Source organism: Micavibrio sp. TMED2, assembly GCA_002168225.1.
Lineage (GTDB): Bacteria > Pseudomonadota > Alphaproteobacteria > TMED2 > TMED2 > TMED2.
This window is the reverse complement of record NHBH01000001.1, coordinates 1,550,250-1,780,935: the sequence shown is the minus strand read 5'-3', so window position 1 is coordinate 1,780,935 and position 230,686 is coordinate 1,550,250. Positions and strand designations below refer to the sequence as shown.

211 protein-coding genes and 8 tRNA genes (2 of these 219 only partly in view) are annotated in these 230,686 nt (G+C 57.7%); 75 read left to right on the top strand and 144 right to left on the bottom strand.

From position 1 onward, the window contains the following. From CBB62_08480 to CBB62_08280, 41 genes are all read right to left on the bottom strand, one after another. Positions 1 to 627, bottom strand: partial view of a 1-deoxy-D-xylulose-5-phosphate reductoisomerase gene (locus tag CBB62_08480; protein ID OUT42302.1) — the 5' portion only. The gene continues 585 nt to the left of window position 1, outside the view; 627 of the gene's 1,212 nt are visible here — the first part of the coding sequence; the start codon lies at positions 625 to 627; the stop codon falls past the left edge of the window. Positions 628 to 686: 59 nt separating this feature from the next. Continuing rightward, positions 687 to 1,547, bottom strand: a complete 861-nt coding sequence (locus CBB62_08475) for a hypothetical protein (GenBank protein OUT42301.1) — start codon at positions 1,545 to 1,547, stop codon at positions 687 to 689. After that, a complete protein-coding gene (locus CBB62_08470) occupies positions 1,483 to 2,220 on the bottom strand; it encodes a di-trans,poly-cis-decaprenylcistransferase (protein OUT42300.1) in 738 nt (245 codons plus the stop codon). Before CBB62_08470 ends, CBB62_08475 begins: the two co-directional genes overlap by 65 nt. Before the next feature lie 28 nt (positions 2,221 to 2,248). Next, the gene (locus CBB62_08465; GenBank protein ID OUT42299.1) at positions 2,249 to 2,809 is read right to left on the bottom strand and encodes a ribosome recycling factor; all 561 of its coding nucleotides are present in this window, start codon (positions 2,807 to 2,809) and stop codon (positions 2,249 to 2,251) included. Positions 2,810 to 2,814: 5 nt separating this feature from the next. Then, a complete protein-coding gene (locus CBB62_08460; GenBank protein ID OUT42298.1) occupies positions 2,815 to 3,543 on the bottom strand; it encodes a UMP kinase in 729 nt (242 codons plus the stop codon). A gap of 72 nt (positions 3,544 to 3,615) precedes the next feature. Continuing rightward, entirely contained in the window at positions 3,616 to 4,542 is a 927-nt protein-coding gene (locus CBB62_08455; protein ID OUT42297.1) for a translation elongation factor Ts, read from the bottom strand. 87 nt (positions 4,543 to 4,629) lie between these two features. After that, complete coding sequence (locus CBB62_08450) at positions 4,630 to 5,412, bottom strand: 30S ribosomal protein S2 (protein ID OUT42296.1); 783 nt, start codon at positions 5,410 to 5,412, stop codon at positions 4,630 to 4,632. A gap of 193 nt (positions 5,413 to 5,605) precedes the next feature. Beyond that, complete coding sequence (locus tag CBB62_08445) at positions 5,606 to 9,112, bottom strand: DNA polymerase III subunit alpha (protein ID OUT42295.1); 3,507 nt, start codon at positions 9,110 to 9,112, stop codon at positions 5,606 to 5,608. Positions 9,113 to 9,216: 104 nt separating this feature from the next. Next, positions 9,217 to 9,912 carry an ABC transporter gene (locus CBB62_08440; GenBank protein OUT42294.1) on the bottom strand — a complete coding sequence of 232 codons (696 nt, stop codon included), beginning with the start codon at positions 9,910 to 9,912 and terminating at the stop codon, positions 9,217 to 9,219. After that, positions 9,905 to 11,146 carry a lipoprotein-releasing system transmembrane subunit LolC gene (locus tag CBB62_08435; GenBank protein OUT42293.1) on the bottom strand — a complete coding sequence of 414 codons (1,242 nt, stop codon included), beginning with the start codon at positions 11,144 to 11,146 and terminating at the stop codon, positions 9,905 to 9,907. Before CBB62_08435 ends, CBB62_08440 begins: the two co-directional genes overlap by 8 nt. A gap of 43 nt (positions 11,147 to 11,189) precedes the next feature. After that, positions 11,190 to 12,524, bottom strand: a complete 1,335-nt coding sequence (locus CBB62_08430; GenBank protein ID OUT42292.1) for a proline--tRNA ligase — start codon at positions 12,522 to 12,524, stop codon at positions 11,190 to 11,192. Positions 12,525 to 12,617: 93 nt separating this feature from the next. Beyond that, a complete protein-coding gene (locus CBB62_08425; GenBank protein OUT42291.1) occupies positions 12,618 to 13,001 on the bottom strand; it encodes a hypothetical protein in 384 nt (127 codons plus the stop codon). A 409-nt stretch (positions 13,002 to 13,410) separates the two neighbouring features. Then, positions 13,411 to 13,698 carry a hypothetical protein gene (locus CBB62_08420; protein ID OUT42290.1) on the bottom strand — a complete coding sequence of 96 codons (288 nt, stop codon included), beginning with the start codon at positions 13,696 to 13,698 and terminating at the stop codon, positions 13,411 to 13,413. Beyond that, positions 13,698 to 15,380: a hypothetical protein gene (locus tag CBB62_08415; protein ID OUT42289.1), complete on the bottom strand. Its 1,683-nt coding sequence runs from the start codon at positions 15,378 to 15,380 to the stop codon at positions 13,698 to 13,700. The genes CBB62_08420 and CBB62_08415 overlap by 1 nt, the downstream gene beginning before the upstream one ends. After that, a complete protein-coding gene (locus CBB62_08410; GenBank protein OUT42288.1) occupies positions 15,373 to 16,158 on the bottom strand; it encodes a pantothenate kinase in 786 nt (261 codons plus the stop codon). The genes CBB62_08415 and CBB62_08410 overlap by 8 nt, the downstream gene beginning before the upstream one ends. Further along, complete coding sequence (locus CBB62_08405) at positions 16,158 to 16,976, bottom strand: biotin--[acetyl-CoA-carboxylase] ligase (protein OUT42287.1); 819 nt, start codon at positions 16,974 to 16,976, stop codon at positions 16,158 to 16,160. Before CBB62_08405 ends, CBB62_08410 begins: the two co-directional genes overlap by 1 nt. Then, positions 16,948 to 18,393, bottom strand: coding sequence for an NADH-quinone oxidoreductase subunit N (locus tag CBB62_08400; protein OUT42286.1), 1,446 nt, complete (start codon positions 18,391 to 18,393; stop codon positions 16,948 to 16,950). The genes CBB62_08405 and CBB62_08400 overlap by 29 nt, the downstream gene beginning before the upstream one ends. 5 nt (positions 18,394 to 18,398) lie before the next feature. Then, positions 18,399 to 19,946, bottom strand: a complete 1,548-nt coding sequence (locus tag CBB62_08395) for an NADH-quinone oxidoreductase subunit M (GenBank protein ID OUT42285.1) — start codon at positions 19,944 to 19,946, stop codon at positions 18,399 to 18,401. A 6-nt stretch (positions 19,947 to 19,952) separates the two neighbouring features. Further along, on the bottom strand, positions 19,953 to 21,902 hold the full coding sequence (locus CBB62_08390; protein OUT42284.1) for an NADH-quinone oxidoreductase subunit L: 1,950 nt from the start codon (positions 21,900 to 21,902) through the stop codon (positions 19,953 to 19,955). Between the two features lie 10 nt (positions 21,903 to 21,912). Beyond that, positions 21,913 to 22,221 carry an NADH-quinone oxidoreductase subunit K gene (locus tag CBB62_08385; protein ID OUT42283.1) on the bottom strand — a complete coding sequence of 103 codons (309 nt, stop codon included), beginning with the start codon at positions 22,219 to 22,221 and terminating at the stop codon, positions 21,913 to 21,915. 18 nt (positions 22,222 to 22,239) lie between these two features. Beyond that, on the bottom strand, positions 22,240 to 22,839 hold the full coding sequence (locus CBB62_08380) for an NADH:ubiquinone oxidoreductase subunit J (GenBank protein ID OUT42282.1): 600 nt from the start codon (positions 22,837 to 22,839) through the stop codon (positions 22,240 to 22,242). Between the two features lie 94 nt (positions 22,840 to 22,933). Beyond that, positions 22,934 to 23,422, bottom strand: a complete 489-nt coding sequence (locus CBB62_08375) for an NADH-quinone oxidoreductase subunit I (GenBank protein OUT42281.1) — start codon at positions 23,420 to 23,422, stop codon at positions 22,934 to 22,936. Positions 23,423 to 23,440: 18 nt separating this feature from the next. Further along, positions 23,441 to 24,457 carry an NADH-quinone oxidoreductase subunit H gene (locus CBB62_08370; GenBank protein OUT42280.1) on the bottom strand — a complete coding sequence of 339 codons (1,017 nt, stop codon included), beginning with the start codon at positions 24,455 to 24,457 and terminating at the stop codon, positions 23,441 to 23,443. Then, entirely contained in the window at positions 24,450 to 26,525 is a 2,076-nt protein-coding gene (locus CBB62_08365) for an NADH-quinone oxidoreductase subunit G (protein OUT42279.1), read from the bottom strand. The genes CBB62_08370 and CBB62_08365 overlap by 8 nt, the downstream gene beginning before the upstream one ends. 9 nt (positions 26,526 to 26,534) lie before the next feature. After that, entirely contained in the window at positions 26,535 to 27,836 is a 1,302-nt protein-coding gene (locus CBB62_08360; GenBank protein OUT42278.1) for an NADH-quinone oxidoreductase subunit F, read from the bottom strand. Between the two features lie 12 nt (positions 27,837 to 27,848). After that, complete coding sequence (locus CBB62_08355) at positions 27,849 to 28,460, bottom strand: NADH-quinone oxidoreductase subunit E (protein ID OUT42277.1); 612 nt, start codon at positions 28,458 to 28,460, stop codon at positions 27,849 to 27,851. A 2-nt stretch (positions 28,461 to 28,462) separates the two neighbouring features. Then, entirely contained in the window at positions 28,463 to 29,680 is a 1,218-nt protein-coding gene (locus tag CBB62_08350) for an NADH-quinone oxidoreductase subunit D (protein ID OUT42715.1), read from the bottom strand. Between the two features lie 10 nt (positions 29,681 to 29,690). Next, positions 29,691 to 30,383: an NADH-quinone oxidoreductase subunit C gene (locus CBB62_08345; GenBank protein OUT42276.1), complete on the bottom strand. Its 693-nt coding sequence runs from the start codon at positions 30,381 to 30,383 to the stop codon at positions 29,691 to 29,693. 6 nt (positions 30,384 to 30,389) lie between these two features. Beyond that, complete coding sequence (locus CBB62_08340) at positions 30,390 to 30,962, bottom strand: NADH-quinone oxidoreductase subunit B (protein OUT42275.1); 573 nt, start codon at positions 30,960 to 30,962, stop codon at positions 30,390 to 30,392. 54 nt (positions 30,963 to 31,016) lie between these two features. After that, entirely contained in the window at positions 31,017 to 31,394 is a 378-nt protein-coding gene (locus CBB62_08335) for an NADH-quinone oxidoreductase subunit A (GenBank protein OUT42274.1), read from the bottom strand. A gap of 285 nt (positions 31,395 to 31,679) precedes the next feature. Continuing rightward, positions 31,680 to 31,756, bottom strand: a tRNA-Asp gene (locus CBB62_08330). A gap of 126 nt (positions 31,757 to 31,882) precedes the next feature. Beyond that, positions 31,883 to 31,958, bottom strand: a tRNA-Val gene (locus CBB62_08325). An 87-nt stretch (positions 31,959 to 32,045) separates the two neighbouring features. After that, positions 32,046 to 32,318 carry a DNA-binding protein HU gene (locus CBB62_08320; GenBank protein OUT42273.1) on the bottom strand — a complete coding sequence of 91 codons (273 nt, stop codon included), beginning with the start codon at positions 32,316 to 32,318 and terminating at the stop codon, positions 32,046 to 32,048. A 161-nt stretch (positions 32,319 to 32,479) separates the two neighbouring features. Further along, positions 32,480 to 34,891, bottom strand: a complete 2,412-nt coding sequence (locus CBB62_08315; GenBank protein ID OUT42272.1) for an endopeptidase La — start codon at positions 34,889 to 34,891, stop codon at positions 32,480 to 32,482. Between the two features lie 276 nt (positions 34,892 to 35,167). Next, the gene (locus CBB62_08310) at positions 35,168 to 36,460 is read right to left on the bottom strand and encodes an ATP-dependent protease ATP-binding subunit ClpX (GenBank protein OUT42271.1); all 1,293 of its coding nucleotides are present in this window, start codon (positions 36,458 to 36,460) and stop codon (positions 35,168 to 35,170) included. Between the two features lie 114 nt (positions 36,461 to 36,574). Further along, positions 36,575 to 37,225 (bottom strand): ATP-dependent Clp endopeptidase, proteolytic subunit ClpP, encoded by a 651-nt coding sequence (locus CBB62_08305; protein OUT42270.1) that lies wholly within the window; start codon positions 37,223 to 37,225, stop codon positions 36,575 to 36,577. Positions 37,226 to 37,491: 266 nt separating this feature from the next. Beyond that, positions 37,492 to 38,856: a trigger factor gene (locus CBB62_08300; GenBank protein OUT42269.1), complete on the bottom strand. Its 1,365-nt coding sequence runs from the start codon at positions 38,854 to 38,856 to the stop codon at positions 37,492 to 37,494. A gap of 142 nt (positions 38,857 to 38,998) precedes the next feature. Next, positions 38,999 to 39,083: transfer RNA gene (locus CBB62_08295), tRNA-Leu, on the bottom strand. Positions 39,084 to 39,220: 137 nt separating this feature from the next. Next, positions 39,221 to 39,475, bottom strand: a complete 255-nt coding sequence (locus tag CBB62_08290; protein ID OUT42268.1) for a hypothetical protein — start codon at positions 39,473 to 39,475, stop codon at positions 39,221 to 39,223. A 116-nt stretch (positions 39,476 to 39,591) separates the two neighbouring features. Next, positions 39,592 to 41,046, bottom strand: coding sequence for a hypothetical protein (locus CBB62_08285; GenBank protein OUT42267.1), 1,455 nt, complete (start codon positions 41,044 to 41,046; stop codon positions 39,592 to 39,594). A gap of 46 nt (positions 41,047 to 41,092) precedes the next feature. Next, positions 41,093 to 41,167, bottom strand: a tRNA-His gene (locus CBB62_08280). Positions 41,168 to 41,525: 358 nt separating this feature from the next. On the opposite strand from CBB62_08280, the gene CBB62_08275 reads away from it, so the two are divergent. The 3 genes from CBB62_08275 (at position 41,526) to CBB62_08265 (ending at position 45,495) form a co-directional block, all read left to right on the top strand. Continuing rightward, positions 41,526 to 41,864, top strand: a complete 339-nt coding sequence (locus CBB62_08275; GenBank protein ID OUT42266.1) for a transcriptional regulator — start codon at positions 41,526 to 41,528, stop codon at positions 41,862 to 41,864. A 152-nt stretch (positions 41,865 to 42,016) separates the two neighbouring features. Then, positions 42,017 to 43,426, top strand: a complete 1,410-nt coding sequence (locus CBB62_08270; GenBank protein OUT42265.1) for a type I glutamate--ammonia ligase — start codon at positions 42,017 to 42,019, stop codon at positions 43,424 to 43,426. A 218-nt stretch (positions 43,427 to 43,644) separates the two neighbouring features. Then, complete coding sequence (locus CBB62_08265; GenBank protein ID OUT42264.1) at positions 43,645 to 45,495, top strand: hypothetical protein; 1,851 nt, start codon at positions 43,645 to 43,647, stop codon at positions 45,493 to 45,495. A 51-nt stretch (positions 45,496 to 45,546) separates the two neighbouring features. Here CBB62_08265 and CBB62_08260 read toward each other — a convergent pair whose 3' ends face one another. After that, positions 45,547 to 45,951 carry an acyl-CoA thioesterase gene (locus CBB62_08260; GenBank protein ID OUT42263.1) on the bottom strand — a complete coding sequence of 135 codons (405 nt, stop codon included), beginning with the start codon at positions 45,949 to 45,951 and terminating at the stop codon, positions 45,547 to 45,549. A 105-nt stretch (positions 45,952 to 46,056) separates the two neighbouring features. On the opposite strand from CBB62_08260, the gene CBB62_08255 reads away from it, so the two are divergent. The 7 genes from CBB62_08255 to CBB62_08225 all read left to right on the top strand — a co-directional run bounded on the left by CBB62_08255 (position 46,057) and on the right by CBB62_08225 (position 56,441). Beyond that, a complete protein-coding gene (locus CBB62_08255; protein ID OUT42262.1) occupies positions 46,057 to 48,066 on the top strand; it encodes a DNA topoisomerase IV subunit B in 2,010 nt (669 codons plus the stop codon). Between the two features lie 7 nt (positions 48,067 to 48,073). Further along, positions 48,074 to 48,664, top strand: a complete 591-nt coding sequence (locus tag CBB62_08250) for a hypothetical protein (protein ID OUT42261.1) — start codon at positions 48,074 to 48,076, stop codon at positions 48,662 to 48,664. A gap of 192 nt (positions 48,665 to 48,856) precedes the next feature. Next, complete coding sequence (locus tag CBB62_08245; GenBank protein ID OUT42260.1) at positions 48,857 to 49,621, top strand: hypothetical protein; 765 nt, start codon at positions 48,857 to 48,859, stop codon at positions 49,619 to 49,621. A 246-nt stretch (positions 49,622 to 49,867) separates the two neighbouring features. After that, the gene (locus tag CBB62_08240; GenBank protein OUT42259.1) at positions 49,868 to 51,202 is read left to right on the top strand and encodes a DNA helicase; all 1,335 of its coding nucleotides are present in this window, start codon (positions 49,868 to 49,870) and stop codon (positions 51,200 to 51,202) included. A gap of 161 nt (positions 51,203 to 51,363) precedes the next feature. Beyond that, entirely contained in the window at positions 51,364 to 53,670 is a 2,307-nt protein-coding gene (locus CBB62_08235; protein ID OUT42258.1) for a hypothetical protein, read from the top strand. A 102-nt stretch (positions 53,671 to 53,772) separates the two neighbouring features. Then, entirely contained in the window at positions 53,773 to 55,674 is a 1,902-nt protein-coding gene (locus CBB62_08230; GenBank protein OUT42257.1) for a hypothetical protein, read from the top strand. Positions 55,675 to 55,712: 38 nt separating this feature from the next. Next, complete coding sequence (locus CBB62_08225; protein OUT42256.1) at positions 55,713 to 56,441, top strand: hypothetical protein; 729 nt, start codon at positions 55,713 to 55,715, stop codon at positions 56,439 to 56,441. An 11-nt stretch (positions 56,442 to 56,452) separates the two neighbouring features. On the opposite strand, the gene CBB62_08220 is transcribed toward CBB62_08225, so the two are convergent. Genes CBB62_08220 through CBB62_08200 form a run of 5 tightly spaced genes read right to left on the bottom strand, consistent with a single transcriptional unit; the run spans position 56,453 to position 63,830 of the window. Continuing rightward, positions 56,453 to 57,610: a hypothetical protein gene (locus CBB62_08220; protein OUT42255.1), complete on the bottom strand. Its 1,158-nt coding sequence runs from the start codon at positions 57,608 to 57,610 to the stop codon at positions 56,453 to 56,455. A 30-nt stretch (positions 57,611 to 57,640) separates the two neighbouring features. Continuing rightward, positions 57,641 to 58,000, bottom strand: a complete 360-nt coding sequence (locus CBB62_08215; protein ID OUT42254.1) for a hypothetical protein — start codon at positions 57,998 to 58,000, stop codon at positions 57,641 to 57,643. Continuing rightward, complete coding sequence (locus CBB62_08210; protein ID OUT42253.1) at positions 58,000 to 58,233, bottom strand: hypothetical protein; 234 nt, start codon at positions 58,231 to 58,233, stop codon at positions 58,000 to 58,002. The genes CBB62_08215 and CBB62_08210 overlap by 1 nt, the downstream gene beginning before the upstream one ends. Next, positions 58,184 to 60,658, bottom strand: a complete 2,475-nt coding sequence (locus CBB62_08205) for a hypothetical protein (GenBank protein ID OUT42252.1) — start codon at positions 60,656 to 60,658, stop codon at positions 58,184 to 58,186. The genes CBB62_08210 and CBB62_08205 overlap by 50 nt, the downstream gene beginning before the upstream one ends. Continuing rightward, positions 60,639 to 63,830, bottom strand: a complete 3,192-nt coding sequence (locus CBB62_08200; GenBank protein ID OUT42714.1) for a bifunctional proline dehydrogenase/L-glutamate gamma-semialdehyde dehydrogenase — start codon at positions 63,828 to 63,830, stop codon at positions 60,639 to 60,641. Before CBB62_08200 ends, CBB62_08205 begins: the two co-directional genes overlap by 20 nt. A 153-nt stretch (positions 63,831 to 63,983) precedes the next feature. On the opposite strand from CBB62_08200, the gene CBB62_08195 reads away from it, so the two are divergent. Further along, positions 63,984 to 65,027, top strand: coding sequence for a hypothetical protein (locus CBB62_08195; protein ID OUT42251.1), 1,044 nt, complete (start codon positions 63,984 to 63,986; stop codon positions 65,025 to 65,027). A 61-nt stretch (positions 65,028 to 65,088) separates the two neighbouring features. Here CBB62_08195 and CBB62_08190 read toward each other — a convergent pair whose 3' ends face one another. Both CBB62_08190 and CBB62_08185 read right to left on the bottom strand, forming a co-directional pair. After that, positions 65,089 to 68,856: a hypothetical protein gene (locus CBB62_08190; protein OUT42250.1), complete on the bottom strand. Its 3,768-nt coding sequence runs from the start codon at positions 68,854 to 68,856 to the stop codon at positions 65,089 to 65,091. A 339-nt stretch (positions 68,857 to 69,195) separates the two neighbouring features. Further along, the gene (locus CBB62_08185) at positions 69,196 to 69,744 is read right to left on the bottom strand and encodes a hypothetical protein (protein OUT42249.1); all 549 of its coding nucleotides are present in this window, start codon (positions 69,742 to 69,744) and stop codon (positions 69,196 to 69,198) included. Positions 69,745 to 70,140: 396 nt separating this feature from the next. On the opposite strand from CBB62_08185, the gene CBB62_08180 reads away from it, so the two are divergent. The 3 genes from CBB62_08180 (at position 70,141) to CBB62_08170 (ending at position 72,703) form a co-directional block, all read left to right on the top strand. After that, positions 70,141 to 71,061: a fructokinase gene (locus CBB62_08180; protein ID OUT42713.1), complete on the top strand. Its 921-nt coding sequence runs from the start codon at positions 70,141 to 70,143 to the stop codon at positions 71,059 to 71,061. Continuing rightward, positions 71,062 to 71,877: a hypothetical protein gene (locus CBB62_08175; protein ID OUT42248.1), complete on the top strand. Its 816-nt coding sequence runs from the start codon at positions 71,062 to 71,064 to the stop codon at positions 71,875 to 71,877. Positions 71,878 to 72,094: 217 nt separating this feature from the next. Then, positions 72,095 to 72,703, top strand: a complete 609-nt coding sequence (locus tag CBB62_08170; GenBank protein OUT42247.1) for a hypothetical protein — start codon at positions 72,095 to 72,097, stop codon at positions 72,701 to 72,703. 47 nt (positions 72,704 to 72,750) lie between these two features. On the opposite strand, the gene CBB62_08165 is transcribed toward CBB62_08170, so the two are convergent. From CBB62_08165 to CBB62_08145, 5 genes are all read right to left on the bottom strand, one after another. After that, positions 72,751 to 74,301, bottom strand: a complete 1,551-nt coding sequence (locus CBB62_08165) for a GMP synthase (glutamine-hydrolyzing) (GenBank protein ID OUT42712.1) — start codon at positions 74,299 to 74,301, stop codon at positions 72,751 to 72,753. 122 nt (positions 74,302 to 74,423) lie between these two features. Then, complete coding sequence (locus CBB62_08160; protein ID OUT42246.1) at positions 74,424 to 75,710, bottom strand: hypothetical protein; 1,287 nt, start codon at positions 75,708 to 75,710, stop codon at positions 74,424 to 74,426. Between the two features lie 5 nt (positions 75,711 to 75,715). Further along, positions 75,716 to 77,173, bottom strand: a complete 1,458-nt coding sequence (locus tag CBB62_08155) for an IMP dehydrogenase (GenBank protein OUT42711.1) — start codon at positions 77,171 to 77,173, stop codon at positions 75,716 to 75,718. 110 nt (positions 77,174 to 77,283) lie between these two features. Then, entirely contained in the window at positions 77,284 to 78,048 is a 765-nt protein-coding gene (locus CBB62_08150) for a 23S rRNA methyltransferase (GenBank protein ID OUT42245.1), read from the bottom strand. Continuing rightward, entirely contained in the window at positions 78,045 to 79,064 is a 1,020-nt protein-coding gene (locus tag CBB62_08145) for a hypothetical protein (GenBank protein OUT42244.1), read from the bottom strand. The genes CBB62_08150 and CBB62_08145 overlap by 4 nt, the downstream gene beginning before the upstream one ends. Before the next feature lie 419 nt (positions 79,065 to 79,483). On the opposite strand from CBB62_08145, the gene CBB62_08140 reads away from it, so the two are divergent. Together CBB62_08140 and CBB62_08135 are read left to right on the top strand one after the other, a co-directional pair. Beyond that, positions 79,484 to 80,326: a hypothetical protein gene (locus CBB62_08140; GenBank protein ID OUT42243.1), complete on the top strand. Its 843-nt coding sequence runs from the start codon at positions 79,484 to 79,486 to the stop codon at positions 80,324 to 80,326. A 119-nt stretch (positions 80,327 to 80,445) separates the two neighbouring features. Beyond that, positions 80,446 to 80,865: a lactoylglutathione lyase gene (locus tag CBB62_08135; protein ID OUT42242.1), complete on the top strand. Its 420-nt coding sequence runs from the start codon at positions 80,446 to 80,448 to the stop codon at positions 80,863 to 80,865. A gap of 11 nt (positions 80,866 to 80,876) precedes the next feature. Here CBB62_08135 and CBB62_08130 read toward each other — a convergent pair whose 3' ends face one another. Beyond that, entirely contained in the window at positions 80,877 to 81,908 is a 1,032-nt protein-coding gene (locus tag CBB62_08130; protein ID OUT42241.1) for a hypothetical protein, read from the bottom strand. Positions 81,909 to 81,992: 84 nt separating this feature from the next. Further along, on the bottom strand, positions 81,993 to 83,165 hold the full coding sequence (locus CBB62_08125) for an adenosine deaminase (GenBank protein ID OUT42240.1): 1,173 nt from the start codon (positions 83,163 to 83,165) through the stop codon (positions 81,993 to 81,995). Between the two features lie 273 nt (positions 83,166 to 83,438). Between CBB62_08125 and CBB62_08120 the strand changes: the two genes are divergently transcribed. The 4 genes from CBB62_08120 (at position 83,439) to CBB62_08105 (ending at position 89,060) form a co-directional block, all read left to right on the top strand. Then, complete coding sequence (locus tag CBB62_08120; protein ID OUT42239.1) at positions 83,439 to 83,759, top strand: hypothetical protein; 321 nt, start codon at positions 83,439 to 83,441, stop codon at positions 83,757 to 83,759. A 189-nt stretch (positions 83,760 to 83,948) separates the two neighbouring features. Further along, positions 83,949 to 85,061 carry a hypothetical protein gene (locus tag CBB62_08115; protein OUT42238.1) on the top strand — a complete coding sequence of 371 codons (1,113 nt, stop codon included), beginning with the start codon at positions 83,949 to 83,951 and terminating at the stop codon, positions 85,059 to 85,061. Between the two features lie 11 nt (positions 85,062 to 85,072). Continuing rightward, positions 85,073 to 88,210 (top strand): MFS transporter, encoded by a 3,138-nt coding sequence (locus CBB62_08110; protein OUT42237.1) that lies wholly within the window; start codon positions 85,073 to 85,075, stop codon positions 88,208 to 88,210. A gap of 175 nt (positions 88,211 to 88,385) precedes the next feature. Then, entirely contained in the window at positions 88,386 to 89,060 is a 675-nt protein-coding gene (locus tag CBB62_08105) for a hypothetical protein (GenBank protein OUT42236.1), read from the top strand. A gap of 31 nt (positions 89,061 to 89,091) precedes the next feature. Here CBB62_08105 and CBB62_08100 read toward each other — a convergent pair whose 3' ends face one another. Together CBB62_08100 and CBB62_08095 are read right to left on the bottom strand one after the other, a co-directional pair. Continuing rightward, positions 89,092 to 90,060, bottom strand: coding sequence for a hypothetical protein (locus CBB62_08100; GenBank protein ID OUT42235.1), 969 nt, complete (start codon positions 90,058 to 90,060; stop codon positions 89,092 to 89,094). Further along, the gene (locus tag CBB62_08095; protein ID OUT42234.1) at positions 90,057 to 91,082 is read right to left on the bottom strand and encodes a hypothetical protein; all 1,026 of its coding nucleotides are present in this window, start codon (positions 91,080 to 91,082) and stop codon (positions 90,057 to 90,059) included. The genes CBB62_08100 and CBB62_08095 overlap by 4 nt, the downstream gene beginning before the upstream one ends. A gap of 241 nt (positions 91,083 to 91,323) precedes the next feature. Between CBB62_08095 and CBB62_08090 the strand changes: the two genes are divergently transcribed. From CBB62_08090 to CBB62_08080, 3 genes are all read left to right on the top strand, one after another. Continuing rightward, entirely contained in the window at positions 91,324 to 91,908 is a 585-nt protein-coding gene (locus CBB62_08090) for a Rossman fold protein, TIGR00730 family (protein ID OUT42233.1), read from the top strand. 140 nt (positions 91,909 to 92,048) lie between these two features. Further along, positions 92,049 to 93,263, top strand: a complete 1,215-nt coding sequence (locus tag CBB62_08085) for an isocitrate dehydrogenase (GenBank protein OUT42232.1) — start codon at positions 92,049 to 92,051, stop codon at positions 93,261 to 93,263. 2 nt (positions 93,264 to 93,265) lie between these two features. After that, positions 93,266 to 93,733, top strand: a complete 468-nt coding sequence (locus tag CBB62_08080) for a hypothetical protein (protein ID OUT42231.1) — start codon at positions 93,266 to 93,268, stop codon at positions 93,731 to 93,733. A 173-nt stretch (positions 93,734 to 93,906) separates the two neighbouring features. Here CBB62_08080 and CBB62_08075 read toward each other — a convergent pair whose 3' ends face one another. Next, positions 93,907 to 94,290 carry a global cell cycle regulator GcrA-like protein gene (locus CBB62_08075; protein ID OUT42710.1) on the bottom strand — a complete coding sequence of 128 codons (384 nt, stop codon included), beginning with the start codon at positions 94,288 to 94,290 and terminating at the stop codon, positions 93,907 to 93,909. A gap of 381 nt (positions 94,291 to 94,671) precedes the next feature. Here CBB62_08075 and CBB62_08070 point away from each other — a divergent pair, with 381 nt between their 5' ends. The 11 genes from CBB62_08070 to CBB62_08020 all read left to right on the top strand — a co-directional run bounded on the left by CBB62_08070 (position 94,672) and on the right by CBB62_08020 (position 103,964). Beyond that, the gene (locus tag CBB62_08070) at positions 94,672 to 94,884 is read left to right on the top strand and encodes a hypothetical protein (GenBank protein OUT42230.1); all 213 of its coding nucleotides are present in this window, start codon (positions 94,672 to 94,674) and stop codon (positions 94,882 to 94,884) included. A gap of 227 nt (positions 94,885 to 95,111) precedes the next feature. After that, a complete protein-coding gene (locus tag CBB62_08065) occupies positions 95,112 to 95,594 on the top strand; it encodes an SUF system Fe-S cluster assembly regulator (protein ID OUT42229.1) in 483 nt (160 codons plus the stop codon). Positions 95,595 to 95,639: 45 nt separating this feature from the next. Continuing rightward, positions 95,640 to 97,097 carry a Fe-S cluster assembly protein SufB gene (locus tag CBB62_08060; GenBank protein OUT42228.1) on the top strand — a complete coding sequence of 486 codons (1,458 nt, stop codon included), beginning with the start codon at positions 95,640 to 95,642 and terminating at the stop codon, positions 97,095 to 97,097. A 6-nt stretch (positions 97,098 to 97,103) separates the two neighbouring features. Further along, a complete protein-coding gene (locus tag CBB62_08055; protein OUT42227.1) occupies positions 97,104 to 97,346 on the top strand; it encodes a hypothetical protein in 243 nt (80 codons plus the stop codon). Positions 97,347 to 97,396: 50 nt separating this feature from the next. After that, positions 97,397 to 98,152: a Fe-S cluster assembly ATPase SufC gene (locus CBB62_08050; protein ID OUT42226.1), complete on the top strand. Its 756-nt coding sequence runs from the start codon at positions 97,397 to 97,399 to the stop codon at positions 98,150 to 98,152. Positions 98,153 to 98,191: 39 nt separating this feature from the next. After that, entirely contained in the window at positions 98,192 to 99,496 is a 1,305-nt protein-coding gene (locus CBB62_08045; GenBank protein ID OUT42225.1) for a Fe-S cluster assembly protein SufD, read from the top strand. A gap of 23 nt (positions 99,497 to 99,519) precedes the next feature. Continuing rightward, complete coding sequence (locus tag CBB62_08040; protein OUT42709.1) at positions 99,520 to 100,779, top strand: cysteine desulfurase; 1,260 nt, start codon at positions 99,520 to 99,522, stop codon at positions 100,777 to 100,779. Positions 100,780 to 100,802: 23 nt separating this feature from the next. After that, complete coding sequence (locus CBB62_08035) at positions 100,803 to 101,231, top strand: hypothetical protein (protein ID OUT42224.1); 429 nt, start codon at positions 100,803 to 100,805, stop codon at positions 101,229 to 101,231. 63 nt (positions 101,232 to 101,294) lie between these two features. Beyond that, positions 101,295 to 101,639 carry a Fe-S cluster assembly scaffold SufA gene (locus CBB62_08030; GenBank protein ID OUT42708.1) on the top strand — a complete coding sequence of 115 codons (345 nt, stop codon included), beginning with the start codon at positions 101,295 to 101,297 and terminating at the stop codon, positions 101,637 to 101,639. Between the two features lie 134 nt (positions 101,640 to 101,773). Further along, entirely contained in the window at positions 101,774 to 102,577 is an 804-nt protein-coding gene (locus tag CBB62_08025) for a sugar ABC transporter permease (protein ID OUT42223.1), read from the top strand. Positions 102,578 to 102,599: 22 nt separating this feature from the next. Next, entirely contained in the window at positions 102,600 to 103,964 is a 1,365-nt protein-coding gene (locus CBB62_08020; GenBank protein OUT42222.1) for a hypothetical protein, read from the top strand. A gap of 13 nt (positions 103,965 to 103,977) precedes the next feature. Here CBB62_08020 and CBB62_08015 read toward each other — a convergent pair whose 3' ends face one another. Beyond that, on the bottom strand, positions 103,978 to 104,460 hold the full coding sequence (locus CBB62_08015) for a hypothetical protein (protein OUT42221.1): 483 nt from the start codon (positions 104,458 to 104,460) through the stop codon (positions 103,978 to 103,980). A gap of 111 nt (positions 104,461 to 104,571) precedes the next feature. On the opposite strand from CBB62_08015, the gene CBB62_08010 reads away from it, so the two are divergent. Then, a complete protein-coding gene (locus CBB62_08010) occupies positions 104,572 to 105,615 on the top strand; it encodes a tRNA dihydrouridine(20/20a) synthase DusA (protein OUT42707.1) in 1,044 nt (347 codons plus the stop codon). 22 nt (positions 105,616 to 105,637) lie between these two features. Here the strand turns inward: CBB62_08010 and CBB62_08005 are convergent, their stop codons facing one another. Next, positions 105,638 to 105,949, bottom strand: a complete 312-nt coding sequence (locus CBB62_08005) for a hypothetical protein (protein ID OUT42220.1) — start codon at positions 105,947 to 105,949, stop codon at positions 105,638 to 105,640. Positions 105,950 to 106,180: 231 nt separating this feature from the next. Between CBB62_08005 and CBB62_08000 the strand changes: the two genes are divergently transcribed. The 6 genes from CBB62_08000 to CBB62_07975 all read left to right on the top strand — a co-directional run bounded on the left by CBB62_08000 (position 106,181) and on the right by CBB62_07975 (position 109,729). Further along, positions 106,181 to 107,191 carry a GTP 3',8-cyclase MoaA gene (locus CBB62_08000; protein ID OUT42706.1) on the top strand — a complete coding sequence of 337 codons (1,011 nt, stop codon included), beginning with the start codon at positions 106,181 to 106,183 and terminating at the stop codon, positions 107,189 to 107,191. Between the two features lie 156 nt (positions 107,192 to 107,347). Continuing rightward, entirely contained in the window at positions 107,348 to 108,175 is an 828-nt protein-coding gene (locus tag CBB62_07995; GenBank protein ID OUT42219.1) for an NAD kinase, read from the top strand. A gap of 76 nt (positions 108,176 to 108,251) precedes the next feature. Continuing rightward, positions 108,252 to 108,337 (top strand) — tRNA-Leu (locus CBB62_07990). 90 nt (positions 108,338 to 108,427) lie between these two features. After that, positions 108,428 to 108,503: transfer RNA gene (locus CBB62_07985), tRNA-Glu, on the top strand. A 255-nt stretch (positions 108,504 to 108,758) separates the two neighbouring features. After that, complete coding sequence (locus CBB62_07980; GenBank protein OUT42218.1) at positions 108,759 to 109,253, top strand: hypothetical protein; 495 nt, start codon at positions 108,759 to 108,761, stop codon at positions 109,251 to 109,253. A gap of 2 nt (positions 109,254 to 109,255) precedes the next feature. Further along, a complete protein-coding gene (locus CBB62_07975) occupies positions 109,256 to 109,729 on the top strand; it encodes a hypothetical protein (GenBank protein OUT42217.1) in 474 nt (157 codons plus the stop codon). Here the strand turns inward: CBB62_07975 and CBB62_07970 are convergent. Further along, entirely contained in the window at positions 109,726 to 109,926 is a 201-nt protein-coding gene (locus tag CBB62_07970; GenBank protein OUT42216.1) for a hypothetical protein, read from the bottom strand. The genes CBB62_07975 and CBB62_07970 overlap by 4 nt on opposite strands. 3 nt (positions 109,927 to 109,929) lie before the next feature. Then, positions 109,930 to 110,421: a hypothetical protein gene (locus tag CBB62_07965; protein ID OUT42215.1), complete on the bottom strand. Its 492-nt coding sequence runs from the start codon at positions 110,419 to 110,421 to the stop codon at positions 109,930 to 109,932. Positions 110,422 to 111,166: 745 nt separating this feature from the next. On the opposite strand from CBB62_07965, the gene CBB62_07960 reads away from it, so the two are divergent. Then, a complete protein-coding gene (locus CBB62_07960) occupies positions 111,167 to 112,093 on the top strand; it encodes a hypothetical protein (GenBank protein ID OUT42214.1) in 927 nt (308 codons plus the stop codon). Between the two features lie 12 nt (positions 112,094 to 112,105). Here CBB62_07960 and CBB62_07955 read toward each other — a convergent pair whose 3' ends face one another. Beyond that, positions 112,106 to 112,747, bottom strand: coding sequence for a recombinase (locus CBB62_07955; GenBank protein ID OUT42213.1), 642 nt, complete (start codon positions 112,745 to 112,747; stop codon positions 112,106 to 112,108). A 533-nt stretch (positions 112,748 to 113,280) separates the two neighbouring features. Here CBB62_07955 and CBB62_07950 point away from each other — a divergent pair. The 3 genes from CBB62_07950 to CBB62_07940 all read left to right on the top strand — a co-directional run bounded on the left by CBB62_07950 (position 113,281) and on the right by CBB62_07940 (position 116,295). Then, positions 113,281 to 114,360, top strand: coding sequence for a hypothetical protein (locus CBB62_07950; protein ID OUT42212.1), 1,080 nt, complete (start codon positions 113,281 to 113,283; stop codon positions 114,358 to 114,360). Between the two features lie 239 nt (positions 114,361 to 114,599). Then, a complete protein-coding gene (locus tag CBB62_07945; GenBank protein OUT42705.1) occupies positions 114,600 to 115,016 on the top strand; it encodes a hypothetical protein in 417 nt (138 codons plus the stop codon). Beyond that, entirely contained in the window at positions 114,961 to 116,295 is a 1,335-nt protein-coding gene (locus tag CBB62_07940) for a hypothetical protein (protein ID OUT42211.1), read from the top strand. Before CBB62_07945 ends, CBB62_07940 begins: the two co-directional genes overlap by 56 nt. On the opposite strand, the gene CBB62_07935 is transcribed toward CBB62_07940, so the two are convergent. From CBB62_07935 to CBB62_07920, 4 genes are all read right to left on the bottom strand, one after another. After that, complete coding sequence (locus CBB62_07935; GenBank protein ID OUT42210.1) at positions 116,292 to 116,969, bottom strand: hypothetical protein; 678 nt, start codon at positions 116,967 to 116,969, stop codon at positions 116,292 to 116,294. The two genes, CBB62_07940 and CBB62_07935, sit on opposite strands and share 4 nt — an antisense overlap. A 30-nt stretch (positions 116,970 to 116,999) precedes the next feature. Further along, positions 117,000 to 117,530: a hypothetical protein gene (locus tag CBB62_07930; protein ID OUT42209.1), complete on the bottom strand. Its 531-nt coding sequence runs from the start codon at positions 117,528 to 117,530 to the stop codon at positions 117,000 to 117,002. 13 nt (positions 117,531 to 117,543) lie between these two features. Next, the gene (locus CBB62_07925; protein ID OUT42208.1) at positions 117,544 to 118,029 is read right to left on the bottom strand and encodes a hypothetical protein; all 486 of its coding nucleotides are present in this window, start codon (positions 118,027 to 118,029) and stop codon (positions 117,544 to 117,546) included. Between the two features lie 66 nt (positions 118,030 to 118,095). Continuing rightward, positions 118,096 to 119,394, bottom strand: coding sequence for a hypothetical protein (locus CBB62_07920; protein ID OUT42207.1), 1,299 nt, complete (start codon positions 119,392 to 119,394; stop codon positions 118,096 to 118,098). 183 nt (positions 119,395 to 119,577) lie between these two features. On the opposite strand from CBB62_07920, the gene CBB62_07915 reads away from it, so the two are divergent. Further along, positions 119,578 to 120,078: a hypothetical protein gene (locus CBB62_07915; protein OUT42206.1), complete on the top strand. Its 501-nt coding sequence runs from the start codon at positions 119,578 to 119,580 to the stop codon at positions 120,076 to 120,078. Between the two features lie 3 nt (positions 120,079 to 120,081). On the opposite strand, the gene CBB62_07910 is transcribed toward CBB62_07915, so the two are convergent. The 5 genes from CBB62_07910 to CBB62_07890 form a co-directional block, all read right to left on the bottom strand. Beyond that, positions 120,082 to 121,038, bottom strand: coding sequence for a hypothetical protein (locus CBB62_07910; GenBank protein ID OUT42205.1), 957 nt, complete (start codon positions 121,036 to 121,038; stop codon positions 120,082 to 120,084). A gap of 398 nt (positions 121,039 to 121,436) precedes the next feature. Next, entirely contained in the window at positions 121,437 to 123,245 is a 1,809-nt protein-coding gene (locus CBB62_07905; GenBank protein ID OUT42204.1) for a single-stranded-DNA-specific exonuclease RecJ, read from the bottom strand. 12 nt (positions 123,246 to 123,257) lie between these two features. Continuing rightward, positions 123,258 to 124,253 (bottom strand): fructose-bisphosphatase class II, encoded by a 996-nt coding sequence (locus CBB62_07900; protein ID OUT42704.1) that lies wholly within the window; start codon positions 124,251 to 124,253, stop codon positions 123,258 to 123,260. Between the two features lie 118 nt (positions 124,254 to 124,371). Continuing rightward, a complete protein-coding gene (locus tag CBB62_07895; protein OUT42203.1) occupies positions 124,372 to 125,676 on the bottom strand; it encodes a homoserine dehydrogenase in 1,305 nt (434 codons plus the stop codon). A gap of 76 nt (positions 125,677 to 125,752) precedes the next feature. Beyond that, positions 125,753 to 126,793 carry a hypothetical protein gene (locus CBB62_07890; protein OUT42202.1) on the bottom strand — a complete coding sequence of 347 codons (1,041 nt, stop codon included), beginning with the start codon at positions 126,791 to 126,793 and terminating at the stop codon, positions 125,753 to 125,755. 321 nt (positions 126,794 to 127,114) lie between these two features. On the opposite strand from CBB62_07890, the gene CBB62_07885 reads away from it, so the two are divergent. Continuing rightward, positions 127,115 to 129,046 carry a class I poly(R)-hydroxyalkanoic acid synthase gene (locus tag CBB62_07885; GenBank protein OUT42703.1) on the top strand — a complete coding sequence of 644 codons (1,932 nt, stop codon included), beginning with the start codon at positions 127,115 to 127,117 and terminating at the stop codon, positions 129,044 to 129,046. Here the strand turns inward: CBB62_07885 and CBB62_07880 are convergent. The 8 genes from CBB62_07880 to CBB62_07845 all read right to left on the bottom strand — a co-directional run bounded on the left by CBB62_07880 (position 129,000) and on the right by CBB62_07845 (position 135,015). Then, positions 129,000 to 129,980: a hypothetical protein gene (locus CBB62_07880; GenBank protein ID OUT42201.1), complete on the bottom strand. Its 981-nt coding sequence runs from the start codon at positions 129,978 to 129,980 to the stop codon at positions 129,000 to 129,002. The two genes, CBB62_07885 and CBB62_07880, sit on opposite strands and share 47 nt — an antisense overlap. A 91-nt stretch (positions 129,981 to 130,071) precedes the next feature. Then, the gene (locus CBB62_07875) at positions 130,072 to 130,599 is read right to left on the bottom strand and encodes a gamma carbonic anhydrase family protein (GenBank protein OUT42200.1); all 528 of its coding nucleotides are present in this window, start codon (positions 130,597 to 130,599) and stop codon (positions 130,072 to 130,074) included. Positions 130,600 to 130,620: 21 nt separating this feature from the next. Further along, on the bottom strand, positions 130,621 to 131,319 hold the full coding sequence (locus CBB62_07870; protein ID OUT42199.1) for a hypothetical protein: 699 nt from the start codon (positions 131,317 to 131,319) through the stop codon (positions 130,621 to 130,623). Beyond that, positions 131,316 to 132,353 carry an N-acetyl-gamma-glutamyl-phosphate reductase gene (locus CBB62_07865; protein ID OUT42198.1) on the bottom strand — a complete coding sequence of 346 codons (1,038 nt, stop codon included), beginning with the start codon at positions 132,351 to 132,353 and terminating at the stop codon, positions 131,316 to 131,318. The genes CBB62_07870 and CBB62_07865 overlap by 4 nt, the downstream gene beginning before the upstream one ends. Before the next feature lie 98 nt (positions 132,354 to 132,451). Beyond that, positions 132,452 to 133,324 carry a hypothetical protein gene (locus CBB62_07860; protein ID OUT42197.1) on the bottom strand — a complete coding sequence of 291 codons (873 nt, stop codon included), beginning with the start codon at positions 133,322 to 133,324 and terminating at the stop codon, positions 132,452 to 132,454. Between the two features lie 102 nt (positions 133,325 to 133,426). Further along, complete coding sequence (locus CBB62_07855; GenBank protein OUT42196.1) at positions 133,427 to 133,906, bottom strand: 30S ribosomal protein S9; 480 nt, start codon at positions 133,904 to 133,906, stop codon at positions 133,427 to 133,429. Between the two features lie 36 nt (positions 133,907 to 133,942). Further along, positions 133,943 to 134,404, bottom strand: coding sequence for a 50S ribosomal protein L13 (locus CBB62_07850; GenBank protein ID OUT42195.1), 462 nt, complete (start codon positions 134,402 to 134,404; stop codon positions 133,943 to 133,945). 149 nt (positions 134,405 to 134,553) lie between these two features. Next, positions 134,554 to 135,015, bottom strand: a complete 462-nt coding sequence (locus CBB62_07845; protein ID OUT42194.1) for a hypothetical protein — start codon at positions 135,013 to 135,015, stop codon at positions 134,554 to 134,556. Positions 135,016 to 135,105: 90 nt separating this feature from the next. Here CBB62_07845 and CBB62_07840 point away from each other — a divergent pair, with 90 nt between their 5' ends. From CBB62_07840 to CBB62_07830, 3 genes are all read left to right on the top strand, one after another. After that, positions 135,106 to 135,942, top strand: a complete 837-nt coding sequence (locus CBB62_07840; GenBank protein OUT42193.1) for an enoyl-CoA hydratase — start codon at positions 135,106 to 135,108, stop codon at positions 135,940 to 135,942. 12 nt (positions 135,943 to 135,954) lie between these two features. Beyond that, positions 135,955 to 136,500, top strand: coding sequence for a CoA-binding protein (locus CBB62_07835; GenBank protein ID OUT42192.1), 546 nt, complete (start codon positions 135,955 to 135,957; stop codon positions 136,498 to 136,500). Positions 136,501 to 136,562: 62 nt separating this feature from the next. Next, complete coding sequence (locus CBB62_07830) at positions 136,563 to 137,879, top strand: O-acetylhomoserine aminocarboxypropyltransferase (protein OUT42191.1); 1,317 nt, start codon at positions 136,563 to 136,565, stop codon at positions 137,877 to 137,879. A 36-nt stretch (positions 137,880 to 137,915) separates the two neighbouring features. Here CBB62_07830 and CBB62_07825 read toward each other — a convergent pair whose 3' ends face one another. From CBB62_07825 to CBB62_07785, 9 genes are all read right to left on the bottom strand, one after another. Further along, complete coding sequence (locus CBB62_07825) at positions 137,916 to 138,263, bottom strand: hypothetical protein (GenBank protein OUT42702.1); 348 nt, start codon at positions 138,261 to 138,263, stop codon at positions 137,916 to 137,918. Between the two features lie 302 nt (positions 138,264 to 138,565). Further along, a tRNA-Pro gene (locus tag CBB62_07820) sits at positions 138,566 to 138,642 on the bottom strand. 98 nt (positions 138,643 to 138,740) lie between these two features. Then, entirely contained in the window at positions 138,741 to 139,439 is a 699-nt protein-coding gene (locus CBB62_07815) for a hypothetical protein (protein ID OUT42190.1), read from the bottom strand. 52 nt (positions 139,440 to 139,491) lie between these two features. Further along, entirely contained in the window at positions 139,492 to 139,800 is a 309-nt protein-coding gene (locus tag CBB62_07810) for an integration host factor subunit alpha (GenBank protein OUT42189.1), read from the bottom strand. A gap of 147 nt (positions 139,801 to 139,947) precedes the next feature. Beyond that, positions 139,948 to 140,928: a 3-oxoacyl-ACP synthase gene (locus CBB62_07805; GenBank protein OUT42188.1), complete on the bottom strand. Its 981-nt coding sequence runs from the start codon at positions 140,926 to 140,928 to the stop codon at positions 139,948 to 139,950. Positions 140,929 to 140,977: 49 nt separating this feature from the next. Beyond that, positions 140,978 to 142,093: a phosphate acyltransferase gene (locus tag CBB62_07800; protein OUT42701.1), complete on the bottom strand. Its 1,116-nt coding sequence runs from the start codon at positions 142,091 to 142,093 to the stop codon at positions 140,978 to 140,980. A 169-nt stretch (positions 142,094 to 142,262) separates the two neighbouring features. Then, positions 142,263 to 142,448, bottom strand: coding sequence for a 50S ribosomal protein L32 (locus tag CBB62_07795; protein OUT42187.1), 186 nt, complete (start codon positions 142,446 to 142,448; stop codon positions 142,263 to 142,265). Between the two features lie 241 nt (positions 142,449 to 142,689). Then, positions 142,690 to 143,280 carry a hypothetical protein gene (locus tag CBB62_07790; protein OUT42186.1) on the bottom strand — a complete coding sequence of 197 codons (591 nt, stop codon included), beginning with the start codon at positions 143,278 to 143,280 and terminating at the stop codon, positions 142,690 to 142,692. A 20-nt stretch (positions 143,281 to 143,300) separates the two neighbouring features. Further along, positions 143,301 to 143,888, bottom strand: coding sequence for a hypothetical protein (locus CBB62_07785; GenBank protein ID OUT42185.1), 588 nt, complete (start codon positions 143,886 to 143,888; stop codon positions 143,301 to 143,303). A 156-nt stretch (positions 143,889 to 144,044) separates the two neighbouring features. Between CBB62_07785 and CBB62_07780 the strand changes: the two genes are divergently transcribed. Beyond that, complete coding sequence (locus CBB62_07780) at positions 144,045 to 144,503, top strand: hypothetical protein (protein ID OUT42184.1); 459 nt, start codon at positions 144,045 to 144,047, stop codon at positions 144,501 to 144,503. 86 nt (positions 144,504 to 144,589) lie between these two features. On the opposite strand, the gene hppA is transcribed toward CBB62_07780, so the two are convergent. The 17 genes from hppA to CBB62_07695 form a co-directional block, all read right to left on the bottom strand. After that, positions 144,590 to 146,668, bottom strand: a complete 2,079-nt coding sequence (gene hppA, locus CBB62_07775; GenBank protein OUT42183.1) for a sodium-translocating pyrophosphatase — start codon at positions 146,666 to 146,668, stop codon at positions 144,590 to 144,592. Positions 146,669 to 146,995: 327 nt separating this feature from the next. Beyond that, positions 146,996 to 147,469: a hypothetical protein gene (locus CBB62_07770; protein ID OUT42182.1), complete on the bottom strand. Its 474-nt coding sequence runs from the start codon at positions 147,467 to 147,469 to the stop codon at positions 146,996 to 146,998. Positions 147,470 to 147,683: 214 nt separating this feature from the next. Beyond that, the gene (locus CBB62_07765; GenBank protein ID OUT42181.1) at positions 147,684 to 148,706 is read right to left on the bottom strand and encodes a thiamine-phosphate kinase; all 1,023 of its coding nucleotides are present in this window, start codon (positions 148,704 to 148,706) and stop codon (positions 147,684 to 147,686) included. Positions 148,707 to 148,709: 3 nt separating this feature from the next. Further along, on the bottom strand, positions 148,710 to 149,213 hold the full coding sequence (locus CBB62_07760; protein ID OUT42180.1) for a transcription antitermination factor NusB: 504 nt from the start codon (positions 149,211 to 149,213) through the stop codon (positions 148,710 to 148,712). An 8-nt stretch (positions 149,214 to 149,221) separates the two neighbouring features. Next, entirely contained in the window at positions 149,222 to 149,761 is a 540-nt protein-coding gene (locus tag CBB62_07755) for a 6,7-dimethyl-8-ribityllumazine synthase (GenBank protein OUT42179.1), read from the bottom strand. After that, positions 149,721 to 150,845: a 3,4-dihydroxy-2-butanone-4-phosphate synthase gene (locus CBB62_07750; protein OUT42178.1), complete on the bottom strand. Its 1,125-nt coding sequence runs from the start codon at positions 150,843 to 150,845 to the stop codon at positions 149,721 to 149,723. The genes CBB62_07755 and CBB62_07750 overlap by 41 nt, the downstream gene beginning before the upstream one ends. Beyond that, a complete protein-coding gene (locus CBB62_07745; protein ID OUT42177.1) occupies positions 150,842 to 151,432 on the bottom strand; it encodes a riboflavin synthase in 591 nt (196 codons plus the stop codon). Before CBB62_07745 ends, CBB62_07750 begins: the two co-directional genes overlap by 4 nt. Positions 151,433 to 151,483: 51 nt before the next feature. Continuing rightward, on the bottom strand, positions 151,484 to 152,539 hold the full coding sequence (locus CBB62_07740) for a riboflavin biosynthesis protein RibD (protein OUT42176.1): 1,056 nt from the start codon (positions 152,537 to 152,539) through the stop codon (positions 151,484 to 151,486). A gap of 73 nt (positions 152,540 to 152,612) precedes the next feature. Next, on the bottom strand, positions 152,613 to 153,113 hold the full coding sequence (locus tag CBB62_07735; GenBank protein OUT42175.1) for a transcriptional regulator NrdR: 501 nt from the start codon (positions 153,111 to 153,113) through the stop codon (positions 152,613 to 152,615). Between the two features lie 173 nt (positions 153,114 to 153,286). Beyond that, positions 153,287 to 154,567, bottom strand: a complete 1,281-nt coding sequence (glyA, locus tag CBB62_07730; GenBank protein ID OUT42700.1) for a serine hydroxymethyltransferase — start codon at positions 154,565 to 154,567, stop codon at positions 153,287 to 153,289. A gap of 100 nt (positions 154,568 to 154,667) precedes the next feature. Beyond that, positions 154,668 to 155,093 carry a ribose 5-phosphate isomerase B gene (locus tag CBB62_07725; GenBank protein ID OUT42174.1) on the bottom strand — a complete coding sequence of 142 codons (426 nt, stop codon included), beginning with the start codon at positions 155,091 to 155,093 and terminating at the stop codon, positions 154,668 to 154,670. A gap of 140 nt (positions 155,094 to 155,233) precedes the next feature. Further along, positions 155,234 to 155,548, bottom strand: a complete 315-nt coding sequence (locus CBB62_07720) for a hypothetical protein (GenBank protein OUT42173.1) — start codon at positions 155,546 to 155,548, stop codon at positions 155,234 to 155,236. Positions 155,549 to 155,718: 170 nt separating this feature from the next. Next, positions 155,719 to 156,189: a MarR family transcriptional regulator gene (locus CBB62_07715; protein ID OUT42172.1), complete on the bottom strand. Its 471-nt coding sequence runs from the start codon at positions 156,187 to 156,189 to the stop codon at positions 155,719 to 155,721. A 206-nt stretch (positions 156,190 to 156,395) separates the two neighbouring features. Continuing rightward, complete coding sequence (locus CBB62_07710; GenBank protein OUT42171.1) at positions 156,396 to 157,286, bottom strand: 3-hydroxyisobutyrate dehydrogenase; 891 nt, start codon at positions 157,284 to 157,286, stop codon at positions 156,396 to 156,398. 46 nt (positions 157,287 to 157,332) lie between these two features. Further along, complete coding sequence (locus CBB62_07705; GenBank protein ID OUT42170.1) at positions 157,333 to 158,418, bottom strand: enoyl-CoA hydratase; 1,086 nt, start codon at positions 158,416 to 158,418, stop codon at positions 157,333 to 157,335. Positions 158,419 to 158,486: 68 nt separating this feature from the next. Then, positions 158,487 to 159,644: an acyl-CoA dehydrogenase gene (locus tag CBB62_07700; protein OUT42169.1), complete on the bottom strand. Its 1,158-nt coding sequence runs from the start codon at positions 159,642 to 159,644 to the stop codon at positions 158,487 to 158,489. Positions 159,645 to 159,743: 99 nt separating this feature from the next. Continuing rightward, positions 159,744 to 160,400, bottom strand: a complete 657-nt coding sequence (locus tag CBB62_07695) for a hypothetical protein (GenBank protein ID OUT42168.1) — start codon at positions 160,398 to 160,400, stop codon at positions 159,744 to 159,746. Between the two features lie 99 nt (positions 160,401 to 160,499). Between CBB62_07695 and CBB62_07690 the strand changes: the two genes are divergently transcribed. Then, a complete protein-coding gene (locus CBB62_07690) occupies positions 160,500 to 161,564 on the top strand; it encodes a delta-aminolevulinic acid dehydratase (protein OUT42167.1) in 1,065 nt (354 codons plus the stop codon). Here the strand turns inward: CBB62_07690 and CBB62_07685 are convergent. Genes CBB62_07685 through CBB62_07675 form a run of 3 tightly spaced genes read right to left on the bottom strand, consistent with a single transcriptional unit; the run spans position 161,556 to position 164,694 of the window. Next, the gene (locus CBB62_07685) at positions 161,556 to 162,569 is read right to left on the bottom strand and encodes a hypothetical protein (GenBank protein OUT42166.1); all 1,014 of its coding nucleotides are present in this window, start codon (positions 162,567 to 162,569) and stop codon (positions 161,556 to 161,558) included. The genes CBB62_07690 and CBB62_07685 overlap by 9 nt on opposite strands. A 19-nt stretch (positions 162,570 to 162,588) precedes the next feature. Beyond that, on the bottom strand, positions 162,589 to 163,452 hold the full coding sequence (locus CBB62_07680) for a hypothetical protein (protein OUT42165.1): 864 nt from the start codon (positions 163,450 to 163,452) through the stop codon (positions 162,589 to 162,591). 3 nt (positions 163,453 to 163,455) lie between these two features. Then, positions 163,456 to 164,694, bottom strand: a complete 1,239-nt coding sequence (locus CBB62_07675; GenBank protein ID OUT42164.1) for a hypothetical protein — start codon at positions 164,692 to 164,694, stop codon at positions 163,456 to 163,458. A 56-nt stretch (positions 164,695 to 164,750) separates the two neighbouring features. Between CBB62_07675 and CBB62_07670 the strand changes: the two genes are divergently transcribed. The 5 genes from CBB62_07670 (at position 164,751) to CBB62_07650 (ending at position 171,714) form a co-directional block, all read left to right on the top strand. Beyond that, a complete protein-coding gene (locus CBB62_07670) occupies positions 164,751 to 167,261 on the top strand; it encodes a hypothetical protein (GenBank protein OUT42163.1) in 2,511 nt (836 codons plus the stop codon). A gap of 20 nt (positions 167,262 to 167,281) precedes the next feature. Next, on the top strand, positions 167,282 to 168,517 hold the full coding sequence (locus tag CBB62_07665; protein OUT42699.1) for a threonine ammonia-lyase: 1,236 nt from the start codon (positions 167,282 to 167,284) through the stop codon (positions 168,515 to 168,517). A gap of 285 nt (positions 168,518 to 168,802) precedes the next feature. After that, the gene (locus CBB62_07660; protein OUT42698.1) at positions 168,803 to 169,666 is read left to right on the top strand and encodes a flagellar motor stator protein MotA; all 864 of its coding nucleotides are present in this window, start codon (positions 168,803 to 168,805) and stop codon (positions 169,664 to 169,666) included. A 32-nt stretch (positions 169,667 to 169,698) separates the two neighbouring features. After that, positions 169,699 to 170,757 (top strand): hypothetical protein, encoded by a 1,059-nt coding sequence (locus CBB62_07655; GenBank protein OUT42162.1) that lies wholly within the window; start codon positions 169,699 to 169,701, stop codon positions 170,755 to 170,757. A gap of 153 nt (positions 170,758 to 170,910) precedes the next feature. Beyond that, positions 170,911 to 171,714, top strand: coding sequence for an arginyltransferase (locus CBB62_07650; GenBank protein ID OUT42161.1), 804 nt, complete (start codon positions 170,911 to 170,913; stop codon positions 171,712 to 171,714). Here CBB62_07650 and CBB62_07645 read toward each other — a convergent pair. After that, positions 171,628 to 172,044, bottom strand: a complete 417-nt coding sequence (locus CBB62_07645; GenBank protein OUT42160.1) for a hypothetical protein — start codon at positions 172,042 to 172,044, stop codon at positions 171,628 to 171,630. The genes CBB62_07650 and CBB62_07645 overlap by 87 nt on opposite strands. Before the next feature lie 230 nt (positions 172,045 to 172,274). Here CBB62_07645 and CBB62_07640 point away from each other — a divergent pair, with 230 nt between their 5' ends. Both CBB62_07640 and CBB62_07635 read left to right on the top strand, forming a co-directional pair. Next, positions 172,275 to 173,384: an ABC transporter substrate-binding protein gene (locus CBB62_07640; protein ID OUT42159.1), complete on the top strand. Its 1,110-nt coding sequence runs from the start codon at positions 172,275 to 172,277 to the stop codon at positions 173,382 to 173,384. 35 nt (positions 173,385 to 173,419) lie between these two features. Next, positions 173,420 to 174,433: a hypothetical protein gene (locus CBB62_07635; protein OUT42158.1), complete on the top strand. Its 1,014-nt coding sequence runs from the start codon at positions 173,420 to 173,422 to the stop codon at positions 174,431 to 174,433. Here CBB62_07635 and CBB62_07630 read toward each other — a convergent pair. The 16 genes from CBB62_07630 to CBB62_07555 all read right to left on the bottom strand — a co-directional run bounded on the left by CBB62_07630 (position 174,407) and on the right by CBB62_07555 (position 190,012). Then, complete coding sequence (locus tag CBB62_07630; protein OUT42157.1) at positions 174,407 to 174,928, bottom strand: hypothetical protein; 522 nt, start codon at positions 174,926 to 174,928, stop codon at positions 174,407 to 174,409. The genes CBB62_07635 and CBB62_07630 overlap by 27 nt on opposite strands. A 22-nt stretch (positions 174,929 to 174,950) precedes the next feature. Then, on the bottom strand, positions 174,951 to 176,381 hold the full coding sequence (locus tag CBB62_07625) for a C4-dicarboxylate ABC transporter (GenBank protein ID OUT42156.1): 1,431 nt from the start codon (positions 176,379 to 176,381) through the stop codon (positions 174,951 to 174,953). 2 nt (positions 176,382 to 176,383) lie between these two features. Continuing rightward, a complete protein-coding gene (locus CBB62_07620; protein ID OUT42155.1) occupies positions 176,384 to 176,995 on the bottom strand; it encodes a hypothetical protein in 612 nt (203 codons plus the stop codon). 8 nt (positions 176,996 to 177,003) lie between these two features. Next, positions 177,004 to 177,633, bottom strand: a complete 630-nt coding sequence (locus tag CBB62_07615; protein ID OUT42154.1) for a hypothetical protein — start codon at positions 177,631 to 177,633, stop codon at positions 177,004 to 177,006. Positions 177,634 to 177,741: 108 nt separating this feature from the next. Continuing rightward, positions 177,742 to 179,952, bottom strand: a complete 2,211-nt coding sequence (locus tag CBB62_07610; GenBank protein OUT42153.1) for a DNA topoisomerase IV subunit A — start codon at positions 179,950 to 179,952, stop codon at positions 177,742 to 177,744. 39 nt (positions 179,953 to 179,991) lie between these two features. Further along, positions 179,992 to 180,756 (bottom strand): DNA repair protein RecO, encoded by a 765-nt coding sequence (locus CBB62_07605; protein ID OUT42152.1) that lies wholly within the window; start codon positions 180,754 to 180,756, stop codon positions 179,992 to 179,994. A 10-nt stretch (positions 180,757 to 180,766) separates the two neighbouring features. Next, entirely contained in the window at positions 180,767 to 181,948 is a 1,182-nt protein-coding gene (locus tag CBB62_07600; protein ID OUT42151.1) for a hypothetical protein, read from the bottom strand. 54 nt (positions 181,949 to 182,002) lie between these two features. Further along, positions 182,003 to 182,911: a GTPase Era gene (locus CBB62_07595; GenBank protein OUT42150.1), complete on the bottom strand. Its 909-nt coding sequence runs from the start codon at positions 182,909 to 182,911 to the stop codon at positions 182,003 to 182,005. Beyond that, complete coding sequence (locus CBB62_07590) at positions 182,908 to 183,639, bottom strand: ribonuclease III (protein OUT42149.1); 732 nt, start codon at positions 183,637 to 183,639, stop codon at positions 182,908 to 182,910. Before CBB62_07590 ends, CBB62_07595 begins: the two co-directional genes overlap by 4 nt. Further along, positions 183,636 to 184,403: a signal peptidase I gene (locus CBB62_07585; protein ID OUT42148.1), complete on the bottom strand. Its 768-nt coding sequence runs from the start codon at positions 184,401 to 184,403 to the stop codon at positions 183,636 to 183,638. Before CBB62_07585 ends, CBB62_07590 begins: the two co-directional genes overlap by 4 nt. 207 nt (positions 184,404 to 184,610) lie before the next feature. After that, positions 184,611 to 185,027 carry a holo-ACP synthase gene (locus CBB62_07580; protein OUT42147.1) on the bottom strand — a complete coding sequence of 139 codons (417 nt, stop codon included), beginning with the start codon at positions 185,025 to 185,027 and terminating at the stop codon, positions 184,611 to 184,613. A gap of 23 nt (positions 185,028 to 185,050) precedes the next feature. Continuing rightward, positions 185,051 to 185,818: a pyridoxine 5'-phosphate synthase gene (locus tag CBB62_07575; GenBank protein ID OUT42146.1), complete on the bottom strand. Its 768-nt coding sequence runs from the start codon at positions 185,816 to 185,818 to the stop codon at positions 185,051 to 185,053. 58 nt (positions 185,819 to 185,876) lie between these two features. Then, complete coding sequence (locus tag CBB62_07570; protein ID OUT42145.1) at positions 185,877 to 186,461, bottom strand: hypothetical protein; 585 nt, start codon at positions 186,459 to 186,461, stop codon at positions 185,877 to 185,879. 250 nt (positions 186,462 to 186,711) lie between these two features. Next, the gene (locus CBB62_07565) at positions 186,712 to 188,883 is read right to left on the bottom strand and encodes a bifunctional (p)ppGpp synthetase/guanosine-3',5'-bis(diphosphate) 3'-pyrophosphohydrolase (GenBank protein OUT42144.1); all 2,172 of its coding nucleotides are present in this window, start codon (positions 188,881 to 188,883) and stop codon (positions 186,712 to 186,714) included. A 104-nt stretch (positions 188,884 to 188,987) separates the two neighbouring features. Beyond that, entirely contained in the window at positions 188,988 to 189,377 is a 390-nt protein-coding gene (locus CBB62_07560) for a DNA-directed RNA polymerase subunit omega (GenBank protein ID OUT42143.1), read from the bottom strand. 128 nt (positions 189,378 to 189,505) lie between these two features. After that, complete coding sequence (locus tag CBB62_07555; protein OUT42142.1) at positions 189,506 to 190,012, bottom strand: 2-amino-4-hydroxy-6-hydroxymethyldihydropteridine diphosphokinase; 507 nt, start codon at positions 190,010 to 190,012, stop codon at positions 189,506 to 189,508. Positions 190,013 to 190,155: 143 nt separating this feature from the next. On the opposite strand from CBB62_07555, the gene CBB62_07550 reads away from it, so the two are divergent. Genes CBB62_07550 through CBB62_07540 form a run of 3 tightly spaced genes read left to right on the top strand, consistent with a single transcriptional unit; the run spans position 190,156 to position 194,446 of the window. After that, positions 190,156 to 190,746, top strand: a complete 591-nt coding sequence (locus CBB62_07550; GenBank protein OUT42141.1) for an NYN domain-containing protein — start codon at positions 190,156 to 190,158, stop codon at positions 190,744 to 190,746. A gap of 27 nt (positions 190,747 to 190,773) precedes the next feature. After that, positions 190,774 to 191,442 carry a uracil-DNA glycosylase gene (locus CBB62_07545; protein ID OUT42140.1) on the top strand — a complete coding sequence of 223 codons (669 nt, stop codon included), beginning with the start codon at positions 190,774 to 190,776 and terminating at the stop codon, positions 191,440 to 191,442. After that, positions 191,399 to 194,446 carry a hypothetical protein gene (locus tag CBB62_07540; protein ID OUT42139.1) on the top strand — a complete coding sequence of 1,016 codons (3,048 nt, stop codon included), beginning with the start codon at positions 191,399 to 191,401 and terminating at the stop codon, positions 194,444 to 194,446. The genes CBB62_07545 and CBB62_07540 overlap by 44 nt, the downstream gene beginning before the upstream one ends. Positions 194,447 to 194,452: 6 nt before the next feature. Here CBB62_07540 and CBB62_07535 read toward each other — a convergent pair whose 3' ends face one another. Beyond that, the gene (locus CBB62_07535; GenBank protein OUT42138.1) at positions 194,453 to 195,124 is read right to left on the bottom strand and encodes a hypothetical protein; all 672 of its coding nucleotides are present in this window, start codon (positions 195,122 to 195,124) and stop codon (positions 194,453 to 194,455) included. Between the two features lie 82 nt (positions 195,125 to 195,206). On the opposite strand from CBB62_07535, the gene CBB62_07530 reads away from it, so the two are divergent. Both CBB62_07530 and CBB62_07525 read left to right on the top strand, forming a co-directional pair. Further along, positions 195,207 to 195,668 (top strand): hypothetical protein, encoded by a 462-nt coding sequence (locus CBB62_07530; protein OUT42137.1) that lies wholly within the window; start codon positions 195,207 to 195,209, stop codon positions 195,666 to 195,668. 117 nt (positions 195,669 to 195,785) lie between these two features. Continuing rightward, positions 195,786 to 196,991, top strand: coding sequence for a GNAT family N-acetyltransferase (locus tag CBB62_07525; GenBank protein OUT42697.1), 1,206 nt, complete (start codon positions 195,786 to 195,788; stop codon positions 196,989 to 196,991). Here CBB62_07525 and CBB62_07520 read toward each other — a convergent pair. The 5 genes from CBB62_07520 to CBB62_07500 all read right to left on the bottom strand — a co-directional run bounded on the left by CBB62_07520 (position 196,988) and on the right by CBB62_07500 (position 202,666). Continuing rightward, positions 196,988 to 198,106, bottom strand: a complete 1,119-nt coding sequence (locus CBB62_07520; protein OUT42136.1) for a hypothetical protein — start codon at positions 198,104 to 198,106, stop codon at positions 196,988 to 196,990. The genes CBB62_07525 and CBB62_07520 overlap by 4 nt on opposite strands. Next, positions 198,027 to 199,151, bottom strand: coding sequence for a carnitine dehydratase (locus tag CBB62_07515; protein OUT42135.1), 1,125 nt, complete (start codon positions 199,149 to 199,151; stop codon positions 198,027 to 198,029). The genes CBB62_07520 and CBB62_07515 overlap by 80 nt, the downstream gene beginning before the upstream one ends. A 78-nt stretch (positions 199,152 to 199,229) precedes the next feature. Beyond that, positions 199,230 to 201,596 (bottom strand): ATP-dependent Clp protease ATP-binding subunit ClpA, encoded by a 2,367-nt coding sequence (locus CBB62_07510; GenBank protein OUT42134.1) that lies wholly within the window; start codon positions 201,594 to 201,596, stop codon positions 199,230 to 199,232. Between the two features lie 27 nt (positions 201,597 to 201,623). Next, positions 201,624 to 201,971 carry an ATP-dependent Clp protease adapter ClpS gene (locus tag CBB62_07505; protein ID OUT42696.1) on the bottom strand — a complete coding sequence of 116 codons (348 nt, stop codon included), beginning with the start codon at positions 201,969 to 201,971 and terminating at the stop codon, positions 201,624 to 201,626. 332 nt (positions 201,972 to 202,303) lie between these two features. After that, a complete protein-coding gene (locus CBB62_07500; protein ID OUT42133.1) occupies positions 202,304 to 202,666 on the bottom strand; it encodes a hypothetical protein in 363 nt (120 codons plus the stop codon). Between the two features lie 142 nt (positions 202,667 to 202,808). Between CBB62_07500 and CBB62_07495 the strand changes: the two genes are divergently transcribed. The 3 genes from CBB62_07495 (at position 202,809) to CBB62_07485 (ending at position 205,352) form a co-directional block, all read left to right on the top strand. Beyond that, positions 202,809 to 203,144 carry a hypothetical protein gene (locus CBB62_07495; protein OUT42695.1) on the top strand — a complete coding sequence of 112 codons (336 nt, stop codon included), beginning with the start codon at positions 202,809 to 202,811 and terminating at the stop codon, positions 203,142 to 203,144. A 325-nt stretch (positions 203,145 to 203,469) separates the two neighbouring features. Beyond that, complete coding sequence (locus CBB62_07490; GenBank protein ID OUT42132.1) at positions 203,470 to 204,966, top strand: hypothetical protein; 1,497 nt, start codon at positions 203,470 to 203,472, stop codon at positions 204,964 to 204,966. Between the two features lie 53 nt (positions 204,967 to 205,019). Next, positions 205,020 to 205,352: a hypothetical protein gene (locus tag CBB62_07485; protein OUT42694.1), complete on the top strand. Its 333-nt coding sequence runs from the start codon at positions 205,020 to 205,022 to the stop codon at positions 205,350 to 205,352. Between the two features lie 20 nt (positions 205,353 to 205,372). Here CBB62_07485 and CBB62_07480 read toward each other — a convergent pair whose 3' ends face one another. The 4 genes from CBB62_07480 to CBB62_07465 form a co-directional block, all read right to left on the bottom strand. Next, positions 205,373 to 206,761 (bottom strand): phosphomannomutase, encoded by a 1,389-nt coding sequence (locus tag CBB62_07480; GenBank protein ID OUT42131.1) that lies wholly within the window; start codon positions 206,759 to 206,761, stop codon positions 205,373 to 205,375. Positions 206,762 to 206,794: 33 nt separating this feature from the next. Continuing rightward, complete coding sequence (locus CBB62_07475) at positions 206,795 to 208,147, bottom strand: UDP-glucose 6-dehydrogenase (GenBank protein ID OUT42130.1); 1,353 nt, start codon at positions 208,145 to 208,147, stop codon at positions 206,795 to 206,797. A 53-nt stretch (positions 208,148 to 208,200) separates the two neighbouring features. Next, on the bottom strand, positions 208,201 to 209,070 hold the full coding sequence (locus CBB62_07470) for a UTP--glucose-1-phosphate uridylyltransferase (GenBank protein ID OUT42129.1): 870 nt from the start codon (positions 209,068 to 209,070) through the stop codon (positions 208,201 to 208,203). Between the two features lie 113 nt (positions 209,071 to 209,183). Beyond that, positions 209,184 to 210,074: an ATPase gene (locus tag CBB62_07465; protein ID OUT42693.1), complete on the bottom strand. Its 891-nt coding sequence runs from the start codon at positions 210,072 to 210,074 to the stop codon at positions 209,184 to 209,186. 451 nt (positions 210,075 to 210,525) lie between these two features. Between CBB62_07465 and CBB62_07460 the strand changes: the two genes are divergently transcribed. The 8 genes from CBB62_07460 to CBB62_07425 all read left to right on the top strand — a co-directional run bounded on the left by CBB62_07460 (position 210,526) and on the right by CBB62_07425 (position 220,965). Continuing rightward, positions 210,526 to 212,700 carry a hypothetical protein gene (locus tag CBB62_07460; protein OUT42128.1) on the top strand — a complete coding sequence of 725 codons (2,175 nt, stop codon included), beginning with the start codon at positions 210,526 to 210,528 and terminating at the stop codon, positions 212,698 to 212,700. 168 nt (positions 212,701 to 212,868) lie between these two features. Then, entirely contained in the window at positions 212,869 to 214,638 is a 1,770-nt protein-coding gene (locus tag CBB62_07455) for a hypothetical protein (protein ID OUT42127.1), read from the top strand. A 153-nt stretch (positions 214,639 to 214,791) separates the two neighbouring features. Further along, on the top strand, positions 214,792 to 215,214 hold the full coding sequence (locus CBB62_07450; GenBank protein OUT42126.1) for a hypothetical protein: 423 nt from the start codon (positions 214,792 to 214,794) through the stop codon (positions 215,212 to 215,214). 168 nt (positions 215,215 to 215,382) lie between these two features. Beyond that, entirely contained in the window at positions 215,383 to 215,643 is a 261-nt protein-coding gene (locus CBB62_07445; protein ID OUT42125.1) for a hypothetical protein, read from the top strand. Positions 215,644 to 215,716: 73 nt separating this feature from the next. Next, positions 215,717 to 217,510, top strand: a complete 1,794-nt coding sequence (locus CBB62_07440; GenBank protein OUT42124.1) for a hypothetical protein — start codon at positions 215,717 to 215,719, stop codon at positions 217,508 to 217,510. Between the two features lie 167 nt (positions 217,511 to 217,677). Next, positions 217,678 to 219,810 carry a hypothetical protein gene (locus CBB62_07435; protein OUT42123.1) on the top strand — a complete coding sequence of 711 codons (2,133 nt, stop codon included), beginning with the start codon at positions 217,678 to 217,680 and terminating at the stop codon, positions 219,808 to 219,810. Positions 219,811 to 219,860: 50 nt separating this feature from the next. Then, positions 219,861 to 220,130: a hypothetical protein gene (locus CBB62_07430; GenBank protein ID OUT42122.1), complete on the top strand. Its 270-nt coding sequence runs from the start codon at positions 219,861 to 219,863 to the stop codon at positions 220,128 to 220,130. Between the two features lie 52 nt (positions 220,131 to 220,182). After that, complete coding sequence (locus tag CBB62_07425; GenBank protein ID OUT42121.1) at positions 220,183 to 220,965, top strand: hypothetical protein; 783 nt, start codon at positions 220,183 to 220,185, stop codon at positions 220,963 to 220,965. A 57-nt stretch (positions 220,966 to 221,022) separates the two neighbouring features. Here the strand turns inward: CBB62_07425 and CBB62_07420 are convergent, their stop codons facing one another. From CBB62_07420 to CBB62_07390, 7 genes are all read right to left on the bottom strand, one after another. Then, positions 221,023 to 223,665 carry a hypothetical protein gene (locus CBB62_07420; protein OUT42120.1) on the bottom strand — a complete coding sequence of 881 codons (2,643 nt, stop codon included), beginning with the start codon at positions 223,663 to 223,665 and terminating at the stop codon, positions 221,023 to 221,025. An 88-nt stretch (positions 223,666 to 223,753) separates the two neighbouring features. Continuing rightward, positions 223,754 to 228,019 carry a hypothetical protein gene (locus tag CBB62_07415; GenBank protein ID OUT42119.1) on the bottom strand — a complete coding sequence of 1,422 codons (4,266 nt, stop codon included), beginning with the start codon at positions 228,017 to 228,019 and terminating at the stop codon, positions 223,754 to 223,756. Positions 228,020 to 228,403: 384 nt separating this feature from the next. Next, positions 228,404 to 228,479, bottom strand: a tRNA-Phe gene (locus CBB62_07410). Between the two features lie 113 nt (positions 228,480 to 228,592). Beyond that, positions 228,593 to 228,826 carry a hypothetical protein gene (locus tag CBB62_07405; GenBank protein OUT42118.1) on the bottom strand — a complete coding sequence of 78 codons (234 nt, stop codon included), beginning with the start codon at positions 228,824 to 228,826 and terminating at the stop codon, positions 228,593 to 228,595. A 1-nt stretch (position 228,827) separates the two neighbouring features. Next, positions 228,828 to 229,940, bottom strand: a complete 1,113-nt coding sequence (locus CBB62_07400) for a hypothetical protein (GenBank protein OUT42117.1) — start codon at positions 229,938 to 229,940, stop codon at positions 228,828 to 228,830. Then, complete coding sequence (locus tag CBB62_07395; GenBank protein OUT42116.1) at positions 229,930 to 230,550, bottom strand: septum formation protein Maf; 621 nt, start codon at positions 230,548 to 230,550, stop codon at positions 229,930 to 229,932. Before CBB62_07395 ends, CBB62_07400 begins: the two co-directional genes overlap by 11 nt. 89 nt (positions 230,551 to 230,639) lie before the next feature. Continuing rightward, positions 230,640 to 230,686 carry the final stretch of a translation initiation factor IF-1 gene (locus CBB62_07390; GenBank protein OUT42115.1) on the bottom strand. Its footprint extends 172 nt past the window's final position, so only the last 47 of its 219 coding nucleotides appear in the window; the start codon falls outside the window, past its right edge; its stop codon occupies positions 230,640 to 230,642.

Here is a 230,686-nt window from a genome sequence, read left to right as displayed (position 1 = left end):
CGCCTGCATGGTTGCGAGATCGGCAGTTCTGAACGGTCCGCCGGATGCGGTCAGGATAATCCGCTGCAGGGCATCGCGGTTATGGTTTTCAAACACCTGAAAGATGGCGTTGTGCTCGCTGTCCACCGGCAGCAGTGTCGCCTTGCGCGCCCGGACCAGATCGGTCATCAGCGGCCCAGCGCATACCAGCGCTTCCTTGTTGGCCAGTGCGACAATGGCACCGCGGCGGGCGGCGGCCAGCGTTGAGGGCAGCCCGGCGGCCCCGACAATACCGGCAACGACAATATCGCTGTCCCGCTCGGCGGCCTCGACCAGCGCCTCCGGCCCCTCTCCGACCTCAATCGGCAAGCCGGACAGCACCTCACGCACGGTTGCTGCGGCCTCGGCATCAACCACGGCGACGTAATCAGGCCGGAACCGGCGCGCCTGCTCGATCAGCTTTTCGGCATTCCTGTTGGCGGTAAGGCATGCAACCCGGAACCGGTCGGGATGATGGGCGATGATATCGAGGGTATTGCAGCCGATCGACCCGGTGGCACCGAGTACGGCAACACTGCGTTGTCCGCCCTGCGCCGGCAAAACTGTATGGTCTATCGCATTCGGAAGTGATGTCACGGGGTCTGTCATTATGGGCCGCTGCGGTCCATCCTATCGGGCAAATCGGAAGGGTTTGGGGATGCCGGGTCTTACCACCAGTTATACCCCATGGCTAGGAGCAATCCGTGGAAAAGCGCCAGTACCGCGCTGGCCACCAGCAAGCCGTCAACGCGATCCAGAATGCCGCCATGGCCCGGAATCGCATCACCGCTGTCCTTGATCGCATAACGCCGCTTCAGAGCGGATTCAAACAGATCGCCCAGTTGTGTGGCAATCGCCAGCAGCAGGGCAACGCCAAAGGCGATAACCGGCAGTTCGGTGCCATGCAGCATGGCAACCACCAGTCCCGTCACCGCCGCGATCAGCGCACCACCGATCGCACCGGACCAGGTCTTGCTCGGGCTGATCTGCGGCGCGAGTTTGGGGCCGCCAACAATGCGCCCAACGAGATAGGCACCGCTATCCGTACCCCAGACCACAAAGAACAGATACATCATCAGGCGGAAGCCATCGCCATGCCCACGCAGCCAGATCAGACAGACCGCAGGTACCAGAACATAGGGTACGCCGATCAGCGCACCCCAAGGCTTACGCGTCACGGCGATGGCGAGTGCGGAGATGACAATCGCGGCCAGCACCAGAATGGCAGCCATTGGCACAACCGGCATCGGAGCCGTGCCCAGAAACGCAACCAGCGCCGCCAACCCCATGATAATGGTCAGGGTGAGCCAGTTATCGCCGAGGACCATACGGCCCCATTCACGTATGGCCATGACAATGCCCAGCGCGATCAGGCCGGCAAACCACCAGCCACCGGCATAGACAACGGCAATAACAATCGGGATAAGAACAAAAGCAGAGAGTAATCTGATCTGAAGATTTCGATCAGTTAGGAGCGCTCGCAACCGCGCCAAAACGCCGGTCACGCTGATTGTACTCTGCGATCGCATCAATCAGGTCCTGTTTCGCAAAATCCGGCCATAGCGTCGGGGTAAATACCAGTTCGGCATATGCCATCTGCCACAACAGGAAATTGCTGATACGTTGTTCACCACTGGTCCTGATTAGTAGATCGGGATCAGGTAATCCACTGGTATCAAGAAATGAGGAAAATACCGTGTCGTCAATCGCGTTCGGGTGAATATCCCCGCGCTTGACCGATGCGGCGATTTTCTGGGCTGCGCTAACGATTTCCTGCCGTCCGCCATAGCTGATGGCAACAGTCAGGTGGAAATCGGTATTCTCGGCGGTCAGTGTCTCCGCCTGTTCGATCAGCTGTACAATGTCAGTTGTCAGGCGGGTTCTGTCGCCGATGATTCGCAGACGGATACCGTTCTTGTGCAAATCCGCCATCTCCGAGCGCAGATACATGCGCATCAGACGCATCAACTCACTAACTTCGGTTTCCGGCCGCTGCCAGTTCTCTGATGAGAAACCAAACAGGGTCAGATGCCGCACGCCCAGTTCTTTGCAGGCATCCAGCGTCCGGCGCACGGCCTGCACCCCCTCACGGTGGCCGAGCGTGCGCGGCAAGCCGCGACTGGCGGCCCAGCGGCCATTGCCATCCATGATGATGGCAATGTGATCCGGCGATTTCAGGGTAACAGCGTCGGACACAGCCATGAGTGCAATATCCCGGTATCAGTAACGATCAGACAGTGGTGATTTCACTCTCTTTGGCAGCGAGAGTGTCGTCGACTTTTTTGACGTACTCGTCTGTTATCGACTGAATATCATCTGACATGGATTTGCGGTCATCCTGAGAAATTTCGCTGTCTTTTTCGAGGCGTTTCAGGGTGTCCATGCCGTCACGGCGGATATTGCGGATCGCGATACGGGTTTGTTCGGCATATTTACCGGCAACCTTGACCAGCTCGTTGCGTCGTTCCTCGTTCAGATCGGGGATCGGCACCCGGATCATCGTGCCCTCACCCTGCGGGTTCAGACCGAGACCGGCCTCACGGATCGCCTTTTCGACGGCTTTCGCCTGACCGGCATCCCAGACCTGTACGGTCAGCAGACGTGGCTCAGGGGCACTGACGGAAGCAACCTGATTGAGCGGCATCTTCGAGCCATAGGCATCAACCTGAACCGGCTCCAGCAAACTGACACTGGCACGCCCGGTACGCAGACCGGCCAGTTCCTTGTGGAAATTCTCCAATGCACCTTCCATACGGCGCTTGAGATCCTTCATATCCAAATCATCAGACATGGCAATTAAGCCTCCCGCTCTCTTACTATTGTGCACCGGCCCTCGCCCACCAGAACACGGGCAAACTCGCCGGGTTCGTAGATGGAGAAAACGAGGATCGGAATATTATTTTCACGTGCCAGTGAAATTGCCGAGGCATCCATGACGCCGAGGTCGTTGGCCAGCACATCCATATAGGTCAGTTCGTCATACCGCTTGGCATCGGGGAATTTCACCGGATCAGCGGAATAGACGCCGTCAACCTTGGTACCCTTCATCAGGGCATCACAGCCCATCTCGGAGGCCCGCAAGGCAGCGGCAGTATCGGTGGTGAAGAACGGGTTGCCGGTACCGGCAGCGAACAGCACGACCCGGCCCTTTTCCATATGCCGTTCGGCACGGCGGCGGATATAGGGTTCGGAAACCGTATCCATTGGAATGGCGGATTGTACGCGGGTATCGACACCGGCATTCTCAAGCGCATTTTGCAGCGCCAGAGCGTTCATCACGGTTGCCAGCATGCCCATATAATCGGCGGTGGCACGTTCCATGCCACGGGCGGCACCGGAAATGCCGCGGAAAATGTTACCGCCGCCGACGACCAGACAGACCTGTACGCCCATATCGACGACAGTCTTGATCTCGGCGGCGACACGATCGACCATTACCGGATCGAGACCATATTCACGCTGGCCCATCAACGCTTCGCCGGAAATTTTCAGCAGAACACGTTGATATTTTGCGGGGCCAGGCATGTCAGGTCTCAATCAGTAAAAATGGTTCGATTACAGTCTTCTACAGTCAGCTTTTGGGGAAAAGCCGGCTTATTATGCCTTCAGGGTTGCGGCAACTTCAGATGCGAAGTCGCTTTCTTCCTTCTCGACGCCCTCACCCAGAGCCAAACGAACCATGGCAGCGATTTTCACCGGTGCGCCCAGTTCCTTGCCAGCATCCTCGAGAACTTTTGATACCCGGCGCTCGCCGTCGATCACGAAGACCTGCTCAAGCAGAACAACCTCTTCGTAGAACTTGCGAATACGGCCTTCGACCATTTTCTCGATGATCTCTTCAGGCTTGCCGGAAGCACGAGCCTGATCGGACAGAACACTGCGCTCACGCTCGACCAGTTCCTGATCCAGCTCTTCCTTATTGACTGATTCAGGGCGGGTTGCCGCAACATGCATGGCAATCTGTTTGCCAAGTTCTTGCAGTTTCGCCTGATCACCGGTGCTCTCGAGTGCAATCAGGACACCGATCTTGCCCATGCCGTCAGCGGTAGCGTTATGAACATAGGCGGCAACAGCACCGTTCTCGACAGAGACGCGACCCGCGCGACGCAGCTGCATGTTCTCACCGATGGTGGCGATCTGCTGGGTCAGTTCATCCTCAACGGTACGACCGCTGGCAGGATCAGTGACTTTCAGCAGTTCGGCAACATCGCCGGTGTTGTCCAGTGCCAGAGTGGCCAGCTTGCCAACCAGTTTCTGGAACTGTTCGTTGCGGGCAACGAAGTCGGTTTCGGAGTTCAGCTCGATCACAGCACCGGTGGTGCCGTTGGTGGCAACGCCAACCAGACCTTCACTAGCGGTACGGCCAGCTTTTTTCGCTGCGGCGGCGAGACCTTTTTTACGAAGCCAATCAACAGCTTCCTCAACATTGCCACCCGTTTCGTTCAGGGCTTTTTTGCAATCCATCATGCCCGCGCCGGTTGTTTCGCGGAGCTCTTTGACCATTGACGCACTGATAGCGCTCATCGGTTCCTCATCACTGTGACGGTTAAAAGAAGGGGGAGAGTTAAGCGCCGGGCGGCAACGAGGCCACCCGGCAGCAAAAATCTGAAGTTAAGCGGTAGCTGCTTCTTCTACAGCTTCGTCTGCAAGAGCAGGCTCATCGGCTTGCTTCTCGAGCGCACCGAGGTCAACACCAGCTGCTTCCATTTCAGCCTGAATACCGTCAAGAGCGGCATTGGCGAACAGATCGCAGTACAGATCGATAGCGCGCAGCGCATCGTCATTGCCCGGGATCGGGAAGGTAATGCCATCGGGATTGGAGTTGGTGTCGAGAACTGCAGCAACCGGAATACCGAGCTTGTTGGCTTCCTGAATGGCGAGCTGTTCCTTGTTGGTATCGATGATGACGATCAGGTCAGGCTGACCACCCATCTCCTTGATACCGCCGAGGGCGCGGTCGAGGCGCTCCAGCTCACGGGTCAGTTGCAGCATTTCTTTCTTGGTGCGGCCCTGCGCACCCTGGGCAACGATTTCTTCCAGCTCGCGCAGGCGCTTGATGGAAACAGAAATGGTTTTCCAGTTGGTCAGCATACCGCCGAGCCAGCGGTGGTTCACATAATACTGACCGCAACGCTTGGCAGCTTCGGCAACCTTGGACTGGGCCTGACGCTTGGTACCAACGAACAGGACACGACCGCCGCCCTTGACGACATCGCGGACCGCTTCGAGTGAACGGTGCAGCATTGGTACGGATTGTTCGAGATCGATAATGTGGACACCGTTACGAACGCCGAAGATATATGGACCCATTTTCGGGTTCCAGCGGCGGGTGTTGTGTCCAAAGTGTACGCCAGCCTCAAGCAGCTGTCGCATCGTAAAAGATGGCATGACCATAGTTTATAACTCCTCGTCGGTTCTGCCTCCGCTGATCAAGTATTGCGTTCCGGCTACCGGGACATCCGGCAGACAAAGCCGCAACACCGTCCGAGGGGATGGATCATTTCACCCATCCGTAAGATCAGCGTGTGGATTGATGGCGCGTGGAATAGCGGGATTGAACGGCTTTTGCAAGCCCCTGTGGCACTGATTATTGCTCAATCACATCATCAACACCGGCAAGCGACTTAAGCGCAGCCCGTCCTTCGGCACCGACCGACCAGCGTTTGCCCAGTTCGAGACGCACTTCCCGGTCTTCCGAGACCCGGACAACGAGCTTGATTGTCGTCCGTCCCTCACCCTGCCGTTGCAGAAGGCTCTTAATGTTTTCAACGGCTTCCGCGGTTTTGACATGAACCTCGACGAGGCTCGACGCACGAGCCACCGCTTCATCGAGCGGCTCGAACCGGTGGGCACGCAAACGAACATTGTCATCGCCGGAGCTTGCCGTGGCGGTAACCAGCAGCAAATTGCCCGCTTCCAGCATGTCACGGCTGGGGGCCAACAGATCAGAATAAACCTGCACTTCGAAGGTACCAGTGGCATCCGACATCTGCACAAAGGCAAATTTGTCGCCGCGCTTGCCCCGGCGCTCCTGACGGCTCAGCACCACACCGGCAAGCTGCACCCGGGTATTTTGCTGGCGGGCAAGCTGTCCCGGTACCGAGCGAATGTCGGTTACCTTGAGCCGTTTGAGCGGTGCCTCATAGCTGTCGAGTGGATGGGCCGACAGATAGAAGCCGATGGCATCAAACTCCGCCTTCAACTCATCGGTCTTGATCCATTCCGGCGTCTCACTCAGATGCAGCGTGCTCAATTCGCTATCGCTGCCGCCGCCGAACAGATTGACCTGATTGCTGTTCTTCTCCTCATGGATCGTTGCCGCATGACGAAGAATTTTTTCAGCGTTTTCAGTAACTTTACGCCGGTTCTTTTCGAGGCACTCAAACGCCCCTGCCCGCGCCAGCTGTTCGATCTGCTTGCGGTTCACCGCCGAGGGGTCGATCCGGTTGGCAAAATCCGACATGTTCTTGAACGGTCCATTCGCCCGACGTTCGGCCACTATTGACTGCATGGCGCTGAGACCGACCCCCTTGAGCGCTGCCAGCGCATAGCGGATGCCGTATTCCTCGCCATTGATCCGCTCGACCTCGAACAATGCTTCGGATTTGTTGATGTCCGGCGACAGCAGGGTAATGCCAAGCCGCTGCAGCTCCTGACGCACTGCGCCCAGCTTGTCGGTATTCTCGAACGCCAGCGTCATGATCGCGGCCATGAACTCGACCGGGTAATTCGCTTTCAGATAACCGGTGTGATAGGCGAGCAAGGCATAGGCTGCCGCGTGGCTCTTGTTGAAGCCGTAACCGGCGAACTTGGCCACCTGATCGAAGATGCCGGAAGCCTGATCCTTGTCGACATTCTGTTCGACCGCACCGGTGACGAAAATCTCCCGCTGCTTGTCCATCTCGGCCTGGATCTTCTTACCCATCGCCCGGCGCAGCAGGTCAGCACCGCCCAGCGAGTAGCCCGAGAGCACCTGCGCGATCTGCATGACCTGTTCCTGATAGATCATGATGCCGAAGGTTTCTTCCAGAATTGGCTGCAGCTTGGGATGCAGGTAATCGGCCTCTTCCTCGCCATGTTTGACGCTGATGTATTTCGGGATGTTGTCCATCGGGCCCGGTCGATAGAGCGAGACCATCGCGACAATATCCTCGAACCGGGTCGGCTTCAGCTTGCGCAGGGCATCGCGCATGCCCGAACTCTCAAGCTGGAACACCCCTGCCGTATCGCCCCGCGCCATCAACTCATAGGTCGGCTTGTCATCAAGCTCGAGTTGGTCGAGTTCGACGGCAATATCGCGCTTGGACATCAGGTTGAGCGCAGTCTGGAGGATGGTCAGCGTGGTCAGGCCGAGGAAGTCGAACTTGACCAGCCCGGCGGTTTCCACGTCCTTCATGTTGAATTGCGTCACCCACATATCCGAGCGCGGGTCACGATAGAGCGGTACCAGCTGATCGAGCGGTCGATCACCGATCACGACACCGGCAGCGTGGGTCGAGGCGTGGCGGTACAGCCCCTCGAGCTTCAAGGCGATGTCGAGCAGCCGGGCAACGGCAGGCTCTTCCCGGCGCATTTCCCGCAGGGCCGGTTCACCGTCAATGGCTTCCTGCAGGGTTACCGGATTGGCCGGATTGTTCGGGATCAGTTTGGAAATCCGGTCAACCTGCCCGTAAGGCATCTGCAGGACGCGGCCAACATCACGCACCACCATCCGGGCCTGAAACTTACCGAAGGTGATAATCTGCGCGACCCGGTCATTGCCGTATTTCTCGCGCACATAATTGATCACCTCATCCCGGCGATGCTGACAGAAATCGATGTCGAAATCGGGCATGGATACCCGTTCGGGATTGAGGAAGCGCTCGAATAGCAAACCGTGTTCAAGCGGATCAAGGTCGGTGATGGTCAGCGCCCAGGCAACCACGGAACCAGCCCCCGAACCCCTGCCCGGTCCCACCGGGATGCCATGCTCCTTCGCCCATTTGATGAAGTCGGCAACGATCAGGAAGTAACCGGGAAAGCCCATATTGACGATCACGTCGAGCTCGAAATCCAGCCGCTCCACATAGGGCTTTGCCACCTCTGCCCGTGCCGCCTCATCCATTTCCGGGGTGAACAGCAGCGCCTCAAGCCGCTCCTGCAGCCCCTCATGGGACTGTGCCCGTAATTCCGCCACTTCATCCCGGCCGCCCTCGGTCTCGAATGGCGGCAGGATCGGTTTCACGAAGCCGATCCAATAGGCGCAACGCCTGGCGATATTGATGGTATTGGCGGTCGCTTCCGGCAGATCGCTGAACAGCTCCAGCATCTCCGCCTGCGATTTGAAATAATGCTGCTGGGTCACGCTCGGTCGCTCGTTTTCGTCGACATAGCGGCCATTGGCGATACACATCAGGGCATCATGGGCCTGATACATATCCGGCGTTGCGAACAGACAATCATTAGTCGCCACCAGCGGAATATCGAGTGCCTCGGCGAACTCGACAAAATCATCCTCGGTCCGCGCCTGTTCCGGCGTGCCGTGACGCATGATTTCCATGTAGAATCGGCCCGGGAACAGCCCGTTCAGGCTCTCAACCAGCTTTTTCGCCGCCGGTTTCTGGCCCGCCAGCAACAAATGCCCGACCGGCCCCTTATCCGCACCGGAGAGGCACAACAGCCCCTCGGTACGATCCTTCAGGCAATCGAGTGTGATATGCGGTTCATGGCCATCGGCGCGGGCACCATAGGCCTGGGTCAGCAGCCATGACAGGTTGCGATAACCGGTCTCGGACTGGACCAGCAACAGGATCGGTGCCAGTTCCGGCCCCTGCACCATGATCGGACTGGCCTTGGCCATCGGCACCGCCAGCGCCAACTGACAACCGAGGATCGGCTGAACGCCGGCATCGCTGGCAGCTTTTGAGAACTGCATGGCACCGAACATGTTGTTGGTATCGGTGATCGCCACCGCCGGCATGTTATTCGTGGTGCAGAGCTTGGGCAGAGCCTTGACGTGGATCGCACCTTCCGACAGCGAAAAGGCAGAATGCACCCGCAAATGGATGAAACCGGGGCTGTTTGCTGTGTCGGCTGTTGCGGGCTCAGTGGTCATGTTTTGCGACTGTTGGGCAGGCGGAAATCGGATGTGATGATCCGATCAGAATCCCGCTTTTTGGTGCTCAAAACCAGTGCTTCCGTCCCGATGGATCGAGAAAGTTACCCACCGCTTGTGGACAGTTCCACCAGCTTGCCGCCGTCGATGGTGACGACCCGATCGAGACGAGCCGCCAGAGAGCGGTCATGTGTCGCGATCAGTGCCGCCAGTTTGCGGGTACGGACAAGATCAGCCAGCATCTGGAATACCCGGTCGCCGGTTTCCTGATCGAGGTTGCCGGTCGGCTCATCAGCCAGCAGCAGGCTTGGCTGATTGGCGAGCGCGCGAGCAATAGCGACCCGTTGCTGCTCCCCGCCGGAGAGTTGTGACGGGCGGTGCTCAAGCCGTTCGGCGAGGCCGACCTGCTCCAGCAGCTCCGTTGCCTGCGCCCGTGCCGCCTTGCGCGACTGCCCGGCAATCATGCATGGCATGGCGACATTCTCGACGGCGCTGAACTCCGGCAACAGGTGATGGAACTGATAGACGAAACCGATCTGTTTCAAGCGCAGAGCTGTTCGCCGCTTGTCATCAAAATTGGCAGCATCATCTCCCGCAATGCGGATCACACCACCGGTCGGCTGTTCGAGCAGCCCGGCAATATGCAGCAGCGTGGATTTACCGGCGCCCGATGGGCCGACAAGCGCCACGGCCTCACCCGGTTTCAGGATTAGATCAACACCGGTCAGCACCTCAAGGGTACGTCCCGCATCGCTGAAGGATCGGGTTACACCAGACAGTTCAAGTGCCACATCACTCATAACGCAGCGCCTCCACCGGATCGAGCCGTGCTGCCCGCCATGACGGATACAGGGTGGCGGCAAAGCTCAGGACAAGGGACATGGCGACCACGGCAACCACCTCGCTCCAGTCGGTTTTCGATGGAATCTGCGTCAGGAACCGGATCGTCGGATCCCAGACGGTGGCACCGCTGATACTCTCTAACCAATGCTGAATGGTCGCGAGATTTTCCGTAATCAGCATCGCCAGCACCAGACCGATCAATGTACCGAGGAAACCAAGGGACGAGCCGGTGAGCAGAAAGATACGCATCACCGAGCCACGGCTGGCACCCATGGTACGCAGGATGGCGATGTCACGGGTCTTGTCTTTCACCAGCATGATCAGGCCGGAAATGATGTTAAAGGCCGCGACAATGATGATCAGTGTCAGGATCAGGAACATGACATTACGTTCCACCTGCAACGCATTGAAAAAGCTGCCATTTATCTGCTGCCACGGCACGACAGACATGCCCTGACCGATGGTGTCACGCAGCGCCCGGATTTGTCCATACATCTGGTCTGGCTGGGCAACGTACAGCTCCAGCGCCGAAACCTTGTCGCCATAGCGGAAGAATGTCTGGGCCGTTTCAAGGTCGATGAAGGCAAAGCCGTTATCATATTCAAACATGCCGACTTCATAAATCGCGGCCACGGTAAAGCCCTGCGCCCGTGGCATGGTGCCGAACGGGGTCGGGTTGCCCTGTGGGCTGATCAACTGCAGGGTTGAGCCGATACCAAGGCCGAAATGCTGGGCCAGTCTCGAGCCGATGGCGATGCCATTGCCAGTCACGTCATCGAAGGAGCCGCTAAGCACGGCGTTGCCGAGCAGTGGCTTGGCCTCAAGGTCCTGTGCCCGCATGCCACGCACGATAACCCCACTGGCAGCACCACGCAGAGTAATCAGCGCCTGTCCTTCAATGACGGGAAATACGTGGTCAACACCATCAACCTGCCCGGCAAGACCGGCCAGATCGTCATAATCGGCCATCGCCCCGGCATAGCTGCGGATATTGGCATGGCCGTTCAGCCCCAGCACCCGGTCGAGCAACTCGTCCCGAAAGCCGTTCATGACGCTCATCACCACAATCAGGGTAGCTACCCCAAGGGCAATGCCGAGCAGCGAGAAAACCGCGATGACCGAGATGAAGCCTTCCTTGCGGCGTGCGCGCAGATAGCGAAACGCCAGTAAACGTTCAAATCGGTTAAACATGAGTGGCCGGGGCTTTGCTGGTAACGGTGAGCAAGGACGGAGATTATGCCGCCGCTTGCTGGCGATTGGATGTCAGGAATTCGACAATATTGTCCCGTGGCACGTCAAACCGCTCGCCATCCTTGCGACGTTTGACCTCAAGCTTGCCTTCCTGCAACCCGCGCGGGCCGACAATGATCTGCCAGGGCAGACCGATCAGGTCCATATCGGCAAACTTGGCCCCTGCCCGCTCGCTGCGGTCATCATAGAGTACGTCATAACCGGCAGCGGCCAACTCAGCATAGAGTGCTTCACAGGCAGCATCGGTATCGGCGTCACCGGTCTTGAGGTTGATCAGGCCGAGATCGAAGGGTGCGACCGCTTCCGGCCAGATGATGCCATTCTCGTCATGGCTCGCCTCGATGATCCCGCCGACGAGGCGTGATACACCAATACCGTAAGAGCCCATATGCACCGGCACCTGTTCCCCTGCCTCATTGGCGACATAGGCGCCCATGGGCTCGGAATATTTGGTGCCGAAATAGAAGATGTGACCGACCTCAATACCGCGCGCGGTAATCAACTCATCAGCCGGAACCGGGCAGCTGTCGGCATCATGGATTTCATCGGTGGCAGCGTATTTCGAGGTCCAAGTCTCGAAAAAATCAGACAGGTCATCGTCGTAACTCACTGATTGGCTAAGCATTTCAGTTTCGATGAAGTCCTTGTGGCAGAATACCTCGCTCTCGCCGGTCTCCGCCAAAATGATGAACTCGTGGCTCAGATCACCACCGATCGGACCGGTGTCGGCACGCATCGGGATCGCCTTCAGCCCCATTTTGGCAAAGGTGCGCAGATAGGCCAGGAACATCTTGTGATAGGCGCGGATCGCCCGGTCCTTGTCCAGATCGAAGGAATAGGCATCCTTCATCAGGAACTCACGACCGCGCATGACACCGAACCGTGGGCGAACCTCGTCCCGGAACTTCCACTGGATGTGATAGAGGTTCTTCGGCAGTTCCTTGTAGCTCTTGATCGCCGACTGGAAGATATCAGTGATCATCTCCTCATTGGTCGGACCAAACAGCATATCGCGGTCATGGCGGTCGGTGATCCGCAGCATTTCCTTGCCGTAATCATCATAGCGACCGCTCTGGCGCCACAGATCAGCCGACTGGATGGTTGGCATCAGCACTTCCTGTGCACCGGATGCGTCCTGTTCATCACGGACGATCTGCTCGATCTTCTTCAACACCTTGTGGCCGAGCGGCAGCCAGGCATAGATGCCGGCAGAGGTTTGGCGCATCATGCCAGCCCGCAACATCAGGCGGTGTGAGACAATCTGTGCCTCGGCGGGGTTTTCTTTCAGGGTCGGCAGGAAAAACTGTGAACGGCGCATGGACAATACTGCAGGCTGGGTCAAAATTTGCTGGCGGACTTTAGGCAATCACGCGCCCAAGCTAAAGCCCGATTTTGACAATCTGCCACAACTTCACTGAATAACCGGCTTGCGGGTGCATAATGCGACCACATCGGCACGGCTCAATCCGGCCACAGGCTCACCGTTCAGGCTAACCCGGTTCTGCTCCACTACCACATCACCGAGGCCGAGCTTGCCCTCCAGCCCGGCATGGCTGTCATCGAGGCCGAGGCGCTCAATCACATCGACGGTTAATGGGAAGCTGAAGGTATCAGGAAACGTAAACTGATTCGCCGAGGGCAGATCGGCGGATGCCACCGGGCGGCCATAGGCATCGACACCGGGCTTGTAGGCAACATCTGCATCCGGCTCATGACGGTCATAAAGCTTGCAAAACACTGGCAATTTTCCGGGTCGCAGCAGATCACGCGCTTGCGCTGTTGCACCACTCGCCATGGTTGCAAGACACAGGCTTGCTGCAATCGCAAACCGTATAGTTGAGTTTTCCGCCATGATCTTTGTCCGACAATTCACAAATCCGTGACATTCTGCCACGCATATTCCACGCCAACTTCGCCCGATATCGTGTTTCGCATTCCGAAAACAACAGAAATCGTTCGCATACTGAATACTTAGTAAGAAAGCGGTCGTTTTAAAGATAGTTTCTGTGAGGTGGTTCCAGTATCCCTTACTCACCTGCTCGCTCATCTTCACTGGCCAGAAAATGGCTGGAAAAGAGCAAAAATAATTGAAGGCCTGAGTTCAGGGAGAAGAAATCCGGGTCGGTTCTTTTAGGGGCCGAAGAACAAAAACAATAAGCCCGATCAAAAATTGAGTCCCGCCTTCGTGCGGGCTCTTTTTTTGCCTACTCCCCGGCAGTCGGCGGAATGCCCATGTCATGGCTGAACATGGTATCGGCGATGGCATAGAACGAAATCACCTCCATCACGATCAGCACATCAATGATGACCCAGATCACCGCCGCGAGGATCGTGGTGGTCAGGATCTTGCGCCAGATATAGGGATGCTGGGGTGCGCCGGGATCGCTGCCCTCAACACTGCCATCATTACGCTTGACCCAGAGTGGCAGCACCATGAACAGCGCCGTCCACCAGACGATCAGATAAACGAAAATTCCCGAGAGCCAATCCATCAGTCGACCCGCACAACGCTGGTGGTGATAACCGGCTTCTTGTCGAACATCTTCTTCACCCGACGCCGGATCGCGATGCGGCAGCTTTCGGCAACCTCATCATCATTCCTGCGCTTGCCACGCGACAGGTCCTCGACGGCAATCTCAAGTGCGGCGAGCAGTTCATCCTCGACATCATCATATTCATCGTCGCTGACAAGGCCCACCATCTGCACCTGCGGATCGGCAACCAGATTGCCGCGGTCATCAATGACGATCACCACATTGACCACTCCGTTGTGCATGAGCCGCAAGCGCTCGCGGATCGGGCCGTCCTCAATTTCAACGATGCGATTGCCATCAACGGCCAGAACACCATGGGGCACCGTACCGACCAGCTTGCTGCCCGAGCGGCTGAGGCTGATGACCTGACCGTTTTCCGGCACCACCACATCCTTGACCTGACAGTCGTCGGCCAGCTGGGCATGGGCAACCAGATTGCTGTGCTCACCATGCACCGGCAGGGAAATCTGTGGCCGCACCCATTGATACATCTGGGTCAGATCGTTGCGTGATCCGTGACCGGAGACATGGACCAGTTCTTCGGATGGCGTGATGATGCGGATACCGGCCTGAATCAGCTTGTTCTTGATCTTACCGATTTCCTTCTCGTTCCCCGGTATCGGGCGGGATGAGAAGATCACCGTGTCATTACGCTCAAGCACCACATGGGGGTGGTCCTTGTTGGCGATCCGGTTTAGGGCAGCGCGCGCCTCACCCTGACTGCCGGTACAGAGATAGACCACCTTCTCCGGTGGCAGATAGGCGGCTTCCTCGCCGTCGATGAAAGGATCGATCTCGTCCATATAGCCCTGATCGCGGGCCGCCTCATAAATCCGCCAGAGCGAGCGGCCAACCAGTGCCGCATGGCGACCATTGGCAGTGGCCGCCTTGGCTACCGCAATCATCCGTGAGGCATTGGAGGAAAAGCAGGTAACGGCAATCCGGCCCGGCAGATCGGCAAACAGCTTGGTAAAGCTGGGAGCCAGTTCGCCCTCAGATCCGACAAAGACATCGCTGCCAGCATTGGTACTATCACAGACCATGGCCAGCACGCCGCGTTCGCCAAGTTCCCGCAGGCGCTTCTCATCGGTCTTGTAGCTGGCTACCGGCTCCGGATCGATCTTCCAGTCACCGGTATGCAGCACATCGCCAACGGGGGTCGAGATCAGAACCGCGCAGGCCTCAGGGATCGAATGGGCAACCGGCACGAACTCACAGGCAAACTCGCCGACCTCAAAGACATTGGCCGGGGTAATTGCATGGATTTCGGCCTTGTCGAGCAGACCGGCCTCGGCCAGCTTGCGGCGGATCAGGATCGCGGTGAACGGGGTCGCATAGATCGGGCAACGCAGCCGTGACCACAGATACGGGATCGCGCCGATATGATCCTCATGGCCGTGGGTGATGACCAGACCGGCCAGCTTGTCCCGCTTCTTGGCGATAAAGCTCGGGTCCGGCAGCAGCAAATCGACACCGGGCAGGTTCTCATCGGCAAAGCCCATGCCGAGGTCCACCATCAGCCACTGCCCGCCATAGGCGTAGAGGTTGAGGTTGATGCCGAACTCCTCAGTGCCACCGAGGGCAGCAAAGTAGAGTTCGTCGTCATTCGGTTCAAACATGGCTTGAACGGATTTACCCATGGGCTTGGTCGCCTTGGTTACGGGAATGGATGATCTGCAACCCGTTGAGGGTGAGATCAGGGTCATAATGATCAATCGCGTCGAGATGGCTGGCAAACAACCGACCGAGACCGCCGGTGGCAATTACCACGGGATCGCCGCCCAGTTCCTGTTTGACGCGGGTAAGCAGGCCGTCGATGAGGCCGACATAGCCCCAAAACACGCCCGACTGCATCGCATGAACGGTGTTCCGACCAATGATGGTGTCGGTTGGTCGAATGTCAATCTGCGGTAGCTTGGCCGCGGCCAGATGCAGCGCCTCGATCGACAGGTTCGGGCCAGGCGCGATGATACCGCCGATATAGGCCCCCTCGCCGTCCACCACATCAAAGGTAGTCGCGGTGCCAAAATCAATCACGATTGCTGGTGCCTGATAAGTTGTCTGGGCGGCTATCGCATTGACCAGACGGTCAGCACCAACCTCTGCTGGCCGGTCGGTCTTGACCGCCAGATCAAGTCGGCAACTGGCATCGCCGATCACCAGCGGCTCCGCCTTGCAATGATCGCGGCAGAATTTGATCAGGTTGAAGCTGGCATCCGGCACGACGCTCGCCAGAATGGCATGGGAAATAAGCTGCCGGTCCAATTCAGCGAGCCGCAACAACTCAAACAGCCAGACAGCATATTCATCGGCGGTACGGCGTGGATCGGTGGCACATCGCCACTCGCCGACCTTCTCCGTACCGTTGAAGATGGCCATGGCAACATTGGTATTGCCTGCATCAATGGCGAGCAACATCAGCCAGCCTCCTGTTCCGTGCCGAAATGCACAACCCCGCCGCTGATCTTGCGGGTGCTGCCATCGGCAAGTTCGAGCAGCAGCGCACCGTCACCATCGAGATCACGGAAGGTGCCATGCAGCTTGCGGCCATCCACATGACAGGATACCGGGCCACCCAAGCGCCAAGCATGGTCGAGCCAGGCCTTGCGGATCATCGCCTTGCCGCCTTGGGCAAAGGCCTTGCGCAAAGCCGAGAGCGCCTCAAGCAAGCGCTCAGCGAGAATATCAGCGGTCGCATCCGGTGCAATATCCTGCAGATAAGCAATATCCGGCTCACGCTGCTCCGGGACATGCACATTGATACCAATCCCCATGACCAGCCACCAGGGCTGGCGCTCACCGGCACGTTCGATCAGGATTCCGGCAAGCTTGCGATCATCCCGCATCAGGTCATTTGGCCATTTGAGCTTGAGTTCATGTGCCTCGCGACCAAGGATGTTGCCGATGGCCTGATGGGCAGCAAGACCGACAACCAGCGCCCAAATCGGCCCCCAGCCCTCACGATCCTCGATCAGGGTAGAGAGATACAGTCCGCCAACCGGCGACAGCCATTGCCGCCCCTGTCGACCACGACCAGCGCTCTGCTGATCCGCGATCAGAACATCGCCGGGTTTGGCTCTGCTCTTCTCCGCCGCTTCCAGCAACTGCTGGTTGGTGCTGTCGGTCAGATCCAGTCGGGAAACCCGCCAATCTGCACTGGTGGATAATCTGGCGGTTGGCGCGTTCATGGGGTGAAGCGCCCTGCCCTCAGCCGCCAAACAGGCTGGCAGCGGCATTTGCAGCTGGAACGAAAACGAAGCTCGGGAACAGGAACAGCAGCAGGGTCACAACTGCACTGACGCCCATGACAAAATTCAGCTCGCCGCCCAATGGCTTGTCGAACTGATCAACCGGCTCATCGAAATACATCACCTTGATGACACGCAGGTAGTAGAAGGCACCAACCACACTGGCAAGAACACCGATAACCGCCAGTGAGTAAAGCTCGGCCTGTACCGCTGCCTGGAACACCACCAGCTTGCCGAAGAACCCGGCGAGCGGTGGAATACCGGCCATGGAGAACATGAAGATTGCCATGGCGGCCGCCATGGCCGGACGGGTCCGGGCCAATCCGGCAAGATCACTGATCCCCTCAACCGCACGATCATTGATGCGCATGTTGAGAATGACGGCAAAGGTACCGGCAGTCATCGCAAGATAGATGGTGAGATAGACAGCAACAGCCGTAACACCCTCGGCAGTACCGGCAGCAAGACCAACCAGCGCAAAGCCCATATTGGCGATTGAGGAATAGGCCATCAGACGCTTGATATTGGTCTGGGCAATCGCCGCGAAGGCACCGAAGACCATGGAGGCAACAGCAATCACGACAACGATCTGCTGCCACTGATCAACCAGTTCTCCGAACGGACCCGCAAGAACCCGAACCAGCAGGCCAAAGGCCGCCATTTTCGGTGCGAGGGCAAAGAAGGCCGTCACCGGAGTCGGCGCACCCTCATACACATCCGGGGTCCACATGTGGAACGGCACCGCCGAGATCTTAAAGGCCAGCCCGGCCAGCACGAATACCAGACCGACAACCACACCGATTGCGGGCTCGTCAGCGGCAAAGGTCTCGGCCAGAACGGTAAAGCTGGTGCTGCCGGCAAAACCGTAAACCAGCGATGCGCCATAGAGCAGGATGCCGGAAGACAGCGCACCAAGAACGAAATATTTCAGACCGGCTTCTGATGCCTTGATCGCATCACGGCGGAAGGCCGCCAGCACATAGAGCGCAAGGCTCTGCAGCTCAAGACCGACATAGAGCGTCAGAAGATCATTGGCGGAGACCATAATCAGCATGCCGAGCGTGGCGAAGGTCACCAGCACCGGATATTCAAACCGGCTCATGTCTTCCTTGGCGACATAGGACAGCGACAGCAGCAGCGCGATGGTCGAGCCGAGCAGTACCAGCACCTTCATGTAGGAGGCAAAGCCATCGGCAATGAACTGGCCGTTCAGGGCGAAGGTGGCGACCTGTTCGTTCTGGATGCCGGTCATCAGGATCAGCACCGCAAACAGAGCGATCGCCAGCACGCTGACCAGACGGGTCGCGTCGCGACCGTAAAACACACCGATCATCAGGAACGCCATACCGGCGAGTGCCATGATCAGTTCAGGCAAGGCAGTGGATAAAAGGCCAAGCTCTAACATCAAACTTACTCCAGACCTGACACGGGTGCGGTGACAGGCATTTCAGCGATTTGGGTTACCTGCTCTGCAGCGGTCGCCATTGCCAATTGATAATTGCTGATCAACTCCTCGACCGACGCGGACATCAGATCAAGGAAGGTCGATGGATAGATACCCATCCAGAACACCAGAATGATCAGCGGAATGAAGAGACCAAGCTCACGGCGTGACATGTCAGGCAGACCGGAAACTTCCTCATTCGGCGCCACACCGAATACGACGCGACGATAGAGATACAGCATGTAAGCCGCACCGAGAATAAGACCGGTTGCCGCCAGTGTGGCGACGATATTCTGAACCTGGAAGGTACCGAGCAGGCTGAGGAATTCACCGACGAAGCCACTGGTACCGGGTACACCGATGGACGCCATGGTGAAGGTCATGAACACGACCGCATATTTCGGCATGTTGTTGACTAGTCCACCATAGCGGACGATCTCGCGGGTATGCAGGCGGTCATAGACAACACCGACACACAGGAACAGCGCGCCGGAAACAATACCGTGTGACAGCATCTGGAATACCGCGCCCTCGATCCCCTGCTGGGTCAGCGAGAACAGCCCCATGGTGACAAAGCCCATATGCGCGATTGATGAATAGGCGATCAGCTTTTTCATGTCGGTCTGCACCAGCGCCACAAGCGAGGTGTAGATCACCGCAATCACGGACATGGCAAAGACCAGCGGTGCGAAATAATCGCTCGCTTCCGGGAACATCGGGATCGAGAAACGGATCAGACCGTAGCCGCCCATCTTCAACAGGACACCGGCAAGGATGACGGAACCGGCGGTCGGTGCCTCAACGTGGGCATCGGGCAGCCAGGTATGGACCGGCCACATCGGCACCTTCACCGCGAAAGAGGCAAAGAAGGCGAGCCACAGCCAGTACTGCATGTCGGACGGGAAGCCGAATTGCAGCAGCGCCTCAACATCGGTGGTACCCGCCTGCCAGTACATCGCCAGCATGGCCACCAGCATCAGAACCGAGCCGAGCAGTGTGTAGAGGAAGAACTTGAACGCAGCATAGACCCGGCGCTGACCACCCCAGATACCGATGATCAGGAACATCGGGATCAGCACACCCTCGAACAGGATGTAGAACAGGATCAGGTCAAGGGCACAGAACATACCGACCATCAGGGTCTCAAGCACCAGAAAGGCGATCATGTATTCGCGCACACGGGTCTTGATGGATTCCCAGCTGGCAATGATGCAGACCGGCACAAGCAGGGTCGACAGCAGAACGAACCAGACAGAGATACCGTCAACGCCCATCTTGTAGCTGAGGCCGAGGGCCGGCAGCCACTCAACCTGCTCCACCATCTGGAACCCGGCTACGGACGGATCGAAACCGACCAGCACGAACAGCGAGATGACAAAGGTGGTGACAGAGGTGAACAGCGCAACCCAGCGGGAATTGCGTGCGGTCGCCGCCTCATCATCATTGATCATGAGGAGGAAGAGCACGCCGACCAGCGGCAGGAACGTAACGACTGATAATACAGGCCAAGACATTGTTTATTACCCCGCCTGACGGCTGAGATACCAGGCGACCAGGGCGATTACCCCGACCAGCATGGCAAATGCATAGTGATAGACATAACCGGTCTGGATCTGGCTGAAGCGACCGGCGATCCGTTTGGACAGCGAGGCCATGCCATTCGGGCCGAGACCGTCGATAACAGCGCCGTCACCGTTCTTCCAGAAGCCCTTGCCGAGTTGCATGGAGCCGCTGACGAAGACCTTGTTGTAAAGCTCGTCGAACATCCATTTGCGGAACACGAAGGTATGGATCGGCTTGATCAGACCAACCACGCGCGCAGGCAGGCCCGGCTTGAACATATAGAACAGATAGGCAAAGGCGATGCCGAGAACGGCCGCAACCAGCGGTGCCTTCTTGACCCATGCCGGAACATGGTGGGCCGCTTCAATCGTGTCATTGACGGCGAGTACGAAGATCGACGCTCCCCAGAATGCTTCACGGTCATGACCGACGAAGTATTCATAACCGATGAAGCCGGCAAACACCGCACCGACGGCAAGGATGGCCAGCGGAATGGTCATAACCAGTGGTGATTCATGAACATGGCTCATGACATCCTCGCTCGCGCGTGGCTTGCCATGGAAGGTCATGATGATCAGACGCCATGAATAGAAGGCGGTCATGATCGCAGCGGCAATACCCATCCAGTAGGCGAACTCACCGATACCGGTATGATCGGCCCATGCCGCCTCAAGGACCATGTCCTTGGAATAATAACCGGCGAACAGCGGGATACCGGCCAGCGCCAGAGAACCGATCCACATCATCGCATAGGTGAACGGGATCTTTTTCCAGATACCGCCCATCTGGCGCATGTCCTGCTCATCGGACATGGCGTGGATGACCGAACCAGCACCAAGGAAGAGCAGCGCCTTGAAGAAGGCGTGGGTCATCAGGTGGAAGATCGCGGCACTATAGGCGGAAACGCCGAGGGCGAAGAACATGTAACCGAGCTGGCTCATGGTCGAATAGGCGATCACCCGCTTGATGTCGAACTGAGTCAGGCCAATGGTCGCCGCAACGAAAGCGGTACAGGCACCGAGAACCGCCACAACCATCAGCGCATCGGGCGCATATTCAAAGATCGGCGACAGGCGGCTAAGCATGAACACACCGGCGGTCACCATGGTTGCCGCGTGGATCAGGGCCGACACCGGGGTCGGGCCTTCCATCGCGTCGGGCAGCCAAGTGTGCAGGCCGAGCTGAGCCGACTTGCCCATCGCGCCGACGAACAGCAGCAGACAAGCAATGGTCAGCGCATGGCCCTGATAGCCGAAGAAGGTGAAGACCGCACCGGCCTTGTCAGCGATAACGACCGGATCAAGCAACTCGCTGAACTGGACGGTACCGAAGATGACAAAGATGGTCAGAATACCGAGCAGGAAGCCGAAGTCACCGACGCGGTTTACAACAAACGCCTTCATGGATGCCTGATTGGCACTGTCCTTGTGATGCCAGAAACCGATCAGCAGATAGGATGCCAAGCCCACGCCCTCCCAACCGAAGAATAGCTGAATCAGGTTGTCGGCGGTCACCAGCATCAGCATGGCGAAGGTAAACAGGCTCAGATAGGCCATAAACCGTGGCTTGGACGGATCGTGGCTCATATAGCCGACGGAATAGTAATGCACGAGGCATGAGACCAGATTGACCACAAAGACCATAACGGCGGTCAGGGTGTCGAAGCGGAGTGCCCAGGCGAGTTCAAGGTCACCGGACTTGATCCAGTTCAGCAGATGGATCACATGTTCCTCGGCATGGGACTCATGGGTGCCTGCGTACTGAAACAGCAGGATCACGGCGAGCACAGCCGAAACGGTCATCGCGCCACAGGTCACGATCTGTGACCCGCGATCACCGAGCGCCCTGCCGAACAGGCCGACAATCAGTGCCGCAAGACCGGGAAGGAAGATGGCAAGGATTTCCATGATTTAGCCCTTAACCCTTCATCATGCTGATGTCTTCGACCGCGATCGAACCGCGGTTACGGAAGTACACCACCAGAATAGCGAGGCCGATCGCAGCTTCAGCCGCTGCAACGGTCAGAATGAACATCGCAAAGACCTGACCGGTGAGATCACCGAGATAGGCCGAAAAGGCGACGAAGTTGATATTGACTGACAACAGGATCAGTTCGATCGACATCAGAATGACAATGACATTCCGACGATTGGCGAAGATGCCAATCACGCCGAGGGTGAACAGGATCGCGCTGACGACCAGATAATGAATAAGACCGATTTCCATGTCTGCTTCCCCCTGCCCTTAGATACCGCTGCCGGTTGGCACTTTACGGATGGCCACCACGTCATCGGGACGACGGGCGACCTGATCGGCGATCTTCTGCTTGCGCACGCCCGGACGGCTGCGCAGGGTCAGAACAATCGCCCCGATCATCGCCACCAGAAGCACGAGACCAGCCAACTGGAAGATGAAGAAATAGTCGGTGTAGAGCAGTGCGCCGAGCGCGTGGGTATTGGAGCGCGCACCATCCGGCGTCGCCTGCTCAACCGTTGCACCGGACAGGCCTGCCTGAAACACGAAGATCAGCTCGGCGAGGAAGACAATCCCGAGCAATCCCCCCATGGTCAGGTAGCGTTTCATGCCCGTGCGCAGTTCCTCGAAATTGATGTCGAGCATCATGACGACAAACAGGAACAGCACGGCAACCGCGCCGACATAGACGATGACGAGGATCATCGCGACGAACTCGGCACCCATCAGAATGAACAGACCCGCCGCATTGAAGAAGGCGAGGATCAGGAAGAATACTGAATGCACGGGATTCTTTGAGGTAATAACGGCTGTACCGCTAAGCACCGTAATCACGGCAAACAAGTAGAATGCGAAGGCGCTGAGGCTCATCGTAGTCTCGTTCGTGGCTTGTTTCCTGTCCCGATATGGAACAGGTCGGAAAAATTCAGGTCCGCGTCAACCGGCTCACCGGTCAGCGCAGGGTTTAACGGTAGGGAGCATCGGCTGCAAGATTAGAGGCGATCTGCGCTTCCCAGCGGTCACCGTTAGCGAGCAGCTTGTCCTTGTTGTAGTAGAGTTCTTCGCGGGTTTCGGTCGCGAATTCGAAGTTCGGTCCCTCGACGATGGCATCGACCGGGCACGCTTCCTGACACAGACCGCAATAGATGCATTTGGTCATATCAATGTCATAGCGAGTCGTCCTGCGTGAACCGTCATCGCGTGGCTCGGCCTCGATGGTGATGGCCAGTGCCGGACACACGGCTTCACAGAGTTTACAGGCGATGCAGCGCTCTTCCCCGTTGGGATAGCGGCGCAGGGCATGTTCACCACGAAAACGCGGGCTGATCGGTCCCTTCTCGAACGGATAGTTCAGGGTAACCTTCGGCTTGAACATATATTTCAGGGTCAGCGCGAGACCGTTAACGATCTCGGCGAGCAGAAAGCTCTGTGCTGTGCGGTCCAGTAGGGCCATGGGTCGAAGCTCTCCTTCTTATGCCGGCAAGCTATCGGTGGCGACGAGGATACCGGCAACAACCAGTACCCAGAGCAATGAAAACGGCAGGAACACCTTCCAGCCGAGACGCATCAGCTGGTCATAACGGTAGCGCGGCAGGGTTGCACGCACCCAGAGGAACACGAACAGACAGAATGATGTCTTGAGCGCGAACCAGATGATGCCGGGGACCAGATTGAACGGCGCGAAATCCATGCCGAACGGTGGCAGCCAGCCGCCGAGGAACAGCACGGTGGTAATACCGCTCATCAGGATCATGTTGGCGTATTCACCGAGGAAGAACAGCGCGAAGCCCATAGCCGAATATTCGACGTGGAAACCGGCCACGATCTCACTCTCACCTTCCGGCAGGTCAAACGGTGCCCGGTTGGTCTCTGCAAGGCAGGAGATGAAGAACACGATCAGCATCGGGAACAGCAGTACCCACATCCAGAACGGACGGTCGGCAAGCACGATTTCCTGCAGGTTCAGTGAACCGGTGCAGAGCAGCACGGTCACGATCACCAGACCGATGGACACTTCGTAAGAGACCATCTGGGCCGCTGAACGCATAGCACCGAGGAAGGCATAGACCGAGTTGGATGCCCAACCGGCCATGATCACGCCATAAACACCGAGGGATGAGATGGCGAAGAGATACAGAACACCGACATTGATGTTGGCCAGTACCCAGTTCTCATCAACCGGGATCACCGCCCAGGCAACCAACGCGAGGAAGAAGGTCAGCATTGGCGCCAGCACGAAGATCAGGCGGTTGGCACCGCTCGGGATGATGATCTCCTTGGACAGCAGCTTGACGCCATCGGCAATCGGCTGCAGCAGGCCAAATGGACCGACCATGTTCGGCCCCTGACGCAGCTGCGCCGCACCCAGCACCTTGCGCTCGGCATAGGTGAGATAGGCAACAGCCAGCAGGATCACACCAACGATCAGCGCGATATGCCCCAGCATCCAGGCACCGGGGATAACGTATGTAGTGACAAAATCAGCCATCTGTACCGGTCCTTGAAGCGGTATCGGGACGTTCACCCTTCACGATCTCGGCAACGCAGGCCGCCATGGTGTCGGACGCGCGTGAGATAGCACAGGTTTGGTAGAAGTTTTCAATCGCCACACCGAATGGCGCATCACTGACCGCACCTTCCGTGCCAAATTTGGCAGGCTTGGCAACCAGTGGCGTATCAATCGCGGCAAAGGCCGGATAGGCTTCCATCAGTGCCTTGCGAACAGCGCCATGGCTGTCATAAGGCAGCGTCTTGCCCAGCACTTCCGACAGCGCCCGGACAATGGTCCAGTCCTCACGGGCATCGCCCGGCGGGAACACGGCGCGGCGGGTCGACTGCACCCGACCTTCCATATTCATGTAGATCGCGGTCTTCTCGGAATAGGCCGCGCCCGGCAGGATCACATCGGCCTTGCCGGCAACCTTGTCGCCATGATGGCCCTGATAGATGACAAAGGCGTTGTCCAGCGGCTCAACCGGCATTTCATCCGCTTCAAGCAGATAAAGTGCCTTAACCTTTTTCGCTGAAACATCGGCCATCAAATCATTGAAACTGCGGGCTTTATCCGCAGGCGCAAAGCCGAGGCTCAGGGCCCCTACCCGTGCAGCCGCAGTATGCAGAACGCTGATACCGTTCCAGCCTTCACGCACCATGCCGTAGGTATCGGCCAGCTTGGCGATCTCGGCCTGTACGGCTAAACCGTCATCACGGCGGAAGGCCGCCATGCCGACAATAACCAGCGGGTTCTTGGCATCCTTCAGCGCCTTGGCGAAATCACCGTTACCGGCAATCACATCGGCCAGGGTCTGTGGGCCAGCGCCCAGATACTGATACGGATAGGTCAGGTTTTCCTGTACCCCGATCATGCCGACCGTCAGGCCACCCTGCAGGTAACGCTTGCGGATACGGGCATTGACCAGCGGAGCCTCAACGCGCGGATTGGCACCGACGACGAGGATCACATCAGCCTGTTCAATTCCGGCAATGCTGCTGTTGAACAGGTAACCGGCAGGTACGGTCGGATCGAAATTCGCGCCATCCTGACGGCACTCAAGATTGCTGGAGCCAAGCGACGCCATCAGTTCCTTCAGCAGGAACATGGTTTCGGCATCGGCCTGATCACCGGCAATCGCCGCGATCTCGTCACCCTTGACGCCATCAAGCCCCTTGCGGATTGCCTCGAAGGCTTCCGGCCAGTCAACCGGCTGCAGCTTGCCGTCAATCCGGACATAAGGCTTGTCGAGACGACGCTTTTTCAGGCCGTCACAGGCATAGCGGGTCTTATCGGAAATCCATTCCTCGTTCACATCCTCATGCAGACGTGGCTGAACCCGAAGGATTTCAGAACCGCGCGCATCCATGCGGATATTCGAGCCGACAGCATCGAGCACGTCGATGGTCTGGGTCTTCTTCAACTCCCATGGACGGGCATTGAAGGCATAGGGTTTGGAGGTCAGCGCACCGACCGGGCAAACATCAACCAGATTGCCGGAAAGCTCGGTGGAGATAGCCTTTTCGATATAAGGCCCGATTTCGGAATGCTCGCCACGACCGGTCATGCCCATTTCCGGCACACCGGCAACCTCATCGGCAAAACGCACACAACGGGTGCAGTGAATGCAGCGGGTCATCACGGTTTTTACCAGTGGTCCCAGATACTTATCCTGCACTGCTCGCTTGTTTTCTGCAAACCGGCTGCGGTCGAAGCCATAGCCCATGGCCTGATCCTGCAGATCACACTCGCCGCCCTGATCACAGATCGGGCAATCAAGCGGGTGGTTGATCAGCAGCATTTCCATGACGCCGTTACGCGCCTTTTTCACCTTCTCCGACCCGGTTAGCACCTTCATGTTGTCACCGGCGGCCATGGCACAGCTGGCAACAGGCTTCGGCGCGCCCTCGAGTTCGACGAGGCACATCCGGCAGTTTGCCGGGACCGACAGACGGTCGTGGTAACAGAAGCGCGGAATTTCCACGCCAACCTGTTCACAGGCCTGAAGGATCGACGTACCGGGTTCGACTTCGACCTCGATACCGTTGATGGTTAGCTTTGGCATAATACAGACCTACTCGGCTGCGACCGCCGGACCGGACTCGGCCTGACGGCGATACTCATGAATTTTACGTTCCATTTCCGGGCGGAAATGGCGGATCAGACCCTGAATAGGCCAACCGGATGCGTCACCATGGGCACAGATGGTGTGCCCTTCGATCTCGCTGGTAACATCGAGCAGCATGTCTATTTCTTCGATCTTGGCATTGCCGCTCGCCATGCGCTGCATCACCCGGTACATCCAGCCGGTGCCCTCACGGCACGGGGTGCACTGGCCACAGCTCTCATGGGTGTAGAAGCGCGACAGACGGGCAATCGCTTTCACGATATCCGTGGATTTATCCATGACGATCAGACCGGCAGTACCAAGACCTGATTTCTGCTCACGCAGGCTGTCAAAGTCCATCAGCACAGTATCGCAGATATCTTTCGGCAGGCACGGGGTTGATGACCCGCCGGGGATAACCGCCAGCAGATTGTCCCAGCCACCACGGACACCGCCCGCGTGCTTCTCGATCAGTTCCTTCATCGGAATGCCGAGCTCTTCCTCAACATTACAGGGCTGGTTCACATGACCGGAGATACAGAACAGCTTGGTGCCGTGGTTCTTCGGACGGCCCAAGCCGGCAAACCACTCGCCGCCACGACGCATGATGGTCGGTGATACAGCGATGGTCTCGACATTATTGACCGTGGTCGGGCAGGCATAGAGACCGGCCATTGCGGGGAATGGCGGCTTGTTGCGCGGCTGGCCCTTCTTGCCCTCAAGACTTTCGATCAGTGCGGTTTCCTCACCGCAGATATAGGCCCCTGCCCCGCGGTGCAGATAGACGTCGAAGTCCCAGCCGGAACCGGCAGCGTTCTTGCCCAGCAGACCGGCGGCATAGGCTTCCTTGATCGCGGTAACGATGGCCGAGCCTTCGTTATAGAACTCGCCGCGAATGTAGATATAGGCCGCATGGGCACCCATGGCGAAACCGGCAATCAGCGCACCTTCGATCAGCTTGTGCGGCTCATGGCGCATGATCTCCCGGTCCTTACAGGTACCGGGCTCGGATTCATCGGCATTGATCACGAGGTAATGCGGACGGTCGCCGATTTCCTTCGGCATGAAGGACCACTTCATACCGGTCGGGAAACCCGCACCACCACGACCACGCAGGCCGGAGGTCTTCATCTCCTCGACAATGGCCTCGCGACCCTTGGCGATGATATCCTTGGTATTGTCCCAGTCACCGCGCTTCTTGGCGGATTCCAGATCAGCGCCAAGCCAGCCATAGATATTGGGGAAAATACGGTCTTTATCCTGCAGCATGGTATCTGTCGCCTACTCTGCCGGTGCCAAATCTTTAAGGGTGGTCGGGCCCGATGCCGCCATGGAGCCGGTACGCCCCTGCTGTGAGCCAACCTTGACCTCGTCACCCTTCGCAAGCTTGTCGAGCAGCTGCTCCATCAGCTCCGGGGTCAGGTCTTCGTAATAATCGTCGTTGATCTGTACCATCGGCGCATTCACGCAGGCACCGAGGCATTCGACTTCCTTGATCGTGAACAGCCCGTCTTCAGTGGTCTCTTCAACGCCAACGCCGAGCTTCTTCTTCACGCCGTCGAGAATATCGTCCGAACCGCAGAGCATGCACGGCGTGGTGGTGCAGAACTGGAGCAGGTATTTCCCGACCGGCGCGAGGTTGTACATGGTGTAGAAGGTGGCAACCTCGAATACCCGGATTTCAGGCATATCGAGGATTTCCGCAATCTTGACCATGGCCGCTGTTGGGATCCAGTTGTCATGCTGGCGCTGTGCCAGATCGAGCAGCGGCATCACCGCGCTCTGCTGACGGCCTTCCGGATAGCGGGAGATGATCTCCTTGATCTTCTCCTGATTCTCCGGCGTGAACTCAAAGCTCTTGGGCTGATCCACATGTTTGGGTGGGGTCGCCATAATCATCGGTCAATTTCTCCGAACACGACGTCAAGGGAACCGATAATTGCCGGCACATCCGCCAGCATATGGCCCTTCGACAGTAAATCCATGGCCTGCAGATGCGCAAAACCCGGCGCGCGGATCTTGCAGCGGTAAGGCTTGTTGGTGCCATCGGTTACGAGGAACACACCAAATTCGCCCTTTGGTGCCTCGACCGCGGTGTAGGTCTCACCAGCCGGGACATGATAGCCCTCGGTATAGAGTTTGAAGTGGTGGATCAGCGCTTCCATCGACTTCTTCATCTCGCCGCGTGGTGGCGGCGCAATCTTGCGGTCATCGACCTTGACCGGGCCGGATGGCATTTTCTCAAGGCACTGCTTGATGATCCGGACACTCTCGCGCATCTCGGCCATACGGACCAGATAGCGGGCGTAACAGTCGTTGGTGTGCCCGATCGGAACGTCGAACTCGACCTCGTCATAGACATCATAAGGCTGCGACTTGCGCAGATCCCATGGCAGACCGGCACCACGGATCATCGGGCCGGTAAAGCCCCATGCCACCGCCTCTTCCTGGGTACAGACGCCGATATCAACGGTACGCTGCTTGAAGATACGGTTCTCGGTCAGCAGGTTGTCGAGATCATCGATGAATTTCGGAAACTCATCCATATAGGCGCCGATATCCTCGGCCAGCCCTGCAGGCATATCCTGATGCACACCGCCGGGGCGGAAATAGTTGGAGTGCAGACGCGCGCCACAGACACGGTCATAGAACGCCATCATCTTCTCACGCTCTTCAAAGCCCCAGAGCGCTGGCGTCAGCGCACCGATATCGAGGGCGAAGGTCGTGATGTTCAACAGGTGGTTCAGGATACGGGTGATTTCCGAGAACAGCACCCGGATATACTGGCCACGGCGCGGCGCGGTAATGCCGAGCAGTTTCTCGACCGCCAGCGCATAGGCATGTTCCTGACACATCGGCGAGACGTAATCGAGCCGGTCGAAATACGGCACTGCCTGAATGAAGGTCTTGTATTCGATCAGCTTCTCGGTGCCACGATGCAGCAGGCCGATATGCGGATCGGCGCGTTCAACAATCTCACCGTCCATTTCAAGGACGAGACGCAATACGCCGTGGGCCGCAGGGTGCTGCGGGCCGAAGTTGAAGGTATATGGCTTGATCCGGGTTTCATCGGCAGCGCCGCTTGAGGCCGGGCTCAGGGTTCCTGATTGCATGTTCATCGGTTCAGGCTCCCTTCTCTTCTGATGGTTTTTCGCCGGTAAACGGCTTCAGGGCTTTCTCATCACCCGGCAGCTGCACATCGGTCATGGCTTCCCATGGGCTGAGGAAGTCGAAGGTGCGGAAATCCTGGGTCAGTTTTACCGGCTCATAGATCACGCGCTTCTGCTGTTCGTCATAACGCATCTCGACAAAACCGGTCAGCGGGAAGTCCTTGCGCAGCGGATGGCCCTCGAAACCATAATCGGTGAGAATCCGGCGCAGATCGGGATTGCCGTCAAAGAAGATGCCATAGAGGTCCCAGCACTCACGCTCGAACCAGCCTGCCGCAGGATGAATACCGACGATGCTCGGCACGGCTTCATCATCATTGGTCCGCAGTTTTACCCGGACACGATGGTTATGCTTCATGCTCAGCAGATTGTAGACCACCTCGAAACGCGGGTCTTCCGACGGGTAATCAACCCCGCAGAGATCAATCAGCTGGGTACAGAGGCAGTTCTGGTCATCGCGCAGGAAGCTGATGACACCAAAGACATCCCGAGGGGCGACGACCAGCGCCAGCTCGCCCTTCTCAATCGATGATTCGATCAGCCTGTCACCGAATGAGTCGACGAGATAGTCGAGCAGTTCGGCAAGTGGTCCCTCGACCTTTGCCTCTGCCTCTTCGGTATCCGCTGTTGCTTGTTCGTCTGACATGATCGCTTACCGGAATAGAGGAGTGTCGTCGCGGCTGATCTTCTTCTGCAGTTGCAGAATGCCGTAAACCAGCGCTTCGGCGGTCGGCGGGCAGCCGGGAACATAGATATCGACGGGAACAATCCGGTCGCAACCACGCACAACCGAATAGGAATAGTGATAATAGCCGCCGCCATTGGCACAAGAGCCCATGGAAATGACCCAGCGTGGCTCCGGCATCTGGTCATAGACCTTGCGCAGCGCCGGGGCCATTTTGTTGGTCAGGGTACCGGCAACGATCATCACATCTGATTGCCGTGGGCTCGGGCGCGGGATAACCCCGAACCGGTCGAGGTCATAGCGACTCATATAGGCGTGGATCATCTCCACCGCACAGCACGCAAGGCCAAAGGTCATCGGCCAGAGCGAACCGGTACGCGCCCAGTCGACCAGCTTTTCCATATTGGCGACAACAAAGCCCTTGTCCTGCAGCTCGTCTGTCGCTGCCTGTATCAGGGCATTCTGCGCCGCACCGGGCGGCAGGCCGCGACCGTCGGTTGAAATCGCCTGTGCGGGCTGAATGATCGATGAATTACTCATGTATTCCGCCTTGTTACCTCAATGACCGAGTAACGTTGAAAACTGCCTGAAGGCTCACTCCCACTCGAGCGCGCCCTTCTTCCACTCATAGACAAAGCCGATGGTCAGGATGGTCAGGAACGAGACCATGGACCAGAAACCGAACATGCCGATCTGACCGAGGGAGATTGCCCAGGGAAACAGGAATGCGACCTCAAGGTCGAAGATGATGAACAGAATCGCAACGAGATAGTAGCGCACGTCGAACCGGGTCCGGGTATCGCCAAAAGCATCGAAACCGCACTCATAGGCCGAGACTTTTTCCGCGTCCGGCTTCTTCACCCCAACCAGATATGACAGGCCGTAAGCAGCACCGGAAACGACGATTGAGATTACGAGGAACACCAGAATTGGCAGATATTCCAGTAATAGAACGTTTAGTTCGGGATCCATGATCCAGGCTCTCGTTTCTATTTATCAACAGAACCGGGCGCCAGCTTGACGTTCAGGCCCCGGAAGTTCGCATGGCATACGCCTTAAGACAGGCGCTAGCAAATGAATATGCGCGGGCAGGCTAAAAACCAAGAGGGTCTGGCAGCGCTGCACCGCGACAAAGCGAAGCTATAATGATTCTAAATACCACTGCAAGGGTGTTCCACCCCTGACCGGCATCAGGCAACAAAAAAGCACGCCTGAGTGTATCAGCGTGCTGTTTGACGTTCGGTAAACGAAAGAAAATGGCGCGAGTGACGGGACTTGAACCCGCGGCCTCCGGCGTGACAGGCCGGCGCTCTAACCAACTGAGCTACACCCGCGCAGGCGATGATCTTGTTTAACCTCGTTCATCGCGAGGGCCATTACCTACGTCGCACATTGCGCTGTGTCAACGACGATTAGCAGGTGAATTGCGATTTTTTTGATCGGCTTTTCATCCGGGTGGATGGTGGGCGGTACTGGGCTCGAACCAGTGACCTTTCGGGTGTAAACCGAATGCTCTCCCAACTGAGCTAACCGCCCAAAATTTCCGGCCGTAAATTCTTCGTGGGGTGTACCACTAGAACCTACGGCCGGGCAATATGCGTCGCGTAAAAAAACGCTAATTTATTAGTTAACGGCTTCTTTAAGGCCCTTACCAGCTTTGAACTTAGGCTGGTTGGAAGCAGGGATCTTGATGGTTTCGCCGGTACGTGGGTTGCGGCCTTCAGAAGCGGCACGCTTGGTTACCAGGAAGGTACCAAAACCAACGAGGCGGACTTCGTCACCTTTTTTGAGTGCATTGCTGATTACGTCAAAAACGGCTTCAACGGCTTTGGCAGCATCGGCCTTGCTGAAATCACCAGCTGTCGCAACTTCTGCGACCAGTTCGTTCTTATTCAATTTAGGGGCCCCCTTTTGAGGTCATGAAGAAATCGGTCGGGCTTTTATACGTGAGATATAAAAGCCCGGAAAACCGCGGCGGAGTGTAGTGCTGGCCAACCTGCTCGTCAAACCAAACTAACGAAAATTATCCACCGAATCGTGCAGTTTTCCGGGATTTTTTAGTGTCTGACCACTTCCGAGGGGTCATTTCCATCAGTTGCAGGTGGAACTGACTCTTTATCGAGCTCTGAATCGTCCCATTCGATGGGTTCAACAGGTCGAGTCAAAGCGTGTTTCAGAACCTCATCGACAGTGCTGACCGGGATGATTTCCAGACCGCTTTTCACGTTGTCCGGGATATCGCGCAGGTCCTTTTCATTGTCGATCGGGATCAGCACGGTTTTCAGCCCGCCGCGCAGTGCTGCCAGCAGTTTCTCCTTCAACCCGCCAATCGGCAGAACCCGGCCACGCAGGGTAATCTCACCGGTCATGGCGATATCCCGACGGATCGGAATCTGGGTCAGCACGGAGACTATTGAGGTAATCATGGCAACACCGGCCGATGGACCATCCTTCGGCGTCGCCCCTTCCGGCACGTGAACGTGAATGTCCCGCTTCTGGAACAGGGTCGGCTTGATACCGAATTCATGGCTGCGTGATTTGGCGAACATTTCAGCTGCCTGAATTGATTCGCGCATCACATCACCGAGCTTGCCGGTCATGGTCACCTTGCCCTTGCCCGGCAGCACCACTGATTCGATGGAGAGCAACTCGCCACCAACCTCGGTCCAGGCCAGACCGGTGACGACACCGACCAGATCATCCTCCTCGGCAACGCCGAAGCGGTAGCGCGGAATACCGGCATATTTCTCGAGGTTGCGCTTGGTGATCGACATCTTGTCGAGTTTCTCGATCAGGATTTCCTTCACCGATTTACGGCAGAGATTGGCAATCTCGCGCTCGAGGTTACGCACCCCGGCTTCCCGGGTGTAACGGCGGATGATCTCGCGCAGCGCCTCGTCGGAAATGCTGAACTCGCCGTCTTTAAGGCCATTGGCTTCCATCTGCTTGGTCAGCAGGTATTTCTTGGCGATCTCGATCTTCTCGTCCTCGGTATAGCCGGGGATACGGATGATCTCCATCCGGTCGAGCAATGGCTGTGGCATCCGCAGGGAATTGGCCGTGCAGAAGAACAGGACATTGGACAGATCGTAATCAACCTCGAGGTAATGATCGGCAAAGCTGGTGTTCTGCTCGGGATCGAGCACTTCCAGCAGCGCGGATGACGGATCACCGCGCCAATCGGCACCAAGCTTATCAATCTCGTCGAACAGGAACAGTGGGTTGTTGGACTTCGCCTTCTTCATGCCCTGAATGATCTTGCCGGGCATGGAGCCGATATAGGTCCGGCGGTGACCACGCACCTCGGCCTCATCCCGGACACCGCCCAGAGACATGCGCACGAAATTACGACCGGTCGCCTCGGCGATTGACTTGCCGAGCGAGGTTTTACCAACACCGGGCGGGCCGACGAGACAGAGGATCGGGCCCTTAACCTTGTCCATGCGTTGCTGCACGGCAAGATATTCGAGAATCCGGTCCTTGACCTTGTCGAGGCCATAATGGTCGCGGTCGAGAACTTCCTGCGCCAGCTTGATGTCCTTTTTCACCTTGGTCTTCTTCGACCATGGAATAGAGACCATCCAGTCGAGGTAATTGCGGACAACCGTGGCTTCAGCAGACATCGGGCTCATGGATTTGAGCTTTTTCAGCTCGGCCATGGACTTCTCGCGCGCCTCTTTCGGCATCTTGGCTTTTTTGATGCTGTCTTCGAGTTCGGCCAGATCATCCCGGCCCTCTTCGCCCTCGCCCAGCTCCTTCTGAATCGCCTTCATCTGTTCGTTCAGATAGTACTCGCGCTGGGTTTTCTCCATCTGGCGTTTGACGCGGGTGCGGATACGCTTTTCAACCTGCAGCACGCCGATCTCGTTTTCCATCAGCGCATAGACGCGCTCAAGGCGATCGGCAATCGACCGGATTTCGAGCAGCTCCTGCTTCTCGACAATCTTCAGAGACAGGTGCGAGGCAACCGTATCGGCAAGCTTGCTCGGCTCCTCGATCTGATTGATCGAGACCAGTACTTCCGGCGGGATTTTCTTGTTCAGCTTGATGTATTGCTCGAACTGGGAAACCACCGCGCGGGACAGCGCCTCCAGCTCACGGTCGGTATCATCCTCATCGGGCAGCATTTCGATGCCGGCCTCGAAGAAGTCGTCATTATCGGAAAAATCTGTCACCCGGCAGCGTTGCGCGCCCTCAACCAGCACCTTCACGGTGCCATCGGGCAGTTTCAGCAGTTGCAGGATCGTGCCGACGGTACCGATGTCGAACAGGTCCTTCGGCTCCGGATCATCCTGCGCGGCATCACGCTGGGTCAGCAGCAGGATCTGCTTGTCATCAGCCATGACATCTTCAAGTGCCCGCACGGATTTTTCCCGTCCGACAAAAAGCGGCACGATCATATGCGGGAAAACAACGATATCGCGGAGCGGCAAAACCGGGTATTGGGCCGCAGCCGATGGATCGCTCATGAACAAAAACTCCAGATTGGGCTATCGGGAAAGGCCAGCCATAAGGGCCAAGCCTCGATCATAGTTTGTTACGCAGGTTATGGAATGGCTAATTCCATGAAATATTCTGTCATCACCATCATAGCTGGTGAAAAACCCATGAGAAGTTAAATGGCGGTGCCTGCCTGACAGTTCAAGTAGCGCCGTGGTTTCGACAACCCAGTATGGCCTTGACGCGACACAAAAAAGGCGGCCAAGGCCGCCTTTTCCAATCAATTCTGCTTGCCTGCGGCAGCATTACGACGCGCTCGACGCCGCCTCATCCTTTTTATCGGAATAGATGTAGAGCGGCTGGCCGTCCTTGTTCACCACATCCTTGTTGATGACGATGGATTCGACATCATCAAGGCCGGGCAGATCGAACATCGGATCAAGCAGGAAGCTCTCCATGATCGAGCGCAGACCACGAGCACCGGTTTTGCGCTCGATTGCCTTACGGGCGATTTCCTTAAGCGCATCTTCCTTGAACTGGAGATCGATTTTCTCCATCTCGAACAGGCGCTGGTATTGCTTGACCAATGCGTTCTTCGGCTCGCTGAGGATCTGAACCAGTGCATCCTCATCGAGATCTTCAAGGGTCGCGATCACCGGCAGACGACCAACAAATTCAGGGATAAGACCGAATTTCAGCAGATCTTCCGGCTCAAGCTCACGCAGAACATCACCGACGCGTCGCTCTTCCTCATCCTTCACATCGGCACCGAAACCGATAGAACTGCCCTTGTGGCGCTGGCCGATGATCTTGTCGAGACCGGCAAAGGCACCGCCGCAGATGAACAGGATATTGGTGGTGTCAACCTGCAGGAATTCCTGCTGCGGATGCTTGCGGCCACCTTGCGGCGGAACCGATGCAACCGTACCTTCCATGATTTTCAGCAGGGCCTGCTGGACACCCTCACCCGATACGTCACGGGTGATCGAGGGGTTGTCAGACTTGCGGCTGATCTTATCGACCTCATCGATATAGACGATGCCGCGCTGGGCCCGCTCGACATTGTAGTCGGCAGCCTGCAGCAGCTTCAGGATGATGTTTTCCACGTCCTCACCGACATAACCGGCTTCGGTCAGGGTGGTGGCATCAGCCATGGTGAACGGCACATCAAGGATGCGGGCCAGGGTTTGCGCCAGCAGGGTCTTACCGGAACCGGTCGGACCGATCAGCATGATGTTGGATTTCGCGAGCTCGACTTCTCCACCCTTGGCGCTGTGAGACAGACGCTTGTAGTGGTTGTGAACCGCAACTGACAGAACCCGTTTGGCGTGGCTCTGGCCAATCACGTAATCATCAAGCACAGCCTTGATGTCACGTGGCGTCGGAACCCCGTCCTTCGCTTTGACCAGCTGGGTCTTGTTCTCTTCACGGATAATATCCATGCAGAGCTCAACACACTCATCACAGATAAAAACCGTCGGGCCAGCAATCAGCTTGCGCACTTCATGCTGGGACTTCCCGCAGAACGAGCAGTACAGCGTATTCTTGCTGTCGCCGCTGCCGCCACCGTTTGTATCGTCGCCTGATGATTTTGTCATCTTAACTCCCAGACGCTATCGCGCCCTCATCACCGGAAAATCGGTGGCCGGGTCAATCCCGACCACATCAATCATTACCACGCTTCACGGCTGGATCAACCATCCGATTGCGCATTAATCCTTCTTGCCGGACTTCTTGTCGTCGCCGTTATCTTCAGCAGATGGCAGCGGATGGCTGGTAACCACCTCGTCGATAAGGCCGAATGCTTTTGCCTCATCCGGGTCCATGAAGTTGTCACGCTCCATGGCTTCCTCGATAACGCCGAGTTTCTGACCGGTATGCTTCACATACATATTGTTAAGGCGGGCCCGGGTTTTAAGTATCTCCTTGGCCTGAATTTCAATATCCGTCGCCTGACCCTGCGCACCGCCTGATGGCTGGTGGATCATGATCTTGGAATTTGGCAGGGCAAAACGCTTGCCCGGCGCACCCGCGGTCAGCAGCAGTGACCCCATGGACGCAGCCAGCCCCATACAGACGGTCGAGACATCGCACTTGATGTACTGCATGGTGTCATACATCGCGAGACCGGCGGTCACGATGCCGCCCGGCGAGTTGATGTAGAAGGAGATATCCTTCTTCGGATTCTCGGATTCCAGATACAGCAGCTGGGCACAGATCACGGACGCAACCTGATCGTGAACCGGACCGGTGAGGAAGATAATCCGCTCTTTCAGCAGGCGGGAATAAATGTCAAAAGCCCGCTCCCCACGGTTGGTCTGCTCCACCACCATCGGGATGAGGGAATTCATCTGCGTATCCATATTAACCTCTGTGATGTCCCGGCTTTCCGGATTTCAGGCTCCGGACAGGACGCTACGGAATTCTTTATACTCACGACAATAATGCGCCTGCCCCCCTGTGCAAGCTTGTGGTTCGTTAAATCACGAATTTTTTTACGTTTGCCTGTGCATCATCCGCAAAGAGTATGAAAAAAGGGTTCACGGCAGTGCCAGTGAACCCTTTTTTCAACTCAATTAACCAGAATCAGCGGCTGAAAGATCAGTCGACCCGACCGCTGTTTCCAAACTTAGTGGTCGTGATCGCAATCAGGGCCGTGAACGTGGCCTTCTTCCTGATCAGGGTCCTGTGCCAGCTCTTCCGGGGTCACCTTCTTGTCGGTGATCTTGGCCAGCTCGATGATGTAATCGACGACCTTCTCTTCAAACAGCGGTGCGCGCAGTGATGCGAGTGCTTCAGGCTGCTTCTGGTAATACTCGATTACCTGTGCTTCCTGACCCGGGAAACGACGTGCTTCATTGAGCATGGCGCGGGTGATCTCGTCCTGGGCGACCTGAATATCGTTCTTGGTGCCGACTTCGGACAGAACCAGACCAAGGCGCACGCGACGCTCGGCGATTTCCTTGTACTCGGCCTTCAGTTCGTCATCAGACTTCTTGGCATCTTCACCGGTCAGGTGGCCGTCTTTCTTGGCCTGTTCAATCTGGGCCCAGATCTGGTTGAATTCGTTCTCAGCCATGCGTGGTGGCACGTCGAAGCTGAACTCACCGGCCAGCTTGTCGAGCAGATCACGCTTCAGACGGTTGCGGCTGAGCTGATCAAATTCAGACTTGAGCTGGTCCTTGACCGCCTGTTTCAGGTCAGCGACGTTTTCCTTGCCGAATGACTTGGCGAGTTCGTCGTCGATCTCGGGAGAGACCATTTCCTGAATGTTCTTGATCTTGACCTCGAAGACCGCAGCCTTGCCCGCCAGTGACTGCTCACCGTAATTTTCCGGGAAGGTCACATTGACGGTCACATCGTCGCCGATATTGGTGCCGATGAGCTGGTCTTCAAAATTGTCGATGAATTTGCCGCTGCCGAGCTCCAGCTCGAAATCATCGGCCTGCATGCCGGGACGGCGCTCGCCATCAACAGAACCGTCAAAATCGATGGTGACGAGGTCACCTTTCTTCGACTTGCGCTTGCGCTTCAGGTCCTGACCGCGCTTGTTATTGGCGGTGATGCGCTCAAGGGCATCATCAACCTGCTTGTCATCAGGCTCGGCAACCGGACGCTCAAGCTTCAGTTTGCTGAAGTCGATCAGTTCAAACTCAGGCAGCAATTCGATGTTGAGGGTATACTCAAGATCGGTGCCTTCCTCGAACTTCACATCCTCGACGGACGGGCTGGCCGCAGGGCGCAGTTCGTTGTCCTGAATGGTTTTGCTGGCGGCATCATTGACGGCCTGCTCGACCACTTCACCCATGACGCTCTGGCCATAGCGGCGGCGCAGCATGTTGAGTGGCACCTTGCCCGGACGGAAGCCCGGCATTTTGACTTCCTTGCCCATTTCCTGAAGGCGGGTATTGACCCGGCTCTCAAGGTCGGCGGCAGGAATTTTTACGCGATATGAGCGGCTCAGGCTGTCGCTGGCGGTCTCGGTAACTTGCATGTGTAAATCTCGAAGCTGGTCTAAGGGTGGCTGCATCATCGTCAGGATCGGTCAGCCCGGTTCTCTGCTGTGGGCTTTTGCAACATTGGACGCAGCGCGTCCAGCGTTTTTCCCCGAAATCTGTTGATGTCCGGTATATATATGGTGCGGGCGGAGGGACTTGAACCCCCACGGCCAAAGCCACTGGTACCTAAAACCAGCGCGTCTACCAATTTCGCCACGCCCGCAACATGAAGCCGGGTGTTAGCATAGGAAGCCGGGAAATTTAAAGAACGAAAAGGCCCGGGCAATAATCTGCCAATAAAATGGCGGGCCTTATCGAAACCAGCCTGATCCGGTCACCTGATCCGGCCACCAGATCCAGTCAGGCGCGGGCCATGCCCGAGAACATGCCCTGAAACGCTTCGAGCGCCAGCGTTCGGCGGTCGGTCTGTTCGATCCGCCCATGGCGCTGCAGACAATATCTGAACTGGACATGGGGAATGCCGGAGGCATCCCGGGTCATGGCGACAACTTCCGCCGTCTCGGTCAGACTGCTGCAGAGATTGCGCTCATAATGGCAACCGATCTCGACCGCCGGGTATTTTGGGCTTTTAGTTAAAATTTGCAGGAAACTCATCTTTTCCCACCCTTCACAAACAACACTAACAGTAGTCTTTGTGTATTTGTTTAGGCTTTGCAAATATTTTAAATTTTGAAAATTACTAGCAATATTTAGATAAAATTCGGCTCAATTTATAACTGCGCCAGCACCCGCGCAACACAACCCGGTAAGTCATCAGCAATAGCACCGTTTTCCGCCAGTTTTCCCGTCGCCCCATGCAGCCAGACCGCAGCCGGTGCGGCCTTGTCAGCAGGCATACCGCGAGCCAGCAGGGCACCGATAATACCGGCCAGAACATCACCACTACCGGCCACCGCAAGGCCTGACGGGGCATTATTGTTGATCAGCACCGACCGATCCGGCAGGGCGATAACCGTATCCCGCCCCTTGAGTATAATGATCGCCCCTGCCCGTTCGGCGGCATCTCTGGCCCGATCAATCCGGCAGCCGGTCAGATCGGGGAACAACCGGGCAAACTCGCCCTCATGGGGAGTCAGCACATGATGTGCACTCAACTGCCGAAACAAAGCATCGGGATCGTCGGCAAAGGCTGTCAGGGCATCGGCATCAATGACCGCTGGTCCCCCATGCTTGAGAACTGCACCGACCTTGTCCTTGCTATCCGCACTCAGCCCAAGACCCGGCCCGATGACGATGGCATCAGGCTTTTTCTCAACCAGCAGACTGGCAAACCGGTCGAGACTGTCCGCCTCTGAGACAATCAGCGCCCGCTCCCGGCCTCTATATATGTACGCCGCGTTCGTTGGTGCGGCGATGCCAACCAGCCCGGCACCGGCGCGCATGGCAGCCGATGCCGCGAGGCTGGCAGCCCCGGTCATCTCCGCCCCGCCCGCAATCCAGAGCCGCCCGCGCTCATATTTATGGCGCACATCAAGCCCCGGCAGCGCGTCGCGCCAGATCAGCGGGTCATTGAGGGCAGTTCTGATCGCTTCGGACACATTGGTCGGCGTGAGACCGATCTGGCCGATATGCAGCTGGCCACAAGCGCCACGACCGGGCATCAGCCAGTGGCCCGGCTTGGCCCGGAAAAAGCTGACCGTATGGTGAGCACGGATCGCCGCGCCCCGAACCGCGCCATCGGCACCGTCAATGCCGCTTGGCATATCAATCGAGATAACCGTCCTGCCGCTGTCATTGATCGCCCGAACCAGTGTCGCAGCATCGCCGTCCAGATCACGATTGAGACCGGCCCCGAACAGCGCATCGACATAATAAGTCGCGGCAACCGGGTTTTGCGGATCAGCCAGCGGCACATCATCACCCCAGAGGGCCACCGCCTTCTCACCATCACCGGAGGACGGCAGTGCGGCCAGACGACTGACGCTCACCGGCCAGCCAATCTCCCGCAACATCGCGGCAACCACGAGACCATCGGCGCCATTATTGCCCGGCCCACAGAGGACATGCAGCGGACGACAGGGCAAGGTCTCGAGGATATAGCTGGTCACGACACCCGCAGCATTGCGCATCAGCTGCCAGCTGTCGCCACCGGCCGCAACATAGGCACGGTCAGCCGATTGGGTCTGGGCAGGCGTCAGCAGCCAATTCTGATCGGGAAAATACATACCGATCAGATATCACAGATGAAAACGGTAAATGAAGCAGGGAAAATGGGGCGACTGACGGGGATTGAACCCGCGACAGCTCGGATCACAACCGAGTGCTCTACCGCTGAGCTACAGTCGCCATGACAAGCACAATAGGTTTGCAACTCATCAGAGGTCAGCGTTTTGGCCCAATGCGTTGGTAAAATCAAGGGGCAACCTGACGCAAAAATCATTTCGTTGCAGAACAACACTGCCCGTTTTTTAGGCAATCGCACATTTTTCGCGCATCAGAGCGACTAAAAACTGGCGTGCTGCCCTGACGCAATTTGACTAAATCATTGATAAACATGGCGCTTATGAGTCTGGCACAGCCCATGCTATGTGCGCGACGCAACGATCAACTCAGCAGATGATCAGATCAGCTCTCTCTCAAGCGGATTTTCAGTCGGCATCCTGTCGATTGGCCTGCCGCATTACACCAGCCTGAAAGCAAGCGTATGAAAAAGATAGAAGCCATCATCAAGCCGTTCAAACTTGATGAGGTAAAAGAAGCGCTCCACGAGATCGGCATCAAGGGCCTGACCGTTACCGAAGCCAAGGGTTTCGGTCGCCAGAAGGGTCACACCGAACTCTATCGCGGCGCTGAATATGTCGTCGATTTCCTGCCTAAAGTTAAAGTCGAAGTGGTCATGGAAGATGATCTCGTCGAACGCGCAATCGAGGCCATCCAGAACGCCGCCCAGACCAGCCGGATCGGCGATGGCAAGATCTTCGTTTCACCGATTGAGGAAGCAATCCGCATCCGCACCGGTGAACGTGGTGCAGAAGCGGTCTGATCAGCAGACAGCAGCACATATAAACAATCGGCCAGCATCAGAAGCGATGCGGATGTGCACAATGCGGGAAACACATTCAACGGTCGATCAGGGTTAGTCTCTACCCCGCTTTTCCCACTTATTCGTCAACAATCAAGGATTGGAAGGCCACCATGGCAGACGTAAAAGCGATCATGAAGATGATCGAAGAGAATGATGTTCAATACGTTGATTTTCGTTTCAGCGATCCACGCGGCAAGCTTCAGCACACCGCCCAACATGTCAGCACCGTTGATGAAGACCTTCTGACCGAAGGCATCATGTTCGACGGCTCCTCCATTGCCGGTTGGAAGGCGATCAATGAATCAGACATGATTCTGATCCCTGACCTGTCCACCGCTCATATGGACCCGTTTGCGGCCCAGCCACTGCTCAACATCTTCTGTGATGTATATGAGCCATCAACCGGTCAGCCATATTCCCGCGACCCACGCTCCACCGCCAAGGCGGCTGAAGCCTATCTCGCTTCTACCGGTATCGGTGACACCGCGTTCTTCGGTCCTGAAGCCGAATTCTTCGTCTTTGACGATGTTCGCATCAAGGTCGATCAGAACCATGTCATGTACAAGATCGACTCTGAAGAAGGCCCATACAACAGCGGCAGCGAATTCCCTGACGGCAACCTCGGCCACCGCCCTGGTCCAAAAGGCGGTTACTTCCCGGTTGGCCCGGTTGACAGCATGTCTGACCTCCGCGCCGAAATGGTCAGCGTTCTGGCCAGCATCGGTGTTCCGGTCGAGAAGCATCACCACGAGGTTGCACCATCTCAGAACGAACTCGGTATCAAGTTCGACACCATGGTGAAGTGCGCTGACAACATGCAGCTGTACAAATATGTCGTGCACAATGTGGCCGACGCGTATGGCAAGACCGCTACCTTCATGCCGAAGCCTGTTTTCGGCGACAACGGTTCCGGTATGCACGTTCACCAGTCGATCTGGAAAGGCAACGAGCCGACCTTCGCCGGTTCCGGTTATGCCGATCTGTCTGAAACCGCCCTGTACTACATCGGCGGTATCATCAAGCACGCCAAAGCACTGAATGCTTTCACCAACGCCTCAACCAACAGCTACAAGCGTCTGGTCCCAGGCTATGAAGCACCGGTTCTGCTGGCCTATTCTTCACGTAACCGTTCTGCATCCTGCCGTATCCCATACGTGACCAGCCCGAAAGCCAAGCGCGTTGAGGTTCGTTTCCCTGATCCGACCGCAAACCCGTATCTGGCGTTCGCAGCCATGCTGATGGCTGGCCTCGACGGCATCCAGAACAAGATCCATCCTGGCGATGCCATGGACAAGAACCTCTATGACCTGCCACCGGAAGAGCTGGCCGACGTACCTACCGTTTGCGGTAGCCTGCGCGAAGCCCTCGAATCGCTGGCCGCAGATCACGAGTTCCTGCTCAAAGGCGACGTCTTCAACAAGGAACAGATCGAAGGCTACATCGAGCTCAAGATGGAAGAAGTGGAAGCGTTTGAAACCATGCCACACCCGATTGAGTACAGCATGTACTACAGCGTTTAAGCGTCTGTTTTTAAAAGATTTAAAAACATCACTCGTTCAGGGGCGGTCAGCGATGACCGCCCTTTTTCGTGCCTGAAAAACCCTGAAAACAGGCACTTCCGGGAAAAACTCGATCGAGTAATCCACAGGATTTAGCGCATCAAAATTCGTTGCAACCACAAGATATTGTAGCCTCGGGCATCACCCACTGGGTCATTTTCTCTATGGTAACACGATCAATGGCGTCGATTTTTTCAGCACCTGCTGCCCCACCCCGCCTCCCTGCCCGCCTGCCAGCGCGCATGATGGCGACGGCCCGTACCAGCCTGCTTGCCTCGGCCATGGCTTTCTCCATGGCGACGGCAGCATCCGCACAGGCCTATAACCCGTATCTGGGCACCATGGACCCGCAGGCCGCCCCGCGGATGCCGGTAGAGGCAAGTGCCTCGAATACCGTCTCGGCCGGCATGCAGATCAAGGGCATCGCCGAAGTAATCGGCCCGGCCATGATCACCGTGAAGGGTTACGATCTGCGCCTGCACGGCATCATTGTTCCGCTCGAGCGCGCCGCCCAGACCAAGGCTTCAGCCGATCTGATCCGCCTGACCAAGGGCAACCCGGTGGATTGTGTCACCGTCGGTATGGATTCAGACGGCATCACCCTTGCCGCCTGTGGCACCGATCTGTATCCGAACCTGGCGCTAGCCCTGCTCGATGCCGGTCGGGCATTGGTTGACCGCCAGCAGGTTGCCGGCACCCCGGTTGCCGATCTCTATCTCGATGCCGAACGACAGGCACGCCGTGCCGATCTCGGCCTCTGGGGCAATGAGACCGGCCCGATCCCGACCCATACCGCCGGTATTGATCGCCAGATTACCGCCGCACCAACCTCGCTTGCGCCACCGGCGCCGAAGCCATTGGCTATGAATACGGGTTCATCCCGACCGGCGGTTTCCGGCGGTCCGATCATCCGCTTTGATGATGGCTCTTCAGTTGACATCAGCATGCTTGGTGCCGTGCCCATGGCCGGCGCACCCGAGCCTGTCGGCAGCTCCTTTGTTCCGCCGGACTTGCCTGCACAACAAGGCATTGGCCAATCGGCCTTTGATGCGGTCAGCTTCAACACCCTCGGTCTGCGCGCCCTGCCTGATGATCACCAGACCGGCATCCTCTCGGCGCAACCACAGGTCGCCTCCCTTGATGGCGGCGTCGAACTACCCGCCACCCTACCCGGTTTTGAGGACAAGAGCGCCCAGCAGTCACATAACAGCATGCTGCTCGGCCTGATCGGTCACCTCGATGACATCATCCAGCGCCACCGCGCCGCCAAGGAGCATGGCGAGATGTATCTGCCAACCCCGCCGGGTGAAGAACCACGCACGGTTCCACTGGAAACAGAAACCGTCGCACCACAGGACAGCGGCAGCGGCTATGCATTGCTCTGGGGCAGTCTGCTGGCCCTGCTCATCGCCGGGCTCGGCACCATGGCCGCACAGGCCTATCGCTGGCATCAGGGTATCTGGCCATGGGAGCGACGCAGCGTGAACAACAGCCTTGGCGTTGCCTGGGCTGATCGTCAGCGCCGGGCACAGAGCCTCGCCCAGACGCTCAATCAGGAAGCACTGAACCTGTCCTTCGCCCTGTCCGAGCGTGCAGATATTGCCCGACTGGCATCCACGACCCGCTCTGGCCAGACGGCCAGTGACCTGCGGGCATTGCGGATTAATCCACCCGGCTTTATCGGTGACAACTGGCAGGATATTGGTCGGTTCAGCCGCAGCATCGGTCTGCAGGCACGTATGCTGCACACCCAGATCGCCGAGTTCGACCGCCGGGTTGCCGATCAGGCAGCGCTGGCAACCGAGGGCCGTTTGCACACCAGCAGCGACAAGGTATTTGCCGCCCTCGCCAAACGGCTGGAGGAACTGTCACAGGCGGCCAAGCAACTGCATGTCAGCGTGAAGAGCCGCAGCCAGTCACCGAATCTGAAACGCCAGACCAAGCGCGTCGCGCGTCCGGTGCAGAAAGCGGTGCGGACCAGTGTCAGCTCACGGCAGGATGCCGGTTGGGCAGCGGCTGCCCGGGCATAACAGATGGTGACATACGGCGGAAACCTGTCTGACCGGCCGGAGGGATCAGGATCAGTCGGCCTCGGGCACCGGCCTTGGCTTCCGGTCCTCACCGAGCGCCACATAGGTAAAGTCGCCCTCGGTCACCTTGACCGTATCGCCATTGACCCGATTCCGGGCAAAAGTGGTAATGCGAACCGTAATCGAGGTGCGACCGACGCGTATGATCTCGGCGTAGCAGATGACATCATCGCCAACCATAACCGGTTTGTGGAAGGTCATGGCCTGTACGCCGACGGTAGCAATCCGGCCCCCGGCGCGTTCGGTTGCAACGACACTGCCCGCCAAATCCATCTGCGACAGCAGCCAGCCGCCGAAAATATCGCCACTCGGATTGGTATCGGCAGGCATGGCAATGGTGCGCAGCGCCGGACCGTCCGGGAATTTCTTTTTAAAGTCGTCCATGGAAAAGCCCATATGAGATTGTCTCCCTGATCCGGCGTTATAGACTATAAAGAACCAGCATCAAGATAAGAGCCGATACCGAAGAACCCGCAAGACCGCGAAGCAGCAGAAACCAAAATGTCCGATCTATTTGCCAACAAAGCCACAGCCGAAAACAGCTATACCGCTGCCGAAATCGAGGTCCTTGAGGGCCTTGAACCGGTCAGACGGCGTCCGGGCATGTATATCGGCGGCACCGATGACCGGGCACTCCATCACCTGTTCGCCGAGGTACTCGACAACTCCATGGATGAGGCGGTTGCCGGTCACGCCAACCGGATCGAGGTGTCGCTGGCGGCAGACGGTACGATCACGGTGAGCGATAACGGGCGCGGCATTCCGGTCGACCCGCATCCAAAGTTCAAGAACAAGTCGGCGCTTGAGGTCATCATGACCACCCTGCACTCGGGCGGTAAATTCGAGGGCAAGGCCTATGCCACCTCCGGCGGTCTGCACGGTGTCGGTATCTCCGTGGTCAACGCCCTCTCCGACAAGATGACCGTGGAAGTCGCCCGTGATCGCCAGCTCTGGCGGCAGGAATACAGCCGTGGCAAACCGGTCAGCACACTGGAAAGCGTCGGCGCAGTACAAAACCGGCGCGGTACCACTGTCACCTTCCATCCCGATGCCGAGATTTTCGGCGCGGGTGCCAAGCTGAAGGCCGAGCGCATCTACCGGATGTCCCGCTCAAAAGCCTATCTCTATAAAGGTGTCGAAATCCGCTGGCAGTGCGATCCTGAACTGCTCCCGGCCAATTCTGATGTACCATCGGAAGCAGTACTGCACTTCCCGGGCGGGTTGATGGATTTCCTTATCGCCAATCTCGGCGAAACACCGCTGATTACGCCCGAGCCGTTCCATGGTCAGGCCGACCTCGCCGATGATAAGGGCCGGGTAGAATGGGCGGTTGCCTGGCCGGTGCGTGGTGAAGGCTTTGCCAGCACCTATTGTAACACCATCCCGACCCCGCAGGGCGGTACCCATGAGAGCGGCTTGCGTACCGCCCTCGTCCGCTCGTTGCGTGGTTTCGGCGAGTTGGTCAACAATAAGAAAGCATCACAGATCACCAGTGATGATGTGATGAACGGCGCACAGATATTGCTGTCTCTGTTCATTCGCGATCCGCATTTCCAGGGCCAAACCAAGGAAAAACTCGCCAGTGCCGAGGCCAGCCGTCTGGTCGATAACGCCATCAAGGATCGGTTCGACCTCTGGCTGTCGGCCAATCCGGCTGCTGCCAAGCCATTGCTTGATGCGATTGTCGAGCGCGCCGAGGAACGCCTGCGCGCCCGTGCAGCCAAAGACACGAGCCGGAAGACCGCCACCAAGCGTCTGCGCCTGCCCGGCAAGCTCGCCGATTGCAGCCAGAACAATGCCGAGGGTACCGAACTGTTCATCGTCGAGGGTGACAGTGCGGGTGGTTCCGCCAAACAGGCGCGTCGCCGGGAAACTCAGGCCGTCCTGCCACTGCGCGGCAAGATCCTCAACGTCGCCAGCGCCTCGGTCGACAAGCTCAAGGCCAATCAGGAACTGAGCGACCTGTCACTGGCGCTGGGCTGCAAACTTGGCAAGGATTTCGATCCGGCAGACCTTCGCTATGAACGCATCATCATCATGACCGATGCTGACGTGGACGGCGCGCATATCGCCTCCCTGCTCATGACCTTCTTCTACAAGCAGATGCCGGGACTGATCGAAACCGGTCGCCTGTTTCTCGCCCTGCCGCCGCTCTATCGCCTCGCCCGCGGTGGTGTCGTCCATTATGCCCGTGACGATGCCCATAAGGATGAGTTGATGGCCACCGTGTTTGCCGGGCGCGGCAAGGTTGAGATCAGCCGCTTCAAGGGTCTCGGCGAGATGCCGGCCAAACAGCTGAAAGACACGACCATGGACCCGGACAAGCGTCAGATGATGCGGGTCTATATCCCACAGACCGCGATGGATGAGATCGAGACCGATGCGCCAAAGCCGGTTGGTGCCGATCCGGCCACCACGACGCTGGTGAATGAACTGATGGGCAAGCAGGCCGATGCCCGCTTCCGCTTCATTCAGGAGAATGCCCGGTTCGTCGAGGAAATTGATGTTTAGGCCACTTATGTTCCGGCCATTTGCAGCAAGCTGCCTGTTGGTTGTTGGCCTGCTTGCCCTGACCGGCTGCCAGAACACGACCCAGATCGGTGCGGCCTCGGTCCAACCTGCCTATCAGCCAAGCCAGCTGGGCTATGCCGCCGGTGGTGGCGACATGCAGGTGGTGGTGGTCGGCAATCCCTTCGAGCCCGGCGTCGATGATCCCGACTTTGCCGAAAACATGGCCATTGCCATGCGGGGCAAGCATTTCGGGCCTTATATCAACTTCACCACCATGCCCGATGACGAAGCGCGGGATAATTACCGTGTCGGCCTGATTTTCAATGCCAAACCGCCGATTACCGGTCTCAACCTGTGCCGGACCATGGCCGCCGGGAAGCGCCCGACGACCAGCGAATCGAGCGGCTCGATTCCGGTTAAAATGGTATTCTGCGTCGGCTCGAAGCTGCTGACCGAGGTGCTCGCCCATCTCGGCGGTGCCGATGGCATTACCACGGCAAAGGCCGGAAAACTCGTCGGCCAGATGACCACCCTGCTCCTGCCGCCGACCAATCCGGTCGTAGACGACCCGCTGGATTCAGACTTCAAGCCCTTCTGATTGCTAGGATTTTTTGAAATTTCAGAGATGGGACAGCAAGCGATCCCTGCCCGATCCCTCATGACTGCGCCACCGGAACCCCTGACCTGATAGCGCCGCAATCGCCTGTGGCAACTTCGTATCACGGGCCTGAACTAATCCACAGAACTGTCCACAGCATCATTGAGATGCCCCCTGACCAATTGTCCACTGGTGTCAGACACACCGCTGGCGCGTGGCTCGCGTCAGCATGACAATTGGGAAGGCAAGAACATGCGCTTACGCACCCTATGCGTAGCCATTGTTGCGACTGTCGGGCTATCCGGCTGTCTCGGCGCTGGTTACGGAACCGGAACCTCACGTACCTATATCGACCCGCTGAGCTATCAGGCCAATGAAAAGGGCTATGCCGGTATCTGGGATAACTACACCATGGCCCGCCGCAACGTGAATACCGAGATCCTCGGCAATCCGTTCAATATGGACAAGGAAGTCTTTGACCTTGTCGCCGCCCAGATCATGACCGATCAGCAACCGGGTCCGAAATTCTACTTCCAGCCCAAGATATGGAACCGCAATATCCCCGGCGAGGCAGCACGCCCGCAATACCGCTTTGTCATGGTGTTCAACCCCGGCGTGTCTGTCACCGGTCATGAGCTTTGTGCTGGTGCCCAGGTGCCGACCATCCCGGCCTATGACAAGCGTATCGTCATCCGCACCGCCTTCTGCCGCTACAATGAATACCTTACTGGCGCGACGACCGAGCGGTTTGATATCGACAGTGTTCGTGATCGGGATTTCACCCGAGCCATCTCCAATTCGCTCAGCATGACCTTCCCGACCAACCAGCATCTGGGGGGCGATCAATCCAAGGAAGACCGTCGTTATGACCAGACGCGCTACCACACAACGCTGTCATGCGAACGCCTCAATACCTGCGGTGGTGGCGATGGCCCCGGCTTCACAGGTTACTACTAACGATCTGATTTATAACGACAATCGGCGCCCCACACGGCGCCGATTGCATATTGTGCCAGTGCATAAGGCCAATATTTCTTTTGCACAAAGACAGGCGCGATTTGACATTGCGCCGCAAAATAACGATGTTTCGCCCTTAACGAGCGATGACACAGTCAGAATTGCTCGCTGTTTTCCATTGATTTCCGATCCGCTTGGCGGTCATCACCGAACCCGAACAGGTCGGTTTGCAAGGATGCGTTTCGCATGAATTTTGAAGAGCTTGGTCTTAACGAGAAGATTTTACGCGCGGTCGTGGAATCCGGCTATTCCGAGCCTACCCCAATTCAGGCCAAAGCGATCCCGCCGATCCTGATGGGACAGGATGTCGTCGGCTGTGCCCAGACCGGTACCGGCAAGACCGCTTCTTTCACCCTGCCGATGATCGAAATCTTGTCGACCGGACGTGCCCGGGCACGGATGCCACGTTCGCTCATTCTCGCCCCGACCCGTGAACTGGCGGCACAGGTGGCCGAGAACTTCGACAAATATGGCAAATACCTGCCCCTGACCAAGGCCTTGCTGGTCGGTGGTGTCTCCATGAACGAGCAGATCGAGAAGCTCGATCGCGGCGTTGACGTACTGATCGCAACACCGGGCCGCCTGCTCGACCTGTTTGATCGGGGCCGTATCCTGCTTTCCGATATCAAACTGCTGGTCATCGACGAATGTGACCGGATGATGGATATGGGCTTCATCCCGGACATTGAGAAAATCGTCGGCCTGCTGCCCAAGCGCCGCCAGACCCTCATGTTCTCGGCTACTCTGGCGCCGGAAATCCGTCGTCTGGTCAACAGCTTCATGATGACCCCGAAAGAGGTCTCGGTCGCACCACCAGCCAGCACCTCCAAAAATGTCGCGCAACATCTGGTGGAAGTTGCCCCACGGCAGAAGAACAAGAAACTGCTGGCTATTCTCGCCGACGAGAAGATCAAGAACGCCTTTATCTTCTGTAACCGCAAGCGTGATATCGACGGCGTCAAACGGGCACTCGACAAGGCTGGCTATGCCGCCGGTCAGATGCACGGCGATATGGTGCAAAGTGCGCGAACCGAGACCCTGCAGAAATTCAAGAATGACGAGATCAACATTCTGGTCTGTTCCGACGTTGCCGCCCGCGGCCTCGACGTCAAGGGACTGAGCCACGTCTTCAACTTCGATGTGCCGTTCAATGCCGAGGATTATGTCCACCGGATCGGGCGCACCGGTCGCGCCGGCATGACCGGACGGGCTTTCACCTTTGCGTTGCCTGATGAAGCAAAATACGTCGAAGCAATCGAGAAACTGACCGGTGGTGAGATCCCTCGCCTTTCAGTTGACGAGAGTGGCGACAAGCCTGCCAAGAAGCCTGTTGAGAAAGCGGCCTCCAAGCCCAAAAAAGCGGCAAAAAAAGAGCCTGCACCGGCGAAACAGGAAACCAAATCTGCAGCCAAGCCGGAGCGGCAGGACAATGATAACAATCGCCGCAATCGCCGTCGCCGTGACGAGCCGGACGACAATGTCCTCGGTTTTGGTGACGACGTCCCGGCCTTTATGCGCTGACTTACCCCCGCAATTCATGTTTTCTGCCAGAACTTCTGTCGCGAAGTTGCTGTATGGATTGAATTATTCGTGGTTTTAAGGCATCACGACGTCACTGGTAATTCCTGTTCACACCAAACCGGTTGACCTTGGCACCTCTTGCCGCGACACAATCGCCCACTATGCACGTCAGAAAACAGCTTCTCTCCTTGCGCGCAACGCAGCAGAAAACCTTGCCCAACATGATTGGCGGGCCTGTTTTCGCACAATCGACTCACCGCCTGCTCGCCGGTGTTGCCCTCAGTGCCCTGCTACTCGTGCCATCCCTTGCGGCGGCACAGGAGAAGTCAAGCTTCAGCGACGGCAATGGCGAAACGCCGATCTATTTCACCGCCGACGAGCTGATTTTCGAACAGAACGAGAGCTTCGTCATTGCCCGTGGTTCGGTCGAGATCATCCGCGACAACCGGGTACTGACGGCTGATGAGGTCACCTTTGACCGCAAGGCCAATGTGGCGACCGCCAAGGGCAATGTCACCCTGACCCAGGAAGATGGCAATGTCCTGTTCGCCGACCAGTTCGAGCTGACCGGTGATCTGCGTGAGGGCTTTGCCGAGCGCCTGCGGGTACTGCTCGATGATGACAGCCGCCTCGCATCCGCTTCTGGTGAGCGATATGATGGCGAGGTAACCGTGCTGAACCGGGCGGTCTATTCGCCCTGTGATCTGTGTGAGGAAGACCCGGAAGCCCCGCCACTCTGGCAACTGCGCGCCGACCGGGTGGTGCATGATGGGGTCGCCAAAGACTTGATCTACCGCGATGCCACCATCGAGTTTTTCGGCGTCCCGATATTCTATACCCCCTATTTCGCCCATCCCGATCCAACCGTGTTCCAGCGCACCGGCCTGTTGAGCAGTTCTTTCGGAAGCGACAGCGATCTCGGCACCTTCGTCACCGCCGAATATTACATCGGCATCGATGAGAATACCGATGCCACGCTGAATACCATCATCACCACCGATCTCGGCCCGGCCCTTGGCGGTGAGTTCCGCAAGCGCTTCAGCTTCGGTGATCTGGAGATTGCCGGCAGCATTTCCAATGCCGACCGTCAGGAAGGCGTTGGCGCCAATCGTCGAACGGTTGATGACAGCTTCCGGGGCCATCTGAAAGGCACTGGGCGGTTTGACCTGACCAACAACTGGCGGACCGGTCTCGATCTCGACATCACCAGTGATGACACCTATCTGCGCGAGTTCAATATCTCGGATGAAGATATTCTCGAGAACCGCCTCTATACCGAGTATTTCAAGCGCCGCGACTACGCCAATATCGAGGCGTTCTATTTCGAGGATATTCGCCCCGGCGTGATGGAGGATGAACCGCTGGTCATTCCATCGGCCGAGTGGAACCTGCTTGGCGATCCGGGCGCAATGCTTGGCGGGCGCTGGTCGGCTGATCTGGGCCTGCGCAGCATGACCCGCAGTTCCGGCGTTGACAGCACGCGGGTTTCCGGTGAGGCCGGATGGCGGCGGCGCATGATCTCCGACACCGGTCTGGTGGCTGATATGGACCTCAGCCTGCGGGCTGATGCCTATTTCGCCAACGACCTCTACAGCGACCCGAATATTATCTCCAGCGACAACAACGATACCGACACACGGATTTTGCCACAGGCCCAGCTGACGCTTGGCTATCCCATGGTGCGCAATGCCTGGGGCTTCCGTCAGACCATCGAACCCATGGTCTCGCTGATCGCCTCACCGGAAATCGACGATCACCAGAATGATCTGCCGAATGAGGACAGCACTACGATCGAATTCGACTTCTCCAACCTGTTCAGCGACAACCGCTTCCCCGGTGAAGACCGGCTGGAGAGCGGCACACGGGTTGTCTATGGCGCCCGGTTTGCGATGGAAAACGATGCCGGGATCGGCAAGCTGTTCCTAGGCCAGTCCTACCGGTTCAGCGATGATGCTGTCCTGCCGCAGAATTCCGGCCTTGAGGACCGCAGCTCTGATATTGTCGGTGGGTTGCGCATGTCGGCCCATGGCTATGCCGATGTGAACTACCTGTTCCGTTTTGACGGTACCGATTTTGGCTCCGGTCGCCATGAGGTCAGCTTCAATGGCGGTATCCCGGAATTGTATCTGGGCGGTACCTATCTGTTCAGCGAAGGCATCCAGGCAACCGACATTGTCGATGACCGGGAGCAGCTGTTCCTCACCGCTTCATCGCAATTCGACGACAACTGGGTTGCCGGTGGCTTCCATCGACGCGATCTCGGGGCCGAGGCAGGTTCACTGCAAACAGGCCTGTTCCTTACCTATCAGGACGAATGTTTCGTGTTCTCGGTACAGGCCAGCCGCGACTTCACCTTGCGTGATGGTATCGAGGAAGGTGATTCCATCTTCTTCCGTTTTGCACTGAAAAATCTCGGCGAATTCCAAACACCGAGTTTCGGTCTCGACTTCCTGAGAGACGATCCCTAATCTGGCATGATCCTGATTCAGGCTGATCCATACAGGCCCGGTTGCGGTGCCTGTTCCGCGTGACGAGCCAGCCACCCAAAACAGCAACGATATCCCGCCCTCATGATCCTCGATCCGTCGATCCATATTGCCGTTGTGATTGCAATGCTGTTTGCCGTCATGGTGGCCTTCGCCTGGGAGAAATATTCTCTCGAGGTCGTCGCCATGGTGACGATTACGGTGCTGCTGGTGTTCTACCAGCTATTCCCGGTACTGGATGATCAGGGCAACAACCTGCTCTCGACCCAGACCCTGTTGAGCGGGTTTGCCAACCCGTCCCTTGTCGCGGTGGTCGCCCTGCTGATCATCGGTCAGGGGCTGGTGCAGACAAATGCCCTCAGCCCCGGTGTCAGGCTGCTTGAGGCGACATCGAGCCGGGCACCGATGATCGGCATCCTGATTGCCCTCGGCATCGTTCTGACCATCAGTGGCATGCTCAACAACACCCCGCTGGTCATCATCTTTATCCCGATCATGCAGACACTGGCGGTTCAGGCGAAAAAGCCGCTGACCACGATCATGATGCCGCTCAGCTATGCCGCCATTCTGGGTGGCATGACCACGGTGGTCGGATCATCCACCAACCTGCTGGTTTCAAGCTCGCTCACCGATCTCGGCTATGACGCCATTGGGTTTTTCGCGTTCCTGCTGCCCGGCTCGGTGCTGGCCATTATCGGCTTTGTCTATGTTGTGCTGGTACTGCCGCGCCTGCTGCCCAATCGCGGCTCACTCTCCGCTGAATTTACCGGCAGTGGCAAGCAGTTCATTGCCGAACTGGATGTGACCGAGGACAGCAGCCTGATCGGCAGCAAATGCGTCAATGGCAAATTGGAGCGCCTGCCCGATATTACCCTGCGGCAGGTGCATCGCGGCTATATCGTCATCGGCCCACCATTCGATGAGTATGAGGTTCGTGCCGGTGACGTTCTGATCGTCGCGGCAACCCGCAATGCCTTGTCAGAGGTCCTATCCTCCACCGCCAGTGATCTCCTGATCCCGCAGGCGGTTGCACCCTCCGACAGCGACAGCAGCTATAGCAACAGCGATGGCGAAGACACCCTCAGCGCCGAAAAAACCGAGCGGTTGCGTGAACTGGGCCGGGAGCGCCTGATTGCCGAGGTGATGATTGCCCCGGCCTCCCGCCTCGCCGACCGGACAATCGATCAGCTCAACTGGAACGAACGTTTCGGCGGGATTGTCCTCGGTATCCAACGTCGCGCGCGGATGATGCGCGGCCGTCTGCCGGACATGCGCCTGCAGGCCGGTGACGTGCTGCTGATCATGGGCAACCGGGATATGCTCAAGACACTCGATCCCGATCCCGATCTGCTGGTCCTTGCCCGCAGCCTCTACGACATGCCGGTACCCGGTCGGGCCAAGCACGCGATTGCCGTGTTCCTGATGACGGTCGGGTTGGCCGCATTCGGACTGCTGCCGATTGCCGTTGCCGCCCTGCTCGGCGTGACCGGCATGATCCTGCTCGGCTGTCTGAATATCCGTCAGGCAATCCGCTCCATCGACCGGAAGATCGTGCTGCTCGTCGCGGCCTCCCTCGCCCTCGGCGCTGCCATGCAATATACCGGTGCCGCCGAGTTTCTGGCTCAGGGCTTCTTCACCATCTCCGGCGAGCCCGGTCCGGCGGTGACGGCCAGCCTGTTGTTCCTGATTGTCGCGATTGCGACAAACCTGCTCAGCAACAATGCCTGTGCGGTCCTGTTCACACCGATTGCCGTCAGCCTCGCCGAGGGTTTTGGTATGGACCCGCTCGGGTTTGCCATCACCGTCGTGCTTGCAGCCAACTGCTCATTCGCCAGCCCGATCGGTTACCAGACCAACCTGCTGGTCATGGGGCCGGGCAACTACCGGTTTATCGATTTTATCCGTGGTGGAACGCCGCTGGTTTTCCTATTGTGGGTCGCCTATTCGGCCATGACCCCAATGCTGTTCCCGATGACAACCCAGTAGAACACGGCCCCTTAAAAGCCCAATAGAGCATACGTACCATGTCAGGATTATTCGAGACCCGCCGCCAACAGGAACGCCGCCGCACCAAGCGCCGCCTGCTGACCTTCTTCTTCATCCTGTGTATTGGCGGATCGGTTGCCGGTGGCTTCTATCTCGGGCGACAGGAACAGGTTGGCCGCGAGGATGCGCTGAAGGCGGAGATCGAAACCCTGAACAAGGCGCAGAATGACCTCGTCACCGGTCTCGCACAGGTGCAGGCTGCAGCCGACGAGGCTAAGAGCGCCTATGAAGAGCTGGAGACGCAGTATCGCGCCGATGTGCCAAATGACGACATTCTCGAGGTCGCGCGCCTCGCCGGACAGCGGCTGGATGCGGGCATCCCGCTCGACCGCCTGCTCTATGTTCTGCAGCGGGTCGATGAGCAGGATGATTGCGACAGCATTGACGTGAAGCGCTTCCGCCCGACCACCCGCCTCACCCCGTCCGATATGCCGGGCAGCAGCGTCAGCTTCAATAACGGGGCGCTCCAGATCACTGCCACCGGCGATACCGATGTGGATGAGGAACGCAACCCGGTGTCATGGTATGACCCGGCAGAGCCGCTTGATATTACGGTTGAGCTGATTGATGGCAGCGAGATCAAATTCTCCGGCACCCTGCCGATTACCCATCGGGAAGTGCGCGGCGATGACGAGCATCGTTTTGCGTTCAGTGAGGGACCACGCAGCTTCATGCTGGTCACCTATCAGCACTGCCCGTTCCCGTAAGCGAAACGACTTTATGAAACCGCAGGCTTGTTGACGGCAGGGAACGGCACCGGCTGTCTGGTGCCGGTGATCCATGCCATGACGGTTGCCAGCGGTGTCGGACGCGCCTGTCGCCAATCGCGGTGCCGGGCATAGCGCATGGCCGGTTGCTCGATCAGGATAAAGCTGAGGCTCGACAGCAGCAGCGTTGCAGCACAGGCGACAGCGAACGCGCCCCAACCCTTCCAGCCATAATGCAGCCCGATCGCCACCATGACCACGGCATGGAGCAGATAGATCGAATAGCTGATATCGGACAGCCAGGTAATAAGACGGCTGCGCAAAGCAGGCAGACGCAACAGCAGAACCAGCAGTGCTGCCATCGCCAGCCCATGTGGTGCCAGCGGATTAACCCCGTGATGGGCAAAGGGCGGCACTTCCGGAAACGCAAACGGCACCGCGCAGATGAGCAGTAGCAGCGGGATCAGGCGCAGATAGCGGTAATAGCGATAGACCAGAAAACCGGCGATGAAAAAGCCGATCTGCGCCGGAAAGGCCGACTGGATAAACAGCACCTGATAGGCCGGGTGAATGGCATCCATCACCGCCTTGCCACCATAGAGCGGGTCGAGATCGCCGCTGCGCGCCAGATAATACCAGAGGAAGGACACGGCAATCAGCGCGACGGATGCCGCCAATGCCCATGGACGGCGCAGGAACACAACCGCCGGGGCGAGTACATACCAGAGCACCTCAATGGTCAGGGTCCATTCCACATGCAGGGTGGAAAACCGCATCAGCTTTTCCGGGAACAGATGCTGGAGCATGACCAGATAGCTGAGGAAGCCGAGCGGATCTTCGGCGATTTTTGAGATTTTCAGTGACCCGACAGCAAAGCCGATCACCAGAAACAGCGTAATAAAGGCCGGATAGATACGGAAGAACCGGTGCCGGATATAGTCAGGCAAGGCATGTTTCTCGGCACTCTTGCCAATCAGATAGCCGCTGATCAGAAAGAACAGCAGTACGCCGATCAGGCCACCGGCCATACCGAAAATCGGGGTTTTGACACCGAGATAGGCATAGGCATGGTGCAAAAACACCGAACTGACCGCCAATGCCCGGATAATATTGATATTGGTTTCAGTCGGCGTGACCGGCGCGGCAAGCCAGGATGGCAGTTTCAACATCTGACGTGCCTTGCCCCATAAACCAACCGGTTACTTGCGAACCCACTGGCCGTTTTCACCCTGCAGGATCGAGCCTGCGGGCAGACGGCTGTAGAGTTTCTCCGCAGCGATGGCCTGCACCTGATTAAGCGGGATACCGCCATCGCGGGCAATCGACTGGTACGCCTCAAGCCGTTCGCGGTTGATGCTCTCGACCAGTTGGATCACATCCGGACGATTGACCAGCGCCGAGAGCAGTCCCTGACGGTTCTCACCAACCAGTTCCTGACTGCGAGCGTCCTCGAGGCTTACCTGCGCTTGTGCCAGAACCGGCATGAAGGCCAGTGCAACAGCGGCAAACAGGGCAGCGACATTAAACCGGCGACGGGTAAAAAAGCTTGTTTTCATCATCAGAAGATACCCGGATTTTCTTTAAACAATTCATCAACTTCGCGCTCAACCTTCACACGAACTTCCTGTTCGATCTTGACGTTCAGGTTGATTTCGATCGGCTTGTCCGGTGCCTGCACCTTAACGGTTGGCTGGCAGGCCGCAAGCATGATTGCAGGCAGAACCAGCCAGAGTACCCGGCGGCTACTGGAGGCGGAGTTGCTTTTCCAGCCGATCAGGGATTGAGAGAGCATCGAGGCTGCGTTGGACAATGGCATCGAGAGCACCGCTAAGATTGATATTCAGATCAACCGGATAACCGTCATATACGGCGGGATTACGGCCAACCAGACGCAATGTTGCTGTTTGTTCGCCCCCGAGGGCACCATTCAGCGACATCGCAAGACTGTCATACTGAAAATTCTCCAGCACATCAAAGGCTAGTGCAGCCTGTTCCGCCACCTGTCCTTCGGAGAGGCCGGCAAGATACTTCAGGGCACCGCCATCGGCAACAAAACTGCCGTCAGACAACGTCAGCAAGTTATTGGCATAACTGACATTTACCCCGCCATTCATGGTGCCGGTGGCTGACAGGCCATTTACATCGAGCAGATCGGTGAAGGCACCGAGTTTGAGACCGGTCAGCTGCAAACGGGTACTGAACTCCGGCTTATCAAGAATCACATCGAACCCTGTGGTGACCAGATCGGCGCCGAGGAAATCGGCGGTCAGCGGCATCATCGACAGGTGATCGCCACCCCATGACCAACCGGTCGCGATATTCTTCAGGCTGTAGCCTTCGGCCACCTGCAGATCGGTGAATGACAGGGCAGCGGGTGTCTTGCTGACCGCATGGCCATTACCGCTGTCATAGGAAAATTCATCACTGAAGCTCAGATCACGGCCAGCCAGCCCGAATATCTCAATCGCATCGAAATCACCGGACAGCGCTATATCGGCCTTCTGTCTGGCCGTCGTACCGCTGGCGGAGAGCGCGATATCCAGCCTGCCCTCGGCACTGCCAACCCAATCCTGCACCGCAATCGGCAATTTGGCCGGGCCGCGACCGAACCAGTCGGGCGTGATGGCGAGGCTGATTTTTGGCAGCGTCAGGGTAAACCGACCATTTTCCGGCCTGTAGGTACCGTTGAGCCTGATTGCCGGCAATCCCTCGCGCGCCGGCATCCGTGATTGCGACTGCAGGGAGATCACGCCGTCATCGTGGGGCACGACGCTCAGTTCGGTCTCAAGCGGCAACAGCGCCTGTTCCCCCATATGCGGCACCAACCGTCCCTTGAACCGGTACTGCCCCTGCTCCGCCGCCAGATCACCGGCGAGGCCGAGGCCATAGGTCTGCGCACCCGGTTGCTTATATTCAAGCGTGAGATCGAGGCGATCCAGTGCCTGCGCCCCGGTCGTCAGCCATTGGCGTATATCGAGTTCAACCGGACCGTTCAGGCGCGCTGACATCCGGCTGTTGTCAGTCTTGAGCATCGCCGCCAGACTTGCCCCCGCATTCACGGATAGCGTCTGGCCCTCCCCGGACATGGCAAGCGCGCCGCCAAGGCTGGCACTGCCCTGCGTGACTCTGTCCTGATAGACCACATCCTGTGCCACCAGCGTCCATGTGGCAGAAACCGCCTGATCAACCACAACATAGCTGCCGGTTGCCCCCAGCTTGGCCTGTCCCTTGCTGATCCCGGCCAATAGCGGCGCAAAGGGTGCGAGGGCAGCATCAGCCGTCAGATCAAACGGCACCACCGGATCATCGCCCTCCGGCACCTGACCGGTGAGGCGGATTGCGACCGGATCAGCCTCATTGCCGTTCAAGGACAAGGCCCAGTTGCCATCGACATTGCTGATCGACCCGGCCAGCTCCAGATTACGCAGGGTGATGTTATCGCCCGGCTCATGGGGCATCTCTATCCTGCCGATGTGCCCGGCGAGCCTGCCATCAGCGGCAGCGATATTGCCTTCGGGAATGGTCAGGTCGAGATCGAGGGCATCAACCTGTACCATGGCACTGCCAAGCGGATGCTCGAACTGATTAAGGGTTAGCTTGCCGGTCAGGCTCTTATCCGCATCCCAGAGGATCACCGCCTCGCCGCTCGCGGGCAGCGTTTCGCTGGCGTCAAAGGCAAGCGTCACCTCGCCGCCAGCCTCTGCAGTCATGGCTGCATTGATGGTGCCGTCCATCTGGTCCGGGATGCTGACCCGGGTATCGCTGATCGTTACAGCGGCAATCGGCAGAATGTCCGGTGCAGGCAGATCGATATCGAGCCAGCGCTGCCAGCCGCCCGCCTCATCCTCTCCGTTGTCAGTCCTGACTGGCTGATAGGTAAGCGTGCCACCGATCAGTTCGACCGTAACCAGCGGCAATGTCGGCAAGCCACCCTGCCATGGATGGCTGACCAGAACCTGCGCCTGATCAAGGCTGAGGCCATAGGGTGTATCCAGATGCACGCCGGTGAACCGGCTGGTCTGGAAATCGGCCTGCAGATTGTCGAATGATACATTCCAGCCATCGGGGATTGATGCCGCCAGCAACTGCCGCACCAGCATCGGCGCATAGAACGGCCATGCCAGCAGCAGCAAGGCCACCACCACACCGATCCCGAACAAAATCCAGCTTACCGGTCGCCATGGGCGACGCCGCCGTTTACTCAGCGTCATCATCATCCAGAGTTACAAGACTGGTATTGCCGCCCGCCGCCGTGGTGTTGTTCGAGACATGGCGCTCGGTCACAAACGCATGCAGGTAGTGTGGGCCACCCGCCTTTGGTCCCGTACCGGACAGGCCCATGCCACCGAAAGGCTGAACCCCGACAATGGCGCCAATCGTATTGCGATTGATATAGGTGTTTCCGGCATCAATTCTACGGCAGATCGACCGGGCGAGCCGCTCGATACGGGTATGAACGCCGAAGGTCAGGCCATAGCCGGTGCCGTTGATGGTCTGGATCACCTCATCGAGCCGGTCACGCTTGTACCGGATGATATGCAGGATCGGGCCAAAGACCTCACGCTTCAACCGGTCGAGCCGGTCGATCTCAAAGGCCATGGGCGCCACATAGGTGCCGTGCTCGGTCAGTTTCGGGTCCAGTGGTGTTTCGCCAACCAGTTTGGCCTCACGCTTCATGCGGTTCACATGGGCCTCGAGCATATGCTGGGCATCGCGGTCGATGACCGGACCAACATCGGTGTCGAGCGCCAGCGGCTCACCAACCTTGAGCAGTTCCATGGCCCCGGCCAGCATTTTGATCGTATGATCGGCCACCTCTTCCTGCACAAACAACACGCGGGTTGCCGAGCAGCGCTGTCCGGCGGAGCGGAAAGCCCCCATCACTGCATCATCCACCACCTGTTCGGTCAGCGCGGTACTGTCGACGATCATGGCGTTCTGCCCACCAGTCTCGGCGATAAACGGCACAATCGGCCCCTCACGGTTGGCGAGCGCGCGGTTGATTGCCCGTGCGGTTTCGGTCGAGCCGGTAAAGGCAACACCGCCGATACCCGGATGGCTGACCAGCGCCTGGCCGACCTCACCACCACTGCCGGGCAGCAGTTGCAGCACATCACGCGGGATACCGGCCTCATGCAGCATACGACAGGCCTCAGCCGCGATCAGGCAGGTCTGCTCCGCCGGTTTGGCGATCACACAGTTGCCGGTGACGAGTGCCGCCACCACCTGCCCAGTGAAGATCGCCAGCGGGAAGTTCCATGGGCTGATACAGACAAACACCCCACGCCCCTCAACCGAGAGGGTATTCACCTCACCGGTCGGACCGGGCATGATCATCGGCTGCTGCAGGGTCCGTGCCTGAATGGCGTAGTAGCGGCAGAAATCAACTGCTTCGCGCACCTCGGCAATACCATCATCAAAGGTCTTGCCCGCCTCAACAGCGCAGAGACCGATCAGACGCCCCATATTGGCTTCCATCAGGTCAGCGAAAAGCTCGAGACAGGCGGCACGCTCGACCACCGGACGATTGCGCCAGCCATGGAAGGCTGCACGCGCCGCCTCCACCGCTCCCGGCACATCAGAGGCGGCGGCATAATGTTTCTGGCCAACGGTCCGGCGTAAATCCGATGGCAGGGCAACCGGCATCATCTCGCCCTTGATATGCTTGCCATCAATCAGCGGATCAGCCTGCCATTGCTTCTTCAGGACCTCTTCGGCCTCATCCTGCAAGGCTGTTGCCCGCAGCACATTGTCCAGATCGAGTCCTTTGGCATTAACCCGTTCCGCACCATAGAGCGCAGGCGGCAGCGGGATTTTGGCATGGGGCTGCCCCTTCGACTGTTCCAGCAGTTCCAGCGGATCGCGGACCACCTGCTCGACCGGCAACTTGGCATCCTGCAGCCGGTTGACGAATGAGGTATTGGCACCGTTCTCCAGCAGGCGGCGGACCAGATAGGGCAACAGATCCTCATGGCTGCCGACCGGCGCATAGACGCGGCAGGCTGGCATGGGCTGATTGCTGCCAGCCAGCTCGGCATAGAGGTCTTCGCCCATGCCGTGCAGTCGCTGGAACTCATAGGAACTCTCATTCCCGCCCTCGGGCATGCTTGCTGCCAGTTCCAGAATGGCCGCTACCGTATGGGCATTATGGGTGGCGAATTGCGGGTAGAGCACATCACGGCGGGCCAGCATTCTGGTGGCACAGGCGAGATAGGACAGGTCAGTATGCTGCTTGCGGGTGAAGACCGGGTAATCATCGAAGCCACCTTCCTGCGACCATTTGATTTCGCTGTCCCAATAGGCCCCCTTGACCAGCCGAACCATGATCCGCCGTCCGCCCTGCTCGCCCAAGGCAATCAGCCAGTCGATCACATCAAGCGCGCGTTTCTGATAGGCCTGTACCGCCAGCCCGAAACCGTCCCAGCCCTCGAGTTCGGGGCTTTTATATACCTGCTCGATGATATCCAGTGAGATATCGAGCCGCCTTGCCTCCTCGGCATCGACGCAGAGTCCGATATTCGCCCGTTTCGCCAGCACCGCCAGCTTGGTCAGCCGTTCGACCAGCGCCGGGACCGCACGCCCCGCCTGCCGCTGCTCATAGCGCGGATAGATCGCCGAGAGCTTGACCGAAATGCCCGGCACCTGCGTTACCGGCACGCCATCGGAAATAGCGACGGCATTATGCTCGGTCAGGGTATTAATCGCCGCACTATAGGCATCGAAATAGCGCTGGGCATCGGCTTCCGTCCGCGCCGCCTCACCCAGCATATCGTAGGAATGGCGCACGCCTTTGCGTTCATCCGGCTCGGCACGCTCCAGCGCCTTGGTCAGTGTCGTGCCCATGACGAACTGTCGGCCCATGATCCGCATGGCCTGCAGCATCGCCCGGCGAATAACCGGTTGGCCGAGCCGTGCGACCATGCGATCGAATACCGTCCCCTCATCCTCATCGGCATGATCCGCCCGCAGCACCCGGCCACTGAGCATCAGCGCCCAGGTCGAGGCATTGACGAACAACCCGCCCGCTTCCTCACCGACCCGTTTCCAGGTGCCGGCCCCGAGCTTGTCCTTGATCAACTGGTTCGCGGTATCGGCATCGGGGATGCGCAGCAATGCCTCGGCGAGGCACATCAGCGCGACACCCTCGCGGGTTGAGAGGTCATAGGCGTTCATGAAGTCGTCAAACACATCGCCCTGATGCTCACCCTCGCGCATGCCCTCAACAAACGACCGCGCCCGCTCATTGATCCGGCTGCGCAGGCTCCGCACCCGGTCGAGTTCGGCACTGACCCGCTCCAGATGCTCAGGCTCGGCAACCCGGTAGTTGCGTCGCATCAAGGCGCGGGCACCGGAGAGGCTGGGCACCGGATAAGAGGTTTCATTTGGCATCGTCTGTGACATGGGGGCTGGACCAATTTTATGTTTATGGTTTCCGGTCGTATGATTTCCGGGCAATGGCAGCAGGAGAGATTCTGCTGCATAACATATCAGAAGTGACTACCATCCTGCACTCAGGAAACCGTCCGTAACACATCAAGCATAATGACTAAAAACAGCACCGAAGGCCTTGAATTCCCATTCAAAACTGTCCCTGAACCCACGGAGCCGATTACGGTTGCCGATGGTATCCTGTGGATACGTCTGCCCCTGCCCTTCGCCCTCGATCATGTCAATGTCTGGCTGATTGAGGATGGCGATGGCTGGATGCTGGTCGATACCGGCATCGCCACCGATCACCTCAAGGGTATCTGGGATGCGCTGCTGAAGGACGGCGCACTGTCGGGTCACAGCATCACCCGCGTACTGGCGACCCATTTCCATCCCGACCATATCGGGCTTGCCGGATGGCTCTGCGCCCGGTTCGAAACAGACTTGCTGGCCCCGCGCACCGAATGGCAGAAGGCGCGGCTGCTCTCCACCGACAACAGCGACCGGCTGGCAGCGGGCGTGACCAATTTCTATCGCAAGCTCGGGGTGGAAGCCGAAGACCTGATCCGGATCAGCGAGCGTGGGAATATCTATGCCCGCCGGGTAAGCCCGATCCCCCTCTCCCATGAGCGGCTGATCGATGGTGAGGCGCTGAGCATCGGTGGCAGCGACTGGCACATCATCATGACGCCGGGCCATGCACCGGAAATGGCCTGCCTCTATAATGCCGAGCGCAATATCCTGATTGCCGCCGATCACATTCTGCCGGAGATCAGCCCGAATGTGAGCATCTGGCCCGATGAGCCGCTGGCCAATCCGCTCGGAGAATTCCGCCACTCATTACAGAAAATCCGCGATCAGGTGCCGGAAGACTGTTTCGTCCTGCCGAGCCATGGTCGCCCGTTTCTGGGGCTGCATGAGCGTATCGACTGGCTCGATGCACATCACGTGGACCGTTTGGCCGAAACGCTGGCGATCTGTCAAAGCCCGGTTACCGGCAAACAGGTCATGACCGAGATGTTCAAGCGCAAGCTCGATCCCCATCAATGGGGCTTTGCCATGGGTGAGGCTCTGGCCCATGTAAACTATCTGATTGCGGAACACCGGATCAGCAGAAACGAAGATGCCGATCAGATCCTGCGGTTCACCGCGATCTGATCGGCATCAATAGCCGGTTTTAGTCAGTTATCTGCTATCAGGCTTCGCCCGGGGATTCTTATCAGGCTTCGCCCTGCGCTTTCACCTGCTCGAAATCCTGATCGGACAGCGGCTGGCGCTCGATGCCCTGACACAGGGCCATGTAGAGCTTGCCTATATCCGAGGTCATGAAGGTCGAGCTAAGCAGGTCGCCATGATCGGTCCCGATCGCCCGGCTGAACACTTCCTCGAACTGACGGATATAGCGCTGAACATAGAGGCGGAACTCGCTGTTCTCCTCATACATGTTCTTGATCTTCTCGATCGCGATCTTGTCCTTGTTCGAGACCAGACGGCGGGTGAAGACACTGGTGTCACCACCGGCAAATGCCTTCCACAGCTTCTCCGGTGCTTCGTGATCCAGCATGCGCACAAAGTCGACCGAGATCGAATGCAGGCTCTCGATCACGAACTTCGCCGCGGCAAGGAACGCATCCCGGCGCGCTTCCATATCACTTTCGCGGATCAGCTTGGTCTGCTCCAGTGCCTTGTCAGCGGCGGCAGACAGGTTCTCGGCGTGCTTGCGGAAGATTTCAGAAACCGTAGACGACTTGCTCGATGCCTCTTCCGCCGCCTCGACGAGACGCTCGGAATTGCGTGAGACATTGGAGCTGGCCCCCTCGAGTGACTTGACCACCCGGTCGGTACGATCACCCAGTTCCTGCAGGCGAATGCCGAGACTGATGGTGCTGTCCTCCAGACGGTTGAGCGTCGCATCATAGGCCGCGGCAAAGTTGGCGCGCTGCTCCATCATCTTGCTCTCGATCTGGCCGATACGGATGAACACGGTCTCGGTCGAGGTGACGAACTGGTCCGCCTGCCCGGTCAGGGACATGCGAACGGCATCGACCTTGGCCACCTGCTGACCGGTTTCCTCGACGATCTCGCCGAGATTGCCGCGCAGGCCGTCCATGGCCGAATGCAACTTGCCAGCCGCTTCATTGGCCATGCTGGCAAGGGCATCAACTTCGCCCTGCAGCATGCCGCTCAACTCACGGACACGCTCGCTGTTGTTCTCGGCATTATCGCCCAGTTGCTCGATATAGCCACGCAGGCGCTCCTCGACCCCACCGAAATCGGAGACCGTCTCGGCAACCGTTTCGTTGAGCATGGTCAGGCGGCCCTTGAGGTTCTGATCGAGATCGCCGATGCGCTTGCCGGTGCGTTCGACCAGAGCATCCACATCGTCGAGCCTGCCCGCCAGTTCGGTGGACAGGGTATTGAGCTGTTCGACCATTTCCTCCGGCTTGCCACTGACACCGGCCAGTTTCTCCTCGAACCGGGCAACGATGCCTTCAAGTTCCTCACCGGCACGGTCGCTCTCTTCCTGAATGGTCCGCAGCTTGTCGGCCATGTTGGTTTCGATGCCGCCAACATGCTCCAGCGACGATGCCACCATACGGCTGGCCTCATCGACAGTATCCGACAGATGGGATGAGACCGAGCTGAGGTTTTCGATGGCAGTGCGGGTAATATCGCCCAGATCGCCACCGCGTTTGGAGAAGGATGTGATGACCCCTTCCATATCGTCGTGGGTTTTCTGAACCAGCCCCTTGAGCTCGCCAAGATGCTCGGAAACCTTCACGCCGATGCGGTTCACGCGGCCTTCGGTTTCGGCAGCGGCAGAGCGCAGGACTTCAAGTTCATCGGCAACCCGCTTGCCAGCGGTGCTGAGATTGCTCGCCACGGTTTCGGCGGTGGCGGCAACCTTGTCGCCCTGCTCGCCCAGATTGTTGTTGGCCGCCTCGATCCGCTGCACAGCCTGTTTGGCGATCTCGTCGATCGTGTCAAAGCTTGAGCGTGTGGACTGGGTAATCTGTTCTGCCGCGCCCTTGACCGTCTGATCAATAAGACTGGTTGATTGCAGCAGGGTGTCATTAAGCGTCTCGGACGACGTCTTGATAGAGCTTTCCAGCGCCTGACTGACATCGGAAATCGACTTGTTCAGATTCAGGCCAGCATTGCTGATTGAGTTTTCCAGCGTCTGGGCAGCGTCATTGGCAGCACCACCGATGGCCACCGCCTCATTGGTCAGGGCATCACGCACGGTCTCCAGACGCTGCAAAGCACCGTCGGTTGAGCTGTTGAGGCGGGTGATCTCTTCCTGGAACCCGGCACCGACGCGCTGGCTGGTCTGCAGGATCGAGGTGAGCGTGTCATTGGCAGCGCCCATGGTGGCATCGACCGACTGCATGGCCGAGCCAAGACGCTGGGCAATATCATCGGCCGCACCGGTGGCATTGATGCCGGTGGAGGCGATTTTCTCAACCTGCTCGGCGAGCATCTCATCAAGCTCACGCAGTTCGGCAATACGCTGCTGGATCTGCTGGTCGAGATCGCGCAGGCTGACCGAGCTCTGTTCGGCATCGGATACCGCGTTGTCGAGATTGCCGCTGGCCATGCTCAACTCTTCGGTCAGTCTGGTAGCAGCCTGTGCCGCCTCGCTCAGGCCCGATGTCGTGGCACCGATCTCGGCACGCATCGCAACGAACTTCTCGGCAACGGTCTCGCCGACCTCGCTGAGCGACTTGTTCGCGGTCTCGCGCAGGCGCTGACCGGCGGCATCCACATCCTCGCGCACGCGCGCCACCTTGTCGGTAAGTGCGTCGCTTGCCTTCTGGAGGGCGGCAATCCGTTCGGCGGAGAGTGTATTGGCCTCTTCGCTGCCGGCATTGGCCCGTTCGAGGGCTTCCTGAACCTGCGCCACCTGCTGTTCGATCCGGCGCGCCAATTCTTCCGTCGTATTGGACGCGCTGGACTGTGCCTCATCATAGGCGGTCAGCTGGCGCTGCATGAGTTCGGTCGCTGAGCGCATGCCCTTGGCGGACTTGATCGCGGCGACACGCAGCAGGTCGGCATTCTGTGCCAGCGGCGTCGCCAGCGTTTCGGCCAGCGTCGAGGCATTCTCGGACAGGTTGCGATAATCGTCGAGGCGGCGGCCAAGGGTGCTCTCGGCCTGTGACAGCCCTTCGATGATCGCCCGTGCATTGTCATGCATCTGGTCGAACTGGCTGGTCGACTTCTCCCGCACCAGATCAAGCGACTGGGCAAAATCCTCAGCCGTGCTGGTGAAGTTCTCGAGCATTGAACTGACACGGCCCTCGAGGGATCCGGTACGATCCTCAAGCGACATCATGATCTCATTGGCCTGTGTCTCGGTCTTGTCCGCCTGATTGCGGAGCAGATCAATCGCCTCATTCACACTGACGGATTGCTCACGCAGGAACGAGCCGACCCGGTCAATCTCACCGGCGCTGCGGGCGGAGACGGCAGTCAGGGCCTCGGTTTCATGGCGCAGGGACTGGCGCGCCTGATCGATACGGCTGATCGCCAGATTGGTGGCATCACCAAGCATCTTGACCTGACGGTCCATGGCTTCGGTAATCGCCTGCAGCCGGGCCTCGGCCTTATCAATAGGCATGGTGACCTGTGCCGAGGTCTTGCGCAGGGCATCGGCTACGGTCTTCTGATCCGCCGAGCGCTGGACGAACAATGCAACCAGCCAGAGCATGACAACCGGTGCCAGCAGCGTGCCGATCTCGTTGGCCATATCGAGCAGCGACTGCCCGGATGTACCGAAACCTTCCTGCATCAGGAGATAGCCAACACCACCAACCCAGCCGATGGTCACCAGCATCGCCAGCCAGCCAACCAGACGCGGCAGCAACGGGCGCTTTACCTCGATAACCGATGGTGCCGAAGGCGGCAGATAGGATGCACCGCCGCGCATACGTGGGTGGTTTGATGCCAGGGCATCATCACGGACTGGGGAATTTATCGTCTCGGCCATATCTCATCCAAGCCACAGCTTTGTGGCAACAAGCTGGTTTAAATAAAGCTATTGGATGCAATGATCGTTCCATGGAAACGATCCATCACAATCCGTCAGCTATGCCTCTCCATCACCCGCCAACAGTATCAGAGGCGCGAAATTGAACAAAAGCAATGGCAGCAAAACCGGCAAAAACCGCAGGGTTTCTGGGGAGAAATCCGTAGAAGGTATAAAATAAGAAGGCCGAATCGATATCGAATCGGCCTCAAAACAAGTTTTAAAATTTATAAAAAAACCGAGTGGTGAATTTTTGCAAAAACCGGGTTTCCGATTCTCGCCATCCACGCAGCATCAGCATTACTCGGTTGTGCTGAGTGCCACCGCATCCTGTGCACACATCGGGCGGCTGATGACCGATGCCTCGGGTGCATATTCAAGGATTGCATTGACCCGCTTGCCATCGAACCGGCTGGCGGCATCAAGTGCCGCAACCAGCTCACGCTTGTCGCCACAATAGATACCGGCAGAGCTGAGGGCCGCGCGGGTCGAAACTGAATTGGCAATCGATGTACGCCAGTGATCGAAGCGACGCTTCGGATTGCCCTCGGCGGTTTTGGCAAAATACCCGATGATCGCACTCTCATGGGCACGGAGCTCATTGCTGTGCTTGTTGGTGAATGCCGCGTAACGGGCAAACAGTGCCGGATCACGGAACTGCGCAGCACAGGTCAGGCCAACCACCATCAGCTCGGAGTGGATGCGGATCGCCTGCTCGGCGGCGGCTTCCTTAGGGGTGTAACAGGCGGCGAATGCCGGATGCGCAAATGCGACGCTTATCAGCCCGGCAGCAACAGTGCGAAAAATGCGGCGGCGGCCGGAGATAAGAGAACTGTCCTTGGGCATCATCAGCGGTTCGCTCCTTCATCAAACAGATTGAGTAAACATCACGGGGTGCGGCTTCGCACCAAAGCGGCAAATCGGGCCTGCATCACTGGCAGGCGGTCCATATCAGTCTGTACTCGTGCCAATTCATATTCTGATGGTACGCAAAGTTGCCGCAATATGGACAAACTTGGCAACCGAATATTGCCCACAATTTGTCGCGCTTCATCAACAGCCGGGTTAAAACCGTGTCCGGCATGGCTTGCCATGCCCCTTGTCACCTGCTTAATAAGACCCCTATGGGAGTAGCCCGACGATATCAAGAGATCGGGTAGCCATGTCACTTAATCCGCCGGGGTTGAAAACAGGCCACACGGATTATGTCCAGATAACCAATAAAGAATGAATACCAGACAGATGATTCGGATCGGGATTGACCTTGGTGGTACCAAAATTGAAGCAACCGCGCTCGACAGCAGCGGTGCGGAGCTCTTACGACAACGGGTGCCGACCCCGAAGGATGACTATCCCGGCACCATTGATGCGATTTGCCAGCTGGTAAAGCAGGTGGAGACGGAAGTCGGCGATGTTGCCACCGTCGGCATGGGGATGCCCGGCGCCATCTCCCCGGCAACCGGACTGGTCAAGAATGCCAATTCCACATGGCTGATCGGTCAGGCCTTCGACAAGGATCTGCAGAAAGCGCTCAATCGCCCGCTGCGGGTCGAGAATGATGCCAACTGCCTTGCCGTCTCCGAAGCGACCGATGGTGCAGCTGCCGGGGCCCATGTGGTATTTGCCGTAATTATCGGTACCGGTTGCGGTGCAGGCGTTGCGATTGACGGTCGGGCGATTACCGGTCGCCATGCCATCGCCGGTGAATTCGGCCATAATCCCCTGCCATGGCCGACCATGGACGAATTGCCCGGACCAAAATGCTATTGCGGCAAGAGCGGTTGTATCGAGACCTGGATTTCCGGTACCGGCTTCTCCCGCGATTATGCCGCTGTGACCGGCAATGCGCTCGATGGACAGGCGATCATGGACCTGATGGCTAGCGGTGACGAACAGGCAACCGCCGCGATCCAGCGCTATGAGGACCGGCTGGCCCGCTCCCTCGCCTCAGTTATCAACATCCTCGACCCGGATGTGATCGTGCTGGGCGGTGGCATGTCGAATGTGGAGCGGCTCTATACCAATGTGCCGACACTCCTGAACAAGTACTGTTTCTCCGATCAGGTCGACGTACCGGTTCGCCCGGCCAAGCATGGCGACAGCAGCGGTGTGCGTGGTGCGGCCAATCTGTGGACCGCAACCGAAGCACAGGCCCTCGCCGCATAAATGAGCACAGCCAGCCAAACCACGACCACCACGTCAGGATATTTTTCGATTGATGGGCTCTCCATCGAATATCGGAAGATCGAGGCTACCGAGCGCTGGGCACCAACGCTGGTGTTCCTGCATGAGGGGCTGGGTTCTGTCGGGTTATGGCGGGATTTTCCCGACCGGCTGTGTGCCGCAACCGGCTGTGGCGCGCTGATCTATTCGCGTCAGGGGCACGGGTCATCAACCCCGCTGCCACGGAATGCCGCCGGTGAAATTGATCCCGATGCCGAGTATCTGAAGCGTGAAGCCGACGAGATGCTGCCCAAGGTCATGGACGCCGCCGGTATCGACCGCGCCATTCTGGTCGGTCACAGCGATGGCGGCAGCATCGCCCTGATGATGGCGGCAACCAATCCGCACCGGGTTATCGGCTGTATCGTCGAGGCACCGCATGTGATGGTCGAGGAAATCACCGTCAAGGGCATCCGCCGTGCCAGCCGCGCCTATTCCAGCGGCGACCTGCGTGACGGGCTGGCGAAGTATCATAAAGACCCTGAAGGCATCTTCATGCGCTGGTATCGCACATGGACCAATCCGGGCTTTGCCGCTTGGAATATCTATAACCGCCTGCCCCATATCCGCTGCCCGATCCTCGGCATTCAGGGCGAGGAAGACCAGTATGGCAGCTTCAGCCAGCTGACCACCATCCGCGACAGCGTTGCCGGACCGGTCGAGATGCAGGGCCTGAAACGCTGTGGCCATACACCCCATGGCGAATACCCGGAACTGGTGATGGAAAGCATCCTCAAGTTTCTGCCGCTCTGCCGCTAAACTCAGCCGCTATCACTGAATCGGCCTGTCGTTTTTGGCATTCATCCCGGTTCTGCACCTGATTTAACAAGTTTCAAATCTACCGTGAATCGGACGACTCGTTCCCCTCCCCGAGTCATTGACATTATTCAGCTTTTTCACTGGTTTGTGCGCCTCTGCGTCGCTTAAGCAATTTGGGTTGTCACCCGAACCCGAAGATGTTTCAGCCAACGATCCGATGGATAGCAAAAAGCAGAAGACGACCGGCAAGGCCGTCAAGGCCAGCAGCAAGAGTGCACAGAAAACCCGGCGGGGTCGCCGGATTCCGCAGACCGCATGGCCGGGCATCCTGCAGCAGTATCAGCGCGGCGCGACACTGACCAAGATCGCGGAAGACTTCGACTGCACGCCGAGCGCGATTTCCTACATCGTCAAAAAGGCGGAAACGATCTATGGCGACCTGACCGGCAGCGACCATCTGCCGACCCCGACCCGCCTGACCACCGGTTCGATCAGCAATCCGAGCCAGTTGCGTCCACGCGATGATGCCGCCCCGAGTGCAGCACCAACCACCACCACCGCCAGCAAACCTGTGGATGAGATGGAAGCACGGCTGCAAGCCGATGCCGCCGCCCTCGTTGCCGCCTATCGCGACTGGAAACAGGCCGAGGAAGGCGAGAGCAACACCGATGCAGCCATGACCATGATGGGCCAGTTGCACAACATGCGTCGCAGCTTGGCAAAACTGGAAATAAACCTGTCAAAACAGGGCGTTGCCACCCATACCTCAAGTGCCCCAAGACCAACAAGCCGGTCACGTTACGCAACCGGCTGGCAGGCCAATTAAGGCTTTCAGGGATCAGGTCTGGCTCACACGGCCCGCCCTATTTCACCTTATTCAAATTCGATGGTTCCCGGTGGCTTTGACGTTACGTCATAAAGCACCCGGTTGATGCCGCGCACCTGATTGGTGATCCGGTTGGAAACACGGCTCAGGAAGCTGTGCTCGAACGGATAGTAATCGGCGGTCATGCCGTCGACCGAGGTCACAGCCCGCAGCGCACAGACATAATCATAGGTCCGGCCATCGCCCATGACACCGACCGAACGGACCGGCAGCAAGGCGGCGAATGCCTGCCAGATTTCATCATAGAGGCCAGCCTTGCGGATCTCGTCGAGATAGATCGCGTCGGCCTTGCGCAGGATTTCCAGCTTCTCGCGGGTAATCTCGCCCGGCACCCGGATGGCCAGACCCGGCCCCGGAAACGGATGGCGACCGACAAAGCTCTCGGGCAGCCCAAGCTCACGGCCCAGTGCCCGCACCTCATCCTTGAACAGCTCACGCAGCGGCTCAACCAGTGCCATGTTCATGCGCTCCGGCAGACCACCGACATTGTGGTGCGATTTGATGGTGACGCTCGGGCCACCGGTAAAGGAGACACTCTCGATCACATCGGGATAGAGCGTGCCCTGTGCCAGAAAGTCCGCGCCGCCGATCTTGGCCGCCTCGGCCTCGAACACATCGATGAACAGCTTGCCGATCGTCTTGCGCTTCACCTCAGGGTCTGAAACGCCTTCAAGCTGACCGACGAACTGTTCCGACGCATCCACATGGACCAGCGGAATGTTGTAGGTCTCGCGGAACAGGGTGACCACCTCATCGGCCTCATTGGCACGCAGCAGGCCATGATCGACGAAGATACAGGTAAGCTGGTCGCCAAGGGCTTCATGGAGCAGAACCGCGGTTACCGCGCTGTCGACACCGCCGGAGAGACCGCAGATAACCTTGCCCTCACCCACCTGTGCGCGGGCCTTGGCAATCGCCTCGTCACGGAACGCGGCCATGGTCCAGTCACCGGTACAGCCGGCAACCTTCATCACGAAGTTGCGCAGCAGGTCCTTGCCGTGCGGGGTGTGTACCACTTCCGGGTGGAACTGGACGCCGTAATACTGGCGCTCGTCATTGGCGATCACCGCATAGGGCGCGCCGTCGGTCCCGGCAACCGGGCGGAAACCTTCCGGCAGAGCGGTAACGCGATCACCGTGGCTCATCCAGACCTCTTCGGTCTGGCCCTTGCTCCAGTGACCGGCGAACAGGTCGCAATCATCATTCACGTCAATGAAGGCCCGACCGAACTCGCGGTGATCATGGCTCTCGACCTTACCGCCAAGCTGGTGACACATCAGGTGCTGGCCATAACAGATACCGAGCACAGGTACCGCGAGGTCAAACACCGCCTCTGGTGCCAGTGGCGCATTCTCATCGGTCACGAAGGCCGGACCACCGGACAGGATGATGCCCTTGGGATCATAGGCCCGGATCGCATCATCGGTCATGGCGAAGGGATGGATCTCGCAATAGACGCCGATCTCACGCAGACGGCGGGCGATAAGCTGGGTGACCTGTGAACCGAAATCGAGAATCAGAATACGGTCATGGTTGATGCCGACCTTGATTTCAGCATCTGAATTGAGCGCGGTTGATGACACAGCCGGACTTTCCGATTTGAGTGGATGAATTACGCGCTGTTCTAGCGCAAACCAAATACGTTTCACAAGCCGGTGAATCAGCCTGCACGGCGCAAAACCGTCATGAAGAAGCCGTCGGTCCCGTGCTGGGCCGGGGTCATCAGCCAGCCATGGGGCTGCAGCAGCACGGATGGCGGCGTATATTCCTCAAGCGCATCCTGCCAGACCGTCTCAAAAGAAAGCACCTCAAAGCCTTCGTGACGGCTGAGGAATTGTACGATCTGATCGGTATTTTCCTCGGCCAGCAAAGAACAGGTGAGATAGGCAATCTGCCCGCCCGGCCTGACCAAACCAGCGGCGCGGTCGAGCAAGGCTGCCTGAACTTCCGTCAATTCGGCCAGCGCCAGCGCATTCATCCGCCAGCGGGCATCCGGTGAGCGCCGCCATGTCCCGGTACCGGTACAGGGTGCATCGACCAGAATACGGTCCCATCTGCCAGCCAGTGCTTCATCAGGCGCGTTGATGGCATCGGCACAGAGCGTCTTGATCCATGGCAGCTTGGCCCGGCGGGCGCGCTTGCCCGCTTCCTGCAGGCGATACTCATCACGGTCAACCGCCAGTACCTGCCCCTGACCGCGCAAATTCGCTGCCATAACCAGTGACTTGCCACCAGCACCGGCGCAGAGGTCGAGCACCTGCATGCCCTGCTCTACCCCGACCAATAGGGCCGCGAGTTGTGATGCCTCATCCTGAATTTCCAGCTGGCCGTCATTGAGTTCCGGCACATCACCGGCGGCAAACCGCCCCTGCAGGCGCAAACCGAGCGGTGAATAGGGCGTCGGCAGAACATCCAGACCGCGTGCACCGAGATTTTTCAGCATGTCATCCCGGTTCCGCCCAAGATCACGCATCCGCAAATCAACCGCAGGCTGCTCAAGCAACGCCTCGGCCTCTACCTGCCAGCCATCGCCAAAGCTCTTTTGCATCCCCGGCAAGGCCCAATCGGGCACCGAAAGTTGCGCTTCAACCGGCGGTTCGTCGGTCAGGCCATCGAGCGCGGCCAGCAACTGCTCTTCCTCACCGCTCAGCGGTGCCGGGGCATGGTCACTGCCATCGAACAGCATCCGGGCATCATCGCCGAGATAGGCAAGCGCCAGTGCACGGGTATCAACGGGATTGCCGCCAGTCGCCTCAAGCTGCCATTGCAGACGGCCAAGCTGACGACACAGATCGAACAGGGTATCGCCAACAAAGCGGCGGTCCTTCGATCCGGCAAAGCGGGATGCCTTTGACCAGCGGCGAACGGCCAGATCGGCGGAAATGCCCTGATCCAGAACCGTATGCAGCAGGTTGATGATTGTCAGCCAGCGTGGACCGTCACGCATCGGCCTTAATCCAGACGATAGTTGGGGGTTTCCGCAACCATCTCAATGTCGTGGACATGGCTTTCGCGCAGACCGGCATTGGTAATCTTCACCATCCGGCAGTTGGTCTGCATCTCTTCCATGGTGCGGTTACCGGTATAGCCCATGGCGGCCTTCAGACCACCGACCAGCTGGTGCAGCACCTTGTCGAGCGGGCCACGGTAAGGTACCCGACCTTCAACGCCCTCGGGCACCAGCTTGTTGCTCTCTTTTACCTGACCCTGGAAGTAACGGTCAGCGCTGCCGCGTGCCATGGCACCGATTGAGCCCATACCGCGATATGATTTGTAGGAACGGCCCTGATAGAACACGACCTCACCGGGGCTTTCGTCGGTACCGGCGAGCAGCGAGCCCATCATGGCGCAGCTGGCACCGGCAGCGATTGCCTTGGCCAGATCGCCGGAGAACTTGATGCCGCCATCGGCAATAACCGGGACATTCTGATCGCGGCAAGCCTGAACCGCTTCATCAATCGCGGTCAGTTGCGGGACACCGACACCGGCAACGATACGGGTGGTACAGATCGACCCCGGACCGATGCCGACCTTGACCGCATCGGCCCCAACATCCATCAGCGCCTGTGCACCGTCCTTGGTGGCGATATTACCGGCGACCACCTGCACCTCGTTTGACAGGTCACGCACTGCCTTGACGGTATTCAGCACCGCCTGTGAGTGACCATGGGCGGTATCGACCACAACTGCATCGACCTGAGCCGCAATCAGCGCCTCGGCGCGGGCAACACCGGCATCACCGGTACCAACCGCCGCCGCGACACGCAGGCGGCCCTTGTCATCCTTGGAAGCGAGTGGGTGATTTTGTGCCTTCTCGATATCCTTGACGGTAATCAGACCAATACAGCGATAGGCATCATCGACTACCAGCAGCTTTTCGATCCGGTTCTTGTGCAGCAGCTTTTTCGCTTCTTCACGAACGACGCCTTCACGAACCGTAATCAGGTTCTCTTTGGTCATCAGCTCAGCGACCGGCGTGTCGGGGTTTTCGGCAAAGCGAACATCGCGGTGGGTCAGGATACCGACCAGCTTGCCGCTCTTCTCTACCACCGGAATCCCGGAAATCTGATGTATACTCATGACATCAAGAGCATCTTTCAGCCTGGTTTCCGGCATTACCGTGATCGGGTTGACCACCATGCCACTCTCGAAGCGCTTGACCGAGATAACCTCATTGGCCTGCTGCTCGATGCTCATATTGCGGTGGAGCGTACCGATCCCGCCCGCCTGTGCCATGGCGATGGCGAGGCGGTGTTCGGTGACCGTATCCATGGCGGCAGAGGCCAGTGGAATGCCGAGACGGATGCCGCGAGAGAACTGGGTGCTGGTATCGGCCTCGGCCGGCATGACCTCCGAGCGCCCGGGCACCAGCAGGACGTCGTCAAAGGTGAAAGCGTCTTGAATCTGCAGCATGGGCCTTACTTCCGGCTAGGGGTCATGAATGAAGTTGCCGGGACTATAGTGATGGCAACGGATTTGTGAAGCCCCCAGACGAAAGGCGTGGCCGTCATGCGTAAAATTCAGACGTCACCCTCATCTGCACCGTCATCCATATCGTCCTTAGTGCGGCCCTTGAAGCCTTGGGCAATCACATATGTCTCTGCGGATTCCGAACGGCTGGATGGCGGCTTGTAATGACGCACGGTCCTGAAATTGCGTTTCAGCATGTTGAGCAGGTCATTTTCCGCGCCCCCCTGAAACACCTTGGCGACAAAGACGCCGTTCGGGGCCAGAACCTCGACGGCGAATTGTGCGGCGGTTTCCGACAGCGCCATGATGCGCAGGTGATCGGTTGATTTATGCCCGGTGGTGGCCGGTGACATATCGCTCAACACCAGATCGGCAGGACCATCAAGCGCCTGATTCAGCAACTCCGGCGCATCATCGGCCATGAAATCGTGCTGGATGAAAATCGCACCGGGCATGGGGTCAATCGCCTGCAGATCCATGCCCACGACCGGGTTTTCATCACTGGCATTCTTGCCCTGCAAGCGCTCAATACATATCTGGGTCCAGCCGCCCGGGGCTGCGCCGAGATCGACAATCCGCTGACGCGGCTGCATGCCGGGCTTCAACAGGCGGAACTTCTCATCCAGCTCAATGATCTTGAACGCCGCACGACTGCGATAGCCGAGACGCTTGGCCTCGGCGACATAGGGATCGTTCAACTGGCGCTGCAGCCAGAGGGTTGATGATGTCTTGCGCCCGCGCGCCGACTTTACGCGTTTCGACAAGCGCCGATCAGCCCCCTGCCCGCGACCACCTTTTTTACCGGAACTGCTCACCCGTACTGCCTGCTTAAATCCAGAAGAATACCTTCGCGCACACCGCGATCGGCAACCCGTACCTTATCGACGGGCCAGATGCCAATGATCGCTTCAAAAACCGCGCAACCGGGCAGCACCATTTCACACCGGTTGAACCCGATACAACCATGTTTGGCCCGCAACTGCGGTGGCTGGGACAGCAATTTGCTGATCACAGCCGAAGCATCCGCGGTCTTGAGGTCGGTGCCATCGACGAGGCTGCGGGAATATCTGGTCAGATCGAGCAGGATACCGGCCAGCGTGGTTACGGTGCCGGATGCGCCGATCACCTGCACCTTGCCCGCCATCACGCGGTCACGCAGTTTCCAGCGTTGTTCCGCCTCCATAAAGGCGACCTGCAATTCGGTCCGCAGCATATCATATGATGCGCGGCGCGATGCCTCGCTCTCGTCAATCCGGTCGCCGAGCGTAATCACCCCGAATGGCAGCGAGATATGGTCGATCAGCTTCAGGCTGCCATCATCCTGTTTCTGGCCCCAGACGATTTCGGAACTGGCACCGCCAATATCGAAGACCAGACAATCGGTAATATGCTCATCGACCAACGGCGAGACGCCCATCATCGCGAGCCGCGCTTCCTCGGCACAGGAGATTATCTCCACATTCAGCCGGGTGCGCTGGCGGATATGGTCGATGAAATCCCGCTGGTTCTTGGCCTGACGACAGATTTCCGTCGCCACGGCGCGATAGCGGCGGACACCGGCACGACGCACCTTGCCGGCACAGATGCGCAAGGCATTGGCGGCCTTTTCCAGTGCGACCGGATCGATATTGCCGTCATCATCCAGATGGGCACCGAGGCGGATAGCGCGTGAGAAGGCATCGACGACCCTCGGCTCGCCCTTCTCGTTCAGGCTGGCAACCAACAGACGCAGATTGTTCGATCCCACATCAATCGCCGCATAAAGGGGGCTTTCGACCGGTTGTTCTTTGCCGTCTGTTTCTGCGGCGGGATGTTGGATATAGGAGGCCATTTCTAAAAGGTAAGTGCTTGTTATCTTGGTTTTGAAACCTGCTTATCCCTGAATATGGCAAGCAATGTGGCAACTTGCCAGTTAATCCGCGAAGTTCCGGGCCTGCTGCTGATCCCGCCAACCGGCAGAACTTTAAAAAAGGCTGAACGGATATGGGCCGTATTACACGCAAACATTGTTTCTGCGTGCAAAAAGCAACCGCCGGATAATCCTTTGTTAAACTTTCCATGCGATCAGTAAAGCCGAGCCGGATGGCTCACGGGTTGTTTACCTTCTCGCGTTCATCCCGTTGCTGTGTTAGAAAAACAAGGCTGCTGAATGCAGCATCACCAAGCAGCGGATAGGGGCCAGACTGGCTCGGTGATGAGCGCGAGAAATCAGTTTCTGATTGCGAGCCGGCGAAACGCCAGGGGGAAGAAATGTCATCAATCAATACATCAGCACCGCTGTTTTCGCTGCTGCAACAGATCAATGGAACCAACAGCCAGTCCCAAGCCGTTGGCAACCAGATTTCCACCGGCAACCGTTTCGGGCCGGAAGCGGCTGGCAATTTCTCCGTCTCACAAGGCGTTCAATCAGAGCTTCGCGGCCTCGATGCCATTGACCAGTCACTGAGTTCAGCGCGTGGCGCAGGCGTTACCGCCCTTGCCGCCAGCACCTTCACCAGCAACCTGCTCAGCGCCGCCACCACCAACGCCCTGCTGGCGTTGAACCCGTCGAGCGATGCGCAACAGCAGCGGATTTTCAATGACGGGTTCCAGAGCAATCTGGCCCAGATCAACCAGATTTCGGAAAGCGCCGAGTTCAACGGTACCAATCTGGCTGCCGATGATCCCGAGAACGGCCTGAACGTGGTCGCCCAGACCGATGGCGAGCAACTCAACATCGCATCCGAGGACTTCTCCACTGAAGGGTTGAGCGCGGAACGTGTTGCCGGTGGCGAAGACGGTCTCGACGATATCGACCTCACCGATCCGACCACGCAATTCACCGATGTGAACGACATCATCGGTGATGCCGAACAGCGCCTCGCCCTCGAAGTCGGCAATATTGCCAGCGGTATCCAGAGCACGGATCGTCAGCGTGAGTTCAATACCGCCATTCGTGATGCCACCGAGGAAGGCCTCGGCGCACTCCGCGATGCCGACCTCGCCCGTGCCGATGCCCGTAATGAGCAGATTCAGGTGCAGCAACAGCTGCAGTTCCAGACCCTGAACCAGCAAAACCAGCAACGCGGCAGCATTCTTAACCTGTTTGCATAACAGTACTTCTCGCCCGATCAGCAGTTTGGAATTGAAATTTCCGGCCCAGCCATCATGTTGATGACGAGTTCATCGGCCCGCATCCGGGCAATATCGATCATCAACAGGATTTGAGTGGTATGGAATATTTACACACGATGGTGCGCGTCCGCGATCTGGACGAAAGCCTCACATTTTATTGCGAACATCTGGGCCTTGAGGAAGTGCGTCGCAAGGACGTGCCGCAAGGTCGCTTCACCCTGATCTTCCTCCGTGCGCCGGGTCAGGAAGGTGCCGAGGTCGAACTGACCTACAACTGGGACCCGGAAGACTATACCGGCGGTCGCAATTTCGGCCACCTCGCCTATCGCGTCGAGAATATCTATGAGCTGTGCCAGAAGATGATGGATGCAGGCATCACCATCAACCGCCCGCCACGTGACGGCCATATGGCCTTCGTCAAATCCCCCGACGGCATCTCGATCGAGTTGCTGCAGAAGGGTGATGCCCTGCCACCGGCCGAGCCATGGGCCTCCATGGAAAACACCGGTACCTGGTAAGTTCAGAAATGCTATGCGGGCCGGTCATCTGTCGACAAGTCTGCCGATAACGGCTGATCGGCCCACATACCGCCTTCGCCCTTCAGCGGACGTGACAGCAGGGCACCGATGGCGCTGTCGAGATCGGCGCCGTGATGCAGCAGGTCATTGACCGCTGACACAATCGGCATCTCCACGCCATATCGCTCGGCCAGTGCCATGACGGCGGCGGTATTATTGACCCCCTCGACTACCCCAGCGCTCTCGGCCATGGCGGTTGCGTGATCCTTGCCGGACCCGCGCCGCAGACCATAGCTGTAATTGCGTGACTTGGTATTCGAACAGGTCAGCACCAGATCACCGACACCGGCCAGCCCCATCATGGTCTCGGCCCGCCCGCCAAGGGTAGTGGCCAGCCGGGTTATTTCCGCCAGTCCACGACTGATCAGCGCAGCATGAGTATTGCTGCCGTAATCCCGCCCCGCCGCAATACCACAGGCAATGGCAATGACATTCTTGACCGCGCCACCGACCTGCACCCCGATCGGGTCATCGGACAGATAGATGCGGAAATGTCGGGAGGCCAGCGCCTTGGTCAGGGCAAGGCCGGTCGCGCGCAACTCAGTCGTATCAGGCTTCAGTGCCAGCGTAATGGCGGTGGGCATTCCCGCCCGCAAATCGCTGGCAAAGCTCGGCCCGGACAGGATCGCCAGCGGCGCATCGGGCAAAATCTCGGCGATGCTCTCGCTCAACAGCCGGTTGGCGGTTTCATCCAGCCCCTTGGCGGCAAGTACCATCGGGGTTGTGCTGGCACCTGCCGCTTTTATCTGTGCCACCAGTTCGGGCACGGCCCCGGATGGTACCGCCACAACGATCACATCGGCACCATCCAGCACAGCCTGCATATCTGTGGAAGCGGCCAAGCCCGCATGCTCGCGTGTCAGTTCTTCAATGTGCTTTGGATCACGGGCCCAGATGCTGACCGCATGACGGTCGGCAAATTCAAGGGCCAGTGCCGTGCCCCAGGCACCGGCACCAAGGACGGCTATTTTATCGATGTTCATGGCGGTGCTTATGACGGCGGGCAGGTCGTTGCAGGAAACACAGCGTATAGCTAGCACGCAATCCGCTTATGGGCCATCAACAGATCAGGCGCCGGGTGCAAGTCCCTCACCGGGACGCCGCTTGGGCGTTGGAGCATCCGGCGCAGCATCATTGCTGGTGCCATTGCCGAGAAGACCACGAATGATGCGTTTGGCAACCGAGCCGTCATCATTGACCGGGCCTTCGTCAATCTGGTCGAGAGGCTTACCGCTCGCGAGGTTTGCTATGGCCTTGTCGACCCGTTTCAGCAGGCGCTTCTTGGTCACGTCATCAACGAAACCTGCTTCGATGGCGGTTCGGGTCATCGCCAGCTGCTCAAATGCTGACATACCGAAATGCTTTTCAGCCAGTTCGTATTCGTCACCGATCGAGCCGTCGAACAGGGCCGGATCATCGGAATTGACCGTGACCTTGACCCCGGCTTCACGCAGCTTGTTGAACGGATGCGATGCGAAGTCCTTGAAGACGTCGAGCGTGATGTTGCTGCGCAGGCAAACCTCGAGGGTCAGCTTGCGATCCGCCAGTTCCTTAACCAGTTCGGGATCATCGATAGCGCGGACACCGTGACCGATCCGCTCGATCGGCAGGTGGTTGACAACTTCCCAGACACCATCAGCGCCAAGCGCCTCACCGGCATGAACCGTATTGCGCAGGCCGAGATCGTTCTTGGCGAACTCGAAAGCTTTCTTGAACTCGATGGCCCGGTGGACAGTTTCATCACCGGCCATGCCGAAACCGGTCAGGTGGTGGCGAACCCGTGGGTCCTGCAGTGATTTCTTGGCATCGCGGAGCATCCGCCATGCATCCTCGGGACCGCGGTGGCGCTTCGCGGTCAGGATGATCCGGCTCTCGATGCCGAAATCCCGTTTCGCGCGCTCGATACCGTCGATAATGCCGTGAAGGTTTTCGTCGAACCCCGCACCGCCCCGCTTGCTCTTGTCCGGGGATGCCATCAGTTCGACATAGATTGCGCCCTGCTCATGGGCCCGGCGCAGATAATCATAGGCGACATCGGCAAAATCCTGCGGTGTCTTCACCGCAGCGGAGCCGGCGCTGTATGCTTCGTGGAAATCCGAGTAATCGTCCCAGCGGGCGTTACCATCCTGATCGAAATAGGCATCCGACAGGACGACACCGTTACGTTCGGCCAACTCCGGGAGAAGTTTGCCGCTGATTGTTCCATTGATGTGAACGTGTAACTCAGCCTTGGGTATCATAATCTCTATTCAAACCAGCTACGGTAGCCACGACGATCTAAGTGATTGCCGCCACATCCGATCAAACTTAGAATAGGGCCAATATATGAAAGTTACGAAGATTTCCCTCCTCAAAAACTGTGAAATCTTTATGAATAATCAAGCTACTAGTCGAATTTTGGCTAGCAGTTCGAACAAATATGGTATCGCATAATCGCGTTTTCTAGTAGTAAAACACCGTCAAGAAACCACGGCCTGATGAACTTTTCTTGCCGAGAGAGATCGAGCAGCAACATGTCCAAGTCGCAAGCCATTAGAAACGTTGATGTTTATCAGATCAAAAGAAACAGCAAGGGCGATCTGCTGTTCGTCTTCCCGGCGGCCAATACCGTCAACCCGTTTAATCAATTTGATTTACGAGGTGAGGATCTGGTTTTGACCGATAATCGGGGTGGTCAGGTGAAGCTGCTGGAGCTGCCGGACAGCCTGTTGTCGAGAATCAGGCAGGTCGAGAGCATCCGGGTAGTCGAATTGCGCGACCAGAAACCGGTCGGCGAACATGTGGTTGCCAATGGCTGCACCGCCCCGGCAACCGCTCGGCGGGTTGCGCGCTAGACAGCGTTTTTCGATCCTGCTGCACACTGCATGATAACACTGCGACATGGGCGCCATCCGTCAAATGGTGGATGCGTATTGCAATCGCGCAGGGTATTACTTGCCAGTCCGTATATAAACGGCTCCACAGGAACGCCACCGCCCTCCCTGCTATTTGCATGATACAGGTGGCCAGAATGGATGATTTGAATGTTACGCCCCTGGATTATTGCGCTCGCCGTGCTCGGTCTCGCCAGCCTCTGGATGCTTTCCGGTTATGTCGGATCGGCCGCTGAGGAGCCACACCCCGAAGCGACCGCCGAACAGCAGGCAAAGGCCCTGCCCCGCGTCCGGGTCGAGGAATTTACCGCCGGTGACAATGTCCGCGAGTTGATGATTCAGGGCCGCAGCAAGGCGGACCGCACGGTTGTCATCAGTTCACAGACCGACGGACAGCTGACCGATGTTCTGGTTGATCGCGGCGATATCGTTGCCAAGGGTGATCTGATCGCTGAAATCGACATTGAGAGCCGCGAAAATCTGGTGGCCGAAGCCAAGGCATTGGTCGAGCAGCGTCGCATGGAGTTCACCGCAGCTGACAAGCTGAGTGAGCGCGGCTTCCAGTCCGCCGTACGCCTCGCCGAAACCAAAGCCGCCCTCGAAACCGCGCAGGCAGCCCTTGAGCAGGCCCGCAACGAACTCGGCTATACCAAGATCACCGCACCGATCGAAGGTGTGGTGCTGCAGCGGATGACCGAAACCGGTGCCTTCGTCAAACGCGGCGACCAGATGTTCGAGATTGTCGATCTCGACCCGATCAAGATCGTCGGCTCGATCCCCGAGGCGGAAGTCGGCTTGATACAGCTCGGCCAGCCAGCCCGGATTGCCGCGCTCACCAGCAAGCCGATTGAGGGTACCGTCACTTTTATTGCGCCACAGGCCAATGAAACCACCCGCACCTTCGAGTTTGAGGTTGCCGTCCCGAACCCGGACAGTGCAATCCGTGCCGGTCTGACCTCAGCCATCTATCTGCCGATCAGTGGAGAGCCGACCCATCTGCTGCCGGCCTCGATCCTGACTCTTGATGAAGCGGGCAAGCTCGGCGTCAAGATTCTTGATGCCGATAACCATGTGGTGTTCCGGGAAGTCAGTCTGGTCGACGACACCCCGTCCGGCATCTATGTGCAGGGACTGCCGGAGCATGTGCGGATCATCACCGTCGGACAGGAGTTTGTGACGGTCGGTCAGGAGGTTGAACCGGTAACCGACGCCTCACCCGCGACTGACAGCCCGGCCAGCGATCCTCAGGTCAGCGAAGGTTAGGCCGTTTTATCATGTCCCCGATTGACCTTGCCCTCAGCCGCTCGCGCACAGTTATCCTGACCCTGATCCTGCTGCTGGTCACGGGCGCGATCACCTATCAGAACATTCCGAAGGAGAGCGATCCGGATATCAATATCCCGATCATCTATGTCTCTATGACCCATGAGGGCATCTCCCCGGAAGATGCCGAACGCCTGCTGCTGCGCCCGATGGAGAAGGACCTGAACGCCATCGACGGGGTCGAGAAGATGACCTCGAACGCCTATCAGGGCGGGGCCAGCATCCAGCTTGAGTTTGATGCCGGCTTCGATGCCGATCAGGCCCTCACCGATGTCCGGGACAAGGTTGATGAGGCCAAGGTTGATCTGCCGGAAGAAACCGATGAACCAACGGTTTCCGAGGTCAATTTCAGCCTGTTCCCGGTGCTGGTTGTGCAGTTGTCCGGGCTTGTGCCCGAGCGCACCCTGTTGCGCATTGCCCGCGATCTGCGTGATGAGTTGGAAGCCATCCCATCAGTGCTGGAGGTCAAGATCGGTGGCGACCGCGAGGAAGCGGTAGAGATCGTCATCGACCCGCTGCTGCTCGAGAGCTATGAACTCAACGGCAATGACATTCTGGCGACGTTCAACCGCTCCAACCGTCTGGTTGCAGCCGGTAATCTCGATACCGGCTCGGGCCGTTTCGCCGTCAAGGTGCCAGGCCTGTTTGAAACCGCCCGTGATATCTGGGACATGCCGGTCAAGGTCGAGGGTGATGCGGTGATCCGGGTGCGTGATGTGGCCGATATTCGCCGTACCTTCAAGGACCCGGAGAGCTTTGCCCGCGTCAACGGCCAACCGGCGCTGACGCTCGAAATCGTCAAGCGCACCGGCGAAAACATCATTGAGACAATCGACCGGGTCAAGGAACTGGTCGAGACCGAAAAAGCCAAATGGCCGGACAATGTTGTGGTCGGCTACAGTCAGGACCGTTCCACCGACATCAAGAACATGCTGACCGACCTGCAGAACAACGTGATTTCCGCCGTGCTGCTGGTCATGATCGTCTGTATCGCCACCCTCGGCGTGCGCTCGGCCCTGCTTGTCGGCGTTGCCATTCCCGGCTCGTTCCTGACCGGCATTCTGGTAATAGCCACCATGGGGCTGACCATCAATATCGTCGTGCTGTTCGCCCTTATCCTTGCGGTGGGTATTCTGGTCGATGGTGCGATTGTCGTGACCGAATATGCCAACCGGCGGCTGGTTGAGGGTGCGAGCCCGCGTGAAGCCTACCGGGAAGCGGCAAAACGAATGGCCTGGCCAATCTTCTCCTCCACTATCACCACGCTGGCGGCCTTCCTGCCCCTGCTGTTCTGGCCTGACGTGGTCGGTGAGTTCATGCGCTATCTGCCGATCACGCTGATCGCGGTACTGGCGGCCTCACTGCTGATGGCACTGGTATTCGTGCCAACGGTCGGCGCCACCATCGCCGGTATCGGCTATAAACAACAGGCTCCGTCAGGTGATCCGGATGCCGAGACCAATACGGTCTGGGTCAAATTCTATCTCGGTATTCTCAACCGCGCGCTGAAGCGCCCTGCCCTGATCCTCTTGGCATCAGTGATGATGCTGGTTGGTACGGTCATGGCCTATGGCACCTTTGGTAAGGGTGTCGAGTTCTTCCCCGATGTGGAACCACAGAATGCGGTCATTCTGGTACATGCCCGGGGTAATCTCTCGATCTGGGAGAAAGATGCCCTGATGCGTGAGGTCGAGGATCGTGTGCTCGGCCATGACGGGCTGAAAACCGTCTATACCCGCACCGGCAGCGACAGTCGGCAGAACAATGGCGAAGACGTCATTGGCCAACTGTCCCTTGAGTTCGAGTTCTGGCGCTACCGTGACACCGCCAGTGCAATTCTGGCCGATCTGCGGGAACAGACTGCCGATCTTGCCGGCATCAATATCGAGCTTCGCAAGGAACAGGGCGGTCCGAGCGAGGGCAAGGCGATTGATATCGAACTCAGCAGCCTGACGCCCGATGTCATCGAGCCGGTCCTGCAGCGTATCCGCGACCAGATGGAAACCATGCCAGGCCTCGTTGATATCGAGGACAGCCGCCCGATGCCCGGAATTGAATGGAAACTGAATGTCGACCGGCCACAGGCGGCCAAGTTCGGTGTCGATGTGACTGGTGTCGGCGACACCATCCGTCTGGTTACCAATGGGCTGAAGGTTGGCGAATACCGTCCCGATGACGGTGATGACGAGATCGACATCCAGATCCGCTACCCCAGTGATGAGCGCAGCATCAGCCAGCTTGACCGGGTCCGCGTTGCCTCCAATGCCGGGATGGTGCCGATCAGCAATTTCGTCGAACGGGTGGCCCAGCCTCGGGTCGGCATCATCGAGCGTCGGGATGGCCAGCGCGTGTTCCACATCACGGCAGACGTCGCCGAAGGCCTGCTGGTCGATGACCAGCTGCGCCAGTTGCGCGCTGCCCTCGCCGATATCGAGGTTGACCCCCGCGTCAACATCACCTTCCGCGGTGAGGACGAGGATCAGCGCGAGGCGGGCGAGTTCCTCAGCAATGCCTTTGCTATCGCCCTGTTCCTGATCGCCATCATTCTGGTGACCCAGTTCAACAGCTTCTCCAGCGCGCTGATGATCCTCAGCACGGTGATCATGTCGACAATCGGGGTACTGCTCGGCCTGCTGATCACCGGCCAGCCATTCGGCATTGTCATGTGCGGTGTCGGGGTTATCGCGCTCGCCGGTATCGTGGTGAATAACAATATCGTCCTGATCGACACCTTCGATCATCTCTATCGCGAGCTTGGCGATTATCATCAGGCAATTCTGGAAACCTGCCGCCAGCGTCTGCGCCCGGTCATGCTGACCACCATCACCACCATTCTCGGCCTACTGCCCATGGTGCTGTCGATCAATATCGACTTCGTTGCCCGTGATATCAGTGTCGGCGCGCCATCAACCCAGTGGTGGGTGCAACTGGCAACCTCGATCGTGTTTGGCCTTGCCTTCTCGACCCTGCTGACCCTGATCGTCACGCCCTCGGCCCTGATGCTGCGCGGCAATCTCGGCGAGCGGATTCGCCAGCGAAAAGAGCGCAAACAGGCAGGCAGCTACCCTCCGGCCCAACCGGCAGAATAGTTACCCACGGAACCAACCCGATATCTGGTGAAATGATCGTATACGGTGCATTTTCAGGCTGGGCAAAACGCGCGAATTAGGCATACTATACCCTAATGGCGATGGGGGTCGTCAGGATCACTGTCAGGCAGACAACCTGTTCCGACGGTCTGATGTTTAGGGGGTAGTGACACGTATGGGTAATCCTGCTGTCAATTTTGAAGTCTCGGGCCAGCCTGCAGAAGCAGAGATGGCAAATCCTGTAGCACAGCCAAGCTATCTGGCACCCATTCTCGACGCCATGCTCGGCGGCCAAACCATTGATCTTGCCACCCTGATTGTGAATGAGGACGGGATTATCGAGCTTCTGTCGGAATCCCGCAGCACCGGCTTCTGTTTCGAGCTGTCAGGCATTCCAATTCGGGTCGGCATGCATTCCGACGGGCAATCAATCCGTATCAGCATCAGCGGCGATCTGGGCTTTCTGCCCTTCTCGATCGAATCCCGCGACCGGCGCAATGCGATCAATGCCGTTATCGCCGCCACTGCCGAGCTGAAATACAGCAAGCTGGAAGTGGTTGATAACAAGCATATCCTGCTGCGTGGCAGCAAGCGCATGGCGCGACCGTTCCAGTTGACCGACATGTTTATGGCGCTGTGTGAGCTGGTCCACGAGGTTCAGCCCTTTGTCGATCTGCTTGGCGATTGCATGGATCACGCGCAAACCGATATTCCGGTGCCCGGCCAGTGCCAGAGCATGAACCCGAGCAAGCCGCTCGCCACTATACTGGCGCAAAGCCGACGCCGGGTGGACATGCCGCTCTATGCCAAACAGCTTGAGCCTGCCCGCTATGCGGTCGCTGCCGAATAAACAGCCAATACCATAATCAGCAATAGATGGATTAACCGGCGAGACCCGGCGGGTTGGCGAGGCACGCCTCGGTTTCCCGCATAAGCTGCGCCACGATCTCGCCCGCAGGCTGGATGGCATGGATCAGCCCGGCGGCCTCACCGACCACGACGGCGGCGGTCTCAAAATCACCGGCGGCAACCGCATTGGTATAGGCGCTGACGATTGCCGCCTTGTCCTCTGCCGACTGCCGCAACTCCGGCTCCCGCCCCTGCCATGTCTCGGTCAGGTCATTGCGCAGAACCCGGATATCGAACTCATCCGGCCATGGCAGATCACGCGCCACATCAATGACGCTGGTGCGCACGGTTTCATCACCGGTGGCGGCAAGCACGCGCTCCCGGCCATTGGGATGGGTCAAGGCCTCGCTCGCCGGATAGAACCGGGTGCCGAGGGCAACGCCGCTAGCACCGAGCATCAGTGCCGCCGCAATGCCGCGGCCATCGGCAATACCACCCGCCGCAACAACCGGCACATCACCGGCAATATCCACCACGGCAGGCACAAACGGCATGGTTGCCCGCTTCGCGCCATGCCCACCGGCCTCCGTCCCCTGCGCCACCAATATGTCGGCGCCGTTATCCTGTGCGCGTTTGACATGATCGATGGTCTGCACCTGACAGATCAGTTTGGCACCCGCAGCCTTGATCCGGCCTGCAAACGGCGCTTCGTCGCCGAAGGACAGCCAGACCGCTCTGGGTTCATGTTCAAGCGCCTGATCGAGCAGCGTCGGATTGTTGTGCAGCGCCCATGTGATAAAGCCGATACCGACCACGCTGTTGCCTGCATCGCGCCATGCCTGACCGACCCAGTCGTCATCACAGTACCCGCCACCGATCAGGCCGAGGCCACCGGCCTCCGATACCGCCTTGGCCAGCGCACCGCCGGAGACCAGCGCCATCGGCGCGGATATGATCGGATGCTCGATACCGAGTAGACGGGTCAGACGGGTGTCTATCATTGGCCGGTCGGCAGGGTGAATACCTGCCCCGGAAAGATCATGTCAGGATCGCGGATCTTGTCCTGATTGGCCTGAAAAATCAGGGTATAGCGCAGACCGCTGCCATAGGTGGCCTCGGCAATCCGCCAGAGATTGGCGCCGGGCTTGATTACAATCAGCCGTTCATTGCTGGCGAGCGTTTCGTTGCCTGTCTCATAATCAATGGTGAATGGATAGCGCTGGGCGGCACCATCATTGACGGTGAGTTCAACGCTGTGTTCGCCCTCGACCATTATCCGGCTGGTTTCAAACCGCCAGTTGCCATCAGCATCGATCAGCACCTGTCCCAGCCGGTCGCCATCCAGCACGATGGCCAGCCTGCCATTCGCCGGGCCGGTGCCGGACATGGAAAGCGGCTTGCTGATGCCATATTGCACGGAATCAAGCGATAGATCGCTCTCGCCCGCCGCCTCGCGCTGGAGAACACGCGGGACCGAACTGCCATCGGCATTCTCACCCAGCATGATGACCGTGCGTGGCGTGCTGCTATCGGCGCTGGCCACCTGTTCGGAGCCCAGCACAACCACCGGCTCGCTGAGCGCAACCGTGCCGTCATCCCGTGGCATACGAAGCTGCAGCGTATGGGAACCGGCAGGCAGCCGCTCACCGGGCACCCATGTCCATTCGCCGCGGCTGTCGGTGGTGACCTCGGCGACCTCTTGGTCATTACGGTAAATCAGTATCCGGCTGTCCGGTGCGGCGCGCCCGGCAGAGACAATCGAGCCATCAGGGTCAATCCGTACGATATCAAAGCTCGGCGCGGCATTGACCGGCGCTTCATCGAGATCGCTCGGCGCGGCTTCCGCCGTCTCCTCGCCCGCAGGCGGTGCTGTGTCCGCCGGTGTGGTTGTCGTGGTCGGCGTATCTGCCGGTGGCTCACGATCAACCAGTTGCATACCGAGCAGCCCGGCACCGATCAGGGCACAGATGATAACAGCCCCGATAATGAGGCGGTCCGCCGATTGCCGATCCTGTCCAGACACTGGTTATTCAGCCTTTGTTTGCAGTTCCTACTGATACTATATCGGTATCGGTCGCGACGTTTGCGAGCAACAGGTAAAACCGACTTAGCCACATCAGGCATCAGATTTATCGATCACGCGTTGTTATCGACGCAAAATATGTCTAACGTCCCGGCGAATTTGGCGCGATGCGGTTCTCCCGACATCGCCTGCCTCCGGATTTCAGCCCCCTTAGAGTCTAATCGACAGAATCAGTTCAGCCATGAAGTCATTAAACAGCGTCTGCGTCTATTGCGGTTCCTCCAACAATGTCTCCGATGACATCAAGGAAATCGCAACCAAAGTCGGTAAAGCCCTCGCCGAACGGAATATCACCGTTGTCTATGGTGGTGGCCATGTGGGCCTGATGGGTATGACCGCCGACAGCGCGCTTGCCGCCGGTGGTGATGTCGTTGGCATCATCCCGGACCACCTGCAGCGCCGCGAAAAGCGCCACACCACCCTGACCGAGTTGATCATCACCGACAGCATGCACACCCGCAAAAAGCTGATGGTTGAGCGCTCCGACGCCTTCTTCATCCTGCCAGGTGGCCTCGGCACCCTTGACGAGATGTTCGAGATTCTGACCTGGCGCCAGCTGGAACTGCATGACAAGCCGGTGATCATGATCAACTGGATGGGTTACTGGGACAAGATTGTCGAGGCCATCGACCATGCGGTTGAAGTCGGCTTTGTCCGCCCGCAGCATCGCGCCGGTCTGACCGTCGTCAATACGGTCGAGGAAGCCATGGACGCACTCGATGCCGCCGATGATCCAGCCCATCCGACCAATCTCGAAGACGCCTGAAATCCGGTATACGGGACCTGCCGTCTTGGCGAGCATCACCCTGCGGTGCTATAAGCCTTGACTAATTCAACAGTGCTGCCACCCGCCGGACATTCAGTCCGGCATTCCGGCAGCGATAAGCCCAAACCAACAGAGGTCCCATGAGCAAGATCAAGGTTGCCAATCCCGTCGTTGAACTGGATGGCGATGAAATGACCCGTATCATCTGGCAATGGATCAAGGATCAGCTGATCCTTCCCTATCTGGATGTTGACCTGAAGTATTTCGATCTCGGCGTCGAGGAGCGTGACCGCACCGATGACCAGATCACCATCGATAGCGCCAAGGCGATCCAGCAATATGGCGTCGGCGTCAAATGCGCCACCATCACCCCCGATGAAGCACGGGTCGAGGAATTCGGCCTGAAGAAGATGTGGAAGTCACCGAACGGGACCATCCGCAACATTCTCGGCGGTACCGTCTTCCGCGAGCCGATCATCATCAGCAACGTGCCGCGTATCGTGCCTACATGGAACCAGCCGATGATCATCGGCCGCCATGCCTTTGGTGACCAGTATCGCGCCACCGACATGGTCGTGCCCGGCGCCGGTAAGCTGACCATGACATTCGAGCCTGCCGATGGCAGCGAGAAAATCACCCATGAGGTCTTCGACTTCCCGGCCGGTGGTGTGGCCATGGGCATGTATAACCTCGACGAGAGCATCATCGGTTTCGCCCGCGCCTGCTTCAACTATGGTCTGGAGCGGAAATATCCGGTCTATCTGTCGACCAAAAACACCATCCTCAAAGCCTATGATGGCCGCTTCAAGGACCTGTTCCAGGAAGTCTTCGACAGTGAGTTCAAGGCCAAGTTCGATGCCGCCGGTATTACCTATGAACACCGCCTGATCGACGACATGGTCGCCTGCGCGATGAAGTGGGAAGGTGGATTCGTCTGGGCCTGTAAGAACTATGACGGTGATGTGCAGTCCGATACCGTGGCACAGGGCTTCGGCTCCCTCGGCCTCATGACCTCTGTGCTGATGACCCCGGATGGCAAGACCGTCGAGGCGGAAGCCGCGCACGGTACGGTTACCCGCCACTATCGCCAGTATCAGGCCGGCAAGGAAACCTCGACCAACCCGATCGCCTCGATCTTCGCCTGGACCCAGGGTCTGCGCTATCGCGGCAAGTTCGATGGTACACAGGACGTGGCCGACTTCGCTGACAAGCTTGAGAAAGTCACCATCGAGACCGTCGAAAACGGCCAGATGACCAAGGATCTCGCCATCCTGATCGGGCCAGAGCAGAAATGGCTCAACACCAAGGACTTCATGGATGCCATTGATGGCCGCCTGAAAGCCTCTATGGGCTGATAATGTCAGCCCCTGAAGCCGATAACGCCGTCTATCTCGAAGATCTGTCCGTCGGGCAGGTCTTCGAGACCGGCGATATTGAACTGACTGCCGAGAGCATCATCGATTTTGCCCGGCAGTTTGATCCGCAGCCCATGCATCTATCGGATGCGGGTGCAGCCCATACAATTTTTGGCTCACTGGCCGCGAGTGGCTGGCATATGACCGCCCTCACCATGCGGCTGATGGTTGATGCCACGCCTTTTGGCACCACCCCGCTCATCGGTGCGGAAATCAGCAATATCCGGTTCAGCCAACCGGCCCGGCCCGGCATGATGCTGACCGTCAGGGCTGAAGTAATGGAAATTCTGCCCGGCTCGAATCCCGAGCGGGGCTTCGTCATCATGAACGGCAGCACGCTGGACCGGAATACCGATCAGGCCGTGGTGACCCAGACATGGCGTATGCTGCTGCCGAAAAAGCAGGCATAATCCTAGAAATTTTGTTGATACCGCAAAAGAAGTGGGGTGCCGCGAAGGGCTAGTTCGCGACACCCCGTTATCAGCAACCTGGCTAGAGACACACGGGGAAGGCTCCTCGTGGGATTATCCAGTCAACACTGCGGCATAGTGTTTTGATCCATCCTGGGGAAGGCGTAGTTGGATCAACGACTGGCGTTCCCGGCCTTTGCATCCGCGGCGACTTCGTCGCTACGGTCACGTCGGCGTGAGGACGGTTGCTGATAAGCCTGTAGGCAGTGGTCCTGACAGTAGGGCAAGCCATTGGCTGACTGCTTGCCGCAGAACCGGAAATCATTGTCACGCGGATCGCCAATGGGCCATTTGCACATACGATCCGTGAGCTCGAGAATGGTGGCACCGGGTTTCCGGCGCTTGATTGGCGATGGCCGGCGGCTTACGCCGATACGATGTGCCTTACCGATAACAGCATTACGTGTGATACCGAGGACCGACGCGATCTGACTCGCTGTCTTTCCCTCATCCCATAGCTGTTTGAGCACATCTACTCGCTCATCAGTCCAAGTCATTTGCCGCATTCCCGCTTAACTGTGGTTGCCCCAGTACCGCCTGAAGCAACGCGTTTATGTTCAAATCCCGTTGACCCTCATCGCACCCGAAACACAACATCTGGAGATACTGGCTAAATCGAAGCGTCTTGTTGGTCTTTGGCGTCATAACCACTATATGTTGTGGCCCGTGACGAGGCTGAGTATCGCCAGCCACGCGATAATCGCAAGGCTTCTTTGAAAGATTTTTAGCATATCTTGTGGATACTGATCCGCACAGAACCCCATATATTGTGGATGCGAATCGGAAAAGCAGCAGCAGCCAATCACTAACAGGCTGAATATATTTGGATTTTGGATAAATCCACAGACAGGCCGAATCATCAGGGATTGATTCGGGATATGTACGCAGAATTCATAACGGCATTGCACAATACGTATAAGTTTGAAATTTCCTGCAAAAAATTCGGAAAATCCGAGCTGATTCAGCCGCTTATGATTTTAAATCTATTTCAGGCCGGTTTCGGATTAGGGCTTGCTATCGCTGAAATATCCCTTATATTGTGCAGTGCAACAGCAATGTTGCAACGCCACTCTTGGGCGTTTCCTCCCTAAACTCAGGCCGTCGGGTTCGCCCGCGGCCTCTTTTTTTGCCTGCATATATCTGGTGGCAGCAGAAGTGCCTCTCACGCATGGATAAAGTTGCGTTTGGGCATTGAAGTTTAGAACGATTCCATCTAATAAATAGGACATGTTTAGTCCGATTAAGGATGAGTTGGGCATTTACTGCCAGAACTCGGTGCCTGTCGGGCGCTTTTCAGGAATTGTCAGGTTCAGGCCAGATGCTGCGATTGAGCAAAATTACCGATTATGGCGTGGTTGTTTTAAGCAACCTGTCCAATCGTGATGACCGGCTCGCCAGCGCAGTTGATATTGCCGGCGTCACCGGTATCCCCGAGCCGACCGTTGCCAAGGTTCTGAAAACCGCAGCCCGCGCCAATCTGGTGCTCGGCCAACGCGGTGCCGGAGGCGGCTATCGCCTCACCCGTACCGCCGATGCCATTTCGATCACCGAGATTATCGAAGCCTTCGAGGGGCCGATCGCCCTCACCGCCTGTGTTGATGGCGGCGATGGCAATTGCTCGGTCGAGGCATTCTGCGCCATGCGTCAGAACTGGGACACAGTGAACCAGGCAATTCGCAATGCCTTAACCAAAGTCACCCTCAGGGATATGACCTCGGGTAAATCAAAGGCCCTTGCTGCCTTCATGGATATGGAAGCAGCAGAACCAGAACAGAAACCGGTGTCGGCCTCTGCAGGCTGATACCAACGATCAAACCGTTTTACGCAATTTCGAGGAACCAGCCAGATGGCCGCAACTGCAGAAACAGTGAAACAAGTCGAAGCCCTCGGCAAAGAGAAATACAAGTACGGCTTCGTCACCGATATCGAGATGGAAAGCGCACCCAAGGGCCTTTCCGAAGACATCGTGCGTTTCATCTCCGCCAAGAAGAACGAGCCCGAATGGCTGCTCGAATGGCGTCTGAAGGCCTATCGTCACTGGCTGACCATGGAAGAGCCGCACCATTGGCCAAAAATCAAGTACCAGCCGATCGATTATCAGGACACATATTACTATGCGTCCCCGGTGCAGAAAGAGAAGCCGAAGAGCCTCGACGACATTGATCCCGAGATTCGCGCGACCTATGACAAGCTGGGCATTCCGATCAAGGAGCAGGAAATGCTCGCCGGTGTCGCGGTCGATTACGTCTTCGACAGCGTGTCCGTTGCCACCACCTTCAAGGAAAAGCTGAAGGAAACCGGTGTTATCTTCATGCCGATTTCCGAGGCGGTGCAGGAGCATCCGGAACTGGTGAAGAAATATCTCGGCACCGTCGTTCCATATACCGACAACTTCTTCGCCACCCTGAATTCTGCCGTCTTCACCGATGGTTCCTTCGTCTACATTCCGAAGGGCGTGCGCTGCCCGATGGAGCTGTCCACCTATTTCCGGATCAATGCCGAGAATACCGGTCAGTTCGAGCGTACCCTGATCGTGGCCGAGGAAGGCTCATACGTCTCCTATCTCGAAGGCTGCACCGCACCACAGCGGGATGAAAACCAGCTCCACGCCGCCGTGGTCGAGCTGGTCACCATGGATGATGCCGAAATCAAGTATTCCACGGTCCAGAACTGGTATCCGGGCGATGAGAATGGCGAAGGCGGCATCTATAACTTCGTTACCAAGCGCGGGGCCTGTCGCGGTGCCCGCTCGAAGATCAGTTGGACCCAGGTTGAAACCGGCTCAGCCGTAACCTGGAAATATCCGAGCTGTATCCTGCAGGGCGATGAGTCGGTCGGCGAATTCTATTCGGTCGCCATCACCAATAACGCGCAACAGGCCGATACCGGCACCAAGATGATCCATCTGGGCAAGAACACCCGCTCGCGGATCGTCTCCAAGGGTATTTCCGCCGGTAAGTCCAATAATACCTATCGTGGTCTGGTCCGCATGGGGCCAAAGGCGGACAATGCCCGCAACTATACCCAGTGCGACAGCCTGCTGATCGGCGATAAATGCGGTGCCCACACGGTTCCCTATATCGAGAACAAGAACCCGACCGCCGCACTTGAGCACGAGGCAACCACGGCCAAGATCGGTGAAGACCAGCTCTTCTATGCCCGCCAGCGCGGCTTGTCCGAGGAAGAGGCTGTCACCCTCATCGTTAATGGCTTCTGCCGCGAGGTGATGCAGCATCTGCCGATGGAATTTGCGGTCGAGGCCCAAAAACTCGTCGGCATCAGCCTCGAAGGCTCTGTGGGGTAATCGCCGATGACACAAGCAAACAGCGAGAGCCCGACACCAGAGCAAAAGGCCAAGGCGTTCAAAACCATCGCCCTGTCCATGTTTCTCGGCGGCATTGCCATCCTCGGCTTCGGTGCCGCATGGCTCATGGGCTTCATCGCCGGAAATGATGAAACGACACAGCTGACCGGCGGCATCATCTGCTTTGTCGGCTTTATGGAAATATGCGTTGCCTGGTTCATGTTCGGCAAATCCTACAATCTGCGCTGAACACCTGACCGGAACGAAACACGAGACACTGAAAGAAAACGGAAGATACGATGATCGAGATTAAAAACCTGCATGCTGAAATTGATGGCAAGCCGATCCTGAAAGGTCTGAACCTCGAGATTGGCAAGGGCGAAGTTCACGCCATCATGGGGCCAAACGGTTCCGGCAAGAGCACCCTCTCCTATGTCCTCGCCGGTCGTGAGGAATATGAGGTAACCGAGGGCGAAATCCTGTTTAACGGCGAGAATATTCTCGAGCTTGAGCCGGAAGAGCGCGCCGCAGCCGGTCTCTTCCTCGCCTTCCAGTACCCGATCGAAATTCCCGGCGTGCCGAACACCACCTTCCTGCGTACCGCGGTCAACTCGATCCGCAAACAGCGTGGTGAGGACGAAATCGAGGCCGTGACGTTCCAGAAACTTGTGCGCTCGAAAGCCAAGGAACTGGGCATGTCTGCCGATATGCTGAAGCGTGCCGTTAATGTCGGCTTCTCCGGTGGTGAGAAGAAGCGCAATGAAATCCTGCAGATGGCCGTGCTCGACCCGAGCTTTGCCGTACTGGATGAAACCGATAGCGGTCTCGACATTGATGCGCTGAAGATTGTCGCCGATGGCGTCAATGCCCTGCGCTCCGCTGAACGCTCGTTCCTCGTCATCACCCACTATCAGCGCCTGCTGACCTATATCGTGCCGGACAAGGTTCACGTTCTCGCCCATGGCCAGATCCAGAAAACCGGCGGCAAGGAACTGGCACTGGAGCTGGAAGCCAAGGGTTATGCCGAATTCGGCGTCGACGAAGAAGCCGCGTAAGCATTGATATCATTCAGTTATTGAGAACAGGCCCGTACCATGCCAGTCCATAATTCACTAAAGACGACAGATGCCTACAAGGCGCATTTCACTGCCCATGCCGACGACCTCACCGGTCCCGACTGGGTGCAGGAATTGCGCAATACGGCTCTTGCCGCCTTTACCGAGAACGGCTTGCCCGGTGCCAAGCATGAGCGCTGGCGCTTTACCCCGATCCGCTCGCTGGAAAAGCAGCCTTATCTGCCGACCTTCCGGAAAGTCGCCGCCAATGATCCAAGCAAGGGCAAGCTGATCGACGGCGCTGTTTCCGTGGTGATCGTCAATGGCCGTTTCGATGCCGAGGCGTCCGATATCGCGAACCTGCCAGAGGGCGCGATTGTCACCAGCCTTGCCGAGGCTGTTGAACAGCACAAGGCACTGGTCGAGCCGCATCTGGGCCGCATTGCCAGTGCGCAGGACCACCACTTCCCGGCCCTGAACGCCAGTTTCATGACCGATGGCCTGTTCATCCACCTGCCGCGCAATGTCGTGGTCGAGCCGGTGATTGAGGTGAATTTCATCAGCACCGCCACTGCGGATAATCAGGCTTTCCAGCCACGCAATCTGATCGTGCTCGAAGCCGGTGCAAATGCCACGGTTGTTGAGCACTGGTACGGACAGGGTGATTATCTGAACAACAGCGTGACCGAAGTGGTTGTCGGCGATAATGCCCATCTCGGCCATTACCGTCTGAATGCCGAAAGCGATGAAGCAAGCCACATCTCGACCATCACCCCGATTGTCGGTCGCGATGCCTCTTACGACAATTTCACCCTGACCACCGGGGCGAAACTGGCACGAAATGAAATCCATGTTGCCCTGCGCGGTACCGGTGCGGTGTCTCACCTCAACGGCACCTATCTGCTCGATGGTGACCAGCACACTGACACCACCACCCATACCGACCATCTGGTCGAGCACGGCAATTCCAACCAGACCTATAAGGGTGTGGTGGCTGGCAAGGGCCATGCGGTGTTCCAGGGCAAGATCCATGTGCATCCGGGCGCCCAGAAAACCGATGGCTATCAGCTCAATCAGGCAATCCTGCTTTCCGACACCGCTGAAATCGACAGCAAGCCGGAGCTGGAAATCTATGCCGATGATGTGAAGTGCAGTCACGGCGCGACCGCAGGTCAGCTGGACAAGCAGGCACTGTTCTATCTGCGCTCGCGCGGCATCCCACATGCCGAGGCCCGCGCCATGTTGATCGAAAGTTTTCTGGCACAGGCCATCGAGTTGATCGAGCATGAGGCGGTTCAGGAAAAGTTCATGGAGATCATGCGCAAACGGTTGCGGAGCCTATGACCAATCCAGCCCTGAAAACCGACATGCCAGATGCTGCCTCGCCCGTTGCCCGCCACGGTGCCAACACCTTTGATGTTGAGGCAATCCGTGCCGATTTCCCGACACTGGCGCAGGAAATAAACGGCAACCCCCTCACCTATCTCGATAATGGTGCCAGTGCGCAGAAGCCGCGACAGGTGATCGATGCCATGTCGCGTCTGCTTGAGCATGACTATTCCAACGTCCATCGCGGCGTGCATACGCTGAGCCAACGCTCGACCGAGCAGTATGAAGCGGTGCGCGACAAGGCAGCAGCCTTCCTGAACGCGCCGAGCCGCGAGAATATCGCCATCACCCATAATGCCACCGAGGCATTCAATCTGGTCATGCACGGCTATGGCCGCGCCCATCTGAACGCTGGTGACGAGATCATCATCACCGAGATGGAACACCACGCCAATATCGTGCCATGGCAGATGCTGGCGACTGAACGCGGTGTCGTGTTGCGGGTGGTCCCGATTGATGACCGCGGCAACTTCCAGATGGACGCGTTCGAGCAGCTGCTTAATCCGAAAACCAAGCTGGTTTCGGTCACCCATGCATCGAATGTGCTCGGCACCATCACCCCGGCCAAGGCCATTGTCGAGCGCGCCCATGCGCTTGGCATTCCGGTACTGTTTGACGGCTCACAGGCGGCCATTCATATGCCGGTTGATGTACAGGCGCTCGATTGCGACCTCTATATCTTCACCGGGCACAAGCTCTATGGCCCGACCGGTATCGGCATCATGTACGGCAAGGAAGACATTCTGGACCGTATGCAGCCGTTTCAGGGCGGCGGCGACATGATCGAACGTGTCAGCTTTGACGGCACGACCTTCAAGAACGCCCCCTACAAATTCGAGGCCGGCACCCCACCTATCACTGAAGGGGTCGGGCTGGCAGCGGCGATTGATTATGTCAGCGCGATCGGTATGGACTGCATTTCCGCCCATGAGCACGAGTTGCTGCTCTATGCCACCGAACGGCTCAAGGCCATTGACGGTCTGACCATCTATGGTGAAGCCGACCACAAGGCGGCGATCATCTCCTTCTCGGTTGATGGCGTTCATGCACATGATATGGGCACGATCCTTGACCGGTTTGGTGTGGCCGTGCGTGTCGGCAAACATTGTGCCGAGCCGCTGATGGACCGTCTGGGTGTCAGTGCAACCGCACGGGCCTCATTCGGCATGTACAATACCCGTGGTGAAGTCGACCGCCTCGCCGAAGCGATCGAAAAAGCCAAAATGCTGCTGGGTTAAAGGTAAAGACAGGCGTTATGACGATGGATCAACAGGATAACAGCCCCAAACCGGAAGCGGAGCTGACGGCAACAGCGGATAATGCTGCCGAACAGTTCAGCGATGACGACGATTTCCCGCCCCCGCCTTTCCTCAAGGCGGATTTCCAGCACCCGCTCTATGGCAAGCTGGTTGAGGCGCTGAAGGAAGTCTACGACCCGGAAATTCCGGTCGATATTTTTGAACTCGGTCTTATCTATAATTTACGGATTAAGCCGGATAACACGATTGACGTGAAAATGACCCTAACCGCCCCCGGCTGTCCTGTCGCCGGTGAAATGCCGGGCTGGGTTGCCGATGCGGTTGAATCCGTTGAGGAGATCAAGGGTTCGGATGTGGAGATTGTTTGGGATCCCCCCTGGACACCTGATATGATGAGTGAGTTCGCCAAGATGGAACTCGGCATGTTCTGATGGCCTGACGGGTATTGATGCCCGGAAGCGTTTTGGCCTGAAGCATTTGGGAAAGTAATGACGATGGCAAGAGAACTACCACCCCCGATCAAGCTGACCGATGCCGCTGCTGCACGGGTCAAGGAACTGATGGAACGCGCGGATAACCCGGTTCTGGGGCTTCGTGTCGCCGTTTCCACCAAGGGCTGCTCCGGTATGTCCTATGACATCGAATATGCCCATGAACAGAAGAAATTCGAGGAAGTGGTTGAGGACAAGGGCGCACGGGTGTTCATCGACCCGGCGGCGATCATGTTCCTGATCGGCAGTGAGATGGATTTTGTCGAGGACCGGTTCGAAAGCCGCTTTGTCTTCTCCAATCCCAATGAAAAAGGCCGCTGCGGCTGTGGCGAGAGCTTCCACGTCTGATCTGCCGTCGGGGTCTTCACCAGAGATAAAATTCAAAAGAATGAACGCCGGGATGGATTAACCGCCCGGCTTTTTCTATGGTGCGGCGCCGGTCCTGCCGATCGGCCATATGCTTACCGTATCCGTAGTTATCCATGCGCCCGTTTCTAGCCCCACTGATCCAGCATCCGTTCCTGATCTGGCAGATGTCCAAAAGGGATGTCACCAGCCGCTATCGCGGGTCGATGCTCGGTATCCTCTGGTCATTTGGCCGCCCGCTCCTGATGCTGGCGGTCTACACCTTTGTGTTCAGTGTGATCTTCGAGGTGCGCTGGAACCAGCCATCAATCGAGAGCAACCGCTTTACCTTCGCGGTTGTCCTGTTTGCAGGACTGATCGTCCACGGGCTGCTGGCCGACTGCCTGACCCGGGCACCGAGCCTGATACTGGAGAACGTTAACTACGTGCGGAAGGTGATCTTCCCGCTGGAGAGCCTCGGCTATGTCCTGCTGATCTCTGCCCTGTTCCATGCCGGGATCAGCTTTTTCGTGCTGATCGTGGCCCATCTGCTGTTTATCGGCCTGCCACCACTGACCATCCTGCTGCTGCCGATCGTCATTCTGCCGATCATCCCGCTATTCCTCGGGCTCGGCTGGATGCTGTCATCCCTCGGTGTATTTCTGCGCGATATTGGCGAGATCAGCGCGATCATGACCACCATTCTGCTGTTCCTGTCGCCGATCTTTTTCCCCATAGAACAGTTCCCGGAACAGCTAAGATTTCTGTTATATTACAATCCATTAACACTGATTATTGAAGCAGTCCGCGATGTTGCGATCTTTGGCCGGATGCCGAACTGGACCGGTCTCGCGATCTATGCCGTTGCCGCCACTGCTTTCGCCCAGCTCGGTTACTGGATGTTTGTCAAATCGCGTCGGGGGTTCTCTGATGTCCTCTGATAGCGTGCTGCAACCCGAGGCTATGAGCCCGCCCGATGCCGACAGCAATGTGGTGATCGAGGCCAAGGGGCTGGGCAAGAGCTACCGTATCTACAAACGGCCCGAAGACCGCCTGCTACAGTCGATCTTCCGTAGCAAACAGCTGTTCACGCCATTTCAGGCCCTGCGCAATGTGGACCTCACCATCAGCCGTGGCGAGGCAATCGGCGTCATGGGGCGTAACGGCTCGGGCAAATCCACCCTGCTGCAACTGCTCGCTGGCACAGTCACACCGACCGCTGGCCATTTCGAGACCCGTGGCCGCCTAGCCGCCCTGCTCGAACTCGGGGCCGGCTTCAACCCGGAATATACCGGTAAGGAAAACGTCTATCTGAATGCTGCCGTCCTCGGACTGTCGCGTGAACAGATCGACGCAAAATACCCTGAAATTGTTGAATTTTCCGAGATTGGTGATTTCCTCGACCGACCGGTAAAAACCTATTCGACCGGTATGTATATGCGCCTCGCCTTTGCCGTGGCGATTGCGGTGGAGCCGGAAATCCTGATCGTTGACGAGGCCCTGTCGGTCGGTGACGAGGCGTTCCAGCGTAAATGCTTTGCCTTCCTCCATCGTCTGATGGAAAACGGCGGCACCTTGCTGTTTGTCAGCCATTCGGCCAATTCGGTTACCGAACTCTGCAACCGCGCTATTCTCCTCCATGGCGGTGAGCTGATCCTCGATGACAGTCCGAAACGGGTGGTCCAGTACTATCAGCGCCTGCTCTATGACCGTGCAACCGAGCCTGCAGCGCTGATTGAGGAAATCCGGCGTCAGGCAGCACAACCGGTGGCAGAGGCAATCCCTGAGCCCACAGCGGCCATTGACGCCCCGGTTGACGGTGATGCCGAGCCCTATTTCGATCCCAACTTCGTCAGCTCCACCGCCAATGCCTATGAAACCAACGGCGGTCGGATCAGCGATCCGCATATCACCACCGCAGATGGCCGACGGGTAAACGTTATCAGCCGCGGCCAGCGCTACCAGTACCGGTTCCGGGTCGAGTTCGATGCCGCGCATGAGGGCGTGCATTTCGGCATGTTCATCCGCACCAAGACCGGCGTTGATCTGGGTGGCAGCGCCTCCAGCCCGCCACAGGCGAAAAAGCTGAGCGTCAAGTCGGGACAGATTGTCGATGTGGTGTTTGAATTCGATTGCTCACTGATGCCCGGCACCTATTTCCTCAATGCCGGTTGCTCGGCCATGGTCAATGGCAGCCGCGACAGCGTGCATCGTATTCTGGATGCGGTCATGTTCCGCGTTATGCCGGAACTGAATCTGGCGGCAGATGGGCTGGTCGATTTCTCGATCAGCGCTGTTATCAAAACCGCGCAAGAAACTGAAAAATAATAGAAACAGGCGATCAACCACCGGGACGCATGGTCCGTGGCGGAGTCGGTTTTGGCGGCTCCTCACCCTTGCGCCGTACCGGCTCATCGGGGGCATAGCCTGCGCGTTCCATCAACCGTGCCGCACCGGCCCAGAGCAGATAGGCTTCGGTCGACACCTGGGGCGATGAGCCGAGGCCATACATATGCCCCTCATGGATACCGACACGGATAACCGCGCCGCTGATGTCCTTGCCATCCACCATCGGCCCGTCCCGCAACACCCGCCGCATGGACAGGATCGCAAGCGGCGTCCGATCCCCGACTTTTTCGATATAGCGCTCGAATTCCTGCAGTAAACGGGCATCGGAGAAGGCTGCATAGGGGTTTTGTACCTCCAGATGCTCACGGGAATAGACCCGCAGGCGTTCGCCACCTATCTCGATATAGTCATCATCATTGGCGTTGGCAGCCATCATTCCCTCGGCAAATTCGTCAATTTGGTTGAGCCAAACCAAGCGCAAAACCTGGAATATAACAATGGTTCATGGGTGAAATACCCTGAAAAACATGGGTTTATTGGGTATGATGTATTTTGATTTCCAACATTTGCCGTTATGGTGCGCCCCATGAACAGGGAAATTGCCAAATCACCCGCGACAAAGGCCGTGGACCGACGCCTGTCGGTGGCACCGATGATGGATTGGACCGACCGCCATCAACGGATGCTGATGCGTGCCATCGCGCCGAATACGCTGCTGTTTACCGAGATGGTAACCACGGGCGCGATCCTGTTTGGCGATCAGGCACGGCATCTGGCGTTTTCCGCTGCCGAGCATCCGATAGCGCTGCAACTGGGCGGGTCCGATCCTGACGACCTCGCCCGTGCAGCCGAAATCAGCAGCGGCTATGGCTATAACGAGATCAACCTGAATTGCGGTTGCCCGTCGGATCGGGTGCAATCCGGCAGCTTCGGTGCCTGCCTCATGGCCGAGCCGGCACATGTGGCCCGGCTGGTGACAGCGATGCGCGGAGCCACGGATCTGCCGGTGACGGTCAAATGCCGTATCGGCATCGATGATTGCGACACTGGCCCGTTTCTCGATGAATTCGTTGATGCCCTTGCAGCAGCGGGCTGTGAAACCTTCTACATCCACGCACGAAAAGCCTGGCTTAAAGGATTGAGCCCAAAGGAAAATCGCGACATTCCGCCACTGGATTACGACCGGGTTCGCCTCTTGAAAAAACGCTGCCCCGAACTGGAAATCCTGCTCAATGGCGGCCTTAAAACCGTCGATGAAATGCAGGCAGCCATGCAGGCAAGCGATGATCTGCCCGCCCTTGATGGCGTGATGATCGGTCGTGAGGCATATCAGAACCCGCTGATCATGGCCGAGGCGGAAGCAGCCATCATGGGCAACGCGCATGTTCCGGCAGAGCCGAGCGCGATCCTGACCGGTATGAGCGAGTACGTTGCCAACCGTCTGGCGGCTGGTACACCGCTCAAGAGCATTACCCGACACATGATGGGCTTGATGAATGGCCGCGCAGGTGCCCGCCTCTGGCGTCGCACCCTGTCATCGGTTCCGCAGAATGCCGATATCAGCTGGCATGAGATTATTGATACCGCCGCTGGCATCGAAGCGCGCAGCCGGGATCAGGCCGCAGCCTAAACCACCTGCCCTGTTTACAGGGTCAGATGCGGCGCTGACTGTTTGGATTGTAGTTATAGACCGGCGCGTAAACCACTGCTTCGACAGCATTTTCACAGTTCGCTGCACGAACGGCGACCTCTTCTGCCAGAACCAGCCAGTTCTGCAGGGTATTGGTCAGGTGATGGCTCTGACCAATCAGCTTGCCATCGCTGATAACGGCAACAGCTTCATTCTCGAGCCGCACCTCAATCAGGTCATTGGCCACCAGATCGCCCGAGACTGTCAGAACAGGCTCACCGCTCTCGGCGATTTCAAGGGTAGCAGGCTGGAACTCTTCAACACGGTCAATCATAGTGCCCTCACAACGTATTTGGTGGATGCACGGCGCTTTCATCGGCGCATCAGATAGTGGATAAGCGTGTGATACGCCCCTGCCATGAAAGCGCGAATACCGAATTTCCGGGCTTCACCGCACGCTCACGGCTAAATCATTGGCCTGATTGCCAAAGAACCCTATATCCTTGAGACAGAAAATTTTCTCCCGGACCAGTCTACCTTGCTCGACAAAACGCCAGATACAGCCCTGACGCGCGACACGTTGATTGACGCTTTTGATCGTCATATCAGTTATTTACGCGTTTCTGTTACGGATCGATGCGATCTGCGCTGTGTCTATTGCATGGCCGAAGACATGACCTTCCTGCCGAAACGGGATGTGCTCAGCCTGGAAGAATTGGACCGCCTCTGCTCCATCTTTGTTGATCTCGGCGTACGCAAGCTGCGCCTCACCGGCGGTGAGCCTCTGGTCCGGCGCAATATCATGTGGCTGGTCGAGCGCCTCTCCCGCCACCTCACCAGCAATGCGCTGGATGAACTGACGCTCACCACCAATGGAACACAGCTGGCGAAATATGCCGGTCCGCTGGTCGATTGCGGTGTTGAGCGGGTGAATATCAGCATCGACACCCTGCAAGCGGAGAAGTTCCGGCAGATCACCCGCTGGGGCAAGCTGGAGCAGGTCATGCAGGGCATCGACGCTGCTGACCGGGCCGGCCTGCGGATCAAGATCAATGCGGTTGCCCTTCGCGGCACCAATGATGACGAGTTTCACGATATGGTCCTCTGGTGTGGCGACCGGGGTTTTGACCTGACCTTTATCGAGGTCATGCCTATGGGTGAAATCGGCGCGGGTGAGCGGCTGGACCAGTACATGCCCTTGTCCATGGTTCGTGCCAAGCTGCGCGAGCAATGGACCCTCACCGACCTGCCTGACCAGACTGGCGGTCCTGCGCGTTATATGCGGGTTGAGGAAACCGGCGGACGCCTCGGCTTCATCACACCGATGACCCACAACTTCTGTGAGAGCTGCAACCGGGTCCGCCTCACCTGCACCGGCACGCTGTTCATGTGCCTGGGCCAGCATGACAAGGCTGAGTTGCGCGATATCATGCGCGCTGATCCGGGATCAGATGAGGCCATCATAGCCGCACTCCATGAGGCGATTGCCCGCAAGCCCAAGGGCCATGACTTCATCCTCGACCGGCGGCTTGCCGAACGGCACGTCAATCGCCATATGAGCACGACCGGCGGCTGACGCGAAATACGGGATGCAGTCTTGCCATAGGCAGGCCCGGCTTTCCTGTCGCTGCTGCAGTCAAGGGTGACACCGCCCCGGTTTTTCAGCATATTTTCAAGCAGATGGTCGGCACCTTGCCACAAGGCCAAAATCGCTAAGGGATTTCTGACGTTCATGGTGACAGTAGCAGCAGATATCGCACAGGCATCTGTCACCGAACCGACGGTGCCGGAAAACCCGCGCATCGCCATCCATGCCAGCAGCCATGAGGCCGCCCAGACCGCAAAGGTCAAGCTCGCGGCCCAACTGCACAACCTGTCGCCGCTCAATGAAGCCGATGTGGTCATTGCCCTTGGCGGTGACGGCACGATGCTGGAGGTACTGCACGCCACCATGGGGCGCGGCACGCCAGTTTACGGCATGAACCGCGGCTCGATTGGCTTTCTGCTGAATGAATACAAGATCGACAAGGTGCTTGATCGGATTTTTTCTGCCCAGCAGATCTGTCTGCATCCCCTGTCCATGGTCACCAAGACCATGCTTGGCTCGATCGAGACCGCCTATGCCATCAATGAGGTATCGGTACTGCGGGAGACGCGACAGGCGGCCAAACTGAAGATCATGGTCGATGGTGTTACCCGGCTTGAGGAACTGATCTGTGACGGCGCCATGGTGGCAACACCGGCGGGCAGCACGGCCTATAACCTCTCCGCCCATGGCCCGATCCTGCCGCTGGGCGCGCAACTGCTGGCCGTCACGCCGATCAGCCCGTTCCGTCCCCGCCGCTGGCGCGGTGCGCTCCTGCCCCACACCACCCGCATCGGATTCGAGGTGCTGGAAGCTGACAAGCGCCCGGTCAGTGCTGTGGCGGATTCCACCGAAATTCGCGACATCGTCTCGGTCGAGATCACCGAGGATCGCAGCATCGACCTGAACCTGCTGTTTGACCCCGACCAGAATCTCGGTGAGCGGATCATCAAGGAACAGTTCCAGCCACTGTAACCCGAATTTCAGGCCCGGAAATGCGCATTCGGTCTTGGCCTCACCGCAGGCGGATGCTATGCAGCAGCCCATAAGTGGCCGCGTGGCGAAATTGGTAGACGCAAGCGACTTAAAATCGCTCGAGCTTTGCTCGTGCCGGTTCAAGTCCGGCCGCGGCCACCATTTTGAAGAAAATGCAATTTTTCGACCTGAGCATGTCGAGAAGCTCTTGATTTTATCAACGGCTATGGATACAAAACCGCTCTCTTGTCCGTCCCCTTCGTCTAGAGGCCTAGGACACCGCCCTTTCACGGCGGCAACACGGGTTCGAATCCCGTAGGGGACGCCATATATTTCTGCCGTTCTGAAAACCGCAGAATCATTGCCTTTCACAAACATCAATGTCAAGCACCACACTTGTTTGTGGGACATATTGTGTGGAACATCGGTATTAACATTAATCGGCAACGACAACCGATTACGGTACCGCGACACAAATCATATCTGAGCGCAAGATCGCCCCTGACCTGTCTGCTATGAGGCTGATGTGACCGATGCAATGGTTAGGGCATGGAAGGCTCGTGGAAGGTAGTTCAACACAACCGTGAACACGTCCCCCACATCCCCACCTATCATCATCATACTTGGTACCAAGGTTCTCCCCGACGGCACCCCCTCCAAGCTCCTCAGGGAGCGCATAGAGGCTGGTGTAGCTCTCATGGGCAACCGGCACCCTAAAGCTACCTTGGTGCTCTCAGGGAAAGGCTCAGGGCCTATTACAGAGGCTCAGTGCATGGCTAATCTGGCCCATGAACTCCTAGCTGATACCCAATGTTCTGAACCAGAGATTATCTTGGAGCAGAACTCCATGAACACCGCAGGTAATGCCAAGGAGTGCTCGGTGCTGCTAGGCCATGATAGAGACAGGCAGGTGATAGTGGTCACCCACAAGTCCCACATGCCGAGGGCCATGAGGCTATTCCAGAGGGAGTTCGGTGAGTTGGTGGAACCTCATGTTGTACGGCATGGTAAACTGTGGGAGGCCCTGTGGTGCTGGTTATACGAGTGTCTGGCTTTGGTTAAAGCGGGGAATAGGTGACCATGACAAAGCTAGCGCTCCTTCTCGCAGGTTTGCTTCTGACAGCACTCCCTGTTGCTCATGCCCAGAGCATCACCGATAGCCCCATCCTCGACTACGCCCAGCAGCTCAAGCAGGAGGGTATCTCCGAGTTATCCCTGACAGGTAATGAACGCCTCTCCTTGGCTCAGGCTCTCGCTGGCTGCTCAGGTGTCTGGCAGTTTGAAGCTCTCGATAGACCACAGGATGAACGCGAGTTGTACCTTGAGAATGCCATAGGAGCACGTGAGGTTGCTGTCCTGCTGGCACTGCCGGTGCTCGGAGAGGAGGGCTTGGTAGATGCCTTAGCAGAGTATGAACAGATAGCCTTTGATGGACTCAAGGCTGATGAACAGGGTGAAGCTCTAGGTAAAGCTCAGGTGTTCTGTGGGGAGCTTGGGGATGCCAAGGATGAAGTCCTAAGGGGCTATTGGGCTGAGCAGGAGGGCGAGCGCTAGCCACTACCCAACATAGCGAACCCTGTGCGATCCATCTCATACATCTCATATTCCTGGCCGTTCTGGTGATGGATATATGAGGTGCTCTTGAAGTGCCCCCGGTACTTACTCTTGGGGGTATGCGCAATTTCCCGCACACCCTCTAAAGCCGCCAATTCCTCTGAGTTTACGACGAGTTGGCGGAGGTCAATGAACATCCATCAGACTTTGCCTTTAATTTTCAGCTTCATTTCAATCTTTGCCTGTTCAGCCTTGAGCTTGAAACGCTCCTCGATGTCGTCGTTGAAGAATATCGGAGTTGTCCTGAGAGCTCTATGCGTTTTCAAGACAGCTTCTACCTCATGAATATCGAAGTGCTCTTTTTCTAAATGAAAGCGTTTAAGTTTTTCGTGAGCCTTCTTCTCATCTTTCTTGGTGTTCTTCGATGGGAAAATGGCAATCGGCTCAAAGCTACCAGCTACTCCAGTTGAGTTGAGCTGTTTAATTCTGTCGTGAACGCTTTTCGTGGTTCTTCCTATCTTGACCCCTCTTTGGTTGGGATTGGATACCACGTAGATTATGCCTTCTAGTCTTTTGAACGCGAATGGTGCTTCACCGCATTCTTGGCACTCACCTTGGGGTGCTCCATCGTTAACCAAGATACTCACGTCACTTTTACACTTTTGGCATACCCCACTAACATCAATAAGCATGTTTTTATCATTCTAGCTTTTAGTGATCTTGATACTGACACAGCAGAATATCAGCAAAATCAGAATGTGTACGAGATAATTATTCCTCTGTGCTTGGCGCTATCAAGGCCTGATAGACCTTGGAAATAGCTGTTAGGGAATAGTTCTTGTGGGGACTGCTTTAAAAATTAAAAGAGGGCAGAAGACACATACGTGAATCCTCATGCCCCCACGGGTCACTTATAGCTGAAACTGCCGGTTTCCTTGGGTTTCCGTTTGTCCCCACCGGGTGTCCCCACAAAATTCAGACATTCTTTGCTGCTCCTGCAAGCGCTTCTTGATACTCCTTAACAGATTCATCGTCGCGTTGCTTGATATCCTGTGTTATGTCCATTTGGACACCCCATAGGATTGGACATAGGTGTCGTATGATTAGTGAGGATTGTTTTGCAAAATAAACAAGAAGACATAGCTTTCTGGTCCACGCGTGGTTCTGTTTGGAGGCTTACAGTCCTTATCAGGTTCTTATCGGGACGTCTCAACGACATAGCTGCTATATGTGAGCGTCACTTCCCCATGTCTTTTGAGACAAGTGGCCTACGTGAAATCTATGAAAACAGCATCAAATCCGATGTGAAAAGTGTGGGTGATCTACTGGCCGCTATCGAAGATTTCCAAAATGAATTAGACCCATCGCCCTTGGTGTCTCAGATAGGCAAAAATCTATCAGCTCTGCGTGGTTTCTATAGTTTTCTTTCAGCAGGCAATGACATCGTTGTCGATAAGGGCGGCGAGTGATATGTCGAAGTTCATATTAGCGGTTTATAAGAGATTACAAAAAGAGCAGAGCGAGCGGCCTGAGCCTCCTGAAGCAGTCGGCTACCCTGAAAAACTAAAGCTTTCTCAAATACAGGTTTTGCCACATGTCTTTCAGGTAAGGGACCTGCCAGACGGTGAGGATGTCGATAAATATTTCTTGGAAGCTGTGGAGAAACGTTTGCGGTCTACCGGCGAGTTGGATGCGTTAACCATTTGGTGGGGCGGAGAAGGTTTTTATCTTGTAGACGGCCATCATCGCTACAGGGCGTATGAAAAGGTCTATGGTCCAGATACGGAAGTTGCTGTTCGTTGTTTGCCTTCATCTGAGACAAACCCAAGGGGAAGAGCTACTGAGGAGAATTCAAAGCTAAAGCTTCCTCTTAGACGAGAAGAATTGAGTAATATCGCTTGGCAGGATGTTTGTATCTTTTCAGATTTGTCAGCACGTGAACTTGAGAGCTTAACAGTTAGAAAAAAATCTCAACTGAGCACCATGCAGAATGTTCGTGACGAATTGCTGTCCAACGGCAGAAAACTTAATGAGATTTCAGGATGGTCGTGGGGCAAGGCCTTAGGTATTTACCGGGGCGTTGAGGCGTCGCTAGACGATTCCTATGACGATGATAAGTTGGCCTTTGAATTTAAAGACCGTCTTATCAAAGAGTTCAGCGATAAACTATCGACGAACCCTGAGGCATTCGCCAAAGCAATCCGTCTTTACAACTCCCAGCTTCCTCTTCGTCTCGTTGATTCTGAGGACTGGGGAATCGTAGTTGAGACGATTAACCAATTGGTTGAGGCACCAGAGCTAGATCAGGATTACCAAGCTCTGGCAGAGAAGATATGGGCCTACCATAACGAGGCAGACGAGTGATGAGCTTTTAACTCATTCCCATCGCTCCAGCATCGCCTCAGCACCCGCCATATCGTCTTTAATTCGATAGACAGTCTGGCGACTAACTCCGGCTTCCTTCGCGATATTGGTCATGGGGGCACCTTTGCTCAACAGGTCCACAATCATCGCGTATTGCTGCCGGTCAAACCCCGGCTTTCTCCCTCGGAACTTCCCTTGTCCTTTAGCGTGCTCTATGCCCGCCTTTTGGGCTTCCTTGAGTGTTTCCGCCTGTGCCTCAGCGGTTGCTGCCATAAAACCGATCAGGGCATCCCTGACAGCCTTTGACATGGCATCTTGTGCAGCGCCGTCGAAGGTCATGTTGTTAATGACCGTCCTGATAACAACGCCTCTATCCATGAACTCACGGATTGTCTCGGTGACGTCCCGGTAGTTTCTGCCAAGCCGGTCTACCCATCGCACTACCAGCACATCATTAGTTCTCAGCAAGTCAAACAGGCGTCTGCCCCCCGGTCTGTCCTTCATGAGGGTATTCACTCCGGATACTCCGTGGTCCTCAATGACATCATCAATCTCAAACCCGGCCTTCCTTGCCTGTTCAATCTGATGCTCCAATGTTTGTTCGGTGGTTGATACCCGTGCGTACAGGATCGTCTTATTCGCTTTTGTGGTCATGACCGGATAGCTCCCATGATATGTCCGTATAGCTCGTGTCCACTTAGCTATATGTCCGTATGGCGCATGTCAAGTCTAACGGACTGTCATGGGTATGCTTCTTGATTGTCCACATGGGTATACCCTCGCGGACACGCTGGGTTCTGCTGAATGATGAGGAGGACCAAAGAACCCTACCTCCGCTTGCTGCCAGTGCCCGTCTCTAGGATATGTCAATTAAATCAGCCACTTAGCTATCCGAGCTTTACCTGCGGTTATGTTATAGAGCGCCGCTAGAATAACCCAATGATTACAGATGGTTGACCATGGGAGGCATTGGTTGCGCTTACTCTATAGTGGACCGCTAGGAAACCCGCAGAAACCCTAGGTTTTTCCCTTGAGAGGTCCGGGAAGCTTTACCTGCGGTTACTGCGATTTGGGACCACTAGAACAGCCACGCTCCGCCCACCCTATCCCCCATTCCTTTGCTTGTTGAGCCAACAGCAAACAGATACGCTCTCGATCAGCTTTGTGATTTACAAGCTGGCAATGACATGGAGGGGGGGGGGTGTCACATGGTGGGGCTACGTTATCAGTTGATGGCTCTCTCTATCCTCGTTATCGCTTGGGCTTGGTCACCCACATTCAACGCTGTGGCTGCTGAAAGCACCTGCAATGTCCCTAAGCCTATTGGCAGTGACACCGTAATCGTTATCAGCGCCAAGGAGGGAGCCAGCGTTTCCACAGTTTCCATAGGCGACATTTACGAAACCATCACCGCCGCAACTGTCCGGGTAGCAGAAGGCAATGGCCCGCTATATGTCTTTGCCATGACTGAGCTGCCTATCGTCTGGAAGTTCACTGGTGATACGAACAGGGTACGCCAACTGGTCATTCAACACCCTGACAAGAAGGCTTCAGAAGCGGGGTCAGGTTCCTATGGCATCCCGAAGGAACGAGTGATCTTTACCGCATCCGGGAGCTGCGTCGAGCAATATATCTTCAAGCCCAACTCGGGCAGAGAGCGCTTGGAGCGAGAGAGGCTAACCAACTACTTCCAGAAGCCCATTGATAACCTCGTGATAATGAACTCAGCCCCCTATGTCGTAATTCCGGGGGATAGCTTTAATGATGCTGACTATGAGGTTTTCAACAGCATCACCAAGGTACCGTTCGAGTACGCTGTAGGCGGCTTGCGGTACAGCTTCACCACTGATGGTGTTCAGGCCTTCCGCCCGGATGGCACGGCTGTACTCCCTGAGCCGTTTACAACTCACGATATGAAGATACGGATGAACTCCGGGTTTGCCGGGATAGTCAACGTTGAGGTGGATGAGCTATTTGCCAGCGACAAGGAGGCTAGGTCGTATGAAGTCCTGCCGGGTAACCTTGGGCTGCTACAGCTTGAGAGCAGCGGGGCCATCGAGCGCGGCGAATATGGAAGCAGCTACCTGATTAAGCAACCAATCAACAGGCTACCCGGTGATCTGCCTTGGGGCCACTTCAATGTCGCCAAAGGGGTTCCTGTGCCCACCTATCAGAAGGCCAAGAATATTGCCGTCTATGATCTGAACACAGGGCAATGTGTGTCTGGTTCAAACTGTCAGGAGCGCTTCCTGCCCCCTAATAAGTAGCCCCCCTTTGTATCAACCAGAGCCACCTTGGGTTAGCTGCCGGTCAACTTTGAGTGGACTTAGGGGTACCCACCGGGGGAAACTCTGGAGCTGTTGATATAACGATATAGGCTCGGAGATATTGGGCGCAAATCTAGGCCCCACCAAATGTTCTCACAATGTTCTTGACGCATCTTGCTGTTTCAGGAATCTAGTAGTGCTCACCAACGGTCCACCACGGAGCACCCATAGTGAGCCTTCTGAGCAAACCCAAAGCATCCCCTGAGCGCCTAGCGTTACCCCTCGTCCTGTCCTCGGTTGAGGCAGGGTTCCCGTCTCCTGCTGACGACTACATCGAGGGAGAGCTGGACCTGAACGAGTTGTTAGTCGAGCATCCCTCAGCCACCTTCTATGTCCGTGTTACCGGCGACAGCATGGTCAATGCCGGGATACTCCCAGAGGATATCTTGGCCGTGGACAGGGCCTTGAACGCCAAGAACAACGATATTGTCATAGCGGTCATCAATGGGGAACTGACAGTCAAACGCTTGGTCAAGCGCCGGGATGGGCATATCGAGCTGCACCCGGATAATGACAGCTACTCAATCATCAGCTTTACCGATGGTTCTGAGTTCGAGGTTTGGGGAGTGGTCTCAGGTGTCATCCGCAAATACTGAGAAGCCTTGGCCACGTCGCATTGCCCTAGTGGATTGCAACAACTTCTATGCCTCCTGTGAGCGGGTCTTCCGGCCTGACTGGCAGAACAAACCTGTAGGTGTCCTGTCTAACAATGACGGCTGTATCATCGCTAGAAGCAACGAGCTGAAGGAAGCTGGCATCCCTATGGGTGCCCCATACTTCAAGCACAAGCAGGAGCTGGAAGCCCTCGGTGCTGTGGTGGTCTCCAGCAACTATGCGCTGTATGGCGATATGTCAGCCAGGGTGATGAATACCCTCGGCTCCTTCACCCCTGAGTTTGAGGTCTATTCCATTGATGAGGCATGGCTAGACCTGACCGGCTTTGACCTCAGCACGCTCGATGCCTATGCCCGTGAGATCGTCTCAACCACCCATAAGCATACCGGCATCCCTGTCTCGATGGGCATAGGGCCTACCAAGGTGCTCGCCAAGGTCGCCAACCGTATCTGCAAGAAACGCAAGGTACCGGGCAGTGTGTTTAATCTAGGGAGCGCTGAGAACCTTGATGCTGTGTTGCAGTCCTTCGAGGTCGGTGATGTCTGGGGTGTCGGTCGTCGGTGGAAGGAGAGCCTGAACCGTATCGGCATCTATACCGCCTTGGACCTCCGCAACAGTGACCCTACCGAGATGCGTAAGCGGTACAATGTTGTGATGCAAAGGCTCATTATGGAGCTTCGCGGCGTCCCGTGCTTGTGCTTCGAGGAGATAGAACCCAAGAAAGAGATCATTGCTTCCCGGTCATTTGGGGAGAAGGTCACAGACAAGCAGAGCCTTATTGAAGCGGTGTCCGGTCATGCAGCGAGAGCGGCTGAGAAGCTGCGCTCACAAGGTTCCGTCTGTGGAGCCATTCAGGTATCAGCCCGGTCCAGCCCTTTCATCCCTCACGAGCCGTACTATGCGAAGTCTGTCCTGATACGCTTTGAGGTACCTACTGCCGATACCCGCAGATTGGCCGAGGCTGCCGTCAGAGGCATAGACGGCATCTACAAGCCGGGTGTGCGCTTCATGAAGGCCGGGGTAATGCTGGTTGACCTCTCAGCCGCCTCAGAGCAACAACAGAGTCTGTTTGGTAAGCCTGACAGTGACAGCTCGGTAAAGCTCATGGATGCACTGGATGCAATCAATGGGCGCTATGGATCGCACGCCCTGAGGACTGCCAGCTCAGGCACCCGGAGCCACAAGGCATGGCACATGCAGCGCAACAGGATGACACCGGGATATACGACTAGGTGGAGGGAATTGGTCGGCGCTGGTTAGCAATTCCCTGTATAGGGCAACTCAATAAAGCCAGTCCCTGATTGAGGATAATACGATAATGATGCAGCTATGATTTGCTTAACGACCGATGATAATGCTCCACAGCTACCTTTGCTTATTGCTGACGCTTCGTATTTCTTCTCATTCGTTTTTGCATCAAAAAAATCTAATCGAACAAACCGAGTGTAAAGCTGTTTAACTTTAGTGCCAGTTCTGTACCCGGTCACGCCATACGAGGGTACATTTATGGTTCTTCCACTATATGTCCCATATGATGAATATGACCCGGTTGTGTAGGAGCTGGAAATCCCAGTTTGTCCATATTGTGGAATTGAATATGTTGAACTTGTGGTTTCACCTTCATCTATTCCGTAGCTGAATATTGCAATAAGGTCAGCATCGTTGCGGTCAGCCCCCCTGAATAGCCCCTTGCTTAGCAATTCAACCTCAAGAATTTCAGAATATGTTTTCCACTCCAGAGTTTCTATATTTTTCTCGTCTTTACTCGTGATAAATACATTTCTGTACTGTATAGAATCTTCAATATCTGAAAATGTTTGAACTTGACTCTGAATGGTGCTGGCACAGCCTGATACGAGAAGCCCAACAACAAATAATTTAAAAATATTAAGCATCATTTTTCTCCTGCCAGTGGCAGTTTTATATAAAGCCATTTGTGGCTATTGCCAAATATAAAATCAGTACTACCGCCGTTCCTTCCGGTAATCCCAAGGCATTGTAAAGTCCCCAGCCCATAGCCCTCTTTGAGCTTCCTCAGCGTTATCCTGCTCCGTCTGGTAGTACCCTTTGGAATACCTCTTGTACTCCACAGCATACCCAGCGTTCACCATCCACGACCCAAGGTCCATGGTTCCCCCAAGGTAACACCGGGCAACCAAACGCTTATACCTGTCCGTATTGACCTTCTCGCAGGTGACTTTGTTCTTTCCGATGATCGTCTTGAGGGCCAAGCTGGAGTGAGCACCGCAATCATAATACTCACCCTCGTTACGCTCACACTGCTGGCCCTTCTCAGGCGCATCGATGCCCCACATACGATAGGTTGTCCCGTCGATCTTGAGGGTATCACCATCGATCACCCTGAGGTCTTGCTCGGGGTGCTCCGAGTGTGCTGTGGGTTGTGCTGGGTTGTCCTCAGAAGCAGCAAAGGCGCTAGCCCCCGAAAGAACGAGGACTAACGCCAGTGTAAACAGGCAAGATACCTGATGTCTCAATTACCCATTCCTTTCAGCTTGCATACGCCTCTGCCAGTTTTCTCAAGGCACATTTCAGCGTGAACAGACGTTCACCATATTGCTTATCATCTTGAAACTCCCACTTGCTCGTATGACGATCAATCTCTTTGTAGACGTTGCCCACTGCCTCATTAAAGGCCAGACGCATATCTCCGCGCTCCTGCCTCGGCTCACCTAAAATAACCTCCAAGTCACTTAAGGTCTCATGCAGGTGGAGCAACGTAGGCTCGTCACTACGGATTTTGGCCAGATTGATACCAGCGAAAAGTTTCTGCTTAAGTTCATTCAGGTTTGACGCAGGGGCTTTAGCCATGACTTGCTCTGCCGCCAAGTGAATGACGTTGGCACTATTGAATGCCTCTTCATTGCCATTGAGAGCATCCGAGTAAATGAACTCTCCGGCAGCTTCCTCAAGAGCTACCGCGAGTTGATATGGGGTTGTCTCAATGAGGCTTGATGGTGATGAGATTGCTGTCACGTCGTTTCCTTCCTGATAGTTGAATGTGATGCGGCTTATCGGTCGGATACGTAGAACCTTGAAGTTCTATATCCTTACTATGTCTCCTTGCCACCGGATTGATTCGATGGCCCTTATTGCAATCTTCTCATTTGCGCCTAACCTGCCCCCATACAAACCGAAAGTAACGTCTGCAAGCTTATGCCCAAGCAGCTTCTTTGCTATATTTAGAGGTATTTCGGCCATCTCAAGTTTGTGGGTAAATGAGTGCCTGAAGCTGTGAAAGACGTGTTCATCGCTATACCCCAGCTTCTTCTTCAAGGCTGTAAAATCTCGCCCCAAGTCCTTTGTTGAGAGTGGATTTGCGCACCACACCTTTACGCTATCAACTATCGCCGAGTGGCAAGGAATCTCTCTGTTTGATTGTTCATTTTTTGTGCCGGGCAATATTATAAAGTAAGTCCCTTCAACCACCTCCACCAAAGAGCAGTTAGTAACTTCTGCAAGCCTCCCCCCAGTATGGGCCGCTATCCGAATGGCATGAAATAATTGCGGGTTAGAATGCTGACACTCAATGAGTAACCTTCCATAATCTTCATCAGCAAACCTGTTCCTTTTAGTGCCCTTTACTCTGCTATATATCTTCTGTTCCCATATATCTGAGGGAAGGTTTTCAAATTCCCATAATTGGCGATATGCTGAACGATATTTATGGAGCGTCGCTTTTGTAAGGCTCTGTCCCAGCTTGTTGAATAAATCTCTAACAGAGGGCTTATCTAGCTCATTAAAATAAGAGTACTCAGACAGCAGAACTTTATAAGCTGTGCGGTAGTTGGCAATGGTGCTTTTGCTTAGGTCACAGACACCTAGAAAACGTTCCGAGGCCTCAGAGATAGGCACACTCTCTCCAATTGCTACCAGTATAGCATTTTCATATTTCTTTGCTTCTGGGTCCATAGAGGCGGCTATGTCTTCCGCAACATCGATATCCATCTCTCCTGCCCCATACTTGTCAATCAAGCCGAGAGCAAAAGCTCTATCACGTATCTTATCCCTCCAGATATCCACCTGCACATTTCGATCAAACTCAATAGCTGCCGGATTACCTTCTGTCCTCTTTTTCAATTCTAAGGCTTGTTTGATAAGGCTGGATTCGTCAGAACCGGCTTCTGAGCAGATTCTGTCCCACTCTTTACGAATGATTACCAGACGCGCATCTCTCGCTTTTCTTGCTTCACGTACATCCCCAGTTTCGAGCGTAACTTCATATTCGGCGTCTGGCTGCAGCCCTAGAATCACCCTTACTTTTTTGGGGTACCTGATACGCAAGTACCAACGTGATTTACGCTGGGCGAGATGGTGGTTTTTATTCCTCATGTGGGGCATTATTGTGTGGAACTCTTTGCCTGTAAACCTTTGAATTACATAGTTTCAGAAACTTACAGACTGTCCGGTGTCCTCTCCCGTAGGGGACGCCATTTACCTCCTTGAAAAATCAGCGAATAAATCAGGTTTGTGCATGTGTCACGACCAGCGTACCCTTATGTCTAAAACATAAGAGGAAACGCCATGACTGATGCTGACGGAACCGATGCCGACCGGGGTATCGCTGGGCGCCCGATTGACCGGCTGCTGGCCGAGTATGGGGAGAGCCATCAGAACGAGACGAACAAGGCGGTACATTGGGTTTGTGTGCCGGTGATTGTCTGGACGGTAATTGCCCTGCTCTGGGCCTTGCCTGACCCGGTTGCCGTACCATTCGTCAACTGGGCAACGCTGCTGCTGGCGCTGGCGCTTGCCTATTATGTCTGGCTGTCCCCGCCACTGGCGGTCGGGTTTGCGATTTACGCCGCGATCTGTGTCGCGGTTATTCTGGGATATGAGGCTGCAACCGCCTTCCCGCTCTGGCAGGCAGCGCTGATCGTCTTTGTCATTGCCTGGATCGGGCAGTTCTGGGGCCACAGGATCGAGGGCAAGAAACCTTCCTTCTTTAAAGATGTGCAGTTCCTGCTGATCGGACCGGCCTGGCTGATGAGCTTTCTCTATAAAAAGCTGGGTATCAGCTACTGAGCATCAGGCCATGTAGTCGGCAACAGAGCAGCCCAGAGCGGTGATCTGCCTGCGCCAATAATCAATCAGCACTGTATTCATGGCGGACATCGAATAGGCATCCGCGGTACGGCGACCGGCCTGTATCATCTGCGCCCACTCTGCATCCCTGTTGCCGGCGACAGCAACAGCACGCTTCAAGCTACCCGCGACACCGATAAAATCATCCTCATCATGCCAGAAGCCATTATCCGACGTGGCATATTCCCGACCGCCATCACCATGAAAACCGGCAACAATACAATCGCTGGCCATGGCCTCAAGCGGCGGCAAACCGAATCCCTCGCGATAGGACAAGGCCAGAAAAACCTCTGCCTGCCCCAGTTCGCTTGCTACTTCGGTTTGTGACAGATTGTGCAGCGGCAGCCAATTCCACGCTGCCGCCTCAGGCACATTGTCACGCAACCACCCAACCGCATTGCTGTATTTTCGGGGCATATAGGCAATCGACCCGGGCCGTTTTGTTCCCGCAGCACCAAAGACACCACGATCAATAGCGTTTGGCACCACAGGCACATGCCCAAGCCCGAAATGTGCCTCAAGATAGGTTGAGATGATGGCAGAACAGGAAAAGACCCCGTGAATTCCATACCGATCACGGCGCGCCAAACCACCGGAATTGGCCAAATAATGGTTCTGGCAAAAGATTATGCGCCAAATATCAGGCCAATCCGCGGTTTGCTTCAGTCTCGGCAGTTCCGTTTCAGGAAAGACAACGATTGACCCCGGCCTGATCCAGTGAGTCTGCTGACCGAAAATCGTGACCGGGAACCCGGCGTCATACCAATCATGAAAATTGGCGAGAGCATATGCCTCTGCTGAAAACCCGGCCTGACGCAACATTCGCACATGTTGCAACTGAACCTTCACACCACCAACAGGGCCACTGTCTGCAGGAAGAATATAGATAATATCAGGCATTTATAAGTGGGACATCAGCACGGCAAATGGCTTAACAACATCACCGGACTTGCAAAGCAGCCAAGTGAACACCCCTTGCTATCCATAAAGAAATGGGGCTCCGAAGATCCCCATATAACATTCTTTAATTATCCGACTTCTCTTTTTCTTTTTTGTCGCTCTCAGGCGTTTTACCGCCGCCCGGTGTCCATGATGGCGGATCGCTCGCGGGGAAGGACTCGTCGAGGGTTTCGTCGATGTCCTCCTGCTCGATTTTCTTCTTTTTCTCTGCGGTCATAGCCGTTCTCCCTGCAGTCGTTTCGTATCAAACGTCCTTAGAGAAGAAACGGATGGCGTGCCAAAACGTTCCGCAAAACAGTGCACGCACTGATTGAATCAGGAGCAGCAAGACAACCGGATCAGCGGTAGCTGGCCACGTCGGAGAGCACGAAATCGACCTTTACCCGGCCATTCCACTCATTGAGCCGGATCGTACCGGCAAGGTCGAAGCGTTTGCCGATACCCGAGAGCAGTGCCTGCCCCATCGGCTCTTCCGCGCATTTGAAGGCAATGCCCTGCACCCATGACCCGTTGGAGACAAAACGACAGCGGACATGGTTACGTCCGACGATATCGGCCTGGGTCAGCTCAACCCCACGCACGCCGAAAACCGGCTCGGGATTGCCACTGCCGAAAGGCGCCAAACGCGCCAGCCGGTCGGCCAGACCCGGATTGACCGCACCGGCGGCAACCCAGCTGTCGAGCACGAGCGGATCAGAAATCGGCTCGCCATCCATCGCCTGCAGGGCGAAATCGCACATGTGCTTGTGGAAGGCATCAATCTTGTCCAGCGGTACGCCGAACCCGGCAGCCATGGCATGACCACCACCGGTGACGGCAAGCCCCTTGGCCAGTGCCTGATGCATGGCCTCACCCAGATTGATGCCGGGCACGGATCGGCCTGAGCCTTTCACCAGACCGTCCTCAACATGCCCGATCAGACAAGGCCGACCGAAGCGTTCCTTGAGGCGTCCGGCGGCAATACCGAGCACACCGCCATGCCAGCCCTCACCATAGGCGAGCAGGATCGGCAGATCATCAGCGCTGTCCTTGAGTGCGGCGCGCGCGGCCTTCAGTACGTCCTGCTCAACCCCCTGCCGCTGTTTGTTCAACAGGTCGAGAGTAGTCGCGATCGAGGCTGCCTCCTCATGGCTGGGCGCTGACAGCAGTTCAAAGGCGAGACGGCTCTGGCCCATCCGCCCGGCGGCATTGAGCCGGGGGCCGAACTGAAAGCCGAGATGATCGGTGGAAACCGCGCCATCAATCTTGCCCATGGAATGCAGCGCGCTCAACCCGGCGGTTGTCGGTGCTGCCAGCAGGCGCAGTCCCTGCGCCACCAGTGCCCGGTTCAGGCCCTTGAGCGGCACCACATCGCAAACCGTGCCGAGGGCAACCAGATCTAGCCATTCGAGCAGTGGTGGTTCCTCCCGCCCCTCGAAGAACCCGTCTTCCCGCAACACCCGGTTGAGGGCAATCAGGAACAGGTAAGCAACCCCGACACCGGCGAGATAGCCGACGCCGCTGTCATCATCGCGGCGGTTCGGATTGACCACCGCATCGGCGGTCGGCAGTGTCTCGTCAGGCCGGTGGTGATCAAGGACAATGGTTGCCGCACCGAGATCGGCCACCGCCGCAATCGGCTCATGCGCCGCAATCCCGCAATCAACGGTGATGATCAGCTCGCAGCCCTGCTCGACCAGCCCGGTCATCGCCGGGATATTCGGGCCATAGCCCTCGCTCAACCGGTCAGGAATATAGACCTCATGATCAATGCCCACCGCTTCGAAATAGCGATGCAGCAAGGCCGAACTGCTCGCCCCGTCCACATCGAAATCACCGAAGATGCCAATCTTGCTATTGCCCTGTACCGCATCGGCGGTCAGGCGTGCCGCCACATCCATATCGCGGAGCGCATAGGGATCGGGCATGCTGGTCTTGAGCCGCGGCGTCAGGAATGCCTCGACACCATCGCCATTGATGCCGCGTGCGACCAGTGCCGCCGCCAACGCCGGTGGCAGGTCGAAATTGCGCGCAATGCTGGCGGCTTCGTCGGTGCAGTAGTCACGCAAGGCCCATGGCCGCCCGGAGGCACCAACGGGCATTGCACCATCAGGTGCGTCCTGTTTGTCTGTATCGTAGTCGGGGTCGTCGGGCGCGATATCAAGCATTCGGGATCACGCCTACTCCTCGATAAAGCTGTCGGGTGGCAATTCCACCGACATCGGGCCTGATTTGCGTTTCAGGTTGTGATGGGCGTCGATGTAGCGAACCGTACCGGATTTCGAGCGCATGATAACCGAATGGGTCTGTGCACCACCGGGGAACCGGCGCACACCGCGCAGCATCGCGCCATTGGTCACACCGGTCGCGGCAAACATCACATCGCCCGATGCCAGATCATGCAGGTTGTAGATACGATCAAGATCGGTAATGCCCCAGCGCGCGGCACGGGCCTTCTCGTCATCATTGCGGAACAGCAGGCGACCCTGCATCTGGCCACCGATACAGCGCAGCGCAGCCGCCGCCAGAACGCCCTCGGGCGCACCACCGGAACCCATATAGATATCGATACCGCTCGACGCTTCTGCGGTGGCAATAACGCCGGATACGTCGCCATCCGGGATCAGGGTGATCCGGGCACCGGCGCCACGCACCTTGGCTATCAGTTCCTCATGTCGTGGGCGATCAAGGATACAGACCACGAGGTCTTCCACCTCACCACCCTTGGCGGCGGCGAGACGCTTCAGGTTTTCAACCGGCTCATCCTCAATATTGATGGTGCCCTTGGGCAGGCCACCACCGACCGCGATCTTGTCCATATAAACATCGGGTGCATTCAGGAAGCCGCCCTCATAGGCCATGGCGACAACCGCCAGCGCGTTCGAGCCACCCTTGGCGGTAATCGTCGTGCCTTCCAGCGGGTCGAGAGCAATGTCGAGGCGTGGCCCCTTACCCATGCCGACTTCCTCACCGATATAGAGCATCGGCGCTTCATCGCGCTCGCCCTCACCGATCACCACCTTGCCGCACACCGCCATGCCGTTGAGCGCGCGGCGCATGGCATCGACGGCGGCCTGATCGGCGGCCTTTTCATCACCACGACCCATCAGCATGGATGCGGACAGGGCGGCGGCCTCGGTCACCCGCACTGCTTCCAGCGCCAGGTTACGGTCCATCACCGCGGCCTGCATATCATCCAGCGCACTGGCCGGGGCGGTTTTCTCGGTATTGGTTGCCATGTTTTTTCTCACAGGAATGAAGCGGGACAGGATAAGCCGATCACTCGATGGCGGCTCACTCAGCAGAAACGATCGGGAGGAGCTGCGGTTCACTCAACACAGTATCCATTGCAGCGATGGTGGCAAGGGCCGTGCGCATCGCATCTTCGGTCGCTGGATGGGTTGTGATGATAACCGGCACGGCCTCACCCGGCTCATGTCCCCGCTGCACAACGGTTTCGATGGAAATCCGCTGATCGCGCAGGGTAGCGGCAATATCGGCAAAAACGCCCGGCTCGTCCTTCACCGACAAGCGCAGGTAATAGGCATCTTTCGAGGATTCCGGGTCTGTGGTAGCAGCCGAGTCGTCGCTCTGCATCCTGCTGACCGGAATGCCGAAGATCGGCGGCTTGATACCACGGGCGATGTCGATCAGATCGGCAGCAACGGCAGATGCGGTCGGCCCGCCACCGGCCCCACGACCCACCAACAGCACTTCATCGACAAAGCTGCCGCGCATGACCACGGCATTGAGCACGCCATCGATATTGGCAATCGGCAGGGATTTGGGCACCAGACGCGGGCGCACGCTCTGCACCACGCGGGCACCGTCACGCTTGGCATGGCCGAGCAGCTTGATCTTGTAGCCCAGCTCATCGGCATAGCTGATATCGATCGGGGTAATGGAGCGGATACCCTCGATGCTGACCGCATCAAAATCAACCGGACGGGCAAAAGCCAGCGAGGCGAGCAGCGCCAGCTTGTGCGCGGCATCATAGCCATCCACATCGGTCGACGGCTCGGCCTCGGCATAACCGAGTGCCTGTGCATCGCTCAGAATATCGTCAAACGGCGCACCGGTGGCGGCCATTTCGGTCAGCATGTAATTGCAGGTGCCATTGAGGATGCCAAACACCTCGGTAATGTCATTGGCGGCCAGCCCTTCGCGCAGTCCTTTGATCGCCGGGATACCACCGGCAACCGCCGCTTCGTAACCGAGGGTAACGCCATGTTCCTGTGCCAGAGCGGCAAGTTCGGTGCCGTGATGCGCCAGCAGCGCCTTGTTCGCGGTCACCACATGGCGACCGGCTCGCAATGCCGCCTCAACCACCGACTTCGCGACACCGTCATGACCGCCGATCAGCTCGACCACCACATCAATGCCGGGAGCAGATGCCATCTCAACGGCATCATCAAACCAACGATAACCCTCAAGGTCGACGCCACGAGCGCGGTTGCGATTGCGGGCCGATACCGCCACCACATCGATCTCGGTACTGCCGCGCGCAGTGATCAGCTCCCTCTCGGTGTTCAGGAGTTCGATCAGACCGGCACCGACGGTGCCAAGGCCGGCAATGGCGATGGAAAGTTTCTTGGACATGGCTTCAGACAATATGGCCGGGGATCGGCCCGAAAGTATGGGTGAAAGCGGTGGCACTATGGCCGATGGAGATTGATTACGGCAACGCAAAAACTGCAACGCTGCCAGTGCGGGCCCCCTCCCCGGATATATCCGGCGGGGCAAGGATCAGACGCCCCCGATCAATGCCGTTCTGCTGTAGATAATCGGCCACCAGCCGGGCATTGGTCAGGGCTGTATCCGCGGTGACGGTATCAGCATCGCCATAACCGACGATGCGGAACCGGCGGAGCGTGCTGTCACGGCGAGCGTTGAGCACAAGCTCATCCAGCCGGGCGCGGGCATCATCGCTCAAATCACCGCTGTCAGTGATAGCGAGGCCCGCAAGGGTTGGCTCCACGGGTTTCCCGGTCTCGATCGGATCGACCGCGGATGCGACCTCAAACGCCGGTGGCGGCTCGGCAATATCGGGCAGCGGCTCAAAGCTGGGCGCTTCCGCCAGTTCAGGCGGGGTTTCGAATGCCGGTGGCGGTGGCTCAATCGGATCAACGACAAATGCCGGTGGTGCCGTGGTGATCGGTTCCGGCACGGCCAGTTCCTCGATTACCGGTTCGGGCGGTGCCTCAATGATCTCACCCACGGCCAGTTCGGTTGATGGCTCCTCGGCATCAAGGAGCGGTGGTGGAGTTGGCACAGCATTGGTGCGTTCCGGCAGTCCCTCTTCCGCCCCGGCATCCTGTGGCACCGGTTTGGTCGGGATACGCACGGCGGGGGCTGTAAAATCCACCCTTGGCGCGGTTACGAGGGTCGGCGGTTCGGGTGCCGGATCAACCTTGTATGCTTCCAGTCCGTCGCCATCGCCGGGCGGCGGCAGATCGGGGCGGCCATCACTGCCACGCAACTCGGTTGCAAGATCGAGATCGCCGGACAACTCCGGTTCCAGACTGGCGATACGCTCGGTCGCCGACACCTTGGGACGTGGCGGGACACTGGCAAGATTTGGGTACGGCTTGCTCTCCAGATCAAATTCCTGTGCCGCCTTCAGTACCGTTGGCGAACTGGAGCGTGGCGCATCCCAGTATGGCAGGATGCGATCAGCAGCCGACTGGCCATTGGCACAGGCGGTCAGCAGCAGCAAGCTCCCCGCGACAAGCAAAGGAAAACCGGGCTTGGTAACAGTTCCACTATATCGAAATTCGTTTGTTGTCTTATGGTTCAAAGGTGGACGCGCCAAGGTCTGTCATGCCATGTACTGCGCCGAATATGTCGGCTGAGGGGTCTTTTGCCGAAAACCGGCCCTAGTTGAGGGTTGAGTGGTACCATTGCCACCCCACGTAAAACAACTGTGCGCGGTAAAAACCGCCGTAAATATTGTGAACCACTGGAATAGCCGGTGGATCACCACCGCCAGTGCCGGGGATAACCCGCCCATATGCGCTTTATGAGTGAGTCAGATCAGATGAGTAACCAGTCCGGTAAGCCAGAGTCCAAGCCAGCCGCCAAACGCAGTGCTACGCGCAAGACGACCTCCAAAGCCAGCGTCAAATCCAAACCGGCTCCGAAGGAGAAACCCCAGACTAAAACGACTGACAAGGCGCATGAGCAACCCCATGTCAAAATGCCTGACCCGGTCGAGCTGTCCCAGTCGGTCGCCAAAATCGCCGAGCGCAGCCAGAAGCTGATCCTCGATTTCATGGAAAAGCGCAGCCAGTCGGAAGATGCCAAATCAACCGTCGACCCGTTCAATATCGGCGGCGCGTTTCTGGAACTGACCCAGCGGATGATGGCCGACCCCGCCTATCTGATGAAGGCACAGGCCGAACTCTGGCAGGGTTACATGAATCTCTGGCAGTACACGGCCAAACGCATGATGGGCGAGGAAGCCGCGCCGATTGCCAGCCCATCCAAGGGTGACAAGCGGTTCAAGGATCAGGAATGGGAAGACAACGCGGTCTTCGACTATATCAAGCAATCCTATCTGATGACCGCGCGCTGGATGCAGGACACGGTCCACAAGGTCGATGGCATTGATGACAAGCAGCGCAAGAAAATCGATTTCTATACCCGTCAGTTTGTCGATGCCCTCGCCCCGTCCAATTTCGTTGGCACCAACCCGGCCGTCATCCGGGCGACCATGGAGAGCGGCGGCGAAAACCTGATCCACGGCCTGGAAAACCTGCTCCGTGATCTGGAGCGCGGCGAAGGCGAGCTGGTGGTCACCATGACCGACAAGGAAGCCTTCAAGGTCGGCGAAAACATTGCTGTCACTCCCGGCGAGGTGGTCTATGAAAACGAACTGGCCCAGCTGATCCAGTACACGCCAACCACCGAAAAGGTCTTCAAGCGTCCGCTACTGATCCTGCCGCCATGGATCAACAAGTTCTATATCCTTGATCTGAAGCCGGAAAACTCGTTCATCCGCTGGGCGGTTGAACAGGGCCATACGGTGTTTGTCGTCTCATGGGTAAACCCGGACCAGAGCCTCGCGAATAAATCCTTCGAGGACTACATGAAGCTCGGCATCTTCGACATGCTCGATCAGGTCGAGAATCAGACCGGCGAGAAACAGGTCAATGCCATCGGCTACTGCCTCGGCGGCACCCTGCTCTCGGCCACCCTCGCGGTCATGGCCGAACGCGGCACCGATAATCGCATCGCCTCCGCCACCTTCTTCACCACCCTGACCGATTTCGAGGAGAGCGGCGAGGTTTCGGTCTTCGTTGATGAAGAGCAGCTCAGCATGCTCGAGGAGCGCATGTCCGACAGCGGCTATTTCGAGGCGCTGGACATGCACCGCGTGTTCAACATGCTGCGGGCCAATGATCTGATCTGGTCCTTCGTGGTCAATAACTACCTGCTGGGCAAGGACCCGTTCCCGTTTGACCTGCTGTTCTGGAACTCCGACAGCACCCGCCTGCCCGCGGCCATGCACCTGTTCTATCTGCGCAATATGTATCAGAAGAACCTGCTGGTCGTACCTGATGCCCTCACCCTCGACGGTACGCCGGTTGATCTGCGCAAGGTGAAAACACCGACCTATATGCTCTCCACCCGCGATGACCATATCGCGCCATGGCATTCAACCTACAAGGCGACCCAGCTGTTCAAGGGCAACACCCATTTCGTGCTGGCCGCTTCCGGCCATATCGCCGGTGTCGTCAATCCGCCATCGAAAGAGAAATACTGCTTCTGGACCAATGACAAGCTGGCGAAAACCGCCGATGCCTGGCTGGAACAGGCCGAAGAACATGCCGGATCATGGTGGGGCAACTGGCAGGATTGGATTGCCAACTTCACCGATGGCGAGATTCCGGCCCGCGACCCGAAGAAAGGCAAGCTGAAGCCTATTGAGCCGGCGCCGGGCCGTTATGTGAAGGTCCAGGTGCTTTAGGCACATCCGGCGTATAACCCGGCGGGCCGGACAGCAGTTCGGTCAGTCGCGCCGTCCGCTCAAGCACTGCATTGGGCACGATACCGCCCGCATCCTCGGTCGTGGCAGCTCCCGCGCCCTTGGGCATGGTCTTGCCACCGAACAGATGTTGTGCGAGCCGCTTTTTCATCGCCCCCTCATCCGGGCGGCGATTGAACTGGTTGACCAGAATGGTGGCGGCACCCAGTTCCTGCATCGGTTTAAGGTCTCGGTCGGTACGGTTGCCGATCATCACCGTGCGTTTCGGATCAACGCCGATCTCCGCCAGCGCCTTGCTGATCACGTCCCGGCTCTCCTTGAATCCGGGCGGCAGCTGTCTGATCTTGTCCCACAGCTTGCTCGGATAGCCTTCACGCACAGGAATGGCTGGATCCGGGTCACCCTCGGCAACCACCAGCATCTGGTCCATCTTCTCGCCCAGACCGGTGCCGTCCATCTTGACCACGGTTGCCGAACCCGGCCCCTCGGTCATCAGGATCAGGCGGTAGCCCTGCTTGCGCCAGGTATCGATAGCCGCGACAAAATCCTCATCCGGGGTCAGCGCCTCAACAAAGGCCCGGTCAGCACGCTCGGCAATGTGTTTGAAGCGCTCGTTCAGATCACCATGGGGGAACTTCTCACGCAGCGGGCCATGCTGGTTGAACGCCTTGGTAAAGGCATAAATTTCCTGCCCGCGAATGGCGGCAAAACCGGCGGCAACATCTTCCGCGCTCATTCTGGCCTCGCGGCGCAGACCGTCATAGATGGTTTCGATATAGGCGAGAATGGCTGGTGTGCCCGCGACGATCGTGTCGTCGAGGTCCATGACAATCGTATCCACATGAGCAAAATCCTGCGGATTTCCGGCACTGCCGGATGAACCCGTGCCCGATGATGGGGTGATATTGCGCGCCATGGAGTAGATGACCGTGGAAAGTTGTCCCGTGCTTGGTTGACAAGACAACACAATCCGATGAAAGCAGGCAGCCCGACGAAAGCAGTTAGCGTCAGGATACCTGCTGCGCCCGGTATGTCTGGGCCAGCCGGGCATAATGGGCCGGACTTTCGATCAGATAGGCGCGTTCCTGCTCGCTCAGGTCTCGGGCATAGCGTGCCGGGGAGCCGAGCCAGAGCTGACCGGATGGCACCTGTTTGCGCGGCGTGACCATGGCACCGGCCCCGACCATGGCACCGCTGGCAACGGTTGCATCATCCATGACACAGGCCTTCATGCCAATGAAACAGCCATCCTCAAGGGTACAGGCATGCAGCAGTGCCATGTGGCCGATGGTGATGTTGTTGCCAATATAGGTGCCCTGAGTCGTGCTCGAGACATGAACAACGGTGCCATCCTGAATATTGGAGTTCTCACCCACCCGGATAACGTTCACATCGCCACGCAGCACACAGCCATACCAGACGCCAGACCCGGCACCGATTTCCACATCACCGATGATGACAGCATTTTCGGCGATAAAGGCGGTCTCGTGAATTTTCGGCATGATGCCCTTATAGGGCAGGATCATCGCAGCCATTCAAACCGTCCTGACGTTCTTCTAGTAATAAGGCTTATCGTCACGCGGTACGGTGGTCGCCTCAATGCGCTCCAACTGACGGTCACGCAGACGAACCGGTTTCGGCGGCAGCAGGGCAATATCGCGCAGCTTCACCCCTTCATCCGGCTCGGTGATGGTGACGGCACCGGCGAGCGTAGCGATTTCAACCTCACCGTGATTGAGCAGCACCGTGTAACTCTCATCCATCCAGCCGATCCAGAAATCGCTGTTTGAGCCGGTAACTGTCCCGGCAGGCGATTTGATACTGATGCGATAGGGCGGAAAGGTCTCGTGCTGTACTTCGGCCGGGATATAGCGGACCGAACCGCCCTCTTCCAGCTCCAGATGGATTGCCTTCGGATAGCGGATGTCGCTGGTAACGCTGGTGATTTTCAGGCGGGTATTCGGGCCGATACGCAACTCGCCACCGGCAATCAGCTCAAGACCGAGATAGCCGTTGCGGTCGGTGGTCACCACATCATCAATGAACACCAGACTGCCGCTGTTGAGCGAGCGATGCAGTGCCGGGTGGGTCGCGAGCGTCTTGGCCCGACGCTGAATTACATTGGCAATCGGCTGGCCCAGTTGCGGGCGGATCAACTCCGCCGCTGAAGCATCACGGGTCGTCAGCGGCAGCAGGCTGACAGCGCCCAGAAGTGCAGCCACAAGGCCGAGCGTTACCGGCAGTTTTCGTATCATGGGAACAGCGCGCCACCTTCAAGGCCAGTTGTTTCGTCCAGCCCCAGCATGACATTAGCGTTCTGGATTGCCTGTCCGCTCGCCCCCTTCATCAAATTATCGATGACCGACGTGACGATCGCGCAACCCTCGCGCCGATCCTCGAAAATGTTGATCAGGCATTGGTTGGTGCCACGAACATAGCGCGTGGCTGGCGCAACCCCTTGTTCCAGAAGGTGAACAAACGGCTCATCGGCATAGGCCTCAGCCATCGAGGCACGCAATTCGCCAAAGCTGACGCCGTCATTCATCCGGATATAGATAGTCGCCAGCATGCCCCGGTTGATCGGAATCAGATGCGGCGTGAAGGAAATAGTCACCGGAGTCCCGCTGGCGGCACTCAACTCCTGTTCGATCTCCGGCATATGGCGGTGACGGGCGACGCCATAGGGATGCAAGCCCTCGGCTACCTCGGTGAAGATATTACCCAGCTTCTCGCTACGTCCGGCCCCACTCACCCCGGACTTAGCATCGATGACGATCTCGGCAGGATCAATCAGCCGGTCGCGCAGCAATGGCAGCAACGGCAACAGGCTGGCGGTTGGATAACAGCCGGGATTGGCAACCACCCGCGCCATGCTGATCGCCGGGCGGTGCAGTTCGGTCAGGCCATAGACCACCTGCCCTTGCATCTCGATTGCCTCATGGGGCTTGCCATACCATTCGGTATAGGTATCGGCACTGGTCAGACGGAAATCCGCCGACAGGTCGACCACCTTAACGCTTTCCGGCAATTCCTTGACCACGGTCTGCGTCGTGCCATGGGGCAAGGCACAGAACACCAGATCAATATCGCTGAAATCCACGTCCTCGATCTTGACCAGATCAGGCAGGCCATCCAGTCCCAAATGGGGAAATACCGCGCTCATCGGCTTGCCCGCCTGACGGCTGGCAGTCAGCGCCGTGATCTCGATCGCCGGATGCTGACGTATCAGCCGCAGCAATTCTGCCCCGGTATAACCACTGGCTCCAAGAATAGCTGTTTTGGCATTCATACTGGCACTCTCTTCATCGGACACAGTCACAAGTCATTCAAAACATTGCGATGATATATGCCATAAAGGATTCTTTACACCGGGCATTCAAGCGAAACCTACAGCCTGATGCGATGTATCTGGCCCGCGACCTTGAAGGATATCGATTTCAAACTCACAACTTCATTCAGGAAATGACGGACATCATCCATACCGGCCTCCGGATTCGCCCGCATCAGCAGATGACATGACAAATCAGTGTAGCCATAACGCAGGGCCACAAACAGCGCGAGCAGATGCAAGTCATGGGCAGAGAGTTCTGACAACCGTTCATGATTCGGAATATAGACGGCGTCGGTCCAGCCAAGCTGACCATTCGTCTGTAACTGCTCTCTGGTCAACTCCAGAGGACGCAGCGGCAAATTCTTGAGCGAGGAGAATGTGTAGAGCATGAAACCATGCTCACGCATGAAGATATCGATATCCGAGAATAGCGGCTGACCCTTGTATAGCGGATTGAATTCGACCTCGCATTGCACCAACAGGGTATTGGCCAATACGCTCAGACCGCCTTTGAGCACATCGAGAGCCGCGCCCTGAACATCGATCTTGAGCACATCGATCTTGCGATCACCCAGCGCATCATCGAGTTTGGTGGTTTCGCAATCGATGATTTTGTTGGTGTTCATCAACGGACCGATCTGAAGGTAATGCTTCAGAAATTCGGTGTTGCTTGGCAAGAGAGAGCTGGTTTCATGGAAGTCATTGAGATGGAATTTCTGTGACTCACCATTGCCGACAAAATACGGCAGGAACTCGTAATGATCCGTATAGGCCTGCAAGGCAGGTATTGATCGCTCATCCGGTTCAAAACCAATGACGTTGGCAAGACCGGCCTCAACGAGACCATGCCATTCAGGTTGGCCATTCCCAGTACCACTGATAGCGGCCCCGACATCACAGATCGACACGCGGCGCTCAAAATCAAACATCACATCACCAGTAAAACAGAAAAAGGCCGCATCGGACGATGCGGCCTTTTTCTGTTATCGGAACCATGGTGATAAATCCACGGTTGATTTGACTTTGTCGCCTTAGCGTTTGGAGAACTGGAAGCTCCGGCGGGCTTTTGCCTTACCGTATTTTTTCCGTTCAACCATACGCGCATCACGGGTCAGGAACCCGGCCTGCTTCAGGTTCGAGCGCAGAGCCGGCTCAAACTTGCTGAGGGCACGGGAAATACCGTGGCGCACGGCACCGGCCTGACCGGAGAGACCACCACCCTTAACGGTGACGAGGCAGTCAAACTGGCCTTTGCGATCGGTAACACCAAACGGCTGGTTGATAATCAGGCGCAGGGTCGGGCGCGCAAAGTAAACGGTATCTTCACGACCGTTCACCATGATCTTGCCGGTACCGGGCTTGATCCAGACGCGGGCAACGGCGTCCTTACGACGACCGGTTGCATAAGCGCGACCAAATTCATCAAGCTCAGGCTCGGGCAATGGCTTGTCAGCCTCTGCCGCGCCGCCGAGTGCCTGCAGGTTATCGAGGGTTTTGCCCTCGGTTTCCATTTCTGGGGTTGCAACGTCACTAGCCATGATGCCGTCTTACGCTCGCTTGTTCTTGGGGTTCATATTGGCCACATCCAGCGTCTCTGGCTGTTGGGCTTCATGGGGATGCTCGGAACCGGCATAAACGCGCAGCTTTTTCAGCTGCTCACGGCCCAGAACACCTTTCGGCAGCATGCGCTCAACGGCTTTGGTGACCACGCGCTCCGGATATTTACCAGAGAGGATCTCGCCTTTGGAACGGCCACGGATACCGCCTGGGTAACCGGTGTGCCAGTAGAAGATGTCGGCATTTGCCTTGTTACCGGTCAGACGCACTTTCTCGGCGTTGATTACGATAACATGGTCGCCACAATCGATATTCGGGGTGAACATTGGCTTGTGCTTGCCGCGCAGACGCATGGCAACGATGCTGGCCAGACGGCCGAGGACAACGTCTTCCGCGTCAACGATCAACCACTTGCGCTCCACCTCCGACGGTTTTGCGGAATAGGTGCTCATGTTTTTAAAACCTGTAAACCTGTGTGAAATAGCATTGCCACAACCTTCCGGTGGTGGCTTGGGGCGGGTAATTACGCAGTCAGGGCGACAAGGTCAAGCGCTAACACCCATAAAACTGCGAAAAAAGTGATTGAGGTATTATAATACCCTCATTTCGCAGCCGATGTTTCAGCGGGCGGGATCGAGTAGGTTCCGGTAGCATGGGCAACCGGTTCATCCAGCCCGTCGGAATAGAGAAAACTCTCGCCATAAGCCAGCCGTTTGCCGAGCTTGATCAGCCGGGTTTCGGCCACCAGATCTCGTGCCAGCTCGGGTTTGCGCAGGAAATTCAGATTGAGATTGGTGGTCACCGCCAGCTCAACCGGGCCGATGGCAGACAGAACCGCACCCCAGAGGCTGGCATCGGCCAGCGCGAACATGGTCGGCCCGGATACCGTCCCACCCGGACGCACGAAACGCTCATTGGCCGGCAGGCGCATCTGACAATACCCGAAGCGCATGTCATCAACCACCGCCTGCAGTTCCACCATCTGTGGCAGCCCTTTGTCGAGCAGCGCCTGAAATGCGGCTACCGACAGCACGCTCTGCCGATCATCATCCGGACTGCGCATATCCCATATTCCTCCCCTAGTCTGTTTTCTCGCATTCATACATGGAATCCCATACCCTCTGCGACATAAACATAAGACGGAGACAGGTCCATGAATGAACCGTCGTACCAGACAGGGAATGCAACTGCCGTATCGAAACAGCTGGTATTGCGTGAGGATGCGGACGGTATCGCCACCCTCACCCTCAACCGCCCGAAACAACGCAACGCCCTCTCCCGCGCCCTGATGGCAGCATTGCATGAACGCCTTGATGCGGTAGGACAGGACCCCGCCATCAAGGTGGTGATTATCGCGGCCAATGGCCCCGCCTTCTGTGCCGGGCATGATCTGAAGGAAATCCGCGCAGCCAGAAGCGGCGGGGACAAGCCCGATGAAGCCTTCTTCCGTGCCTTGTTCGAGCAATGCAGCCAGTTGATGCTGGCGATCCAGAATTTGCGCCAGCCCGTGATTGCCCGGGTCGAGGGCATGGCCACGGCCGCGGGCTGCCAGCTTGTCGCCAGTTGCGATCTGGCGGTTGCCGGTCGCAGCACGCATTTTGCAACACCGGGCGTCAATATCGGTCTGTTCTGTTCAACCCCCATGGTTGCCGTCAGCCGGGTCATACCACGCAAACAGACCATGGAGATGCTGTTGACCGGCGACCCGATCACCGCAGAGACCGCCCTCGCCTACGGCCTGATCAACCGGATCGCCGATGATGCGGATGTTGCCGCCGAAGCCATGGCGCTGGCTCGAAAGATTGCGGATAAATCCCCATATGTACTGGCGATTGGCAAACAAGCCTTTTATGAACAACTGGAACATGGTGTGGTCGAGGCCTATGCCTATACCGCCGAGGTGATGACCCGCAACATGCTCGCCCGTGACGCCGAGGAAGGTATCGGCGCCTTTGTTGAGAAACGCCCGCCGGTCTGGCAGGGACAATAGGACAGGCATTTGATGACAACGACAACGGAAGCCGACCTGCCCAAGGGGCACGAAAGCTATACCGACCAGCACCTGCTGGACATTCTGCGCAGTGTGAAAACCATTGCCATGGTCGGGGCCAGCGCCAACTGGAACCGGCCCAGCTATTTTGTCATGAAGTACCTGCAGCAAAAGCAGTATCGGGTTATCCCGATCAATCCCGGACAGGCCGGCAACGAGATACTGGGCGAGCCATGTTACGCCAGTCTGGCCGAGGCGGCAGAAGCCCTCGGCCCCGGCGTAATCGACATGGTCGAGGTCTTCCGCCACCCGCGCGAAGCCCCGGAACTGGCCCGACAGGCGGTTGCCATCGGGGCGAAAGTGTTCTGGATGCAGATCACCGTGATCAGTGAAGAAGCGCGACAAATTGCCGAGGATGCCGGGCTGGCCGTCATCATGAACCGCTGTCCGAAGATCGAGTATCAGCGGCTGTTCGGCGAGATCGGCAGAACCGGTGTCAATTCCCGTGTCATTTCCTCCAAGCGGCAGAAAATTAAACCGTTTAAAAAACTCATGTGAACCACTACCTTCTGCGCACTGGTTCACCAGACAACAAAGATAAAATCTGCAGGACATTACCCATGACCGATCAACCGACCTTCGGCTTTGAAACCCGCGCCGTTCACGCTGGCGCTGCCCCCGACCCGGCCACCGGCGCGCGCGTTACCCCAATCGTGCAATCGACCGCCTTCGTGTTCGAGGATTCCGACGATGCCGCCGCCCTGTTCAATCTCCAGAAGGTCGGCTTCATCTATTCCCGCCTGACCAATCCGACCGTCTCGGTACTGGAAGAGCGGATTGCCAGCCTCGAGAACGGCATCGGCGCTACCTGCACCGCATCCGGTCACGCGGCACAGATGATGACCCTCTCCGCCCTGATGCGTCCGGGTGATCGCTTTATCTCATCGACCCGGCTCTATGGCGGCTCGCTGAACCAGTTCAAAAATACCTTCCCGCGCAGCTTCGGCTGGCACTGCGACTTCGTTGATTTCGACGATCTAGAGGCCCTGCGCAAAACCATCACGCCCGAGCACAAGGCAATCTTCTGTGAGAGCCTGGCCAATCCGGGCGGTGTAATCACTGATCTCGAGGCAATCGCTGCCATTGCCGAAGAGTTCAATATCCCGCTGATCGTCGATAACACGATGGCGAGCCCCTATCTCTGCCGCCCGATCGATCATGGTGCGACACTGGTCATCCACTCGACCACCAAGTTCCTCTCCGGTCACGGGCATGCCATGGGCGGTGTCGTGGTCGACAGCGGCAAGTTCGACTGGAGTGCTGCTGGCAAGTACCCGGCCCTGACCGAGCCCGAGCCCGGCTATCACGGCCTGAAATTCCATGAGACCTTCGGCAATCTCGCCTTCACCATCTGGGGGCATGCGGTCGGCCTGCGTGACCTCGGGCCGAACCAGCAGGCGATGAACGCCTTCCTCACCCTCGCCGGGATCGAGACCCTGCATCTGCGCATGGAGCGTCATTGCGAGAATGCCCAGAAGGTTGCCGAGTTCCTTGAGGAGCATGACGATGTTGCCTGGGTCAATTACGCCGGGCTGCCATCGAGTAAATATTATGACCTGTCGCGCAAATACCTGCCCAAGGGTGCCGGTGCCGTCTTCACCTTCGGCCTGAAGGGCGGCTATGAGGCCGGTGTTAAGCTCTGCGAGAGTGTTGAACTGCTCAGCCACCTCGCCAATATCGGCGATACCCGCTCGCTGATCATTCACCCCGCCTCCACCACCCACCGGCAGTTGTCGGAAGAGGGCCTGAAGGCAGCAGGCGCGACCGCTGACGTGATCCGCCTGTCAATCGGCATCGAAACCGCCGAAGACATCATCGCCGATCTGGAGCGCGGTCTCGCCGTCGCCATGCACGGCAACGCACAGGCAGCCGAATAAACTCAGTCGGTTTGGCCAGCCAACCAGACAGCCCGCTCACGCATCCGTGGCGGGCTGTTTTGTTTCTGCGGCAATCCAGTCGAGAAATGCTGGCAGGCCATCGGCAATATCCAGCACCATGATACAGGGCACGTCATAAGGATGCAGCGCCGTGATCCGCTCCATCAACGGGGCGATCAGATCGACCTGCGTCTTGAACAACAGTACCGCTTCGCGTGACTGCTCGACCTTGCCTTCCCAGTGATAGACCGAGTGCATTTCCGGCAGGATATTGGCACAGGCGGCAAGGCGCTCGGAGACAATCGTTGATGCAATCCCGGCAGCGATTTCGCTATCCGGTGCCGTCACATAAACCAGCCTGAATGCAGTGGTAGTCAGCTTCATGTTCATGGTGAAACTATACGGCCAAGTTTTTGATAAACCTACAAAAAGGTCAGCATAACTTACCTTTATGCTGCACCCGGAACGATGCTGCAATGCAGCACATGCTCTTCTTGACTCAGGGGCGATATTACTGGTTAATCACGTATGCCTGAGTTTAGGGACGAGGCATTAACGCGGAAGTAAGCAAGCAATAACAAAGCGAATTTCGCCCGCGATCAAAAGAAGAAAAACAAGAAAATTTGCCCCCTCTCGAGGGGGCATTTTTTTGTCCGAAATTCGGGAAAATTTATATTTGCAGGAAATGGTCGGAGCGGCGGGATTCGAACCCACGACCTCTCGCCCCCCAGGCGAGCGCGCTACCAGGCTACGCTACGCTCCGACTTGAACCCGCTTGGTAAATCATCCGTGCCCGGCTGACAAGCCATAGGATCATCATCACCTGACAGAAATGCCAGAGCAGGATTATCCGGCGCGGAATTATCCGGCTGAAACCCGATCGATCAAACCGTCGATTTCAGCACGCAGGGATTTGAACTCGGCCAGTGCGTCACGTAGGGCCGTCTCCATCGCCTGCTCACGCTCGGATGGACCGGCAGGCGCAGGAGGAACAGAATCAGGCACCACATCAGCAGCAGGCTGTTTGCTCTCGAGCTGTGCTTCCTGTTTGGCGCTGATGGCAACGACCGTATCGCCCTGCGGCGGCGCCTCAGGCTTGTCCTCAACCTTGGCAGTGGCTTCGGCTGCTTCCGCTGTCCCCTCTTCTGCTGCTGTCAGGTCGTCACTGACACTCTCAGCGGTTGCCTCGGTGCCAATCTCCATAACCTTTTCGATCGCGCTGGAAACCCCGCGTGCGGATTTCAGAACCTTCTGCACACCCTTGATGGTGTAGCCGTCATCATGAAGCAGGCGCTGGATCTGTTTCAGCAGCTCAACATCCTGTGGCCGGTAGTAGCGACGGCCACCAGCCCGCTTCATCGGCTTTACGACCGTGAACTTGGTTTCCCAGAACCGCAGGACATGCTGGGGCACATCAAGCTCTTCCGACACTTCACTGATCGTGCGGAATGCGTTCTTGGCCTTGTTGGCGGCGGAGGATTTGGATGATCCGGCGGTCTTGCGTTTCTTGGGCGCAGGCTTGCTATCGTCGGCCACCGTTGCGTCGCTGTTTTCACTCATTGGACTGGGGGCGCTTTACGGTCGGAAGGAATGATGAAAATTGACGGGATGCTTACTCGTCTTCGGCATCGATACCGTTGATCCGGTCTTTCAGCACGTGGCTGGCACGGAATACCAGAACCTTGCGCGGGCTGATCGGCACTTCCTCACCGGTCTTCGGATTGCGGCCGATACGCTCGCCTTTCTCACGCACGGAGAAGGTGCCGAATGATGAAACCTTGACCGTCTCACCACGAACAAGGGCATCACAGATTTCGTCGAGAACACCCTCAACCAGCTGTGCAGACTCGTTTCTGGACAGGCCAACCTGATGATAAACAGACTCACTGAGAGTAGCGCGAGTGACGGTTTCGGAAGTCATGGACAGCCCCTTGTTTTTATAATCATGCTTCAGCTTAGCGATGAGACAGTTCCCAAGTCAATTCAAGGTAGTTAAAGCCGATTATTGACATTTAGGAAAGCCCCAAGAGGCTTGCATCAGCGGATTCTTTGATTTTTCCGTGCGAATCTACCAGCGAACCAGAGCACCAGCCCAGGTGAAGCCGCCGCCCATTGCTTCCAGCAGCAACAGGTCACCGGTTTTGATCCGGCCATCATGCACCGCCTCACACAGCGCCAGCGGTACCGAAGCGGAAGCGGTATTGGCATGGCGGTCAACGGTCAGGACCACACGGTCCTCGGCCATACCCAGTTTGCGCCGCGTGCCCTCGATGATGCGGGCATTGGCCTGATGGGGGACCAGCCAGTCGATATCGGACGCCTGCAGCCCGTTGGCTTCAAGCGCCTCATCAACCACATCGGCGAGGTTCTTGACCGCATGACGGAAGACCTCACGCCCATTCATGCGCACATGGCCCGCCGTCTGGGTCGTGGAAGGACCGCCATCGACATAGAGCTGCTGCCAGTGATCGCCATCGGAATGCAGATGGGTCGAGAGAACACCGGGACCGGTTGTGCTCTCGCTCTCGGGCACCTCGACCGCTTCGAGGATAGCGGCACCGGCACCATCACCGAACAGCACGGCGGTTGTGCGGTCATCCCAGTCGAGGATGCGGGAATAGGTTTCAGCACCGATCAGCAGCAGCCGCTTCGCCTGCCCTGCCCGGATGAAGTTGTCGGCAACAGACAGGCCATACATGAAACCGGAGCACACTGCCTGTACATCGAAGGCAAAGCCGCCACCGATGCCGAGGCTGGCCTGTACCTTTGCCGCCGTTGCCGGGAAGGTCTGGTCCGGGGTGCTGCTCGCCAGAATGATGCCATCAAGGCTTGTCGCCGGAATGCCTGCGTTATCCAACGCGTCACGGGCCGCTGCAATCGCCAGATCGGAAGTCAGTTCACCATCGGCGGCAATATGCCGGGATTTGATGCCGGTACGCTGCTGGATCCAGTCATCGGACGTCTCCAGCCGTTCGGCAAGATCGTCATTGGTCAGAATCTGTGACGGGAGATAGGAACCACAGCCAATAAAACGGGCACGGCGGATCATATGAACCTACAAACGCTTTGCCCTGAATGCGGGCCTGAAAAAGTCAAACTCACGAACCGGCCAGATCAGTGGCAGCCGCCTTGTCGGTTTCCGGTTGTGCCGCCTCTTCCGCCTCGGAAGATGCAGCACCGCCATTGCCCTTCAGCAGCTCGGCCGGCAGCTCAGAAATACCCGCTTCGATCTTGGGATTACAGTTTTCTTTTAGCAGGTCGTAGGCAACACCGACAGCGTTGCTGAAACCCACCGCATCGGTCCCACCATGGCTCTTCACACAGATGCCACGCAGGCCGAGAAAGACGCCGCCATTATACCGGCGCGGATCGGTACGCTTCTTCAGCTTGAGGAACGCCGGACGGGCCAGCAGATAACCGAGCCGCGCCATCAGCGAGGCGGCAAAGGTATTGCGCAGGAAGCTGGAATAAAGCTGAGCCGTGCCTTCCGCGGTTTTCAGCGCGATATTGCCGGTGAAGCCATCAGTGACAACCACATCAACGGAACCGGAGGGAATATCATTGCCCTCAATAAAGCCCTGAAACTCACCAGGCAGCGTCATGGTACGCAGGGTGGCGGCGGCCTCGCGGATCGTGTCATTGCCCTTCTGCTCCTCGGCACCGACATTGAGCAGGCCGATGGTCGGGTTCTGCCGTCCGAGCACGGTATTGGCGAAGACAGCGCCCATAACCGCAAACTGCACGAGGTTCGGCACCGAGCATTCCAGATTGGCGCCGAGGTCGAGCATGACGCTCTCGCTGCGCTGGGTCGGGAAGAAGGAGGCAATCGCCGGACGGGAAATTCCCGGCAGGGTTTTCAGCACAAACTTGGCCATGGCCATCAGCGCACCGGTATTGCCGGCAGAGACGATGCAATCCGCCTCGCCCGCATCGACCAGATCAATCGCCATGCGCATGCTGGACTGCCGACCGGAACGCAGCGCCTGTGACGGCTTCATATCGGTAGAGATGGCATCCGGGGCATGATGGATGGTGGCACAGGCCTGCAACTGCCGGTGCTTGTCCAGCAGCGGCTTCAGCCGGGCTTCATCACCAACCAGAATATAGCGAATGTCCGGATAGCGCTTGAGTGCCAGTTCGGCACCGGCAACGATCGCATCGGGGGCATTATCCCCGCCCATCGCATCAATGGCGATCGTATATCCCGCAGACATGGCTTTACCCGACTTGGTCATGATGACGACATCCGATCAGATTGTTATCTGGGACCGGAACCGCCGAACCACAACAATACAGTTTGAAAAGTCACATTGAAACGGACACAAGCCCACCATGCCCCACACCGGGACGGTGCGGGTTATGGTGAGGCTGTTCCGGTCTGGATCAGAACTGATCCTTGCCCTCAATGACCTGACGACCGCGATACATGCCGGTTTTCAGATCGATGTGGTGTGGACGGTGCACTTCGCCTGTGTCGGGGTTTTCAACATAGGTTGGTGAAGTCAGTGCATCGTGGGCCCGGCGCATGTTGCGGCGGGATTTGGAGATTTTACTCTTTGGAACTGCCATGGTCTCTACTCACTAATATGTCTTCTTTTATAGGTCCGGTCAGGCCCGTTCACAGCCTTCTGAACCCGTGCTTTCCATGCCGTGTAACTGGAAAGCAAGTTGAACGTGTTACGGCAAAATCGAAACTTTTGTCATCGGGCAAGGCTGCAATCCAGCCAGCATCAGCCGGTTGCGCGCCCGTGAGCCGCGTGGTTGTAACCAAATTCTTCCGCCGCATCAAGTCGGGCGATGAAAGAGATAGCTACTCTGCGTCCGGTTTATGGTCTTTCAGGATCGCAAGTTTGGCAAATGGCCGGTGGGTATTCTCTTCCTCGGCCTGCTTTTTGCCCTCTTCCTCAGCCTGAACACCGGCTGGCAATTCGGCATCGGGGGCACGCGGATAGTCAGGGATTGCAAGGCTCAGCGCCTCAACCGCGATCTCGCCGAGATTGACATACTGGCCATCGGTAAAGTCCGGGAACAGGTCTGTCGCTTCATCAACGTCAAGTTCTTCATGGGGAATTATCTCACGCTCCGGCTTTACCTTGCCCGCAACCGCGAGCCGCAAATCGAAGCTTTCGGCATAGCTGGTGTCGAATTCCTCAAGGCTGAGGCTGCAGGTCAGGGTCACATCAGCCTTCACCTCGCCCTTGATGCGAACAAAGCGACCGCCATCGAGCAGCGTGCATTCCGCCTCGACCGACAGACTGCGGACAGCTGGAATTTTCAGACGTTCAGCCACGAACACACATTCGTCGGTGCTGGCGGTTTCGGTCCAGACACCTTCCCGGCGGTCGATCTGTTCGATTGAAACCGGGCGGTTGAATTCGGGTTCATTTTTGGGCGTAACCATATGCCTTGTCCTGAAAAGGGTTATTCAGCCGGGATTCGTAACGGCTGTACTTCCAACGATGTATCTTCTGCCAGCGTCACCACCGGCCATGGGATATTGCCGGACAGCAGGGTTGCACGATCAAGGCCGGAGACGATCTGCATCGACTGTCGCATATAACCGGCCAGCGCCTCGGCATAACCGCGGGCAAGTTCGGCATCCTCGATATGTGCCAGCAGGTTGCGCGTGATAACCGGTGGCAGTTCGGAGAAGTCGTCACTGGCAAGCGCCGAGCGATAGGCCGTTGCCCGACCGTGATAATCCTCAGCCATCTTCTTGACCTTGCGCCCGACACTGAGGTCACCAACGCCCATTTCCCGAAGCGCATTATCAATATCGCGCTTGAACATGTTCTGGAAAAACGCATCGATATAGCGGCCATCGGCAGGCTCAGAATCCGACAGCCCGCTCAGCGCCACAAAGACGTGCAGATAGAGCATATCGAGCCGTCCCCAGACCGTATCGGCAACACCGAGCCCGGAATAAAATACCGGCAGGCGGGATTGTCGCACCACGGCGTTATAGAGCGGCGAGACATTCTGCAGGCGATTCAACAGATTTTTCAGCATGATACGGCGACAGCTTCCGGGCAATCCATGTGTTGCCCCTAAATGTGGGAACCCGATCCCTGCTGACAAGCGCTTCACAAGGATATACCGGGTAGGCTATTCATGTGCGCAAGATAGTGACAGGGCATGTATGCCCTTCAATAGGCGGTGACCTGGATGTTTACAACAAACTCGATTAATTCCGGCGGAAAAACCGTTGCGATTGCCCTCACCCTGATTGGCCTTGCGGCCTGCAGCCCGGTGACGGCGCAGCGCGGCAATCTGATTGATGACGCGCGACTGTCGCGGATCAAGGTCGGCGAGATGAACCGGGTTGAGGTGCTGAACGCCCTCGGCACCCCGACCTCGCGCGCGACCTTCGATCAGGACACCTGGTACTATATCGGCCAGATCACCGAGAAAACCGCCTTCTTCAACCCCGATGTGGTGGAGCGGCGGATTCTGAAGCTGCAATTCGATCAGGACGGCACGCTGGTCAGCATGGAACAGCTCGGCCTCGAGGATGCGCAGGACGTGAACCTCGTCGATCGCGAGACCCCGACCCGTGGCCGCGAGCTCGGCGCGCTGGAACAGCTGCTCGGCAACCTCGGCAAGTTCAATCCCGAGGGCGGTTAAGCCCCTCAGGCATCAAACAATCACCAACGAAAAAGCCCCGATCAATCGACCGGGGCTTTTGTTCGTTTAAGGCCAAGCTGTCAGGATCAGGCAAACAGCTTGGCGAGAATGGCCAGCAGCAGGATCGCCACGATATTGGTAATCTTGATCATCGGATTGACCGCCGGGCCAGCCGTATCCTTGTACGGGTCGCCCACGGTATCACCGGTAATCGCGGCATGGTGGGCGTCCGAGCCCTTGCCGCCATGGTTACCTTCCTCGATGTACTTCTTGGCATTATCCCATGCACCACCGCCGGAGGTCATGGAGATAGCCACGAACAGGCCGGTGACGATCACGCCGAGCAGCATGGCACCAACAGCCTCGAAGGCAGCAACCTGTCCGCCCACAACCAGAACGATGACATAGAGCACCACAGGCGCCAGAACCGGCAGCAGTGATGGTATGATCATTTCCTTGATCGCGGACTGGGTCAGGAGATCGACCGCCTTGCCGTATTCGGGTTTGGCCTCGCCTTCCATGATGCCGGGGATTTCCCGGAACTGGCGACGGACTTCAACCACGACGGAACCGGCAGCACGACCAACCGCAGTCATGCCCATGGCACCGAACAGATATGGCAGCAGACCGCCGATAAAGAGACCGACAACTACATAAGGGTTCTGCAGCGAGAAATTCACCACCGCATCGGGGAAGTAGAATTTCAGATCCTCGATATAGGCAGCAAACAGCACGAGGGCGGCAAGACCGGCAGAACCGATGGCATAGCCCTTGGTTACAGCCTTGGTAGTGTTACCGACCGCATCGAGCGCGTCAGTCGTCTCACGAACATCGTCGGGCAGTTCCGCCATCTCGGCGATACCACCGGCGTTATCGGTAACCGGACCATAGGCATCGAGCGCCACAACCATACCGGCCAGCGCCAGCATCGTGGTTGCCGCAATGGCGATGCCATAGATACCGGCAGCAGAGTATGCCGCGATGATACCGGCACAGATCACAATCACCGGCAGAGCCGTCGCCTCAAGCGAGACCGCGATACCCTGAATGATGTTGGTTGCATGACCGGTTTCGGATGCACGAGCGACAGACTTAACCGGGCGGAACTCGGTTGAGGTATAGAACTCGGTGATCCAGACCAGCAGCCCGGTCACGATCAGACCGGTGAACGCACAGGCCAGAAGGCTGGTACCGGTAATGCCCTTATCAAACTCGGTGCTGAACCCGAACATGATCGAGATCGCGAGAATGATCAGGATCGCGGATGCCGCGGCACTGACCAGAAAGCCCTTATACAGAGCGCCCATGATGTTGTTGTTCTCGCCGAGCTTGACGAAGAAGGTACCGACGATGGAGCCAAGAATACAGACCGCACCGACAACCAGCGGGAATGCCATCATGCTGGACTTGATGTCACCGGTGAAGGTGATCGCAGCCAGCAGCATGGTCGCAACGATGGTCACGGCATAGGTCTCGAACAGGTCAGCCGCCATACCGGCACAGTCACCGACATTGTCACCAACGTTATCGGCGATCACCGCCGGGTTACGGGGATCATCTTCCGGGATACCGGCTTCGATTTTGCCGACGAGGTCAGCACCGACATCTGCACCCTTGGTGAAGATACCGCCACCGAGACGGGCGAAGATCGAGATCAGGGACGCACCGAAGCTGAGCGCAACCAGCGCCTCCAGCATGTGACGTTCCTCAACACCGATCGCCAGCAGCAGACCGTAATAGATCGCCACGCCGAGCAGGCCGAGACCAACCACGAGGAAACCGGTGATCGCACCGGATTTGAAGGCAATGTCGAGCGCCGGGACGAGACCGTTGCGGGCGGCTTCGGTGGTACGCACATTGGCGCGGACCGATACGTTCATGCCGATGTAACCGGCGATACCTGACAGAATGGCGCCGATAAAGAAGCCAATGGCGACCGGCAGACCGAGAAAGGCTCCGAGCAGGATGCCAACCGGAACACCGGCAAAGGCAATCGCGCGATACTGGCGGTTCAAATAGGCTTGCGCACCCTCCTGGATCGCACCGGCGATCTCCTGCATGCGCTCATTACCCGCACTGGCGGCGAGCACCTGACGACCGGCGAACACGCCGTAACCGAGGGCCATCGCACCACATGCGATAACGATGATAAGGGTTAATACCATCTATCCGTTTCCTCATATCCGTTATTGCACCGCTTGTTTTTTGAAGCAGAGCAGCACATTTATCGGCTGCTCCTGCGATGCTTTTGATTATTGAACCGTGGCGGTTCGAGAATTTCATGCCTGCAATCAGGATTGTTTTCATACGAAACAACACTGCCCAAGCGGCGAGAAGATGCCCGAGCACTCGATAGAAAGCAACCGGGGATGCTTGTTCTGACCGCTTTCCTGCGGAAAACCGTCTGTCAGGACCATAAAAACCGGCACCGGAAATGACAAAAGGGCTGATCCCCGAGGATCAGCCCCTTCAATGCCGATTGAGCAATAAGGTCAGATGCGACGCTGACGCAGGTTCTGGATGAGTACATCCTTGACCGTTTCACGCCCCATGACAGCAGCAGCAGCGGCCGCAACCTTACGCTTCAACAGTTTGGTGTCGATACGCGCACCATCCTGGCCAACGGTGACATCAAATCGTCCATGAAGATTGGAAAACACCTTATCCTGCAGATAGGTCATCTTCTCTTCATATTGAGCTGCAACATCGGTGTCCTCGACCTCAATCATGACATTGAGTTCAACGAACTGGATGGTTCGTTTGTCGTGAACAACCGGCATCCGCATTGGCGGCAACTGCACGAATGCGGGACCGACGGGTTTCAGAATCCCATCATCACCATGGCTACTGTCGCTTGCATCCCCCCCAGGAGAAGCGGCAGTGACCGGCGAAATCTGAAACACAATCCCACCAACCGCTAACAGCACAGCTAAAACGACTGCAATCATTGCAGCTTTCATCGGCATATCCCCCTCGGATATATTGGTGGCCCTTGAAACAAAGGCCGGGAAGCGCGTGATCCCTTACCCCCACGCAGGTGATAAGATGCCGGGCCATGCCGCATTGCACAAGTAAAGAAACGTAAATTTTGTAAAATTTTTAGCTTGACCGAGCGCCGTAAGCGCTTGTTTTTGCTGATTAAATTAAAATTTAGCGAAAATTTTAGCAAAAACGCGCGGTTTATTGGCCGTGTTGCCAGCCCGAAACAGACAGGGGCAATTCCCGCCCGTCTGCATCATAAACATATACGCATACGTCTGACTTTCCCTGATCCGTATCAGGGGAAACCATCTTCCCGATCATGCTCAGTTTCGGCATATTGGCCCGGTCGGCAGCGGCAATCAGTGCCTCAGCATTGGCCTCGGGGACGGTAAAAATCAGCTCATAATCATCCCCGCCACCGAGTAATTCGACGGCAGAAATAAATTGCGCTTCAATGGCCATTTTCGAGGATTGGGATAGCGGAATGCGATTTATCCCGATTTCCGCCCGCAGATTCGAGTGACGGCATATGTGGCCGAGGTCGGCCGCCAGACCATCAGAGAGATCAACCGCCGCATGTACCGCAATCCCCTGCTCACGCAACCACCGGGCCAGCGTAACGCGCGGATTGGGCAAGTTGTAGCGCTTCATCAGGGCATCACGGGCCACATCCGGCAAGGTGCCCAAACCACCCTGCGCCGCCATCAGCCCGAGATAGCCGTCACCTACGGTACCGGAGACCATGACTGCATCCCCGGCTTTTGCCCCGCTCCGTTTGAAAGCCTGCCCTGCTGGAACGCTGCCGATAATCGTGATGCTGATAACCAGTGGGCCCTTGGTCGAGGTGGTATCGCCACCGGCGAGATGCAGGCCGAAGGTTTCCTGATCGCGCGCCAACCCGTCGGTGAAGGCATGCAGCCAGCGCTCATCGCATTTATCCGGCAGGGTCAGTGACAGGAAATAGGCAACCGGACGCGCACCCATAGCGGCGAGGTCTGACAGATTGACCCGCAGCAGCTTCTGCGCCAGTTGCTCAGGCTCTGTATCGGGCAGGAAATGCGTGCCCTCGACCATGGTGTCGAGGGTGACCACATGCTCCTCGCCCGCTATCGGGGCCAGCAATGCGGCATCATCGGTGAGGTTCAGGCTACCCTCGAAACCGGCAGCCAAAGGCTTCAGAAAGCGGTCGATCCGGTCAAATTCGCCAATCTTCCACGCCAAGGGTCAGCCCCGAAGTTGTTTGCCGAGACGATCCAGCACCGCATTGACCAGCTTTGGCTCCTTCTCGCTGAAGAAGCTGTCGGTCACGGTCATGTATTCCTTGATCAGCAGTGAGGTGTCGTACTCACCATGGGACAGGAGCTCATAGGCACCGGCACGCAGGACACAGCGCAGCAGCGGCTCGATCCGCTCCGGCGACCAGGGCGCAGTCACAGCACCGTCGATCATGGCATCGAGATCGGATACCTGGGCCGTCGTGCCCCGAACCAGCTTTGACAACAGCTGGGTATCGGGTGGAACAATGCGTGTGTCCTCGGCACTGTCGGGATCAACCGGTGGTGGCCGTTCCAGATAATCGCGAACCGCAGGCTCCGCCATCCGGTCCGGGTTCATCTCCAGCTCATACAGAACCTGAACGGCACCGAGCCGCGCTGTGGTGCGCGCACGAAACCCGCCCTTGTCGGGACGTTTGCTCTTCTTGGCTGGTTGTGCGGCTTGCTCGGTCATAGACGTGATCAACGTGGATAGAGGCGGAACTGGTGTTTCAGCTTGATAAGGTTGAGACAGGCGTCAGCCGCCTCCCCGCCCTTGTTCTTGCGGGCCGGATCGGCGCGTTCCATTGCCTGATCCATATTCTCGCAGGTCAGAATGCCATTACCGACTGCCAGCGTATATTGCAGCGCCATCTGATAGATACCACGAGCGCTCTCGTTGCACACCACATCATAATGGCTGGTCTCGCCACGGATCACACAGCCAAGGGCAATGTAGCCGTCAAAGCGCCGCCGGGCGGTGAAGTAATCCATGGAGCGGACGGCATAGCGAATGGCAGAAGGAATCTCGAGGGCACCGGGCACGGTATAGACTTCATAGCTGGCACCAAAGCGTTCGATGGCTTCGGTTGCGCCCTTCAGGAGATTATTAGACACGTCCTCGTAATAGCGTGCCTCGACAATCATAAGATGTGGTGATTCAATCACTTCTGGGAGTTTCCTTGCAGCATGCTGTGATGGTTCAGATCGGGATAGGCTGATAGCCGGTGATCTCCAGACCATAACCATCGAGACCAATAACAGTCCGACGACTGTTTGATAACAGGATCATTCGCCGGATGCCAAGATCACGTAGTATCTGGGCACCGACACCATAGTCACGCAATTCATGTGACGATCTGGATTTCTCATCAATTCTGGTACGGAAGCGCTGGGACAGAGTATTTGCCTGCGGCTCACGCAGGATAACCACGGCACCACGCCCGGCCTCGGCAATGGCCTGCATCGACTGCTGCAGTTCCGCACCGCGCTGGCTGTTGTTGAAGCCGAGCAGGTCATCAAAGATATCTAGGGCGTGCATCCGCACCAGTGACGGCTCATCGCTGTCCACATCGCCCATGACAAAGGCGACGTGTTCGGCATACTCGCTCTCATTGGCATAGACGATCATACGAAACTCACCGCCGAAGCTGCTTGTGAACGGTGCTTCCAACTCACGGCGCACCAGCTTCTCGGTCCGGCGGCGATAGGCGATCAGATCGGCAATCGTGCCAATTTTGAGACCGTGCTGTCGGGCGAAGGGGATCAGGTCGGGCAGACGGGCCATGGTGCCGTCATCATTCATGATCTCACAGATCACGCCCGCAGCTTTGCGATCACCGAGGCGCGCCAGATCAACCGCCGCTTCCGTATGGCCGGCACGGACCAGCACCCCGCCATCGCGGGCGCGCAGAGGAAAGACATGGCCGGGGGTTGCAAGGTCGCTTGCCGTACTGGACTGATTGATCGCAACCGCAATCGTATGGGCGCGGTCGGCGGCGGAAATACCGGTGGTCACCCCTTCCCGCGCCTCGATGGAAATAGTGAACGCGGTTTCGTGCCGGGACGAGTTGTGCGAGGTCATCAGCTTGAGGCCAAGATCATCGGCCCGCTCCGACGTCAGTGCGAGACAGATCAGCCCGCGACCGTATTTCGCCATGAAGTTGATGGCATCAGCATCGGCGCAATCGGCGGGAATGACCAGATCGCCCTCATTCTCGCGATCCTCATCATCGACCAGCACAACCATGCGGCCCTGACGCGCTTCCTCGATCAGCTCCTCGGCGGTCGCCATCTCTGCTGTCGGCGCAGTGCTTACCTCGGTCATGACCGATACTCCAATTGCCGTGCCACATAGCGGGCCAGCATATCAATTTCGATGTTCATCTGTTGTCCGGCTTCGGTCAGATGCAATGAGGTCGCGGTCCATGTATGGGGAATGATATTGACCCCGAAACTGTCCGCACCAACCTCGTTGACCGTCAGTGAGATACCATCAAGTGTCACCGATCCCTTAGAGGCGATATAGGGCATCAGCGTTGCCGGTGGCGCAATGGTCAGACGCCAGCTCTCGCCTTCCTGCCGGGCATCGCGCAGGGTTGCGAGACCATCGACATGACCGAATACGAAGTGCCCGCCCAGTTCCTGACCGAGGGTAAGCGAGCGTTCGAGATTGATCCGCCGCCCGGTCTGCCAACTGCCGATCGTGGTCTTGTCGAGGGTCTCACCGGACGCCACGACACGGAAGCTGTCCGCGCCCTTCTCTACCACCGTCAGGCAGACACCGGAACAGGCGATGGATGCGCCCATATCGACACTGGCCATATCAAAGCCGGTGCGGATGGTGAGATGGGTATCGCCCGGCTGCTCGATTTTGGTGAGCGTGCCGAGATCGGTAATCAGGCCTGTAAACATAGATATATTGGGCTTCAAATGACGGGTATGCGGATGGCGTATCCGCATCTGTTAGATATGCACATAGCGTTCCCAGCAATCCCTGCCAAGGGTATGGATCGCCTCGCGTCGAAACTTGTTGCTGTCCTCGAGGTCATCGAGATCAAGCGGCGCAATGGCGGGACGGCCATCGGCACCAATAATCCGGCTGCTGCGGAACCACTCGATCCGGTCCACCAGTGAATGCCGAAGGAACGATCCGGCCACCTGTCCGCCGCCCTCGATCAGTACCCGGGTCAGCCCCTTTTCCCCCAGAGCCCTGGCGATGGTAAGCGGTTTCATATCTGCCGGGTTGATGATCTCGGCACCGCATTCGGCCCATGTCTCCGCCGCCATACCGGCATTGAGGGTCACAACCCAGACCGGCAGTTCCGATGCGGTTTCCGCCAGCCGGGAAGTGGCCGGGACGGCAAGTTCGGTATCGAGCAAGATGCGCACGGGCGACTGTCCTGAGAGACCCGGCAGGCGTACCGTTAGCATGGGATCATCGGTCAGGGCAGTGCCCTTGCCAACCAGAATGCCGTCATGGCTGGCGCGCAGGGCATGGCCCATGGCGCGGGCTTCCGGGTCGGTGATCCACTGACTGGCACCACTGGCGAGCGCGATACGACCATCGGCACTGGTCGCGGTCTTGAGCGTGAATAGCGGCCTGCCCTCACGCACCCGCAGGAAAAAACCCTGCAGATCGGCAGCAGCAGCCTCGGCACCGATGCCGAGTACGACCTCAACCCCGGCGGATTGCAGCTTGTCGATCCCGCGCCCGTCAACCCGTGGGTCGGGATCATCACAGGCGATGACAACCCGGCGCACACCCGCCACCAACAGGGCATCGGCACAGGGTGGTGTCTGGCCATAATGGGCGCAGGGCTCAAGGGTGACATAGGCCGTACCGCCACGCGCCCGCTCCCCCGCCTGCCCCAGCGCCACCACCTCGGCATGGGGCCGACCGCCCGGTCGGGTGGTACCGCGACCGACAATCATGCCGTTATTGACGATAACGCAACCGACAGCGGGATTGGGCCAGCAATGGCCGAGACCGCGCTTGCCCAGCGCTATGGCGATCGCCATAAACCGCAGGTCCTCGGAATGGGTTGCTTGGACTGAAATAGCGCTGACTCCAGCGTCTGTTATTTTTCTTCTGTTATTTCTTCTTGGTGGACTTCTTCTTGCCCGGCAGCGGCAGTTCGGACGGATCGCGACCGATTTCCTCAAGGAACTCGTTGAAGTCTGCCGCTTCCCGGAAGTCCTTATAGACCGAAGCATAGCGCACATAGGCAACCGGATCGAGTTCAGCGAGGGATTCCATCACCACCTCACCGATCTGATTGGCATGAACCTCGTTGTCGCCACTGGACTCAAGGCGGCGCACGATGGAATTGACCATGCGCTCCAGCTGTTCCTCACTGATCGGACGTTTGCGGAGGGCGATCTGCATCGAGCGCAGGATCTTGTCCCGGTCAAACGGCTCGCGCTTGCCTTCTGATTTCAGCACCACGAGGTCGCGCAGCTGTACCCGCTCGAATGTCGTGAAACGGGCAGCGCATTGCGGACAGAACCGCCGCCGACGGATCGAGGTGTTATCCTCGGTCGGGCGTGAATCCTTAACCTGGGTGTCCTGATTCCCGCAGAATGGGCAGCGCATGGGTACTCAACAATTAGTGGTCTCGTTAGTCGACACCATGCATATATAGCGCTTTAATGACGCAAAACGCATCATTAAAACTACGCGAAATGCGTATAAATGATGCAAAACACGCTGATTCTGCGCGAATTACATCACCCAAAAGGCCGAAATAAGACCCCAAATGTATATTTTTAGTCAGCGTAGATCGGGAAACGATCACAGAGTTCGCGCACTTCCGCCGCGACTTTCTGCTCGACCGCACCATTGTTCTCGGCACCGTTTTCTTTCAGGCCGTCGAGAACCTCGATGATCAGTTCGCCGACCTTCTTGAACTCGGCAGCGCCAAAGCCGCGGGAGGTTGCCGCCGGGGTGCCGAGACGGACACCGGAAGTAACGAACGGCTTTTCGGGGTCGTACGGGACAGAGTTCTTGTTACAGGTCAGACCCGCACGCTCCAGAGCCTCTTCCACGATATTGCCGGTCAGGCCTTTCGGGCGGAGATCGACGAGAATCATGTGGCTGTCGGTACCGTTGGAGACGATGTCGACACCGCCTGCCTCGAGGGTACCAGCGAGAACCCGGGCATTTTCCAGAACCTGTTTGATATAGGTTTTGAACTCGGGCTGGAGCGCTTCACCGAACGCAACCGCCTTGGCCGCGATGACGTGCATCAGCGGGCCGCCCTGCAGGCCGGGGAATACGGCAGAATTGATCTTCTTGCCGAGATCGGCGTCATTGGACAGGATCACACCACCGCGTGGACCACGCAGGGTCTTGTGGGTGGTGGTAGTGACGATATGGGCGTGTGGCAGCGGTGATGGATACTCACCAACGGCAACCAGACCGGCATAATGCGCCATATCCGCATGCAGATAGGCACCGACGCTGTCAGCGATCTTGCGGAAGCGTTCCCAGTCGATCACCCGTGGATAGGCAGAAGCACCGGCGATGATCAGCTTTGGCTTGTGCTCGGTCGCCAGTTCCTGAATTTCATCATAGTCAAGCAGGCCATCCTGACGACGCACGCCGTACTGGACTGCATTGAACCACTTGCCGGACTGGTTCGGGGCAGAACCGTGGGTCAGGTGACCACCGGATGCCAATGACATGCCGAGAATGGTTTCGCCCGGCTGAACCAGCGCCATCATGACCGCCTGGTTGGCCTGTGCGCCGGAATGCGGCTGGACATTGGCAAAGCTGCAATCGAACAGCTTGCAGATACGCTCCTGCGCCAACTTCTCGGCGACATCAACGAACTCGCAACCACCGTAATAGCGCTTGTCCGGGTAGCCCTCGGCATATTTGTTGGTCATAACCGAGCCTTGGGCTTCCATCACCGCCTTGGAGACGATGTTTTCAGAAGCGATCAGCTCTATCGAATGCTGCTGGCGGGCCAGCTCGTCCTTGATGGACTTGAAAATTTCCGGGTCGCGCGCGGCAAGGTCCTGATCGAAGAAACCTTCATGGTGCATGTTATGGGATGCGACATTGGTGTTGGTTGCTGCGTTTGACATCAGGCCTGTTCCCTATCTTGTCTGTGTAACTCTGTTCAGTCCGGCACGGGGTGAAATATCAGCCGAGTTTTGCAACCCGGCGGTCATGTCTGCCGCCTTCATAGGCAGTGTTCAGAAAAGTAACAACACAATCCTTGGCGGTTTCCACGCCGATCAGCCGTGCACCGAGCGCCAGAACATTGGCGTCGTTGTGCTGGCGGCTCAGGCGCGCCATCAATCCATCGCCACAAAGGGCGGCGCGCACACCGGCAATCCGGTTGGCAGCAATCGAGATACCGATACCCGAACCGCAGATGGCAATCCCGCGTTCAGCCGTGCCATCGGCAACTGCCTCACCCAGCTTTTTACCATAGTCGGGATAATCAACCGAAGCGCCCTCATGGGTACCGAGATCAAGCGCCTCATGCCCCAGTTCCTTGAGATAGGCAACGACTTCCTGTTTCAGGTCGTAACCTGCGTGATCCGACGCGACGGCAACTTTCATTGCAATGGTACTCCGGGCAGCAAATGTTTCGTGTGGGGCGGACAATACGCATCCGGGGCACCAAGGGCAATCGCCGGAAGCGTCGCACCAGCCCTGCAAGGATCACAAACGCGACAAATGCCTGCCGGATCACGACAGGATCATGATCCCTCGCCCAGCTTCTTGCGCAGGACAAAGCGCAGTTTTGCCAGCGCCAGCTGCTGTAATTCAAATTCGCTCGCTTGCGCGGACCCGACTGCCGATACCTCGGTCAGTGTCGGCACATGCATCGCTGAAATCTGGGTAAAGGCACCACGAGTCGCGTGCTCGAAGATAATTTCGTCATTGGGGCCGATAATATCGCCCTCGGGCCGCGCGTGCTGACGCTTGCCCTGCCGGGACCGGGAAGCGCCCTGCTGTCCGGCTGCCGATTTGGCCTTCGGTGAGGTACTGCCCGGCAATGTCACCGGCACCATTTGTCCAAGCAAAGACGCCTGCTGGTAGGCATTCAGATGCGTACCGGCAGGCGCTGTATTCTGTTTTGGCCTATTTGGCTTTTGCTGGTCGTCGTCGCGTGCCATGCGCTCGATCTGCCCTCTGGTCGCAAACCAATATCGCAAGTCAGGCGCGGCACCCGCACCCGGCTTTAGGCGGGAACCTGATTGAGAGGTGAGTAACCGACCTGACCGGTCAGGAAACGCTCCAGATTCTTCAGGGCGTCATTGACGTCCTTCAGCTTCTCGAGGTCGAGGCCGGAATTCTCGACATTGGCGATATGACGCTCAAACACTTCGTTCATCAGGGTGCGGATCGCATGCCCCTTCTCCGAAAGCTTGACCCGGATAGAGCGGCGGTCATGTACGGAACGCTCCTGAACCAGATAGCCATTCTCAACCATCTTCTTGAGGTTGTAGGAAACGTTCGAGCCGAGATAATAGCCCCGTGCGGTCAACTCGCCGACAGTCAGTTCATCCTGTCCGATGTTGTACAGGATCAGCGACTGGACGTTGTTGATGTCCTGAATACCGGCACGCTCGAGTTCAATCTTGAGAACATCGAGAAATTGTCGGTGCAGACGTTCAACGAGCGTGATGCACTCAAAATAGGGGTGCTGCACGGTAACCTCCTCATAGACTGAACAGTAGCGAGCCAGTTATCTCATGATCCGTAGCACATCAATGAGATGGCATTGCCACATTTAACGGGACCGGCAGTTTCGCGCCCTAATTCAAGCCGATTATCAGCCGATCCGACCCTTTGCGCCCAATAGCAGCGCCAGAACCAAACATATCCCCTCTACATCAACGTTTTTCGACTGAATCGTCAAGCGCCACGCAACATCTTTAGTATTGACGAGAAATCCAGTGCGCCGTTGCCACCGTTTACATGCATGGCATACATGGCCGTGGTTTCCGCCCCGAGCGGCGTTACAGCGCCGGTTACAGCGGCTGCCTGCTGGGCAAGGCGCAAATCCTTGAGCATCATCGCCGTGGTGAAACCGGGCTTGTAACCATTACAGGATGGCGTGCCCTCGAGCACATCCGGGTATGGGCAATAGGTGGTCAGGGACCAGCACTGGCCGGATGAGGTTGAACTGACCTCATAGAGTTTCTCCGGATCGAGTCCCAGCTTGTCGGCAAGGGCGAAGGCCTCACAGACCGAGAGCATCTGGATGCCGAGCATCATATTGTTGCAGATCTTGGCCGCCTGCCCGTTCCCGGCCCCGCCGGTATGCACCACCTTCTTGCCCATGGTGTTCAGGATCGGCTCGGCGCGTTTGAATGCCTCGTCATCACCGCCGACCATAAAGGTTAGGGTTGCCGCCTCGGCGCCAACGACGCCGCCCGAGACCGGCGCATCAAGCATTGGTAAACCGGCGGTTTCCGCCGCCCCGGCCACCGCCCGCGCGCTCGCCACATCAATGGTCGAGCAATCAATCAGCAGGGTACCGGCCTGACACGCCTTCATCACCCCGCCATCACCGAGGTAAACATCGGTAACATGATCGCCTGCCGGCAGCATGGTGATGACCACCTCGGACGCCATGGCAGCAGCGGAAGCGCTCTCCGCCCGCTTGCCACCGGCGGCCTCAAGCGCAGCGAGCGCATCGGCGGACATATCGAAACCGGTAACGCTGTATCCCTTGGCCAGCAGGTTCTTGGCCATGGGCAGCCCCATATTGCCGAGACCGATAAAGGCGATAGCTGTACTCATGAATGTTCCCTCGGATTTTATTATTGGCGGTTTTGAAAACGGGTAATCAGAAACTCAAATCCTCGTCACCCAGCGGCTCGAAATGTCGTGCCACCAGATCGTCACTGACCCCGGCAACCGTGGCCGGTTCCCATGACGGGCTGTGATCCTTGTCGATCAGCACCGCACGGATGCCCTCATAGAAATCATGCCCGGCCATACAGGCCTGGGTCATGCGGTATTCCATCACCAGACAGCTTTCGAGATCGAGCGCCACGCCGCGGTTCAGCTGCTCGAAAGCCACCTTCATGCTGGTCGGTGAGCGCTTGCTCATTGTCTCCAGCGTTTCCTTCGCCCAGTCACCGGTCATGCTGGTCAGCTCGGCCATGATCTCCTCGACCGAACCGGCACCGAAGGCCTGATCGATGGTATCCTGCAGCGCTTCCAGCTTGCCATCCTCGGGCGTAGCGCTGAATTGCGCGATGATGCCATCGACAAAGGCCCGCTCATTGCCGGTGACCGCCTGTGACCAGTCAGCGCTCGCCAACGCATCGACCAGCGCAGACATATCGCCGGACGCAATATAATGGGTGGCAATACCGGCATAGAGGCCATCGGCAGCGCCCAGACGATCCCCGGTCAGCGCCAGATAGATGCCGGTCTCACCCGGACAGCGGGCGAGCACATAGGTAGCACCAACATCGGGAAACAGGCCGATTGCCGTCTCCGGCATGGCCAGCATGGTTTTCTCGGTCGCGACCCGGTGCGAACCATGGACCGAAAGCCCGACCCCACCACCCATGGTGATCCCGTCGATCAGCGCGATATAGGGTTTTGGAAAGCGATAGATCATCCGGTTGAGCTGATACTCCTCGCGGAAGAAATCCTTGGTCATCTGACCATCGCCCTCACCTGACTTCGCAGCCATGCCGTCCTGATATACCGATTTGACATCGCCACCGGCACAGAAGGCCTTCTCCCCCGCCCCCTGAATCACCACCGCACTGATACTGTCATCATCAGCCCATTGCTGCAGTTTTGACGTCATCTCACGGATCATCGGCAGGTTGAGGGCATTCAGCGCCTTGGGACGGTTCAGGGTAATGACGCCTAACGGCCCGCGTTGTTCAAACAGGATTTCAGCTTCTGACATGGAAAAATCTTTATCGGTGGAGAGTAGAAAATCGGATGCCCGCAATGTTCACGACAATGCAGGCCAGATCAAGCGGCCTTCATGTCGCTCAGCAATCGCCGGGCGATAATCAGGCGCATGATTTCATTGGTACCTTCAAGGATCTGATGCACCCGCACATCGCGCAGATAGCGCTCGATGCCGTATGCCCGGATATAGCCGTAACCGCCATGGATTTGCAGCGCCTCGTTACAAACCTTGAACGCCGTGTCGGTGGCAAAGCGCTTGGCCATGGCGCAATATTGCGTCGCCTCCGGGTGGCTGCGGTCGAGATACTGCGCCGCCTTGTGCAGCAGCAGCCGTGCTGCCTCAAGTTCTGTCGCCATATCCGCCAGCTTGAATTGCAGCGACTGGAACTCGGCGATCTTGCGCCCGAACTGGGTGCGCTGCTGGGCATAATCAATCGCAAGATCGAGACATTTTTGCGCGCCGCCGAGGGAACAGGCTGCAATATTGAGCCGTCCGCCATCAAGCCCCTTCATGGCGATTTTAAAGCCATCGCCCTCTTCGCCGAGCCGGTTGGCAACCGGCACCCGGCAATCCTCGAAAATTACGGCAGCGGTCGGTTGCGAGTTCCAGCCGAGTTTCTTCTCCTTCTGACCAAAGCCAAGCCCCGGCGTGTCCTTTTCGATCACCAGACAGGAGATACCCTTCGGCCCGTTCTCGCCCGTGCGCACCATAGCGACATAGACATCGGATATGGAACCGCCGGAGATAAAAGCCTTGGAACCGTTGAGCACATAATGATCGCCATCGCGTACCGCCCGGGTCTTGAGCGAGGCTGCATCCGACCCCGCCCCCGGTTCTGTCAGGCAATAGCTGGCAAAATGCTCCATGGAGAACAGCTTCGGCAGATAGCGGCTGCGCTGCTGGCCATTGCCGAAACTGTCGATCATCCAGGCAGCCATATTGTGAATGGAGAGATAGGCCGAGGTGGAGACGCAACCGGTGGACAGTTCCTCGAAAATCACCGCCGCGTCGTGACGGGTCAAACCAGTGCCGCCGAACTCTTCCTGACAATAGATACCGGCAAGGCCGAGCGTTGCCGCCTCACGCAGGGTATCGACCGGGAAGATTTCCTGCTCGTCCCACTCGGCGGCATTAGGGGCCAGTGACGCATCGGCAAAACTGCGCGCCATGTCCTGAAACTGCACCTGATCTTCTGACAAATCGAATGCCGTCGACATGCCGCTTCCTCCATGTTTTATCTTTTGCCTGTATAGAACAGCGTCACTGGCCACCACGCAATGGCAATCAGTGACGCGCCGCAACAGGATCGTGGAATATCAGGGTCTTGCGGGGTAACTGATCGGACCACAGGCAATGATCACCTGCCCGACCTCGGTCTTCTGTTTGATGATCAGCGAGTGACCATAGAGCTGGGCAACCGCAATCAGTGGCGCGTAGCTGATCTGGGTTGCCTGCCCATGCTGGTTGACCACGATATCCGGCAGATCACCGAGCGCCAGCCTCACTTCCTCACGGCTGTAGTCAGGGGCCAGCGGCACGTCATCAGCAGTAAATTCTATCTGCGGATCATCATTCAACTGCTGAAGAAACGCGGTATTGGACGCCGCCAGACGGGTTGCCCGGGCAGGCGAATTCACCGCCATCTCCCCCCGCTCCCCGCGGTCATCATAGACACCGCTGGTCACCGGGTTGAGATGGCCCGCCGCCGCGCTATCGACGGCGTCACAATCAGGGACCGGGCGTACCACGAGCATATGGTCGCCGGGCGGCAGGTTCTTCAGCAACGGGTCGATGCTGACCCCGCCACCGGCAATGTCGGTCATGACGATGCGGCCGATCCCATCCGGGCTGTCGAGCAGGGTCATCTGAATGACCGCACGGTCCGCCGCCTCGGCAGCAACGCCGATGCCGAGGGCAAGAACCCCGGTGAAGCAGGCCGCAAGGGCGCGCTGGATATGCCTGATACCGCTCATGCGTCAAAGAATAACAAGAACTGATAATTGCCGAAACAGCCCGGTCGCTATAGGGTCACGAAAATTCAGTTTCAAAACAGGCCAGCACGGACGCTTCCCATGAGCAATATTTCCGATTTTCCCAAGCCAAGCGCAGAACCAGCCGGCAAGGCAAACCAGGACCGTACCGGCCAAACCGGCTATCCGCGCACCCGGATGCGCCGCAACCGTCATGACGCCTGGCAACGGGCGATGGTCGCGGAAAACCGCCTGACCACCGATGATCTGATCTGGCCGGTCTTCATCCTCGATGGTGATGATCGTGAGGAAGCCATCGACGCCATGCCCGGCATAAGCCGCTATTCCATCGACCGTCTGGTCGATCAGGTCGGCGCTGCCGGTGAACTCGGCATCCCGGCGGTTGCCCTGTTCCCGGTCACACCACCGGATTTGCGCAGCGCCGATGGCCGTGAATCCTACAATCCCGACAGCCTCGCCTGCCGTGCGACGCGCGAGCTGAAGCGTCAGGTGCCCGATGTCGGCGTGATCTGCGATGTCGCCCTCGACCCGTTCACCACCCATGGTCATGACGGCATTCTCGATGAGAACGCGCGTATCCTGAATGACGAAACCATCGACATTCTGTGCAAACAGGCGCTGGCACAGGCCCACGCCGGGGTTGATGTTATCGCCCCGTCCGACATGATGGATGGCCGTATCGGTGCCATTCGTGATGCCCTCGACAATGATGGTCTGGAGCATGTGCGGATCATGTCCTATTCGGCAAAATATGCCTCATGCTTCTATGGTCCGTTCCGGGCGGCACTGCAATCCGACGGCTACCTGAAGGGCGACAAGAAAACCTATCAGATGGACCCGGCCAATACCGATGAAGCCATCCGCGAAACCGCCCTCGATATTGAGGAAGGCGCGGATATGGTCATGGTCAAGCCGGGCATGCCCTATCTCGACGTTATCCGCCGGATCAAGGACCGGTTCGCCATGCCGACCTTCGCCTATCAGGTCAGCGGCGAATACGCGATGATGAAGGCAGCGGTACAGAACGGCTGGCTCGACAATGATAAGGCCGTGCTGGAATCCCTGCTCTGCTTCAAACGCGCCGGTGCCGACGGCATCCTCACCTATGCCGCCGTCGAAGCCGCCAAGCTGCTGAAATCAGGCTAGGTCGGCGAGATTGTCGAGAAACAGCTCGGCCATCTGCAGGTGCCACGGGCCGGTTTTGCCGTGAAAGCCGCAATGACCGCCGCTACGGGCAATCAGCGGGGTCAGGTAACGCTGGTTCCGCGACCAGTCGAACAGGTGATACGGCTCTGACGGCACCCATGGGTCATTATCCGCCGTAATCGCCAGTGTCGGCACCCGGATATCATCCATATAGCGATTGGCCGAGTTGACCGTATAGTACTGCCGCGCCCCGTCCCAGCCATTGAGCGGCCCCGTGAATTTCTCATCGAAATCATAGGTATCCTTGGCGCTTATCGCCGCCGCCCGTGCCCAGTCCGGCAGCGGTCGCTCCGGATCGGCGCATTGGCGCTTCATCCGCTGCAGCAGCCAGCGGTGATAGAAGTGATTGCGCGGTTTCAGGAATTGGTACGAGGTAGCAAACAGGTCGATCGGCGCGCAGATGCTGACCACCGCTTTCAGCCATAACGGTGGCTCGTCACCATATTCCCCGGCCAGTTTCAGGCTTGCATTGCCACCAAGGGAAGAGCCGATCACGACGATCCCCTGCGCACTGAACTCTTCGGCCAGCCGGTTCAGGACACAGCGCAGATCATCACTGCGCCCGGCATGATAGAAGCCCTTGCACAGGCTGGCGGTTGGCCCGGCACCGCGCTGGTTGAGCCGCAGAACCGGATAGCCGCGCTCGATGAAATACCGGGCCGCCACAATGACGTCGGGACTGCCGTCGCAACCGGTCAGGCCATGGACCAGAAAGATCAATGGCTTGTCGCCCTGCCCCTCATGCAGTTGCCCGATCAGGATATCGCCACTGCCATCATCCATGGGAAAGCGAATGCTGCGCGCGGGCGCATCAATCAGCGGCGTGATGCGGCTTTCGCGGAAGGAATTGCGCAAGGTCTGGAGATCACCGCCCAGCCACGGGAATTCAGCCTGAAACGGGGTAAAGCCGAGCCGGTTACGTCTGCGTTCCAGAGTGTCGAACATGGGGATATGGGCAGTCGAGTTACGGGTCCAGCCAGTCGCAGACAAGCATCACCTGATCGCGCGCCATCAGCGCCGGGGCATGACCGCAACCGGCGATCTCGGCCACACGTGTCTTGGGACCGCGCCGGGCCATTTCCTGTGCAACAACGGCGGGCAGCAGGTCACTTTCGGCACCTCTGATCACCAGCGTTTTAGCCTTGATGGCATCCCAGACCGGCCAGAGGACAATATCCTCGATAATCGGCTCCACGAAGGCATCGGTAATATTCGGGTCATAGGCGAGCCGGTACTGCCCACCCTCCAGCCGCGCACCGTATTTAGCCAGATGCTGCCACTGTGCGTCGGTCAGCGGCCCGAAAGGCGCATGGACCTTGCGCAGATAGGCCTCGACCTCTTCCAGAGAGGCAAATACCGGCTTGCGGCCGACATATTCACCAATCCGGCTCAGCGCCGCCGCCGGGATGAGCGGGCCAACATCATTGATCACCAGCCGGTTGATGGCGCTGTTTGGCACCGAGGCGAGGCCCATGCCGATCAGGCCACCCATGGATGTGCCGACCCAGTCCAGTTGACTGATGCCAAGTGTCAGGATCAGCCCGGCCATATGCTGGGCATAGTTCGGATTGTTGTATTCCAGCGGATTGTGCAGCCAGCCGCTCTCCCCCCGCCCGGCAATATCGGGACAGATCACCCGGTGCCCGCGATCGGTCAGCGCCTTGGCCAGCACGTCGAAATCCCTCGCGTTGCGGGTCAGGCCGTGCACACAGAAAACAGTATTCAGTTCCTTGCTGCCACGAATATCCGGTAGCCACTCATGATAGACCTGCCGGAACGGTTCTGACGGGCTTGGCAGCGTCAGTTCATGTCGTTGATAAACCGCCATAGATTATTCGGCAGCCTGGATCGGCAGGGTCAGTGGGCCGGTATCGGCATTCTCCCAAACGCCTTCGCGTACCCGGACAACCTTGGTCTTGTGGAAGCCGTTGAATTCGGTCCGCAGCGCCATGGTATAGGCACCGGCCTGACCGATCTCGATCCAGTCCCCCTCGGCAATGTCTTCGGGCAGGTAGAATGGTCCCTCCATAACATCGCAGCTGTCACAGGTCGGGCCATAAAACCGGAACGGCGTCCAGCCGCGCACCGGATCGGCATCGAGGCGCAGGCAGCGCATGGCCGGGGTCAGCCCCTCAAACCGCAGGTCGGACAGCCCGCCATACATGCCATCATTGAGATAAAGCGAATTGCCCCGACGCATCTTCACCCGGACCACCAGCGAAGCACCGCTGGCGACCAGCCCCCGCCCCGGCTCGCACCAGAGTTCGGCTTCCTTCGACCAGTCATAGCTGTCAAAGGCCTGTTTGATCGCCTTGGCATAGTCGGCAAACGGCACCGGATCGAGGCCCATATAGGCGACAGGGAAACCACCACCCACATCAACGACCGCCGGTTTGACGCCACCGGCCTTTTTCAGCACCTCATCGGTCAATTCAAGCGCGCGGGCAAAGGCCAAAGGCTCCATACATTGCGAGCCCACATGGAAGGCAATACCGGTCTTGTGACCAAGCCGGTCAATCTCTCGCAGCAGTTCAGCGGCTTCATCAACCGTCGCACCGAACTTGCCGCCAAGGTCATAGACCGCCGCACCGCGCGCCGTGGCGAGCCGCACCATCAGCATGGTATCGGTGGCACCGCCGGTTTCCTGACGGATCTTGGTCAGCTCATCCATATGGTCGAGAACGAAGGTGCGCACACCATGGGTGTAATAGGCTTCATAGATCGCGCTGCGCGCCTTGACCGGATGCATGAAGAACGAGCCGACACCCCGCCCGAACAATTCCCGTACCTTGCGAATTTCACCGATCGAGGCGGTATCGAAATCCACAATGCCACCGGCATGGAGCGGTTCGAGGAATGATGCCTCATGGTTGCATTTGACGGCATACAGCACGCGACCGGGGAAATGGTTGCGGAAATTCTCCGCGGTTTCACGCAGGACGTGGGAGCGCAGGCAGATCACCGGATCATCGGGACGCAGGGTACGCACCATCTCATTGGCATCGGCAAAGGTTTGTGGTGGCACCACGGGGCGTGGCAGTGGTTGGATACCACTCATGATCAACTCCATCCCGTAAAAGAAATCCGGTTCATGCGCTATCATCAGCGCGCTTAACATGACTATATATGTGCTATGACAAAAGCGCCAAACCCGTGGCGCATTTAGCCCCAATCCAGCCCCATTTGATGTTTCACCGTTTCCTGACCTCTATCCTCTGGTTTATCGCCGCAATTCTGGTGCTTATCGTCATCGCCGTGCCCGGCATCTATGTCTGGCTGAGCCTTGAAAAGCCCAAAACCGACGGCGAAATCATGACCGGGGAAGTGCTTGAGGCACCGGTGCGAGTCGTGCGGGATGAGTATGGTATCCCGCATATTTTCGCCGAGAGCATGGATGACGCCTATGTGGCGCTCGGTTATGTCCATGCGCAGGACCGTTTGTTCCAGATGGAAATGCAGCGCCGTGCCGGTCAGGGGCGGCTGTCGGAACTGCTCGGCCGGTTGACCCTGCAGGTCGACCGCATGATGCGCACATTCGATTTCTACCGTAACGCCAAGGCCGATTACGAACAGGGCAGCACCGCGGCCAAACGGGCGGCCCAGCGCTATGCCGACGGGGTCAATCTCTATCTGACCACAAGCGATGATCCGCCACCAGTGGAGTTCCGCCTGCTCGGCCTGATGCAGGGCAGTATTCGTCCGCATGAACCCGAACCATGGCAACCGGCGGACAGCGTGGTTTGGGGCAAGCTGATGGGGCTGCAGCTCTCGGGCAATATGTATGACGAGATCATGCGCGCCTTGCTCGCCACCGAACTCAGCGCCGAGGAAATCGCCAATCTCACCCTGTTCGACCAGAGCAACGGTTCCATCACCCTGAGCGCCGTCGATTACCTGAAAAGCACCGCGATAGACTGGGCCGGGCTCGATGCCGCGATACCGCGCCTCGGGCCGAACCGCGCCTCCAATGTCTGGGCAATCGATGGCCGACATACCGCCAGTGGCAAGCCGATCCTCGCCAATGACCCGCATCTGGGTCTGGCAGCCCCGATCCTCTGGTATCTGGCCCGGATCGAGACGCCGGAACTGACCATCACCGGTGCTACCGCTCCCGGCGTGCCGTTCCACATTCTGGGGCACAACGATGAGGCCGCATGGGGCTTCACCACCACCGGCGGTGATGTCATGGACCTGTTCATCGAACAGGGAAATCCGGACGACCCGGACCGCTACCTGACCGAAACCGGTGATGAGGCGTTTGAGTACCGGGTTGAGGAAATCAGCATCGGCAAGCATGGCGACAGCGTGCCGTTTATCGTGCGCCAGACCCGGCACGGGCCGGTGATCAGCGATCTCGACGACCGGCTTGGCGCACTAACCGAGGACGGCAAATTTGTCAGCCTCCGCACCACGCTGACGGAACCGGACGATACCAGTTGGGAGGCGATCTATCACCTCAACCGGGCCCGCAACTGGGATGACTTCATCAAGGCCATGTCCGGGTTCAAGAGCGGGCAGCAGAATGCCGTCTTTGCCAATACTGCTGGCGATATCGGGCTGTTTGCCCCGGCCCGCATCCCGATCCGGGCAGTTGGCGATGGCACGGTGCCGCTCGATGGCCGAATGACAGCGCCGAACTGGAAGGGCTGGATACCGGTCGACAGTTTGCCACGGGTGCATAACCCGGATGACGGCATGATCGTGAACGCCAATAATCGCCTGACGCCGCCCGACTACCCCTATCACATCACCAATGACTGGGAGCCGGATTACCGCGCCCGCCGGATTGAGGAATGGCTGCACAACAATGCCATCGCCAAACCTGCAGATCACGCCGCCCTGATGACCGACACCCAATCCATGGCCGCCCGCGACATGCTGAAAATCCTGAACAGCATCGAGGGTGAAACCGCCATGCAGCGGCAAGTCCTGCAGCGGCTTAAATCATGGGATGGACGCATGGACCGGGATCGCCCGGAACCACTGATCTTCGCCACATGGCTGCGGGAAATGACGATTGTTCTGCTCTCCGACGAACTCGGGCGTCAGGCGGCCCTGCTGCCGAGCAGCGACCCGCGCCTGATCGAGCGGATCATCAGCAATGACCAGCACTGGTGCGACGACATCAATACCCAGCCGTTCAGCGAAAGCTGTGAACAGGCCGTGCTCAACGGGCTGAGCCGGGCGCTGGGTATTCTGATCGAGCGCTATGGCTATAACTGGCAGGCTTGGCGCTGGGGTACGGCGCACAAGGCACCGCTCGCCCATCAACTGCTTGGCCGCCTGCCGATGATCGGTGGGCTGTTTCGGCAGGATGTGGAGATGGATGGCGGTAATTATACCGTCCTGCGGGCTGCCGGGCGCGCTGGCGATGCCGGTGAATATCCGGTGACCCATGGGGCCGGTTACCGCGCTGTCTATGATCTGGCCAATCTCGATGACAGCCTGATGATGATTGCAACCGGACAGTCCGGGCGGCCGTTTTCATCGCGGTTCGACAGCTTTGTCGCACAATGGCAGGCTGGACAATTCATTCAAATACCGCGATTTACTGCAGATGCGGCAGATGATGTGAGCGGTGCCGCCATACTAACATTCAGCCCACAAGCCAGCAGCCAACAACAGGCAACCCAGTGATGGATACCCGAACCACCGACATGCTGCCCCCGACCCTTGCCGATATCGAGGCGGCGGCTGATCGCCTTGACGGCCATGTGCTAAAGACACCGACCATTGAGTTGCGAGGCCTCAGCGATCATCTGGGCTGCACCGTAATCGCCAAGCTGGAAAACCTCCAGCGCACCTCCTCGTTCAAAGAGCGCGGCGCTTTGAACAAACTCCAGCAACTCACTGATGAACAAGCAAAAGCAGGCGTCATTGCGATGTCTGCTGGCAACCATGCCCAGGGGGTCGCCTATCATGCCGCCAAGCTCGGCATCGCGGCCACCATTGTCATGCCGCAGGACACGCCCTTCACCAAGGTTACCCGCACCAAATCCTTCGGCGCAGAGGTGATCCTGCACGGCGAGACCCTGACCCAGGCCACGCAGTTTGCCCGTGAGAAGGCAGCCAGCGATGCCCTCACCTTCGTCCACCCGTTCGACGATCCCGATGTGATTGCCGGTCAAGGCACCATTGCGCTTGAGATGCTGGCAGCGCTCGACGAACCGCTTGATGCCATGATCGTCCCGATCGGCGGCGGCGGGTTGCTGTCCGGCATGGCGATCGCCACCCGTGCCCTGCAGCCGGGCATTGAGCTTGTCGGCGTGCAGAGCGCCGAGTTCCCGAGCATGAAACAAGTGCTGAACAACGAACCGGTGGTTACCGGCACCGGCTCTCTCGCCGAAGGGATTGCGGTCAAGGAACCGGGCCTCCTGACCCGCAAGATCATCGCACAGCATGTTGATAATATTGAAATAGTTCCAGACAGCCTGATCGAGCGTGCGATCTATGATCTTTCCCAGCGCGCCAAGCTGGTGGCCGAGGGCGCAGGCGCTGCCGGCCTCGCAGCATTGATGGCCAATCGCAAAAAATATGCCGGCAAGCGGGTCGGGCTGGTGATCTGTGGCGGCAATATCGATGACCGGCTGTATTCCAACCTGCTGCTGCGCGGCATGGTCAATGAACAGAAGATCATCCAGCTGCGAATTGCCCTGCCCGACCGCCCCGGCGCACTGGCGGCGATCTCGACCGTGATCGGCAATGCCGGTGGCAATATCGTCGAGGTCCAGCACCAGCGGTTGTTCAATGTCGTCTCGGTCAAATCCACCACTATCGACATTGTGATGGAGACCCGCGGGCCGCTTCACGCCAAACAGATCGTTGAAACCCTGCAAAAACAAGGCTTTCCGGTCGAACGACTGGCGGAGCCCAAGACCGAAGCCAATCCCTGATCGGCAATAACATGGTCATAATTATCTGCTACACTTGCACATGGTTGTGACCAATGGAACATCGGGCTGGCGACGCATATATTTGCACTGGCGTCAGGCGCATAATCGGGCAATAGTCCGTGTGGTATATAGTGCACTGCAAGACAGTTTATGTGCAGGATAATCAGCATGATAGTGCCTGCATCATTAACTCCAGTTAAACTTGAGAACAGATGAAATCATTGTCGATTGCATAAAGCAAACGCTTGGTTTCAAGACATTTTCGCGGCAAATGAGAAGGCAATCATGCTGGTAATTGTTGGATGGATCACGGTCGTAATCTGTACCCTTGGCGGCTATGTCGCACTGGGCGGACACCTTGGCGTTCTGTGGCAACCATTTGAGCTGGTTATTATTTTCGGCTCCGGCTGTGGTGCCTATATCGTCGCAAACAACAAGACGATCCTCAAGGCCACGGGCCGAGAGGTGAAAACCAATTTCAAGGGTGCGCGCTACAACAAGGATTCATATCTCGAGCTGCTGTCCATGCTCTATGCCGTTTTCCGTCAGGCCAAGACCAAGGGCTGGCTGTCACTGGAGCAGCATATCGAGAACCCGCATGAGAGCGAGCTGTTCCAGCAATTCCCTAATTTCTATAACGACCATCATGCCGTCACATTCCTCTGTGACTATCTGCGCATCATCTCCATGGGCTCGGACAATGCCTTCGAAATCGAAGCGCTGATGGATGAGGAACTGGAAACCCACCATGCGGAACTGCATCAGGTGTCCGGTGCTATGCAGACCATGGCCGATGGCCTGCCCGCGCTCGGTATCGTTGCTGCGGTTCTGGGCGTGATCAAAACCATGGGCTCAATCACCGAGCCGCCGGAAGTTCTCGGTAAACTGATCGGTGGTGCGCTGGTCGGTACCTTCCTCGGGGTTTGGCTGGCCTACGGCTTCATCGGTCCGCTGGCGAGCTCGCTGAAGATACGGCACGAGAATGAAGGCAAGTATTATCAGGCGATAAAGGTTGCGCTACTGGCCAACCTGCAGGGATATGCCCCTGCCCTGTCGGTTGAGTTTGCCCGCAAGACCCTGTTCTCGGATGTTCGTCCATCCTTCGCCGAGGTCGAGGAAGCCACTGCAGCGGTTGCCACCCCTGCCTAATCCACATCTGACGCAACAACGGGATACGCGGCGTGAGTAACGATATTGCTCCCATTATTGTAAAGAAGGTCAAGAAAGGTGGTCACGACCACCATGGCGGCGCCTGGAAGGTTGCCTATGCCGACTTCGTGACCGCAATGATGGCGTTCTTCCTGTTGCTCTGGCTGCTCAACGTCACCACCGCCGAACAGAAACAGGCGATTGCCTTCTATTTCGACCCGTTCAGCGTCTCCAATTCTAACAGCGGCAGCGGCGGTATTCTGGGCGGCCAGTCCATGCTCGCCCCCGGTGCCTCCATTTCCACAACCACCGCGCCGGGCACGGAAACAGCCATTCCAACGGCCAATACCTCGGGCGATGATCGCGGTAATGACGCCTCTTCAAGCCGGGATGTGGTGCGCGATGGCGGCTTCTCCGATCTCGACGGCGGTGAAATGCTGAGCGTCGAGGAAATCCGCGAATACAACGATGTTGCCCAGCAACTCTTCGCCGCTCTGGCTGCGCAGGACATGCTCGATGAGGCCAAGGAAAACCTGATTGTCGAGCAGACCACCGAGGGCCTGCGCATTCAGATCGTCGACAGTGAACGCCGCGCCATGTTCGAGCCGGGCGGTATCGAGCCACTGCCTTTCGTCCGTGAGATACTGACCAATATCGTCGCTGCCATCGCCGACCTCGACAACAAGGTCGATATCAGCGGTCATACCGATGCCTCGGCACTGACCTCGCTGCGCGGTGTGCCCTATGACAACTGGGATCTGTCCGCTGACCGGGCCAATGCCGCCCGCCGAGTGATGCAGGAAGCCGGGCTTGATACCGAGCGCCTGTCCCGTGTGGTTGGCAAGGCATCAAGCGATCCGCTGCTGCCGGACATGCCCCTGGCCCCGGCCAATCGCCGAATCAGCATGGTTCTGCTGCGTGATCAGGACAAACGCCCGCAGCCCGGCGTTGCCTCGGCCAGCAATCCACAGGCAAATGATCCGAATTATCGCCGGATCGTCCCGGTACCGGAAGCGATCACCCCGCTACCCTCAACCGGTGTGGTTGACCCGAACAGCAGCCGCCAGCTTGAAGATCTGGTTGCTCCCTGACAGCCACCTGATGCCGTTCATGGATATTGATTGCGGATATTCAGGAGCATCGACAAAGCGGATTTGCTGTCATACCATTTTTGTCATGACTGATTATGGGAACAGCACCCGACCCGATACCGCTCATCCGTCCTGTACCGATGGGGCCTGCCCATGTCGCTGATTGATCGCCCGCAACAACCGCTGCTGCAATTTTTCCGCTCCGGCGCCCTGCCCTGCCCGTATATTGAAGGGCAGATTGAGCGCAAGCTGTTTGCCCGATTGAGTGCCACCAACGCCGTGGCCATCAACGCCTCACTGACCCAGGCCGGATTCCGGCGCTCCCACGACATTATCTATCGGCCGGTCTGTCCGTCATGCAGCGCCTGTATTCCAGTCCGGATACCGACCCGCGACTACAAGCCGACCCGCTCCATGCGCCGTATTCTCAACCGTAACGAGGATCTGACCTGGACGTTGGTGCCGGCAACGGCAACGGTCGAGCAATATGAGTTGTTCACCGCCTATCAGAATGCCCGCCATACCGACAGCGACATGGCCCGGATGGGCCTCAGCGACTATGTCGCGATGATCGATGAGGGCCGCGCCAATACCGAACTGCTTGAGGCCCGCACCAAATGCGGCAGGCTGATCGGTGCCATGCTGGTAGATCGCCTGCCCGACGGCTTCTCGGCGGTCTACAGCTTCTTTGACCCGGATGATGATACCCGCAGCCTCGGCAATTACCTGATCCTGTGCCTGATTGATCTGGCGCAGAATGACAATCTCGACTTCATCTATCTTGGCTACTGGATCGAGAATTCGAGTAAGATGGCCTACAAAACCCGGTTCCGGCCACTGGAAGCACTCGGCCCCAATGGCTGGCACGAACTAGGCGATGATGACGGCAATCAGCAGATAGAGGGCAGTAACAAAGCTGACGATAGCGGTCAGCATGACACCACTCATACGGACTAGCAGAAACTTGCGATTGCCCTTGGCATGAGAGCCGCCGAGGGATGAAAACGCAATGATATGAAGCGCCCGGGCAATCAGAAACAGGCAGGCTAGTACCGCAACCGGGATCGTCGAGCCGACGACCAACTCAAGCAGCGCCAGCGTTATCACATAAATCGGACCGTTTTCGGCAAGGTTGCCGTGGCGGCGTACGATCCGTTCCATATCAATGTCATTGTCACCGATCCCGACCCCGATACGCTTGCGGCGGCGCTGTATGCCGATGCCAAGCATCAGAAGCTGTTGCACAATCAAAAGAATGGATGCGGTAACCGCAGCAATAATCGGCATGTTTTCCGGCCTTGTTGTTATGAAACCCGTGAATTTACCGGCAAGGCTTACGCGCTCACCGGTTTATTTGGCAAGAGATGTGAACAAGATAACGGTTTCCATTGATCCAGAAACAATCCCGTCTATACTCTGACCCGTCTTAAAAACGCTGCCAAACCAATATGTTGCGCTGCAACAGGCAGTAAAATGACCATGTGTTCATCATGGTCGACTTCAAGGGAGAGTTAACGATGGAACGTCGTAAGTTTATCAAGGGAGCCGGTGTGGCCGGCGTCGCTGCAGGCGCAGTCGCCGCATCCAGCTTCCCGAAACCCGCTATCTCGCAAGGCCGCAAAGAATGGAGCATGGTCACCACCTGGCCAAAGAACTTCCCTGGCCTCGGCACCGGTGCGGAAATCGTTGCTGACTACATTACCCGTATGTCCGGTGGTCGTCTGAGCGTCAAAGTCTATGGCGCTGGTGAGATCGTTCCGGCCTTTGAATCCATCGACGCGGTCGGCTCCGGCACCGTCGAAATGGGCCACGGCGCCCCTTACTACTGGAAAGGCAAGGTTCCGGCTTCCCAGTACCTCGCTGCTATGCCATTCGGTATGACCGCGCAGGAACAGAACGCCTGGTATCAATATGGCGGTGGTCAGGAAATCGCCGATGAAATCTATGCGGAAATGAACTGCAAGTTCTTCCCGTCAGGCAACACCGGCGTCCAGATGGGCGGCTGGTTCAACAAGGAAATCAACGGCGTCGACGACTTCAAGGGTCTGAAAATGCGCATGCCCGGCCTCGGCGGCGAGGTTATCAAGGCAGCCGGTGCGACCGTTGTAAACCTGCCGGGCGGTGAACTGCTTGCGGCCATGCAGACCGGTGCCATCGACGCGATGGAATGGGTCGGCCCGTATAACGACCTTGCCTTCGGCATCTACAAGGTTGCCAAGTACTACTACTATCCCGGCTGGCATGAGCCCGCCACCACGCTGGAAAACTTCATCAACCTCGATGCGTGGAACAGCCTTGATGATGAATTGAAAACAATCGTTCAAGCAGCCAATACAGTCGCCAACCAGCTCGTGCTGAGCGAATTTATGGCCCGCAACAACGACAGCCTGCAAAAGCTGGTCAATGAGCACAATGTTGATGTCCGTCCATATCCTGACGATCTGCTGCAGGAACTGGGCCGCATCTCCGGTGAGCTGATGACCGAGTTCATGAGCCAGGATCCGCTGTCCAAGAAGGTCGGCACCAGCATCGTGAACTTCCGTAAAGGTGCCCTCGAGTGGACCAAGCTGTCCGAGCAGACCTTTACCGCTGCACGGTCACTGCCATTCAAATACGTTCAGCTCTAAGAGCGACAGCACAAGAACAGCAAAGGGCGGTCATCTTGGCCGCCCTTTTGCTTTGGATCGATATGATGAAGCTCAAAACAGCACTATCGAAACTGGCAGGTGCAATGGCAGCAATGGTCGCCGTGCTGCTGTGGAGTATGAAACCCGTTTATGTCCAGCAGCTGAAACCGGTACTCAGTTCCGAGCAGATATTCTTTCTGGCTGGCATGATCGCAGCAGCCACAAGCATCATCATATGGCTTTGTCGTCTCAGGCAGACTGCAACCATCCTCAGATCGGACAAGCGCTGGGCGATCATCCGCCTTACATCCCTCAGCGGCCTCTGCATTGGGGTATGGTACTGGGCGTTTTACAAGGCGCTCAGCGGTGATGTACCGGCACAGGCAACGATCATCGCCTTCACATGGCCTCTGCTCGGCATTCTTGCGATACGCCGCTTTGCCCCGGCACTGCACCGGCCACTTCATATATGGGAATATCCACTCCTCGGACTGGCCTTTATCGGTGCGGCGATAACCGCCAGCGGCAATAGCGGGCAATATCACTTGATGCTCTATGCCGCCCTCGCCGCTGTCGGCGCAGGTCTCTACCTGCCATTTGCCTTACGGGCCATTGCACTCGTGGAGCCGATTACCCGGAGCCGGGTCAGCGCCAGTTTTCATGTTATCTCGCTGCTCAATCTGGTGGCACTGACCGTTGGTGCCTGCCTGTTGGCATTGGGTGGGCACCAATTACTGCCTCTTGCCAATCTTGCGACCGATCACTGGCTGATACTGGCGTTGATCGGTATCGCGACTTACCTGCTGTCAGAGATTCTCTGGTGTTGGGGGCTGTCGATTGCCAGCAGCACATCCGTTGCCGCAGTTGCCTTCTTCTCACCGGTTCTGTCGGTTATCTGGCTGCGCACATTCTTCGCCGCCGACGTGCCGGGAACAGCATGGCTCGGGCTTGCACTCGTACTGGTTGCCAATCTGGCACTGCATTTCGATGTCATGACCAGCCTGCTGCGCAGGTTGCGACCATTAAAGGGGCAGCCGGAACAGGGTTGATTGCCGGACGCCACCACTGGCCAGTGGGCGCTCGCCCATGCCAGATTGGGTAAAGCCGAGGCGCTCCAGCAGTTTGATCGACCCCGCATTTTCCGGTGCCGTTGTGGCAGTCAGCGCCGTGAGCCCGGGCACCAGTACTCTGGCATCGGCGATCAGGCGCTGCGCCACTTCCGAGGCATAGCCCCTGCCCCAGTACTCAGCGCCGAGCCAATAACCGAAATCGGCCTCCTCACCATCGGGCCATTTGGGATGCAGGCCGATATTGCCGATCAGCAGATCGGTGTCGGGCTGATAGATACCGAGCCGGTACTCCTGACCCGACGCGGCAGCATCAATCGCGCCGTCGATCCATGCCGTGATTTCGTCCGCCGTCGCCGGTTGCGAGAAAATCGCGAGATTGGCCGTCACCACCGGATCGGCGAGCAGTTCCAGCATCCGCTCCCGATCCGCCGGACGGAGCGCACGCAGGACCAGTCGTTCGGTACGGATCAGCATGGGGTAACACCGGATCAGGTGGTTACAGCAGGACGCTCGGCAGCCATGTGGCCAGTTCCGGGAACATGGCGAGAATAGCCAGCATCAGGAGCTGGATCAGAACAAACGGAATAACCCCTTTGTAAATCTCCATCGTCGCAATTTCCGGTGGCGCAACACCACGGAGATAGAACAGCGCAAAACCGAATGGTGGCGTCAGGAACGATGTCTGCAGGTTGATGGCGATCATGATACCGAACCATATCGGATCAAAGCCGGGCATCTGCAGCAGCACCGGCCCAACGATCGGCACAACCACGAACACGATCTCGATAAAGTCGAGGAAGAAGCCCATGACGAACATGATCAGCATGACGATCAGCATGGCACCGAACGGTCCGCCGGGCATGTTGTGCAATGCCTGCTCCACCAGTTCCTCACCATTCAATCCACGGAACACGAGGCTGAACAGCGATGCGCCAACCAGAATGATAAAGACCATGGTGGTGATCTGCAGCGTAGACCGCATCACATGCTGCAGGGTCTTCATATCCAGTTGCTTATAGCAGAAGGCAAGCACCATCGAGCCTACGGCACCGACACCAGCCGCCTCGGTCGGGGTTGCGATACCGGCCAGAATGGAGCCAAGCACGGCAAAGATCAGCATGGCCGGTGGCATCAGAACCTTGAACACCCGGTATTTCAGGCTGGCCTTGTCCTCGGGCGAGATAACCAGTGCCGGGGTTGCCTTGGGATTGATGATGGCCTGAATCACGATCCAGAGCATATACATCACCACCAGCATCATACCGGGGATGAAGGCTCCGACGAACAGGTCGACAACACTGATCGGCTCCGGTGCCCAGTTGCCGACGGCACGTTGCGCCTCGGTCCATGCACCCTGCAGAATGTCGCCGAGCAGAACCAGAACGATGGATGGCGGAATGATCTGGCCGAGCGTACCGGACGCACAGATCGTGCCGGTAGCCACCTTGGGATCATAACCGGCCTTCATCATGGCAGGCAGGCTGAGCAGGCCCATGGTAACAACGGTTGCTCCAACGATACCGGTCGAGGCCGCGAGCAGCATACCGACGAAGATCACCGACAGGCCGAGACCGCCACGGATTTCACCGAACAGCTGGCCCATGGTCTCGAGCAGATTTTCGGCGATACGGGACCGTTCCAGCATCACGCCCATGAAGATGAACAGCGGCACGGCCACCAGCACCTCATTGGTCATCACACCGATATAGCGCGATGGCAGGGCGGCAAAGATATCGAGCCGGAACACAACCCCGCTGACCTCAACACCGAAAATGCTGAGAATGTCAGGCAGGAAATGACCGAGAAAGGCAAAGGCCAGCGCGGTACCGGCCAGCGTGAAGGCAACCGGGAAGCCCGCCATCAGCGTGACACAGGCCACGGCAAACATGGTGACGGCAAGGATTTCGCCAAGGAATGTATGATCCATCTCTAGACGCCCTCAACCTGCGGCTCGACCGGTGGGAGAAACTCTGGATGTTTGCACAGCACCAGAATGGAGCGCAGTATCAGCGACAGGCCTTGCAGCAGGGTCAGGCCGACAAATACCAGCAGCATCGATTTCAAGATGTAGAGGCCAGGCATCCCCCCTGCCTCGCGGGAACCTTCATAGATGGCCCAGCTCTTCATGACATAGGGATAAGCGTAATAGCCGATGATGCACAGCACCGGCACCAGCAGGAACAGACAGCCGAACAGGTTCACCAGCGCCTGATATTTCGGCGAGGCCCCGCGATAAAAAATATCCACCCGCACATGCCCGTCATGGAGCAACGTATAACCGGCACCGGCCATAAAGGTGATGCCGTGCATCCAGACATAGCTTTCCTGCAGCTTGACGTAGTTCTCGCGCAGCCAGACCAGCGGCATGGCCAGCAGTTCCGGCATCCAGTCCACCGTCGACAACGGCAGAATGGCGTAGCGGAGCAGCACCACAAAACAGGTCATCAGCACCATGGCCAGCAGGAGCCAGGCAACGCCGCGACCGACTATTTCGTTCAGCCCGTCAATGAACCGAACAATATGCGCGAGAACAGCAGTCATCGGAGATATCAGTCAGCCAGTTTCGAGCGACGATCAGCGCCGGTGAACTGCCAGACGCCATAGACGGTTGCAATGGCCAGACCGGTTTTCAGCAGAGTAGCAAAACCGAACTGGGTGACGTTCAGCATCAGTGCTTCCTCATAGCCCATAATCGTGCCGAGCCAGGCAACACCGGGGATGAAGACCGCAAGATGGGCGGCGATCATGCCGAACAGCACAGCGACAAACCGCAGGCTGCCACGCACCTGACAGGCATAACCGGCGATCAGGGCGGAGAGCACGAAACCGACGAGATAACCACCGGTTGGTCCCATCATATAGGCAACGCCGAGACCACGCTCAGGCGTACCGGAAAAGACCGGCAGCCCCATGGCACCTTCGGCGAGATAGAGGAGGACAGCAGCTGTACCGACGCGCCAGCCAGCCAGACCGGCAAGCGCCAGAATGGCATAGGTCTGCATGGTCATCGGCACTGGCCAGAACGGGACATGCACTTTGGCGGAAACCCAGAGCAGCTGGGCGCCGATAACGGTCACCAGAACCGCCCGGAGCATCGCCAACTGGCGGCTGTCACCGACGGGAAAGATGCGTTCAATCAGGGAAGAAGCAGTAACGGGGGCTTTAACTGCAGCAGTCATGGGGTTTTTCCTCAATAAACAGATGTTTAGAGCATTATTTGCTTATTCGTTGGCCATTGGCTTACCCGGCACGGCGGGGGGATGCAAGTTTCATGGCCGGATGCGTCATCATGTAAAGCGGTTGGAGCGTGGGAAGCCGTTCGGCACCATACGTCCCGCCTGCCCGCGTTTGCCGAGCCATGCGAGATAGTCTGGCTCGGTACGAACACCATCACCACGGCGCCACTGGAGGCCTTCTTCAGCCTTCATGGTGACGATATCCGACAGATCACCATCCTTGTAGCGCTGCAGGATCACACCGCGACCACGGGCCAGTTCAGGCAGTTCATCCAGTGGGAAAATCAGCAGCTTGCGATTGGTACCAACTACGGCAACATGATCCGCGCCCTCGGCAATCGGCAGGCAAATCTTGGCCTCAATGTCGCCGGAGACATTCATGATCTGCTTGCCGTTCTTGGTCTGGGCAATCACATCCTTCTCGGCGATCCGGAAGCCACGGCCATCGCTGGCACCGAGGATCAGATCACGTTTCGGATCATGGGGCATCATCGATACAATATCGGCGTCATTCGGCAGGTCGATCATCAGACGCACCGGCTCACCATAGCCACGACCCGGCGGCAGCTTGTCGACACCGAGCGTATAGAACCGCCCATTGGTGCCGAAAACCACGAGCCGATCCGTCGTCTCCGCATGGAGGGCAAAGCGCGCACGGTCCCCCTCCTTGAAACGCAAATCATCGGCATTGTTGATGTGGCCCTTGACCGCGCGGATCCAGCCCTTGGCGGAGCAAACCACCGTCACCGGCTCACGCTCGACCATGGCCTCAACCGGCACGTCATCAAAGGCCGGGGCTTCACCGATCACCGTGCGACGGGCACCCAGTTTGGTATCCTGCCCGAATTCCTTTTGCAGCTCTGTAATCTGGTAGCCGATTGCCTTCCAGCGGCGCGCGGGTTTCTCAAGAAGATCGGTAAGATCAGCCTGTTCGGCGCTCAGCGCATCATGCTCCTTGCGGATTTCAAGCTCTTCCAGCTTGCGCAAGGCACGCAGGCGCATATTGAGGATCGCCTCGGCCTGCACATCGGTCAGGTCAAAGGTGGCAATCAGGCTTGCCTTGGCATCATCCTCTTCCCGGATGATACGGATCACCTCATCAAGATTGAGATAGGCAATCAGATAACCGCCGAGCACTTCCAGACGATGCGCGATCTTGTCGAGGCGATGGCGGGTCCGGCGGATCAGCACCTCATGGCGGTGATCGAGGAATGACAGCAGCACCTCGCGGATATTCATCACCCGCGGCACCCGACCGTCCTCAAGCACGTTCATGTTGAGTGAAAACCGGTTTTCCAGATCGGTATTGCGGAACAGGCTCTCCATGAGCATTTCCGCCTCGACATTGCGCGAGCGCGGTACCAGTACGACCCGGACATCCTCGGTGGATTCATCACGGACGTCATCGAGCAGCGGCAGCTTCCGCTCATTGAGCAGATCGGCAATTTTCTCGATCAGCTTGGACTTCTGCACCTGATACGGGATCTCGGTCACGACAATCTGGTACTGACCGTTGCCGAGGTTTTCCTTCTCCCATTTCGCGCGCAGACGGAAACCACCCCGCCCGGTCTCATAGGCGATGCGGATATTCGCCGGGTCCTCGACCAGCGTGCCACCGGTCGGGAAGTCCGGGCCGGGGATCATGGCCTGCAGGGCATCAAAACCGATATTGCGGTCCTTGATCAGGGCGAGCAGCGCCGAGCACAGCTCCGCCACATTGAATGGCGGGATATTGGTCGCCATGCCAACCGCAATGCCCGAGGCACCATTGGCCAGCAGGTTCGGGAAGGCACCGGGCAGAACGATCGGTTCCTTGCCCTCACCATCATAGGTTTCGCGGAAGTCGACGGCATCCTCGTCGATGCCCTCGAGCATCAGCTCGGCCACCCGGGTCAGCCGCGCCTCGGTGTATCGCATGGCAGCGGCATTATCGCCGTCGATATTACCGAAGTTGCCCTGACCATCGACCATCGGATAACGCTGGGCGAAATCCTGTGCCAGACGCACCATGGCATCATAAACCGCGGTATCACCATGGGGGTGATATTTACCGATCACATCACCGACCACGCGGGCCGACTTCTTGGGCGAGGTATTGGGACCAAGGTTGAGCTGGCTCATCGCAAACAGCAGACGCCGGTGCACCGGCTTCATGCCGTCGCGCACATCGGGCAGCGAGCGTGAGGTAATGGTCGATAGCGCGTAGGCGAGATACTTCTCGCTCAACAGATCGCCAAAGGCGCGCTCAATGACTGTTTCCATATTCAAACGGTTTTCATCTACGGACAGATAGGGCCGGGATCACCCGTCAGGCAGGTCCTCGGCGTCGTCCACCGTAGCCGAAACCCCGGCATATCTGGAATAGCTTTCCGCAAATCTGAGCCGTGCTGCGGGCAAAGGCTTGTTGGTAACATCGAAGACATGACGTTGCAGGAAGTGCCCGGTAAGGCGCAATCCTGCCACGATTTCAGGGGGTTCGCCGGTTCCCTTGCCGATCAGGAACCCCGGCAGCGGCAAAAGCCGTTCCTTATACGGTCCGGCCCCTTCCTCGGACACCGCACAACCGGATTTGGGGCTGACATAGGTCAGATTCGTTTTTGCCCCGGTCGCCGCGCAACGGGTCAGATCAAGCCCGAAGCCGAGACTCTCAAGCAATTTCACTTCCCACATTACCAGCACAGCGGCCCAGAACTCACCTCCGAAGGCTTCGAGCAGTGCCTCGGTCGCGTAATAAACATCGGCATGGGCCTCACGCTCCGGCAGGGCGGCATCGGCCAGCGTGCAGACCGCCTGCAAGCCGCTGAGGCGCAGCGGTTCATCTAGCAGATCAGAGGCAAAGTGCCGGTCAGCCTCAAGCGCCCAGGTGCCGAGATGATCAGCAAGCCGCGCACGCCATTGCGCCTGTACCCGCGTGCCCGGTTCGGCAACGCCGCGCTGACGGTTTGATTGTGCGCCACGGAGCAGACCGGCATGACGCCCCTGCTCCTCGCACAGGATGTTTACGACCGCACTGCCCTCACCGTAAGGGCGGGCAGAGAGCACGATGCCACGATCAACCCAATCCATGCGCCATCACCTACTCAATCACCGCCTGCAGCTTGGCCGAAACCAGCTGTCGACCGGCAGGCGCTATCGCCAGACAGAATGCCAGTGCGAAGATGGCAGCGACCAGCCAGAGCATCGCGGAATGCTGGAACCATTGCATGGCTATGCCGGCGAGCCAGGGCCCAACGAGACCACCCAACGTATAACACATCACCATGAGCGCATGGGCGGTTGGCAGGAACTGGCGGGCAATGCCATGCCCGACCAATGTGATGGCAAGGGTATAGACGCTCATCGCCATACCGCCGAACAGGAAGCAAAGCACGATGGCCAGCCAGAGCATCTGGCCCGCCAGTGGCAGCGCCAGCGCCGTTATCGCCCCCGCCGCAAGCAGGCAGGTCATCACCAGTCGCGGCTGATAGCGGTCGGACAGCCAGCCGAAAACATATTGCAGCACGATGCCACCGGCTGCGAAGGCAGTAATCAGATGGGCAGCATAGCCCTCACCATAACCGCGTCCTAGGGCATAGACCGGCATCATGGAATAGATGATGGTCTCGGCCAGCCCACCGGCGATGGCGTAGATGACCAGCACCGGCATCAGGGCGATCATGCCGAGCGTACCGCGCAGGGTACTGCGGTCGGTATCCGGCTCGACCTTCGGCGCACCTTTTCTTAGGGCAAAGACCCAGATAGCAGAGGCGAGATAGACCAGTGCCGCCGCGTAGAACGGCCCATCACCATCGGCACCGACCATCAGCATGATCTGGGGGCCGAGCGCCATGCCGATACCCCAGATACCGGCATAGGTCGCCATATAGCGACCGCGCTTGCCGTTCGGGATCACGGCATTCAGCCAGACCTCGCCCATCACCCAGGGGATGGTATTGAACAGGCCGAAGGCAAAGCTCAGTACAAACCATGCGATGATATGCTCGGTCTGGGTCAGCAGGAGATAGGTGATGGCCTCACCGAGCAGCGAGACCACAATGATGGTCACCATGCCGAACCGGGCATGGAGTGCCGGCACCTTGCCTGCCGCAAGCAGGATCGACAGCGATGCCATGGCCGCCACACCGCCGATTACCGCCGGGCTGTACCCGGCCAGATCGAGGCGGATGGACATGGTCGGCAGCACCAGCCCGAAGGCAAGCCCCATGGCAAACATCGAGCCGTAAATGGCTATCAGACTGCGGGTCTGCGTCAGGTTCATTGTCTGAATATCCCATGGCGGACAGCCCGCCCATGAACAGGCCGGTCACAGCCCCTAAACGTTGAACGGCAATCCGATGGCGTTGTAATGATCCGGGTCATCGGCCCAGTTCTCCTGCACCTTCACATGCAGGAACAGATGCACCTTGCGATCAAGAAGGGCTTCGATCTCCTTGCGGGACGCCTCACCCACCGCCTTGATCATCGAGGCACCCTTGCCGATCACCATGCGCTTGTGGTTCTCGCGCTGGACATAGATCACCTGCTGGATACGGGCGGAGCCATCGGGCTTTTCTTCCCAACTCTCGGTCTCGACCGCGATGCCGTATGGCAGTTCCTGATGCAATTTGAGGAAAAGCGCCTCGCGGGTCATTTCCGCTGCCAGAATGCGCGATGCCTGATCGGTCAGGGTGTCTTCCGGGAAGTGCCATGGCCCTACCGGCATGGACTGCGCCAGAAGCTGTCGCAGATCCTCAAGCCCGTCGCCCTTGGGCGCGGAAATCATATAGGTCTGGTCAATCGGGGCCAGTTCGTTGAGCGCAGCCGATAACGGCAACAGCGCATCGGGTTTGATCAAGTCGGTCTTGGTCAGCACCAGCGTCACCCGGCGGTTCTGTTCACTCAAGGCTTCGGCAATCCGGCGCACCTCTTCAACAAGGCCGCGCTTGGCATCCACCAGCCACAGGGTCAGATCGGCATCGGACGACCCCTGCCAGGCGGTTGCCACCATGGCCCGGTCGAGCCGCCGCTTGGGTGCAAAGATACCCGGCGTGTCGATATAAACAATCTGGCTCTCGCCCTCGATCGCGACCCCCAGCATACGGGTACGTGTGGTCTGTACCTTCGGTGTGACGATGGCGATCTTGGTGCCAACCAGCGCATTGAGCAGCGTCGATTTCCCGGCATTTGGCGCACCGATCAGGGCAACAAAACCGCAGCGGGTTTCGGCAGTGGCATCACTCATGACTTTGTCTTTCCAGTTGCAGAAACCTGATCGAGCATCAGCCGGGCAGCGGCCTGCTCTGCCTTCTGTTTAGATGTTCCCACGGCACTAACCATATCGAAACCCTGTAGCGACAACCCGATGGTAAATGTCGGCGCGTGATCCGGTCCGGCGCGGTCCAGCACCTTGTATTGCGGCAGTGGAATACCCTGCTGCTGTGCCCATTCCTGAACGCTGGTCTTGGCATCCTGTGGCGGTTTTTCCGCTGCAGTCATGATGCCGGTCCATTCGCGCCTGATAAAGGCACGGGCAGCCTCAATCCCGCCATCGCGGTACAGAGCGGCGATCACCGCCTCACAGGCATCGGCGAGGATGGATTTGTTCTCGACCACATCGGTTTTGATCGCAGCATCGCCGGGGGCGGCCTGTATCAGATGACCCAGGCGGATGCGTTTGGCGACCTCGGCAAGGGTCTGGCTGCGCACCATGACCGAATGGCGCTTGGCGATGTCGCCCTCGCGCTCGTCCGGGAAGGCCTCAAGCAGCATTTCGGCCACCACCAGCCCCAGCACCCGGTCACCGAGGAACTCCAGCCGTTCATAGGCCTCGGCAGCCGTTACCGCGCCGGTGCCGATAACACTCGGATGGGTCAGTGCTGCGATGATCTGGGTCTTGTCGGAGAAGGTGTGACCAAGCGCCTGTTCAAGCGGCGCCAGATCGACCGCCGTTAAAGCGCCATCACTGGTCATTTGTCCGGTACCGTGTCAACTGACAGGAAGGTACGATCAAGTCGCATAACCTCGCCCCAGCGCCAGAACTGCCACCATGGCTCACCGGGCTTGACCGAATAGAAAATCCGCTCGGCTCGACCGACGATATTCTCAGCCGGCACATAGCCGACCTTGAGGATCACGCGACTGTCCTGCGACCCGTCACGGTTATCGCCCATCATGAAGTACTTGCCCTCAGGCACCTTGAAGATGCGGGTATCGTCGAGCGGCTGATTGTCGTTTTCCTCGAAAATCTCATGCACGACACCATTGGGCAGCGTCTCGTGATAGAGCTTGCGCGGCAGGCGGATACCGCTGTTGAACTCCAGCACATCGGCCTTGAAATCACGCTCGACCAGCTTGTCATTGATATAAAGGCGGCCATCGACCACCTGCACCTGATCGCCCGGCAGGCCGATCACCCGCTTGATATAATCGGTCGAGGTGTCGGTCGGCAGCTTGAAAACGACGATATCGCCGCGCTCCGGTCCGGTCCCCCCGATACGGCCATCAAACGGCAGCTTGATGAACGGAATTGAGTACGGGCCATAGCCATAGGCGAATTTCGAGACAAACAGGGTGTCACCGATCTGCAGGGTCGGTTCCATGGAGCCGGACGGAATGCTGAACGGCTCATAGGCAAAGCTGCGGATCAGGAAGGCAATGAAAAAAGCGCTGACAAAAATCTTCAGCACTTCGGTAAAGCCGCCATCGGCCTTGGGTTTTGTCTGTTGGACTTCCACTGTCTCGCTACCGGTCTTCAAAAAATGATCTGCCAAAATCCTGTCCCCGCCAAAAGACCGAGAAATATGCCGGGGCAAGCCCGCAAGAATGTTCAAGAACCAGACAGGGCCTGCTCACCCCTGCGCTGGACAAGGGTTAGGACCTTACCACCGCAATGTCCAGAACCCAATCGCCCGTAACATGGCAGAAATGCCCGCCAAATGCCCCTATTCCGGCAGCTTAGCGGATATTGGCACCGCCTCGATAATCACAAATGCCTGAGCATATGGCGGCTCATCGGTAATGGTCAGATGCACCATTGGCTCATAACCGTCGGGAATCAGGCTGGCCAGCCGTTCCCCGGCACCGTTGGTCATCGCCATGGTCGGTTTGCCCGATGGCAGGTTGACCACCCCCAGATCCTTCATGAACACCCCGGCTCTAAAGCCGGTGCCCAGTGCCTTGGAGCACGCTTCCTTGGCGGCAAAGCGTTTGGCGTAGGATGGGATGCGCTGGGCCTTGCGTTCCGAACGCGCGATCTCGACCGGTGTAAAGACGCGGTTGATGAACCGCTCGCCGAACCGTTCGAGAGTTTTCTCAATCCGGCGAATGTCGATCAGATCACTGCCAATACCGATAATCATGCCAGCCTACTCATGGGTTGCGATTACTCATGGGTTACAACATCTGCACGGGCAGCATTCATCAGGTGCCGCATCCGCGATACCGCAGTTTCCAGCCCGACAAACACGGCCTCGCCAATCAGGAAGTGCCCGATATTCAGTTCCACGACCTCGTGGATGACCGCCACCGCCTCGACATTGCCATAGGTCAGACCGTGCCCGGCGTGGCATTCCATACCGGTACCGCGGGTGGCTCTGGCCGCCTGATACAGGCGATCCAGTTCCTCGGCCATACGGGTCGGATCATCATGGGCGTTGTCATAGGCCTCGGCATAAGCGCCGGTATGCAACTCCACCGCACCGGCCCCGATGCGATGAGCAGCAGCGACCTGTGCCGGATCGGGGTCAATAAACAATGACACCCTGATCCCGGCATCAGCCAGCGGCTTCACGAATTTGGTCAGCGCGGCTTCAGCACCAAGCGCGTTCAACCCGCCTTCGGTCGTCAGTTCTTCCCGTTTTTCCGGCACGATACAGACAGCGGTCGGCAAGCTATCGAGGGCGATACGCTGCATTTCATCGGTCGCAGCCATCTCCAAATTTATCGGCAAATCAATGGCTTGCACCAACTCGCTGACATCGCCATCCCGGATATGGCGACGGTCCTCGCGCAGATGGATGGTCAGACCATCAGCTCCAGCCGCCTGTACTACCTGAGCGGCACGCAGGGGTGACGGGTGCAGACCACCACGGGCATTACGCAGGGTCGCCACATGATCGATATTCACACCGAGGCGTAAACTACTGGACATAAAGGAAACTTTCGACTGGCAGAATGTATCAGGGAGATAGGACGGGATTTGACTTTGTCTATTCTGCCGGTTTGATCGAGCCCTTGGCAATCTCCGCCTGCAGCTTGGCCTCATCCCGTTGCTTGCGATAGGTAGCAACCCCGACCCTGACGATGCAGAAAGCAATCACCGCCGCAATCGGTCCGGTTATCATGCTGCCGAGCAACCATGGGAAGGTGATCTCGCCGATCTGGTTGAGCACGGTGCTGATCGTCAGATGATCAAAAGCCTCCATGAACATCGCCGTGCCACTGCCGGTGAACCCAACCTGTCGACCGAGCAGGATCAGGCCGATCTGATAGGAGGTGCCCCACATGATCGGGAAGGTTATCGGATTGCCAACCAGTGTGCCCAATGCAGCGGCAAGGATATTCCCGCGCAGAGGCCAAGCAAGCAAGGCCGCGATAATAAAGTGAAAGCCGACCAGCGGTGTGAAGGACAGTGCCACCCCGCAGGAAAACCCGGTGGCAATGGCATAAGGGGAAGCGCGCAGTCGGAGTACACGATGCTTCAGATAGGTTACGACACGGCGCCAACCGGCCTTGGGCCAGAATAATTCCTTGAATAGATGAAGCCAACTTAATGGCCGCCGCCGTCGAAACATCGCTCTGTCGTTATTTACGGGCTGTCAGCAACCGGCAGATACCGGGCAACAGCCATTCCCACATCCAAATACGTGAAGCTTATATAGGGACGAAATACCGGATCGCCACCGCTTGTCAGTATGCTTCACGCCTTCCCATAGGCGATCATAACAAAAATGCCAGCGTGATGCGCCTATGGTTTTCAATTCTTTTGATAAAACGACGGCATTGCGAAACGCTTAATGTCGCAGGACGAATTACCGTTCCTGCTTACCGACCCTGGGCGCGGTCCACGGCATTGATCACTGGCGTTGCCCGCAAGGCGGCAATGATATTGGTCAGGTGACGCACATCCTTGACCTGAATATCAATCAGCATATCCCAGAAATCGAGCGACCGGTTGGTCACCTTGAGATTGAGGATATTGCCATCATTCTTGCCGATCACGGTCGAGAGCGTCCCGAGGCTGCCCGGCTCATTGGCGAGCGTGATCTGCAGACGCCCGGTATGTTCCTCCGGTGCTTCCGGCCCCACATCCCAGGCAACATCAATCCAGCGCTCGGGCGTTTCGGCGAAGCTCTCCAGCGTATCGCAATCGATCGTGTGGATCGTTACCCCCTTACCAGACGTGACGATACCGACAATACGGTCGCCCGGCAGCGGGTGACAGCAGCGGGCAAAGTGCACGGCAAGTCCGGGGATCAGACCACGGAGCGGGACCGGGTGATCATTCCGGCGGCGGCGTTCCTGACGCGCCTTCTGGATCGGGACGACATTCTCATCCGACTTCGCGCGCAGCTGCTCGGCAACCTCGCTGCGGTGACCGGGGAAAATGGTGTTGAACACTTCACGGCTGGTCAGGTTGCCCATACCGACCGCAGCATAGAGATCATCATTCTCATCAAAACGCATTGTTTTCAATACGTTCTGAACCGCCTTTTCAGTAAATTCGTAGCCTTCCTGACGGAAGACCTTCTGCACCATGGCCTTGCCGAGCGAGGCATATTCCGCCCGCTGCTGTGAACGGACAAAGCGGCGGATACGGGCCCGCGCCTTACCGGTAACGACAAAGCGTTCCCAGGTCGGTGACGGCGTCTGGTTCTTCGAGGTCTGAATTTCGACCTGATCACCGTTGTTCAGGGCGGTATCAAGCGGCACCAGACGGCCATTGACCTTGGCCCCGACGCAGGTATCGCCGATATCCGAATGCACCGCATAGGCGAAGTCAACCGCGGTTGCCTTGCTCGGCAGGGCAATCACGTCACCGCGTGGTGAGAAACAGAACACCTGATCCTGAAACAGCTCGAGCTTGGTATGCTCGAGAAACTCTTCCGGACGCTGGGCATTGTCGAGAATGTCGAGGAAGTCGCGCAGCCAGCGGAACTTCGGCGTATCGGCCCCCGGCGTACCCTGCTTGTAGGCCCAGTGCGCCGCCACACCCAGCTCTGCACTCTCATGCATGTCCTGGGTCCGGATCTGGATTTCAATCCGTTGGCGCTCGGGCCCGATAACCGTGGTGTGCAGGCTCTTGTAGCCATTGGGCTTCGGCGTCGAGATGTAGTCCTTGAACCGACCCGGCACCAGCGGGTAATTGCCGTGAATAACGCCCAGAACCTGATAACAGGTGGCAATATCCGGTGCGATGATCCGGAACGCCATGATGTCGGACAGCTGTTCAAACGCCACATTCTGCCGCTGCATTTTGCGCCAGATTGAATAGGGCGTTTTCTCGCGGCCATAGATTTCGACATCCACTTCATTGGCGGTCATCAACTCGCGCAATTCGCCAAGGATGTTGTCAACGAGGTTGCCGCCCTCTTCCCGCAGGAACTGCAGACGGGTCAGGATGCTCTCACGCGCTTCCGGCACCAGTTGTGCGAAAGAAAGGTCCTCGAGCTGCTCCTTCATCTTGGCAACGCCGATACGTTCGGCGAGCGGCGCGTAGAGATCAAGGGTTTCGCGGGCAATACGCTTGCGCTTGTCTTCCCGCGGAATGAACTCCAGCGTCTGCATGTTGTGCAGGCGGTCGGCGAGCTTTACCAGCAGGACGCGGATATCCTCGGACATGGCGAGGACCAGCTTGCGGAAGTTTTCCGCCTGTTTCGACTGGTCGGAATTCAGCTTGATCTGGCTGAGCTTGGTAACCCCCTCGACCAGATTGGCCACCTCATCGCCAAACAACTCGCGGATTTGCGCGTCGGTAGCCTCGGTGTCCTCAACCGTGTCGTGGAGCAGTGCGGTAATGATCGAGGCAGTATCAAGCCGCATCTCGGTCAGGATACCGGCGACTTCTAACGGATGGGTGAAATAGGGGTCACCAGAGGCGCGTGTCTGTGAGCCATGAGCCTTCATCGAGAAGACATAAGCACGGTTCAGCGCGTCTTCATCCACATGGGGGTCATAGGCCTTGACCCTCTCGACCAGCTCAAATTGCCGGATCATCTAGCCTCTTGCCTCATCCGGTTCCCGCATAACCCGGTAAACCATTGGTCAAACACAATACTGCCGCTCAAGTGTAACCTGAGCGGCAGCAAAATCGGAAAGGATTACTTGTCTTCGACAGCGTCCTGATCGTCCTCGAAGCGATAGGCCCCCATGCTTGGCTGGCTGATCGCTGCGGAGAAGGTGCCGCCTTCCTGCCCCTCTGCGGTTTCCTCGCTCTTGTTCTCGAGCAGGACTTCCGCTGCCGGTGGCGGTGCCTCTGGCTCGAGGGTCACGCGCTGATGGCTGTTGATCAGGGATTCACGCAGCTCTTCGTGGTCGAGCTTGTCCTCGGCGATTTCGCGCAGGGCGACAACCGGGTTCTTGTCATTGTCGCGATCCACATGCAATGCGGTACCGCCGCCAATCTCGCGGGCGCGCTGGGATGCCAGCATCACCAGATCAAACCGGTTGGGTACTCTTTCGACACAATCTTCAACTGTCACGCGGGCCATGGGCCATGAACTCCAATTTCTAACGTCTTGATAACGGATGGTTTAATATAGGCAGGTCACCGACATTTTGCACGCGCGCAAAACGCTTGGCAGCCCCGCTCGATTAAGCGCCTCAATACAGCATTTGCCTATTCGGATAAAGCCACCGTATCGCCCTCATCCGCAGACGGCAAGCCCTGAAGTAATTCGGCTGCAGTTTGTGCCAGTTTCGGATGCTGCCAATCAGGCGCGAAATCACATAAGGGCCGGAGCACAAAACGCCGCTCATGCATCCGTGGATGGGGCAGAACCGGCCCACCCGTCCCCGCTTCACTTGTCTGATTGTCGAAATCGATCAGGTCCAGATCAATGATCCGGGCGGCATTGATTACCCCCCGCACCCGGCCAAACCGGGCCTCGATCTCATGCAATGTGCTTAACAGGGCATCCGCCGTACCATCATAGGCGACCTCGATCACGCCATTCACGAAATCCGGCTGATCGGAAACCGGCACGGGTTTGGTTGCATACCAGCGCGATTGTTGAACCAGTTTAATGTCATAATCCGGCAAACAGGCTATGACCTGTTCCAGCACAGCCTGTGGGCTGCCGTATTCCGGATGCGGCAGGTTGCTACCAAGGGCGACGAGCTTCATAAGCACTTGTATTCCATGGAAAATGTGGCCATGTTGCGAAAGATTTCGTCAAACCACTTGTAAAAGATTAGCCGGATGCAATGTCAATGTTATCCGGCCCTGCCGATGACATTTTCAATAATCCATTTTGATAAGGGATAGTCATGATTATTTACAAACAAGAACGGCTCGCGATGTTTATCGACGGGGCCAATCTCTATCACGCCGCGCGCAATCTCGATTTCGATATCGACTACAAATCCCTGCTCCGCTGGGCGACCGAGCGCGGACGCCTGATCCGTGCCTATTACTACACCGCGATCGATGAGGATCAGGAGTATTCACCGCTCAAGCCGCTGGTCGACTGGCTCGATTACAACGGCTACACCATGGTGACCAAGCCGCCGAAGGAATTTACCGACAGCACCGGCCGCCGCAAGACCCGCTCCAATATGGATGTGGAACTGGCCGTCGATGTAATGGAACTGGCCCCCTATCTCGATCACGTCATGCTGTTTTCCGGCGATGGCGACTTTCACCCGCTGGTCGAGGCGATCCAGCGCAAGGGCATCCGCGTGACCGTGGTCAGCACCACCAAGACCAGCCCGCCGATGGTATCCGATGAATTGCGCCGCACAGCGGATAATTTCTTTGACTTGTCCGATCTGGCCAAGCAGTTCTCTCGGGGTGACCGGGACGAGAACCGCCGCAGCAGATCAAGGGATGATTACGATGATGAGGGTTATGACGATTAAGGACGAACAACTTTGTCCGATGCCGTCATGAATGCCCGCACCCTGACCATCCCGGCCCCGCCAGCGGACTGCCCGACCTGTCCCCGACTGGCGGAGTTCCGTCATGCCAATGGCAACAAGTTCCCCAGCTATCACAATGCCCCGGTGCCGAGCTTTGGCCCGACCGATGCGCGACTGATGATTGTCGGCCTCGCCCCTGGTCTGCACGGGGCGAACCAGACGGGCCGCCCGTTTACCGGCGATTATGCCGGTGACCTGCTCTATGCCACGCTGGTGAAGTTCGGTTTTGCCACGGGCACCTATGCCAAGCATCGTGATGACGGGCTGAGCTTGAGCGACTGCCGGATCACCAATGCCGTGCGCTGCGTACCGCCACAGAACAAGCCGGAGACTGTGGAAATCGCCAACTGCCGCCCGTATCTGGATGGCGAACTGACCACCCTGCCGAAGCTGCGCGCCATTCTCGCCCTCGGGCTGATCGCGCATAAATCCACGCTGGCAACACTGGGCTTCAAGCAAAGCGCCTTTGCCTTCAAGCACAATGCAGCCCATCCGGTCGGTGATGAGGATGCCCCGCTGACCCTGTTCAACAGCTATCACTGCTCACGCTACAACACCAACACCGGTCGGTTGACGACCGAGATGTTCGAGGATGTTTTCCGGCATATCCGCCGGGTACTCGATAGCGCCGGTTAGCCAGCCTGAAATCGCGACCAGACGGGTTTTCCACCGAAAACATGCGCGCGACTCGTTTTTCGACTCGCGCTCAGACTTGCCCATATTTAGTGTCGACCAACATTATTGGCACTACATATTGTTGGGCGCGATCATGCTTGTTCATCGCTATTTCACTGGCAACAACCCCGAACTGTCGGAAACCGACCGGTACAGTACCGCCCCGCGGCGGCGTGTTTCCATGTCACCCGGCCTCTGGGACAATCAGGATACAACCAGCGGCGGTCAGGCTCCCGATCATGTGATCGTACCTGCCGACTGGTCCGATAATGCCGCCCGCGCCTTTGCCGAGATCGCCTGTTACAAGGGCCGCCTGCCCCGCTTCACCCGCCAGATCGGAGCCACCAATGTGCCGGAAGCGCTCTGGCGTTCCGGCCTCGACAAGCAGGCGCTGAAGGCAGCGCCCAAGGAACAGCGCTATACCTTCGAGAACAATGCCTTCGATGTCATTGCCCGGATCAGTGGTGGCATCGCCTATGCCGGATGGCGGCAGGGCTATTTCGACGATGCGGAACAGGCGCTGAATTTCCGCGCGGAACTGGCCGAACTGCTGCTCACTCGCCGGATGGTGCCAGGCCCGCATATCTGGGCCGAAGCTGGCCTGCACTGGGCCTATGGCATCAATGGCGATGATACCGATGGCCTCGGCGGCTATTGCCTGAGCAAGGACCAGCAGGGCGTCGAGCACACCGAATCGCTGCTTGAATATCCGCGATTGAGTGACCTCGGCGGCGGCACGGCAACCGTTACCGAGCGCAGGATCGATGCTGCGGGAGACCATGACGCTGCCATGGCGGCACTGGCAGAGGCAGCGGCCACGGACTGGCAGGCCGCCAGCACGCTGGTTGGGGCGCAACTGCTCGACACCACTCTTGATGCCTTCGCCAAAACCCTGAAAGCAGTCACTCCAGCACCGGTTGCCGAACTGGTCGCCAATCCGGACATTACCCGGGCGATCATGGATTGCCGACAGGCCGGTGTTCCTGACACCCTGACCGCCCGTGCCCTGCAGCTTCATGCCAGCGGTCGCAGTGACCGTCTCGCCGCCTGGGCCAAACAGGCGAGCCGCAACAGCGGGTTGTCCGATGCGCAACGTGACCGCCTGACCCTTGGTCTCAGCAATGAGCTGCTGGAACAGGCAGTGATGGCCGAGGCTGCCGGTGACGACAACGCTGTCGCCACCGGTGCCATGGCCGAGGCGGCAAGCCTGCTCGATGGTCTCGGCTGGGCCGGATGGACCTCGGGCCAGCCCGCAACCAGCTTTAATGACAGTGTCCGCGACTGGTCACCGGTGCCCGCCGAGGAGATGACCAATGCCGCCAATGGCGCAGTACAGTTTGTGCCGGGCGTGGAAATGCCCATGGCCAGCATCGTGCCCGCCATGTTCCTCAGCCCCAATGCCGACGCCGATGCCGCCCCGGATTTCGATCTCGCCGGTTATGTACAGGCCAGCCGGATCGCCTTGATCAGCCTCGACATTACCCTGAGCATGCAGCACTGGCGCAGTCAGAGTGCCGCACTCCACGCCCGCGATTATCGCCCGGTCGCCATCAGCACCGGCCCGATCGGTCCGGTTCTGAAGGCACTGCACCTGCCCTATGACAGCGATCAGGCGCGCGCCACCACCTCCGGCCTTATCGCTCTGCAATCAGCCATCGCCACCGGCTGTTCCGCCGAGCTGGCACAGGAGCTTGGCACCTGCCCTGCCGGATCAACCGGCAATGCGGACATGCTGCGGGTTATGCAGAACCGTGCACTCGCCGCACAGGGGGCCGAGAGCGGCTATGACGCGCTCGGTATCCAGCCGATCCCGTTCAATGCCGATGATTGCGTCATTGATGGCCTCGGCGAAGCTGTCATCTCCGCCTGGACCGATGCCAGCACGATTGTCGCCGGATGCGGTCAGCGCAACCTGTTCACCACCTGTATCAGCGAGCCGACCCGCGCCGACCTGATCGCCGATGTGTTCCAGCCCGCCCTGTCCGCCGCCTATGCCTATATGGCGGATGAGGAACCATCGGCACTGGCACAGATCGAGATGATTGCCGCCTGCCAGCCATATCTCTCCGGCGGCATTGCCATGACCGTCGCCATGCCGACCGATACCGAACTGGCAGCAACAAGCGACCTGATCCTGAAAGCATGGCGTCGGGGCTGCAAACAGCTGTCGCTGTTCCGCACCGCCGGACCGAGCGACCAGCCATGGGGCCTGCCCTATCAGCTGGCCGAACTGGACGATGAGGTCGAAGAGCAGCCGGAGGCCGTTGCGCTTGCTGAAAGCGTGGAGCAATCCCGTAACCGCAAATCAATGCCCGCACGCCGCAAGGGCTATACCCAGAAGGCAACCGTTGGGGGGCACAAGGTCTATCTGCGCACCGGTGAGTATGAGGATGGCAGCCTCGGTGAAATCTTCATCGACATGCACAAGGAAGGTGCCGCCTTCCGCTCGCTGATGAACAACTTTGCCGTCGCCATCTCCATGGGCCTGCAATATGGCGTGCCGCTGGAGGAATTTGTCGAAGCCTTCACCTTCACCCGCTTTGACCCGGCAGGACCGGTCGAGGGCAATGAGACGGTCAAGATGGCAACCTCGGTGCTCGATTATCTGTTCCGGGAACTGGCAATCTCCTATCTGGGGCGCGACGACCTCGCCCATGCCCGGCCGGAAGATGTGCGCCATGACAGCCTCGGCACCGGTGATGCCCAGGGCGACCTGCCCGATGCACCATTGGCCGCCGACCTGCTGCATCGTCTGACATCACGCGGCTATATCCGCGAACGGCTGCATGAGGGGGCCATCGGCAAGAGCGATGCTCAGGCCAAGGCCATGTCCATGGGCTATCTCGCCGAGCCATGCGCCCATTGCGGCAATCTGACGGTCATGCCGACCGATATGGGGCCGACATGCCGAACCTGTGGCACGCGCTCAAAGGCGGGCCACAGCTATGATGAGGCATTAGGTTAAGACGTTTTACGCGCCGGGGCGTTTGGCCGGAGCGGGTGCCGCTTCCGGCTGACGCTTTTTCATGGCAGTCGGCAGGAACTCACCGGCCCATTTGTGCAGGCTGGTCAGCGCATCGGCGGGATTGGTGAAATCAACCGGACCTGAAATGGTCCGCTCATTGGTGCGGCCAAAACCCTGCTGTCTGCGTGCCGGACGCTTGTAAGCCGAAAGCTGCACGACATTATCCGCCGCCGCAACCGGCTCATCATTTGAAGCAGCCCCCATTATACCGAGACCTATCCGTGCTGGCAGCGTCGCCATATCAATCATGGTACCGGCAAGCTGGGCATTGGATTCCGCAATGCTTTGCGCGGCTTTTCTTACCTTGGGATCAAGCCCCAGCTCCATGACCACCGCCGGTTTTGCATCCCGCACGCCCTCACGGGAGGAGTGGGTGACGATCAGCCCGCCATCGGGATTGAACTGCATGTTGAAATCGAAACCGCGTTTGCCGTTGCCGATGCTCAACTGGATGATGTGCAGATCCTTGTCTGCTGCCGAATAACCGCGCACGGCGACTTCCTGCCCGGCGATCAGACCGCGGGCCTCAATCGCCTCGACGGCATCGGCAAGTTCAGGAGATTTTGAACGCAAGACTGCGCTGGGGGATTGACGGATCATGGTATTTACGCCTTCCATGGCTGCGTCTGAACAGGCCGATCACCGCCCTGCATTTTAGTATCCATCGCAACCCATCACGCCGCGTTGAAAGCACCAATCAATGATTGAGAATAATCTTACAAAGCTGGGACTAAAACTTCCCGAAGCCGCCGCCCCAGCCGCCAATTATGTTCCATCCGTTATCCAGAACGGCCTGCTGTTCATCTCCGGCCAACTGCCACTGGCCGAGGGCAAACTGGTACAGACCGGCAAGCTCGGCGATGAGGTCAGCGTTGAACAGGGTCAGGAAGCCGCCCGCCATTGCGCCCTCAACATTCTGGCCCAGACCAACCGCGCGCTTGATGGCGACTGGTCGAAATTCGACCGTCTGGTCAAACTGACCAGCTTCGTCAACTCCACCGCCGATTTCGCCGAACACCACCTGGTGACCAATGGCGCATCCGATCTGCTGGTTGAGGTATTGGGCGATGCGGGCCGTCACAGCCGGTCGGCTGTTGGCATTGCCAATCTGCCGCTCAATGCCAGCGTCGAGATTGAAGCAATCATTGCGCTCAAATCCTGAGCCGCCCCGCCCTCTTGATCTCACTGTTGTTTGATGTGCCGGGCCATTTGTCCCCTTGCATTGGGGCGCGGATGGCCGACATGATTGTATGTCCGCACCCAGCACATCATGAATTTCATGCCTGACAGCAGTGATACCCCACTCGATTCCGCACCGCCGGAAACCAATGATCTGATCATCGAGGCCGTCCACAGCCTCGATGACATTGATCGTGAAGTCTGGGATGCCTGTGCCGGAACCGACAATCCGTTTGTCTGCTACGACTTCCTTCATGCGCTTGAGGCGAGCGGCTCCGCAACGCCGGAAACCGGCTGGCTCGGCAGCCATATCATGCTGCGGCGGCAGTCAACCGATCAGGTGCTCGGCGTGGCGCCGCTCTATATCAAGAACCATTCCTATGGCGAATATGTCTTCGACCATGGCTGGGCCCATGCCTTCGAGAGCGCCGGTGGCAACTATTATCCCAAGCTGCTCGGCGGGGTACCGTTTGCACCCGCGACCGGCCCACGCCTGCTGTTGCATCCCGATGCCGATCCGACGCATTGCTATTACCTGATGGCGCGCGGCATCGAACAGGTGGCCGAGCGCTATGACCTGTCCAGCATCCATGTGATCTTTAACACCAGAACGGAATGGAAAGCCCTGCAGGATGCCGGATGGCTGTCGCGTACCGGCTGCCAGTATCACTGGCAGAATGACGGCTATGACAGCTTCGATGATTTTCTGGCCGCCCTCACCTCCCGCAAACGCAAGGCAATCCGCAAGGAACGGGCACAGGTTGAAACCAGCGGCCTGACCATGCGCCGCCTGACCGGTGATGATCTCAAGCCGGAACACTGGGACCGGTTTTTCCAGTTCTACCTCAACACCAGTGACCGCAAATGGGGCAGCGCCTATCTGACCCGCGACTTCTTCCACCGCATCCATGAGACCATGGCCGACCGCATCCTGCTGGTTACAGCCGAGGATGACGGCGAGATCATTGCTGGTGCCTTCAACATGATTGGCAGCGATACGCTCTATGGGCGCAACTGGGGCTGTCTCGACCAGTACAAGTTCCTGCATTTCGAGGCCTGCTACTATCAGGCCATCGACCACGCCATTGAGCATGGCTTGAAAACCGTCGAGGCCGGGGCGCAGGGCGAGCATAAAATCCAGCGCGGCTATCTGCCGACCAAGACCTATTCCTCACATTTCATTTTTCATCCCGGTTTCCGCACCGCGGTTTCGGAGTTCCTCAGTCAGGAACGCGCCGCCATCGATCACCAGATCGCCGCCCTGAAACAGGAAAGCCCGTTCAAACAAAGCGGCGATACCGGTTAGTTTGCCGTGGCAGCCCGGCGCTTGACCAATGCCTGCCAGCGTGCGGCCTTGCGCTTCAGCATCTCGGGATCGAGATCGCCGATATCAATCGCCTTCAGCAACATGGCCTCCAGCCTGTCGCGCTGGGCCGTACGCACGGCCATCAGCATATCTGCCTCTCTGGCGGCAACCAGCACATCATCATAGCGCAGCTGCACCTCGTCGAGGTCGTCGGTGATGATAAGCCCCCTGAAGCCGATATCCTGACGCAGCCAGTCGTAGAACAGCGTGTTGAACACAGCCGGACCATCGCCATAGCCGTCATAGAGGTTATTGCTGATCATGACGATATCATCGGCAGAGAGGAGACCATAATGCAGCGCGATATCCCGCAACTGTCCGTCATAGGTCTCGATATACTGGATCGGTTCCGCACCGGAGATCAGGGCCGGATGGGTATCCAGACGGCGGGCGGCTCCGGTTGAGCCGGGGAAATGTTTGAAGACGGGAACAACCCCGCCTGCCCGCATCGCATCGGCAAACACAGTCGCATATTCAGCCGCCGTCACCATATCCGTCGAGGCGCTGCGCATCACATCGCCGGTGGCCGGTTCCATCACCGGTGCCAGATTGATATCGATACAGTGCTGCCGAAGCTGGCTCGCGACCTCAATGCTGGCCGCGCGGTATCCATCGAAGCCAAGCGCAACAGCATCGGCAGGCGCTACCGGTACCGCCTCTGCCGGATCATGCAGGCGAACCACCGAGCCACCTTCCTGATCAGTCATGAACAGTGCATTCGGTGCCTGCTGTCGGAGCGTACAGGCATAATCGGGGTCGGACTCGAAATGCCGCTGATAGAGCACATAACCGCCATAGGGTTGCTCACGATTATCCCATATCTCGGCATCGGTCGCGATGATGCTGCGGACCAGCGCACGATATTCATGAGCGCCCCTGTCGACCCGCAAAAACCAGGCGGCGGCGATACCGACTGTCAGAAGAAACAGTCCGGCAAGCGCCTTCTCCCCTGCCTTCAACAACTGCCGCCGCATCTCAATCCCCTTGCCATGCCGCCAGCACAGCAGGCGCGCCCAACGACCGGACCGGTCGGCGCGGACCGGGTGCATTGCCATCAATCCGTAAGCCGATCAGGGCAGCCGGGATATCGGCGGATACATCAATCTGGCCGCGCGCCGCGATATGCTCGTGATGCGCAATCTCATGCCAGTCGAGAACCGGCTCGACACAGCAATCTACATTACGGAACACATCGCACCAATGGTCGAGCGACTGTTCGGCAATGACCGCCTGCACATCCCCGATCAGCCCGGTTTGCGGCATCGGCTGTTCATGCTGACGCGCCGCCCATTCGGGATGCTGCAACGTATCGCAGAACAGCTGCCAGAACTTTGCCTCGATCGCGCCGACACTGAGCCAGCGGTCATCGGCAGTACGGTACAGGTGATAACAGGCCGCACCACCGCTGAGCAGCGACTGGCCCCTCTGGATCGGCGCACCACCTGCGGCAGCCGCCAGACCGAATGACTGCCACGACAACGCCGTCTCCATGATGCTCACATCGAGGAAGCAGCCCTCACCCGTCGCCCGTGCGCGCAACAACCCGCCGAGCGCTGACAGCGCCGCCATCATACCGCTCGCCATATCGCCGGTCGGCGGGAACGGTGCTACCGGTTCGTCAGCCGTACCGGTCGCGGCCAGCCCACCGGCAAGCGCCAGATAGTTGATGTCATGCCCGGCACGCAAGGCATAGGGGCCCGTCTGCCCCCAACCGGACAAAGCCACATGCACCAGCCGGCTATTCATGCCCCGCAGTTCGTCAGGCGAGAAGCCGAGCCGGGCCATCACACCGGGCCGGAAACTCTCCAGCAGGATATCGGCGCGTGCCACAAGGTCGCGCAGAACCGCCCGGTCTGCTTCTTCTTTCAGATTGAGATTGATGACGGCCTTGCCGGCATTGATCGCCCGATAGACCGGACTGACCTTATCGCTGTCTGCCGGTTGATCCAGAAACCGCATGGGATCACCGGCGGGTGGCTCGACCTTCACCACCTCTGCCCCCATATCGGCGAGCAACTGGGTGGCATAGGGACCGGGTAGATACTGGCTCAAATCCAGTACCCGCACACCAGCCAACAGCGCTGTTGTCTGATCCGTCATGATCACCAGACCTCTGAAGACAAAAAGACCGGCAGAAATATCTGCCGGTCTTCTGATACTGCCTTTGATGGCTAAAGGTTAAGAGATTTCCTCAAGCGGCTTGCCGTCACCGGATTTCGGCGATGACTTCTTCTTGGTCGTGCGCTTTTTAGTTGTCTTCTTGCTCGAACTGCTGGCCGCGGATTTGACTTCCTCGAAGCTGAACACCAGCTTGTCGTCCTTCAGATCCACATGAACGATACCACCCTTGGTCAGATCACCGAACAGCAGCTCCTCGGCCAATGGCTTTTTGAGCTCGTCCTGAATGACCCGTCCCAGAGGCCGTGCGCCCATGACCGGATCATAGCCCTTCTTGGCAATCCAGCCGCGAGCCGGGTTGGACAGCTCGATGGTCACACCGCGATCGGCCAGTTGCGCCTCCAGCTGGATGACGAACTTCTCGACCACTTTGTCGATGGTGTCTTCCGCCAGTGCGGCGAACGGGATAATGGCGTCGAGACGGTTGCGGAACTCCGGCGTAAACATCCGGTTGATCGCTTCCATATCCTCGCCGGTACGCACAGATGACCCGAAGCCTATTGCCGGTTTGGCCTGTTCGGCAGCGCCCGCATTCGTCGTCATGATGATGATGACATTGCGGAAATCCACTGTCTTGCCGTTATGGTCGGTCAGCTTCCCGTAATCCATGATCTGCAGCATGATGTTGTACAGATCCGGATGCGCCTTCTCGATCTCGTCGAGCAGCAACACGCAATGCGGGTTCTGATCAACCGCATCGGTAAGCATACCGCCCTGATCGAAACCGACATAACCCGGCGGCGCACCGATCAGACGGGAGACGCTGTGACGCTCCATATATTCCGACATGTCGAAACGGGTCAGTTCGATGCCGAGATTCATCGCCAGTTGCTTGGCGACCTCGGTTTTACCGACACCGGTCGGACCGGAGAACAGGTAGTTGCCGATCGGCTTCTCGGGATCGCGCAGGCCCGCACGGGCGAGCTTGATCGCACTGGTCAGCGCCTCGATGGCACTGTCCTGACCGAAGACCATGGTCTTGAGGTTCTTCTCAAGCGACTTCAGCACTTCCTTGTCATCGCGGCTGACGCTCTTCGGCGGGATACGCGCGATCTGTGCGACAACAGCCTCGATATCCTTGACGGAAATCTGCTTCTTGCGCTTGCTCGGCGGTACCAGCATCTGCGCTGCCCCGACCTCATCGATCACGTCAATCGCCTTGTCCGGCAGCTTGCGGTCACCGATATAGCGGGCCGACAGGTCAACCGCAGTACGGATCGCATCGGCAGTGTATTTTACACCGTGATGCTCCTCGTAATAGGGCTTGAGGCCCATGAGGATTTTCACCGCATCTTCCAGCGATGGTTCCTTCACATCGATCTTTTGGAACCGGCGTACCAGCGCCCGATCCTTCTCGAAGTGATTGCGGTATTCCTTGTAGGTGGTAGACCCGATGCAGCGCAATTCACCGCTGGCCAATGCCGGCTTCAGCAGGTTCGACGCATCCATGGCCCCACCGGAGGTGGCACCGGCACCGATCACCGTATGAATCTCATCGATGAACAGCACGGCCTGATCAATCTGTTCCAGTTCGGAGACAACCGATTTCAGGCGTTCCTCGAAGTCACCGCGATACCGGGTACCGGCAAGCAACGCGCCCATATCGAGCGAGAAGATGGTGGCTTCACGCAGCACCTCGGGCACATCGCCCTTGACGATACGCCGGGCGAGACCTTCCGCAATGGCGGTTTTACCCACGCCGGGATCACCGACATAAAGCGGGTTGTTCTTGGAGCGACGGCACAGGATCTGGATCGTACGCTCGACCTCATGCTCACGACCGATCAGCGGATCGATCTTGCCGCTCGCGGCCTTCTCGTTGAGGTTGACGCAATAGGCATCAAGCGCCTCGCGGCCCTTCTTGACCACCTTCTCGCCGGTAGCTTCCTCATCGGCACCGCTTGGCGCGCTGCGCTTGGCATCGCCCTTGCCCGGCACCTTGGCGATACCGTGCGAGATATAATTGACCGCATCGAAACGGGTCATGTCCTGTTCCTGCAGGAAGTAGACTGCATGGCTCTCCCGTTCGGAGAACAGGGCGACCAGCACATTGGCACCGGTTACCTCTTCCCGGCCGGAAGACTGGACATGAATGGCTGCCCGCTGCAGCACACGCTGGAAACCGGCGGTGGGTTTTGCATCCTCAGGCGTCGAGACCACGAGGTTGGACAATTCATTGTCCAGATAATCGACAACCTCGCCGCGGATTTTGTCGAGATCGACATTGCAGGCGCGCATAACCGCAACGGCGTCCTGATCATCTGTCAGGGACAGGAGCAAATGCTCAAGCGTCGCATATTCATGACTGCGCTCATTCGCGAACCCGAGTGCCCGATGTAGCGTCTGTTCTAAATTACGCGATAACATCCAGTGGCCATCCTTTCGTTGCGGCGATCATTCCTTCTCCAGCGTACATTGCAGCGGATGCTGATGCTGCCGGGCGAAGTCCATAACTTGCTGAACCTTGGTCTCGGCGATTTCATAGGTGAAAACGCCACAAACCCCGACCCCACGCTTATGCACATGCAGCATGATGCGTGTTGATTCCTCGCGGGTCTTGTTGAAAAAACGTTCCAGAACGTGGACCACAAATTCCATCGGTGTGTAGTCGTCGTTCAGCATGAGTACGCGATAGAGCGATGGCTTTTTTGTCTGGACCTTCGGCTTAACGACGACGCCGGTACCGGTACCACCGTCATTGTCGTTATCGTCCTCCTGCCCTGCTGATCTGATATCTTCCATCATTCCCGAAGCCGCTGACCCTTTAATCTATCCGGCATTATCCTGATCGGTATGCCCCGCGATATGGTCAGCTTCGGCTCTTGCAATGTCAGGAAACCCGAGGCCGACCACCTCTGCCAGTACTCAGTATATGATATGAGAAGCGAACTCCGTATTCAAAGAGCTATCCCGTTAAAAATAAAAAAACCTGCAAAAATATGCATAAGCCCGGCATTTGTCGCCGATCGTTCTAACCGCAAATAAATAGCGCCCCGGTTTTGGCAACCGAGGCGCTATGATTCGCCGACCGATTATCGATGTCGATATCAGTCAGATATGTCGTTTACGACCGCTTATGCAGAAGCGCTGAAGCGTGAAGCAACTTCGTTCATGCGGCTGGTCAGAGGTTCAGCAGCGTCGTTGGCAACTTTCACAGACAGTTCGGAAAGTTTGGTGCCTTCAGCAACGAACTGGTCAAAGCTCTTTTTGACGAGGTCGTTCTGCATGTCAGTGACTTCCTTGAGGGTCTTGGCTTTCAGCATAGCTTGGCTGACAGCAACAGACTGCTCGACAGAATTCTGAGCCAGATCGAAGAATGCGCGGGTCAGGTCTTCCATGCCTTTGGTGAGGATTTTGGAAGATTGAACCATGGCGTCGACATTGTCTTTGCCCATGCTTTGGAAGTCTTCGAGGTTACCCATAACAGAAGCGTTCATAACTGGTAGTCCTTTCAAGGTAGCAAATGGATTGGTGGCAGATTTTTTGGCTGACACACTTGGTTTGGAGACTGGTTTGGTTGCCTTTGCCTTGGTCACGCGTGACTTGGCAGGAGCAGCCTTTTTCTTTGGCGCAGCTTTTTTGGCTGCAGCCGGTTTAGCGGCCGCTTTCGCAGCAGGCTTGGCTTTTGGTTTGGCCGGTGCCTTTGCCTTTGGTGCCGCTTTAGGTGCAGCCTTGGCAGCCGGAGCCGCTGGCGCGGTCTCTGCTGCGGTTTTGGCAGCAGCGGCCTGGCTGGCAGCGGCGCGGCGCACGCTGGCCGGGCTGTCGGTGGTGGCGGTTGCCGATTTTTTCTCAGCTGGCTTGGCAGCTGGTGCCGCAGCCTTTGCCGGTGCGTCGGCAGCTGGCTTCTCTGCAGATGCCGCTGGTTTTTCTTGTGCTTGTTCGCTCATGTCAGAAGCCTCAATTACTCGTCCCTAATTGATGCGTTGCCGGGCCAAAATGCTTTTTGTGCACCGCAACACGCCAATGGGATATGGGATGATATGGGAACATGTCAACCGTTTTTGTGCAGCGCAACATACGCCCACATACAAACAATTAAATTTCAAATTAAATTTTAACCGGATTTAAGCCAGACTGTGACAATTCTGAATCCGCATTTTCCTTTGTAAGGCTAGGGTTTTAAAGGGTTGGACAAAGCAAAAATTCACACATAACCTTTAGGTCACCTAGAGCTGTAGATCGGAAAGCCCCCCTTATGAATCTATCTGCTAAAACAACCATGCGAGTGAAATCTCGCCATATGGGCCGCAAAGTCGGCATTGTTTTGATGGCAGTCACTGCCCTGGCAATTATCACTGCTGCATCGCCGAAACCCGCGCATGCCAACCCCAAATACGGCTCAATCGTTGTTGATGCCTATACCGGGGAAGTGCTGTCGGAAGATATGGCGGACAAGCAGCTCTATCCTGCCTCCCTGACCAAGATCATGACCCTGTTCATGGTATTCGAGGCACTGGAACGCAAAGAGATTAAACTCGACGATCAGTTGAAAGTTTCCAAACGCGCTGCCGGTATGCCGCCATCGAAGCTGGGTCTGCCGGTCGGCTCCACCATCAAGATGGAAGATGCCATTCTGGCGCTGGTGACCAAGTCGGCGAATGATGTTGCGGTAGTGATCGGTGAGGCAATCGCCGGTTCGGAAATCCAGTTTGCGCGCAAGATGACCGACCGTGCCCGCCAGCTCGGCATGAGCCGCACCACCTTCCGTAATGCAAGTGGCCTGCCCAATCGCTATCAGCGCTCGACCGCACGCGATATGGCCACCCTCGCCCGGGTCATGATCTCGCGCTTCCCGGATTACTACACCTATTTCAGCACCCGCAGCTTCGCCTACAAGGGCCGCAGCTATCGCAACCATAACAAGCTGCTGGGCCACTATGACGGCGTGGACGGCATCAAGACCGGCTACATCAATGCCTCCGGTTTCAATCTCGTGGCCTCGGCCCAGCGTGATGGCCGCCGGATCATCGGTGTTGTCTTCGGTGGCCGCACCTCGGCACGACGCAACAATCACATGGTTAAACTGCTGGATCGCGGCTTTGAAACAGCCAATTCCCGCAGTCTGGTACTGGCCGGCACGCCACCGATCCCGACCCGTCGTCCGGGTGCAAATGCCACCGAGGTTGCTGTTGCTGAAAACCGGGTGCTGCAGGTTGCCATGACCGACAAGCCAACCTTCCTCAAAGCTGACACCCAGGCGGTTGCTGCCCTGCCGGTTACCATTGCCGCCAACCAGCCACAGCCTGATGTGATGCCGGAAGACATGCTCAATGTCCCGGCAATTCCATCAGCCAAACCTGACATTGCCGCCCCGGCACCAAAACTGGTTATCGCCGGCCTCGGCCCGGTCTCACCATCGGTTGAAGACTTCGATATCGAGGATGAGCATGGTCAGGGCGACCGCGAACTGGGTGCCATTGATCTGGAAGACCTGCCTGCGGATAGTCTTGACGGTGACAGCGCCTCGATCGCCAGCCTGCTTGGCGGCTGGAGCATTCAGGTCGGAGCCTTCCGCAGTGAGGATCGCACCAGCGTTGCCATCTCAAATGCGGTTTCTGCTGCACCGGAACTGTTGAGCTGGGCCGAGCCACGGGTCAAGCCGCTGGTCACCGGTCGTGGCACCCTGTATCGGGCCCGCCTCGCCGGTCTTGATGAGACAACCGCACGCGATGCCTGCCGCAAGCTGGAGCGTAGCGGCATCGGCTGCCTCGCGATCCAGAACACCGCTTCACAATAATGTCGGCAAAACTGCCAGCCAAACGCCCGCTACTATTGGGCCTGTTGCTGGCCATGATCACAGCCTCGCCCGCACATGCCGGCGAGGCTGATGTCATTGGGGCAGAGATCAAACAGACCGGTCTCGATAGCTATCAGGTATCAGCGACAATCCAGCATGCGGACACCGGCTGGGATCACTATGCGGACGGGTTCGAGATCGTGTCACCGGATGGCACGGTTCTGGCCACACGGGAATTGCTGCATCCGCATGTTGAGGAACAACCCTTCACCCGCAGTGCCACCAGCGTACTCATCCCGCCGGGCATAGATACGGTAACGATCCGTGCTCATGACAAGGTGCATGGCTATGGCGGGACCACTGTGGAACTGGCAGTCCCCCGCTGACCTGCACAGGCACGCAGTAATCAGAAATCGGCAGGTGCTTCGATACCGCTCTCGGCCAGTTGGTCGCGGACCATCTTCTTGAGGCGCTCCAGCCCCTCTTCGGTCGTGGATTCCGCACGAGCAACCAGCACATCCTGCGTGTTCGATGCACGCAGCAGCCACCAGCCGTCAGAGGTATTCACCCGTACACCGTCCATATCGTTCACCTCAAGGCCATCGACTGCGGCGAGGCGTTTCTGGACCTCGGTGATGGCCGGAAACTTTCTGGACTCATCGACCTGAAAACGGGTCTCGGGTGTCGCATGGGTTGCGGGCAGATGGGCGGTCAGCGCCGAGGCCGGTTTACCGGACCGTGAGGCGATAGAGATCAGCTTGATCGCGCAATAGACCGCATCATCAAAGCCGTAATTGTCGCGGAAGAAGATATGGCCGCTCATCTCACCGGCGAGCGGGGCATCGAGCTCCTTCATCTTGTCCTTGATCAGGCTGTGCCCGGTCTTCCACATCACCGGCTTGCCGCCGAGGCGGGCAATCTCGTCAAACAGGGTCTGGCTTGCCTTCACATCAGCGATCACCGTACCACCCGGATGCTGGGCCAGAATGTCGGTTGCATAGATCGCAATCAGATGGTCACCGAACAGGATTTCGCCCTTTTCATCCACGGCACCGATACGATCACCGTCACCGTCAAAGGCAACGCCGAGATCGGCACCATGCTTGGCGACCGCCTGCTGCAGATCGACCAGATTTTTCGGTACAGTCGGGTCGGGATGGTGGTTCGGGAAGTTACCGTCCACATCCTCAAACAGCGTAATATGCTCACCCGGCAGCCCGGCGAGAGTTTCCTTCGCCACGGCACCGGCAGCACCATTCCCGAAGTCCCAGACCACCTTCAGCGGATTGGGAATATCGGCAATCGACATCAGCTTCTCGACATAGGCCGCCTTGACATCAACCTTCTCGGCATCGCCCATGCCATTGGCGAAGCGTCCTTCTGCTGCGCGTTTGCCAAGCGCCTGAATGGCATCACCGAACAGCGGCCCGCCAGTGGTCAGCATCTTGAAGCCGTTATACTCCGGCGGGTTGTGCGAACCGGTAACCATGATGCCACCGGCAGCGCCCATATGCTTGACCGAGAAATACAGCATCGGCGTCGGGCCCATGCCGACCCGGTTTACCCGCATGCCGGTGGAAACCAGCCCCTCGACAATCCCTTCCTCAAGATCGGGAGAGCTGATCCGGCCATCATAACCGACACAGACCTCGTGATTGTCCCCCTGCTCGGCGATCATGCTGCCGAAGGCACGGCCAAGGGCACGGGCGTCCTCAACGGTCAGCGTATCACCGACGATGCCACGGATATCGTATTCACGCAGAACGGTGGGGTCGAATTTATGGGTATCGGTCATGAGGAAATCATCCAGTCTTTTTAGTATTCAAAATCAGGTATTGGCCACCAGCGTAACACCGGCTTCCCTGGTCGGTGGAATTGTGGGTCGGCCAATGGAGAGATAGGTAAAGCCCGCCTCGGCCATATCGTCCGGCTTGTAGATATTGCGCAGGTCAACAACCAGCGGCTCGCTCAACAGTTCCCGCACCCGGTCAATCTGCAGGGCACGGAACTCATTCCATTCGGTGATGATGACGAGGCAATCGGCATCGGTCATGGCATCATAGGCATCGCGGCACCAGGCTACATCAGGCAATAGCTTTTCAGCCTCCTTCATCCCGACCGGATCAAAGGCGCGGATGGTGCAACCTGCCCGTTGCAGTGCCGGGATGATGTCGAGACTGGGTGCATCGCGCATATCATCGGTATTCGGCTTGAAGGTAACGCCGAGCACGGCAACGGTTGCGCCCTTCGCCTTGCTGCCCAGCGCCTTCAGGACGCGGTCAGCCATGGCGGCCTTGCGGCTGTTATTGACCTCGACCACTGCCTCGACGATACGGGACGGCGCGTCATAATCCGCTGCGGTCTTGCACAACGCCAGCGTATCCTTGGGGAAGCATGAGCCACCATAGCCGGGGCCAGCATTCAGGAACTTGCGCCCGATCCGGCCATCGAGACCAATCCCGCGCGCCACATCCTGTACATTGCCGCCGACCTTCTCGCACAGATCAGCCATCTCGTTGATGAAGGTGATCTTGGTCGCCAGAAAGGCATTGGCGGCATATTTGGTCAGCTCCGCCGTTTCCAGCGTCGTGTTCAGGATCGGCGTTTCATTGAGGAACAGTGGACGATACAGCGCGGTCATGACCTCAAGCGCACGTTCGGAATTACAGCCGATAACCACCCGGTCAGGACGCATGAAATCATTGATCGCCGACCCTTCACGCAGGAATTCCGGGTTCGAGCAGACATCGAACTCAACATGCGGATTGGCCTCGGCGACAATGCGGGCGACCTCACGGCTGGTGCCGACCGGAACTGTAGATTTGGTGACAATAACCGTATAGCCGGTTGCTGCCATGGCGATCTGCCGGGCCGCATCATAGACATATGTCAAATCTGCATGGCCATCGCCGCGACGGGTTGGGGTGCCGACCGCGATAAACACCGCATCGGCCTCGGCAACCGCCTGCGCAAGATCGGTGGTAAAGCTGAGGCGCCCGGCGGCGGCATTGCCATTGACCAGCGTGTCGAGGCCCGGCTCGTAAATCGGGATCACGCCGCGCTTCAACTCATCGATTTTGTTGGCATCGAGATCGACACAAACCGTCTCGTGACCAAATTCGGAAAAGCAGGCCCCCGATACCAAGCCGACATAGCCCGTACCAACCATCGCTATACGCATGTTACTTCCCTGCCCCGTCGGGTTCGCCCGTTACCGGACGACAGATAAATGGATCAGACCAGATCTTTTACCATGTTGCGCACATCATCGGCGACGTCTTCGCGCGCCATGGCAAAGGCGACATTGGCCGCCACGAAGCCAGCCTTGTTGCCGCAGTCATAGCGTGTACCATCAAAGCGGAAACCATGGAACGGCATCGGGCCGATCATCTTGGCAATCGCATCGGTCAGCTGGATTTCGCCACCGGCACCGGTCTCACGCTTGTCCAGAATGTCGAAAATCTCGGGCTGCAGGATATAGCGCCCGATGATCGACAGGTTTGAGGGCGCATCCTCGGCATTCGGCTTCTCAACCAGCCCCTTGGCACTGGCGATCTTGCCATCATCCTGATCCACATCGAGGATGCCGTAGCGATGGACCTGTTCCATCGGCACTTCCTCAACCGCAACCATATTGCCGCCGACCTTGCTGTAGGCATCAACCATCTGTTTCAGCGCCGGGGTTTTGGACAGGATCACATCGTCAGGCAGGATAACCGCGAATGGCTCATTGCCGATAAAGTCACGGGCGCACCAGACAGCATGGCCGAGGCCGAGCGGCGTGTGCTGGCGCATGATCGCGAGGTCACCGGCGGCGATCTCGGTCGCCTTGGCACTGGCGAGTTCGGCTTCCTTGCCGCGGCGCTCAAGCGTTTCGTAGAGTTCGTAATGGCTGTCGAAATGGTCCTCAATCAGGGTTTTGCCCTGACTGGTAACAAAGGCGAAGCTCTCGACCCCGGCGGCACGGGCTTCTTCAACCGCGTACTGGATCAGGGGCTTATCAACCAGCGTCAGCATCTCTTTCGGCATGACCTTGGTTGCAGGCAGGAAACGGGAGCCGAGACCGGCTACCGGGAAAACAGCTTTACGTACTTGACGTGTCATGAACTCAATTTTTTATCTGTGAATATCGGTGACAGGAAGTGTCACCGAGAGAAAACGCACCAACAGTCATAGAGTTCCCGAGCGGGAAGGACAACCATTGGTATCATTTGAACCTATAGTTGGCCGCTGCTCTGGGCGATTTCCGACAGTGGCGGCAGGTTGATCTGGTCGATCAGACTGCGCACTTCCTGACGCGCGGCGATATGGGACATATTGAGGGTAATCTCGCCATCCTCGACCAGATCGAGCAGGGTCAGCCCCTTCAGATACAACTCGCGGAAAATCACCCGCTCACCGAAACCCGGCGCTTGCCGGAAACCGATCCGTTTGCCGAGTTGGGCGAGGATCGCGGCAATGTCGCGCTTGTTGCGGGCGTCAATGTGGCCGAGACGATTGCGCATGACGATCCAGTCAATCGACCCACGATCCCGGATCATCCGCTGCTTGCGGGTTTCCCAGACCAGTTCGCTGTAAACGCTCGGCTTGATAACCGCGAGGGTCTCGGGATCAATGGTGGCCAGCAGATCAAGGTCGATGAAGCTGTCATTCATCGGCGTGATCAGCGTATCGGCATAGCTGTGGCCGAGACGGCTCAGATAATTGTCCGAGCCCGGCGCATCAATCACCAGCACATCCGCTTCCGGTGCCAGCGCCTCAATCGCGGCACCGAGGGCCGCGCGCTCCTCGGCCTCCATCTCCGCCTTGGTTGCAGCATCGGAGCGGAACACGGCCCGGTGGTTCGGACAAGGCAGATCGCTGGAGCGGGCATTACGCCGCTCAAGCCGCCGCTCAAAATAGCGGGTCAGCGTACCCTGACGGGCATCAAGATCGATCGAGCCGACCCGGTAGCCCTCACGCAGCAGGCCGACGATCACATGCATGGCGGTCGTGGACTTGCCGGAACCGCCCTTCTCGTTACCGAAGACAATCACATGGCACCCGGCGATGGCACCGCCACCGCGCTGGGGGTTGGACCGGGGATCGAATGCTGCTGCTACTGACATTGGTTGCTTCATCTTGACGGTATGTTTGTTCAACATGTCCTGCATTATTGCCGCTCAGCTTGGCAAGACTATGGCGTTTTGCCTGTCGAGCCAAATTGCAAATCGGCAGATTTCCGGCGCTGTTTCACGGTAACCGCTGCCCATGATCCGGCAGGTTTCATTGCCCGGCACCACAAAAGCCGATTCGGCAAAAATCGATTCGAGAGACGGAAAACGGCCCCTCACAACGGCACAGAACACCAAATATTGTGGGTGAAGCGGATTTCAACCACAAATTATCCACTGAAAATCTGCGAATCCATGCATTTCATCCTTCCGACTCGGAAACAGGCAATGCTAGATGTGGTGTTAAGCACTCAGGAAGAGCACTATCAGTTGTGAATATTGCCGTTGGGCGGTGACCAGAACTGGTGATCGCACAACATATAGTAAAGAGAACAAGGTGACTGGCATGGGTAATATGCTGACCGCAGACGACATCGACCTGCTCATTAACCAGAGCGTGGCCTCCCTGCCGGGCGAGCCATCGGACCCGATGCGCCTGCAGCAGGAAAGCGCGACCGAATGGCTGATCGATGAGGTCGCCACTGCCCTGTCCATGCGTCAGGCCCCGTCCCTGCGTCGGATCGAGCGGCAGATTGCCACCGAACTGGCCGATGAGGAACTGCCGAAATGGCTGACCCTGTCCCGGATTGTTCTGGTCGTGCGCGACGCCATGCGCCACCCGGCGTTCCAGAAGGCAGTTGATCGCCTGCCCGCTGCCGACCGCTACCGTTTCTATGACGAATGGGCCGATCTGGCTGCCAGCCTGTATCACGACTATCCCGATGACCAGATTGCCGGCAAACCGGCCATGGCTATCAATCTGCTCGCCGGTCAGACCAAATCCCTGCGCAAAGCATTGGCCAATGCCCTCAGCCTTGAGCTGAAAGGCACGCAGAAACGCGGCTGGTGGGGCGGTCTGCGCGCGATTGCCCTGCGCAGCGAACCGAACCGGCCACGCAAACCACAATCCGCCAGTGCCGATCGTGGTGGCAAACAGCGCAATGCCCGCCCGGAATTCGATCCGGAACAGGGCATCAAGCGGCCATCCGGCGCACCGCGCCTGAACGCCAAGCGCAAGCGTCGCAGCACCAATGGTAAGCCACAGCAACCCAAAGTCGCCATGCGTCAGGCTCAGGGCCAGAGCGCACCAGTCAGAAAGGTGCAACCACGGGTAGAGCAGCAGGCAGCGCCCGCCGCTCAACACCAGCGCCCGAGCATGCAGCGCCCTGCGCCACAGCCACAGATCAGCAAGCAGCCGGGCGCTCCACAAACAGCGAAGCCTGCACCAGCACCAGCCATCAACCGCGCACAAGCACCGGTTGCCATGGCCCCGCGTGTGCCGGTTGCCCAACAGATGGCCAAGCCACCGCAGAAAAAGCTCGCGTCCCGTGGGATGCGTGATTTCGAGGCAACCATCGAAGCCCGGTTCGAGGCTCGTGGGCTGGCACCGATCGCCATCACCACCGCTGCCACCGCCGCCATCGTGATGGCGGAGAATGTCCGCGATGGTCGGGCTCCGGAATTCTATGAGGTCGAGTACGAAGTGCTGGCCCGCTCCGGCGAGACCGTTGCCCCCGGCGCTGTCCGCACATGGACCCTGCACGCCTTTATGGAGTGCATGCGCGATGACTGGTTCCGCGACCTGTTCCATGCCCTGCCAAGCCAGGCACGGGCGGAAACCGTTTGGGTCTGGGCCAAGGCAGCTGCCGAATGGTTCGACGTACCGGCCAAGCTGCGTGAATTCTGGGTCCGTGCGCTCTCCGGCGGTGATCCCGTATTGGCCGCTGCTGCCTCACGCGCCTTTGCCGCCAAGACGCCGCAACTGCCGACCCGCCCGACCGCGCCACCATTGCTGCCTACCCCACCGGCTGCCGCCAATTATGCGGTTGCGCCGAAGGCAGTATCCGCACGGGTTGCGCAGTCGCCTCTGCCCGCTTCTGCGGCACAGCTGATCGGCCAGACCATCCACAAGCCAGCGGTTGCGGAAACCGCCACGGCTGTCGGATACGCTGCCGGATACAATGACGGTCATGCTGCCGAGATGGCTGCTGAGGATGATTATCAGGTTGAGGTGCAGTCTCTTGGCCCGGCGCCCCAGCAACAGCAACCACAGCAGGCAACCTATGCGCCATCGCCGACCACCGGCATGACCGCACCGCGTCCGGCCAATCTGATGATGGGCGGCATCAAGCGCAGCGGTGCAACGCCAATGGCTGCACGGCAGCCGATGAAGCCACAAGTTGCTCAGGTACAGGCTAATCAAGTACAGGCCGCACAACCGCACCGCCCGATGGCGGCACGGCCACCGGTGCAGTCTCCTGTCTTTGATCGTCAGACCCCACGCCCGCAACAGATGGCACAGCCGGAACCTGCCATGGCAACCGCCCCTGCAGCCCGTCCACTGTCCAGCCCGATCTCTCGCCCATTGCCAAAGCGTCAGCCGGTCAACAAGGCCGGACAGGGCAGCATGGGGATGGTGCCGATGGGTGCCGCTGACATCTATTACGGCGCATCATCCGATGACAGCCCGATGGTCCCGCGCGACCTGTCGCAAATGGAGACCATCGGCAGCGGCGACTGATCGGCTATACACAGCGCGATTTGCAAGGCGCAGGCATTGAAAAGCCAAGGCAATTACCGTCAAGCCATTTGACGTGTCAAAAAACCTTAGCAATTCAGTGCCTGCGCCTTTCGCATTTATGTGTTCACTTATAATGGTCATAAATTATCCGTAGCTGATGATACGATCTTGAGCAGGTCACCTAACCCGGCAGAATTTGACAAGGCCTCAGCGGTTGCAAAACAGCTGTCGTCCGGATCGGAAGATATCGGCATTATCGCCGAAGACTTTCTGGAGCAGTATGGCGACGCCCTGCTGCAGGACCTGACTGCCGCCAACAGCTTCTTCACCGCCGAGAATGTCGCCAGCACACTGAAGGACAATGCCAAATGGCATGCCCGTGTCGCGGCCTATGACACGCCGGAAGAAGACAACCTGCCGCAAGCCATTCAGGACGCGCTGCTGAGCGATCTCAGCAAGGTCATGGAATATGAGCCCGCCATGCTGGGCCAGCATCCTGACAGCGGCAATCACTTCACCACGGTCGAGCTGTTCAACAAGGACCATCAGGTCATCCGCACCGGCAAGCGCTGGGCACAGGCCAAGGGTACCGGCACACCTCAGGAAATCGTCGATCAGGTCATTGAAGCCTATTCGGCTGAACGCCTCGCCAAGGGCAAGGACCCGAATGTCGATCCGGAAGTGCGCGAAGCCTCGGCCAAAATGATGGAAAAGAAGCGCCTCGCGATCCTGATCGGACCGCCGGGCGCTGGTAAAACCACCCTCATCCGTCTGATCGGCGATGCGCTCAAGCAGGATGGTCACAGCATGCTGGTAACCACCCAGTCAGGCATGCTGAGCCAGAAGCTGGAACAGGAAACCGGCCATAACTCCCTGCCGCTCTCGGAAGTGATCGAGCAGATGAAGAAGGTCCGGAATATCGAAGATGCCCCGGACCTGGGCTTACGTCAGGGCGGTACGCTCGTGATTGACGAGGCTGCCATGCTCGGCACCCGCGAGATGTATGAGGTCATGCAGCTCGCCAACAAGCACAAGCTCAGCCTGCGCCTGATCGGTGATCCGAAGCAGATTGCCGCCGCCAGCCCCGGCGCACCGATGGAAAAGCTACTGGAGCACATCGAACCGGCGGTTATTTACCGCGTGCTGCGCCAGAAGAACGAGGTCGACAAGCAGGCGACCCTCAACATGCATGGCGGTGACGCCGAGGCTGCACTCAAATCATACAGCGTGCGTGGCCGCCTGAAGTTTCTGGAGAATGCCGGGGATGTCACCACCAAGGTGGCCAAGGACTATGCCAAATGGCGCTCCAAGCAGGATCATGACGGCAAGAGCGCCGCGATCCTCGTCCTGGATATGGATTCCGCCGAGGCAATCAACGCCAAGGCACGCGAGAATCTGAAACAGTCGGGGTATCTGCCGCCGGGAATCGAGATCGAAACCGCCTATGGCCCGAAAGAGTTTTCCACAAACGACCGGGTCATCTTCCGCGAGCGCATCGATCTGCGCGCCGATGGTCTAAATAGCCGGATTCACAAAGGTTCTGTCGCAACCATTACCGCGCTCAACCCCGGCTTCATGACGGTAACCCTTGATGGCACTGAGCAATCAATGGTCATTCCGATCCAAAAAAAGATGCGCATGACCCACGCTCATGCTATTGAATTGACGCAGCCTGACCCGGCTGAGTCACCGCAAGGCTCGACTTTAACTAGGGGCTTTCTTGCGGTTACGCGACCATGGTCAGCACCGGAAGCGATTGTCGGCATCAGTCGACATAAGAAAAAGCTGACGGTCTATGTTGATAAAAAGGTCTATCCAGACCTGCAAAGCTTGGCAGCGGATGCTGAGAAACGTCCGGAACGACTGACCACACTGGATGTGGCGGATCGTAAACCGGATCAGCCGAAGCCGCCCGGTCAATCTCCGGCACCAGGTTAAAACTGCCGGGTATACGGGGATTGAGACGAAGAAGATCACACCGATTGGAAACAAAGCAGAACAGCGGCGTTTTATAATCGACAAGTATCGGAATGTTCTGATAGTTGGCGCGGTCTTCGGGTTTTGACATTCGATACCACTGGGAGGTCAACAATGGCTCTCATTCAGACAAATCACTTTGAAGGTTATGGCTGGCGTTCGTTTGACGCCTTTGTCGGTCGCGCTCAATTCGAGCTGGATCGTATGGCCGCTGCCGCTGATTACGATTTCCGCGAAAGCACCCCTGCACTGGCGCGTCGCCTGCAGAACCTTCTCACCATGATGGCCCACTGCCGCAGCCACGCCTGCAACGCCGCCTACCGGCTTGCCAGCGATGCGGGTATGGAGCCTGATGTAAACGACCAGATGGTCTCCATCCGCGCGTCACTGGCCGACATCGTCGATGCCGTGAACCTCAAGGGTGCGGCTAGCTGCGAGACCTATCGCCACCGTCTCAATATCATCGGCAATCGCGTGTCACGCATTCAGGATGATTTGCAGATACTGGAAAGCAAGCGCTATAAACAGTGCGGCTGATACAGAGATTTTAGGGGCCCGCAAGGGCCCTTAATTTTTTGTATCGAACCCTCGGATTATGACTCTGAGCTTTCGCTATGGTGTTGCAACATAAACTTATTACGCAAACAGCATAGCGTGTTCGTTACTCGATATTCATCGTCTCGTCACTCACAAGAGCTCTCGCGTATGACACGGCCAATTCCACATCCCGCATCACGTTTCAGCTGGGACAATGAAACGGCCATCGTACGTGCTCTTGAGGCTGCCTATCCTCGCGTTTCCCGGTTCAATCTGACACCGGAAAAACTGGAGGAAATGATCCGCAGCCTGCCGGGCTTCATGAACGGCTCCGGACCACCGGATGATGACATATTCAACCGCCTGATCATCCAATGGATCGATCTGGATGAAGATGACGATGATGGACGTTGGGATGCTGGCGCGTAGCAACCATTGATGCCTTGAGCCCATCCGGTTCAGGCATTCCACTGCAACGCTAACCTAAAAGGCATGCACCCCTATGGCTCGCAAAAAGCGTCGTAACCGGCATCAGGATACCCCCGAGATCGAAGCAACCGAAAGCGTTACCCGACGCCTTCCCGCCGATCCCGTCCCCACCGCTCCCACTGCAGCTGAAAAGCTGATTACCGGCGATATGATCTATCGCCCGATCGGCGGTAACAATCCTGACGACATCGGCGCCAATACCGGCATTGTCGAGTTCAATCGCTATGGTGGCGGCAAGGGCAAGAAAACCAGCCGCATCATGATCGATAACGGTGTGAAATTTGCCGATCCGGACAGCCGCTATGACAGCCTGATGGTCGATACCAGCAACTATTTCCAGGATCGCGACAGCGGCAACCACCCATCGGAAATGGTCGATGCCATCGTCCTGACCCATGCCCATGAGGACCATATCGGCGCTATCTGCCACGACATGAACCGCGGCAAGGTTCTGCCACCGATCTATGCCACCCCGCTGACCCAGGCATTTGTCGAGCAAAGTTTCATCCGTCGTGGCTTCAAGGATCCGAAGTCATGGCCCCAGTTCAACACCATGGAAGCGGGCAAAGCGATCCAGATCGGCGACATCAATATCATGCCGATCCCGGTCAGCCACTCGGTGTCACAATCCATGGCACTGGCGATTACCACCCCGACCGGCTCCATGATGCACTCCGGCGACTACAAGGCCGATGCCACCCTGCCAATCGGTCAGATTTTCGAGAAAGAACAGACCGAAGAGCTATGCCGCAAGGCCCTTGCCCGCTACGGCCATGAGCGCTTTGACGTTGCCACCGTCGACTCTACCCGTGCCTATATGCCGGGCAGCACCCCGACCGAGGGCAAGGTCAAGAGCGAGATGGACAAGATCGTCAAGGAAAGCAATGGCCATCGCGTTGTAACCGCCGTTATGGGTCGCAGCACCGAGCGGATCATCAATATGGCCAAAGTGGCCGCTGAAAACGACCGCACGCTGGTCGTTCATGGCAAATCCATTATCCTGTCCCTGCAGGCTCTTGCTCGTGCCGACCAGATTTCACGCGGCATCGAGGCACGCGCACCGAAAGGCAAAGGCAAGCGCAGCAGCAACGCTCCAGCCTATGATATGAGCGAGATCAGCGACATCCTGACCCGCTATGTGGGCAGAAAGGTCCGCATCCTCGAAGGGCGCGACGAAGCAGTCGACAACATCCCTGAATCAAAACAGATGGTTCTCGCGACCGGTACTCAGGGTGAGCAAAACGCAGCCCTGCCAATGGCCGCCATGGGCAATCACAAGACCCTGCTCCTCGGCAGCAATGATGTGGTTGTTCGGTCAGCCTCGATCATTCCAGGCAATGAAGCACCAATCGGTGCCATGGACAGCGCGGTTCGCTCACAAGGCGTTGCCCGCCTGGTCACCACTGAGGAAGCCATGGTCCACTCATCCGGCCACGGCTATTCCGAAGATGTCGACCAGTATCTGGAATCAACCAAGGCACGGACCGTCATTCCGGTACATGGCTCGGTCGAGCTGATGGAGAAGAATGCCGAGCGTATCGCAACCCGCGCGCAGGAACTCGACCTCAAGCTCGAGAAAATGCGCAATGGCGACCGTGTGGTCATCGGTCAGGACGTGATTGTCACCCCAACGAAGGAGCCAGCCCGCTTCCTCGGCATCCGCAATACCGTGGAAGATCCGGTCGCCCGCATGTGGAAACAGGATTACGTCTACGAGCCGGTTGATGAGAATGGCAAGGCACTCGGCCCTGCTCCAAAGGCTCCAGCCAACGACCGCAAGCCAACACTCGGTAAGCGCGCTGGCTAAAAGCCAATAAACTCAAAACATTGCGCCGTCCATGTCCTGCCCCTAAGATAATAACGGGGAAGAGACATGGGCGGCGTTTTGCTGTCCGGTAATGGGGTTACGGGGCTATTCACAGCATCGGACGGTATCGGTCGGTTTTCGGCCTGTGCGCAGCTTTGGCACATCGCATGGCACGTCATATGGTGCCGGGCATTGCCCGACCATCACTGCTGGTGCTCGGCCTGATTACGGCTGCCTGCCAGCCGGTTATCGAGAACCCTGCCGCCCCGGCCATTGAACCATGGCTGCAACCCGTGCCCCCAAGTGGCCCGGTCAGCACCATGGGCCGCCTCGGTGCCATCAACACCCCGACCGCCCGGATGGCGGAGGCTGGCACAATCCGCCTGCATACAGCGCGACGGGAACCGTACTGGGTGGCTGGCGTCACCGTGCAACCGCTGAGCAGGCTCGAACTCACCTACCGCCGCACCGTCGATAACCGCTCGGCCAGCGAGCGCGGCTTCCGCTTCTCCGGCGGGTTGGATGCCAAGGCAATGCTGGTGCGCGAAGGCCCCTATGCCCCACAGCTGAGCCTCGGCATTGACGCGATTGCCGGAAACGGCATCTTCGGCGCGGAATATCTTGTTGCCAGCAAACGGGTCGGCCCGCTCGATCTGTCCCTTGGCCTCGGCTGGGGGCGCCTTGCCGGTGGTGGACCGCTGAGCAACGGCTTCAGCCTGATCGGCGGGCATTTCGACAAGCCATCGCGACGGGAGGAATTCGACCGCGGCCCGGATGAGTGGTTCTCCGGCAACCGTGTCGGGCTGTTCGGCAGCGCCAGCTATCAACTGCCATGGTCCCTGCCCTGGCTGCCCGAGGCGGAGAAGCCGCGCCTGATCCTCGAATATGACAGCGACCAGTACTGGGCCGAACAACGCTTCGATCCCGGTTTCGATCCGGGGCGGATACCGGTCAATATCGGACTGGAAACCGCCCTCGGCAGCGGCTTTCGGGCAGGCATTTCCTCGGAGCGCTTCAAGACACTCAGCGCACGGCTGTCATGGAGCTGGAACCCGATCAAACGACATCAGCAAAAACCTTTACAGAACAGCTTCCGGCAACCGCAACACAACCCGGCACCAGTTACCGATGCCGACTATGAGGAGAGCCCACCCCTGTGGCTTGATGCCACCACGGTTCCGGCTGGTGAGCTGGCAAGCGCCATCCTCGATCAGGGCATCGCGGCGGCCCATGCCCGACCCGACAGCGAAACCATCACCACCAGCATTGGCAATCAGGGACTGCCGGTCAGCAGCCTCACCATGCGCAGCACCGATCTGCGCAAGCTCGCCAGCGGCGATGCCTCACCGGAAGAGGTCTGGCACAACAGCGAGAGCCGCAGCAGCGAGAGCCTGCCCGACACAGCAGAAACAGCCGGGCCTGCCGCCACCGGCCTGCTCGACCACCTGCATCTGACACTGGCACCGGAGACAATCATCGACGGCTTTGAGGCATCGAGCGGCGTTGTGGCGCGCCAGAGCCTGCTGTTCGACGCCCGCTATGCCGAACAGAAAACCCGGATCGGGGCCAGCCTGCGGCTGAACATGGCCGACAATCTGGACCGCCTGACCCGCGATCGCGGCTTCACCACCTATCCGGTGCGCAGCAATCTCGAGGCCTTTGCCGATAACCGGCTGTGGATCGACCGGGCCTATTACGGCACCGCCGAGCATATTGCCCCTGATCTCTATATCGGTGGCGTGGCCGGCCTGCTGGAAGAACAGTTCGGCGGGATCAGCACGCAGGTGCTGTACTGGCCCCATGATGCCAAATGGGCGATTGGCGGGCATCTGACCCAGGCCTATGCCCGCGACCAGGACCAGTTGCTGAATGCCTTTACCGATCAGGTGCTGACGGCAGAATTGAGCGGCTATTACCATTTTCCCGGCGGGTTGATGGCCAAGGCCGGACTGGTGCGCTATCTGGGCACCGATGTCGGGTTGGCGCTGGATTTCAGCCAGCCACTTGGCGATGGCTGGATGCTGGACGGCTATCTGACCTTCAGCGATGCCGATGAACGCTCAAGCCAGCGGATCGCGCAATTTGCCGAGACCGGTGGTGCCGATTTCGGCCTGCGCCTGCGCGTTCCCATTGGCAGCGTGCTCAACAGCCTTGTCAGCATCGAGCCACGCCTGTCGATCCGCGCGCTCGGTCGGGATCAGGCGCAACGGCTCGACCTGCCCTACACACTTTATGATCAGGTAGCCCCCGCCCATATGAATGCGGTGGTAAAATCATGGCCAGGGCTTACACTTCATTGAATAACACTGAATGAACCAAGCCTGTCCAATAACAGAGACGAACCGCCACCATGGTCGAACAGGATAAAGACAACACCCCGCCCCATACCGGCGCCCGCCACGCTTTTCATCAGGCAGATGAAGCGGAGAAACAGCAATCGCGGGTGATCGCGCTCAAGACCGAAATCCTGCTCGGCCCGATCTTGTCCTTTGTGGTCGGTGCCCTCGTGATCGGTGCATTCCTCGCCTATATCGGCAGCGGTTTGGGGACGATCATCCTCGGCGCGCTGATTGCCGGGGTGGTGATGGCGATCACCACCATCGCGCTCGGCGGCGTCTAAAGACGCCAAAAATTGCGTATCCACTTTCTAAAACACAATTTACCGTCAATAAATGGACAAGCAGCATTACCAGCTGCGCCAGATGAGGAAACAGTTTATGCCCCGTTTCGATGCCATTCTCTCGGATGTTGACGGCACCCTGATCGACAGTGAATCCCTCGGTAAAGAGGCATTCATGGTCGTGGGCCAGGATTATGGCCTGAATATCAGCTCGGCAGAGTTTGACGAAACCACTGGCTGGTCGGCCAAGAAACGCTTCCGCCATTTCGCCGATGCCGATCGCTTTACCAGCGGTGCGCCGGACGAAAAGGTATGGCTCGACAAGCTGAAGGTCTATGCCGCCATGAACAGCAACAAGATCGAAGTGCTGCCCGGCGTGCCCGGTTTCTTCCGTGAGATGGAACGGCGCGGCATCCGCATTGCTGCCGTCACCAACTCCCGCGCCGAAACCGCAAAGACCAAGATTGCCCAGCTGCAGGAGTTCGAGCGGCACCTGAAATTCCGTTTTACCGCCGGTGATGTCTCCGCCCCCAAACCCGATCCCGAGGGCTACAAGAAGGGTGCGGCACGGCTTGGCATTCCGAAGTCGCGCATTGTCGTACTCGAGGACAGCAAATCCGGTGTCGAGGCCGCCCATGCCGCCGGGATCGCCTGCATCCAGATCCAGAAAGACCCGGCAGAGATTTCCGACAAGGCGTCACTGGTGATCGGCAGCCTCGGCGACAAGCGCGATTTCGACAAGGTGATGAAATTCATGGGCATCGAGCACAATCTCCACGCCCGCATCCACGAAGACCGCCGCGTACACAAAATCCCGGTCCCCGGCATGCGCTAGGCTGCCCTGATTATCCCGATATAAAAAAGGCCCGGAACTTCCGGGCTTTTTTTATAATCAGACGATGGTCAGATTGTCGAACGATGAGATATTGCGCAGGGTTACGGTTCCCTCTTCCAAAGTCAGCACGAGATCGCCATCTATTACCTGGGTTTCCAGAACTGACGCCCCGCCGAGGTCCAGAATATCCTCGCCAATGGTGTAATCCGCGATCACGTCATCACCGAAACCCTTGCCTGTAATCGCAAAGATATCGCTGCCGAGATCACCGATCAGAATGTCGTTACCGGCATTACCGATCAGGAGATCATCGCCGAGATTGCCGTAAACGAAATCATCCCCCTGCCCGCCATAAACGGTATCACTGTTCTTGCCGCCATAGACGGTATCATCACCGGTATTGCCATAGACGACGTCATCATTCTCGTTACCGTAGACAACATCTGCGCCATCATTGCCCCAGGAAACATCTGTCCCTTCACCGCCATAGGAGTGATCGGCCCCCTCACCGCCAAAGATGCTGTCATTGCCAAGGTGGCCATAGACTACATCATCACCGGCATCGCCATAAATCGCGTCATTGCCGAGATTGCCATTGATCTGGTCATCCCCATCGCCGCCCATGACAATGTCATCCAGCGCCGACCCGTTTGCCGTATCATTGCCAATTCCCAAGTCAATCGGCGGACCATCAACCCGAGCCGGAATGTCGACATCATCATCACCATCACCCGGCTGTGCCGGCGTGGTGGGCGGTGTTGCAACATCAAGGAAATTGAAGTCACTCTCAGAAATGCTGCCTGTGAGCGAATAAAACTGCAGAACCAGGCCCGTAGAACTTGTTACGGTGGCATCAGTACCGACCTGGTCGATCTCAAGGTCGGCAAATGTCAGGCCAAGCGGTAGGTTTATTACATCTATACCAGCGTCAAACCCAATAATCAGTAAACTGCCGGTATCGTCCTGAAGAAAGATGGTTTCCACATCTCCGGTTGTATGTCCGATATTCAGGCCAAGTCGATCGCCGGAGCCCGCGTAGAGGGTGTCATCGCCACCATGCGGGTCAAGGGTATCGTTCCCATCCCCTCCATAGATAATATCATCGCCACCATACGCCGCAGATGAAACATCCCCCAGAAGGTGGTCGTTACCACTATTACCGTAAATCGTATCATTATCATAACCACCACGCACATAGTCATTACCATCACCGCCATAGATCAGGTCATCACCATCGCCGCCTTGAATAGAATCCCTACCTATTCCGCCATCAATCGTATCAATACCATCATCTCCACGCAGCCAGTCACGATCATCGCCGCCGTAAATCAGATCATTGTCAGCCCCGCCATATATCGTGTCATAGCCTGCGCCGCCATATTGGATGTCATCACCTGCGCCACCATAGATGACATCGTTGCCGTCACCGCCATCCAATGAGTCATCGCCACTACCGGCATCAAGGTAATCATTGCCGGCATTACCCGATAGACTGTCATCATCAGACAACCCCCATACGGTATCATCGCCTGCGCCGCCAAGGATCAGGTCGTGCCCATTCCCTCCGTGCAACCAGTCATTTCCATCCCCGCCGGAAAGGTCATCATCCCCATCCTGCCCATAAATGGTATCAGCACCGCCAAGTCCATCGATTGTATCGGCAAACTCGCCGCCATAGAGCAGATCACTATTACCGGTAGGTGACGAAGCTGCATCCTGTTGAAACACAATATCGCCACCGGACGACAAATCCGTATCCACGCCCAGAATACCGGCATCCGTAAATACGAGACTGATCGTCTCAGTACCATCAGCGATCAGAGTAACCGTGGCAGTGCCTGTTGTTCCATCAAGAGAAACACTGTCCTGCACCACAGTCGTGACGTCGGTAAATCGGATTGTTTCACCAATTTCGTAGCCAACGATAGTATCGCCATCAAAATCTGCGAAACTGCCGACAAACAAGTCATCACCGGCATCCGCACGCAATTCATCCTGCCCGGCACCGCCAATTAGCGTATCCCCACCATATGTGCCATAAATCGTGTCGCTGCCATTGTCTCCGTGCAATAGATTTGGAAAGTCTCTCTGAACAGGCCCCAAACGGATCAGGTCATTGCCATCACCACCGTATATCTCGTTACCCGTTTGATAATAAATAATAGTATCATTGCCATCGTCACCATAAATGTCCGAGTTACCGAACCAGGTTTCGATGTAATCGTTACCGGAACCGCCATAGATCGTGTTTTGGCCAAAGTCGTTATAGTCCCCGATCCTGTCATTGCCGGCTTCGCCATAAATCAGGTCATTTCCTGACCCGCCATATAAACGGTCATCTCCATTCCACCCGTAGAGCGTATCCCCGAGATCGCCACTACTTTGAGAGAAATCATTGCCCTCAATCCAGTCACTGCCATCACCGCCATAGACAACATCCGCACCCACAGAGCCCCATATCAGATCTGCGTCCGCGCCACCGTAGATCAGGTCGTTGCCATCACCACCGTTCAGGCTGTCCCCGTCATTGCCAGTAAGACCCGTCAGGGTATCCCCATATAGCGTGTCATCGCCAAGATTGCCCAGAATGGTATCCCGACCACTACCGCCATGAATAAGATCATCCGACGCCGTGCCGTCAATCGCCTCGGCATCGGCAGTTCCGGTTATCGTTGACATGGCCCTTCCCCCGAAAGACATAAAATATAGGCATAAATAAAATCGGCGGCCTCAATAATGAAGCCGCCGAGATTATTAGTCTAGCAATAATGCCTTACGCGATAATGTTTTACACAAAGGTAACATCATCGATTGAGGTCACCCCGGTCAGTGTAATCGTGCCACCATCGAGAGTGATGACCAGCCCGTCATCCGTCAGTTCGGACCCCAGGATCGTCGCGTCTCCGAGATCGATGCTGTCCTCGCCAACGCTGTAGTCACTGACCACATCATCGCCGAACTCTGCACCGGTGAAGGTGAAGACATCACTGCCAGCGCCACCGATCAGAACGTCATCGCCCCGGTTGCCGTTCAGAACGTCATCGCCAAGGTTACCGAAGACGGTATCGTCACCCTGACCACCATAGACCGTGTCATTGTCCTGACCACCATAGACGGCATCGTTATCCTCGTTGCCGTAGAGAACATCGTCAGCCTGGTTGCCATAGACGACGTCCGCCCCCTTGTTGCCATAGACATTGTCATTGCTGTTGCCACCGAAGCCGGTGTCATCGCCCTGACCACCGAACAGGGTGTCATTGCCGTCATCACCATTGATGCTGTCATTATCAAGGTTGCCATAGATAACGTCATCGCCATTCGAGCCACTGACATTATCGCTGCCACCACCGCCATAGACAGTATCGCTGTTGTTGGAACCGGTAGCAGTATCATTGCCGCCGCCCAGATCAACCTGTCCGGTATTGGTGTCATCGATGATGATATCATCATCGCCATCGCTGCCCTGAACGGTATCCGGCTGGCTTGATGAACCACCGCCAGAGCTGCCGCCACCACCGCCGGAACTATCAGAGTCATCGTCGCCAAAGTCAGTGGTGGATATTGTTCCCTCAACCTCAAGCATGGTCAATGTCAGACCACTTGCGGTTGTGATCGTAGCCTCCCTGCCACTCTGGTTGATGGTCAGGTCACTGGTAGAGATGCCCTCTGCCAACTGTATCTCATCCACCCCGGCCTCGAAGCCATAGATTAAGGTTTCGGAATCGTCGTCATTGATAATGATGACATCCTCATCCCCGACATAGTTGCCATAGGCGAGGAAGACGGTGTCATCGCCATCAACCACGATGGTGTCGTTACCGATACCACCCGCCACGAAGTCTTCACCGGTTCCGGCATCAATATAGTCATGACCGCCGCCATATTCGACAGCATCAGGGATATCAGTGCTGTCGCCATAGATCTCGTCATTACCGTCACCGCCATAAAGCGTATCATCCCACAGACCACCGTACAGGGTGTCATTGCCGCCATCGCCGTAGACGGTATTGGAATCATCGCCGCTATAGATGGTATCGTCGCCATCACCGCCATGGAACAGATCGTCACCGTCACCGCCAGAGAGAAAATCATTACCGCTCCCCCCATCAACAGTATCGGCACCGTCAAAGCCAAACACCCTGTCATTGCCGTCACCGCCGATAAGCAGGTCATCGCCATACTCACCATTGATACTGTCGTCGCCATATCCACCATAGATGGTGTCATCCCCTTCATCGCCAAAAAGGAAGTCACCACCGCCAGCCGTATCTGAGAGATCATCGCCATAGATCAGATCATCACCACCGCCAGCTATTACAAAATCGATATCCGCACCGCCGTAGAAAGTGTCGTTCCCTGAGACGGCCCCTGAGACGGCCCCTGGAGAGCGAGGATCCCTGTCCCCGACAAGGTAATCTTCACCATCGCCACCACTGATGACATCATTGCCATCGCCGCCATAGATGGTATCATTATCGGCACCGCCATAGAGACTGTCATCACCGGCACGGCCATAAATGGTATCTTCACCGGCCAGCGCATCGATCATATCGCTATCGCCACCGCCATAGAGCAGGTCATCGCCGGTTGTTGCAGTTCCACCAGGCACAAGCTCAATCTGGAAAGAGGAATTGGAAACCACATTGGTAAGAGCGAATGCGCCAATACCATTAAAGTATATCGTCCGCGTACTGGCACCGGCATCAAAGTTGACGCTGTAATTACCGGAGCCAAGATCAGAGACACCGATATCAGCCGCATTACTAAATGCACCATCGGTAACGACAAAAGTATCAGTTTCTTCAATACCATAGAACTGATCACCATCGATATCAGCACCGCTGGCAACAAAGGTGTCAGCACCTGCCTCACCATAGATGTCATCAGTGCCAGCACCGCCATAGATCAGGTCGTCACCAGCGCCACCACGGATGAAGTCAGCCGTGTTGCCGCCCATGATGGTATCGGCACCATCCTCACCATGAATCTCATCATTACCGGTTCCGCCGATAATCAGATCATCACCGGCACCACCAGAAAGATAGTTGAGGGAAACAGATGCACTGTCGGTAATCGTATCATTGCCATCGCCACCATAAATGATGTCGTCATCGGCTCCACCGGAGAGGCTGTCAGCACCATCCTGACCGTAAATCTGGTCTTGGCCATTGCCACCCTCAATGGTATCGCCGCCACCCTGGCCAAAGATGCGGTCATTGCCATCCCCGCCATCAATAGTGTCGTCGACCAAGGCAGAGCCATAGATGATATCATTACCAGCCGTGCCGGTTCCCGATGCCACATGGGCGATTGTCAGGGTATTGCCTGCGCCATTGATTGCCTCGAACTGAGTGCCAACGGCATTCCGAATCACGAATGACGTGCCATCAATGGTGATCTCGGTTGTTCCGGCCAGCGTATCCTGCAGATTACTGATCACAGCCGTCGAGAGATCGGTACCGCCGGTGATGACAATCTCCGGCCGGTAATCCTCATTGCTGTGCAGGAAGTTGCCATAGATGGTGTCGCCAGCAAACTCGGCCAGCGTACCGATAATCGTGTCGGCACCATACTGCCCCGCTATGATGCTGTCATTGCCGAGGTCACCATTCAGAATATCGCCGCCATAATCACCATAGAGCGTGTCGTCACCATCACCGCCATAAAGCGTGTCGTCACCCATATGGCCAAAGATGATATCGTTGCCGTCACCGCCATAGATCAGCGCTTCACTATAATCGCCGAACAGGCTGTCATCGCCATCACCGCCATAAATGGTGTCCTGATCATCACCACCGCGAATGTAATCATTACCGCTCCCCCCCTCAACAGTATCGGCACCGTCAGAGCCAAACACCCTGTCATTGCCGTCACCGCCGATAAGCAGGTCATCGCCAGTCTCACCATCGATACTGTCGTCGCCATATCCACCATAGATGGTGTCATGATCCTCACCGCCAAAAAGGAAGTCACCACCGCCAGCCGTATCTGAGAGATCATCGCCATAGATCAGGTCATTACCGTACCCGCCAACGAGCGTATCGTTACCAGCCCCGCCGTAGAAAGTATCGTTCCCTGAGACGCCCCCTTTAAAGCGAGGATCCCCGACAAGGTAATCTTCACCATCGCCGCCACTGATAACATCATTGCCATCGCCGCCACTGATGACATCATTGCCATCGCCGCCATAGATGCTGTCATCACCGGTCAGGCCGTAAATGGTATCGTCACCGGCAAATGCATCGATCGTATCGCCCGCATTACCGCCGTAATACAGGTTCGAACCATCATCGAGATCACCGAACGGCACGACTGAGAAGACAACATCAGAACCGGAAGACGCAACCGTATCAATATCATAGCTGCCCCCCCCAATGGTGAAGGTGATGGTGTCGGAACCATCGGCAACCAGCGTGATTTCGGTGTCACCGGTCAGGGTGTCGTAATTTGCCGATTGCTGCACAATGCTGGTTGCATCGGTAATACGAACGATCTCGCCATCTTCATAACCAAAGAAAATGTCTCCATGGATTTCGGCACCGGTGCCGATATAGAGATCCGTGCCCTCTCCACCATAGAGGCTGTCGGTATCCATACCGCCAACCAGCACATCATTGTCAGCACCGCCATAGAGCGTATCGTTACCAGCCCCGCCATAAAGCAGGTCACTATCCTGATCACCATAGATCAGATCGCTGCCACCATCGCCATAGATGGTGTCATCGCCACTGCCACCGACAAGATTGGAATCATCGCCCTTGCCACCATAGATCAGGTCATCATCCGCCTGACCTGTCAGTCGATCATCGCCATCACCACCGTAAAGGGTATCGTCGCCATCACCGCCAGAGAGATCGTATTCCGCATCATCACCGCCATAGAGCAGGTCATCGCCCCCCTGACCTTCAATGAAATCGGAACCATTATCTCCATAAATGGTGTCATTGCCGTCGCCGCCAGTGAGGTAGTCATTCCCATTACCGCCATGGATGCTGTCCGCATCAGCTGTACCGGCAAAGCTGTCATCCCCAATGCCGAGAACCGTATCAACCATGATGAATTGCCCCTTGGTGTTTTGCTTGTTTTTGAATTGGCCATCTGCTCAATAAATTGCCCAGAACAGATGTCTCCCTGTTGTTTTTGCCCAGAGACTGAGCGGCAGACATGGGACCGCTATCGTTCGTACAGCCAATGTTTACATAAGAAACAAAGCGCAAGACGAAACGGTCGTCTCCTGCCCCTCCGACTGGCGACCACCCCACACGACATAACGCGTGAGGCTAATGTCATACCCGGGCACAATCCGGGTCGCAAACAAAACCTATGCGCAACGTCTAATTTAATCTCAATTAAACAAACGGGAGAGGAGCACGACAGAAATCAATCTGCCACGTCAATACCCGAAACTATTTGGGGAACGGCATTCATTGAAAGTAAATGGTGCCCAGAGGCGGATTCGAACCACCGACACGGGGATTTTCAATCCCCTGCTCTACCAACTGAGCTATCTGGGCAAACCATGGTCGGGGATGGCGCGGATGGCCATCAGCCGTGTTGGTTCGAGGCTTATAGAAAACCAGCCGCGTGCTGTCCAGTCATGATCTGCATCTGACCGGACAATTTTTGCTTAAGCATCGCCCGGATCAACATCCACCCGTTCATCGTCGCGCAAATCCTCTTCACGCACCGGGATTGCGTAATCCTCGTTCAGCCATTTGGCGAGGTCGAGATGGGCACAGCGCTTGGAGCAGAAAGGACGGAATTGCTGCACGGTCGGCTCTCCGCACATGGGACATTTGCTGCGCGCCAGTTTTTTGGCGACCGCCTTCTTGTGTCCATCAATGCCAACCGGATCAGCCATATCAATCCTCGGGGAACATATAGATTTCATGCAGCATCGGATAGCGCCGCGGTATCGCCAGTTCGAGCAGGCCACCACGGCTGACGCCATGCACCGCCACCGATTGCGGATGGGCACTGAACAGCTGCCCTGCCCGCTTGCTGACCTGCCGAGTATCAACCCAATCGGGCAGATCCACAACCACAGCACCGGAAATATTGCGGAGACGGCACTGGGCGACAATCCCGGTCAGGGCATCATCCAGAGCAGATTTGCGCGCAAGATCGAGGTCGATAACGGTCAGCGCCTCGGTATGCTGGATCACCGCCCGCCCTTCTTTGAACGAGACCAGCGGATTGGCCAGTGCGGCAATTCTGGTTGGCAGATCGAGGCTCTCGAACAGTCCGGTTCTGGCGTCATCATAGGCCTGCGCGGCCTTGTCGAGCCCGAGCGCTTCGGTTGCCGTCTGCCACAGGGCAAGTGCGACATCCCCCTCGGTCATCACATCGGCATCCATGGTGCTGAAAGGTGCCTCAAGGATCGCACGATGGGCCAGATTGGGCGCGGCAGCAATCAGGCCCGGTTCGTACTGATCGCGTACCAGCGCGCCTGCCTGCGCCACGAGTGCGGCCGCCTCAGCCGTCAGGCCGTCGAGCGTTGCCGCAGCCGCCTGTCGCCGAACGATCCAGCCGCCGTTGTGTTGTCCAAGCAGGGCTGACAGCGTCTCAAGATCGGGACCGTCGGCACGCTTTGATGCCCGGACCTTGTCGGCGGCATAGGGCATATAAATCAGATTGCGTCCGGCAAAGGTCAGCTCGGCACTGGCACGGGCGTGCTTGTCGTTACCGCTGAGGGCGCTGCGCTGTGCTGCTGCTGTTACCTGCACCAGAAAGCCGCGATCATCGGGCGGCACCTCACGGTCACGGAGCTGTACACGCCCCGCCTCACCGCACGCCACGATCGCCGATTTCAGGGCCGGATACCGCTCGACCACCTGACCATACAGAATGGCGCCGGGCGCGAGAACATCCGGCACAGCCTTCTCGATCCAGAGATCAAGCAGATGGCCTTGCGCGGAAACTGCCGCCGCCCGCTGAAAGCCGTTTTCGGCATCGAAGACAAGACTAGGTCGCATTGCTGTTCCTGTAGCCCAGCCCGCTGAGCATCTGACTGGTTTCAAATAAGGGCAGACCGACAACGCCGGTATAGGAGCCGCTCATGCCGCTGATAAAACCGGCGGCCCGCCCCTGAATGGCATAGCCGCCCGCCTTGCCCAGCCCCTCGCCCGAGGTGACATAGGCGGCGCTCTCCTGATCGCTCAGGCGCTTGAAGGTAACCTTGGTTGCCACCAGCCGGGATGCAGAACGCCCGTCACTGGTCAGCATATGCACCGCCGACAGCACCCGGTGATTGCGTCCGGACAGCAAGGTAAGACAATCGGCAACATCGCGGTCGGTTTCGGCCTTGGGCAGGATACGGCGTCCGAGGGCGACAACAGTATCGCCGGCCAGCACGATATAGGGTGTCGGCAGATCAGCCGCCGTTTGCAAGGCGCTCAGCACCGCCTCGGCCTTGCCAGCGGCCAAGCGTCGGGCATGATCAATCGGCAGCTCCCCACGCAGCGGGCTCTCGTCAATATCGGCGGGCAGAATACGGTCGGGCGCAATGCCGATCTGCTGCAGCAGATCAACACGCCGCGGCGAGGCCGAGGCCAGCACAAGCGCGGGAGACGGATGACTGGCCATAACGGTTGCTCGGAAACACGTCGCGCACGGGACAGGCCGGGCGCTTGAAACGGGAATGATCCACGCCAACACGGGCGTGGTCTCGTCGCTTACTTGAAGCGGAAGGTAATCCGACCCTTGGTCAGATCATACGGGG

What these genes read in the sequence shown, in the direction of transcription:
- CBB62_08475 (OUT42301.1), bottom strand. Translation starts at nt 1,547, where the DNA reads ATGCGATCGCAGAGTACAATCAGCGTGACCGGCGTTTTGGCGCGGTTG.
- CBB62_08470 (OUT42300.1), bottom strand. Translation starts at nt 2,220, where the DNA reads ATGGCTGTGTCCGACGCTGTTACCCTGAAATCGCCGGATCACATTGCC.
- CBB62_08465 (OUT42299.1), bottom strand. Translation starts at nt 2,809, where the DNA reads ATGTCTGATGATTTGGATATGAAGGATCTCAAGCGCCGTATGGAAGGT.
- CBB62_08460 (OUT42298.1), bottom strand. Translation starts at nt 3,543, where the DNA reads ATGCCTGGCCCCGCAAAATATCAACGTGTTCTGCTGAAAATTTCCGGC.
- CBB62_08455 (OUT42297.1), bottom strand. Translation starts at nt 4,542, where the DNA reads ATGAGCGCTATCAGTGCGTCAATGGTCAAAGAGCTCCGCGAAACAACC.
- CBB62_08450 (OUT42296.1), bottom strand. Translation starts at nt 5,412, where the DNA reads ATGGTCATGCCATCTTTTACGATGCGACAGCTGCTTGAGGCTGGCGTA.
- CBB62_08445 (OUT42295.1), bottom strand. Translation starts at nt 9,112, where the DNA reads ATGACCACTGAGCCCGCAACAGCCGACACAGCAAACAGCCCCGGTTTC.
- CBB62_08440 (OUT42294.1), bottom strand. Translation starts at nt 9,912, where the DNA reads ATGAGTGATGTGGCACTTGAACTGTCTGGTGTAACCCGATCCTTCAGC.
- CBB62_08435 (OUT42293.1), bottom strand. Translation starts at nt 11,146, where the DNA reads ATGTTTAACCGATTTGAACGTTTACTGGCGTTTCGCTATCTGCGCGCA.
- CBB62_08430 (OUT42292.1), bottom strand. Translation starts at nt 12,524, where the DNA reads ATGCGCCGTTCACAGTTTTTCCTGCCGACCCTGAAAGAAAACCCCGCC.
- CBB62_08425 (OUT42291.1), bottom strand. Translation starts at nt 13,001, where the DNA reads ATGGCGAGTGGTGCAACAGCGCAAGCGCGTGATCTGCTGCGACCCGGA.
- CBB62_08420 (OUT42290.1), bottom strand. Translation starts at nt 13,698, where the DNA reads ATGGATTGGCTCTCGGGAATTTTCGTTTATCTGATCGTCTGGTGGACG.
- CBB62_08415 (OUT42289.1), bottom strand. Translation starts at nt 15,380, where the DNA reads ATGGGTAAATCCGTTCAAGCCATGTTTGAACCGAATGACGACGAACTC.
- CBB62_08410 (OUT42288.1), bottom strand. Translation starts at nt 16,158, where the DNA reads ATGTTGCTCGCCATTGATGCAGGCAATACCAATGTTGCCATGGCCATC.
- CBB62_08405 (OUT42287.1), bottom strand. Translation starts at nt 16,976, where the DNA reads ATGCCGCTGCCAGCCTGTTTGGCGGCTGAGGGCAGGGCGCTTCACCCC.
- CBB62_08400 (OUT42286.1), bottom strand. Translation starts at nt 18,393, where the DNA reads ATGTTAGAGCTTGGCCTTTTATCCACTGCCTTGCCTGAACTGATCATG.
- CBB62_08395 (OUT42285.1), bottom strand. Translation starts at nt 19,946, where the DNA reads ATGTCTTGGCCTGTATTATCAGTCGTTACGTTCCTGCCGCTGGTCGGC.
- CBB62_08390 (OUT42284.1), bottom strand. Translation starts at nt 21,902, where the DNA reads ATGGAAATCCTTGCCATCTTCCTTCCCGGTCTTGCGGCACTGATTGTC.
- CBB62_08385 (OUT42283.1), bottom strand. Translation starts at nt 22,221, where the DNA reads ATGGAAATCGGTCTTATTCATTATCTGGTCGTCAGCGCGATCCTGTTC.
- CBB62_08380 (OUT42282.1), bottom strand. Translation starts at nt 22,839, where the DNA reads ATGAGCCTCAGCGCCTTCGCATTCTACTTGTTTGCCGTGATTACGGTG.
- CBB62_08375 (OUT42281.1), bottom strand. Translation starts at nt 23,422, where the DNA reads ATGGCCCTACTGGACCGCACAGCACAGAGCTTTCTGCTCGCCGAGATC.
- CBB62_08370 (OUT42280.1), bottom strand. Translation starts at nt 24,457, where the DNA reads ATGGCTGATTTTGTCACTACATACGTTATCCCCGGTGCCTGGATGCTG.
- CBB62_08365 (OUT42279.1), bottom strand. Translation starts at nt 26,525, where the DNA reads ATGCCAAAGCTAACCATCAACGGTATCGAGGTCGAAGTCGAACCCGGT.
- CBB62_08360 (OUT42278.1), bottom strand. Translation starts at nt 27,836, where the DNA reads ATGCTGCAGGATAAAGACCGTATTTTCCCCAATATCTATGGCTGGCTT.
- CBB62_08355 (OUT42277.1), bottom strand. Translation starts at nt 28,460, where the DNA reads ATGGCGACCCCACCCAAACATGTGGATCAGCCCAAGAGCTTTGAGTTC.
- CBB62_08350 (OUT42715.1), bottom strand. Translation starts at nt 29,680, where the DNA reads ATGCAATCAGGAACCCTGAGCCCGGCCTCAAGCGGCGCTGCCGATGAA.
- CBB62_08345 (OUT42276.1), bottom strand. Translation starts at nt 30,383, where the DNA reads ATGTCAGACGAACAAGCAACAGCGGATACCGAAGAGGCAGAGGCAAAG.
- CBB62_08340 (OUT42275.1), bottom strand. Translation starts at nt 30,962, where the DNA reads ATGAGTAATTCATCGATCATTCAGCCCGCACAGGCGATTTCAACCGAC.
- CBB62_08335 (OUT42274.1), bottom strand. Translation starts at nt 31,394, where the DNA reads ATGGATCCCGAACTAAACGTTCTATTACTGGAATATCTGCCAATTCTG.
- CBB62_08315 (OUT42272.1), bottom strand. Translation starts at nt 34,891, where the DNA reads ATGAGCGATCCATCGGCTGCGGCCCAATACCCGGTTTTGCCGCTCCGC.
- CBB62_08310 (OUT42271.1), bottom strand. Translation starts at nt 36,460, where the DNA reads ATGACAAAATCATCAGGCGACGATACAAACGGTGGCGGCAGCGGCGAC.
- CBB62_08305 (OUT42270.1), bottom strand. Translation starts at nt 37,225, where the DNA reads ATGGATACGCAGATGAATTCCCTCATCCCGATGGTGGTGGAGCAGACC.
- CBB62_08300 (OUT42269.1), bottom strand. Translation starts at nt 38,856, where the DNA reads ATGCAAGTTACCGAGACCGCCAGCGACAGCCTGAGCCGCTCATATCGC.
- CBB62_08290 (OUT42268.1), bottom strand. Translation starts at nt 39,475, where the DNA reads ATGAGTTTCCTGCAAATTTTAACTAAAAGCCCAAAATACCCGGCGGTC.
- CBB62_08285 (OUT42267.1), bottom strand. Translation starts at nt 41,046, where the DNA reads ATGTATTTTCCCGATCAGAATTGGCTGCTGACGCCTGCCCAGACCCAA.
- CBB62_08275 (OUT42266.1), top strand. Translation starts at nt 41,526, where the DNA reads ATGAAAAAGATAGAAGCCATCATCAAGCCGTTCAAACTTGATGAGGTA.
- CBB62_08270 (OUT42265.1), top strand. Translation starts at nt 42,017, where the DNA reads ATGGCAGACGTAAAAGCGATCATGAAGATGATCGAAGAGAATGATGTT.
- CBB62_08265 (OUT42264.1), top strand. Translation starts at nt 43,645, where the DNA reads ATGGCGTCGATTTTTTCAGCACCTGCTGCCCCACCCCGCCTCCCTGCC.
- CBB62_08260 (OUT42263.1), bottom strand. Translation starts at nt 45,951, where the DNA reads ATGGGCTTTTCCATGGACGACTTTAAAAAGAAATTCCCGGACGGTCCG.
- CBB62_08255 (OUT42262.1), top strand. Translation starts at nt 46,057, where the DNA reads ATGTCCGATCTATTTGCCAACAAAGCCACAGCCGAAAACAGCTATACC.
- CBB62_08250 (OUT42261.1), top strand. Translation starts at nt 48,074, where the DNA reads ATGTTCCGGCCATTTGCAGCAAGCTGCCTGTTGGTTGTTGGCCTGCTT.
- CBB62_08240 (OUT42259.1), top strand. Translation starts at nt 49,868, where the DNA reads ATGAATTTTGAAGAGCTTGGTCTTAACGAGAAGATTTTACGCGCGGTC.
- CBB62_08235 (OUT42258.1), top strand. Translation starts at nt 51,364, where the DNA reads ATGCACGTCAGAAAACAGCTTCTCTCCTTGCGCGCAACGCAGCAGAAA.
- CBB62_08230 (OUT42257.1), top strand. Translation starts at nt 53,773, where the DNA reads ATGATCCTCGATCCGTCGATCCATATTGCCGTTGTGATTGCAATGCTG.
- CBB62_08225 (OUT42256.1), top strand. Translation starts at nt 55,713, where the DNA reads ATGTCAGGATTATTCGAGACCCGCCGCCAACAGGAACGCCGCCGCACC.
- CBB62_08220 (OUT42255.1), bottom strand. Translation starts at nt 57,610, where the DNA reads ATGTTGAAACTGCCATCCTGGCTTGCCGCGCCGGTCACGCCGACTGAA.
- CBB62_08215 (OUT42254.1), bottom strand. Translation starts at nt 58,000, where the DNA reads ATGATGAAAACAAGCTTTTTTACCCGTCGCCGGTTTAATGTCGCTGCC.
- CBB62_08210 (OUT42253.1), bottom strand. Translation starts at nt 58,233, where the DNA reads ATGCTCTCTCAATCCCTGATCGGCTGGAAAAGCAACTCCGCCTCCAGT.
- CBB62_08205 (OUT42252.1), bottom strand. Translation starts at nt 60,658, where the DNA reads ATGATGATGACGCTGAGTAAACGGCGGCGTCGCCCATGGCGACCGGTA.
- CBB62_08200 (OUT42714.1), bottom strand. Translation starts at nt 63,830, where the DNA reads ATGCCAAATGAAACCTCTTATCCGGTGCCCAGCCTCTCCGGTGCCCGC.
- CBB62_08195 (OUT42251.1), top strand. Translation starts at nt 63,984, where the DNA reads ATGACTAAAAACAGCACCGAAGGCCTTGAATTCCCATTCAAAACTGTC.
- CBB62_08190 (OUT42250.1), bottom strand. Translation starts at nt 68,856, where the DNA reads ATGGCCGAGACGATAAATTCCCCAGTCCGTGATGATGCCCTGGCATCA.
- CBB62_08185 (OUT42249.1), bottom strand. Translation starts at nt 69,744, where the DNA reads ATGATGCCCAAGGACAGTTCTCTTATCTCCGGCCGCCGCCGCATTTTT.
- CBB62_08175 (OUT42248.1), top strand. Translation starts at nt 71,062, where the DNA reads ATGAGCACAGCCAGCCAAACCACGACCACCACGTCAGGATATTTTTCG.
- CBB62_08170 (OUT42247.1), top strand. Translation starts at nt 72,095, where the DNA reads ATGGATAGCAAAAAGCAGAAGACGACCGGCAAGGCCGTCAAGGCCAGC.
- CBB62_08160 (OUT42246.1), bottom strand. Translation starts at nt 75,710, where the DNA reads ATGCGTGACGGTCCACGCTGGCTGACAATCATCAACCTGCTGCATACG.
- CBB62_08145 (OUT42244.1), bottom strand. Translation starts at nt 79,064, where the DNA reads ATGGCCTCCTATATCCAACATCCCGCCGCAGAAACAGACGGCAAAGAA.
- CBB62_08140 (OUT42243.1), top strand. Translation starts at nt 79,484, where the DNA reads ATGTCATCAATCAATACATCAGCACCGCTGTTTTCGCTGCTGCAACAG.
- CBB62_08135 (OUT42242.1), top strand. Translation starts at nt 80,446, where the DNA reads ATGGAATATTTACACACGATGGTGCGCGTCCGCGATCTGGACGAAAGC.
- CBB62_08130 (OUT42241.1), bottom strand. Translation starts at nt 81,908, where the DNA reads ATGAACATCGATAAAATAGCCGTCCTTGGTGCCGGTGCCTGGGGCACG.
- CBB62_08125 (OUT42240.1), bottom strand. Translation starts at nt 83,165, where the DNA reads ATGATACCCAAGGCTGAGTTACACGTTCACATCAATGGAACAATCAGC.
- CBB62_08120 (OUT42239.1), top strand. Translation starts at nt 83,439, where the DNA reads ATGTCCAAGTCGCAAGCCATTAGAAACGTTGATGTTTATCAGATCAAA.
- CBB62_08115 (OUT42238.1), top strand. Translation starts at nt 83,949, where the DNA reads ATGTTACGCCCCTGGATTATTGCGCTCGCCGTGCTCGGTCTCGCCAGC.
- CBB62_08110 (OUT42237.1), top strand. Translation starts at nt 85,073, where the DNA reads ATGTCCCCGATTGACCTTGCCCTCAGCCGCTCGCGCACAGTTATCCTG.
- CBB62_08105 (OUT42236.1), top strand. Translation starts at nt 88,386, where the DNA reads ATGGGTAATCCTGCTGTCAATTTTGAAGTCTCGGGCCAGCCTGCAGAA.
- CBB62_08100 (OUT42235.1), bottom strand. Translation starts at nt 90,060, where the DNA reads ATGATAGACACCCGTCTGACCCGTCTACTCGGTATCGAGCATCCGATC.
- CBB62_08090 (OUT42233.1), top strand. Translation starts at nt 91,324, where the DNA reads ATGAAGTCATTAAACAGCGTCTGCGTCTATTGCGGTTCCTCCAACAAT.
- CBB62_08085 (OUT42232.1), top strand. Translation starts at nt 92,049, where the DNA reads ATGAGCAAGATCAAGGTTGCCAATCCCGTCGTTGAACTGGATGGCGAT.
- CBB62_08080 (OUT42231.1), top strand. Translation starts at nt 93,266, where the DNA reads ATGTCAGCCCCTGAAGCCGATAACGCCGTCTATCTCGAAGATCTGTCC.
- CBB62_08075 (OUT42710.1), bottom strand. Translation starts at nt 94,290, where the DNA reads ATGACTTGGACTGATGAGCGAGTAGATGTGCTCAAACAGCTATGGGAT.
- CBB62_08070 (OUT42230.1), top strand. Translation starts at nt 94,672, where the DNA reads ATGTACGCAGAATTCATAACGGCATTGCACAATACGTATAAGTTTGAA.
- CBB62_08065 (OUT42229.1), top strand. Translation starts at nt 95,112, where the DNA reads ATGCTGCGATTGAGCAAAATTACCGATTATGGCGTGGTTGTTTTAAGC.
- CBB62_08060 (OUT42228.1), top strand. Translation starts at nt 95,640, where the DNA reads ATGGCCGCAACTGCAGAAACAGTGAAACAAGTCGAAGCCCTCGGCAAA.
- CBB62_08055 (OUT42227.1), top strand. Translation starts at nt 97,104, where the DNA reads ATGACACAAGCAAACAGCGAGAGCCCGACACCAGAGCAAAAGGCCAAG.
- CBB62_08050 (OUT42226.1), top strand. Translation starts at nt 97,397, where the DNA reads ATGATCGAGATTAAAAACCTGCATGCTGAAATTGATGGCAAGCCGATC.
- CBB62_08045 (OUT42225.1), top strand. Translation starts at nt 98,192, where the DNA reads ATGCCAGTCCATAATTCACTAAAGACGACAGATGCCTACAAGGCGCAT.
- CBB62_08040 (OUT42709.1), top strand. Translation starts at nt 99,520, where the DNA reads ATGCCAGATGCTGCCTCGCCCGTTGCCCGCCACGGTGCCAACACCTTT.
- CBB62_08035 (OUT42224.1), top strand. Translation starts at nt 100,803, where the DNA reads ATGGATCAACAGGATAACAGCCCCAAACCGGAAGCGGAGCTGACGGCA.
- CBB62_08030 (OUT42708.1), top strand. Translation starts at nt 101,295, where the DNA reads ATGGCAAGAGAACTACCACCCCCGATCAAGCTGACCGATGCCGCTGCT.
- CBB62_08025 (OUT42223.1), top strand. Translation starts at nt 101,774, where the DNA reads ATGCGCCCGTTTCTAGCCCCACTGATCCAGCATCCGTTCCTGATCTGG.
- CBB62_08020 (OUT42222.1), top strand. Translation starts at nt 102,600, where the DNA reads ATGAGCCCGCCCGATGCCGACAGCAATGTGGTGATCGAGGCCAAGGGG.
- CBB62_08010 (OUT42707.1), top strand. Translation starts at nt 104,572, where the DNA reads ATGAACAGGGAAATTGCCAAATCACCCGCGACAAAGGCCGTGGACCGA.
- CBB62_08005 (OUT42220.1), bottom strand. Translation starts at nt 105,949, where the DNA reads ATGATTGACCGTGTTGAAGAGTTCCAGCCTGCTACCCTTGAAATCGCC.
- CBB62_07995 (OUT42219.1), top strand. Translation starts at nt 107,348, where the DNA reads ATGGTGACAGTAGCAGCAGATATCGCACAGGCATCTGTCACCGAACCG.
- CBB62_07975 (OUT42217.1), top strand. Translation starts at nt 109,256, where the DNA reads ATGACAAAGCTAGCGCTCCTTCTCGCAGGTTTGCTTCTGACAGCACTC.
- CBB62_07970 (OUT42216.1), bottom strand. Translation starts at nt 109,926, where the DNA reads ATGTTCATTGACCTCCGCCAACTCGTCGTAAACTCAGAGGAATTGGCG.
- CBB62_07965 (OUT42215.1), bottom strand. Translation starts at nt 110,421, where the DNA reads ATGCTTATTGATGTTAGTGGGGTATGCCAAAAGTGTAAAAGTGACGTG.
- CBB62_07960 (OUT42214.1), top strand. Translation starts at nt 111,167, where the DNA reads ATGACATCGTTGTCGATAAGGGCGGCGAGTGATATGTCGAAGTTCATA.
- CBB62_07955 (OUT42213.1), bottom strand. Translation starts at nt 112,747, where the DNA reads ATGACCACAAAAGCGAATAAGACGATCCTGTACGCACGGGTATCAACC.
- CBB62_07950 (OUT42212.1), top strand. Translation starts at nt 113,281, where the DNA reads ATGGAGGGGGGGGGGTGTCACATGGTGGGGCTACGTTATCAGTTGATG.
- CBB62_07940 (OUT42211.1), top strand. Translation starts at nt 114,961, where the DNA reads ATGGTTCTGAGTTCGAGGTTTGGGGAGTGGTCTCAGGTGTCATCCGCA.
- CBB62_07935 (OUT42210.1), bottom strand. Translation starts at nt 116,969, where the DNA reads ATGGCTTTATATAAAACTGCCACTGGCAGGAGAAAAATGATGCTTAAT.
- CBB62_07920 (OUT42207.1), bottom strand. Translation starts at nt 119,394, where the DNA reads ATGCCCCACATGAGGAATAAAAACCACCATCTCGCCCAGCGTAAATCA.
- CBB62_07915 (OUT42206.1), top strand. Translation starts at nt 119,578, where the DNA reads ATGACTGATGCTGACGGAACCGATGCCGACCGGGGTATCGCTGGGCGC.
- CBB62_07910 (OUT42205.1), bottom strand. Translation starts at nt 121,038, where the DNA reads ATGCCTGATATTATCTATATTCTTCCTGCAGACAGTGGCCCTGTTGGT.
- CBB62_07905 (OUT42204.1), bottom strand. Translation starts at nt 123,245, where the DNA reads ATGCTTGATATCGCGCCCGACGACCCCGACTACGATACAGACAAACAG.
- CBB62_07900 (OUT42704.1), bottom strand. Translation starts at nt 124,253, where the DNA reads ATGGACCGTAACCTGGCGCTGGAAGCAGTGCGGGTGACCGAGGCCGCC.
- CBB62_07895 (OUT42203.1), bottom strand. Translation starts at nt 125,676, where the DNA reads ATGTCCAAGAAACTTTCCATCGCCATTGCCGGCCTTGGCACCGTCGGT.
- CBB62_07885 (OUT42703.1), top strand. Translation starts at nt 127,115, where the DNA reads ATGAGTAACCAGTCCGGTAAGCCAGAGTCCAAGCCAGCCGCCAAACGC.
- CBB62_07880 (OUT42201.1), bottom strand. Translation starts at nt 129,980, where the DNA reads ATGGCGCGCAATATCACCCCATCATCGGGCACGGGTTCATCCGGCAGT.
- CBB62_07875 (OUT42200.1), bottom strand. Translation starts at nt 130,599, where the DNA reads ATGGCTGCGATGATCCTGCCCTATAAGGGCATCATGCCGAAAATTCAC.
- CBB62_07870 (OUT42199.1), bottom strand. Translation starts at nt 131,319, where the DNA reads ATGATACGAAAACTGCCGGTAACGCTCGGCCTTGTGGCTGCACTTCTG.
- CBB62_07865 (OUT42198.1), bottom strand. Translation starts at nt 132,353, where the DNA reads ATGAATGCCAAAACAGCTATTCTTGGAGCCAGTGGTTATACCGGGGCA.
- CBB62_07860 (OUT42197.1), bottom strand. Translation starts at nt 133,324, where the DNA reads ATGTTTGATTTTGAGCGCCGCGTGTCGATCTGTGATGTCGGGGCCGCT.
- CBB62_07855 (OUT42196.1), bottom strand. Translation starts at nt 133,906, where the DNA reads ATGGAAACCGAGGGCAAAACCCTCGATAACCTGCAGGCACTCGGCGGC.
- CBB62_07850 (OUT42195.1), bottom strand. Translation starts at nt 134,404, where the DNA reads ATGAGCACCTATTCCGCAAAACCGTCGGAGGTGGAGCGCAAGTGGTTG.
- CBB62_07845 (OUT42194.1), bottom strand. Translation starts at nt 135,015, where the DNA reads ATGCGCAGTCCGGATGATGATCGGCAGAGCGTGCTGTCGGTAGCCGCA.
- CBB62_07840 (OUT42193.1), top strand. Translation starts at nt 135,106, where the DNA reads ATGAATGAACCGTCGTACCAGACAGGGAATGCAACTGCCGTATCGAAA.
- CBB62_07835 (OUT42192.1), top strand. Translation starts at nt 135,955, where the DNA reads ATGACAACGACAACGGAAGCCGACCTGCCCAAGGGGCACGAAAGCTAT.
- CBB62_07830 (OUT42191.1), top strand. Translation starts at nt 136,563, where the DNA reads ATGACCGATCAACCGACCTTCGGCTTTGAAACCCGCGCCGTTCACGCT.
- CBB62_07825 (OUT42702.1), bottom strand. Translation starts at nt 138,263, where the DNA reads ATGAAGCTGACTACCACTGCATTCAGGCTGGTTTATGTGACGGCACCG.
- CBB62_07815 (OUT42190.1), bottom strand. Translation starts at nt 139,439, where the DNA reads ATGAGTGAAAACAGCGACGCAACGGTGGCCGACGATAGCAAGCCTGCG.
- CBB62_07810 (OUT42189.1), bottom strand. Translation starts at nt 139,800, where the DNA reads ATGACTTCCGAAACCGTCACTCGCGCTACTCTCAGTGAGTCTGTTTAT.
- CBB62_07805 (OUT42188.1), bottom strand. Translation starts at nt 140,928, where the DNA reads ATGATCCGCCGTGCCCGTTTTATTGGCTGTGGTTCCTATCTCCCGTCA.
- CBB62_07800 (OUT42701.1), bottom strand. Translation starts at nt 142,093, where the DNA reads ATGTCTGCGGGATATACGATCGCCATTGATGCGATGGGCGGGGATAAT.
- CBB62_07795 (OUT42187.1), bottom strand. Translation starts at nt 142,448, where the DNA reads ATGGCAGTTCCAAAGAGTAAAATCTCCAAATCCCGCCGCAACATGCGC.
- CBB62_07790 (OUT42186.1), bottom strand. Translation starts at nt 143,280, where the DNA reads ATGGTTACGCCCAAAAATGAACCCGAATTCAACCGCCCGGTTTCAATC.
- CBB62_07785 (OUT42185.1), bottom strand. Translation starts at nt 143,888, where the DNA reads ATGCTGAAAAATCTGTTGAATCGCCTGCAGAATGTCTCGCCGCTCTAT.
- CBB62_07780 (OUT42184.1), top strand. Translation starts at nt 144,045, where the DNA reads ATGTTTACAACAAACTCGATTAATTCCGGCGGAAAAACCGTTGCGATT.
- hppA (OUT42183.1), bottom strand. Translation starts at nt 146,668, where the DNA reads ATGGTATTAACCCTTATCATCGTTATCGCATGTGGTGCGATGGCCCTC.
- CBB62_07770 (OUT42182.1), bottom strand. Translation starts at nt 147,469, where the DNA reads ATGCCGATGAAAGCTGCAATGATTGCAGTCGTTTTAGCTGTGCTGTTA.
- CBB62_07760 (OUT42180.1), bottom strand. Translation starts at nt 149,213, where the DNA reads ATGACCGAGCAAGCCGCACAACCAGCCAAGAAGAGCAAACGTCCCGAC.
- CBB62_07755 (OUT42179.1), bottom strand. Translation starts at nt 149,761, where the DNA reads ATGGTCTGGAGATCACCGGCTATCAGCCTATCCCGATCTGAACCATCA.
- CBB62_07750 (OUT42178.1), bottom strand. Translation starts at nt 150,845, where the DNA reads ATGACCGAGGTAAGCACTGCGCCGACAGCAGAGATGGCGACCGCCGAG.
- CBB62_07745 (OUT42177.1), bottom strand. Translation starts at nt 151,432, where the DNA reads ATGTTTACAGGCCTGATTACCGATCTCGGCACGCTCACCAAAATCGAG.
- CBB62_07740 (OUT42176.1), bottom strand. Translation starts at nt 152,539, where the DNA reads ATGGCGATCGCCATAGCGCTGGGCAAGCGCGGTCTCGGCCATTGCTGG.
- CBB62_07735 (OUT42175.1), bottom strand. Translation starts at nt 153,113, where the DNA reads ATGCGCTGCCCATTCTGCGGGAATCAGGACACCCAGGTTAAGGATTCA.
- glyA (OUT42700.1), bottom strand. Translation starts at nt 154,567, where the DNA reads ATGCACCATGAAGGTTTCTTCGATCAGGACCTTGCCGCGCGCGACCCG.
- CBB62_07725 (OUT42174.1), bottom strand. Translation starts at nt 155,093, where the DNA reads ATGAAAGTTGCCGTCGCGTCGGATCACGCAGGTTACGACCTGAAACAG.
- CBB62_07720 (OUT42173.1), bottom strand. Translation starts at nt 155,548, where the DNA reads ATGGTGCCGGTGACATTGCCGGGCAGTACCTCACCGAAGGCCAAATCG.
- CBB62_07710 (OUT42171.1), bottom strand. Translation starts at nt 157,286, where the DNA reads ATGAGTACAGCTATCGCCTTTATCGGTCTCGGCAATATGGGGCTGCCC.
- CBB62_07705 (OUT42170.1), bottom strand. Translation starts at nt 158,418, where the DNA reads ATGTCAGAAGCTGAAATCCTGTTTGAACAACGCGGGCCGTTAGGCGTC.
- CBB62_07700 (OUT42169.1), bottom strand. Translation starts at nt 159,644, where the DNA reads ATGTCGACGGCATTCGATTTGTCAGAAGATCAGGTGCAGTTTCAGGAC.
- CBB62_07695 (OUT42168.1), bottom strand. Translation starts at nt 160,400, where the DNA reads ATGAGCGGTATCAGGCATATCCAGCGCGCCCTTGCGGCCTGCTTCACC.
- CBB62_07690 (OUT42167.1), top strand. Translation starts at nt 160,500, where the DNA reads ATGAGCAATATTTCCGATTTTCCCAAGCCAAGCGCAGAACCAGCCGGC.
- CBB62_07685 (OUT42166.1), bottom strand. Translation starts at nt 162,569, where the DNA reads ATGTTCGACACTCTGGAACGCAGACGTAACCGGCTCGGCTTTACCCCG.
- CBB62_07680 (OUT42165.1), bottom strand. Translation starts at nt 163,452, where the DNA reads ATGGCGGTTTATCAACGACATGAACTGACGCTGCCAAGCCCGTCAGAA.
- CBB62_07675 (OUT42164.1), bottom strand. Translation starts at nt 164,694, where the DNA reads ATGGAGTTGATCATGAGTGGTATCCAACCACTGCCACGCCCCGTGGTG.
- CBB62_07670 (OUT42163.1), top strand. Translation starts at nt 164,751, where the DNA reads ATGTGCTATGACAAAAGCGCCAAACCCGTGGCGCATTTAGCCCCAATC.
- CBB62_07665 (OUT42699.1), top strand. Translation starts at nt 167,282, where the DNA reads ATGCTGCCCCCGACCCTTGCCGATATCGAGGCGGCGGCTGATCGCCTT.
- CBB62_07660 (OUT42698.1), top strand. Translation starts at nt 168,803, where the DNA reads ATGCTGGTAATTGTTGGATGGATCACGGTCGTAATCTGTACCCTTGGC.
- CBB62_07650 (OUT42161.1), top strand. Translation starts at nt 170,911, where the DNA reads ATGTCGCTGATTGATCGCCCGCAACAACCGCTGCTGCAATTTTTCCGC.
- CBB62_07645 (OUT42160.1), bottom strand. Translation starts at nt 172,044, where the DNA reads ATGCCGATTATTGCTGCGGTTACCGCATCCATTCTTTTGATTGTGCAA.
- CBB62_07640 (OUT42159.1), top strand. Translation starts at nt 172,275, where the DNA reads ATGGAACGTCGTAAGTTTATCAAGGGAGCCGGTGTGGCCGGCGTCGCT.
- CBB62_07630 (OUT42157.1), bottom strand. Translation starts at nt 174,928, where the DNA reads ATGCTGATCCGTACCGAACGACTGGTCCTGCGTGCGCTCCGTCCGGCG.
- CBB62_07625 (OUT42156.1), bottom strand. Translation starts at nt 176,381, where the DNA reads ATGGATCATACATTCCTTGGCGAAATCCTTGCCGTCACCATGTTTGCC.
- CBB62_07620 (OUT42155.1), bottom strand. Translation starts at nt 176,995, where the DNA reads ATGACTGCTGTTCTCGCGCATATTGTTCGGTTCATTGACGGGCTGAAC.
- CBB62_07615 (OUT42154.1), bottom strand. Translation starts at nt 177,633, where the DNA reads ATGACTGCTGCAGTTAAAGCCCCCGTTACTGCTTCTTCCCTGATTGAA.
- CBB62_07610 (OUT42153.1), bottom strand. Translation starts at nt 179,952, where the DNA reads ATGGAAACAGTCATTGAGCGCGCCTTTGGCGATCTGTTGAGCGAGAAG.
- CBB62_07605 (OUT42152.1), bottom strand. Translation starts at nt 180,756, where the DNA reads ATGGATTGGGTTGATCGTGGCATCGTGCTCTCTGCCCGCCCTTACGGT.
- CBB62_07600 (OUT42151.1), bottom strand. Translation starts at nt 181,948, where the DNA reads ATGAACCTGACGCAGACCCGCAGTCTGATAGCCATTTACGGCTCGATG.
- CBB62_07595 (OUT42150.1), bottom strand. Translation starts at nt 182,911, where the DNA reads ATGAGTGATGCCACTGCCGAAACCCGCTGCGGTTTTGTTGCCCTGATC.
- CBB62_07590 (OUT42149.1), bottom strand. Translation starts at nt 183,639, where the DNA reads ATGACCAGTGATGGCGCTTTAACGGCGGTCGATCTGGCGCCGCTTGAA.
- CBB62_07580 (OUT42147.1), bottom strand. Translation starts at nt 185,027, where the DNA reads ATGATTATCGGTATTGGCAGTGATCTGATCGACATTCGCCGGATTGAG.
- CBB62_07575 (OUT42146.1), bottom strand. Translation starts at nt 185,818, where the DNA reads ATGTCCAGTAGTTTACGCCTCGGTGTGAATATCGATCATGTGGCGACC.
- CBB62_07570 (OUT42145.1), bottom strand. Translation starts at nt 186,461, where the DNA reads ATGTTTCGACGGCGGCGGCCATTAAGTTGGCTTCATCTATTCAAGGAA.
- CBB62_07565 (OUT42144.1), bottom strand. Translation starts at nt 188,883, where the DNA reads ATGATCCGGCAATTTGAGCTGGTCGAGAGGGTCAAGGCCTATGACCCC.
- CBB62_07560 (OUT42143.1), bottom strand. Translation starts at nt 189,377, where the DNA reads ATGGCCCGCGTGACAGTTGAAGATTGTGTCGAAAGAGTACCCAACCGG.
- CBB62_07555 (OUT42142.1), bottom strand. Translation starts at nt 190,012, where the DNA reads ATGAAGCTCGTCGCCCTTGGTAGCAACCTGCCGCATCCGGAATACGGC.
- CBB62_07550 (OUT42141.1), top strand. Translation starts at nt 190,156, where the DNA reads ATGATTATTTACAAACAAGAACGGCTCGCGATGTTTATCGACGGGGCC.
- CBB62_07545 (OUT42140.1), top strand. Translation starts at nt 190,774, where the DNA reads ATGAATGCCCGCACCCTGACCATCCCGGCCCCGCCAGCGGACTGCCCG.
- CBB62_07540 (OUT42139.1), top strand. Translation starts at nt 191,399, where the DNA reads ATGTTTTCCGGCATATCCGCCGGGTACTCGATAGCGCCGGTTAGCCAG.
- CBB62_07535 (OUT42138.1), bottom strand. Translation starts at nt 195,124, where the DNA reads ATGGAAGGCGTAAATACCATGATCCGTCAATCCCCCAGCGCAGTCTTG.
- CBB62_07530 (OUT42137.1), top strand. Translation starts at nt 195,207, where the DNA reads ATGATTGAGAATAATCTTACAAAGCTGGGACTAAAACTTCCCGAAGCC.
- CBB62_07525 (OUT42697.1), top strand. Translation starts at nt 195,786, where the DNA reads ATGCCTGACAGCAGTGATACCCCACTCGATTCCGCACCGCCGGAAACC.
- CBB62_07520 (OUT42136.1), bottom strand. Translation starts at nt 198,106, where the DNA reads ATGGCAATGCACCCGGTCCGCGCCGACCGGTCCGGTCGTTGGGCGCGC.
- CBB62_07515 (OUT42135.1), bottom strand. Translation starts at nt 199,151, where the DNA reads ATGACGGATCAGACAACAGCGCTGTTGGCTGGTGTGCGGGTACTGGAT.
- CBB62_07510 (OUT42134.1), bottom strand. Translation starts at nt 201,596, where the DNA reads ATGTTATCGCGTAATTTAGAACAGACGCTACATCGGGCACTCGGGTTC.
- CBB62_07505 (OUT42696.1), bottom strand. Translation starts at nt 201,971, where the DNA reads ATGGAAGATATCAGATCAGCAGGGCAGGAGGACGATAACGACAATGAC.
- CBB62_07500 (OUT42133.1), bottom strand. Translation starts at nt 202,666, where the DNA reads ATGAACGCTTCTGTTATGGGTAACCTCGAAGACTTCCAAAGCATGGGC.
- CBB62_07490 (OUT42132.1), top strand. Translation starts at nt 203,470, where the DNA reads ATGGGCCGCAAAGTCGGCATTGTTTTGATGGCAGTCACTGCCCTGGCA.
- CBB62_07485 (OUT42694.1), top strand. Translation starts at nt 205,020, where the DNA reads ATGATCACAGCCTCGCCCGCACATGCCGGCGAGGCTGATGTCATTGGG.
- CBB62_07480 (OUT42131.1), bottom strand. Translation starts at nt 206,761, where the DNA reads ATGACCGATACCCATAAATTCGACCCCACCGTTCTGCGTGAATACGAT.
- CBB62_07475 (OUT42130.1), bottom strand. Translation starts at nt 208,147, where the DNA reads ATGCGTATAGCGATGGTTGGTACGGGCTATGTCGGCTTGGTATCGGGG.
- CBB62_07470 (OUT42129.1), bottom strand. Translation starts at nt 209,070, where the DNA reads ATGACACGTCAAGTACGTAAAGCTGTTTTCCCGGTAGCCGGTCTCGGC.
- CBB62_07465 (OUT42693.1), bottom strand. Translation starts at nt 210,074, where the DNA reads ATGTCAGTAGCAGCAGCATTCGATCCCCGGTCCAACCCCCAGCGCGGT.
- CBB62_07460 (OUT42128.1), top strand. Translation starts at nt 210,526, where the DNA reads ATGGGTAATATGCTGACCGCAGACGACATCGACCTGCTCATTAACCAG.
- CBB62_07450 (OUT42126.1), top strand. Translation starts at nt 214,792, where the DNA reads ATGGCTCTCATTCAGACAAATCACTTTGAAGGTTATGGCTGGCGTTCG.
- CBB62_07445 (OUT42125.1), top strand. Translation starts at nt 215,383, where the DNA reads ATGACACGGCCAATTCCACATCCCGCATCACGTTTCAGCTGGGACAAT.
- CBB62_07440 (OUT42124.1), top strand. Translation starts at nt 215,717, where the DNA reads ATGGCTCGCAAAAAGCGTCGTAACCGGCATCAGGATACCCCCGAGATC.
- CBB62_07435 (OUT42123.1), top strand. Translation starts at nt 217,678, where the DNA reads ATGGCACGTCATATGGTGCCGGGCATTGCCCGACCATCACTGCTGGTG.
- CBB62_07430 (OUT42122.1), top strand. Translation starts at nt 219,861, where the DNA reads ATGGTCGAACAGGATAAAGACAACACCCCGCCCCATACCGGCGCCCGC.
- CBB62_07425 (OUT42121.1), top strand. Translation starts at nt 220,183, where the DNA reads ATGGACAAGCAGCATTACCAGCTGCGCCAGATGAGGAAACAGTTTATG.
- CBB62_07420 (OUT42120.1), bottom strand. Translation starts at nt 223,665, where the DNA reads ATGTCTTTCGGGGGAAGGGCCATGTCAACGATAACCGGAACTGCCGAT.
- CBB62_07415 (OUT42119.1), bottom strand. Translation starts at nt 228,019, where the DNA reads ATGGTTGATACGGTTCTCGGCATTGGGGATGACAGCTTTGCCGGTACA.
- CBB62_07405 (OUT42118.1), bottom strand. Translation starts at nt 228,826, where the DNA reads ATGGCTGATCCGGTTGGCATTGATGGACACAAGAAGGCGGTCGCCAAA.
- CBB62_07400 (OUT42117.1), bottom strand. Translation starts at nt 229,940, where the DNA reads ATGCGACCTAGTCTTGTCTTCGATGCCGAAAACGGCTTTCAGCGGGCG.
- CBB62_07395 (OUT42116.1), bottom strand. Translation starts at nt 230,550, where the DNA reads ATGGCCAGTCATCCGTCTCCCGCGCTTGTGCTGGCCTCGGCCTCGCCG.